Origin of the sequence: Paenibacillus sp. RS8, assembly GCF_041956825.1 — a bacterium.
Taxonomy (GTDB): domain Bacteria; phylum Bacillota; class Bacilli; order Paenibacillales; family Paenibacillaceae; genus Paenibacillus_AQ.
In genome coordinates this window covers 6849444-7080129 of sequence record NZ_CP168131.1, presented here as the reverse complement: position 1 = coordinate 7080129, position 230686 = coordinate 6849444, and the positions used below count along the sequence as shown (strand labels likewise).

Here is a 230686-nt window from a genome sequence, read left to right as displayed (position 1 = left end):
TGGAATTCAAACGGCCGGATATGCCGACGCCGTGGATGAACTACCTTTCGAACGGTACCTTCCACACGATGCTGTCGCATGCGGGCGGCGGTGTAGCCTTTTACAAGTCGCCCCAGATCTGGCGCATTACGCGCTACCGTTTCTTCCATCTGCCGATGGACCGTTCAGGCCCTTATATTTATATACAAAATGCGGAAACTGGCCGCTACTGGTGCCCGACCAGCGAACCTGCCACAGATAAACCGGAGATGTGGAAGAGTTCCCACGGCATGGGATATACCCGGTTCGAGGCAAGTCAGGGGAGCATAGCAGCCCAAACGGTGTATTTTGTCGGGCCTTATGAAAATTCACTGATCTGGAATCTGACCTTGACCAATCAAGGCAATACTCCGCAAGAGCTCAAGGTCTATGCCTACGCCGAATTCGGTATGATGGAATTTATGCGTGAGCTGCAGTGGCAGTGCTACAACAAACATCAGGTTTCGGTGCAGTACCATGAAGCGGAGGCGCTGGTGTACCGGTATGGCGTCGAGAACCAGCCCAAACCGGAGGAGACACCACTTGTCTATCTGACAGCGGATATGCCGCTTGCCGGTTATGACGGTGATCGCGAGGAATTCATTGGCTGTTACCGTAGCGAATCCAATCCGGCGGCAATTGAAAACGGGGGCTGCACCAATTCCACCCTGATGGGCGGCGACCCGTGCGGTGCGCTGCAGTTTAACCTGACGCTGCAGCCGGGGGAAAGTCGCACGATAAATGTCTTTCTCGGTACTGCAGCGGATGAGCAGGAGATTGTGCGGGCAGTCGCTCACTCCCGGGAAGCGGGATTCGTAGAAGCCTCCTTCCGGGCGCTGAAAGAAAATTGGGCGGATTACCTGGGTGCGTGGGAGAGCAGTCTGCCGGATAAGGATGCAGAGCGGATGATTAACATTTGGAATCCATACCAGGCGCACCGTAACTTTCTGTTTTCGCGCAACATTTCCTTTTATGCCACGGGCACGTTCAGAGGTGTCGGCTACCGGGATACCGCGCAGGATATTTTGGCGGTCGTGCCCTTTGACACGGAGCTTGCCTTTGACAAGCTGAAGCTGTTGCTCGGTCAGCAGTACAGGGACGGGCATGTGAATCACTACTTCTTTCCGAACGAAGGCTGGGACCCGGTAACGAGCATCCATTCCGATGATCATTTATGGACTGCGCTGGCGGCATGGGATCTTCTGGCGGAAACCGGAGATGCCGCTTTTCTGAAGACCAGGGTACCTTATTATGACGGCGGTGAGGGAACGGTGTATGCGCATTTGAAGGCGGCGATTGATTTTACCGCGTCGAAGCTGGGACAAAGCGGTTTCCCGTTGATGCTTCGCTCGGACTGGAACGATCAGCTGTTTCGCGTATGCCGTGAGGGGCGAGGAGAAAGCATCTGGACGTCGATGCAGCTGGGAACGGTGCTGCTGCGGATGACTGATCTTGCGGTATTCGCCGGCCATCCGGAGGACGTCGCACAGTATGAAGCTATGTACGAGACGCAGCGTAAGCTGGTCAACAGTATCGGCTGGGACGGGAGTTGGTTCCGGAGGGCGATTATGGATGATGGTCGGTTCCTCGGCAGCGATGAACACGATGAGGCCAAAATCTGGCTCAACGCCCAGACCTGGGCCACTATGTCCGGCATGGCGGACCAAGATAAGGGCCTGAAGGCAATGGACAGCGTACGCGAAATGTTGGACACGGAGCTCGGCATCAAAAAAATTCATCCTTCTATTACCACCTTTCCCGATCCTGCGGATCCTTTGACCAATTACAATAAGGGGACGGGAGAGAACGGTGCGGTATTCTGTCATGCCAACACCTGGGCAATTATAGCTGAATGCATGCTTGGTCGGGGAGATTTGGCCTATAAATATTATCGTCAGCTGCTGCCGAATGTGGCCATGGACAAGGCGGGCTTATGGCGTTACAAAGCAGAACCTTATGTCTATGCCTCCAACCTGTTCGGGCCAGAGTCTGACAAGTTTGGTCTCGCCAATGTTTCATGGTTAACAGGCACGGCTGCATGGATGTATATCGCCGCCACCCAATATATTATAGGTGTGAAGCCCGTGCTGGAAGGCTTGTCCGTTGATCCCTGTATTCCCACAAATTGGGAAGGGTTTACGGTAAAACGGCGTTTCAGAGGCTGTGTCTATGACATCACCGTTACGAATGTCAGCAAGGTCTGCAAAGGGGTCAAAGTAATCACCGTTGATGGAGAACAGGTGGAAGGTAATGTACTTCCCCCTTATCCCGGACGTTCATCGGTCAAGGTTGAAGTTATTCTGTAGAGAAGTACACCGCTCGTATTTTACTGGCAGGTGAGACATTCGACCGTTGGCTGCGGATCCTGCCGTTTCCAATCTGTTTCTTGTTTCACGTCTCTGTTCGTCTTTAAATAAACAAAAATCACCCTTTCGTAAAATGGCTGCTTAGTACTCCATTTTATGAAAGGGTGATTTTTGCAGTGATCATGAGACAGGTATTTGATGGATTATTTCTATTCTTGTTTGTACCATCCAAAAAGCTGGTTTTAGCGGATGCTCCTTCTGTATTTTTCGGGTGAAATCCCTTTATTGTTTTTGAACATCTGACTGAAATATGAAGGGGAAAGATGGCCCACTTCTGCCGCAATCTCTTTAACGGGTTTAGTGGTATTGGCAAGCAGTATACAAGCTTCTCTTACACGCCGCTGCATCAGATATTCGGACAGCGTGATGCCTGAAAATTCCTTGAACAAATGCGAAATATGATAGGGTGACAGATGCATCGCGGCAGCCAGCACTTCGAGGCTGAAGGGTTCTTTGTAATGCTCATCAAGCCATTCGGTGATTCGCTCAGCATGTGAACCTCCACGCGAATGTAGCGGGCTAACTTCGGTCAAGTCACCGGACATGTGTTTTTGAAGTAGACGGATCAGCTGAAGCATCAGAAAGCCGATATTTTCTTCTGTGCCAGCTGCAGAGTTATTTGTGGAATAATCTAATTCCTCCAGCAAATCAGGAATCAGGGTGTCCTGCAAATCATAGAAAACCGGCATCTGAAGGCTGCCCTTCCACATCCTGCGGAAAAACTTCTCCATTAAAGGAAAAACGGAGAGGTACTGCTCTAGAAGACTGGGGTCAAAGGTCAGATTCGTCCGGATATATGAACGGTTGGGTGTCGGAGGAACCATCACACGGTGCAGCTGATAGGGCTGAAACCAGACCAGTGTATGATCCCGGATAGGGTAGGTTTGATTCTCTGCCATGATTTCCCCGCGGCCGGTGTAAATATATAGTATTTCAATTCCACGATGTGCGTGAAACCAATGGGCTTCCTCATTTTCATATTTATAATTGTACATAAATAAATTAGGTTTAAATCTTTGGGGTAAATGATCGTTCCTGTTCATGGAACACTCCCTTAATAACCGTTATTAATTACAGTATAGATCATTCATTTCATATCAGCCACCGGTGATACGGGGGGCGATTGCGTAATCATTTTAGTGCTCATACCAATATCCCGGAATGCCTTGCTGCAGACGCAGCAGCGCTTCCAGAAAGAAATAGTCACCCCAGATCATGAAATCATCGGGAGATGAATTTCCTCTGACAGAATAGGAGCCATGCCGCAGAAAACCCTCTTCAGATGGACTGCCTGCGGTAAAGTAGCGGTTCAACAGGGAGTCCATAGACTTCTCTACGGCCTCACCAAACAATGCCCGCTGCGGGTCATCCTCCGGCAAATGTTCCAGCAACTCTAGGAGTCCGCACACAAAGATGGCGGAGGCCGAACTGTCGCGGGGCGTGGAATCCTCCTGCGGCAAATCGAAATCCCAATACGCAACATGGTCAGCAGGAAGATGCTCCCAAAAATATCGGGCCATTCTTATGGAGGTTTCCAGATAATGCGGCTCTTTGAAATAGCGGTAGGCTAAGGCAAAGCCATAGACACCCCAAGCCTGTCCCCGTGTCCAAGTTGAACCATCCTGAAAGCCCTGTGCGGTTCCTCCACGGATGGCATAGCCCGTCTGTTGGTTGAAATAAAAAGTATGAAAGGAGGAATCATCTCCTCTCACCAGGAACCGCCGGCTCTTCTCGGCATGAATCTTCGCGTAATCCGCATAGCTGCTGTCTCCGGTCTGCTCGGTTGCCCAATAGAGCAGGGGAAGATTCATCAGGCAGTCAATAATAATCCGGGCTCCGTTATCATAATCGCCTTCCGGTCCCCAGGCTTGAAACAGCTGCGGGACAGAGCGCCAGCGTTTCATTAGAATGTCGGCTGCCTGCAACGCCAGCAAACGCGATTCTTCATCCTTATCAACGATCCAGCGGGCCTTGGCGGACAGCGAATACAGAAAGCCGATGTCATGGTGATCGAGCTCCTGTTCCGCTTCCATGCGCTTCTTGAAAGAATCAATCGTTTGGATGGCTGCGGCGTGAATCTCCGGGTCTTTGCTGTATTCATAACTCAGCCACAAAATACCTGACCAGAATCCTTCCGTCCAGCCGGTATGGTCAGTTAAATGATATTTGCCGTCTCCCAGGCTTACAATTGGAAAAGAGTCACCAAAGCGCTTAATGTTAAGACGGGTGGTGGAGAGCGTGTGTTCAATCGCCGATTTCCAGTTCATAATAACCTCCATAGTATTGCTAAATTGTTATTATGTTCATTATATGCCTAGTGTTCTATTGATTTGTTGTGCAAATGGTTAGCTGAATTGCGGTTAAGAACGGGAGTGTCTAAGCTTTGATTTATGGAGTATAACCGTTGTCCGCCCCAAGTTGGGAGAGCAGTTGACTCTTAATCAATTTGTGCAGGCTTCAAATCTCTGAGAGTCCATCCAAAAAGAAAAACCACGAGGTACGTTATTAACGTATTTCGTGGTTTTTTATACTTATGGAAGTATATTGCCGGCAGCTCGGTATATTTCATACCATTCTGGTCGGGTGAGCGTAATATCAGAAGCCTTGGCAATATCCCGCAATCGCTGCGTATTGGTTGTACCGACAACAGGCTGCATATTTGCCGGATGTCTGAGAATCCAGGCGATGGCAATAGCAGTATTGGTCACCTCTTTTTCAGCAGCTAGGCGGTTAATGACCTCATTCAATTCAGGGAACTTATCGTTATCCAAGAACACACCTTCAAAGAAGCCGTATTGGAAAGGCGACCATGGCTGAATGGTCATGTCATGTAGACGGCTGTACTCCAAAATGCCGCCATCATGGACAACCGAACCGGAGTTAGTCATATTTACATTGAAGCCGGTATCAATCATACCCGTAAACATAATACTCAATTGCAGCTGGTTGAACAGGAGCGGTTGTTTAACATTTTTCTTGAGTAGCTCGATTTGCAGCGGGTTTTGGTTGCTAACCCCAAAATGCTTGACCAATCCTTTGCTCTCCAGAATGTCAAAAGCCTCAGCCACCTCTTCAGGTTCGAACAGCGTGTCGGGACGATGAAGCAGGAGCACATCGATATAATCGGTCTTTAAGCGTTTAAGGCTGCCCTCCACGGATTGGAGAATATGCTCTTTAGAGAAATCAAAATAGCCCTTGCGGATTCCGCATTTGGTTTGGATCATCATTTTTTCACGCATACCAGGATTATTCTGAAGTACTCCTGCGAATACTTCTTCAGCTTTGCCGTCTGCGTAAATGTCAGCATGATCAAAGAAGTCTATTCCGAGCTCCAACGCACTATGTACATGTGTATCAGCCTCTTTTGCAGACAAATCCGCGATCCGCATACAGCCAAGCGAAATTTGGGATACGTCTAGTACACCATTCGCTACACTAATTTTTTTAACCATGAGTGATTCACTCCTTCGAATGTAAGTAGAACTTTCAGTATTCTATCAAACCATAACATATAGAGGGAGGCTAAGCCAATATATCCTGTGTCGTATTGAAAGGTATGCTTAGAAAAATAAAAGAGGCGGCCACATCAGTAGAATTCACTACTTTTGCGGACCACCTCATTAGCATTTAGACCATATTAGGAATGTCGACATTCGGATCAATATCAGCTTCGTAGTCTACGCCATCTGTTCTGAAGCCAAATAGATTGAAGAAGTCTTGGCGGTAGCCTTCAAGATCAGCTAGGTCGGCAGCGTTCTCAGTTGTCAGCTCGTCCCAACGTTTCATAACCTCAGTCTGCACATCTTCGCGCATTTCCCAGTCATCAATACGAATCAGGCAGCTTTCATCAGTAGTAGCCTTGCCTTCTCCATATAGGTGCTCAGAGAACAAGCGGTACATTTGTTCAATACAGTTCTCATGCAGGCCTTTTTCCTTCATCACTTCGTAAAGTGCAGAGATATAAAGGGGCACTACAGGAATCGCTGAGCTGGACTGTGTTACAAGCGCCTTATTAACGGATACAAAGGCACGTCCGCCTTTTGACGCAAGAAGGTCATTCATTTGGATCGCCGTCTGTTCCAGATCATGCTTGGCTTGTCCAATGGTTCCGTCCCGATAGATAGGGTGAGTGATTTCAGGTCCGATGTAGGAGTAAGCAACGGTAGTAGCACCGTCTGCAAGGACACCAGCTGCTTGAAGCTGATCGATCCACATTCTCCAGTCTTCACCGCCCATAACGGCGATTGTCTGACGTACCTCTTCTTCCGTAGCAGGCTCAATAGTGGTCATGGATACTTCACCTGTGTGGAAGTTCAAGGTTTTATTCGAATAAGCTGTTCCCACTGGTTTAATTACGGAGGAGAAGGTTTCTCCTGTTACTGGATGGGTACGACGAGGTGAAGCGACACTATAGATAACTAAATCGACAGTGCCATATTCAGCTTTAATCAATTCAATGGTCTTTTCTTTAATAGCATCAGAGAAGGCATCGCCTACTATGCTGTGTGATTTAAGCCCAAGCTCTGCTGCTTGTTGTTCAAAGGCAGCGGAGTTATACCAGCCTGCAGAAGCGGTACGCTGACCTTCCGCAGCTTTATCGAAGAACACACCAATGGTATTGGCGCCAGCACCAAAGGCAGCTGAAATTCTAGAAGCTAGTCCGTATCCGGTAGAAGCACCAATGACAAGTACATTCGCAGGTCCCTCAATTTTCTTTTGTGCTTTTACATATTCAATTTGTTGTTCTATTTGTTTGGCGCATCCCTCTGGATGGGCTGTTGTGCATATAAATCCGCGTGTTTTAGGTTGAATAATCATCAAGGAATTCCCCTTTGTATAAAAATTTAAGTCTACTGATACACAGAGAAAGTATAGCAAACAATATTTACTAATACAAAGAATTTAGGATATTAAATAAGAAACACTACTCTGAGTTTTTAGCGGTTAGACAAGGATCGCTACTCCGTGGCTCGCTGGTAGGCTGCACCGCTGAAACTTAATACATCCATTGCGATTTACGGACCTCACTGACGTTATTCCTTAGAAAAAGGTCCTTATTGGATGTATTACATGCCAAGAGCGGCTATGGGGTCCGTTAGGATTCCAAATATGTAATCATGCTCTGTTTAAGGTCAGCTGTGTCCTGTCCGATAGCAGCTGTGCATGTGGGCATGTTAGTTAAAGATGTTCTTCCAACGAATCCAACGAATGAAATGCAGCACAATGAACGTAACAAACCAATCAAACCGCTCAAATAATAGAACAAAGCAAAAGGGGGCTGCCCCAGTAGCCATTTCATGACTTCTGGGACAACCCCTTACTTTAGTTATAAGGCGCTATTACGCCTTAAAGATTGAATCAATCGCTCTGATCTCTTCAGATGACAGTTGAACCTTTAGCGTTTCCAGGTTCGATACGATCTGCTCTGGACGTTTAGCACCGGGAATAAGTGCATCTATAGAAGGTACAGTCAAATACCATGCGAGCACCACATGAGCGACTTCAACACCTTTGGCATCGGCAATTTGGCGAACCTTATCCACTTTCTCCAAGTTTTTAGCAAAAGTCTCCCCTTGGAACAGTGGGTCGTTCTTTCTAATGTCGCTGAATGTATCGCCTTGCTTATATTTACCGCCAAGCAGGCCGGATGCAAGAGGGAAATAAGGCACGAAGGAAATACCATGCTCCTGTGTATAAGGGAGCAAATCTTTTTCAGCATCACGATGCAATAAATTGTAGTGGGATTGAAGAACATCTACATGCCCGTCTTTGTTGGCTTCTCTCAGCTGTTCAATGGAGAAGTTGGAGACCCCAATTGCTCTGATCTTTCCCTCATCTTTCAGCTTCTTAAGCTCGCCAACAGCTTCATCTTTAGGTGTGCTTTCATCCGGGAAATGAATATAGTAAAGATCGATATAATCGGTCTGGAGGCGTTTCAGGCTGTCTTCTACAGATTGTCTTAGAAAAGCTGGAGAGTTGTCGATTGTAACCTTATCACCAGTAATCTTGTGAGCACCCTTAGTAGCAATGACCACCCTGTCACGGCCGCCTCTTTCTTTCAACACTTCTCCAATCAGTTCCTCAGATCTACCTGGACCATAAATATATGCGGTATCAATGAAATTGATCCCATGATCAAGAGCGTTGCGAACGATGTTTTTACCAGTCTCATCATTTAAGCCGGGAAATAAATTATGCCCACCAACAGCATTGGCACCCAGTCCGAGAGGGAGTACCTGCAAATTTGTTCTACCTAAAGTTATTTTACTAGACATAATCAATCGTCAGCTCCTTAAAATAGAATATGAACTATATTAAGTATAGCTAATGGCTCGTGGTAAAACAAATTCATGGCTTCCAGCTTTATACATGAATAATTAAAGCGTATAAGTTATGATATAAAGAATAATTTTGCATTCCCACATTTGTTCTCACAATGAAGTAAAGGAGGGTTGTCTTATGCTAGTCATTAATCAAAATGAAGTGACTGAGCTATTAGCAATGGAGTCTTGCATCACAGTGATGGAATCCGTTTTGAAGGACTTGTCCGCTGGACAAGCTGTACAGAGCTTAAGACAAGTACTCCCGCTGCACGAAGGCAACCTGATTGGCTTAATGCCGGGCTATTTACAGGGTGAAGAAGTAGCAGGAGCCAAAATCATCAGTGTATTCCCAAGCAATCATGGCTCAGGTCTACCTTCCCATCAAGGACTTGTTACGCTATTCGATTCTTCTACCGGTGTTCTGAAAGCCGTAGTAGATGGACTAAAGATTACGGCAATTCGCACAGCGGCTGTTAGCGCAGTAGCCACTCGTTATCTGGCCAGAGAAGATGCTGAAGTGCTTGCCATTCTTGGTACGGGCGAACAAGCCAAAAGCCATCTGGAAGCGATGCTGCTGGTTCGATCCATACGTGAGGTCAGAGTTTGGAGTAGGACACTTGCAAAAGCAAGAGACTTCCAAGCAGAGATGAGCCGTAAATATGGTTTGGAGATCGTTGTCGCTGAGTCTGTACAAGAGGCAGTCAGCCCAGCAGATATCATTTGTACCGTAACAGCATCCACAGAGCCTGTACTTAAAGGAGAGTGGCTGAAGTCCGGTGTTCATATCAATGCGGTTGGAGCGTGCAGACCAGCGGATCGTGAGCTGGATTCGGAGGCCGTCCGGTTAGCTAAGTTGTATGTAGACCGATTGGAATCCACGCATAATGAATCTGGGGATTATTTAATTCCGCTGAACGAAGGCGTGATCACTTCAGGCCATATCATCGGTGAAATGGGTGAACTGATCAGCGGGAGTATCGAGGGCAGAGCTACAGCTGATGAGATCACTCTTTTTAAAGGACTAGGACTTGCCATAGAGGATTTAGCAGCAGCTAACTTCATTTATAATGAAGCAATTAGATTACAAAAGGGGATTGAAATTGCATTCTAAGGAGCGACCACATGATGAGCACAAATGAAGGTTTGTATGATTTCAAGTTGACGGAGCTAGAAGAAGAGCGGGCCATACGTTTACATGAGCAGAACATTAATATTGATTTGCTATTTCAGGGTCCCTTATCTCCAAGCGCAATTCCAGAATCTGTGTCCGAAAAAATTAAAGAGCTGTGTGAGCCCTATAAAGATGAGCCGATGGTATACAGCAGTATGCCAGCTAAAATGATCACTAAGCTGTCGGCCAGCGGTGAGATCCCAGAGTATAAAAGTGAATGGTATAAATCAGGAATTACCGCGGGGAACCGGGAACTTCATTTAGAATCCTTAGAAAGCATGATCACTAGCATGGCTGAAGTTCAGCTTCAGTTCGACTCCGCAGATTGGTTAGTTAAAGCTTTAACCGCAGGAGACATACGTGCAGCCAAGCGTAATGGCCATAAGGCGGGTATTATCACGGCGCAAGAAACGGATGGTCTAGGTACGAATCTGGATCTATTAGATGTGTTACATAATTTTGGCTTGAGAATTCTACAATTAACGTATAACAATCAGAATCAGGTCGGTGCAGGCTGTGCAGAACAGTCGAACGCTGGGATTACAAATTATGGAAAAAGGTTCATTGAGCGTCTGAACAAGCTGGGGATCATTGTAGATACGGGACATTGCGGAAAACAGACCACGCTCGATGCTTGCCAGTATTCTAAGACTCCGGTTATTGCTTCACACACAGGTGTAGAGGCCATCTATCCGCATATGCGCTGCAAAAGTGACGAGGAAATCATTGCGATCGCTAAGACAGGTGGAGTGATCGGTATTTTTGCTATGCCATGGTTTGTTCATGAAGACCCTAATCATACAACTATTGATCATGTGCTGGATCATATCGAATATGTAATCCAGCTTGTAGGCGTAGATCATGTCGGAATTGGGACGGATTGGCCGATGAGTGATGTCCTCTGGTCATTGGTCTATTTTAAAGAACATATCGCACCTAAACTAGGTTTCGCCAAAGGAGACGGACCTTCTACTGAAACCGTTGCTGGGCTTGAAAAATATAGTTATTTTATCAACTTTACTAGAGGTCTGGTGGCTCGCGGTTATAAGGATGAGGATATTGCAAAAATCATGGGTGGCAACTGGTTGCGCGTATTTGAAGAAATTTGGGGATAGGGGATAAATAGATGACAACATATTTGAACACAACTACATTTAACTTCTACTGTTCGGGCATTTATTCAGGGAAAATACATTTTACGGAACAACAGATTATGCTCGCCAAGGTTGATCCACGTAGACGAACACAAATGCAGTACAACGTGTTGGATAGCCAGTTCAAGACCGTTCTTCCATTTCAGAAAATCCATGAACATATAGACGCTTATGCTAAAGCAAAATGGGTCAATGATGAGGTAGTTCTAAGTAACGGTGATCTTTATCAAAAGCATATTCAGTATCAGGCTGTAATGGATGGCCGTGAGCTTACTTCACAAGTATGGGCGCTGCGAAATGAGACGGCACTGGATATCGTGACCTTGGACGGTGAGATTATTGCTTTTCTTACGCCGAATCGGTATGGCATCGAGCTGATTGTTAAAACAGGATATGAGAAGCTGACGCCGCTAGTTGTTTATGATGATCCCCTTTTATCTAAGCCAGAGTATGGTGTGAATGATTTGGGTACGGATCTGATTCCGATGCGCGACGGTGTGAGATTGGCGACGGATGTATTTCTACCTGAAGGCATTCAGCCGGGAACCAAGCTTCCGACGATTCTGGTAAGAACCTGTTATGACCGTAACGGAAAAAAAGAGATTTTTATGAGATGGGCCAACAAAGGTTATGCTGTGGTGTCGCAGGACGTTAGAGGCCGGGCGGATTCGGAAGGGGAATTGATCCCTTTTTATAATGAACGGGATGATGGCTATGATACGATCGATTGGATTATCGCGCAGGAATGGTCGGACGGAAATGTTGGCATGTGGGGCGCGTCCTATCTGGGCTTTGTGGTTGTCTCAGCGGCGACCAGCGGGCACCCCAATTTAAAGGCTGTTGTGGATGAAGTGAATGTCGGCTCACCGTTTGTAGATACGGCGCGTAAGGGTGGAACGCTTTGCTCTTGGCCACTCTTGTCTTGGACGCTTGCACAATCTGTAGGCACCCGAACGGATTTTGATATTTTTGGGGGCATTACGGTGAACCCAGAAGCGGCCGTCGATGCAAGACCGATTAAGGAGATTCCTCAACAAATGATCGGTAAAGCATCCGGACCATGGGATCTATGGAGCCAGCATCCGGAGTATGATGATTTCTGGAGAAACTGTACCTTTACAGAGCGTGGGGATCAGGTGAATGTCCCTATGTATGTAATCTCAGGCTGGTATGACGGTGACAGCCCAGGTGTATCGGAGACTTGGAGAATGCTGACTGAACATGATGTGCCGAATCGCAAAATCCGTTTAGGAGCTTGGGAGCATGGTCCAAACCGGGCCAGAGACTATGAGGGTGTAAGCTTCGGCAATGATGCAGTGGTTTATGATTATGATGTTTCTGTATTGCGCTGGTTTGACCGCTTCCTCAAAGGCATTCCGAACGGAATAGATCAGGAGCCTAGAGCCTCTTATTATGTCGTTGGTGAGAATCAGTGGAGAACATCGGAGGATTGGACACCGGTTGAAGCAACAACTACGCCGTTTTACCTTTCCAGTGGTGGCCGGGCTAATTCAGGACAAGGAGATGGGAAGCTGCTTACAGCGCCAGAGGAGCATTCACCAGAAGATACTTATGTCTATAACCCAAATGATCCTATGGATGATAGCGGGGAACGAGAGCCTGAAAACTTGAGAAAATATGAGCTGCGAAATGATATTCTTGTGTACACTAGTGAGGTGTTGACAGAAGAATTGACTATAGCTGGCGAATTGTCTGCTATCATCTACGCTGCCAGCACAGGTAAGGATACGGATTGGGTAGTTACGCTTAGTGATGTAAATGAACATGGAGACTCTATCCGGTTATCTAACTATATTGTCAGAGCAAAATATCGTCACGGGTTTGATGCACCAGAACTGCTCACTCCTGGCCAAGTGGAGGAATACGATATTTTCATGCCGAATATTGCTCACAGATTTGCGGTAGGACACCGAATTCGTTTCTCGATTACCTCGTCCAGTAAATTCGTTGCTTTCCCTAATACGAATACTGGCGGTAACCCGTATGAAGATACAGAGGCGATTACAGTGCTGCAGACGGTTTACCATAATAGTGAATATCCAAGCCATGTGAAGCTGCCGGTTATTCCTAACGCCTGAACTATACTGTAAGGTCAACCTTGTAATTGTAATAAAATATCGATTATTCACAGAAAAGCGCATAAATGATCCCTTCTCAGGTCACAATAGGGAAAAACCAGAATGAAGGGATTAACGTGTCGCGCATAAAAAAACAACTTTGGCAGCGATGGAGACGTTGGAAAAAAGCGCTTTGGGTAGGAGCAGCTTGTGTGGCTTTTACTTTACTAGCTTGGCGCAGTATGCAGGTGCCTGAGGAAATCAGTGGACTGCTGACGAATTCTAGCTTGGCGGATAGTACTGAAAGTGAATTGGCCGCAGCTGTGTTTAAAGTAGGCGTGGACAGCGGTGAGGAGAAAGAGAAGGCTGCTTTAAATAACGAACAACTGTTGCAGACAATCACTCAAAGCGGACTCAGTAGAACCGTTCATTTAAAAATATCGTATGTATCCGGGGAAGAAATTCAGACATTGCCGGGTGTAAAGAACCCGCTTCAGCTTAAGAAAATTATTAACGAACACCCTGCTTGGAACGGTTGGATCAGCAGCGAGGGAGATTTGTGGCTGGAACAAAAAGTGAATGATCTCTCGACCCTTACGAAAAAAGAAGCCTACATCGGTGTCGATGCTTTTGGGAATTTGAAATTATTTAAAGGACCCCCGGTGCAGGAAAAGGTTTTGAAGACTTTTTTTCAAATGGATATGGGTTCCTTAAAGTCCTCTTTACCGGAAAATATGTGGAAAGAGCTTCATGAAGGCATTCGTGTGCAGGATATAGAGGAGTACAACAGCGTGTTGTCCACCTTCAGTGACTATGCGCGTGAGGCTGCCGAACATGTCATGCAGAACAAGCAATAGCATCAAAAGCATACGAGCTGTCCTAAAGTCATTATTAATGGCTATAGGGCAGCTTTTTTTTGCAAATATAAGAAAGTTTAAAGTTCCCATTGTAGGCCTAAAGTTGTCATTTCGCATCAAAGGGGAAACTTTTTTTCTCCCGGAAGGGGTATTTTTGCTATAATGGTTTGAAGGAATACATATGTTCGCTTCATTGCGGAGTAATGGATGAAAACGGTGGAATAAACTGCCTGTTATAGAGGAGAGATCGTGCTTGCGCATTTTGGGAATTGATCCAGGGCTGGCGATTGTCGGTTTTGGCTTTGTAGATAAGGAAGGTCATAAGTTGACCCCGGTCCAATATGGTTGTATCCAGACTGAGGCTCATACACCTGAGGAAGAACGTTTGCTGCATGTCTATGAAGGCATGGGTCAGCTCATTGATAAATATAAACCTGATGCTGTAGCGATAGAGAAGTTGTTCTTCGCACGTAATGTTACAACAGCATTGCCAGTAGCGCAGGCCCGCGGAGTAACGATATTAGCTGCTGTACAGCGCGGCCTACCCGTCTCGGAATATACACCGATGATGGTGAAGCAGGCTGTTGTTGGTTATGGTAAGGCAGAGAAGCGGCAGGTACAGGAAATGGTGAAGCTGTTGTTGAAATTATCGGCAATCCCTAAACCGGATGATGTAGCGGATGCACTTGCGGTAGCGGTATGTCATGCCCATTCGAGCAGTCTTAATTCTAAATTAAATGAGGTATTGCGAAAATGATAGATTTCTTAAGAGGACCCGTCGTTCATTTGGAGTCAGAATATGTGGTGCTGGATGTGCAAGGAGTAGGCTATCGGGTGTTCTGCCCGAACCCTTATACTTTTGCTAAAGTAGAAGGGCCTGTAACGATCTATATTCACTATCAAACACGTGAAGATGCTACGCTGCTGTTCGGGTTTCCGACACGGGAGGAGCAAAGATTGTTCCGCAAGTTGATAGAGGTATCTGGGATCGGTCCGAAGGTTGCACTCGGAATACTGACAGGGGGAACTCCAGATCAGTTGATTTCGGCAATTTACCAAGAGAATATCACCTTCCTAACGAAACTGCCGGGCATTGGCAAAAAAACGGCGCAGCGGATGATCCTAGATTTGAAGGATAAGCTGGACGGACTCAGTATGGCCTCGATGCAAACGGGATTATTTGCAGTGCCGATGGAAGAAAGGGCGGATGGATTAGCTTGGCAAGAAGCTAGAGATGCTCTTAAAGGATTGGGGTATACCGAAAGTGAATTGGATCGCGTGTGGCTCGCTATGAAGAAAGAGGGAGCAGAGACAGGGACTGTAGATGTGTTAATGAAGAAGGCACTGGGGCTGTTATACATTGCTAAATAAAGCCGAACACATCCTGAAGAAAGGGAGCGATAGGAATGGATGACCGGATCATATCCGCAAATTTGATGATGGACGAGCAGGCGGTAGAATTAAGCTTACGCCCTCGTTATCTGGGAGAATATATCGGACAGAATCAGGTAAAAGAAAACCTGAAAATATATATCGAAGCGGCCAAAATGAGAAGTGAAGCGCTGGATCATGTGCTGCTTTACGGGCCTCCAGGTCTCGGTAAAACAACACTCGCGAACATTATCGCCAATGAGCTGGGTGTGAATTTACGAACCACGTCCGGTCCTGCTATAGAGCGGCCGGGAGATCTAGCCGCCCTGCTGACGAACCTGCAGGAAGGCGATGTGCTGTTCATCGATGAAATTCACCGCTTGCACCGGACGGTGGAGGAGGTTATGTATCCGGCGATGGAAGACTTCGCGCTGGATATCATGATCGGCAAAGGACCAAGTGCCCGTTCGGTACGATTGGATCTGCCGCCTTTCACACTTATAGGTGCTACCACCCGTGCCGGGCTATTGTCAGCGCCACTGCGTGATCGCTTCGGAGTGGTCAGCCGCTTGGAGTACTATACGATAGATGAGCTGAGCTACATTGTGGCTCGAAATGCAGATCTTTTAGGGATTGAGATTATCGGTGATGCGGCGGAAGAGATAGCGCTTCGTTCCCGGGGAACGCCGCGGATTGCGAACCGACTATTGAAGCGAGTTCGTGATTTTGCTCAAGTGCGCGGAGACGGGATTATAACCCCTGAGATTTCTGGGGAAGCCCTGAGGATGCTACAAGTAGACCCACGCGGGTTGGATAGCATCGATCACAAGATGTTAAGAGCAATGATTTCAAGCTTTCGTGGCGGTCCTGTAGGGCTGGATACGATTGCTGCCACAATTGGTGAGGAAAGTCAGACGATTGAGGACGTTTATGAGCCTTACCTGCTGCAGATCGGATTCTTGCAGCGGAGTCCTCGTGGAAGAATTGTAACCCCGGCCGCTTATCATCACTTAGGCCTTCCGCTCCCTCCGGAGCAGCACTGAGTCAGTAACTACATTCAAAAGGAGGATGCTGGATGAAGCATACGAAGATGAAATGGAGAGGTATAGCTCCACTAAGCAAAGGATTGCTAGCAGCTGCAATTGCTGTGGGAAGTCTCTTGATCCCTGCGGGTGCCAGTCATGCCGATTCTAATAGTACGATACGAGTTGCCCTTTATGCCGATATTGGTAGTAAATATAAATCTACCGTGCCAGTAGTAACTATGCAATCAACACAAAGCTTTACTTTGATGTCAAACCAACCAGGGAGCGCTCCTTTGTTATCGGTGCCTGCGCAGAGCAGAATTCGTGTTAGTGTGGATGGTTATAGAGTGAAGGTAATGGAGACTTCAAGCTGGAAAACAGCTGCTGATGCGGCTAAAAAGCTTCAGTCTACTTCTGATAAGCCTCAGATTTTTATGATTTCTAGAAATGGAACCAATGTGTACCAGTTGTATACAGGGGTCTATGCCAGTGAAGCTGCTGCCAAGGATGGGCTTGCCCGTGTAGTAAAGGCAGGGCTCGGTATTCCTGCTGATCAAACCCCTGCAGTGAAAGGCGATAAGCATTTATCGGCGGGTCGCTATTCTTCGGAACAAGAAGCTGATAGTGCTCTGAGTAGTATTACAGCTGCTGGTTTTGATGCATGGAAGGTGTTATTGTCGGGAAGTGATGGCAGCGCTCAGTATGAAGTATGGGTTGGCGAAGCTGCGAACGATAAAGATTTGGCTGCTGTTCAGACTGCAGTGTCTGCAGCATTGCCGCAGCTGGCTGGATCTGCTGCGACTTCACCCGGGTTAATGTTGCGTGTAGATGCTGGGCTTGATTTTAGCAATGAAATACAGGCTAATCATTATATGGTTTCCGGAAATGATGCTAAGTTTTTGGCAGTTGGCAATGAGGCTGGAATTCAGCTCGAAGAAAGATCCAAGCGTACCTATCGTGGAAATATGGAGTTAAGTAATTTGAGAGGCTCCCTAGCGGTTATCAATGAAGTGCCACTGGAACAATATTTGTACGCAGTGGTTGGAGGAGAGGTTTCCTCCAGCTGGCCGGATGAAGCTCTAAAAGCTCAGGCTGTCGCCGCCCGAAGTTATGCAATGGCGCAAGGCAACCGTTTTGATGTAGCGAATGTAGTAGATTCTACATTGAGTCAGGTATATAACGGAATTGGATCAGAGGCTCCTGTCATTATTAAGGCTGTGGATGCTACTGCCGGTGAAGTGTTGATGAGTGGTGGCAAAGTTGTGGAGGCCGTGTTCTCCTCGAACAGTGGCGGTGTAACAGCTGATCCATCGGAGGTATGGGGCAATGGTGGAGATGCATTCGCCAGTGTTCCCAGCAAAGAGGATGTTGCAGCTACCGCGACCGCTAAGCAGTGGTATTATTTACTGCTCGCTAATGGCACCTCAGGATACGCACGTGAGGATAACATTAAATTGACAGGGAATAAAACTGCAGCGGGACTGGACATCGCGACAGCTACCACTAAAGATGTCAATGTACGACCCCTTCCTGCTGTTGAAAGTAGTGTAAGCGCGGTAGGTAAGTTGAATCCAGGCGAGAATGCAGTTGTTCTGGATAAAGTTTATGAGTCCGGCAGCTATAGCTGGATCAAAGGGCCATATACCTCTGCCGACCTTCTAAAAAGCTTGCAGGGGAAAACAACCAGCACGCTCCCTTCCAGCATCCTTAATTTGCAGGTTACTCAGCGCGGTCCTTCTGGAAGAGCGATTCAGGTGAAAGCAAATGGGCAGTCACTGGATGTGAAATATCCTGATATGTTCCGTTCTGCGTTTAATGGATTGCCAAGTACATTGTTTGATATTGTACCAGCCGGAAGTTATACTGTATTAGGCGCTGACGGTGCTACTAGCACGATTGGAAGTTCACAGAGCGCAGGTGTACTCTCTGCATCAGGTAAGGTTAATGTAAACGGCAGTGGAACTGTAGTGATGGGCGGGGATTCATCAGCCAGAGCGATTACTAACAGTTCGGGCTTTCTATTCATTGGCCAAGGATACGGTCATGGTCTAGGCATGTCACAATGGGGCGTAAAAGGCATGGCTGACAGCGGGTATGATTACAAGCAGATATTGCAACACTATTATCAGAACGTTACTATAGTTAAGGAATGAAGACAGACCATGAATGTAGACGCATATGATTTTCATTTGCCGGAAGAATTAATTGCCCAGACACCACTCTCTGACCGTAGCTCTTCTAGACTACTCCTAGTAAATAAGGAGGATGGGGCGCTGGCTCACCGGCATTTTACCGATATTATTAATTATTTTCAACCGGGAGATACGCTCGTTCTGAATGATACGAGAGTCATTCCTGCCAGATTGTTTGGGGTTAAAGAAGATACGGGAGCTAAGGCTGAAGTGCTTCTTCTAAAGAATTTGGGAGACGATCGATGGGAAGCGCTTGTTAAGCCGGGCAAGAAGCTTAAGACAGGAGCGGTTATCATCTTTAGTGATGAGCTTCGTGCTGTTATCGAGGACGAGGCTGATATGGGCGGCCGAACGCTTCGCTTCATTTATCAGGGTATTTTCCAAGAGATTTTGGACAGGCTGGGAACGATGCCACTGCCTCCTTATATTAAGGAAACACTGGATGATCGTGAACGATATCAGACCGTTTATGCTAAGCATGAGGGATCGGCAGCTGCTCCTACAGCAGGGCTTCATTTTACCAAAGAACTGTTGGAACAGATTGAGGCAAAGGGTGTAAATATCGCTTATATCACACTTCATGTGGGTCTCGGTACGTTCCGTCCGATGTCTGTTGAGAAGGTTGAAGAGCATGTTATGCATTCAGAGTATTTTGTAATGTCTCAAGAAACAGCAGACACTATAAATGCTACCAAGGAACAAGGTGGCCGCATTATTGCGGTTGGAACGACTTCTTGTCGGACACTTGAGACGGTCGGAAGACAATGTGAAGGCGGTCCGCTTGTTGAATGTAGTGGTTGGACGGATATTTTCATCTATCCGGGATATAAGTTTAGTGTAGTCAATGCGTTAATTACTAATTTTCATTTGCCGAAGTCAACTTTGGTAATGTTGGTTAGTGCTTTGGCAGGTCGGGAACATATTTTAGCTGCTTATGAAGAAGCGATAAAACAGAAGTACCGGTTTTTTAGCTTTGGAGATGCAATGTTTATTTACTAAGGTAAGAGGATGGGTTAACTTATGGCAGCAATTACTTATGAGCACATCAAAACGTGCAAACAATCAGGAGCAAGACTTGGAAGAGTCCACACTCCACACGGTGTGATTGAGACACCTGCATTTATGCCTGTCGGCACACAAGCCACAGTCAAGACAATGAGTCCAGAAGAACTGAAAGAAATGGATGCTCATATTATTTTGAGTAATACGTACCATCTTTTCCTGAGACCGGGACATGATATCGTTCGTGAAGCAGGCGGACTGCACAAGTTCATGAACTGGGACCGTCCTATTCTGACGGATAGCGGTGGGTTTCAAGTATTCTCGCTCAGTGACATGCGCAAGATCACAGAAGAAGGCGTTCATTTCCGTTCTCATCTAAATGGGGACAAGAAGTTCTTGTCTCCTGAAGTAGCTATGGAGGTTCAGAACGCACTTGGCTCTGATATCATGATGGCATTCGATGAGTGTCCTCCATTCCCAGCTGAATATGATTACGTGAAAAAATCACTGGAGCGTACAACACGCTGGGCGGAACGTTGCCTGAAAAGTCATGCTCGTCCGAATGATCAAGGTCTATTCGCTATCGTGCAAGGTGGTATGTATGAGGATCTTCGGCGTCAGAGTGCGGCTGATTTGACTTCCATGGATTTCCCGGGGTATGCTATTGGGGGGCTCAGCGTCGGAGAGTCCAAGCAGCTAATGTATGAAGTGCTGGATTATACAGTTCCCCTGCTGCCACAAGGAAAACCGCGCTATTTGATGGGCGTTGGTTCACCTGATGCACTGCTGGAAGGTTCAATCCGGGGAGTGGACATGTTTGACTGTGTTCTGCCTACTCGTATTGCTCGAAATGGAACAACGATGACCAGTCAGGGAAGACTCGTTGTACGCAACGCAAAGTATGCCCGCGATTTTGGGCCGCTTGATCCGGAGTGCAATTGCTACACATGCCGGAATTATTCCCGCGCTTATTTGCGCCATCTAATCAAAGCCGATGAAACCTTCGGACTTCGATTGACGACATACCATAACTTACACTTCCTGTTGGATTTGATGCGTAAAGTACGTGAAGCCATCAAGGAAGATCGGCTGCTTGATTTTCGCGATGAGTTTTTCGCAAAATACGGATTATATGATAATCTTAAAGGCTTCTAGGTTGAATTTAATGCCTTAATGTACTTTGAAAGGGGGAGAAATATGTTTCAATATGCAGCAGCAACAGGTGGAGGTAGTATACTAGGTCTTGTAGGTCCATTTGTACTTATGTTTGTAGTATTCTACTTCTTGCTGATTCGTCCGCAACAAAAGAAGACCAAAACTCGTAATGCGATGTTAAAGGCTTTGAAAAAGGGCGACAAGATCGTCACAATTGGTGGTCTTCACGGTACGATCATGGAAATCTCCGATGATATCGTGGTTCTACGGGTTAATGATGTAACTAAACTGACCTTTGATCGCGGTTCCATTAGTCACTCCGTTGCGACGGATGTGGAGGAGAAAGTATAGTTTTATCTGTATTAACTACATAAAAAGCGGTGTCTCTCTTTATGAGGGACACCGCTTTTTTGACTTTCATTTTTCAAAGTGATCTATTCGTTTAACGCATATCCGTTATTCGGCTGCGAACTGTGAGCGATTCTTCACGTCCCCGTAAAGTCAATTTGGCAAGCTGAACACCAACTGTAGAAGCCAAGACTGCTAGCAGAGTGCCGCCTATCATATCTGTAAGCCAATGAATGCCCAGATAGAAAATACCAAAGACGATTACGACTGCGGAAATACTCGTAATGACCATCCAGCGGCGGTTTCCTGAACGGAATGCCAGTAGTGCCATTGTAACGGAAATGGACGTATGTAGACTCGGGAAGCAGTTGTTGAGACCGGATAGAGGGCGGTACTCTTGCTCAAACTTCGGAAATACATCCAGCATAGTAAACCTAACACCTGCAGGTACATAGGACCATACCTCATTTACAGGGAAATATAGGTAGAATGGAATCGCTACGGCATAGTTAATGATAATAGCATAGCAGGTTGCGTACAGCATCACACGGTTCTTATCTAACAGATAAACACCTAGAGAAGCTGCTAGTACAGATTGAAGCATGAAAATGTAGAAGAAAACTATGATAGGCGTTAGCCATGGACTATAGAATATATCCTGAACAGCTTGGACAAAATGCCCCTCTAGTCCAAATACAAAGGATGTATAGTCTGAGGCAAGATGCATTTTTTCTTCAATTTGCAGTTCATATTTATTCAAGACCAGTACACCAAACATTCCTGCCATCAGTAGCAAAAACTTATAGGATCGCAGCATCTCTTTCCCAATTTCAACTAATGCCATGATGGGATTACGACGAGCGCCAATCCATATTAATATCACTACTAATGCAACTGTGTACAAAACAATATGGTTCATTGATTGGTAAAACAAAGCATTCGAAGCCTCCTTGATTCTCTTTATGAAGTCAGATGATCACAGTTTAACATATTTTCAAGGAATGTTTCGAATTTAATGAAATAATAATTTTAGCTTTTCTGTAAATTAACCCCAAACATTCCGCCAAGCGCTCCAATTGCTGCAGCAGCCAGCACCCAAAGAAGATCAACACCAGAAGGTGAGCTATCCAGAGCCAGAAATCCAATTAGCAGAACGATAATCCCGTAAAAGACTCCTGTAAGACTTCCCTGATACCAGCCTTTGTTCGTGGCTCTGCGACCGGCGGTTAGTCCTCCGAATGCTGCGGCTATGCCGTGTACTATATAAGTGTACATTGAGAGATCTTGCTCCTTGAGACCGCTGCCCCATAATAAAAGAGAGAGGACAAACGCGCCAAACAGCATCCAAAGGAAGGATCGACATAGACCAGATAACACAGGATTGGCTATTCTCCATGAGAACAGGCGCCGGATTAAATACATGGTACAACCTCCTAAAGTTTTTTTAGAAAAATAATCTACATAAGTTATTATTCATTGTATGGGGAGGCTTGCCCCAATAGTACAAGAATGGGCATTGCAGCCTTTTTACCATTAATTAATATGTTCGCTTCCGAATGTTCCCTGTGCTGAGCGGTCAGAATAGGGTTACATTAATCCGCCCGAGAAAACAAGTCTGCGGGTGAGAGTGGAGGGGAGCGAAGCTATATGTCCCAGCATATCACTACCCATATTTTCTTGACCGTGCTGATGTATTTCTTCATATTCCTGTGCATGCGTATCATGGGGAAGAGGGAAATCGGTAAGTTATCTGTATTTGATCTAACGATCTCAATTATGATTGCTGAGATTGCTGTTTTTGTGATCGAGGATATTAATCGCCCGATTTACGAAGGTCTGGTTCCGATGGCCACATTGGTTATCATTCAGGTTGTGGTTGCTCAGCTCAGTCTTAAGAGTAGAAAGATTCGGCTGTTAATGGACGGTAAACCGAGCATACTTATTTCTGGAGGTAAGCTGCACCGGGGAGAGATGCGTAAACAAAGGTACAATATTGATGATCTGCTGCAGCAATTGCGAGGTCAGAACATAGCTAGTCCTGCAGATGTGGAATTTGCGATTCTGGAGCCCAGTGGTCAGCTTACCGTTTTTGAAAAAGACAAAGGACTTTCATCTTCCAATCAAACAGGCAATAGCAGTTCAGTTGCTGAGAACAATAAGAACGATGAGGATGCAGATGTAAGCAGTCAGAAAGTAAAGCTGCCAAAGAACAAAATCAGATATGAAGGGCTTCCTATTCCACTGATTATGGATGGAAAGGTCCAGGATCATAATTTAGAGATGATAGGGAAAACAAGGTTCTGGCTGAGAACCCAGATTCGCCAAAAGGGAGTATCAGATTTCCGGGATGTATTTCTTTGCTCCATTGATCATAAAGGCCGAGTGTATGTTGACCGTTTGGATAACAGATAACCATTCTAAAGCCAGCGCTTAATGAACGGCAGTCGATCCAAATCACGAAGTGAGATAAGACCAGCTAATAGACTGATACCGAAATACAGGGCCATTCCTATCGCAGAGGCAAATAAAAATTGAATCCATTGTGCATCTGCAATGGGAATGGAGATGTATACATAACGCACGCCCGCTCCCATAATGATCATCGCACATAAGGTCTTAATGGTATCAGTTATTCGTAAGGATAATGAAATTAGACTGACCACGCTGTACCCGTGCAGTAGAGTAACAAGAACACTGTTCACAATTATGGCAATGATTGCGCCGTAGATTCCGTAATCAGGCTGTGAAGCTAATATAACAATCAAAATGATTTTGACTACTGCCCCAATAAGGGTATTGATGAGTGCCCTGCCCGGTTTATCCATAGCTTGAAGCGCAGCTTGTAAGGGGGCTTGAACATAGAGGAACAAAGCGAAAGGGGCCATCAGTTTTAGCATTGGAGCGGTGTCCGCATTGCCGTATAACAAATTACATAGTGGGACCGCCAAGACATACATAAGAACAGCAAAGGGAGCGCCAGTTACCAGAGCGAGTCGAAGGGCTTGATGCATTCGTTTGTGAATGGTAGGCAAGTCCTTTCTCGCGGCAGCCTCGGATAAGGATGGGACCAAAGACACCGCAAGGGAGGAGGTCAAAGCTCCGGGAAGTAACAGTAATGGAATCACCATTCCCTGTAAAGACCCATACTGCGCAGTCGCTGCGGCTGTTGCGATTCCTGCCAATGCAAGACTACGTACGGTAATTATTGATTCCAGTAGATAGGAAAAAGAGCCCACAAGTCGGCTTGCCGTTACAGGAATAGATACACCTAGTAAACGCCGCAGTATGGGGGAGGTTGATTTTACAGCTTCTGGATTAGAGGGTATACTCTCCTGTTCGACCGGCTGCTGCTCTAGGATGGGGGTTGTTTTTTTATCTTTTTTCGTGATGACATAATATTGCCACAGAATGGCTAACATTCCGCCAATCTCTCCCACAGTTACACCGAGCATCGCCCCTGCAGCAGCTAAAGCGATACCTTTAGGTAGCAGCAGCCATGAGAACCACAGCATAAAAAATATTCGCACGATAGACTCGAAAACCGAAGAAAGTGCGGAAGGAATCATGTTCTGCCTGCCTTGGAAATAACCACGGTAGATCGCAGATACAGCAACAATTCCAATCATTGGGATCATGGCAATAAAAGTATAATAAACTCGGCGGTCTGTTAAGAGCACATTGGAGACCCATGAAGCACTGACCAGCGCAACAATGGTAAAGAAGATCCCTAGTCCGACACTAAGGGTAAGGCCAGTCCGTAAAATTTGCCGCGATTTCTCAGGGCGGTTCTCTCCCTCAGCTTCCGCCACCATTTTAGCAATAGCCAGAGGAATACCGCCTGTAATGACAGTAACCAGCACGATAAAAAAAGGATACACGAGCTGATATAGACCTACGCCCTCTGCTCCAATGATGCGCGGCAAAGCAATTCGGGGTATAAATCCAAGCATTCGATTAATGATGCCGGCGGCAAGCAAGATTAAAGTTCCTTGAATAAAGCTCTGTTTCCTCAAAGGTCACGCCTTCTTCCCCAAATGAAATGAAACGCTGGCCAACTTGTCTATTCTTATGGATATGCTGTACCCCTATCCCTGCATGCCTTGTTTTAGTAGTTGTAACTTTTTGTGACGGAAGGAGGAAAGCAGAGAACTTGGGTCGAATACTTATGGTAAGCATACGCACACGAGCGATCTTTGGAGGTGTCATCACGTGGAATCGGAACAGTGGAATCATGATCAACATAGTGAAGAAATCGAAGCCATGTGCCGCAGCAAAGCTGAAGAATTCCGGCTCCTCGGCTATGAGTATGTAACCAGCAAGGATATTTGGGATTGTATCAGTCGTAATTATGATAAGGACGGGATGCCTCCCTTGCATAAGCTGGTAAATGATATTTATTCCTTAAAAGCCAATAGTTACATGACTTATTTGACTATAGCGGCCTATCGGGGGTTGAACTGAATAACAAACACTCCGTTTCTTTTTGCGAATAGGTACATAAAGCTGTAAAGTGAGAGAATAATAACTTCACATTTCCTATATAAACGGATGTCTTGCTGTTATGAGCAGGGGCGGCCGTTTCTTTGTGTGAGTATAGCTATGTCCATGCTGTGAATTGACGGTCATTTCGCGTGTAGCTATAATAGGAATATTGAGTTAATGAAAGGGGAACTAGCTAGAGCATGAAGAGACTAATGGGCTTTATTATTACCGTGCTCGTTTTGACAGGCGTCATGGTATTTACTACTCCTGGACTGCTGGACAAGGTTAGACTTGGTCTTGACCTGAAAGGCGGATTTGAGATTCTGTACCATGCAGAGCCTATGGAAGCGGGAGCTGCATTGTCCCGAGCTTCACTGTTGAAAACAGCAGAAAGTTTGGAAAAACGGGCTAATGCGCTCGGAACCAGTGAACCAGAGGTTACAACTGAAGGTACTGATCGTATTCGTTTGAAAATTGCGGGCGTTACTGATGAAGCAGAGGTTCGTAAGAAGATGAAGGAGCCTGCAGTTCTGACTTTCCGTAGTGCTGCTGAAGGTGACGCTGAAGGTACTTACAGCAAGATCGAACTGGTAGGTAGTGATTTTGTTGAAGGTGCAGCAGAGGTTGGACGGGATAACCTGAATCAGCCAATCATCAGTATCAAAATAAAAGACAAGGATAAATTCGCAGAGATTACTAAACGCCTCTTAGGAAAGAATCTCGCAATTTATTTGGATGAGAACAAACTATCGGACCCTACGGTACAAGCAGTACTTACCGATGGTAGTGCGTCTATTTCCGGTCAGTATACAATTAAAGAAGCACGTGAACTGGCTGACACTATTAATCTTGGTGCGTTGCCACTGAAACTTACTGAGAAATACTCCCAAAGTGTGGGTGCAACACTTGGTAAACAGTCGCTTGAACAAACGATCAAAGCTGGCTTAATAGGTTCTTTGATTATCCTTATCTTCATGATCGGTATGTATCGCTTGCCAGGTCTCTTGGCTAGTTTTGCACTGATCTTGCATACATGGTTGCTAATTGTGGTCTTTGTCTTTGCGGACTTTACATTGACATTGCCTGGTATAGCCGCGTTTATTCTGGGTATAGGGATGGCCGTCGATGCCAATATCATTACAAATGAACGGATAAGGGAAGAAATGCGCAGTGGTAAAAGTGTACTTTCCTCTGTTAAAGCAGGTAATAAATCCTCTTTCCGGACAGTAATGGACTCCAATGTCACAACTGTTATTGTGGCGGCTGTCATGTTCGCCTTCGGTACAGGTGCAGTCAAAGGTTTCGCATTGGTACTGATTGTGGAAATCGTACTGAGTATCGCTACGAATCTTTATTTCTCCCACTGGTTGCTTAGCCAGCTTGTTAAAGCGGGTAAGCTGAACAAACCGAAGAGTTTCGGTGTTAAGGAGAGTGATATTCGTGCGCTTTAAGAAAGAGCTTGATTTCGTACATTTGAGTAAATTTTTCTATGTTTTTTCCATTGCTCTTACAGTGGCAGGTTTGATTTTCCTAGCAACCTTTGGATTGAATTACAGCGTTGATTTCAAAGCAGGATCTAATGTTGATATCTCTCTGTCAAAGAATTTGACATTGGAAGAAGTTAATTCAGCGGTTGAAAAAGTTGGGATTTCAAGTGAGCCAAGCATTACGTTAGGAAGTGAACGGGTCAACGTTCGTTACGATCAAGTACTTGATGAGCAACAAGATGAAGCGCTTAAAGCAGAGATCTTGAAGCTGGACGATAAGGCATCGTTTGAGATTAACACCGTGGATACTGAAATGTCTAAAGAACTTGCACGTAATGCGATCTATGCGGTTCTCATTTCTTGTCTAGGGATTATCATTTATGTAAGCATCCGTTTTGAATGGCGGTTTGCATTGGCAGCTATCGTTTCACTGATCCATGATGCCTTTATGGTCGTTGCCATCTTCTCTATCTTCCGTTTGGAAGTGGATTTGACGTTTATTATAGCGGTGCTTACGATTATCGGTTATTCCATCAATGATACGATCGTTATCTTTGACCGTATCCGTGAGAATTTACGTTTTGGTAAACAGAAGACCTATGAAGACTTGAAAGAACTTGTGAATAAGAGTGTGGCTCAGACCCTTATGCGCTCTCTCTACACAGCATTTACCGTGTTTATTGCGGCGTTCTTCCTGTTAATTCTCGGAGGAGAGTCCATCAAGATGTTCTCGCTTGCGATGGTTATCGGATTGCTATTCGGAGCGTACTCTTCCATCTTTATTGCAAGTCCGGTGTGGCTACTGCTTAAGAAGCGTGAGAAGACAAAGGTAAAGAGTAGCCCAGCTAAAGGTTAATGTCTCAAGAGAAATAACATGGCTACACTTGAATGAAAAAAACATCAACTTTATAATTTAAGAAAGCCGCGTCAAATGCGACGCGGCTTTCGAAATCTTTGGGGTAGTATGTCATGTGTATTGTATCATCATGAGATTACTTGCTAGTGGTAAGGGGGGCCTCGTATGAATAAAGAACGATCACCGCAAAGCAAGACGGTTGCTTGGACAGGGATCATCAGCGATGTTACTTTGGCAGTAGCTAAGGGTAGTTTTGGCTATATTTCAGGTAGCAAGGCATTAATGGGCGATGCTTTATACTCCGGAGCAGATGCTGCAGCTAAATTGGCGGATATTCTTCCGTGGCGCTCTGAAGAGAACAGAAAGAGCAAGCAACGGATAGAAGATCGGCGGGGGAGTAAGGAACCGCTTTTAGCTATACTTTTTTCGGTATTAATCCTAATGGGAGGGCTGCAGATCGTATTCTCTGCAATCCGTGACTTAACCGAAGGACAGTCATCTACTCGCGGTGAACTTGCACTTGTAACTGTCTTGCTATCTATTGTATTTAAAGAAGCTGTATTTCAATATCAATATCGGTACTTTAAAAAAATAGGTGATGGCAGTCATGCTGCTTATACCAATAGTCATCGTTTCAGTTTATATACTTCTATCACAGTATTAGTTGGGATATCATTATCAATGGGAGGGACCTATTGGCATCCTCTACTCTATATGGACCCTATTGCCGCACTTTTAACTGGATGCTTAATACTTCGTAAAGGCTATATACTCATTGTTAGTACGGTAAATGGTAAGAATGTGCAGGAGCTACCTTCTGAGGAGGCAGCTAATTTTATTGAAACTGTACAACGTGTTCACGGCGTTATCCGTGTGGAACATTTGAAGGCGCTTGAGCAAGGAAATTATGTGAATCTGCATGTGAAGATCAGTGTAAATCCGCGAATAACGGTGATGGAAGCACAGGATATATCGGAATGTGCAAGAAAGTTATTACAACACCGGTTTGTTCATGTTGGTGAGGTACACATGGACGTAGTTCCTTATGACCCCGGATATCCATACAAAAGTAACTATGAATTGGCGGATAATGATATTCCGACGTTGCTTCAGTAGTTCGCAAGGTGAGAGAAAGGTGAGCGCTATTGCTTTATTCAAAAACAAGATGGCAATCTCCGGCAGCCGATCCCGACATCGTAAGGGATATGGCCCGGAGCCTTTCTATTTCTCCGCTCTTATCCTCACTATTAGTGACTAGAGGAATGAATACGCCGCATGAGGCTCTATCGTTCATGGATGGCGGTGTGGAAGCTTCGCATGATCCGTTCCTCCTAAAAGGAATGGCCGAAGCGGTTCCCAGAATTAGAAAGGCTTTAAAAGAAGAAGAACATATTCTTATTTACGGTGACTATGACGCCGATGGTGTGTCCAGTACCGCATTAATGATTCATTTGCTACGTTACTTGGGCGCTTCCTTTGATATTTATATCCCGCACCGTTCGAATGAGGGCTACGGGCTGCATAATCATGCTTTGGATTGGGCTCTACAGCAGGGTGTATCCTTAATTATTACTGTAGATACTGGCATTAGCGCCTATCATCAGATTGCTTACGCTAATGAACTCGGGATCGATGTGATCGTCACGGATCATCATGAGCCACCAGAGCTTCTCCCTGAGGCTTACACGCTGATTAATCCGAAGCTGCCCGACTGTCCATATCCCTTCAAAGGATTGGCGGGTGTGGGGGTAGCTTATAAGCTTGCCCAGGCTATGTTAGGGGAGGAAACTCCCGAAGAATGGGCGGAAATAGCTGCTATCGGTACTGTAGCGGATTTAATGCCGCTTCTAGACGAGAATCGCGAGATTGTTCGAAACGGGTTAGTCAGTATGCGAAACTCTCGATTCCCTGGTATTCGTGCTTTACTAGGTGTCAGCGGGGTGAACATGAGTACCGTGAGTGCGGTTAATATCGCTTTTGGAATGGCGCCTCGTATAAATGCGAGCGGTCGTCTGGATCATGCTGGACGGGCAGTGGCTTTACTTACAACAGAGCATGCTGATGAGGCAGAGCAACTGGCTGGGGAACTTGATCTGCTCAATAAAGAACGCCAATTGGTTGTAGAAAGAATTGTAGTGGAGGCCACTGCAAAACTGGAGCAGATGACTCAGGGCGGAGAAATACCAGATATCATTGTTCTTGCTGAACAAGGTTGGAATGTGGGTGTGGTAGGTATAGTGGCTTCTAAACTGCTGGAGCGTTACTATCGGCCTGTGATTATTCTGGATATTCATCCAGAGACCGGTATGTGCAAAGGCTCTGCCCGCTCCATTCCTGGCTTTGATATATATGCGGCGTTATCCTCTTGTTCTAACTTAATGGAGCATTTCGGTGGTCATCCAGCAGCCGCAGGAATGAGTCTGCATCAGGACGGCTTAGAAGCCTTCGCTGCGGCATTAAATCAATACGCGGCTACTGTGTTGACACCGGAGCATTTCGTTCCTGTTACTTCTGCTGATGCAGAAGTGTCGATATCTGATTTGTCCCTTCAGACCGCGCTTGAATTGGAAAGGCTTGCACCTTTCGGGATGTCAAATCCTTTGCCAAAGTTTATCATTCGCGGGGCTACCGTGAAAGAGACACGAACAATGGGGCAAGAAGGAAAACACTTGAAGATTGTATTGCAGCAGGGGAAGAGTACAATTGAAGCCTTAGCTTTTGGTAAAGGAGATTTGGCTAAGCTCCTTCCTGCGGGCACCACAATCAATGTGCTGGCAGAACTGTCGATCAACGAGTGGAATGGCTCGAGGAAACCACAATTGATGCTCCAGGATTTATCTGTTCAAGATGCTCAGTTATTCGATCTCCGTGGCGCTGCTGACGCTGTACGGCAAGCTGCGCATATTAGAGAGCTGCTGCTGCCTTATAGCGGTGCTGGTCCATATCGTGCCGCAGCAGTGTTTCAGAGCGGTCGTATGAACCCACAGACTGAATTGATAGGAATGTCCTTCTGGGTATATGATAAAGAAGATGGCATTAGCGCCGCTAATAAGGATGACTCAATTCAGGAATCAGGGCATGTCTCATTGTTATGTCTACTGGATATGCCGGAGACGCCTGAACAACTTGACGCGTTACTAAAGGCTTTTCCTAATGCTGATAATATCGCACTGTTGCATTCTATAAAGGATGGTCGTGAACGACTTATCATTCCGACACGGGATCATTTTAAAATACTTTATAAACTGCTGGCGTCAATCACTGCTGTTGCAACACCTGAGAATGAAGTGCTGCTGCGGCTAAGCCGACAATCATCATTAAGTATTCGAATGCTTAATAAAATGTTAGATGTGTTCGAGGAGCTTGATTTTATCGAAAGAAGTCAGGGAAGTGTGACCTTTATTACGCAGCCCGCAGCTAAGAGTCTTACAGCATCAAGTCATTTCGTTAGACTGGGGCAGATGGCGGAAATGGAGCAGTACTTCATGGAAGGTAGCCTGTCTGAGCTACAGGATTGGATGTTATCACGTCGTTTAGGCGTATCGTAATTACGAAGTAAGTTTTGCCGAACTGAACTCAATGAAGCATATGCTAACAAAACAAAGCAGACGCTTACGAAGTAAGTTTTGCCGAACTGAACTCAATGAAGCATATGCTAACAAAACTTTTAGGAGATGAAAAATTTGGATTTTAAAGATAGTATTCGCGTGATTCCTGACTTTCCAAAAGAAGGTATTAGTTTTAAAGATATCACCACTTTACTAAAAGACGGTGACGCTTACCGCCAGGCGATTGATGCACTGAAAGCTCTTGTAGCTCACTTAGAAATAGACGTAATAGCTGGACCGGAAGCACGTGGTTTTGTAGTTGGTGCACCGCTTGCTTATGCATTGGGTGTAGGTTTTGTGCCAATTCGTAAGAGTGGGAAACTGCCTTATGAGACTATCGAGGTTGGGTATGATCTTGAATATGGTAAAGACACACTTGCTGTTCATACAGATGCGATTAAGCCTGGACAAAATGTATTAATTGCTGATGATTTATTAGCAACAGGAGGCACTATAGCTACTTCGGTAAGCCTTGTGGAGCAGCTTGGTGGTAAGGTGGTAGGCGCAGCATTTTTGATTGAATTGGTTGAGCTTGCTGGACGTAATAAGCTTTCTGGAATTGAAGTTATTACTTTAGTTGATTACGAAGATTAATCCGATAAACTTGTCTTTTCCCGGGAAATAAATGGGCATTTATGTATCGAATGATGTTGAAAAGTGCAAACAACAGCAATTCTCTGTCACCACTTGCGGAGAATTGCTGTTTTGCATTTTTTGATCAAAATGCTTCTTAAACGATCAACCGGAAATTTCAGTTTTGAGTCAAAAAAAAGACTGCTTAATCCATAAAATGGATCTAGAGCAGTCTTTTTGAATTATTAATTCATAAATAAATTAGTGAGCAGCTTTATCGCTTTCCCCACCATCATTGGACAGTCCAAGAACTTCAATGAGTTTGAAGAATATGGCTAGAACGATACCAACAATTGTAGCTAGAGCCATACCACTGAGTTTTACGTTGCCCATAGTAAGGGTTGTGCCACTAATTCCGACAACAAGTACCAGGGTAGCCATGATCATGTTAGTAGCCTTGGAAAAATCAACTTTTTGCTCAACAAAGATCCGTAAACCTGATGCGGCAATTACGCCGAATAACAGCAGGGATACACCACCCATTACAGGTGTCGGGATGTTAGCAATAACGGAGGAGAAAGTCCCTGAGAACGAAAGCACAATGGCGATCACCGCTGCACCGCCAATAACATATACCGAATAAACTTTAGTTAAAGCCATAACCCCGATATTCTCACCGTAGGTTGTATTTGGAGTAGAACCGATAAAACCGGAAAGAATGGTTGATATCCCGTTACCCATCAGGGAACGGTCAAGTCCAGGATCTTTAGCCAAATCTTTACCGACGATATTACTGGTTACAAGCAAATGTCCAATATGCTCAACAATTACAACAAGCGATACTGGAATAATGGTTAGGATTACATTCCAATCGAAGGATGGAGTAACAATGGTAGGGTGTGCTAAAAAATTTGCATTAGATATGGCAGCAGTATCCACCATTTTCATAATATAAGCTAAACCATAACCAGTTACGATACCGATGAGGATATGAATGATTTTAGGGAAACCGCGGAAAAGCACAGCTCCGATTACCGTTACGCCCAGTGTTACCATAGAAAGTGTGATTGCTTTGCCATCAGGAGTCCAGTCTGCAACTGCAACACCTTCAGGAGCAATAAGTCCTGCCATACGCGCGGCAACAGGCACAAGCTCAAGTCCGATCGTTGCTACGATAGCACCCATTACAGCTGGTGGGAAGACGACATCAATCCATTTTGTTCCTGCATAACGGATGATTAAAGCAACGAGTACAAAGATAACACCAGTGATGATGAAAGCGCCTAAAGCAAGCGAATACCCTTTCATATGATCATCTTGATGATCGGCAAGCACAGATAAGACTGGTGCGATAAATGCAAAGCTGGAGCCTAGGTAGGCAGGTATTTTACCACGGCAAATCCAGATGTATAACAGTGTGCCGATACCGTTCATCAGCAAAATCATCCCAGGGTCAACCCCGAACAAGTTAGGCACTAGCACTGTACTGCCAAACATGGCGAACAAATGCTGTAGGCTTAATAGAAAACCGGGGCCCCATGGAAGTTTTTCATTAACTTGAATTTCGCGTTGCAATGGAGTTCACTCCTCTTTCTTATTGGCTATGATATTGTCCAGCGAAAATCCGCCTTTACTAGATTAAATAGAACTGGGCATTTTTACAACAACATTTTCACAAGTGTTATTAATTTGTCCGATTTTCATAACTTTTACTTCTTGAATACCATGAGATGGCAAGTGTTGACGTAATCCTTCGTAAGCGTCATAATTATAGACAACTTTGAACAAGAGCGTAAGTTGCTTGCGAAATGATTGGAACCTGCAGATTTTAGAATGATTGCGGGTTCATTTTATTATAGAAAGGAAACGGATACGACGAGAATGGGCATAGAGCGATTAATTGATAAGGCTGGCGCCTATATAAAAGATAAAGATCTTCTCCGCATCCGGGAAGCTTATGAATTTGCCGATCAGGCTCATCACGGGCAGATCCGCAAGTCGGGGGAGCCATACATTCTGCATCCGCTGGCGGTGGCAGATATTGTCGTCAATATGCAAATGGATGTTATATCTATTGTTGCGGCGCTTTTGCATGATGTTGTGGAAGATACGACGGTCTCATTGGAACAAATCCGCGCGAAATTTGGCGATACCTGTGCGATGCTTGTCGATGGCTTAACTAAGCTGGAACGCATCCGTTTTCGCTCAAAGGAAGAGCAGCAGAACGAGAATTACCGTAAGATGTTTATTGCGATGGCGCAGGATATCCGGGTTATCGTTATCAAACTAGCGGATCGCCTGCATAATATGCGTACGTTAAAGTATCAATCTGAAGAGAGCCAGCGGCGTATTTCTTACGAAACGTTGGAGATTTTCTGTCCTGTGGCTGATCGTTTGGGGATTTCCGCGATTAAGTGGGAGATGGAGGATATTGCACTTCGTTACTTGAATCCGCAGCAGTACTATCGCATTGCTAATCTGGTGCATAAGAAGCGGGCAGAACGTGAGCAATTTATCGACAGCGTAATTGGCCGTATTCGTGCCAAGCTGGATGAAATGGGCATTGAAGGTGATCTTTCAGGTCGCCCGAAGCATATCTACAGTGTTTATAACAAAATGAGCACAAAAAACAAACAGTTTAACGAGATCTATGACCTCTTGGCCATCCGTATCATTGTGGATAATATCAAGGATTGTTATGCAACCCTCGGAATTATTCATACGCTTTGGAAGCCGATGCCAGGTCGATTCAAAGATTATATAGCTATGCCCAAAGCGAATATGTATCAATCTTTGCATACTACAGTGGTAGGTCCTGGCGGAGAGCCGACCGAAGTGCAAATTCGTACTTGGGAAATGCATCGCACGGCTGAATACGGGATCGCAGCACACTGGGCATACAAAGAAGGTACCAGCAATAATGTGAATCCGGAGAACCGGATGCCATTTTTTCGCGAAATATTGGAGCTGCAGCATGAGGCCAAGGATGCCGAAGAGTTCGTAAAATCACTCAAAATGGATTTTTTCTCGGATCTTGTGTTCGTATTTACGCCTAAAGGCGAGGTTATTGAGCTTCCTGCGGGTTCTGTACCGCTTGATTTCGCATTCCGTATTCATACGGAAGTGGGGAATCGCACGATCGGTTCTAAGGTAAACGGACGAATCGTACCGCTGGATCACAAGCTGAAGACAGGCGATATTGTTGAAATACTGACGTCTAAGCATTCTTACGGACCGAGCCGCGACTGGCTCAAGATTGCCCAATCCTCTCATGCGCGAAGCAAAATTAAGCAATGGTTCAAAAAAGAAAAGCGTGAGGAAAATGTCGAAAAAGGTCGCGAAGCGATTGAACGTGAGCTGAAGCGTCTGAATGTCGAGGTTTCTGAGTGGATTTCCGATGAGAAATTATTAGAAGCTGCGAAGAAATTCGCTTTTAACGATGTTGAGGATATGTTATCTGCTGTTGGCTTTGGGGGAATTACCGCTTCTCAGATTGCTTCCCGTTTGACGGAGAAGCTGCGCAGAGAGCAAGAAGAAGCCGCTAATCACTTAGAGCTCACCTCAGAGATGAAGGAGATCAAGTCTTCCGGCGAAAAACGTAATCAACCGACCAATGGTGTTAGTGTAAAGGGAATTGAAAATTTACTTGTCCGTTTTGCACGATGTTGTAATCCGGTACCGGGTGACGATATTGTAGGGTATGTTACACGGGGCCGGGGCGTATCTGTACACCGCCAGGATTGTCCTAACATTCCGGGTGAAGGTGACGGAGAAGAAGCAGCTAGAGTGATTGAAGTGGAATGGGAAGGCACGATGGAAGCGAACTACAGTGTGGATATTGAGATTACTGGTCATGATCGTAATGGACTGCTCAATGAAGTGCTGCAGGCGGTTTCCGAGAGTAAAACGAACATTTCTGCGGTCACTGGGCGCTCTGACAAGAATAAGATGGCAATGATTCATATGACCATTCTCATTCGTAACACGGAACATCTGCAATCCGTTGTAGATAAAGTGAAACGAGTCAAGGATGTATATACAGTGAATCGGATTATGCAATAGGGCAAGGAGCGGAGTAGTACGATGAGAGTTGTAGTACAGCGTTGTAAGGATGCCAAAGTAACCGTGGATAGTGCAGTGACCGGAGAGATTGGCAAAGGCTTGATGCTGTTAGTTGGCGTTACGCATGAAGATACAGAAAAGGATGCCAAATATTTGGCGGACAAAATAGCAGGACTGCGTATTTTTGAAGATGAAGCCGGTAAAATGAACTACAGTGTCACGGAGACTGAGGGAGCGATTCTCTCGGTATCCCAGTTTACTTTATACGGGGATTGTCGCAAGGGGAGACGGCCGAACTTTATGGGAGCAGCAGCTCCAGCAGAAGCCGAGCGACTTTATGATTATTTTAACCAAGAGCTTAGAGCCGGAGGTCTTCAGGTGGAGACGGGCGTATTTGGAGCGATGATGGATGTGTCGCTGACCAATTGGGGCCCGGTTACTCTCATTTTAGATAGCCGCAGTTAATGAAAAAAATGTCGAAGATTGCTTCCTATTTATCAAGACCTTAACATCAAAAATTTCAAATTTAAAAAGCGTCCAACATACTAGTCGTGACTAATATGTTGGACGCTTTTTTGTTATTGTAAAATTCGTTCTCCGTTGGTGTAATCAACATATTAATCTTGTTAATTACTTCAACACTAACCGATAAGTCGTGAGTTTGGGCTTATTATCCACAAATGTGCTCGTCGAGACCATTAGTTGCTTGCCCGAAGGGCTCCAGGCGACGGTTGCGACATCCTGGAAATCGCCGAGTTGCTCGATCTTGCCGGTCTTCGCATCCGCAACGTAGACTCCGTTCATGCCGTCCCTGTCCTTGTTATACACGGCGAAGGCCAAGTACGAGCTATCTGGGGACCAATCGAAGGCGTACATCTGAGTCGTCACGGCGAGCTTAGTCCGTTTCGAGGTGTCGTTCGAGTTCATGAGGAACAGCGTGCGTTCCGTATCCCCCGTACTCTTTAGCATGGCTAACTGATTGCCGTCAGGGGACAGCGACATTCTCCAGACGGATTTGTCCACGATCGACTCTTTCTTCGTCTCCAGATTGTAGGCCGACAGTGTGTTATCGGGATTAGAGTTGATGTAGAAGAGCATATTCCCAGTCTTCGCTGCATAATCGAACATGACGTTTTTATCTTTGCTAAGTAATACCTCGTCTTTACTAACTGTCCCAACCTGCAGAATAGCACCTTTACCGTTGCCGACGATCAGGTGACTGGAGTCTGTCCACTGGCCCCATTCCTGTCCGCCCTTATCCTTATCCGTGATTATTCGGCTAGTTCCGGTTGGCAAATGCACAAGGACACCGCGGCCACCGTCCATCATGAACGAGGTGTTTTCATGGAAAAAGACATATTGGCCGTCCGGCGAGACAATCGGACTTTCTTGCACGCGGTCTTCGCTCGGTTTCAGCGCCTTGACCTGCTTCGTTTTCAAATTGTAAATATACAGCTGGGTAGGCTTCATTGGACCGGAGTCGGAATCAATCTTCTTCGCGTCCGGATTCGTCTGGGCAATTAACAATTCGTTCTCGTTCAGCCAATCTTGCGCATACAGGCCGTCAAGTCGCTCGAGTTGATCCATGGTGATTGATTCATCGATTTGCGAATCAGGCTTCTCTGGCTTGTTCTTGTCAATGACGGTAACTGGTGGGCTATTAGTTGCTCCACCGCCGTTATCCTGTGTTATGCTGCTGCAGCCTGCGATCCCAACCGCTAGTAATACGATCCCAACTTGTTTCATCTTCATGATTGATGTATCTCCTTCTAAGCTGTGTTATAAATCTGATAAGAGTGTACCAACAGGATGTCTCCACAGTATTTCGAATTGTTTCCAAGTTGTAAACGTATCGAGACTTGGAGAAGAGAGAAGTTGGGACTTATACAGAATCATGATGATAGAGGGGAAACTGTACTTCGAACACGCTCCCAGTGGAGTCTGAGCGTTTCAATTGTATGATTCCTCTTTGCTTCTCCACCCATTGTTGAACGAGAGCAAGTCCCAAGCCGCTTCCTCTCGTTTCTTTTGAACGCGCCTTGTTCGCGGTGTAGAAGGGTTCAAAGATTCGCTCCTGGGATTCGGAAGGAATGCCAATTCCCGTATCAACAATTTCTACTTTTGCGTGATTCTGTTCGGTATACAATCGAATATTGATGCTTCCACCGGGGAGGTTGTATTTGATCGCGTTGTCCAGTAAATTAACGAAGATGTGTATTAAACTCTCTCGTTCCGCCCATATGGTGGCAGGTATTGTGTGAAGCTGAAAGGTTAGTCCGAATTTGTCAGCCTTGCCTTTCATAAGAGAGACGAGTTCGTCCAGCACGATATCAAGTGACACGGCTTCAGCCTGGTATTCGAATTCGTACTTCTCCAGTGAGGCAAGGCGCAGCGCGTTTTCCACTAGCTTGTGCAGTCTAGACGATTCCTTGCGAATGCTTTCCATCGCTTGCTGAAACAGTAAAGGATCATCTGGGTATAGTTCCAGTAGATCGGCATATGCAGTGATAGAAGTGAGAGGTGTCTTAAGTTCATGACTAATATTATTAATGAATTGCTTCTGTTGCTGCTCCAACACTTGCAGCTTGTCTACGACAAGCGATAGCTTCGCTTTCTCCGTTTCTAACTTCTTCATACTCGATTCGATTTCACGGCTCATGCTATAAATGCCCTCGCTTAATTCGCCAAGTTCATCCTTACGGACTAGCGGTGCATGATCAATATACGCTCCTGCTTCGATGTTGTTCGCTGTCTGCTTAAGAAGAGTTATAGCTTTGGATTGTCGGTAGACATAGAGGAAGCCAAGCAGGAAGCTGGCGAGCAGAACGGTTGAGCCGGATAGGAGAAACATTGTTCTTGTCTCCCGGTAAAAGGCGTGCAGCTCGCCCACGGGTCTCTGGAATTCGGCTACAGCGATCAGTTGTTCCTCGAACATGATGGGTGTGAAATAATATAGCACGTCCTGGACGTCCGAATAAGCAACTTTGCCCTGGAGTGCATACTGCAGCGCATCCGGCATAGTGGGGGAAGGAACGAGAGGCAGCGAATTCCCGATCTCGACACCGGTCTCATCGTACAGTCGGACGTGCAGTCCGTTGGATTGCCCCAATCGATTGGAGAGATCCATGCCACGATACTTCATGAATGCCTTCAAGCTGACCTGTTCCCCGGACAAGTAGCTCATCTTCACCGTCAATTCGGCGCGGTTCGTCATCTCCGCCATTTCTCGCTCCAGTCCAGTACGGTTGGTTGTGACGGATACTGCGTAGTACTAGCACACTAAGCACGCTCACCGTGAACAACAGCAAGCCCGCGAGCAGCAGGGAGAACTTCCATCGTAAACTCACCCTCATAAGGACTCCCGGGTGGCTTTGTAACCTACTCCGTATACGGTCTGGAGCAGACGTTGACCTTCGTCGCCCAACTTACTGCGGATGCGCTGTATATGAATGTCTACTGTGCGCGTGCCCCCGTCATAGTCGAGCCCCCAGACAAGATCTAGTAGTTCCTCGCGCGTGTATACCCGTTCCGAATGGAGGACGAGCAGGTGTAGCAGCTCGAATTCTTTGGGCGTCAGCCCCACCTTCTCACCGGTCACCTGTACGTCACGATGTGACGGGTTCACTGTCACTGCACCAATTATGATTGGACTGTCGGAGGGAGCGTGTTCCGCGCTTTTCTCGACTCGACGGTGCAGCGCTCTAACTCGGGCGACGAGCTCTCGAATATCGAACGGCTTGGTCATATAATCATCTGCACCCAGCTCCAGGCCTAGTACTTTGTCTACAATGTCGTTCTTGACCGTGAGCAATAGGATGCCAATCCCTCTCCGGTTCTCCAGCCGACGGCACACATCATAACCAGACAGCCCTGGCATCATAACGTCCAGTACGAACACTTGCGGCTGGAACGATTCGACGAGCCTAAGCGCGGCTTCGCCATCAGCGGCCGTTTCGACCTGAAAGCCTTCCCGCCGCAGTGCATAGGCGATAGCTATCACGATAGAGCGTTCATCGTCTACGACAAGCACTCTTTTATCCATGCTGTTAATCCTTTCCACCTCGCTATTGTTGTTGTGATACGCCTATTCTACATATTGCGCTCAGCAAAAGCGAACCAATTGGGGTTTGAAAGCAAACACCAGCTCTAATGGAAATTCCGAAATTCCAGTAATCCTCCTTCTTCTGATGGCTACAAGCGTCCTTCGCGTAAAAGTCTGCTTGTATCTGTTGTGTTGTAAGTAGATACTTGCGCGGATAGAGCCACTTGGAGCTGGATAAACTACAGGTAGACAGTGATCCCGCACAAGGCAAGGAGCTTAGGTAATGAGACAATCACAGAAGGCATGGGTATGGAGAAGCATCCCGGCACTAGCGGCTGGGAGTCCTGTAGAAGCCTATGCATTAGCCAAAAAGACAGAAGAAGAAATTGAATCTCAAGTGATCAAAGGAAGAAGCCGCAATCTCTTACCGCGTACCTGAAATGGTGGTAGAGGCGGCTTTTTGATGCAGTTAACGGGGTGTATTTTCTGATTAGAGTTTAGAAATCATTGTGATAAGGGTAATAGACGACAAGAAAGAACAATAACTACCTTTTCATATGAACAAGCAGAGAGGAGAACTTATCACATGAGTAATGTTGCGTTTTTACTAGCTAATGATTTTGAAGATTCTGAGATGAAGGTTCCTTATGATGAAGTTATAAAGGCAGGACATCAAGCTGACATTATTGGTTTAAAGAAGGGGGAGACCTTACTAGGCAAAAAGAAAGAAGTCTCTTACGCAGCTGATAAATCTATAGCCGATGTTAAAGCAGGCAGCTATGACGCGATTGTAATTCCAGGGGGTTCTTCCCCCGAAAACTTGCGGCAAAATGCGGATATTCTGAAGTTTGTGAAAGAAGCAAATGAAGCTGGTAAACCAATCGCATCTATTTGCCACGGACCTCAAATTCTGATTAGTGCAGACTTGCTTAAGGGACGTACCATCACCTGTTATCCTCCGCTGAAAGATGATGTTGTGAACGCCGGTGCGGAGTTTAAAGATGAAGAAGTGGTAGTTGATCGTAATTACATTACTTCGCGTACACCGAAAGATGAGCCTGCCTTCGTTCGTGAAATATTGAAGGTCCTGAAATAGCAATTTATAACACTGAGTCTTATAATCTAAAGGAGGTAATGGTAATGACCAGAAAAATCCAAGCATATTTTAGAACGGAAAATGAAGCAGAAGGTGCTAAAATTGCATTGATTAGTTACAAGGTGGATGGCTTGGAAGTTTGGCCGCTCACGGACCCTATTGGGGAAGATCGTAGAATCCTGTTTCCCATCGCGCCATTTAGTAATACAACATTAGCTGCAGGCACAATAGGGACGCTTGGAACGGGTAGCACTCCGGCAGCTGGAGCTATGCTGGCTCCTGGTGTTGCCGCCTCCGAAACTCGGGATGAACCTGAGACTCATTATAGTGTAGATGAAGACCAGGTAAGTGCGGATGTAGCCGATGACGAGCTTACAGATGGGGATTTAAGTGAACTGCGTTATGTGATGGATTTAAGTGTCGCAGAAGAGAATTATAATGAGGTTGTAGAAATCCTTCGGGGTAAAGGGGCATTTGTTGAGCAATTCGATTAACAACAATCTATTAAAATAAACCGCTTTCATGAATGTAATATAATCGTAATATTACATACATGTTTCCTTAATATAGCGTGTTTATAATAAAGGCATGACCCCCTTTTTAATAATATATGATGATGGACCTGCAGCATTTGGCTGCAGGTCATTTTTTTTGTAACGGTTCAAATGAAAGGTTAGAAGTTGAAAGTTGTCGAATTTTTATTCAGCTTCGTATTTACTGCCTTGACTTTAGCACAGTAGTTCAGTAGAATTTAAAAATATACGATTTTATCATATGGTTTTGATGACGGGAACAAGTAATTCGAGGACCCACAACCCCAGAGAGGAATCCCCTGTAGATTCAGATGACATCCAGTACAACGGATGATTTATCGTTTCCGCTTGGCTGCAAGGATTCTGTTGATGAGCGAATGAATGACCTCCCCGAGAACGTACGGCGAAAGTGGGCAATGGATGTTGCCGCGATCAGTAGCCGTTACGCGTAGGCGGGCGTTAACCGCTTTGAGCGGATTCAGAATGGTTCTGATCCGGAATGTGGGTGGTACCACGGGTGTATTATTGGTTATGATAATCCCTCGTCCCTGTTTTTTATAAACAGGACGGGGGATTTTTTGTTTTGTTTAGCATGATGAAGTGATGAAGAGAGCAGATTTAGAGGGGTATTTTTTAGGAGGGATAGACTGTGGCTAAAGAAAGATTCGAGAAACCTACAGGAACACAGGATGTGCTTCCGGGGACTGTGGAGAAATGGCAGTACATTGAAGGGAAGGCTAGAGATTTGTGCCGTCGTTTCAATTATCGTGAAATCCGTACACCAATGTTCGAGAACACGGGGTTATTCGAGCGTGGGGTAGGCGAAACAACGGATATTGTGGAAGGTGAGATGTACACGTTCAAGGATAAAGGCGATCGCGATTTGGCGCTGCGTCCTGAAGGAACGGCAGGTGTAGTTCGAGCTTATGTTCAGAACAAGCTATATGGTGAACCGGATGTAAGCAAGCTGTATTATATCGGACCCATGTTCCGTTATGAGCGTCCACAGGCAGGGAGATATCGTCAATTCCATCAGTTTGGTATTGAGGCTTTTGGAGCCGTGGATCCGGCTATTGATGCGGAAGTAGTTTCTTTAGGCTATCAATTCTATAAGGATCTTGGCCTTAAGGATGTAAGAGTTGAAATCAATTCTGTCGGTAACGCACCTAGCCGTGCAGCTTATCGGGAGAAACTATTGGGTTTCTTAAGACCCATGAAGGATACCCTTTGCAGTGACTGTCAGCGTCGGATTGAGCGTAATCCGCTTCGCGTGCTGGATTGCAAGGTAGATCAGGATAAATTTACAGATGCGCCTTCCATTTTGGATAGTCTGGATGAAGAGTGCACAATTCATTTTGAGAAGGTGAAGATGCACCTTAACATCATGGGAGTGGAATTCACCATTAACCCTCGTCTTGTCAGAGGACTGGATTATTACACGCATACAGCGTTTGAATATAAAGCAGCAGGTATTGGCTCGATTGATACCGTGGGCGGCGGTGGCCGATACAACGGTTTGGTTGAAGAAATTGGTGGACCGGACCAACCTGGGATTGGTTTTGGGATTGGGCTGGAACGAATTCTCCTCATTCTTGAGGATCAGAAGGTAGAGCTGGAGACGGCGAAGCCACTGGATGTGTACTTCGTAGCTCTCGGTGAAGAAGCTGATATCGAAATCTCTAAACAGCTATATATTCTGCGCAGCCAAGGGTTCTCGGCAGAACGCGATTATTTAGGCCGGAAGATGAAGGCGCAGATGAAATCGGCAGACCGTATGTCGGCACGTTATACTGCCATTCTTGGCGAAGATGAGCTGAAGAATGGGGTCATTACAGTGAAGTCGATGAATACCGGGGAGCAGCGTACCGTGAAGCTGGAAGAGCTGGGTCAGGCACTAGTTTAGACCATCTGACTACATCGTCTTATGGTGACTGTATAGAGAAAGATTAAAAATGTATTTTTAACCATGAAGGGGAATGATAAATTATGCAAAGAAGTCATCATTGTGGACAATTAACGCCAGAACATATTGGACAGACGGTAACCTTGAACGGATGGGTGCAGACTCGCCGCGACCTTGGGGGCGTACTATTTATTGATCTGCGTGACAGAAGCGGTATTGTACAAGTTGTATTTAACCCAGACTACTCTGGCGAAGCCTTACAAATTGCTGATAAGGTTCGTAGTGAATACGTCCTGGCTGTTAAAGGTAAAGTTGTTAAACGTGATGCTGAAACCATTAACCGCAACCTGCCAACAGGTGAAATTGAAGTGCAAATTACGGACATTGAAGTGCTGAACGCAGCTAAGACACCTCCGTTCTTCATCGAAGATGGTGTGGAAGTAGACGAGTCTCTGCGTCTCAAATATCGCTATTTGGACCTTCGTCGTCCGGAAATGCAAAGAACCTTGCTGCTTCGTTCGAAAGCTTCTAAGATTTTCCGTGATTTCCTTGACAGTGAAGGATTCATCGACGTAGAAACACCGATCCTGACTAAGAGTTCTCCGGAAGGCGCGCGTGATTATTTGGTGCCAAGCCGTGTGCATGAAGGTGAATTCTTCGCATTGCCGCAATCTCCACAAATCTACAAGCAATTGTTGATGGTGGGCGGCGTGGAGCGCTATTACCAAATCGCTCGTTGTTTCCGTGATGAAGATTTGCGTGCTGACCGTCAGCCAGAATTCACTCAAGTGGACATCGAAACTTCATTCCTATCACAAGATGAACTGCTTGGTATGATGGAGAAGCTGATGCAGCGTCTGTTCAAGGAAACTGTAGGAGCAGATATCGAGCTTCCATTCCAACGTTTGACTTATGCTGAGGCTATGGGCAAATACGGATCTGATAAACCAGATCTTCGTTTTGGATTAGAACTTGTAGAAATGAATGATATTGTTGCAACTAGCGGTGTGAAGGTGTTCGCTTCTGTAATCGAAAAAGGCGGCGAAGTGAAATGTCTAAATGCTAAAGGCTGTGGCACTTGGACTCGTAAAGAAATCGATGACCTCGGACCTTATGCCGCTCGTTATGGCGCGAAGGGGTTGGCATGGATTCAAGTGAAAGACGGTGAATTCAAAGGGCCGATTGTGAAATTCTTCTCCGAAGAAGAAATTGCGGCTGTGAAGGAGCGTACAGGCGCTGAAGAAGGCGACCTTCTCCTCTTCTCTGCTGATAATAAAAAGGTTGTAGCAGACGTTCTAGGCGCTCTTCGTGTCAAAATCGGACGTCAACTCGGTCTGATCGACGACAATGTATTCAAGTTCGCTTGGGTTACTGACTTCCCACTCCTTGGTTATGATGAAGATCAGAAACGTTATGTGGCGGAACACCATCCGTTCACTCGTCCACGTGAAGAGGATCTGCATCTGTTTGACACAGATCCAGGTGCAATTCGTGCGCAAGCTTATGATATCGTTCTGAACGGTTATGAAGTAGGCGGGGGCTCCATGCGGATTTACAAACGTGACGTACAGGAGAAAATGTTCGAAGCCCTTGGCTTCACGCAAGAGGTTGCTTACGAGAAGTTTGGTTACCTGATGGATGCGTTCGAATACGGTACACCTCCACACGGCGGTATCGCATTCGGTTTAGATCGTCTAGTAATGCTATTGTCCGGTCGTACGAATCTGCGTGAAACCATCGCATTCCCGAAAACAGCAAGTGCAACAGACCTGCTCATGGACGCACCTTCGCCAGTAGATGGTTCACAATTGGAGCAACTGCACATTAAGCTGGCTCTTAAACCGAAGAAAGAAAAAGAATAATTAACTAATCGAAGCGGGCGAGGCAGATTTCTGCTTCGCTATAGCTTTTGAAGGAGGCTGTACCTCATGCTACATCAGTTCTCACGCACGGAACTGGCGATCGGACCGGAAGGTCTGGAGATAATGAAGAACAGCACGGTAGCGGTGCTAGGCATCGGCGGTGTTGGCGGTATGGCTGTTGAGGCTTTGGCGCGCACCGGTATCGGCAGGCTGATTCTGATTGATAAGGATTCTGTAGATATTACTAATGTGAATCGGCAAATTCATGCACTCACCACAACGGTTGGGCAGAAGAAGGCTGAATTGATGGTAGACCGTGTGAAGCTGATCAATCCAGAATGCGAAGCGATTGCGCTCAACATGTTCTATACAGAAGAAACCTATGAGGAATTGTTCAAATTAAAACCTGACTATGTGCTCGATGCTTCGGATACGATTATTTATAAGGTTCATTTGATCAAAGAATGTCTGTCCCGTGGAATTCCAATGATCTCAAGCATGGGCGCTGCCAACAAAATGGATCCTACACGATTCCAGGTAGCAGACATTTCCAAGACAACCTATGACCCTATTGCTCGTGTCATTCGTCAGAAGCTGCGTAAGGAAGGGATTAAAAAGGGCGTGAAGGTGGTATTCTCTACAGAGCCGCCAATGAAGCCGCGTCAGGATGTTACGGATAAGATCGTTCCGGAGAATGCGCCGGATCGACGTAAAGCGAAACAACCACCAGCCAGCAATGCATTCGTTCCACCGGTAGCCGGTCTGATCATGGTCAGCGTCGCCGTGCGTGATTTGCTTGAGGCTGGAGGCGTCAGCGTGTAAGTGAACCGCTGAGCTGAAGCTGTTTCAATTATAGCGAAATTAGTAAATAAAATGGACAAAAGGGCGAGCAGCTGGAATCCAGTTGCGTACGCCCTTTTGTTGTGGTTAGCAGGTGAGTCTGCAAGATGCAGACGACATATAGGCATAATAGCTAAACCGGGATGAACCGCTGGTTATTAAGCTTATAATCCGGGTAATATCCGCCTGCGGAACTTAATATCAGTGGAGGTTTTTGTACATGAAATCGAATTTTTGGCGAAATAGTGTAGGGCTTGCGCCTGAGAATGAATGGAAACGGGAATGGGCTGCAGGGATCCTCTCGTATTTTGCTTCGGTATATATTGTGATGGTGAATGCGACGATTCTTCATGACGCTGGTATGCCGCTTAGACCGGCCATGGTGGCTACGTTATTGACTGCCATTACAGGCTGTCTATTAATGGCCTTCGGCGGGAAGACGCCGATCATCGTAGTACCAGGAATGGGGATTAACGCCTTTTTCACATACACACTTGTTCATTCCATGAATTTGGGCTGGAGAGAGGCACTTACGGTAGTCGTTATAACGGGTGTGTTATTCGCTATCGTGGCCTTCACCTCGCTTTATCGTATTCTTAGTGAAGCGATCCCGCAAAACCTGCAGCATGCGATAACTGTCGGGATAGGGCTATTTCTGACCTTTATAGGGCTGCAAAAAAGCGGAATTGTGATCGCACATCAGACCACTTTTGTTGCAATAGGACATTTTAGTGATCCTGCAGTTATCACTTCCTGCGTAACCTTGCTACTCGCTTTAGTACTGTTTATCCGCGGGACCAACGGTGGTTTGCTTATCAGTATGCTGGTTGGTACAGGTCTAGCCTATTTGCTGGGAGCGGCTCACGCACCTGAGAAGCAGGCATCAGGCCATGTATTTACGGGTTATGGAAGCCTGTTTTTTGGAATGGACTGGGGTGGTATTGTAAGCCTCGTATTCTGGATTGCGGTATTCCTATTGCTGTTAATCGTTGTATTTGAAAATATTGGGCTGGTCGCCTCTCAGACGATGATGGCTGGACGTCCTGAGCGCTTCAAGAGCAGCTTACGAGCACTCTCTATTGCCAATATCGCCGCAGGTCTCTTTGGAAGCAGTCCTGTAGTCGCCGCTGCAGAATCCAATGCAGGAATTGCTGCAGGTGGACGTTCGGGTCTGACCTCGCTCGTGACAGGGCTTTTGTTCGGGGCAACATTCTTGTTCCTCCCTTTGCTCTCCTACATTCCAGACAGTGCTATCGCACCGATCTTGATTGTAATCGGTGGCCTTATGGTACAAAATGTGCGTGAGATGGACTTGAGCGATTTGACAGAGCTTTTCCCTTCTTTTTTGATCATGGTTATGATTCCATTCACTTATAGTATTGTGGACGGGATGGCTTTTGGCTTCATCACTTATCCGATCGTGAAGCTTGCTGTGGGCAAGGGGAAAGAAGTGCCTCCTGCACTCTATGGGATTGCGGGCTTGTTTGTAGCTAACTTTATTTTACAAGCTGTGCTATAGTGGGGGGTCTCTTGAAAGATTTGGTATTTTAGTGCTGATTGTGCTACAATGGGTATCCTTTTTGTGTGAGAAGAGGGAATGAGGAGAATGAAAATTTAAGCTCGATAAACTTTTAGGAGGTAACTGAAATTGGAAGACAACTTTCAAAGTGCCTATCAAGAGGAAGAAGACAGGCTGAATCAAGCGCTTACTGAGATTGACACCTTATTGGAGAAGCTTAACCAGACTCCGGTGTACACGGGACACGATTATACGGAACAAGTGTTAGAAGCGAACCGTGAACAGAAGCGCAAAGATCTTGCCAAGCTTCGGCAGGAGCCTTATTTCGGACGGCTTGATTTTCAGGGCAATGATGAGAAGCAGCGAAAGGCACTCTATATAGGAAAAATCGGCGTAGACCGCGAGCAGGTAAGCGACCGTCCGCTAGTCATTGACTGGCGTGCACCGGTAGCAAGCCTGTTCTATTCGTTTACCGGTGGTACGGAGCCAGCCTCCTATGAAGCTCCTGAGGGACTGATAGAAGGACTGGTATACCTCAAACGCAACGTGGTGATTCGTAAGCAGATTCTGGAGCGGGTCGCAGATACGTACAATCGGGAGAGTGACGCGCCTGTAGTATCAGACGAGTTTCTCGTCTATCGCTTGGGAGAGAACAAAGACAATCGTCTCCGTGATATCGTATCTACCATCCAGGAGGAGCAGGACAAGATTATCCGTGCGGCCAAAAATACTGCACTGATCATTCAGGGCGTAGCGGGAAGTGGTAAAACAACAGTTGCACTGCACCGATTAGCCTTTCTGCTGTATCAATACAAGGATCAGGTTTCTGCGGAAAAAATGATTATTTTTGCACCGAACCGGATGTTTCTGGATTACATCTCAGATGTACTGCCTGAACTAGGAGTAGGTAATATTGCTCAGAGCACCTTTCCGGATTGGGCGGCAAATGTACTAGGTCTGGAGCTTCCAGAACAGGATGCGATGGAGACGATGAACCGCTGGTTTGAAACCTCTGGCGGTATGCCTGTGATTACAGAAGAAACGCCGGGACGTTTCAAGGGCTCTACGGTTCTGATGAGTATTATTGAATCAAGTATTAAGCTGCTGGAGACAAGTTCTGTTCCTGAGGGAGATTTTATCCCGTGGGAAGGCGCTGTGCTGCGCCGATCGATGATCTTACGTTGGCATAATGAAGAGTACGCTCCTTATCCGCCAGCGAAGCGGAAGGAACGTGTAATGGCACGGATACATCGCTGGATCGAGATGGAGCTGAAGAAGAGTCCATCGGCTGCAGCTATGAAGGATCGCAAGAAAAAAGGTGCTGCGCGAGAAAAAGCATATAGTGCAAAATGGCCTAAGTACGATCCGTTGACGATCTACAAGCAAATCTTCCGTGCGGCTAAAGTCCCGGAAGATTGGCCTGTGAATCCACCAGAGAATATTCCGGTAGTTGTGCTGAAGGAAACGGCTAAAGATCTGAAAAAAGGAATTATACGCGAAGAGGATTTACCGCCTCTGTTGTATATCCATTATCTTTTGAATGGAGACGAGGGTGTAACTCGCTTTGATCATGTGGTGATTGACGAGGCTCAGGATTTTTCTCCTTTCCAAATTGCGGTGCTGGATTTATATGTGCGGGGTCATTCCTTTACGATCCTGGGTGATCTGTCACAGGGCATACACGCCTATAAAGGCGTACACGCTTGGGAAGAGATGCAGACCTTGTTTGCCCCTGAGAACACGGCTTATCACGCACTGACACGGAGCTATCGTTCTACTATGGAAATTATAGATTTCGCTAATGGCATTCTATCTTCCGGTGTGGAAAGCTCTCTGCTGGCTGTTCCAGTTTTTCGTAGTGGAGATCCCGTGCGAATGATCGCCTACGGGGAGGATACTGGGAAACTGGTGGCTGATGAGCAAGCTCGTCTGCGGACAATAAGCAACTCACTGAAGTCTTTGTCTGGAAGGGAATACCGTACTGTGGCTGTGCTAACACGTAGTTTGCGTGAAGCCACAGAGCTGTACGCTGAGCTGGAGCAGCATTTTGAAGATATACATCTGATAGACGGCAGCATGACGCAATATCAGGGGGGACTATCGGTGCTGCCTGTGTATTTATCTAAAGGTTTGGAATTTGATGCGGTAATCTTAGCGGATGCCGATCGAGATCATTACGGGGCGACAGCATGGGATGCAAAGCTGATGTATGTAGGCTGTACACGAGCACTCCACGAGCTTTGGTTGCTTCATAATGGGGAAATGCCTTCCTATGTGCAAATGACGGCTGAAAGCGATTCTGAGGGGAATTAAGACTGGTGGAGAACAGTTATAACTGTTTTTGAACTTGTAACTCCCCTATAGGTATGGCTTAATAATAAGTGTCCGGCCGGGCAAGAACACTTCTGGAAGGAGGCTGATTGAGATGATTTCAGTATACGAGGTGGTTTCCGTCTAAGACGGAAACCCGCTTAAAGCGAGGAGGCCGTATGGCCTCCTTATTACTAACATAGGAAGTACCACACTTATCCATAAAAACGAAATTTATGAATTAGAATGTAGACGCTACCAAGAGGTTTTTATATAATGAAATTACGGATTTTTCCAAATATGAGGAGAAGAAAGGAGGCAGGTGACGTGATTATAACTAAAAACTTAGTTGACCGACGCATAGGGACACACCTGTTGAAGGAGGAAATGCAAGTTGAGTTATGTAAATGGGAAGGATGTGCTCCCCCCTGGCTTGCTCGAAGAGCTTCAGGGATACATCCAAGGTGAACTGCTCTACATCCCGAAGAAAACGGAAGAGCGGGTTAGATGGGGCGAGAACAGCGGTTCGAGGAAAGAGATAGCGAATCGCAATAAGGAAATTTTCAGTTGTCATCGTGAAGGCGATTCCGTAGCAGAGCTTCAGAAGAAGTATCATCTGTCGGAAGAAAGCATTCGTAAAATCATATCAAAAATGAGGCTGGCGATAAACTGCTAGCGTACAATTTGAAAAAAGAGCATGGCTCCCGCCTTTCTAAGACGAGATCATGCTCTTTTTATTTTTTACGGAGAATACGTCAAGGCTGATACAGTGACCTTGCTTGGAAGGGCATCCTAAATCAGCGCTTTGATATGGTATGATAGGGAGAGGTTTACATTGTGCTTTTACAAGAATATAGCAAGGAAGTGGAGTTATGGATTTATTTTCTATGGGAGAGGACACTGGGGGCGGACGGCTGCTTGCGGACCGAATGAGACCGGAGAATCTGGATGAATATATTGGTCAAGAACATATCATAGGCCGGGGAAAGCTACTTCGAAGAGCGATTGAGGCTGATCAGGTCTCTTCAATTTTGCTCTATGGACCTCCTGGTTGTGGCAAAACAACATTGGCTCATATCATTTCTCATCATACGCAAGGGGAGTTTGTACGCCTGAATGCGGTGGAGGCTTCCGTAAAGGATGTGCGAGAGGTCATTGAACGAGCTCAAAATAATAAAACACTATACGGTTCTAAGACAATTCTTTTTCTGGATGAGGTACATCGGTTCAATAGTTCACGTCAGGATGCGCTGTTGCCGGCGGTAGAAAAAGGAACCATAACATTTATTGGTGCAACTACAGAGAACCCGTTCCATTATGTTAACGGAGCGCTTATGAGCCGTTCTACCTTGTTTCAGCTGGAGGCATTAACGAGTGAACACAGCCTGATCGCGATGCGCAGGGCTTTAGAGGACAAGGATAGAGGGCTTGGATTCATGGAGCTTCAAGTTGATGAAGAGGCATTAATGCATATCGCTACGATGGCTAACGGAGATATTCGGCGGGCATTAAATGCTCTGGAATTAGCGGCGTTAACTACCGCTCCCGAGGCAGATGGGAGTGTGCATATCACACTGGAGGTGGCGGAAGAGTCAATTCGGCGCCCTATTGTGAAAGCAGATGAATCGACGCAGTATGATGTGCTTTCCGCTTTTCACAAAAGCATACGTGGTTCTAGTGATGCTGCGTTGTTCTGGTTTCTATATGCGGTAGAAAAGCTTGGGATGGACCCGATGACATTTATTCGGCGATTGATTGCGGCTAGCAGTGAGGATATTGGACTGGCGAATCCACAAGCCATGGTCCAAGCCGTGAGCGCCCTCGAAGCGTATAGGAATAACGGTTGGCCAGAAGCGAGGCTAAACATTGCACAAGCGATTCTTTTTGCGGTGGAGAGTCCAAAGTCTAATGCTGTAGTTACTGCGATTTCAAATGCAATGGCGAGTATGGATGAGATTAAATCTGCCGAGGTACCCCTACACTTACGAGACACCCATTACAAAGGGGCTACTGCGTTAGGGCATGAAGGGTATCAATATCCGCACAATTTTCCGGGGCATTATGTGAAACAGGAGTATTTGCCTAAAGAGATTTCTCAACGTGTTTTTTATCAAGCTACAGAGCAAGGGAATGAAATAAAGATTCGTCATAATCAACGACTCCGACGCGAACAATAGTTCACTAGTGACTGCAACAACCTCCAAATCTCCCCTATTGAACAAAAAAAATAATTTATTCACAATATTATTTATTCCAAAAAAAGGCGGCCTAGAGCCGTTTTTTTGTTTTCTACGTTACATTTAATCACATGAAATAAAATTTTTTTATAGGAAAAGATTGATAATTTACCATAAGTTAATTAAAATGCTACAAAGTTACGGGAAATCATTTTTTAAATCCGATTGAAATACTTATAGTATCGTTAATGGTGTTAATAATGATGACAGTATGTGTTTTGTTATGTTTCATGAAAATAAATACTGTTTATATCAAAATTTACATAATATTTCATTTTATGGATTTTGAAACTCTTGCCGTTAGGGGGATTAATTTGAGCGAAGAATTATTAGAAATCAAAAATTTATCGACATCGTTCAGGATCGCAGATGATTATTATGCCGCAGTAGATGATGTTACCCTATCTGTTCGCAAAAATGAGATTCTTGCTATTGTTGGAGAGTCCGGTTCGGGAAAAAGTGCGCTTGCCTTTTCGATAAAGGGATTGCACACAAGGGCAAAAATAGACGGACAAATCAAATACAAGGGTCAGGACATCGTTACTATGACTCCTGCTGCACTCAACAAGCTGCGTGGCCAAGAAATGTCTATGATTTTTCAGGACCCTTTATCCGCTTTAAATCCGCTTATGATTATCGGTTCACAGATTGAAGAAGTACTCATCCTACATGATTCCAAGCTTTCGAAGAAGCAAAGAAAAGAGAAGGTCATTGATCTCCTGACCAAGGTTGGAATCTCCCGTCCCGAGCATACATATCAGCAATACCCCCACGAATTATCTGGTGGAATGAGGCAGAGGGTTGTAATTGCTATAGCGATTGCTAATGGTCCTAAGCTTTTGATCGCCGATGAGCCGACTACGGCACTAGATGTAACCATCCAATTGCAAATCCTTGAACTTATAAAAAAATTAAAAACCGATATGCAAGCAGGCATTATCTTAATTACTCATGATCTAGGGGTTGTGAGTGAAATGGCTGATCGAGTTGCGGTGATGTACGCCGGACAAATCGTAGAGATCGCAGATATTTATACGCTGACCTCTAATCCGAAGCATCCGTATACAAGATCCTTGTTGAACTCCATTCCAACCGTTAAAGAAGAGAAATCTAGACTTCATGTGATTCAGGGGATTGTCCCGCCATTACAGAATCTTCCGCGTAAAGGATGCCGTTTCTCGGCCCGGACACCCTGGATTCCGGAATGGGAGCACGAGGAGAATCCGCAGCTGCATGAAGTAGCCCCCGGGCATTTTGTTCGCTGCACCTGCCATAATAACTTTCATTTCCCTGATACTAACGAGGAGGCAAGCCACAATGGGACTTCTTGAGGTTAAAAATTTAGCGGTTCATTTTCCGATCCACGGCGGCGTTTTTCGAAGGGAAGTTGGCGTAGTCAAGGCTGTCGATAATGTTAATTTTACCATTGAGGCAGGGCAAACCTATGGTCTCGTCGGTGAATCCGGATCAGGTAAGACAACTACTGGTCGTGCAATCATTGGACTTAATTCTATTACTAGCGGTAGCGTGATTTTTGAAGGGCAAGATTTGGCCTTGAAGGGTGTGCGTAAGCAAAGAAATGTCCGCAAAGACATTCAGATGATCTTTCAGGATCCGTACTCTTCTTTAAATCCTAAGAAACGCGTGCTGGATATTATTGCTGAACCGTTGCGTAATTTCGAAAAAATGTCTCCGGGGGAAGAAAAGCGTCGAGTACAGGAGTTGCTTTTACAGGTAGGTTTAAGCCCTGAGAACATCCTGAAATATCCGCATGAATTCTCAGGCGGTCAGCGGCAGCGGATCGGAATTGCCAGAGCGATTGCCCTCAAGCCCAAACTTATTATTGCTGACGAGCCGGTATCTGCGCTAGATGTCTCCGTACAGGCACAAGTGCTGAATTTCATGCAGGACATTCAAAAAGAACTGAATCTTACTTTTCTATTTATCAGTCATGATCTCGGGATCATCAGACATATGTGCGATCACATTGGGATTATGTATAAAGGACGACATGTGGAGCAAGGGACCGCTAAAGATATTTTTGACAATCCTCAGCATATTTATACCAAACGTCTCATTGCTGCCATTCCTGATATTGATCCGAAGCAGAGAGAAAAGCAGACAGAGTTTAGAAAATCAGTAAGTATGGAATATGAACAAGCGCACCGGAATTATTTTGATGAAGAAGGCATGGCTTATCCATTAAAATCAATTTCCGAGACTCATCTGGTAGCCTTGCCTGAGAAAGGTTGAGAATATGTGGAAGATTATCGTTCGTAGAATTCTTATAATGATCCCTCAAGTATTTCTATTAAGTATTCTTGTTTTTCTTATGGCGAAGGCAATGCCTGGCGACGCACTCTCAGGAATGCTCGATCCGAATATTGATCCTGCGGCCATTGATGCAATGCGAGAGAAGCTTGGCCTAAATGATCCATGGTACATCCAGTACTGGGATTGGATCACTAAAGCAATACAAGGAGACTTTGGTCAATCCTTCCGTTTCAAGATGCCTGTATCAGAGCTTATCGGTCAACGCCTCATGAATACACTTTGGCTGGCCATTGTCACGCTAATCCTTACATACCTTATTGCTATTCCACTTGGTATTACTAGTGGTCGTTATAACGATTCATGGCTGGATCGCCTCATTACTGGATACACCTATATTGGCTTTGCCGCACCATTGTTTATTTTCGCTCTCTTAATGGTATGGCTCTTCGGATTTCATCTTCATTGGTTTCCTACTAGTGGCAGTGTTAGTCCCGGAGAAGTTCCGGGTACGCTAAGCCACTTTTGGAGTAAGTTATACCATTTGCTACTCCCTGCTTTATCAATGGCGCTAATTGCAACGGTAGGAACGGTACAATATTTGCGAAATGAAATCATTGATACGAAACAAAAGGATTTCATTCTCACGGCAAGAGCCAAAGGCGCTTCAGAGTCTCGTGTATATAATCGCCATATATTACGTAATTCCTTACTGCCGATCGCTGCATTTTTCGGATATGAGATTACTGGGCTCATTGGTGGTACGGTGTTCGTTGAAAGTATCTTCAGCTATCCGGGTATGGGTATGCTGTTTCTCAGCTCGATAACGATCCGGGATTTCAGCGTAGTAACGGCCCTAGTTCTTTTGTATGGGGTTGCTGCCATCGTCGGTGCGTTGTTATCAGACATTATCTTAAGTATCGTAGATCCTCGTATCCGGATTAAATAAGAAGATGAACACTTTGAGGTGAATGAAATGGCAAAGACAAGCGCAGAGATAGCTCTGCTGCAGGAAACAGATAAAAGTCCATCAGGCTTCAGAATTGTTTGGCGGGAATTGGTGCGTGATAAGTTGGCACTGATCTCACTGATTTTCCTATTTACGATTATCGCTGCTGTGTATGGGATTTCCTTATTTTTAGATCAAAAAGAAATTGTTACGGTTGACTTGTTCGCCCTGTATGAGAAGCCTTCGGCTGTGCATTGGCTGGGGACCGACTATGGAGGACGGGATGTATTCGGTCAATTAATTATTGGTACAAGAAACTCTATGTCTATTGCTTTTATGGTTACATTTTTTACTGGCGTTATTGGGATTCTAGTCGGGTTAGTCTCAGGTTATTTTGGTGGAACGGTAGATAATGTAGCGATGCGTGTTGTAGATTTCTTCATGATTTTACCTTTTATAATGATTGTTATAGCTTTTGTGAGTGCAGTTCCTAAATACAATACGTTAACCTTCTCCTTTATCATGACTGCCTTTCTATGGATGGGGATTGCCAGGTTAATTCGTTCCAAGACGTTACAAGAGAAGGAACTGGATTACGTTCAGGCATCTAAGACCCTAGGTTCCTCCAATCTAAAAATAATGTTCACACAAGTGATGCCGAACTTAAGCTCCATCATTATCGTCACGATGACTTTAAATTTGGCAGCTAATATTGGATTGGAATCAGGCCTATCCTTTCTAGGTTTTGGTTTTCCAGAAAGTACACCCAGTTTGGGTACTCTTGTAAGCTATGCGAGAAATCCGCAAACGCTTGAGTTCAGATGGTGGATCTGGTTACCCGCATCACTGCTGATCTTGGTACTGATGTTGAGTATAAATAATGTGGGTCAAGCGCTCAAACGTGCGACCGACGCAAGACAAAGAAAAGGATGATAAGGGAGGAAATGATTAAATGAGAAAAGCCATTCGTTCAAAAGCTTTACTAGTTTCATTAATGTTAGTAATGTTGTTCGCTCTTGCGGCTTGCGGCTCCAAGAACAACAACGGAGCGGCTGAGTCAACAGCAGCACCAAGTGCCAGTGCTCCTGCGGAAACCGCAGAAGCGACGGCAGCTCCTGAAGCAGAAGACGGACTTTATAACATTAAAGATTTCAGTAACATTAAGACTAATCAAGGTGAAGCTATTGATGGCGGGACAATTACGTTTGGACTCGTTTCCGACAGTCCGTTTGAAGGTACCTTGAACTTGAACTTCTATTCTGGAGCTCCAGATGCTGAAGTGCTGAATTGGTTCGATGAAGGTTTGTTAACTTGGGACAAAGACTATGTGTACACGAATGATGGTGCAGCAACTTATGAAGTAGCAGAAGATGGACGGACCTTTACCTTTACGATTCGCGACAATGTGAACTGGCAGGATGGAAAGCCGGTGACAGCAGAAGATTGGCTGTTCGCGCATGAGGTTATTGGTAATCCGAAATATGATGGTCCACGTTACGGCTCTGACTTTACGAATATTGAAGGTATGGAAGAATACCACTCCGGAAAAGCAAAGACCATTTCTGGTATTAAAGTTCTGGGTGAGAAGAAGCTGCAAATTACTTATCTTAAATCTTCCCCTTCCCTGTTAACAGGTGGCATATGGATTTATCCATTAGCTAAACATATCTTTGGTGGTATGGATGTTGCCAAAATCTCCTCATCCCCTGAAGTTCGTCAAAAGCCAATTGGCTTCGGAGCTTTTAAAGTGGAAAGTATCGTTCCTGGTGAGTCTGTAGTATTCGTTAAGAATGAAGATTACTGGCGCGGCGCACCTAAACTGGATAAAGTAATTTTGAAGGTAATCAACCCTACGACTGTTGTGCAAGAACTGAAGTCTGGTGGAGTTGACTTGGTGGATGCCTTCCCTATTGATCAATTCCCGGATAATGCAAAGATGTCCAATGTTGAGTATCTCGGTGCTGTTGACCGTGCATATACGTATATTGGATTTAAGCTTGGTAAATGGGATGCGGAGAAAAAAGTCGTTGCTACCGATCCTAAAGCTAAAATGGCGGATGTGAACCTGCGTAAAGCCATGTGGGCTGCTGTAGACAATGATACAGTGGGTAAGAAGTTCTATAGTGGTCTTCGCTGGAATGCGACAACTTTAATTCCACCTTCTCATCCGGAATTCCATGATGCTTCTAATCCAGGTGTACCTTATGATCCAGAAGCTGCTAAGAAGATCTTGGATGATGCTGGTTACAAACTGAACGGTGAATTTAGAACGAATCCGGATGGTAGTGAGCTGAAAATTAATTTCATCTCGATGACAGGATCGGACATCGCAGAACCATTAGCTCAATATTATGTACAATCCTGGAAAGCGATTGGTCTGAATGTGAATTTGGAGATGGTAGAATTTAATACGTTCTATGACCGTGTTGGACAAAATGGTGAGGATGATCCTACCGTTGATGTGTACCAAGGTGCTTGGACTGTAGGAATTGATGTTGACCCAACAGGTCTTTATGGTAAAGACGCGATCTTTAACTTCCCGCGTTACTCGAGTGCAGAGAATGATCGGTTGCTCGCTGAAGGAGTCTCCGAGGATGCATTCGATGTAAATAAACGTAAAGAGATCTATAAAGAATGGCAACAGTTTATGGTTAACGAGATTCCTGTATTCCCTACGCTTTATCGTGCGGCCCTAGTTCCGGTCAACAACCGTATACTGAATTATGGAATTGGTGATGGAACTGGACTTTACTATAATGACATTGCAGTTTCTGCGGATAAAGCTGTAGTAGCTCAGTAAGTAGGAATAGCAGGAATTAAATTAATACTATTAGTAATAAAAGAACAGCAGTTCAGATAGCGATATCTGAACTGCTGTTCTTTTTGTTTCTATTTGAATCGCTGGCTCCATAGTCATTTAGTTGTATTTCATACAACTAAAACCTCATTTTAGCGCTGATGATGTAGTATAACTGCAGTTCATACATCTATTTTTGGAATGTGAAGACAGAAAAGGGAGATTGGGAGAATTTAGATGTACATCATACAACTAAGTCAAAAAGAAATTCTAAAAACAAGAAATAGCTGTATTAAATACAGCTATTTCATAGGTTTATTCTAGGGTTTATGTTGTAAGTTATAGACTTCACTTAAGCTTGCGCTGAAGGAACGACCTTTTCTGCATATTCGATCGTGCCGCCGCCGAGACATTGCTCACCGAGATAGAAGACAACGGCTTGGCCTGGCGTAATCGCTTTTTGCGGAACATCAAAGTCTACGTTTATCGTTCCGTCTTTCCGTGCGGTGAGCGTTACACCTTGATCAGGCTGGCGATACCGGAATTTAGCAGTGCATTTTAGCGGCTCAGGACCTAGCTCATGCCCGTTAATCCAGTTTACACCGGAGGCAATTAGACTAGTGGAGTACAGGCTGTGGTGCTTGTCTCCTTGAACTACATAAAGAATGTTGCGGCTAAGGTCTTTTTCGGCTACAAACCAAGGTTCGCCGTTACCGGATCCGCCAATGCCAAGGCCTTGACGCTGACCCAATGTATAGTACATAAGACCATCATGGCGGCCTTTGATTTCCCCAGTGGCTATATCTACCATGTCACCAGATTGTGCAGGCAGATACTGGCTGAGGAATTCACGGAAGTTACGCTCACCGATAAAGCAGACGCCTGTACTGTCTTTTTTCTTGGCAGTATAGAGTCCGGCTTCTTCGGCAATTCTCCGAACTTCCGGTTTCGGAAGATGACCAATCGGGAACATTGCTTTAGAGAGCTGATATTGGCCCAGCGCGTTCAAGAAATAGGTCTGGTCTTTATTGTTGTCTACACCGCGGAGCAGCTTGTACACACCATCTTCTTCTATAACGCGTGCATAATGTCCAGTCGCTACATAATCGGCGCCAAGCTGAAGGGCTTTGTTCAGGAACTCCCCGAATTTGATCTCTCGGTTGCACATGACGTCTGGATTAGGCGTCCGGCCGGCCTTATATTCATCGAGAAAATATGAAAATACTTTGTCGAAGTATTCCTTCTCGAAATTAACGGTATAGTAAGGAATATCAATCTGCTCGCATACGCGGCGAACATCCTCTGCATCGCTTTCGGCTGTACATACTCCGAATTCGTCGGTATCGTCCCAATTCTTCATGAAGATGCCGATGACGTCATAGCCCTGCTGCTTGAGCAGAAGCGCCGTGACGGAGGAATCGACCCCTCCGGACATGCCGACGACGACACGGGTGTCTTGTTTTGCTTTTGTCATCGTAATCACCATTTCTGTACCCAAAATACCGGTTATTCATGGAACACCCGGCTCAAAAAGTATTATAACATACCTGTCTACTGTAAACCCTAAAATAAGAGGCTGAAAATAGAAAAATGTCCACCAGGGGTGAACATTTTTGCAAAATGTTTCGTTTGCCATTTCATTTGTGACTTCGAATATGATAACATAAACTAAGAGTAATCATCGGAATACCTTGATATGACAATCGCATGACTTACCAAATCAATAGTATACAATAACTAGAAACTAAACCGAAAGAGGTGCCCCTTTGAAAATATCAACCAAAGGACGTTACGGACTAACAATTATGATGGAGCTTGCACTGAAATTTGGTGAAGGACCGACCTCACTTAAGAGTATCGCTGAGAAAAATGGACTTTCTGAGCATTATCTGGAGCAACTAATCGCTCCTCTGCGTAACGCAGGACTTGTAAAAAGCATTCGTGGTGCATACGGTGGATACATTTTATCACGTGAGGCCAGTGCTATTACAGCAGGAGACATCATTCGTGTGTTGGAGGGTCCAATTTCTCCGGTAGATTTCACTGAAGAAGATGATGCGGCAAAACGTGATTTATGGTTGCGTATTCGCGACAGCATTGCAGACGTACTGGATTCCACAACGCTTCATGACTTGATTAATTTTAAAGAAGAGAGCTTAGCAGACAATTATATGTTCTATATCTAACAGGAATCAGAAATTCCGCGATTTCAAAGGGATTAGGAAGGTTCTTTGGGACTAGATGCCCACAGTTTACCCACACACTAATTATTTATTGCCCATTCAAAGTCATCAGCGATCTCCATTTGTCTGTTTTTTGTGACATGCAGGTAAATGAGAGCTGTAACTTTAGAATTACTTTTGTGTCCAATTCTCGCTTGAATTTCGGGTAAGCTTACTTTTGGGTTAGATGCGAGTAATGAAACGTGGGTATGCCTGAAACTGTGTGGTGTAAGACTCTCTGGAAGATCAGCCTTTTTAAGCACCTTGCGCATTACTTTACCAACACCTGTTATAGCAATTGGATACCCTGGAAATTCGCCGTTCCAAAATACGAAATTATCATTTGGATTAAAATTTACAAAGGATGATCTTTCAGTGTTTTGTTTCTCATAAAGTACTTCAAGTGCTTTGGCTACAGTATCCCCATAACTTAAGATTCGTTCACTTTGTTCATTCTTTGGCGGCAAAAATTCATATTTTAGTACACTTGTCCCATGAAGCTGCTTATTGATATCTATTGTTCTGCGCGTTGTGTCGATGTCTTCCCATTGTAGGGCAGCTGCTTCACTAATACGAAGACCTGTATAGGATAGTACGAGAAATAGAGCCCAATAATTCGTAGACAGCATAAAACGTGCAATCTGTAGAAATGATTTCAACTGATCCTTCTCAAGAAATTTGGGGAGGATTTGTTTTTTTTCACCGGGCTTTCGAGCTTGCTTTCTCTCCTTGGGTATAACTGCATCAGAGGTAGGGTCCTCAGATATAAGCCCAGTTCGTTTAGCATGCTTGAACATCAAGCTAGCTGTTGTGTGATGTGACGTTATAGTGCTTCGGCTACACCCTGTTTCCTTAAATTTGAATAGCAGCTGCTGGTACATACTCGGGGTTAAATCTCTTAATGAGAGCCCTCCAATTTCCTTGTTTAAAGTTCCCAAAGAGGACTTCCTCGATTTAATTGTATTTTTGCCTGGTTCCCTTTCAAGAATATATTCCTTTAACCATGTGATGCTCCATGAACTGATTGTTATGTTATGCTCATACACCAGATTTTTCTGTAATTTACGAGCCTTGATTAATATCCCGAAATCGACAGCTTCTTGCAAAGTATCAAAGCGGGGGGACTCCATTTGTCTACTGGATTTCTTTTCAACCCCATCTTGGACAATAGTACTTGGAACACGATATCGATATGAATATTTACCATCACGCTCTCGGATATTTTGAGGTAATTCCTCATCTTGATTTTTCTTTTTCAAATTTACCACTCCTTTCCTATTATGATATTGATAGAAACATGTGTTCTGTTTTTGGGTATATATGAACAGCCTTTCAGCTGGAAAGCACGAAGGTTATATTTGCACTTCAACAATACGAAGCGGTTCGAGATAAATTATGTAATTATTAATCGTAGCAAAAATACCAAATCTCTCTCGGTAGCGATCTATAGAGGCTTGTAAAAATTCCTCACTGACATTTAAAAAATCTGCAATCTCATGTCTGCCCTTAACTCGGGCACAATGGGCTTGTACAAGGGAAGAGAGGGGGACAATCCTTTCAAAAGCCCATTGCCTTGCCCGAAGCTCCTGCTTACGGTTTCTAATGTCGCTCTGATCAAGAATATTTCCAGTTGTTGTCTCGTAATGACCAATCTCTTCAGCGAGAATACAACGCTTTTCTATAGCAGATAAAGTCCTATCTAACCAAATAATATCGTCTTGGTATAAGCCTTTTATATTACCACGTAAAGACACTTCGTAGACTTCTAATCCTCTAGCGTCTGCATCTCTAAGAAGACATTCATAGGTCAAGATGACGTCACTCCTTGCCGCGCTGTGTTCTCTTCATTTTTACGAATTCCTTGAATCGTTCAATTTCTTCTAATTCTTCCGCTGTCCATTCTTCTCCATCATGGTGCGCAGCAATTGTTTCAATTTCACTGTTTTCATGGTCATCCTTCTGATGTTTTTCTTCATTAAGGCTTTCAATATTAGATAGCAATTCTGGACTTTCAGATAATATTTTTTCAACTAGTCCAGTTATAACATTTATAGCCTGATGACTTTTTATCGGGTCGGATGTTGCTTTTCCCAAAAGGTAGTCTGTGGAGACGCCAAAATAATCCGCTATTTTAGAGGCTAATTCAGCTCCCAAATTTCGCTTTCCCTTCTCTAAGTCATAATAATACTGAGCCGATATATCGAGGCTCGTGGCGACTTCAACACCGCTCAAATTTTTGCTTTGACGAATCTCCCTCATTCTATTCATATTAAGCCCCTCTTTTAAGCTATTTGTTTATTATAATAGCAAATTAAGCTGAATGGTTCAAACAGCTGATAGCTTAATATTGCAGATAAATTAAGCTTAATAAAGCAAAAAGGAGTAAATAGACGATTTCAGACTGTTTTTACTTGGTAATACGTGGAAATACTCCTTTTTACGAGTTGATTTAAGCTTTAATTAAGCTTAATATTTAAGCAGGAGGTGAGACGAGATGAATATTTCAAACAGAATTAAGCATGTATTAATTGATCAGAATCTTACACCATCAGATCTTGCTCGAAAGACAGGGTATACGCCTCAATATATCATTGATGTACTTAAAGGTAATCGTAGATGGAATGAAACAACGATAGAAAAGGCTTGTGATGCTTTGGGATTAGAATTTGAACTAGTCCCAAAGAGCAAGTAGAAAGAGAGGTGTGAGAATGAACACAACGACTGAATTGCGACCAACTATGGATGTTATCGATGTCGCTTCCTACTTAAACGTCAGTAAGTTTACTGTGATTAATAGGATCAAAGCTGGAAAACTCAAGGCATATAAGCAAGGAAAGCATTGGAAGATTAAACGTGAATGGTTGCTGGATTACGAAAATTCATTGTTTACCAAGGAGATCGCGCATGAGCATTAACATTCAAGCCGAATTGGCTTCTGCTAAGCTTCACCTGGACCGTGCTATTGAGGCTTCTATCCAGGCGAGGGACATCCGTCACCTTGGCAAGCTTGGCGCAGCGCGATATGAAATCGTTGAAACACTGATCCGGATGAACAAGGAGGCTGAAGTCATTGCCACAACAAGCTGTGTCAGCTGACCAGATGTGGAGACGTATGGAGCTTCGCCGGAGACGGTGGCAAATCCAGAATGGACGTTTGCTAGTAGATGAGCCAGAGGCTGTGGTCTGGTGGCTGGATCGAGAGATTGCGGAAATGGAGGCAGGGCAATAGTGTTGCTGTTGTTGCCTTGAAAGGAGGTGAGATAAGCGAATGAATGAACCTGTAACAGATACACCAGGTGAGGTCATTGATTACTGCAGCCAATGTGGTGCTGAGATCATAATAGGACGCACTGTTATCCGATTTGGCCGCGAATTGCTATGTGATGTAAATTGTCTGAGCGATTGGGTCGGGGCTGTGGAAATAACTGTTCCAGAAGTGCCGAATCATTAAAATGACCTGACGGATTAGGGCCCGTCAGGTCAACATAATTCAAAAATAATAGTTAAGATCAGCATAACACTGATCGGGAGGAGATTCAATATGAAAGCTACTGGAATTGTACGTAAAGTGGACGAGCTCGGCCGTGTGGTTATCCCTAAGGAGCTGCGCCATACCCTTGGAATCGCTGAGGGTGACGCATTGGAAATATTCGTCGATGGTGACAAAGTGATTTTGAAAAGGTATAGCCCTGGATGCACATTTTGCGGAAGCATGGATGATATTGAGTATCTTTCTGGTAAGCCGATCTGCCGCACATGTGTGTCCTCCATCATCAAGCTTCAGCCTGTGCCGACAAATGGCTGCAGTAATTAAATTATCTAATATCGTTCGCTGTGAAGTCTGTGGCCATATTGTTAATACCCGACTTATCCGGAACTGGAACGATCGGCAGGTCTGCACTCATTGTATAGCATCTATATTAAAAGTTAGCGACGAAGGAGAACTGTTGCATGATCAAAATAAATAAGCTTGAAATCGAAAATGTTAAACGAGTTAAGGCAGTTAAGATCGAGCCGACACCGAACGGGCTTACCCTGGTGGGTGGCAAGAATAATCAAGGTAAAACAAGTGTGCTGGATGCTATCGCTTGGGCGCTAGGCGGTAATAAGTATCGTCCTTCGCAGGCTTCACGTGACGGATCAGTAATTCCACCATATCTGCACATCACTTTGTCCAATGGTCTGATCGTAGAGCGCAAAGGTAAAAACTCAGACTTGAAGGTCCTTGATCCCAATGGTCAGAAAGGTGGCCAGCAGCTGCTTGACAGTTTTGTCGAAGAGTTGGCCATCGATCTTCCTAAATTTATGAACGCTTCCAATAAGGAAAAAGCCAACATTCTGCTTCGCATTATCGGAGTTGGCCAACAACTTCATGAATTTGAAGTCAAGGAGCAAGAGGTCTACAACCGACGTCATACCATCGGTCAGATCGCGGATCAGAAAGCTAAGTTTGCTAAGGAACAAATTTATCATCCAGACGCACCGAAAGAGCCTGTTTCAGCTTCTGAGCTCATTCAACAGCAACAGGAAATTCTGGCACGCAACGGGGAGAATCAGCGGAAACGGCAACGACTGACGCAGATTCAAGCTGCCTATGACCAACAGCAGCGTGAACTAGAACGTTTAGAAGCATTGCTCAACGAGGCTCATATCAAACGCGCTCAATTTGCGGAAGATCTGGATATTGCTAAGAAGGAGGCCTTAGACCTACTCGACGAGTCTACACAAGAGCTGCAGGCCAACATCCAGCAGATCGACGAGATCAACCGGAAGGTGCGGGCAAATCTCGACAAAGACAAGGCTGAGACAGATGCCAGCGATTATCGCGTGCAATATGACCAGTTGACCACTGTGATTAATGATATCCGCTCACAGAAGGCTGAGCTCCTGACGAACGCGAATTTACCGCTGCCAGGACTGTCCGTCGATGATGGGGAGTTGATCTATAACGGTCAACGGTGGGATAACATGAGTGGATCCGATCAGTTAAAGGTCTCTACGGCCATTGTTCGTAAGTTAAAACCAGATTGTGGGTTTATTCTGCTCGACAAGTTGGAGCAGATGGATATGGAGAGTCTTCAGGAGTTTGGGCAGTGGCTGGAAGCTGAGGGATTACAGGCCATAGCGACTCGAGTCAGCACCGGTGAAGAATGTAGCATCATCATCGAGGACGGTTATGTTTCCGGACAGGAAGGAATTCAATTACAACAGCCGCCAGGAGAAATCGATCCGGGACCAACGTGGAAAGCAGGTGAATTCTGATGCAAATTATTAGTGGTCGGGTTCAAAAGGCTAAAAAAGTAGTTTTGTATGGACCGGAGGGGATTGGCAAGTCTTCTCTGGCTGCGCAGTTCCCACGTCCATTCTTTATCGATACAGAAGGGTCAACAACAGAAATGGATGTGGATCGAGCGCCAAAGCCGACAAGCTGGACGATGCTGAAGCAGCAAGTGGAATGGGTTAAACAACAGGGTAATCGGTTCGGTACGCTCATTATTGATACCATCGACTGGGCAGAAATGTTATGCGTGGAAAGCGTCTGCGCCCAGGCAGGGAAGAAAGGCATTGAGGATTTCGGATACGGTAATGGCTATGTCTACACCAAGGAGGAGTTTGGTCGTTTCCTGAATCTTCTCAGTGATGTAATCGAAGTCGGAATTCATGTTGTATTGGTGGCCCATGCTCAGATCATCAAGTTTGAGCAACCAGATGAAATGGGTGCCTATGACCGGTATCAACTCAAACTGGGCAAGAAGACGAGCTCACAGACTGCTCCCTTAGTTAAAGAATGGGCGGACATGGTGTTGTTCATCAATTACAAAACGTTCAGTGTGGCTGCTGATCAGAAGGGAACCAAACATAAGGGGCAAGGCGGTGTTCGTACTGTCTATGCTAACCACCATCCCGCTTGGGACGCAAAGAACCGTCAAGGGCTTCCAGATGAGTTTCCATTGGACTATTCCTATATTGCACATATCTTCAATATTGGCACAGTACAGCATGCTGCCCCAGCACAGTCACCAGCTGCGTCAACGGCAGCACCTGCTCCGGAACCTGTGCAAACAGCACCGACAGCTGTACAGACTATGGCTACTGCATCACAGCCAAATCCACAACAGCAGGAGTTAAATCCTAATATTCCAAGAGCGTTGTACGATCTGATGAGTCAGCACCAGGTAACTGAGGCAGAAATCCAAATCGTAGTGAGTAATAAGGGCTACTACCCATATGACACACCTATCGCCAATTATGATCCCGGCTTTATCGATGGCGTACTCGTGGGGGCTTGGCAGTCAGTGTTCAGCGTGATTCAAGATACTAGAGACAAAAATCCATTTTAACTAAACAACAGGAGGAATCATAATGAACCAAAATACTGAGCGTGAACTGGGTTGGGACGACGAGATTCAAAAAGACGGGGTAGATTTTATCGTCCTACCTGCAGGTGATTACAATTTCACAGTAACGAAGTTTGAGCGTGGTCGCTTCAACGGCAGTGAGAAAATGCCTGCTTGCAACCAGGCGAAGATTGAACTGACTGTGCATTCTCCAGAGCATGGTGATGTTGTCATATTCCATAATTTATTTTTGCACACCAAGACAGAGGGTCTATTGTCAAACTTCTTCGCCGGCATTGGCCAGAAGCGTAAAGGAGAAAAACTGAAAATGAACTGGCAGACGGTCATCGGTTCCAAGGGTCGCCTGAAACTGGAGATCAATAATTTTAAGGGCCGCGACGGCGTTGATAAGACCAACAATCAGGTGAAGACTTTCTACGCTGCCGACGAGATTCCGGCAGGACAGCCGCCACAGCAATATCAACAACCGCAGCAGTATCAGCAGCAGGCACCTCCCCAGCAGGTGCAATATCAACAGGCTCCGTTTCCAGGATCACCTCCTCCACAAGGTGGTGGCTGGCAAAACGGGCAGTTTTAGGGGCTGGCTACTATGGCTATGGAACTTAGAAAATATCAACAGGAGTCTCGCGAATCGATTCAAACAGAGTGGGAAAAGGGCGTCCAACGGACGCTCCTGGTTCTCCCGACTGGCTGCGGTAAGACCATTGTATTTAGTAAGGTAATCGAAGATCGAGTAAGGATAGGCGAGCGTGTGCTTGTCCTAGCACACCGTGGTGAACTACTGGACCAGGCAGCCGATAAGTTGTCGAAGTCCACTGGATTGGGCTGCGCCACAGAGAAAGCAGAGCAAACCTCAATCGGTAGTTGGTTTCGAGTCGTTGTTGGCAGCGTCCAGACGCTTATGCGAGATAAGAGGTTGCGACAATTTGCTGCAGACCATTTCGACACAATCATCATCGATGAGGCTCACCATTGTCTGTCAGATAGTTATCAGCGTGTGCTGGACTATTTCAAAGAGGCGAATGTATTGGGTGTTACAGCTACACCAGACCGTGGTGACATGCGTAATCTAGGCTCCTATTTCGAAAGCCTGGCTTATGAATACACACTGCCCAAGGCTATCAAGGAAGGGTTCCTGAGCCCGATCAAGGCTTTGACTATTCCACTGAAAATGGACCTGACAACAGTGGGCCAACAGGCCGGAGACTTCAAGTCCAGTGACCTGGGAACGGCGCTCGATCCTTACTTGGAATCAATTGCTGCTGAAATGTGGCGAGTTGCGCAGGACCGGAAGATTGTCGTATTTCTTCCATTGGTTAAGACCAGTCAAAAATTCACTTCTATATTAAACGCAATCGGGTTTAAGGCTGCCGAGGTTAATGGGGAATCGAAAGATAGGGCAGAGATACTGGCTGATTATGATAGTGGTAAATATAACGTTTTATGTAATTCTATGCTCCTGACGGAGGGGTGGGATTGCCCTAGCGTGGATTGTATCGTAGTTCTACGGCCGACTAAAGTTCGAAGTTTATATAGCCAGATGGTCGGGCGAGGTACCCGATTGTTTCCGGGGAAAGAGGATCTGCTTTTGCTTGACTTCCTGTGGCATACAGAACGGCATGAGCTTTGTCATCCTGCACATTTGATCGCTGAAAATGAAGAAGTGGCTCAGGCTATGACCAAGCAGATAGAGGAGGCAGGGATTGCACTTGATCTGGAGACAGTCGAAAAGCAGGCGACTGAAGATGTAATTGCTCAGCGTGAGGAAGCGTTGGCCAAAATGCTGAATGAAATGAAACGCCGGAAGGCTAAACTGGTCGATCCGTTACAATTTGAAATGAGTATACAGGCTGAAGACCTGTCAAGCTATGTGCCTTCGTTTGGGTGGGAAATGTCGCCACCAAGTGACGCACAAGTCAAAACGCTAGAGAAGCTGGGTATTCTTCCTGAGGCCATTGATAATGCAGGCAAGGCAACGAAGATGCTTGAGCGTCTGGATAAACGACGCAACGAAGGGCTGACGACGCCGAAGCAGATCCGATTCTTGGAACAGCGTGGTTTTGAGCATGTAGGTACCTGGACCTTTGAACATGCGAAGCGGTTGATTGACCGGATCGCCGGCAACGGATGGCGGGTACCGGACGGCATCAATCCGAGAGAATACAGTGCCGAATAAATATTGGCGTAAAATTGATGAATGTGGGAGGCGTGGCCGATTCGATTATCGACCACTGGGTTAGGATATACAAATTAAAAATCAAATGAGATTTCTCTTTCAACTGCACGATGATTCCATAAAGTTTTACTGCCATCTTTATTGACCATAAATGCGGAATTTAAATGATCATAACTACTGGGGATTACAATCTCATCAGAAATAATAGATAGTCCCCAACCTACCGTTGAATTGTTATTGTAAATGACATCAACGGCATCCATGAAAGATTCACTAAGTTGTCTGAGAGAATCTAGTGCTTTTTCAGGTAGACGAGATACACAATTAGGGCATGTTATCTCATCTTTGGAATGAAGATGGACAATCGAAATTCTGAAAGTCTCTGAGCAATTATGGCAATGGAATTGGAACTTAAACATTAGACTCCCCCTGAAATTAGATTTTAAGAAAATTATACCAAATAAATGATAGGTTTAGCGAGTGAATATTAATGGAACACAGGAGGTCCTATGGAGCATAAATTTGATTTGGTTGCCTTGCTTGGCCATGTGGATCCTTCGTATCTGAGTTACCAGGAATGGGTCAATGTCGGCATGGCATTAAAATATGAAGGCTACACGGCCAGCGACTGGGACGAGTGGAGCCGGCGGGACGGTGGGCGCTACCATCCAGGTGAGTGCTTCAAGAAGTGGACGACGTTCGAAGGAACCGGTAACCCAGTCACCGGAGCGACTATTACGCAGTTGGCCAAGGATAACGGATGGCTGCCGCGGTCTTCCAATGATCGTGAACTGGACTGGGACGATGAGATTGCCTGTGGCGATTATGTTGTCATCGACAAGAACTGGATTGAAGGCAAAGAGATCCACGAACCGGCTGATTGGAATCCTGTACAGCAACTAACAACGTATTTAAGCGCTTTGTTTGAAGCTTCCGAGAATGTTGGCTATGTCACAGATACCTGGCAGAACGATGAAGGCAAGTATTTGCCAACGAAAGGGGTATCGGATCGTACAGCCGGTGAATTAATCCAACTGCTCAATCAATGCGGTGGTGATATCGGTTCTGTTGTTGGCGATTACGATGCAGCGGCTGGCGCGTGGATCCGGTTTAACCCGCTGGATGGCAAGGGTGTCAAAAATGAGAATGTGACTGAATTCAGATATGCACTCGTCGAGTCCGACACGATGGACATTGAGAAGCAAAATGCCGTTATGCGTGAGCTAGAGCTGCCGATCGCGGTGCTAGTATACAGCGGAGGCAAAAGCCTACATGCCATCGTCAAGGTAGAGGCGGCCAACTACGACGAGTACCGGAAACGTGTGGATTACCTATATACCGTTTGCAAGAAGAACGGCCTGTCCGTTGACAATCAGAACCGCAATCCTTCCCGGTTATCTCGGATGCCTGGGATTGAGCGTAACGGGAAGAAGCAGTTCATCGTGGATACGAGCATTGGTAAAGCGAACTGGGCTGAATGGCATGAATGGATTGAAGGCATTAATGACGATCTTCCGGATCCGGAGAGCCTAGCGGACTATTGGGACAATATGCCACCGCTGGCGCCGCCTTTAATAGAGGGAATGCTTCGACAGGGGCATAAGATGCTCATGGCAGGACCGTCAAAGGCAGGTAAGTCATTTGCCTTGATTGAGCTCAGCATAGCCATAGCTGAGGGTATTAAGTGGCTGGCATGGCAATGTACGAAGGGCAAGGTTCTGTATGTCAATCTGGAGCTTGATCGAGCTAGCGCCTTGGATCGTTTCAAAAATGTATATAACGCGATAGGGTTGTCGCCTAAAAATATCGGCAATATCGATATTTGGAACTTGCGTGGAAAGACAGTACCTATGGATAAATTGGCCCCGAAACTGATCCGGCGTGCAGCTAAGAAGAACTATATCGCTGTTATCATTGACCCTATTTACAAGGTGTTAACCGGTGACGAGAATAGCGCTGATCAGATGGCCCACTTCACAAATCAGTTTGACAAGATAGCAACAGAACTGGGTGCTGGCGTTATTTACTGCCATCATCACTCTAAAGGTTCTCAAGGTGGAAAGAAGTCGATGGACAGAGCTTCAGGCAGTGGCGTATTTGCCCGTGATCCGGACGCGCTTATCGATTTAGTGGAGTTGGATCTGACAGAAGAGTTATTGATGCAAGAGGAGAATAAGGCTGTCTGTGCGATGTATCAGCAGCTCTTTGAGAAGTACAATCCAGGCTACTTACAGGAACATATGTCCCAGGATGACCTGCTCAGTTCAAAACAGATGGAGGATCACGCCAAACGTGCCATTCCAGGTCAACAGACTATAGCTCAAGAGGGTGTCAGACAGGCGGTCAAGAGTGTTCGTATCCGCTCAGCTTGGAGGGTAGAAGGTACGCTTCGGGAGTATCCGAAGTTTGAACCAGTTAACATGTGGTTCCAGTATCCGATTCATAAGGTGGACGATGTAGGCAGCCTAAAGGACATCGATCCAGATGGAGAATCGTCACAGCCGGCATGGCAGAAGGCGACGAACAAACGGAAGGATAAGGCAAAAGAAAAGCGCCGAAGCCAGGCAGAGGAATTCGAGGAAGTCGTGAACAATTGTAATTTCGGTGATCCACCTACTTTAATGGATGTCATTGCATGGTACGGATCAACAGGAAAAGAGGTCGCAGAGCGTACCGTGAGAGACTGGATCAAGAAATATGGATACGAAATCGATAGGACTATCGGCTTCCGAATAGTCAAAAAAGAAGATTCGTAATTGCGGCGGCAATCATTAAAAACGATGAATACAGTTTAGTTACAATAATCATCTATTTATGATTGCCGCAAGTTGCAAAAGATGGTCTTTGCAACTTTGCAATTAAGTGCGGGGAATTTGATACGTGTATAGTTGCCGCCGCTGGCGACGGAGACCTGTATATATAAATATATAAGGATAAGGGAAGGGGGTATAAAAATCCCCCTTCCCCCTCCCCTAAATTTATCTCCGCGAGAAAAGTTAAAAAGTAAAAAAATGGAAGTTGGTATCATAATGACAGAATTCTTCATGCCAATGAAATCTCCGCCTACTGTCACGCACCAGCAGAAACAGGTCACAGTCGTGAATGACAAACCAGTGTTCTACGAGCCTGACGAGTTGAAGGCAGCACGAGCAAAGCTGATGGCCCACTTGGGTCAGCATGTGCCGGCGCGGAAATATACAGGAGCTATCAGGTTGACGGTGAAGTGGTGCTTCCCGATTACTGGTAAACATCAAGACGGGGAGTACAAGTACACGAGACCCGATACGGACAACCTGCAGAAGTTACTCAAGGATTGCATGACCGACTGTGGCTACTGGAAGGACGACGCGCTGGTTGCATCAGAAATCGTTGAAAAGTTCTGGGCTGCGCTTCCAGGTATCTATATCAAAATCGAAGAGGTATAGCCTATGGACTACAAAGTGTTTTTTAGCGATGTTGCTCTTTGGACCCAGCAGGCGAATCAAGCCGCAATGAAATATGGGATGGCTGACTCTAACTTCTGGCTGTGGGTTGCTGATTCTTCTGGATCGATGTGCAAGAAATATCAGGACAACCCACTGGTGATAAAGCAGATGATTATGCTAACGGAATGGCTTGAGGAGGTTTACCAGAAACAATCACAGCCTAGGGAGGGATAACGTGGAATCATGGGATAAATACCGGTGTGAATGTGGAAGGAAGTTTGCTGTTGAGCAGATACCAGGAGACGAGTTAGAAGAGCCTGGTTGTCCTGAGTGTGGCAGTACTAATAGCGATTTGGTCCAAGATGATGAGAGTTGATCCATTCTTTCAGGAGATTCCCTGGGACATCATCACAGACGATAACGGCAAGGTGATTGGTGAGGTTTACACGATCCTCCCAGAAGCACCACCAAGGAAACGGCAGCGTAAGTGGGGTACGACTTCTGCAATGAAAAGGAGGTTTAGGGATGGCGAATACACCTATACCAAATCGAGCGGTTGAATATAGCGGTTACGGAACTAGCGGGGTTCGTGAGTACAAACTTACTCCTGAAGAACTTGAGGAGATCAGGCAGAAGTACCCAGCAACAAAGAGAGATGTGAATTTTAAAAAGCCAGTAGCACATAACCCACGAACAGATCAAAGATACCTAAATCATGAGGAGGACAAGGATATGGGAGGACAACGGACGAGCAAAGAGGGGCCTAGCTGTGGGCTAACTAAGAAATTATTCTTAGAGCAGATTGCAGCTGGTGAGACGGTTTCAAGCATCGAGAAGGCTTGGGGGATGAAGTACAACACGCTGTACAATTGGGTCAAGAACTGGGACTGCCGTGGATTTACACCTGATAAAGCCAGAGAGATGCTTGCGCAGCTTGGCGAAGCTTCCGGCTATGCTGCTGAACCTGACAAAACCCAACTGCTTCGTGAAAAGGAGACGTTTCCGCAGCAATCTGTGTCACATGATATGATTAAAGAATATAAATCACAATTGGATCAAGTAAAGTGCGCCTTGGATGAATCTGTGCTGGAGAACGAGCGACTTACGACTGAACTGGCTGAAGTAAAGCAAATGTTTGATGATGCCTATCAGCGGAATGTGAATGGGAATGCCAAGATTGGTCAACACCTACAGGCTATTCAGGAATTGAAGGCTGAAGTAGAGCACTGGCAAGGCGAGGCAGAGAGAAGTGTGGCAATTACCGACAAGGCTGATGAGCAGTTGAGGGCTGAGTTGCAGGTGCTTCAGGATGAGATGAACCGTTTGATATCAGAGCGTGATGAGCTTGTAGCTGAGCGTGATGAATTATACCGTGAAAGAACAGGCTGGATTGAAAATGAAAAGATACTGAATCATCTTGTAGGAGACCTACGGAATGATATTTATAGATTACGAGAAAGTCAAAAACAAGCAACTGAGCCGTTCAGTGAAACGCAGCTGCTTGACCGAAGTATCGCCGAGCTGACTCGAGCGCGCAAGATTATTAAGCTATTGTCCGCATCGGGGGAATAACACAGAAATGGGGTCAGGCATCATGACAGAACAGCAAGTCATTGAGCAATTGAGTAGCTACCGGCAGAAGCAGGCCCGTATTCAGGCACTGGGAACTTACGGGGTGGGTAGTGGAATTCAGATCAGCCGACTAAGTGAGGAGGATCAGTTGCAACAGCTTCACCGAAGGTTGCGTGGTCTTCCCAGCTACATGTATCTGAGTAAACGTGATCAAGAACTGGAGGCCACAGCGCACTCATACTTGACGTATTACCCAGCAGGTGTTCGAGCCCAGCGTAATGCGATTCCGGACATTGGAGCGTACGAGGAGGACGATGAGCGGCTACAGAAGCTACGTACGAAAATTGCCAAAGTAATCGATGCACGTGGTGGCTGTAAGTATGATCTGGACGAGGTGCTGGATCGGCTGAGCGAGCTGCAGGATCTACAGGCAGAGGTCAAACGGATGGATCATCTTCTGTCGTTGTTGGAGGGATATAAACCGGAGTATGCCAAATTGCTACGCCTAAAGTACATTCAGGACATGGACGTTCCTGAAACATGTAAGCGATTGGCAGTCGTGGAGAAGACTTATTATCGCTGGAGGAAAAGAGCCTTGGATGAGTTTTCAAAGTTGTCCAGTTGAATGTCCAGTATAGTGACCTGTTTTTCTAAAAATTCCGTGCTAAAATGGTATTGTGAGATAATTATAAATATAGTCAAGAGTCGCTTTCGGGCGGCTCTTTCTGCGTTCAAAATACGATTCTCAGAAGAAGGAACTATCGGCCATCTTGTCGAATCTATGAGTTGATTCAAAAAAAAGGAGATGGCAATGTTGGAGCAAGCAACGCAAAGATGGGTCTGCGACCACTGTAGCGATACCATTGAGGATGCAAAAACTGGATGGTTCGAGTGGTATAACGATGAAAATGATGTGCAGACTGGTTTCAGAATTGTCCATCATGACGTGAAATGCATGTACAATGAACAACAGTTGTTTAAAGAAGGGAAACTAACTAAGGATATGCATCTTGATTATTTCGTTACTTCAGCTGGTCTGGAACATCTCCTGGAAATACTAGAAAGAGATGAAGTTAAAGACAAGTCTGAAGTCTCCGAAATGATAAAAAGAATTCATGTTCCTGGATATGAGCAAAGAAGATTTGAAGAATAAAAGCATCCTTCGGGGTGCTTTTTAATTTATACAAAGGAGGTCGCCCTGATGGCAAAAGGTAAATATCACGAATGGCTTACGCCTGAGGGGCTGGCTCTCCTTGAAGGCTGGGCACGCGACGGGCTTACTGATGAGCAAATAGCGGATAATATGGGGATTAAACGTCCAACGCTGTATGAATGGAAAAAGCGGCATCCTGACATTTCTGACACCTTAAAAAAAGGCAAGGAAGTTATTGACCGCCATGTCGAGAATGCACTGCTGAAACGGGCGCTGGGTTATCGCTACGACGAGGTGACAAGGGAGCCTGGCACTGTCGAGGATGAAGAGACGGGCGAGCTTAAGCAAGTGATGGTCGAGACTAAGCGAGTCACTAAAGAGGTTCAGGGCGATACTACGGCACAGATCTTCTGGTTGAAAAATCGGAAGCCTGAGCAGTGGCGAGACAAGCAGGATGTGCAGCATAGCGGCAGTGTAAATGTTAATAACCCATACAAGGATCTGACAACTGACGAACTGAGAAAGCTGATTCGTGATGATTGATCTGGAGGTTATCCGTCGAGGTGCCCGTATTGAACTGGCTCGCCGCGAGTTCTTTAGCTTCTGTGAGGCCATGGCACCTGACTTCTATCGTTCTGATCGACAGTATCTTATGGACCTGTGTGGCGAAATGCAGGACTTTTATCAATCAGACGATGATATCCTGATTGTTAACGAGCCCCCACGACATGGCAAGAGTCGTACTGCTTCTATGCTGGCTCAATGGGTATTTGGACAGAATCCGAAAGAGAAGGTCATGACAGGCAGTTACAACGAGACCCTCTCTACCACGTTCTCGAAAGCTGTCCGTAATGGGATTAACACAGTGAAGGCAGATGAGAAGGTTATCGTGTACAGCGATATCTTCCCCCAGGTGCGTATTCAGCGTGGGGATGGGGCCATGAACCTGTGGAGTCTAGAAGGCGGCTATAACAGTTACCTGGCTACGTCTCCTACGGGTACGGCTACCGGCTTCGGGGCTACGCTGCTAATCATCGATGACCTGATCAAGAATGCAGAAGAGGCCAGCAACGAGAATGTGCTGGAGAAGCATTGGGAGTGGTTCACGAACACGATGCTGAGCCGCTTGGAGGAAGGCGGTAAGATCATCATCATCATGACCCGTTGGGCATCGGGAGACTTGGCAGGGCGTGCGCTGGAGCATTTCCGAAGCGAGAAGAAGCGCGTACGACATCTAACCATGAAGGCGCTCCAAGATGATGGCACGATGCTGTGCCCTGATGTTCTATCCCGTGAGAGCTACGACATGAAGGTACGGGCCATGGGGGAGGATATCGCCAGTGCCAACTATCAGCAGATCCCGATAGACATCAAGGGTAAGCTGTACAGCAGCTTCAAGACATACACACAGCTGCCTGAGGATGCCCATGGAGAATCGCTATTTACGGGTATTTATTCTTACTGTGACTCTGCAGACGATGGCGCAGATTACCTATGCAATATCATCTGGGGCACATACCAGAAAGAGGCATATGTTCTGGATGTTATATATACTAAGCAACCGATGGAGATTACGGAGCCGGCCACAGCGCAGGCTCTTTTTACGTTCAAGGCAAATAAGGCCCGGATTGAGTCTAATAACGGTGGTAAAGCCTTTGCTCGCAATATCAAGCGGATCCTGGAGACAGAGCTGAAGAGCAACCGCACCGATGTAAGCTGGTTCCACCAGTCGAAGAATAAGACGGCTAGAATCGTCAGTAATGCAACCTGGGTCATGCAGCATATCTACTTCCCAGTAAACTGGCGAGACCGATGGCCAGAGTATTATAAGGCCATGGCGAGCTATCAGAGGGAAGGTAAGAACACCCATGATGATGCGCCGGATGCCACGACTGGCGTGGCTGAAACGATGTTCCTGTTAGGGGGTTAAGAGAGTGGGGTGGTTTAAATCAATGGTTATGAAAATACTGAGGATCAATCCGGCACCTGAAAGCCAGATCATTACGATCACAGAGCCGTTTAGTTATCGTACCAATGTGCTACGGAATCGCCTATGGTATCGCGGCGATCCGTCCGAACTAGATCAATTCTATAAGCAGTCGATGACGGATAGCGTGGGAAAATCACGCTTCTGGGCAGCTGTTCCAAGCAATGGCCTTGGTATCCGGAAGATCCACAGCGGGCTGCCGGCTATGGTGGCGGATAGGCTGTCTGATATTGTGGTCGCTGATATGGATGCCATCACCTTCAAAGCAGAAGCTGAGACGGCCACATGGGATGAGATCAGTAAGGATAATGAGTTTCCCGAGCTGCTGGCTGGAGCCATAACGGAGACGCTGACAGCAGGTGATGGGGCGTTTAAGGTCACATTGGACCCAGCAGTGAGTAAATATCCGCTGATAGAGTTCTACAGTGGCGATCAGGTGGAGTACAAGCGTACGCGTGGTCGCCTGCAGGAGGTTCTTTTCTACACTGATTACACGGTTAACAGTAAGGATTATCGGCTCATAGAGACATTTGGCCGTAAGTACATTCGTTACCAGTTGCTGGATAATTATGGCAAGCAGGTACCGCTTTCCCTGGTTCCTGAAATTGCCGATTTGAAGGACATTGAGTATGATGGCGATTTTATTATGGCCGTTCCGCTTATGGTGTTTAAGTCCACCAAGTGGCCAGGTCGCGGTAAGAGTATCTTTGACAGCAAAGCAGACAGTTTTGACGCGCTTGACGAGGTGATCAGCCAGTGGATGGACGCCATTCGCAGTGGGCGAGTGCAGAAGTACATTCCTGAGGACATGATTCCGAAGAATCCAGAAACCGGGGAGTTATTGCGGCCAAATCCATTTGACAATCAGTTTATTCGGATCAGCAGCGTCATGGCCGAGGATGCTAAGGGACAGATCAGCCTGGTACAGCCGCAGATTCTGTACGAGGCATTCGTGGCTTCCTATGCATCTGCGGTGGATATGTGTCTTCAGGGCATCATCAGTCCGTCCACGCTCGGCATCGACCTGAAGAAGACGGACAACGCTGAAGCACAGCGAGAGAAGGAGAAGGCCACGCTGTACACTCGTGGCAAAATTGTGGATCGGCTGAATGAGGTCATTCCACAATTAGTGCAGACGGTAATGATGGTCTACGACACGATGAAGAACCGTACAGCAGGCGAGTATGAGGCCAGCGTGACTTTTGGTGAGTATGCTTCTCCCGATTTCGGTAGCGTGGTGGACATCGTCGGCAAGGCTCGTACCTATCAGATCATGAGTCTGGAGCGGTCTGTGGAGGAGCTATATGGAGACACATGGACTAAGGAAGAAAAGGCCGAAGAGGTACAAAGGCTGAAAACTGAGCAGGGCTTGCTGGAAGTAGATGAACCTAGCGCCAACCGTGATAAGCCTCCGGGTGATCATGAAGATGAAGATGAAGGCGAATGAAGAAGAAATATGACATTCGTGGCATTTTTGCTCAAATGGAAGTTGACTTAATCGCTAGTATGAAGCGCAATCTGACCCGTCATGAAAATGAGGAGAAGAAAGAGGGCTTCGAGTGGGATCAATGGCAGGAAAAGAAGCTTCTGGATATTAAGCAGTACAAAAAAGAGGCTGCACAGATTGTTAAGAAGGCTGAACCCACGATCAATATTGCGATTGAGCGAGAAGTCAAAGGCGGTTTTCTCGACGGAATCAAGCGTGCAGGTAAGAAGCTGCTAGAAAAGATTAAGTCAGGTAATAAGCTTGACGTTGAAGGTGTATCTGATGAAAATTTCTTCAAGTTGAATGAAAAACGTGTCAATGCACTGACAGAAGCTGCTCAAGGGGAGTTGAAGGCAGCACGCTTCGCTGTTCTTAGACAAGCGGACGATGTGTTCAGGCAGACCATCTTCAAATCTCAGGTATATCTTAACTCTGGTGCTGCTTCGCTTAACCAAGCCATCGACATGGCCACAGGTGATTTTCTAGATAAAGGCTTTGATTACATCACTTATCGAAATGGTCGTCGGGTGAATATAGCTTCCTACGCTGAAATGGCCTTGCGTGCATCCTCTCAGCGGGCAGTATTCGAGGGAGAGGGAACCAAACGCCGTGCAGCAGGTAATCCGTTCGTCGTGGTGTCAGCTCATAACAACTGTTCGGAGCTGTGTCTACCTTGGCAGGGTAAAGTATACATTGATGACGTATACAGTGGTGGTAAGGCATCAGATGGCCCATATCCGCTACTGAGTAAGGCAATGGCAGCAGGCTTGTTTCACCCCAACTGCCGGCACAACATGACAACGTTCATACCTGGTAAAAGTCGCATGCCGGAACCAGTGGACGATGCGGAGGCGCTAGGCAATTACAAGGCCGAGCAGCGGCAGCGTTACATGGAGCGTCAAGTGCGCAAGTACAAGCGTCGTGAGGCTGGAAGCGTGGATCCGAATAACCAGGCTGCAGCAGCTGTGAAGGTGAAGGAGTGGCAAGGGAAGCTCCGGGAACATGTGAAGGCAAACGAGCACTTACGGCGGGATTCGGCACGTGAGAAGATTCTGGGCGGTGTGTCTCAGGCTGAACATACTGAGTTATTGAAATTAGCTGCGAAAAATGCCAAAATAAAGGAGACACGGGCGCACATCCGTTCGGATTCACAGCCTAAGGCTATTTTGAAAGGCCAGCAGAACAAGCACATCCCTGGAACCAAGGAATACGCCGATTATCAAAAACGGTTGGATCAAAAGGGGCAACATGGACCGGCTTATCTTACCGTTGGCTCTGACAAGATTGATGAACTGGTGCATCGGCATGCAGGCACGGGCGATATCAATCTTCGCAAGGGTGAATGGGATCATAAGGAGACCATTTTGACCAATGATGTAGTTGTTGGTAAAGCTGTGAATAACTTGACGGGCGCTGAAGCAGATACCACAGTATTTGCAATCCATTATGCTAAAAACGGAGTGCATATCGTACCTGATTATCCAAGTAAGAAGAAGGGAAAGAAGTCAAATGATTGATTATCATGATTTGATGGGGGAACGGGTCAAGGTGATCGATAAGGACGGCGATGTGTTTATTGGGCCGATCATCTCCTATGAAGTCGGAATTATGGAAGACCTGGACTATGATTCCATCGGAATTAAAACAGGGGACGGTTATTGCGAATCAGTACCGATTCCCGACATTGTAAGTTGTGAAGTTTTAGAAGATTGAAGCACTCACGCATTTGCGAGGGTGCTTTTTTCATGCCTGAAAGGCGGTGATTACCCTTGTCTGATAGCGTTATGATTACTTTTATTATTTGCCTGACACTAATCATCATTTGTGGAATTGGAAATAGCAAGAAGAGATAATCATGGCCACGATTGAGACTGTCGTGGCCTATTTGCTCGTTGGCCGGAGCATCACGGCCCAATCCCTTAGCTGGAGAGCAGCTATACAAATCTATGGAGGCTGATCATAAATGGAATGGTTGAAAAAGTTGTTGAAAGACGCAAGTATTGATGAATTAAAGATTGACGCGCTGGTTGGTGACGTGAACAAGGAGCTCCCGAAGCACTTTGTTCCGAAGTCGCAATATAACGAGCTGTCCGACACCAAGAAGAAGCTTGAGAAGGACATCACGGACCGCGATACACAGCTTGAAACACTCAGCAAGGATGCGGGTGCTTCAGAGACATTGAAAGCTGAGATAACACGTCTGCAAGGTGAGAATCAGAAGGCAAAGGACGAGTATGACGCCAATCTGAAGGACATGACGCTGACCAATGCGATCAAGTCCGCTCTGAATGGCAAGGTACACAACGAAGCAGTTGTTACCGGACTGATTAAGAAAGACAAGCTGGTAATAGGTGATGATGGCAAAGTGGTTGGATTGGATGAGCAACTAACTGGACTCAAGACGTCTGATGCCTATCTGTTTAAACCTGATGAGCCAGGAGCTGGTGGCGGTACCGGTGGTTTCCGTGTTGGTGGTGGCGGAGGTATTGGTGGAGCCGGTGCGACAACGAATGAACAACTGGCCAATATTTTTGGAGTAGCTGAGTCCAAGTAAACATTTTATTAAACGAGGAGAGATGTACAAATGCCTTATAACTATGTAGATAGCTTTCTGACGGTGTTGCAGCAGAAGTATACGAAGGAATTGACTTCTAGCGGTCTGACCACTCAGAATGCCCAATTTATCGGAACAAAAACGATTAAGATTCCACGCTTGGACGTAGGCGGATATAAGGATCACAGCCGTTCTGGAGGTTGGAATCGTCAGGCGATCAGCAATGATTTTGAAACAAAGGTGTTGGCGTTTGATCGTGACGTCGAATTCTTTGTGGATGCTATGGACGTTGATGAAACCAATCAGATCCTGTCCGCAGCCAATACGACGAATGTTTTTGAAACGGAGCAGGCAATTCCGGAGCTAGATAAATACCGATACAGCAAGATTCATGCTGATTATATAGCTTTAGGTAAGACACCAGACATTACAGAGTTGACGGTTTCCAATGCGCTCCAGGTCTTTGACAAGCTCATGCAAAATATGGACGAGGCGGAGGTACCTGAAGAAGGCCGGATTCTGTACGTGACTCCTACTGTGCATACTCTGCTGAAGCAAGCAGAAGACATGAAACGAGTAATTAATGTCCAAGCGAACAACGGTGCCGTTGATCGCGCAGTAAGAAGCCTGGATGATGTGACCCTAGTTAAAGTACCTTCCAGCCGCATGAAGACTGCCTTCAACTTTACGAACGGAGCTGTGCCTGGTGTGGGAGCCAAACAGATCAATATGATACTGATCCACCCACAGGCTGTTATTGCTCCAATCAAGCACAGCGCTATTTATCTATGGGAGCCAGGCTCGCATACCGGTGGTGACGGATACCTGTATCAAAACCGCCGATACACAGACCTGTTCTTGATTAACCGGAAGGTAGAAGGTATTCAGATTAACGCGGAAGCGTAATATACTGGCCGCTGGCCGAAAGGAGAATGAAACTATGCTTTACGCAGTGAAAGGGAATAAACAGCTCCAGATCGATGAAACGGAGCGAGATACCTACCTGAAATTAGGGTATGATATTGCGACTCAAGAGGGAAATGCGCTTGAGGTTGTGGAAACATCACCGAGTAAGACGGTCTCTTACAAAGATCACGTAAAGGCACTGGCTACCATTGAATCACTGGAAGCTGAAAACGCCAAGTTAAAAGCGGAACTGGCCGAGGCAAAGAAAGCCGCCAAAGCGGATAAGTAGGTGATCTCATGGCCTATGCAACAGCGGAGGATTATGAACGCTACGGTGATGGGCAGATAACACCTGAAGAACTGGAGAGGGAGTTGGAGAGGGCATCGGATCAAGTGGATGCCCTGACCTATAACCGCATCGTAGGGCGAGGATTGACAGGGCTGACTCCATTCCAGCAGGTCAATGTGATTAAAGCGGTTTGCCAGCAGGCAGATTTCACCTTTCAATACGGCGACTATCTTAACTTCCCTCTCTCTGGTTACTCCGCTGGCAGCGTGTCGTTGTCGTTCAAGGCGGTAGAGGGTGCAGGAGGTATCCAAACCACGGAGGCTGTGACAAGCCTGTTAGCCTCCACAGGGTTGACAAGTAGGAGGTTATGCTGATGAAGGGAAAGCTTCCGTTTCCAAAATGGATATTGAAAACGCCCGTTAAGGTCTATCAGACCTATACCAGCGAAGATGGAGAGCCTGTCGAGGAGTTAATCTTCGATGGGCTTTGTTGTCATGATGAAAAGATGCGTCAGAAGCTGGACAAGGAGCGACGTCTGGTGACGCTATCAGGCAAAGTAATCATTAAAGGTGACATTAACCCTGGGAAGCTTATCGAGGGGCTTGTGAAGTTCGGAGAGATTGAGCGGCCTATCTTCAGAGCTATTCGACCACAGAATCCAGACGGCAGCGTGTTTTCCACGGAACTGGAGCTGATGTAATGGTTAAGGTTAAAACCAAGATGAATAATCAAGCCATGAACCGGCTACGCACAGCACCGGAGAAGGCGTTGATTCAGGTAGTTGAAGGTGCCAAAGACAGCATCCTATCCGACATCATGACGTCTGAGGTTGTCCCTAAACAAACAGGTGAGCTTGAGCGAAGCGCTACAATCGATGCGAGCAAGTCAAAGCGCGGCAAGGTGACTATCACATATGATACGCCATACGCACGGCGGCTTTACTGGCATCCTGAGTATAGCTTCCGGAAGGACAAGAACCGGCACGCACAAGGTGAGTGGCTTCGGGCGTGGGCAGAGGGTAAGAAGACCAGAGGTGTAACTCAGGCCTTTAAGACGCTGCTGAAGAAGCTAGCAGGGGGATTTATTAAATGATGACTCTTGCAGAAGTGCGCGACTGGTTGAAAACTCAGGTAGTCTGCCCGAATTGGTATATCGGCAAAGCGGACGGCAGCAAAGCGGAGTCCATTACTTTATACAATCTAAATTCCGGTACTCCGGTGCTGGCTATCGGTGGATTGGCTAATACCAGCTATGCGGTCAAGGCCGTGTCCATCCTGATTCACTGGACAAAGAATGCAGATACAGCGGAGCAGAAGGCCATGGAGGTCTATGCTGCGCTATTTGGGCAGTCTGCGGTGATTAATGACAAGCGGGTAATTAGCTTTCAAATGCGCACCGCGGAGCCTGTCAGCGTAGGGACAGATGATGCTGGTTATTTTGAATACGTGATCGAGGTCACGATCTATTACGAAAGGTAGGTAGAGAAAATGCTTAAATTGGATCTGCAACATTTTGCGACAACAGGTGTCTTTCCGGTTCACAACAACGTTTTTAAAGTTGGTTCTAAGGGGAAGGCTTCTACACCTACGGAGATGATCGAAATCAAGGATTTGGAGAACTTCTCCATTTCTATTGATGGTAATACGGAAGAATGGTCCCCAATGGACCAAGGAGGATGGACCCGCCGTGCAGTAACTGGTAAGGCCATGACGATCAGTTTTACGGGTAAACGGCATTACGGTGACCCAGGTAATGATTACATCGCTGGGCTGATGCTGGGTACTGGTCAAGATGTAGAAACGAAATTCGAGTGGACGCTCCCTAGTGGTGCGAAGTTGACTATGGATTGTGTAATCAACCTCACGGCTCCAGCGGGCGGAGATTCTACTAATATTGATGCTTTGGAATTTGAACTATTATCAGACGGCAAGCCGACTTTTACAGCGGCGCCAGGCGGAGGAGCGTAAACCATGTCAAACGTTATTAATATTTCAGATAAATTCGCAGTCGAGGAAAAAGGTCAGATTAATATCCGTGATAAAGTCTACGAGGTTGATAAATCCGTAGAAGCTGTTATGCGTTTCGAAGAAATCGCGGAGAAGGGTAGTGTGAAATCCCTGCTTGCTGCTATCGAGGGGGCTATTGGGACTCAAGCGTTTGAGGAGATCGGTGGAAAGAAAATGGGGATTTCCAATATCAAGGTGCTTGTATCCGGTCTTATGGCTGTAATGCAGGATTTAACCTATGAAGAGGCTACCAAACGATTTCAACTCTGATGAATCTGTGCAGGAGAACTGGTATGACCTACGGGAAGATTGGGCGCTGATCGAGGCAAGCTTGGCAAAACAGTATGGCATCCGAATACGACAGCAAGGAGATATGCATTGGTCAGAATTTTGTACTCTTGTGGCAGGACTGATGCCAGATACGCCGCTGGGCAGTATCGTAACGATCCGTAGCGAGAAGGACCCGAAAGTCCGCCGGGGATTCAGTAAAGAACAACGTCGAATTTATAACGAATGGCGGAAGCGTAAAGCGGAGGAGAAGCTCGCTGATCCAGATATGCTGGATCAATCAGCCAAGGGCTTAGAGGCAATGCTGACTCAAATGTTCGGAGGAGGTGGTGCATAATGTCAGGCGGTAGCGCGGGTCGCATAGATTTAGATCTTGAGCTTAATTACGGTGCCTTTCAGCGCCAGCTCGGGGGCATAGCAGGTACGGCCAATGGTATGGTAGGCAGTGCATTTAAAGGTCTCGGCGGGATAATCGCTGGGGCCTTTGCTGTAGGTGGGCTGGTCAAATTTGGCCGGGAAGCCATTAACCTGGCATCTGATCTGCAAGAAGTTCAGAACGTTGTGGATGTTACATTCCGGAGTATGTCTAGTGAGATTAACAATTGGTCTCAGAATCTGATTAATGACTTTGGATTGTCGGAGTTAGCGGGTAAAAAGTACGCGTCCACAATGGGAGCGATGCTGAAGTCATCCGGCCTTACAGGTGTGGCCATGAAGGATATGTCTAAATCACTGACGGAGTTATCAGCAGACGTGGCATCCTTCTATAACCTGTCAAACGACGAAGCCTATCAGAAGGTTTTTAGTGGCATGACTGGTGAGACGGAGCCTCTGAAGGCACTGGGTATTAACATGTCTGTTGCTAATATGGAAGCTTTTGCTCTATCGCAAGGAATCACCAAAGCTTGGATGTCTATGACCCAAGCTGAGCAGACCATGCTCCGGTATAACTACCTGATGCAGGTTACAGCGGATGCACAGGGCGACTTTGCCCGGACATCTAATTCATGGGCTAACCAAGTTAAGGTTATGGGCGAGCAGTGGAAGATATTCCAGGGTACCATGGGTGCAGGATTTATTAATATCTTAACACCGATCCTGCGCGGGCTGAACTGGCTAATTGCGAAGCTGCAAGTGGCAGCTGCTTACTTTAAGGCGTTCACCGAATTGATCTTTGGTGATGCGGTAGGCGGCTCATCAGGTGGCGCAGTTGTACAGCCAATCAGTGACATGGGCGCAGCCGCAGGCGATACGTCCGGTGCTTTGGGGGATATGGGCGCAGCATCCGATAAGGCTGGTAAAAAGGCTAAAAAGGCAGGTAAGGACGTCAAGGGAAGCCTAGCAGGATTTGACCAATTGAACACACTGGCCAAGTCTACAGCTAGCGCTCTGGATGATGCTGCAGCTGGAGCTGCTGGCGCAGGTGCAGGGTTAGGGGCAGGTCTTGGTGGCGGATTTGGCGATTTGGACCTAGGCACTCCTGATATCAACGTGGATCCGATCAAGCAGAAGGTGCAGTCATTAATAGATGGTATCAAGTCTAGTTTCTCTGGCGCGTGGTCTTACATCGCTGCCGGTTGGGCAGGTATGGGTCCAGCACTACAACCGTTCGTGGATATGTTAGATCCTATTGGTAAGTCGGTGCAAAGTATAGGTAAGACGTTCCTAGACTTGAAGGATAAGGTTCTGGTGCCGGTAGCAAAATACGTGCTGGGAAACTTTATCCCGCAATTGGTCACGGGCTTTACGAAGTCATTTGCACCGGTGATTGCCAGCGCAATTACACAATATTTCGCTCTGATTGATAAGACATTCAGAAACGTAACTGATACCATTACCGAGCTTTGGGGCACCGTTTGGCTGCCTAACTTGGAGAAGGTTAAGAATGCATTTCTGGAAGCCTTCCCGTCAATTGCTGGATCAATACAAAGCTTATTGGATAACACATTGATGCCTGCATCTGACTTCATTCTAAACGAGTTTGCACTTCCTATAGCGAAAACAGTGAATGAAACACTGGTTCCGATTTTTGCGGATACGCTAGTGTGGGCTATTGGATTGTTTAGTGATACGTTGGAAAACTCAGTAAGCTACGCAAATGATCTTTGGGCCAATACACTTCAGCCAGCACTAGAAAAACTGAGGGATGTATTCCTGGATGTGATTCCACAGATTGGTGGCTCCATACAGGAATTGCTTGATGGCACGATTAAACCGTTTGTAGATTACGCCTTAAATGAGTTTATACTCCCTATCAGTGCAGCCATAACGGATACGTTATTGCCTATCCTAACAGATACATTGGTATGGGCATTTAAAGAGGCAGCAGACACTTTCGAGTGGGCTGTTGACATGATTAATGATATTTATGAAACGGTACTAGAGCCGGTCTTTGATCAGATTAAAGAGATTGTCTTGGATACCTTGCAGATCGTTAAGGACGCTTGGGATAAGCACGGTAAAGCGATCTTAGACAAGTTATCCGAAGTGATGGAGAATATCCGAAAGACGGTGCAAAAACTCTGGGACGATGTGCTCAAGCCGATCATTGAACCGTTTTTAGCTACTCTCAAGGAACTTTGGGAAGGCACATTCAAAGGAATTGTAAAACAGGTTGTGGAACTGGTTATGAAGTTAGTTGATGCGGCGGCAGAAATATACAACAAATTTATTAGCCCCTTGATCAATGCCATTATTGACGAACTTGCCCCTGGTTTCGTAAAGGGCTTCAATATCGCTTTGAGCATTGTTAAGAGCGTTATTAAAACGATCGGAGAGGTCATATCTGGTTTATTGACCACGTTAGGCGGCATCATTGATTTTATAACAGGTGTCTTTACGGGCAACTGGAGTAAAGCCTGGAACGGCGTGAAGGATATATTCAAAGGTGTGTTTGAAAGCCTATGGGCTATTGCTAAGATGCCGCTGAATATGATCATCGATGGGATCAACAAGATCATTGAGGGATTCAATAGTATCAGCATCAGCGTGCCGGAGATTGATGTATTCGGGAAAAAGATGGGTGGCGGTAGTATCGGCTTGCCTAACATTCCTACGATTCCCCGACTTGCTAAAGGCGGCTTAGCCTACGGCCCAACGTTGGCAATGGTCGGAGATAACAGGGGAGCTGCTGCGGATCCGGAAGTGGTCAGCCCACTGTCTAAGCTCGAGGGGATGCTTGATGGTGGCAATCAAGAAACTAATGATCTACTAAGACAGCTAATCAGAGCACAGAGTGGCGACAGAACCACAATCATTAAGGTAGGAGATACGGAAGTTGCCCGTGTGGTCATTAATGCTATCAATAAGCTACAAAGGCAGGCAGGGCAGACGCTGCTTGATGTGTAAGGAGGTTTACAATGATCAAAATTAACGGAGCGAATATTGCAGCCTCTCCGGCCACGTTTATTCCGACTCTCATTGATCTGGACGATGGCGAGTCTTCTATGCGGACAGCAGATGGTAAACTGCACCGGGACCGTATCCGCGTCATGCGACAGTTGGACATGACTTTTGGGATATTGACCTGGGCTGAAATGTCCGCGCTCATGAAATCTATGGCCGACAACTTTTTTAACGTGACCTATCCGGATCCTATGACCGGAGGGTATGAGACTAAAAGATTTTATGTCGGCAACCGGAACCCAGCGGTCGCCGTGGCAAAAGGGAATGATATTCTGTGGTCAGGGCTTAAGATTACCCTGACGGAGCAGTGAAGCTATGTATCCGATATCACCGCTATATGCGGATTACTTACGGCGACTGGATCGAGAGTTTATCGTTAAAGCTACAGTGCAGGGTGAGGATTATGATTCTAGCAAAATTGTAGACTTCAGTATTGAGAACAGCCTATCACTATCCAGTGGATTTGAGATTGGAAACGCGATCCCGTCCAAGCTAACCATCAAGCTACGCACTAATGAGATCATTCCTGCTAATGCTCGCATTGTACCGTACCTGTCGTTGACCACGGCAGGATTGACTTGGCTAGAGGCTACTTATCCATGGTTAGATACTCACGTGCCTTGGACGGGCACTGGGACAGACTGGATGCCTCTAGGAGAGTTCTTTGTGGACAGTCGCGAGAAGGTGAACGATGTTTGGACTTTTACTTGCTACGACAAGCTGGTGTTTGCAGATGATATTTATGTATCGTCACTGACCTATCCAGCCACGATGCTAGCGGTCTGGAATGAGATGATGCAGCGTCTAGGATGGACGTATGATGGCAGCATCGTCATTAACCCGTCCTATGTAATCCAGGTCGGACCTGCGGGATTTACCTACAGACAAATGATGGCCTATATCGCATCAGCTAACAGTGCCAGCGTATTCGTAGGCAAAGACGGTACGGTTAAATTTAAACGATTCGCGGCTGCTGCTGTGCCTGTGTTTGAAATGACCGCCAGTGATTATAGCCGAGTAAAGCAGACCAATCCCGTCAAAACGTTTACCCGTGTAGTGGTCACATACAATACAGAAGATGATCTGAGCTATGAGGCAGGAAGTGGAGACAGTAATCACACCCTTCAGCTGATTAATCCGTTTGCTACACAGGCAATTACTAACGGATTGTTAGCCGCACTAAACGGATTTGCTTATTTACCTGTCGTGATCGAGGGTATGGGTTATCCGCAGCTGGAGCATGGTGACATTATTGGGTTCGAGCGATACGAGGGGAGCAGCTGGTTAGAAACGGTATCCACATGGAGCGGGACAGATATTCCTTGGAACGGAATCGTAGACTATCAGACGTTGATTATGCACCAGGTATTTACCTTCAGCGGCGGTCTAAGAATGACCATCGAGGCACCTTCTCAATCAGAACAACAAAGTGAGTTTCCGGCGCGTGGGACGATTAAAGAGGCTATTAATAGCCTCAATAAGACCGCTCTTAAAGAGGGTCGGAACTATTACGGTTTTAGCGCGTCGCGGGAAAATGGGTTGATCGTAGAAAGGGAAGATCACAAGAGCAAGCTAACCCTTAATTCAGACACGATGGACTGGCAGGTGAATGGTCAATCAGCATTACATTACGATGCTCAAGCTAACCGTCTAAAGTTTACCGGGACGCTTGAGGGCGTTGATGGTGTGTTCAGCGGCTCGTTATCGGCTGCCACAGGTACATTTGCTGGCGATCTGACAGCAGCAGGGGGAACATTCAAAGGAGCGTTGCAAGCAGCAACGGGTTCCTTTAGCGGTGATCTCAATGCAGCAGGTGGTACTTTCCGAGGAGCTTTACAGGCCGCATCCGGTACATTTAGCGGGAATCTATCAGCTGCTGGAGGCACCTTTACTGGGACGCTGGTCGGGGTAGATGGAAATTTCAGCGGAGCCATTACAGCATCAACAATAAGTGGAGGGACGATCACAGGTGCATTGATACGTACCGCGCCTAGCGGTCAACGAATTGAAGTGACACCTACCGGATTGAGGTCCTATGACTCAAGTGGAGTTAAGCGGGTTGCGATTTCTGATGAGGGTCGTGGTAATTATGCCGGAGTCGGATTTTTTGGTTCTAATGGTAGTGAACTTGCTGGTATGTATACAGAGGATAATTTTTCATTCCTTTATGCTGTTGGTCCTCTTCAAATCTTTTCTTTTGCTGACAGGGTCTTTTTTAGCAGTAATGTTGATTTCACAACTGCAAATGCTTATGGATTAAAGATTTCAAGCGTTGAGGATTTACAGGTCACTTTAAATTCCAAGGCTAATGCTAGTGAATCCGGGTATAACCTTGTATTTGATAATACATCAAGAAACTTAAAGCTTTTTAGCAGAACAGGCGGATTACTCGCACAAGTAAACATTCCTAAATAAGTTGAAACTTTTATCAAGGTATGACGATAATAGGAGTAGATAATATTTCCAAGGGAGTGTTCAACTTGAAAAAATTCGTTTCTGGTTTAATCGTAGGTGTTCTTCTATTTGCTGGTGCTTCGGTCTTCGCTGATTCAGCTAGCCTTATCGGGAAAAAGGTTCAGGGTTTATATACGATTGAGAAAAGCGGTAAAAAAGTATCTGATGCTATTATCATTGATGGTTCTGCCTACGCTCCAGTGCGTGCGGTAGCAGAGGCAACTGGCGCAGGGCTTTCCGTGGAGGGAAAAAAGATTATCATGTCTACAGAAGACTCTCAGGTAGCAAGCGATAATAAGGAAGTTGAAGTTAGTCGATTAAATATTAAAATTGATCTATTAATAAAACAGATTCAAGCCTATGAAGCTTCCATTTCTAGCGATAAAGTGCTCATAGAAGAGAATCAAAAGAATAAAGATTCAGTTACATCGGAAGGTAGTAAAGAGATATTCCAGTTTACAATTGATAATTTGCAGAAACGGATTAACGAAACACAAGCAAAGATCGATGCTGCTAATGTTGAAATTGCCGCTCTACAAGCTCAAGTAAAAGCGCTAGAAAAATAACATATGTCTTGTACAGAGTCTCGCCTAAGCTGGCGGGGCTTTTTGTGTTGCGGGAAAGGAGGCTATACCCTTGGCAATTATCCAACCTAAAGTATTCGTTGAGCTTAATCCCCTCGATCCGGTAGCGGAGATATGCGCTGTTATGATGGCACTGATTCCTTACCAACCCAATCACGAAGAAGATATCTTGATTGGGGTCGGAAAGGCGATTGAGGATCGGCTGCAAGCCTTGAGAAAGGAAGTGAAAGCACATGGCGAATCGGTTCGCGAACCTGATCGGAAGCCGAAAGATCAGTGAAGATTTTGAAAATATCAATATTGGTTTTGATAAGGTACAGGCCGACATCGACGCGGACCGTACAAAACTGAATGGCATCGCTAGCGGAGCCGGTACAGCTGGGTCAGCAACAGATACCGTTATAGGTAACAGAACTGCTACTGATACGGTGGTTACCCCTAGTTTTACCGGAACGCTAACCGCATTACTGTCCAGCCTTTTTACGCTTATCAAAGGTATTACGGGTAAGTCTAGCGCCTTGACTGCCCCTGCAATTACGCTAGAAGCGACAAAGTCACACGTAGACAATGGAAATCTGCATACAACAGCAGCTGAGAAGACCAAGTTGGCCGGAGTTGCTACAGGGGCTGAGGTTAACCAAAACGCGTTTGCCCAGGTAAACAACATCCCTGCTGGTGCAAAATCAGACACGATCACGGTAACTGGCGGAACAGGGATCACCGTCACGAATAACCCAACAACCAAGACTTTGACGGTAACGGCTACGGGCACTGCCACTCCAGGTGCGCACGGTAGCAGTCATAACGGGGATGGTTCAGATCCAATTCCTGACCTGGTTAATTTAAAGGCGAAAGTGACGGCATTAGAGGATTTTTTGGGGTACATGCCGATTGATGGAGGGGCGTTCTTAGGAAATCCTACGGGTCCTACTATTGACGGCGGAACAATATAAAGGGGGAAATAATCTATGGCAGTAACGACAATTAAGATCAGACGGGGGCCAGCATCCAATCTTGCCGGATTGAATTTACAAGAAGGAGAACCGGGTTTCGTGGTTGATACTGGAAAACTCCTTATTGGTGATGGTCAGGGAAATAATGTTGTGATCAATCCAGACCAGGCTAATGCAGAGACAGCGACTAAGCTTAAAACGCCGCGCACAATTGCAATTACAGGAGACGGTACTGGCACGAGCGGCGGTTTTGATGGATCGGCAAACGCATCTATTACACTGGTTCTTGCAAATACTGGAGTCGCAGCTGGGACATTTACTAAATTTACGGTAGATGCCAAGGGACGGATTACCTCTGCTACGATGATCACAGCCGCAGACATTCCGAATCTTACACTATCAAAGATATCGGACGCAGGAACGGCAGCCTCTAAAAATGTAGGTGTTGCGGTAGGAAACGTAGTTGGAGTTGAGTCTGACGGGAAAATCAATCCTAATCTATTGCCAGCACTTGCTATAACGGATACATTCCCGGTTGCCTCGCAAGCTGCGATGCTTGCATTAACAGCTGAGGTGGGTGACATCGCTGTTCGGACGGACCTTAATAAGACTTTCATTTTACGCGTTTCTGGAGCTTCGACTCTTGCTAACTGGCAGGAAATTCTTACTCCGACAGCAGCGGTGTCCAGTGTGGCAGGTAAGACAGGGGCTGTAACGCTGGCTGCTGCGGACGTAGGGCTAGGCAACGTAACCAATGAGAGTAAGGCTACAATGTTCGCAAGCCCCGCACTTACTGGCACACCTACCGGACCTACAGCAGCTGCTGGTACTAACTCGACACAACTAGCAACAACTGCATTTGTCGAAGCTGTAAGAGCTGCATTAGCTTCAGCTGATGCGTTAAAAGCTCCGTTAGCTTCTCCGGTATTGACTGGCACACCAACAGCACCAACTGCTGCTATAGCAACGAACAATACTCAGATAGCGACAACGGCTTTCGTGCAGGCTCAAGGCTATCTAAAAGCATCTGACATCATTGATGGCGGTACATTTTAAAGGAGGATCACGATGGCAAATAAGATACAGTTAAGACGCGGAACCAAAGCGCAGCTCGCAACGTTGGGGGCATTATCAGTAGCTGAGCCAGGATATTGTACGGACACAAAGGAGTTGTTCATCGGTAATGAGTCTGGTGGTAATACGCCTCTAGTTACAGCCACATCCGCAGACATCACTTACTATGTCCGTACAGATGGTAGTGATAGTAATACAGGACTGAGCAACACTGCGGGCGGCGCGTTTAAGACAATTAACAAGGCAATTAGCATGATTCCGCGAATTGTTAATCATATTATTCTTGTTAATGTTGCCGCGGGGACATACGTGGAAAAAATAAATTTAAGCGGTTATTCGGGAAAAGGCAGTATAGGCGTTGTAGGGATTGCGCCGACTACTACTTTTGTACAAAGTATTGAAATAGTTGGTTGCTCAATTATTATGACGGTGGACAGTTTTACTTGTACTACAATAACAGCAGCAGCAGTTACCATCGTTTCATCAATCGGTGCCGTTATAAATCAAGTGACCGCCACAGCGAGTGCGTCAACAATGCCAGGAATCTCACTTAATTTAGCCAAAGCTCGCCTTGCATCTTGTGTAATTTCTAACAAAATGCGCGTTATAGACGCGGTTAATGCTTCTGAATGTTACGCAGAAAACTTCACCGGAACAGGTAACGGCGCGAACTACTATGCTCAACTCGGAGCGCAAATAAATTGGGCAGGATCACAAGCAAGCTCCACAGCTGGAAATGTTATCGCTTCTGGTGCTATCGTATCCGGGGGTGTTCTTAACCCATGGGGAGATAATACAGCAGAATCCCGTCCAATGGCTGAGATGGGTCGCACAGTGGATCAGTCCGCAAGTGCTGGCACTTGGAATAAGTTGCTTTTGAACTCAGCTCTATATAACACCAAAAATGTTGCAAGCACAGTAAATAACAGAATGGTAGCCCCAGAAACAGGAGTATATTTATTGAATGTCAGGGTGGCAATATCTAACACGGGCGTGGGGAGAGCTGCTATAGGTGCTTTTGTAAACGGAAACCTGAACGCCATTTTAATAGAACAAACAAGCGATGCCAGTCAGCTTGGATTATCTCTGGGTAGTTCCTCACTTCTCCGCCTTAGCGCGGGAGAGTACGTAGAAATATATCTAATCCCTACGCAAAATGTTTCAGTATCTTCCGGTGATCCATACACACATATATCTTTAATAAGAGTGGCATAAGGAGGGCTAAATATGAATATAGCACTAGCAATCATGAATCTTTACCCGAACGCTGACCCAATGCGGGATTTTACCGTGCAGGACAATGGCCCGGAACCTGTCCTGCGGGAAGGGGCGGAAGAGAAGGGTAAGGTCAGGTATGAGATCAAGCCACCCGAAGAGGACGAGCATCCTGTAGAGGACGTACACTATCGTTATGTAGTGGACTTTAATCGACTAGAAGAGGGCGTTGACTACGATATTGTAGAGCGTGGGCAGTTTATCGCTGTTTGGAACCTAGACAAACCACAGCCGACAGAAGAAGAGTTGCAGGCGGCATGGGCGGCATATCTGGAAGCCGAGGCTAATAAACCACCAGAGCTGACGGAGACCGAGCAACTCCGAGCCGATAACGCTGCTTTATTACTGGAGCTTGTTCAGACGCAGGCTAGGCAAGATCAAGCTGAACAAGATCAGGCAGCCTTACTCCTGAGCCTCGTGGAAGGAGGTGTACTGTAAATGAACTGGTACGCACTGATTAAGCGATACTTTGACGCAGGGTTGTATACAGGAGAACAGGTACAGGTATTTGTTACCGCCAAAAAGATAACGGCTGAACAGGCCACAGAGATTACAGATAGCGCCATATAGTAGGCGTTTTTATTTTGCCCTCGGATCTCCGGGGGCTTTCATTTTGGGGAGATAGATGGGGGGAGGGGCAATCGTGACAGAAATGGATGTACTTAAATATTTTTTAACGCAAGGACCATTCGCGGTGTTATTCGTTTGGCTGCTGATCTACGTAATGCGCGCGAATAAAGAGAGGGAGGGACGATTGCAGGATCTACTAGAGAAGTTTTCAGAAAAATATGATGTCATTATCGTTGAGTTGCGCGAGATGAAAGAGAGATTTCCACACAGAAACTAATAATATTGAGAGGATGAATTGATATGGAATGGACTGCAATTGCAAATTTTATTAGACCGGAGTTATTAATCGTCGTGGCGGTCTGCTGGATCTTCGGGTATATGCTTAAGCGAACGCCGCGAGTGCCGGACTGGACAATCATTTATCTGGTTACGTTGGCAGCGATTATTGTTGTATGCCTCATTCTTGGATTTAACGTTGATAGTTTTGTACAAGGCATCTTGTGCGGTGCTGTAGCTGTCTACGGTAATCAGTTACTTAAGCAGGCAAAGAAGGGGGTTGATGAGTAATGCAAATTATTCAGAAGGGAAATAAGTACACAAATTGTAGCGGTCGAGGTGGTCATATTCCGATTGCTATTGTAAATCATATAAGTGGCGGGACGATGAGCTCTATGGATAGTTGGTTTCAATCTTCTGGTAATTTGGTTAGTAGCGCTCACTTTGGCGTTTCTAAATCGGGAGAGATTCACCAATATGTTGATATCACGAAAATGGCTTGGTGTAATGGAATTACAGTCGATTCTATTCCCAAAGCTAAGGCGGCAATCGTTAAGGAACAAGCGCCGACGAATCCTAATAAATATACTATCAGTATCGAGCATGAGGGCATGGATGGTAGTTTGACAGAGGCACAGTTTGCTGCCTCTGTGTGGCTTCATAAATATATTAGTGACGAAGTGAAAAGGCTCTATGGTAAAGCTATCATTCTGGATGAGAAACATGTGATAGGTCATTTTCAAATTGATCCTGTACGGAAACCATTTTGCCCAGGACCAAAATTCCCTTGGAGCCGCCTATATACTGAAATTAAAACTAAGAAGGTGGAGAATGTTATGAACAAAGAAGTAAAGGTAAGCGTGAATGTTAACGGCAAAAAGGTAGCTGATGGAGTGCTCGATAATGGTACAACCTTTACTCCTGCACGAGCTGTAGCGGAGGCGCTAGGTGCTACAGTCATATATGATGCATACACTAAGACGGTTATAATCACAAAGTAAATTCTAAAACGCTTGGAAATATGCCCGCTGGCTTCGGCTGGTGGGCTTTTTTTGTCGTTTACAGATCATTCCAAAATCCGGTAAAATAGATTCAACTGAAGGAGGTAATGTATTGGAAATATTCAAGAGTCTGCAGCATTTTGCTTCTTTGATACCTGAAAATCTAAAGGAATATAAAGAATGTTTTCCAAAAGAAAGCAACGCAGCCGAGGCTATTCATCTTGCAATTTCAATCTTACTAAATGATAGTATTTTTAATTCTGAGGATGACTCTCAAATCACTGTGGGTATGCTAGGGTTTGGAGTCCATTCATCATGGATTAGTTCATTAAACATGGTTATGGCAGGTCATATTGACACTGGATATAGTGAAATTAGAAGAGCGATTGAATTCACGTGTTATGCCGCAAAAATTATTAATTCAAAAGAACGGGCATCGTACTGGCTAAAACAAAGAAATGACCCTGAAGCTAGATCGAAATTTTCTGGACAATTCCAGATACCTAACTCTTACAAAAATGATAACTATAAGTTTTTAAGAGCGTTACTCATGACGTACGATACCGCAAATTATTATGGAGCACATGCTAATCTTGAGACGATGATTGGGAAAATAGAGGTTGCTGAGGGAAGTATTAAGTTTAGGTACCAGGCTGATAAAGAAATAATCTATCTAGCTGCGCCATCATTTATAATGAGTGGTTACCGGATGCTTCAAGCTCTTATTATAATTTTTGGAGATAAAGTGATACTTCCCCCAAATTTTAAAGAGACCATGAGTTACGTCCAGGAATCAATTAGAGAACTTAGATTAGATTTAGCTAATAGTTATTATGAAGGGAAAATTCCCGATACAGTTAAAAAGTTGATTTTGTTAGATAATGATAGTGAAACGGATAAAATGTTTGAAGAAATGATTGAAAAAGAACGTTTAAGAAAAGAAAGTAATAAGAAAAAAGCCACCTCTTAGTAGCGTTATCGGAGGGATTTAATTTATGAATATTATATACAGAGTTCTGAGTACCGATACTGACTTTTTGGCGGCTGCCTTAGCACGATCTCAGGTATCCGTCTGGTACCGGGAATCTCCAGACCCTATCGGCCACCTCATGGATTATGGAGGTGTAGTAGAGGGATACACACCGGAGTCGATCAAGATTAACGGTGCTAGGTTCGTTCGAAATCGTTTCGAATATAGAGCATACATAAAATAACCCGTCAGCTAATGTCCGACGGGTTTTCTTGTCTTTTAATACCCTCTAAGGACTGAAAACTTATCGCTACTTATTTCTTCCACTTCTTCTCCTAACTCTATAAATTTATCAGCTACATCCCTAGAGTATTTGCCCCCAAACTCGTAAATTTGAGGACCGTTGCCGAATCCCCCACATTGTTTGAAATGATCAAGTTGATGTAAAGAATTTTTTAGGTGGTAAACTACATTTCTTTTATAAGAAACGTCCATCTCAGATATTTCTTTAAGTGTACCATCTCCGCCTTCCCAATATCCGATAGGAGCGAACACACCCTTGAGCGCTTTTTGCGTTGTATCCATTTCAATCCCCCTTCCAATAATTAAATAGATTATACATCGAGATTTAATAAGAGAAAATGTTTTGTTTTTGTGTAAAAAATTCACATTGATATTAATTTCTTCACATGTAATAATACAAACAAATGTTCTTGTTTTTTGGAGGATGAATATGCTTAGCGATACTGCACGTAAATTATTAATGATCATGACCCATTCAGCAAATCATCACGCTCATATGCCAAGTTTACCGGAGTTAGAACGGCTAAGTGGACGTATGCCAGTCCCTATAAAAGCAGCTTTACGGGAACTGGTTGAGGAAAATTACATCGAGTGGAATCCAAACACACCGCCTGAGACAGCGATCATAATAGAGGGATGGGAACGCCCTGACCCACGGTTTAAAAGGCATGAGTCAGTACCGCAGGATATACAGTGGGGCATGAATGGTAGCAATATCGAATACTGGACTAAGTACTAGGAGGCGATGAAATGTGGAACGTAAAAAGCTTGAAGGTAATGGTTTGTGGGAGAGTAGCCGTATGATGTTACCAGAACATAAAGTACGGATCCTTCGTGATGAGTATGAACAACTACGTAGAGAAAAGCCGGAGATAGATTCCCAAGAATGGGAGCTGATTGACCTGGCGTTGTATCATTCCATGGAAGACCATGCACCTGTGACGCTAAAGCTTTTTGATCCTTTTAATGAAAGGATAGCAAAAGGGATTGTTATGAAGGTGGACCGGGAGCTGAAGCGAATTAAATTGCGCTGGTCTGAAGAGGATTGGGACTGGATCGAAATGTCCGAGATCATAGCGGCAACTACATAGCATAGAGAAGCAGCCCTGCTTGCCATTACGGTAGCAGGGCTTTTGTGTATTTAGATTTCGAATTCTTCCCATCCTGGTGGTAGTGGATCCTCTGGTGCAGGTTCTAAATGTTCCAGTGGTTCATTGATAAGTAAGGGTTCATCAATATCGAGCAGGACTGTTTGTGTTCCTTTCACTAACACGATGCCAATCCTGCCGGTGTGGAAACCTTTTGTGATACGGACGCGTATGCCAATAGTAATTTCACCAAAATTCATAGGGATTCTCCTTTTTAAGTACCCACACTTTGCCCACAGATCGCCTTATAGATGAGTGTTTTTTAGTGTAGATACAACTCGGTATAAAAAGTGATATTCCTAATCCCTATGCGGCTTTAGCTAACTTCTGATACATCCTTGTAGATGTAGTTAGATAGATGTTCTATATCTAGTTACTGTATGTAGAACAAAAACTTAAAATCTTGGTTTATCAAAGTCTAAGCCCCCTTTTGGGGGCTTTTTAAATGAAAAAATTACATGAAAAATCACAAATAAAGGATGCCCCATATTGGTTGGGCATCCTTTATTGTAGGTGGATGTACTAATTTAACACTCTTCTAATTAATCATCACAGGTTTATTCATAGCTTATTGATTATCACCGAACCAGATGTTCTCTGTACCAGTCCGCGTGTCCGTCCATACACTCACTAGACGGCCTGTTTGGGGGACGATGGCATTGCCGATGTAGTCCCCAATTAGGGGAATGCCGGTGACGTCAAAGGAAGTTGTCGTTATACGGGTGTTTATAAACGTCATACCGCCATCTCTAGATGTAGCTAGATAAACATCAAGGTTGAGAGGATTAACTCGATTCGTGTAATAGTTAACGAATATTGCACCATCCGCTGGGGACACTGTGATGGCTGGGAAAAAGTTTTGGGAGCCTACTGGACTACCCGTAATGGATATGGGTGCACCCCAATCCACACCGAAATTAGTGGAAGTAGCAATAAATATATCGGAATAGCCTTCTCGAAAATCTTGCCACACAGCATAGACATTCCCTCGCGTCGTCGGTGCATTAGAAATATCTGCTGCGAGGGAAGGGTATGTCAAGCATCTAAATGTATATCCCGGCAATGGATCTGGTGGGACTACAACGCTGGCGACCCTGGTTTCAGGGGTGAAGGTGACCCCGCCGTCTGGAGATGTGGTAATTTTAAGATCGGTATTACCAGGAGGCTGATTGATCCATCCCACAACAACAATCCCATTTAATGTAATGGCTATACCGGGGAATTCTTCAAATTCTTCGATCGAAGACAGCAGGCTGGGACTGGAATAGGTATTACCGCTATCTAGGGAACGATTGAAGAATATCGTATTTCCTGGTATGAATTGCGTGTTGTAATCATGCGTATAACCAGTATATACATTGCCAAAAAAGGGACTTGATCCAGCCTTGTCGGTGACAACGACCACCTGGTCATCATTCACAAACTGTCCAAACCCTTGATTTACGATGACTGGCGGTCCGAATGAAGATGCGTTGTCGACAGAGGTATAGGAAACGATCGACCCGCTGAGACCGTCAGAATCGAAGGCATGAGCCAATACTACGAACGTGGTCGGAAAAATATAATCAATATGTGGTGCTTCGATGCCTGCAAACCCTGTGGGTAACGGTAATAACGTTGTTGTCCAAGTGGCACCTGCGTCAATAGATTTGTACAAACCTATATTGGGAGGGCCTGTTCGAAGATCTACAGCTACGGCGACCATAACCGAAGGATTAAGCCAATTTACCGCGATGGTGGGCTCGAATTGAGTGCTTGTGCTCGGCGAAAGTTGAATATTAACCATACAAAGCTCCTTTCGTCATAGAGTTTTCGGCACTTACGGGTTCAGCTGAGCTATGAAAGTAAGTTCGGATTGCAGCACTCTTTGATGAGGGATGACGTTTCCTGACGAATCCGTTCCGAATACTGTAATAATCGTGTCTGCCGGTGCGTTTCCAGTTACGAGAAATTGTACTTCATATGCTGAATTGCCTGCGATATTAAAACCGAGAAACTGGCTGGTGTTAGCATTAATATTCAATGAGCTGGAGTAGACTAAAGCCTTACTAACAAGAGTATTCCATACGTAAATGTGATAGACCACGTTAGAAGAAAAACTAAGGTTGTCATTGTCGATGTTGATGATCACGTTGGTTGCTGGGATAGTACCTGTGTTCGTAATTATACCTGTTGTGCTTGCCATGAGCTTCACCCTCTTATATTAGTTTGCTATATATATATGAATTGAGGTGCATTGTGCTTGGACAAGGGCATCAGAAAAATTGCGGAAATTGGAGATATGAGAAGTAGTATTGAAGGGGAAAAACTCTTTTATGATAAATGAATAAAAAGAACTGTGTGCATGTCTATTTGGCGATTATTCCATGAATCTCCCCGACCTCCTGTCTCACAACTTCCAAATGACTCCTGAGTATATTGATAGAAAATGAGGGAAGGAGTGATGGAAATGCCTTTTACTACCGGTCTTATTACCAACACAAGAGCAACTGGAACAGCGGCGAGTAATGTAGCTGTTAGTGTTCGTAATACTAGTAATGCAAACGCAATGGTGATCGTTGAAGTCTTCGGGGTTCCGTATTCAACGCTTGCACTTACTCCGCTTTATGTCACAGGTTATTATGTTCCAGCAATGAGTTCCGATATTAGAGAGTTCTTCATTGCGGGGAATGTGTCTTACGAGGTTCAGTTAAGTACCCCTTATCCATTAGCAAATGTAGTATGCTCTACGTACGGATTGGATGAGTTTGGAAATCTTGTTACGGATCAGAGAGTACTTCAATCTGAATTAACGGAGATTACCGCACTTTCTATACCTGTTTAACAGAATTTTCAGGGCAATCAAGCAGCAGTCGCCAAAAGCACTAGGGCGATTGCTGCTTTTTTAGGCGCAATAAATCCTCTCAGGGCATTCGCACAGGCACTAATGTGGAATTTAAATATACTAATCTTATACTCCAATGTAGAGAGAGGTAAAAATCATGGTGGATGTAGGGGTAGTTATGCCTTTGTATACCCAAAAGCCGGAATTTCTCCGGCAAGCTCTGGAGTCTGTTCTGCGCCAAACCTTCACCGAATTCCGACTGATCATTGTGATTGATGGAGCGCCGGAAATGGAACCGCTTGTGCAGTCCATCATAGCGGAGGATCCAAGGGTAGCTGTTATCTCTTATGTGCCGAATAGGGGGATCGCACATGCGCTGAATACGGGCTTTGATCTTTTGTTTAACGAACCCAATATTCAGTATTTGAGCTGGGTCTCCAGTGATAATGTTTATGAACCCCGCTTCCTCGAGATCCTTCGAGGTGCACTAGTGAAGGGGCCGCAGGCGCTAGGGATCGTGTACAGTTCTTTTCAAAGTATAGATAACGAGGGAAACCAACTTCATAACGAACACCAACTGGCTACTCAACGAAATTATCAGTCACAGCCCAAAGAGAGATTGCTGGATTATTCGCTAATAGGCGTTTCTTTCATGTACAAATCGCAGGTTGCAAAGCTTGTTGGAGGGTACGGAATGGAGCCTGTGGAGGATTATGATTACTGGCTGAGACTGGCTGAACATTGTGATATTCGCTTTATACCCGTGGAGCTTGTAAATTATCGTGTGGATTCAACCTTTAGTGTATCCGCACAGTTACATTCCATTGAAAATCATCGCAGATGGAGATATACGTATCATTTAACTCGCCATCAGGCGCGATTCCGCAGAGGGATTCCTCCTATGATTACCGTTTTATTTCCTGTGGTAAATGCTGGTGCGGAGGAAATAGCGAGGATAGAGAATCTGTATGAACAGACGTACAGCAATTATGAGTGTCGGGTGCTGGATTTATCGCCTACGCGTCAACCATCTGTTCTTCTGGGTTCAATTCCTCATCCTGCAACCGAGTTCGTTTGGATGCCAGAAGTTGTGGAGTCGCACGCGATTTGTGGAGCACTTGAGCACATGTCCACTCCCTACACGATAGTTTTAGGTCCCAAAATTTTCATAGGAGCACTCGATATTGAATACATGCTGGAGGCTTTGATTACTACCGGTGGGGAAGCGATCTCCAATTATTATACGGATGATCACAGCTTGATTGGATTTCGGCACAGACATGTCCCATCGACCAAAACTCACTACTATAACGAGCTGTTTCGAAGCACAGATTTGTATGATTTGTTGAAGATATATTTTTCCTAAAAATAATATGCGAATGAGTGATCGTAATGAAAGTTTTGTTCACCTTTTACAACCCGAGTGGAGGTATGCAAACCCTGAATCGAGTGCGCTGCCAAGCGTTGCGTGATCGCGGTGTAGAGTGCCATTTGCTGTACACGCACCCTGGAAAAGGACAGCAAAATATCCCGAACATTCAAACCTATATTACGAATAGTGATGACGAGATCAGGGAATTGCTCACTCGGGAAGCCTTTGATTTGATTGTAGTGTGTACGGATATTTACTTAGCAGAGAGGTTCAGAGGGTTTGGTTACAAGGGACCGCTTGTTTTTGAGGTGCAAGGATTAGGAACTTTAGATGAAGCGGAGCAGGTCATTAGTAATTTTAATGAACGGATTCACAAGCTAACCGATGCACTGCTCTATCCAGAGACCTCCCATTTGCAGACGATTTTCAAAAGTGGATTTCCCTCTATTCCGCAGTATTGCTTTGATAATCCGATCGATTGCGAAGAATTTGGATATACCAATTATCCAGCGAAAAGCTTTCCCATCCTCGGCTGGGTGGGACGAATTCAAACGAACAAGAACTGGAGAGAATTTCTTCAAATTGGACAGAGGCTGCTGGCGATCCATCCCGAGCTTTATTTATGGATTTTTCAGGACGATACGTTGTTTGATCCGGAGCAAAAAGAGAGCTTTGAACAGTTTGTAGCGGAAACCGGAATTTCTTCACGTTTGATCTCGCATTCCAATGTCCCTCATGAGCTAATGGCAGATTATATGAGCATTATTGGTGATTCGGGAGGTCTGCTCTGTTCCACCTCTATTCTCGAGGGATTTGGGTATGCGGTGGCTGAGGCAATGTTGTGTCGTTGTCCTGTCCTTACTACGGATTCAGATGGCATTCGGAGACTTGTTATTAATAATCACACTGGAAAAATATATACGAGAGGGCAACTGGATGAAGCTGTGAATGCGGCGCTATCCTTAATGCATGATTCAGCGCTTCGGACCAGCATTAGGATGAATGGAGAATGGCATATCCGAAAAAACCTTTCTTCCGAGCTGTACGCCGATAGATTTCTAAAGATGTCTCATCAATTGATGAGACGCCGGTCAAAGATCGAGCGTCGATGGTCTTAACTTTGCGGTTAACCCGCAGAGTTAAGACGGTTTTTCATGGATTAAAAGTGAGGTCAGAACCAGTGCTAATAAGAGGGTCAGAGCCATCCCTATCATCTGAATAACATTGTTATAAGGGTCAGGTAGAGTGATATAAGAGAAGATGACATCCTTTAATATAAAAAACAAAATTTTGAATAAACTCAGAAACACTAATATCGCTACGATCCACTTTTTAAAGTGTGCTTTATAGATAAGCCTACCTCCTTTCTATGCCTCTTTAATTAATTCTTCTGTATCATTCCGAACATTTCCCACAGCTGTGGAAACAGGGTAGGCTCTCATTTGGTTTTGATCATAAGGCTTCAGGAGCTTTATTAGAGAGGTTATGTCCTGATTGCCCCGATCCAGCCATTCTGTCTCATCCTCAGGCTTCAAAATAACCGGCATGCGGTTGTGGATTTCAGCCATTAGATCGTTCGGTGTAGTCGTTATAATCGTACAGGTACTTAGTTTATTCCCTTCCGGGTCCATCCAAATATCATACAATCCGGCCATGGAGAAAATACCCCCATCACGCATCACAATCCGCATGGGTTGTTTACTGCTGCCTTGCGCCTTCCATTCGTAGAAGCCGTCAGACGGGATGATGCAGCGGCGTGAGCTTACTAAGCGCTTGAAAGAAGGTTTTTCCAGCAGAGATTCTGCCCGGGCATTAATCATTTTACTGCCGATTTTGTCATCCTTGGCCCATGAAGGAACCAGACCCCAGCGTAGCTCCCCTAACTTGTTGCTGGAGCCTGTATTAATGACTGCTGGAATTTGCTGCATGGGCGCAGCGTTATATTTAGGGGCATAGTGGACAATGGTTGAATCATTTGCAAAATATCTGACCATCAGTTCTTCCATGGTAACGGTTATTGTGTAACGTCCGCACATGATTTACACTCCCCTTTCAGTAGATTAGAAGTTCGCTCAGTTTACAGCTCAAATTCGGCATGTTATGCTCGAAATATTTCTTAATTATAAACGATGCGGAATGAATGAAGAAAGAGGTGCTCATTGGTGATTCTGGTAAGCTCTTGTCTAGCTGGTATGAAGGTAAGATATAATGGAACGGATTGTTTGGACGAGATGATCCAGAAGCTTGTGAATGAGGATAAAGCCATTGCGGTGTGTCCGGAGTTACTTGGGGGATTCTCTACGCCTAGGGAGCCAGCCGAAATCATTGGTGGAAATGGCGAGGATGTGCTGGCAGGGACGGCTAAAGTAGTGGATCGTTCAGGAACAGATGTTACAGATATGTATTTAAAGGGTGCTTATATTACGCTTGCAAAAGCTCAAGAGGTCTCAGCTACGATGGTAGTGCTCAAAGAAAACAGTCCTTCTTGCGGCAGCGCTATGATTTATAACGGGGAATTCAAGGGGAAGAAAATTGCAGGAAATGGCGTTACTACAGCTTTACTTAGAAAAAATGGCATTGAGGTAACCTCTGAAGAGAACTGGTTATTATAATCCTAGCTTTCATAGGGAAATGATTACAATATTGTGTTCTTTCGCTTGTGGAAAACTCACTTCTCGCGCGGTATAATTTAATAGTTCCAAGTATAAACGCCTTCGGCGTCCTTCTTAGGACGGTTAGCGTTTAAGCGAGAAATATATACCTACTTATATTTTAGAATAACTAGTTTCCTAAACTCTAGAAGCGGAGAAATGATTATGAAATCCATCTATTTGGACCACGCCGCATCAACCCCGGTTCATCCCGAGGTGGCTAAGGTCATGTTGAATATAATGACAGAACAATACGGAAATGCGTCTAGTGTACATCAGTTCGGACGTTCAGCTAAAAGAATATTGAATGGGGCGCGCGATTCGATCGCCGCCTTTTTGGGCTGTTCATCTGAAGAGTGGGTGTTCACTGGAGGCGGCACAGAGAGTGACAATTTAGCGCTCTATGGAGCAGCAGCGGCAGTTTCCCATAAAGGAAAACATATTATCACCACCCAGATCGAACATCATGCAGTGTTACATACCTGCGAAGAGCTAGAGAAGGAAGGTTTCAAAGTAACCTATCTTCCTGTGGATTCGTCGGGCAGGGTATCCGTAGCAGACATAGAGGCAGCATTGCAGGAAGACACGGTGCTGATCAGCGTAATGTATGCCAATAATGAAGTAGGCACCGTTCAACCGATTCAAGAGATTGGTCAGCTCGCTAGAGAACGAGGCATTCTGTTCCATGTTGATGCTGTACAAGCTCTAGGTGCACTGCCAATTAAACTCCGAGAACTTCCCGTAGATTACATGAGCTTCACAGCTCACAAAATCAATGGCCCACAAGGGATAGGGGGTCTTTACGTTCGAAGCGGAGCACCACTACATCCTAGGCTTCATGGAGGCCTTCAGGAGCGTGGCAGACGCGCCGGAACAGAGAATCTAGCAGGAGCCGCTGGATTCGCCAAAGCCGTTGAAATAGCGGTTACGGGTCTCTCAGAACGTCAACAAAATATGAAGCGCCTGCGCAATACACTACTTGAGACGCTGGATACTCTGATTGGACGGGAGAGTTACTCGCTTAACGGTAATTCTGAGCATTTTTTACCTAGTATACTGAACTTGAGCTTCCCAGGGGCTGGGACAGATGTTATGCTGATGAACCTGGATATGGAGGGGGTTGCAGCAGCGAGCGGTTCGGCTTGCACGTCAGGATCACTGGAAATATCTCATGTTCTGAAAGCAATGGGACTTCCCCAAAATATTTTAGAGTCCGCGATTCGATTTAGTATCGGTTTGGGTAATACTACTGAAGAAATCGAGTACGTTGCTCAAAAAGTTGAAACCATTTTGAAACGCCTACGTAAATGAGACTAGTTACTTTTAGGTTTCGATCTGTATCGGGGCGATTCGGGCTTTTGGCTTTCTGAGAACTCGTAATTACACTCAAAGTGAGGGGAACGAGGCAGCCATGAGACTTCAAGATCTGATCGGCTTGGCTGTATATGAAGTTGAAGAGGGTAATGAAATCGGCAAGATTGTCGATATTCTGCTCGATTCAAACTGGAATATTACGGGTATTGAACTGGAAAGCAAATCTTTTTTTGGCGGCCATGTGAAATTTGTGGCATGGAAAGATATTGTGGCCTACGGCGAGGATGCTGTCATGATTCGTAGTAAAGAGTCGATTGATAAGACAGATGCCGATCATATACCTTGTACATTTCTACTTGGAAAGAACAAACTTAAGGATTTAAAAGTACTGACTACAACGGGAACTATACTTGGACGAATATCGGATGTTTATTTTGACCAAAAGTTGGGAAACACAATAGGAGCGCTGGAAATCAGTGACGGGCTTGTGACTGATTTGATCGAAGGCCGCAAATGGCTGCCTTGTTCTGATGAGATGTCCATTGGTGAGAATGCTTTAATGGTTCCTGCGATGAGCGAAGAACGGCTACAAAAAGCCATTAATATTGTTAACGGATAGGTGGAATGTATTATATGAAGTGTCCAAACTGCAACTCTAAAGATATCGGAAAAATTGGTTCCCACCAGTTCTATTGCTGGGGCTGTTTCATTGAATTAACGGTAAACGGTGAGAAAATGTCGGTGTATCAGGTTGAAGAAGACGGTACACTCAGCTCGCTGGACGATCTGTTCTCCGGGGATGATATGACTCAGGACTACCCGCAAATTCATGCATCGTCATAATCTTTAGTCCAATGGATGCTCCAAGAGTTATATAGAATGAACCATGAACCATGCCCAATCTTCAGGTGGCTGTTGCAGCCCCCTGAGGATTGGGCTTTTTCTTTTTTGCCAAAGTTGTATCTTTGTTATTTGCGCTAAGGAATTTGTATGTTGCCTGCAGGGAGCTGACTCTATAATGAAACTGACGGCGGTAAAGCCGGAATTTTACAAATTTACACATAAGGGGGAACATTAAATGTACCGCAGAGGAATATCCAAGATTTTGGTTTCTGTTATGCTGCTGTCAAGTCTTCAGCTTCCCGGAAACACTGGATCGGCTCAAGCAGCCTCAATCGTTAGCAGTACTGATGCAGCCGGATCGGCGGTGTTTGCCGATATGAATGAGCATTGGGCTGGGGAGGCCGCAGACAGGCTGGCAGCCGCCGGAATTCTGCAAGGCGATGGTCAGGGACAATTTGGGCCAAGCCGGGCTATCTCCCGTGCGGAGATGGCAGTCATTCTCAACCGGATGTTTCGTTTTACAGATCCGGGTACTGTCATGTTTAGTGATGTAAGCGCTTCTTCCTGGTATGGCAAGGATGTAGGTGTGGTCAGCGCAGCGGGTCTAATCAAGGGCTACACGGACGGCCGGTTTCAGCCCGGAGCGGCTGTAACACGCCAGGAAGTAATGACGATGCTGAGCCGGGCTTTCGAGCTGGAGGCGGACTCCCAGACTGCACTGGCAGCGCAGTCTGATGCTGCAGCGGTCAGCGGCTATGCCAGGGAAGCGGTGAGTGCGATGCTAAGCGCCGGATACCTGCGGGGCGACTCGGAGGGCAAGCTGAATCCGCAGGCGCAAATGACCCGGGCTGAGCTGGCGGCGCTGCTTGGTCGGATGGTCGGGTGGATCAGTTCAGGCGAGGGGAGTCAGTCTATTGGACAGGTGTCTGGCAATGTGATTATCAACCGGGCGAATGTGCAAATAGAAGGCGGACCGGTTAACGGCAATCTCTATGTAACTGCCGGTGCAGGAGAAGGGGAAGTATCGTTCTCGGGCGTCAAGGTGCAGGGCACCACCCATATCTCCGGAGGCGGTGACCATTCGGTAGTATTCCGCAAATCTTCACTGGGTCAGACGACTATCAGCAAGCCGAAAGCGCCTGTGCGAGTCGTTCTGGAGGATGGAAGCTCGGCGGCCCGGATCGAACTGGTCCAGCCGGCCAAAGTAGAGATTGGAACCGGTTCAAGGGTAGATACCTTGGTCATCGGTGTCCGTGCTGCCGGATCAGAGATCGTGAACCGGGGGCACATAGGCGTGCTTGAGACCCAATCGGACCGTGTGCTGCTCAATGGTCAGGCGCTCAAGCCTGGCGAGAAGCTTCGGGACTTGTCCGGCAATGGAGCTACAGCGCAGGCAAGTGCTACCGCTGCTCCAACCTTTGCAGCGGGCGGTGGAAATACAGGCGGAGCTACAGCAACGCCTGCGCCAACAGAAACTCCGGTTGCTACACCGACAGCAACGCCAGTGGTCACTCCGCTACCCCAGGATAATCCTTGGGAGCTGGTCTGGAATGACGAATTCGACGGCCGTGCTATTGATGAGAGCAAATGGAATGTACAGGATACCGGAACGGTATACAATAACGAATTGGAATATTATCATCCGAACAACGCGTCGCTTACAACAGAGGGCGGGCAGAGTGTGCTGGCACTGGAAGCCCGGAAGGAAGCTTACGGCGGGAAGAAGTATACCTCTGGCAAGCTGACCTCCAAGCTGAAGGGCGACTGGACTTACGGAAAATTCTCAGTACGGGCCAAGTTGCCGATTCAGCAGGGGATGTGGCCTGCCATCTGGATGATGCCAACCGATGATGAGAATCAGTATGGACCTTGGCCGGGAAGTGGCGAGATCGACATTATGGAACTGACGGGACCGGTTGCCGGGGATAAGGAGAAGGCGGAGCTGTATCCGAGAACCGTTCATGGCTCCCTTCATTACGATATCCCGCATACTTCCCAGTCCAAAACTTATGTTCTGCCTGAAGGCCAGACGTTCGCTGATGCCTATCACGACTTCACGCTGGAATGGCTTCCGGGCCTGATCCGGTATTATGTGGACGGTAAAATGTATTTTGAAACGAGTGACTGGGGAACGATGGCTAAAGGTCAGCCGGATTACTATACGTACCCTGCACCGTTTGACCGGCCGTTCTATATGATCCTAAATCTGGCAGTAGGCGGCGACTGGCCGGGCGATCCGGCGGCGGACTTCAAGTCGGATAAGATGTATGTCGATTATGTCCGGGTCTACAAGTACAAGTACCTGGATCAATGGCCGGATGTAACCGGCCAGCGGCCAGCGAATCCGGGGCTTTCGACCCCGCAGCGTCCTGCCTTGGCAGACGGGAATCAGATTTATAACGGGGACTTCACGGGTGCCATAGTAGACCAAAGACAGCCGGAATATTGGGAATTGATTGAGAACGCCGGAGGCGGCGGAACAACCTCTGTCATTGAAGATACGGATAAGGGCAAGGCAGTGAAGGTTGCCATCCGTGAGGCGGGAACCCAGAATTATTCCATTCAGCTTACGCAGAAGCCGCTTCTGCTGGAGAAGGGCAAAGCCTACAAGGTAACGTTCGACGCCAAAGCGGACGCAGCACGTCCAATGATGAGCAAGCTGACCGAATTCGGTGGCGGATGGACAGCGTATTCCGGGGAACGAAATTTCCAGCTTACGCCGGACTGGCAGTCGTATGAATACAGCTTCACCATGACTAAGGCTTCGGATAACAATGCCCGATTTGAGTTCAACCTGGGTCTGAACAATATTGCAGCCTATTTCGCCAATGTCCGGGTGGTAGAGACGGAGCCGATACCTGTGGTACGCACACCGCTTGCAGACGGCAACCTGATTTATAATGGAGGCTTCGAGCTGGGAGAAGGGCGCCTAGGCTATTGGAACTTTGTCGTTAAGCCAGGCTCGGGAGCAGTGGGGAAGGCGAGTGTGACCAATACTCTGGAGCTGCCGATGATGAAGCGGGAGTTCAGGGCGGACGTCAGCCATACCGGCGGATCGCCGGAGGATGTTACGCTTACCCAGTCAGGCCTACCTATGTCAGCAGACGGAGTCTATCAGCTTTCCTTCGACGCTAGATCCGATAAGGCGCAGCCGCTCGGAATCAAGCTGGAGAATAACGGCGGCCGTACGGACTATCCTGACGGAGCAGCGTTCACGCTGACGCCGGACTGGAAGAGCTATACCGCAGAAGTTGCATTGTCCGGCGGGTCCGGGACGGAAGGGGTATTGTCGTTCCTGCTCGGCCAGACAACCGGATATACTGAAATTGACAATGTGCGTCTGATCCGGATGACTAATCCGCCTGTACTCAAGGATTACCTGCATCTACGGGGAGATCAGTACTGGAGATCTTCGGGAATCAGTCTGGTCCCAAGCGGCGAGGGCGGCAAGGATGTCACCGATATTGCCAAGGGAGACTATGTGGAATACAAAGTGGTTCTTCCTCAGGCGGCCAGCATTGTCCCTGTAACCAGAGTATCTAGTGTTCAGGGGGATTCAGAGCTTACACTGTCGGTTCTCGATGCCGGCAAGCAGAACGTGGTGACGGCAGCTGTCTATAGTACGGCAATTGGTGATACCGGGGGCCTTCAAGCCTACCGCTCCATCATCGGGGCACCGATTGAGCTGCCTGCGGGAAGCTATTATATCCGTCTTGGCGGCAGCGGCTACAATCTGGCCTGGCTGGATTTGTCCCGTGAGCTGGTAATGAACGGCAGCTTCAAGGATGCTTCCACCGACAGCTGGACGTTATTCAAAAAAGATTGGGAAGATGCTCCAGTGAAGAATACGGTCATGAACGCAGTGTACGGGGCGCTGCAGGTTGACCTGGGCGGCACCGGGGATGAGGACTGGAATGTACAAGTGAAGCAAGGGCCAATCCCGATGGAGCAAGGGAAAAAATATCTGCTTCGCTTCGATGCGGATGCCTCAATAGCAAGAGCGATACGGGTGCTCGTGCAGCATGACGGTACTGTGGATAAAGATTGGACGACATATAAGAATGAGATGGTCACTCTGAGCGAAGCCGGCGGACATTATGAATATCTGTTCACCGCTTCGGCAACAGATCCGGCTGCTCTGCTTCAGTTCAGTCTCGGCAAGATTACTGAGGAATTGGGAGAGCACACGGTGAAGCTGAGCCATATTTCATTGATTCAGGTAAGCCCGGTATTGGACGGGGAGGCGTACGGAGAGAACCTGATACCAAATGGAGATTTCTCCGCTCCGCTTAAGGGCTGGAACAGCTATTCCTCTGAAAATGGAGAGTTGTCCATTGATAATGTGGATGGTGCGCTGCAGATAAAGGTTGGTTCCACAGGAACGAACAGCTGGGACCGGCAGGTCTTTTATGAGGGAGTCGCTTACAACGAAGGAAATCATTATACACTTACCTTCAAGGCTAAGTCGGATGTTAAGCGCAAAATGAATATCAGCATCGGCTGGCTGGATGTGGCAAACAATTATACCTGGCACGGATATACAAGCGAGATCATTGATTTGAATACGGAATACAGCGAATATACCCTGGAATTTGACGTTGCAGGAGACAGTACCTCCATCGGCCGCATTTCGTTCGAGCTGGGCAATATTAAGGATGGCGGTACAGGTCATCTGGCGGTGGATATCGATGATATTGTGCTTATGAATAACGGAACCGTAGCTACACCTTGATCAAGCTTTAGATTTTGTTATCCAGACTTGCGATTTGGTATTTAGACCGGTAAGAACCGCTTTTATAATTAACACATGGAGGATGGGCAACCATTCTCCGTGATGTTCAAACGACAATAGGGGAGATTAATTATGAAAAAGACAGCGGTATCCATCACTGCGTTACTCATGGCATTCTCTGTGGTAGCCAGTGGATGTGGAGGCAACAACACTCCATCAAGTTCATCTAACAACGGAGAAAAGAAGGAAGAGAGCAGTGCGACCACAGCTCCTGCAACGCCAAGCAATGATCCGGTAACCTTGAACGCATGGGTAATGCCGAACAGTCCTAAGCCGGATGAAGATTTCCTGAAGACCCTTGATCCTTACCTGAAAGAGCATACGAATGTCACCGTTAAGGTCACTGTGCTGGACTGGGGTTCTGCCTGGACCAAGATTACAACGGCGGCTACCAGCGGCGAAGGCCCGGATTTACTTCAGCTCGGATCGACCTGGGTTCCGGCTATCGCCAGCATGGGCGGCATTGATAAAGTAACGGATAAAGTAGCTGATGTGGGCGGCGCTGAAGCCTTCCTGCCAGCCATCTGGAAGACGACTTCCATCGCTGGTGACAGTGAAGTATACGGAGTGCCTTGGTTCGTAGATGCACGTGCGATTTATTACCGGACGGACGTTTTCAAGCAAGCCGGTGTTGATACGACCACAGCATTTAAGGATTGGGATTCCTTCAAAAGTGCGCTGGAAGCAGTCAACGGACAGATGGTGGACGGCAAAAAAATCGCAGCACTTGGACTTCCGGGGAAAAACGACTGGAACGTAGTGCATAACATCTTCCCTTGGATCTGGGCCGCAGGCGGTGACGTACTCTCGGAAGACAACAGCAATGTAGTCTTCAACGAAGACAAAGGGCTTGAGGGTGTGATGTTCTACACTGGACTTGCAGCGGAAGGCCTTGTGGAAAAGGCTTCACTCGAAAAGAACTCGTCACAGATTGAGAGCGATTTCGGTGACGGCAAATCGGCTGTAATTATCTCCGGACCATGGCTTGCCAAAAACTTTGCGACACCGACAGCAAACGGAGGGATGGATGACAAGCAAGCTGCGAAAAACTTCGCGGTGGCTCCGCTTCCAGCGGGTCCTGGCGGACAGGCTACCTTTGTCGGCGGCAGCGAGCTGACCGTATTCAGCGGCTCTAAAAACAAGGAAGCCACATGGGAGCTTATTAAATACCTGACCTCCGATGAAGCTCAGAAGGCCTATGCTGCCGTATCGGGCCAGCTTCCGGCCAGACTGTCTCTTCTGGAATCACCAGATCTGGATGCCAACATGAAGGCATTCTCGGAAGCAACGAAATACGGAAGAACCTATCCGGCTATTCCGCAATGGGGACCTACAGAAACCGCACTGCAGAAGCATTTTGCCAACGTCTGGGATATCGTTGCCGGCGTGAAGGGCAAGTACAGTAAAGAAAGCGTCAAGGAAGAGCTGGATTCCGCAGCAGCTGAAGTCAAAGCAATTATTAACCAATAGGATTTTGGGAAGCCGCCGCGCGATAGGGCGCGGCGGTTCTTCATTAGCAAAGTGAGGGAAACGAGATGGAACTCCATACTGAAAAAAATCTGCCCGCGAAGGTGGCCTCCGGCAAGCGCGGACTGTGGCGCAAGCGGGTCAGAGAGAATAAATTTGCTTACATGCTGATGGTACCGACCATCATTTTCATGCTGCTGGTGCACTTGCTCCCGATGGTTCAGGGGTTCTGGATGTCATTTCTGAAGCTGAACCAATTTACGCTCGGTAAATACCTGAAGGCGCCATTTGTGGGAATGGACAATTACATTGGCCTGTTGTTTAACTCTGATAATCCGGTCCGCCAAGGATTGAATTTTGCCATTCGCAACACTGCAATCTATGCAGTCATCGTGACGATCGGTGTAATGATCATGGGCCTGATGATGGCTCTGCTGCTGAACCGTGATTTTCCCGGCCGCAGCATTGCCCGTACAGCCATGCTGCTCCCATGGGTCGTTCCGTCTTATGTGGTCGGTGTGCTCTGGGGCTTCATGTGGCAGCAGAACGGGATTATCAACTATTTCCTGGTTGATGTTCTGCATCTCTTCGATGAGAAGCCTTTCTGGCTGCTGGGACCGAATACGATCTGGGCGATCATTATTCCAACGATCTGGCGCGGCTGGCCGTTCCTAATGGTTATTTTCCTGGCAGGACTCCAGACCATTCCGGAAGATATCTACGAAGCGGCAACCATTGACGGTGCGGGCAAGTTCCGCCAGTTCTGGAACATGACACTGCCGATGCTGAAGCCGGTTATTGCGGTACAGCTTTTATTCCAAATTATTAACAATGTCTATTCCTATAACATCGTCTCCACGATGTTCGGCAATGGTGCCGGATATCCAGGAGAATGGGGAGACCTGCTGATGACAGCTCTGACCCGCCAATCCTTTGGATATTGGTCCTTCGGTTCGGGTTCTGCGGCTTCTATCATGCTGATGTTTGCCATGCTGATGGTTGTCGGTGTATGGTACCGTGCTTTTAGATCGGAGTTGAATGCCCAATGAGTACACAACGTAAACGTTCTGTCAGTTCGTTCATGCTGACTTCCCTGACCTGGGTTATTGTTGTATTGACGATATTCCCGATCCTATGGATGATCTTCACCTCTCTGCACTCCAATAACCAGATTCTGAACGGGATCACTACCTTCAGCCTGCCGAAGCCGCAGTGGGTCAACTATATTAATATGTGGGATACGGTTAACTTTGCCGTCTATTTTCGAAACAGCCTTCTGATCTGCGGCGCGACGACGCTGCTTGCCGGTTCCTTTGCTGTTCTGGCCGGATATGCGCTGGCCCGGTTTGATTTTCCCGGATCGAAGCTGTTCAGCATGAGTATCATATCCACCCAGTTAATCCCGGGGATTATGTTCCTGTTCCCGATCTATCTGATGTTCCTGTGGATCAAAAATACATTCGGTTTCCCGATGATCAATACGTATTGGGGAATGATTCTTGTCTATACGGCTTTCTATACCCCGATTAGTATCTGGATTATGCGCAGCTTCTTTGTCTCGATTCCAAGGGATTTGGAAGAATCGGCTTCGATTGACGGCTGTACGAAATTTCAGGCGTTTTACAAAATTATTCTGCCATTGTCTCTGCCAGGTATTATTGCAACAGGGATCTTCATCTTCCTTACGGCGTGGGATGAGCTTCTCTTCGCCTGGGTACTCACGACCAGCTCGGATGTACAGACGATTCCGGTCGGTATCCGCCTATTTGTCGGTCAGTACAATACCCGTTATGACCTGTTGATGGCAGCTTCTACGGTTGTTACCGTGCCGGTTATGGCCATATTTTTCATGACCCAAAAATACTTTATCAGCGGTATGACCGCAGGAGCTGTCAAGGGCTGATCTACGGGATGCCAGAAAAGAGGAGAACCATTCATGATGCTGAAATTCAATACTGCAAGAGAAACAACAGCTTCGGCTGAGGATATTCTGAGAGAGACCTTCACTGACCGGACCGGCGGCGCCCCCCTCAGCGCCGTCTTCACCGACTCGCAGCGCTGCGGAGCTATCGGCATCGCCGGTCTGCCGCTCCACCTGCCTGCTATTCAGGAGCTGCTGAAGCTCCCGGCTGTAGCGGCGCTGCTGCCGGCGGAGGCCGGGGCTTCTGCGCTGTTCACTTTAGACGGTGAAGGGCCGGGATTGTCCCTGTATATCCGCCAAGCCGGAAGAGAGGAACAGACTGTTGACATACCGGCGGCCACCGCCAGCGAGATGCTGGCGCTGCTTAAGGCCTCGCCGGGCTGGGCCGGTATTCTTAACGCTGATGGCGAGCATGTGATCGATCTGCGTTCTCCCGTACCAGGGCCGCATTTCGCAGTTAATCTGCTGCTGGGCAACCGTCTGGCGTTCCCCCATCCGCTTCAGACAACCCCGAAGAGCGTTGTAGACCGGCTTGGCGGAGGCAGCTTCCGTTCACATGCGGCTACCCAGGTACTGGCGACTCGCTGGGATATGCGCCAGGAGGAGAACGGCTTCCCCGCCAACCGTCAATTCTATCTGTTCGAGGAAGGGAAGCAGATTTTCTATTCCGCAGATCCGGGCGGAGAAGGGATTGAATCGGCAGTCTGCCGCCATTCGCAGAATGTGACCATTATTACGTACCGTATGTCCGGCGGACTTGAGATTACGCGTACCATCTTTATTCTGCCGCATTCGGAAGGTCTGCCGTTGGCTACGGAAATGCAGCGGATTGAGATTGTGAACCATGGAGAAGTCAACCGCCAGCTTCGTCTTGTGTACACGGGAATGTTCGGTTCAGCGGCTCCAGGCGCTCTGTTTGAGGATGTGCTGTACAGCAATGTCATCATGCAGGGCGGTGTATTGCAGGACTCCACCGGTGCGGTGGCTGCAATCAGCCCCGACTATTACCCGGAAGGCGGACGCCACGATCTGCGCTTCCACACGATGATTGTGCATGGGGAAGACGGACCTATGCTGCCGCGCGAATACTGCGTCAGCTACAATGAGTTCGTTGGCACAGGGTCGCTGTTCCGACCGTCCGGTGCGCTTAAGCTGAGCAGCATACTGCACCGCAAAGGGCCGGGATTCTTCGCTGTAGCGGGGGATCTCCATGTTCCTGCCGGAGCTTCGGTGGCGGTTGACCAATTGACGGGTCTTGTCTCCGATAAGAGCGGTGCATCCTGGAGCGATACGGTGCTGGAGGATGAGGTGGGTGCTCTGATTGCCCGCTTCTCCAGCCGCAGGGCAGCAGAAGAGGCATTGGCGGAATCACACGGGTTTGTGCAAGATTATGCCAAGTTCCTGCAGGTATCCTCCAGTGACGCCAGCTTCGATCTGTTCGTGAACCGCAACCTTCCGTTCCAGGTGCTCTACCAGAGCTTTGTCTCCCGTTCCTTCTGCCAGACCCAGAAGGGGTACAGGGAAATCGGCTTCCGTGAAATTCAGGATTTGTATGCCTCGATGTATTATTTCGTCGGTATGGGCCGCAGCGGTCTCGTTAAGAGTCTGCTCAAGGAATGGACCGGCATGGTATTCGAGCTGGGGTATGCGTATCACAATTTCTTCTGGGTCGGCAAAGAGCCGGGTAAATGGTCCGACGATGCACTATGGCTGATCCAAGCTGTGTATCGTTATGTCATGCTGACGGGAGATGTGGAGTTCTTGGACGAGTCTTGTCCGGTAGCAGGCAAAGAAACCACCCGGCCGGTATTTGAGACACTGAAAGCGATTATTGTCTATTCCGGACAGATCTCTATCGGACGCCATGGTCTGCCGCTGCTCGACTTCGCAGACTGGAACGACTGCCTGAAGCTGGATGACACGTACTTGAACGGCCCGGCCAAAGAAGAGCTATACCGTAAGCAACTGGCCGCAGGCGGAGTCTTCGGGGATTCGCTGGAAAGCGATTATTCCGAGAGTGTTATGAATGCTTTCCTGCTGAAGGTGGCGGTGGACGAATTGTCCGTACTGGCCGCCCGTAAAGGGGAGCAGATTTATGCTGCTGAGCTGGAACGCTTCGGAGCAAGGCTGCGGGGACGTATTCAAGAGCATGCCTGGAAGGGTAATTTCTTCGCACGCGTGCTGTTCAACCGTTATGCGAACGGCGAATATACGTATTTAGGTGCCGCTGGGGACGGCCTGTCTTCAGATCCTGCGTCCGACGGTTCTTATTTCCTGAATTCCTTCAGTTGGAGTATCCTTTCCGGCTGTGCGGATGAAGCCCAGATCACGTTAATGCTGGATACTATGAAGTCGCATCTTATGACTCCTTTTGGGCTGAAGCTGGTTTCGCCTGTTGCATTGGGTCGGGTGTCCTCTCATACGGCTTCGGATGAATACTTTCCGGGTGATCGGGAGAACGGTGGCGTGTTCAAGCATGCCTGTATGATGGCTGCTGCAGCGATGTTCAAGGGATCAAAGGAAGTGTCGGATGCAGAGCTCGCTGTAGAACTCGGTCGGTTGGGCTATTGGTTGCTGGACCGGGTCATGCCGTTTAAGACGATGGAAGATCCGTTCTCCATCTGCGGGAATCCGAGATTCTGCACCCAATACAACAACAGCGAGACCGGTGAGAACATCGGTCCGATGCTAAGCGGCACCTCGACCTGGCTCACCCTCTCGCTGATGGAAGCGCTGGGCATTGAATATACGGAGAAAGGCATTTCACTCAATCCGATCCTGCGGGAAGAACAGACGGACTTTGCCTACACGTTAAAGCTTGGCGGCTCCTCGTACCAGATTCGGATTATTAAGCCGGAGGGCTTCCACCGGATAAAAGACGGCACAGCCAGTCTGACACTGGATGGCCAGGCGCTTGAAGAAGGGTTTGTACCGACTGCGGATGACGGCCTCTTCCATACGGTGGAGCTGCGTTTTGAAGACTAATGGCTTTACAACGCCCGGTCGCGGAACTCATGCGGTGTCATGCCGGCGTACTCCTTAAAGAGCTTAATGAAATAATGTGCATTAGAGTAGCCAAGCTCGGCGGAAACTTCATAAATTTTCAGCGGCGTATGGACTAGCAGATACGCCGCTTTTTCCATCTTCATCTGGCTGATATAGTCGCTGATTCGCTTGCCTGTCTCCAGCTTGTACATTTTGGATAGATAGACGGGATGCATCTGGACATGATCGGCGATGGCCTGAAGTGAGACATAGTGCAGATTGCTGTTGATATATTCATGAACGTTCTTAATGAGGACTGTACGGCTGTTCCGGCGCTCCGATTCGAAATGCTCTCTCAGCAGAACGATCACCTCCAACGCCCATTCTCGCAGCTTGTCCGGCGTCTGGAAGGGAGCCTGCTCCAGTAGTGGATTGCCAACAATCCCGCTCAACATTTTGTTGTTCTTGTGGGCGAAATAATAGAATGCCGTCTCCAGATGAAGACGGACTTCATGGATATGCTCCAGCGAGTGATCCGAATTTCGGAGCAGCTCAGAAGCGATGGTATTCAGCTTGTCCTCGATGCCCTGCCAGTTGTTTGCTTCGAACATATGTATGAAAAGCGGAGGCTCATAGAGCGGCTGGAGAATCTCCACAGACTGGGTGCCGTTGCTGGTCGTTGCGTCAAGATAGATACCTGTCTCACTGCCGATATGCTGGCGGATGGCCGAGATGGCGGATTGATAGAGGGTGTAGATCTGGTCGGGAAATCCTCCCCAGCCCGTTGTCACCACAGAGAGGCCGCCCCCAATCAACGCGCCGACATGGTTCTGCAACTGATAGGCCGCTTGGGCGACATCATCTGTAGGATCGCCGCTGAATTCAATATCCTCCCTAGCCTGCAGTAAAAATACGAGATAATCATGCACATCCTTGCAGGACCAGATGTGGAAACGGTCCTGGAATAACTCTTGCGCGATATTGATGATCGCGTATTCGAACAGCAGCATGCTGTGCATATCCTGGCGGCGGAAGAATTCCTCCGGCCTGACAACTGCGAGGCATACCGGCAGGTCGGTCGAGAGCGGCAGGCTGAATTGAGCCAGCCGTTCTTGCAGCTGTGGACCGGACAGCTTTCTCCCCTGCAGTAGTTCGCCTAGCAGCCGGTCCCGCAAGAGAGGAAGATGCTCGCGGAAGGTCTGCATCGTCCGCTGATAGGAGGACCATGCCTCCCATTCACTGCGCAGCTCTTCCTGGAGCTTGGCGATGACAGCGATAAACTGGTCATTGGCAATCGGCTTAAGCAGGTAAGCGCTGGCTTGTTCTTCTAACGCCTTGCGGGCATATTCGAACTCGGCATAACCGGTTAACATCACTACTCTAATATGCTTCCAGCGGCTACGGATAGAAGTGATCAGTTCGATGCCTGAGATTTCCGGCATATTGATGTCAGTTACTACAATATCGATAGGATAACGCTGAAGTAGCTCCAGTGCCTCATACCCGGAATAAGCCTTGTGGACCTGTTCGAATCCCATCTCCGCCCAAGGCAGCGAGATGGACAGATCGTCAACAACGTAAGGCTCGTCGTCAACCAGCAGAATTTGGTGCATGGTGTGCCTCTTTCTTCTCCATGCGGAGAGTGATTTTTAGGCCGCCTTCAGGTGAAGGGGCAATTAGAAGGCCAGAAGAATCGCCGTAATGATGTTGGAGGCGCTGTTGGATATTCCATAGCCCGCAGCCACCGTCCTCGCGGGTCGATTCGGATATTCTGGCATTTAGTGAGACAATCGCCTCATTGGTCATGCCCGCTCCATTGTCTTCAACGGTGACCGTGACCGCTTGTTGCGTTTGACTGGCAGTAATTCGGATAGAGCCTTGGCCGATTTTTTTCTCAATGCCGTGAATGATACTGTTCTCGACCAAGGGCTGAATCAGCAGCCGGGGAATCTGCAGACCGTGCAGATCATCTGCGATATCCATCTCGTAGTAGATGCGCTGTTTCCGCAAATTCTGAATTTCTAGGTAATTCTCTAACAACTTCAGCTCATCCTGAAGTGTGGTGAGGGAATGGTCAACTTTGGTGATATAACGGTAGTACTCGCCAAGATTGAGTGCCATGGCCTCCACCGAATCCGTGTCGCCGACAACGGCCTTGCTCTTGATAAAGAATAGGCAATTATAGAGAAAATGTGGATTGATCTGCGATTGAAGTTGCTTCAAGTGGGCGTCCTTAGCCCGGAGTTGCTCCATGTAGACCTGTTCTATCAGGGCTTGAATCTGTTCCGCCATTTCATTGAACTCCTCATTGAGCATCGTGAACTCCGGATTGGTCTTGGTATGAATACGTGTAGACCACCGCCCTTCCTTCATCCTGTTAAGGGATCGCTGCAATAGACTTACCGGACGCTGCACTTGACGATAGAGCTGCAGCGCGAATAGCAGGCTCAGGACTAAAAGGATGGCCGATCCTGTCAGGAAGGAATAGCGGCTGCTGCGAATCGGTTGAAGAATCTTCTTAAGGGGCGAAAAATGCACGACCTGCCAATTAATGGTCGTAGAAGGGACCGAACTGACAAGAAAGCTGCCTTCCTTGAGGTTGAAGATATCCGAAGTTCCCTGCCCGGTGGAAGGAGTCTGCGTTTCAATGATTCGTTGTGCCATTTCCCGGTCGGTATTGCGGGAGAGGATTACCCCCAAAGTCGGATGGAACAGGAAGGTGTTGCCCGTGTTTTGGGACTGGTAAGCATCGAACATCCGTTCAATATTGGATATGGGGAAATACATCGACATCAACATTTCCGCCTCGCGCGGATGATATCTTCCCTCGATGGGGTCTGACAGCAGCAAGCGGAACCCCGCTTCAGCGATGCCCTCACCCTCTGGAATATACCTCCATCCAGCCGGCAGAGGCTTGTTCAATAAGGAGGAATCAAAGGAGAGAGAGGAATTCGATCCCAATGTCTCACCACTGTGGGGCTTGTACAGGACAATCCGGTTCTCCCAAGCGCTGGAGCTGGTCTGAAGTGAAAGCTTTTCCAGTACGGTCATTACAGTCTGGGTGGGATCAATGAGATGGCCCAATTGAGTGATCTGCTCATAATCACGGATGGTGGGATCTCTCTGTAGCGCATACATACTGCCTGCCAGCTGGTTGATATTGTTGTCCATCTGCTGGGTCAGGAACTCCAAATGATTAAGATCGGTCGTTTTGATCTGATTCGTAATCACTCCGACATCCTTCTGGTAGGACAATCCATAGAAAAGAAGCGTGGCTGCAATCAGGGAGAGAAGAATTGCAACCATTTTAATAAATAGATTGGGACGCCAGGCCAACATAAGATCATCCTTTTCTAGCATTTGTTGTAATATAAAGAAGTGTATCACAAGATCTTAAAGTCGGTTATAATTCAATCTGTTTATCCCTCAGAATTCTACGAAAAGCAGGTGGTTTCATGAAAGTCCGTTCCCCGCTGTTCATGCTGCTCTTGATGATATCAGGCTGCTCGTGGCACAGCACCGAGTTAAGTCAGCCGGCTTCCCCGCAGAGTACAGCACCGCACTTCGATGTTAAGGAAGGTAAATACAATCCTCCGGTTGACTTGTATACAGTAGGCTCCGTGAACCCGAATTTGATCTTTAAAAAAGGGGAGAGCCTGGAGCATAATGTGCATACGATCTGGGCTGAGAACCGGCTTGGCATCCGTATCCGCTATCTCTGGACGATCTCCGGCACTTCAGAAATTTATGCCAATAAACTGAGACTTGAGCTGGCCAAAGGTAATATGCCTGATATCGTAACGACAAGGGATACTGATATCATTCAGGAACTGATCGACTCAGGGCAGTTCATGGAAGTCGGCAGTCTATTCGAACAGTATGCTTCCGAGGTGTGGAAGAAGGCTGTTGCCGAGGACGCTTCGGCATGGAACCCCTTCGTGAGGAACGGGTACAAGTATGCCATTCCCATCATGGATTATGAATATAATTCCGATCCCCTGCTTTGGATCCGCCAGGATTGGCTGGACAAGCTAAATTTGGAAGCCCCGCGGACATTGGATGAACTGGAGCAGGTCATGGATGCCTTTACTAACCGGGACCCGGACGGCAACGGGATCAAGGATACTTATGGACTTTCAGTCGGGTTCCGCAACGGTCCCAGTACCTGGATGGGGGACAGCAGCTGGGTATTCGGGGCATTCGGCACGGTTCCCGAGCAGTGGAACCTCCAGAGTGACGGAACCCTGGAATACGGATCAGTACAGCCAGGTGCACGCAAGGCTGTTCAGCTCATGAAGCAATGGGTGCAGCAAGGTTATCTGACCGCCGACAGTGCGTGGCTGGATGAAGAAGGGGCAGCCAATCAGTTCATCTCCGGTAAGGCAGGTATCATTGCCGGTCCTTACTGGATGCGCGGCTGGCCCTTGTCCTCCTTGACCAATGCGGACCCGCAGGCCCGCGTCAGTGCTGTCGCAATACCTTCGGGACCAGGCGGTCTTGTCATGAGAAGAGGCACTCTGCCTATCAACGGTGCTATTCTGATTAATAAGAAGATGAAGCATCCTGAGATTTTCTTTACCTACCAGAATTATTTGTTTGATTCCTATGCAACTTCGACTGGCGAGTTCGTAAATGGTCTTGCAGAAGGCTATGATTGGGTAATGGTCAACGGCAAGCCTACCATCCAGCCTTCTGAACTGCCACTGGGTGGTGTCCGGGTTGCTTCCTACACACTGACCTTCGATGGAGCAAGGATTCCCTCCGAGGTTATCCGGGAGATTCCGAAAGACATAGCACCCGTGCTGCTCGGCCAGAAGGAAGCCTCCCGCAAGGAGCAATTTACCGGACCGCCCACGGCGACGATGAAACGCGACGGAGAGCTGCTGAAGAAGCTGGAACAGAAAAGCTTTCAAAAAATCATATTTGCAGACAGCGGGATCGAAGAGTTCGACGAATTCGTTGACAAATGGAATGCCTACGGAGGATTGATCGAAAGCTCGGAGGTCAATGCCTGGGAACGCAGCCGTCGGTGAGTGCCGCAGGGACAAGAAACCGCCTCAATAAAGGCGGTTTCTTGTCGGAGAGGCGTCGAACTTCTTCTTAATTGTCCGACGATGGGTCCGGAGTATAGCGGAACTGATCATAGTAAGCTTGGAGTGGGACAGTTCCGTCATAGGGCTCCAGCCAGGAGTCCACGCCTGTCCCATTCCATAGATTCATCATTATACGGCTTGGTGTGGAGGGAAGGTTCTCGGTTACTGTGTGAACCGGACGGTCATCGACGTACCAGGTAATTGAATCCTTCTGCCAGTCGAAACCGTACCAGTGAAACTCCTCGGAAGCATCGAAACCGAGATCGATCACCTTCTCATGCCCGCCTGTGCCGTCCGTGAAGTAATTGAGCTGCAGCTGACGGGTATTTTTGCCCAGAAATTCAATATCGATCTCATCCCATGGCTCCCCTTCCGATGGGCCGGTATAAGTGAAAAAAGAAGAGACTACGCCGGGATTGGCCACCGGCTTCATCTTGATTTCATATTTGCCATAGCTGTACTTCTCCAGGGAGCGGTACTCCGCACCGTCGAACTCGCCGGGAGAGGGACTTGTGAGTGACAGGGTCAAGAGACCCTCCTCGGTAAATGAGATATTGTCCCCGCGCCAGGTGCAGTTGAACATATCTCCGTTGGAATAGCCGTCTGTTTTCTTCCACAACTCCGTATTGAACCCTGTGAAATCGTCTTTCACACCTTCGGCGCCGGATTTCGGCGCTAACGCGAACGCCCATATGCCCCACACGACCGCCGATAGAGCCGCTATAGCCGCTGCTGCTTTGATTAACCTGCTGCGTATCAAATCTGTTCCTCCTGTGATGGTTTCTTGCTATTATCGTACTGAATGCCGGCTGCAGCCGCCATACCAATGTGTCAATCCGAATAACAAATTTTGAAGATAATGAACTGTTTACAGAAGCAGCCTATCCAGGCAACTGCCAAGCTGCTTTTGCCTGCCAAATAATAATATTTCAGTGGGCCTCTGGGAAAAGGCGTTTATTTTGCCGCAGCCATACATATACTTATTTACGAAGCTAGTCCAGGCTATAGTCGCAGGAGGGTGGGTACGCTCATGGAGCAATGGTCCCAAAGTAAGTGGTTCCGGTGGATGATCGGAGTGCTGCTTTCCCTGATCATTTTGTATTTTGTTTGGTTGCTTCGGCCTATGCTGCAGGGGATATTTGTATTTTTAAAAGCAATCCTCGCGCCGTTTCTGGCAGCTATGATTATTTCCTATGTGCTGAATCCTGTGGTAAGCATGCTGGCAGGACGAAAGATGCCGCGAAGTGTAGCTGTCCTGCTTATATATGCAGTATTTCTAACGGCGATTGCAGTGATTGCAATTAATCTAATACCGATGTTTATAGAGCAGCTTGAAGAGTTGAATGAACATCTGCCAGAGATGACGCTGCAAGCGCAAGGGCTGATGCGGCATATGAATTCAAGACTAATCCCCCCCGGGGTCGAGATGGGGATGAACAACTGGTTTTTTCAGCTGGAGAGCCGTCTTGCCGAAGGGATTTCTAATTTCCTTGATAATATAGGGACAACGATTAACGTGCTGTTCAATGCTTTTATCGTGCCGTTTCTAGTGTTCTATATCCTGAAGGATTTTGATGTGTTTGAACGTACGGTGGTTTCTTGTCTGCCCCGCGCACGGCGGAAGTCTATTGTAACCTTGTTAAAAGATATCGATGATGCACTCGGAAATTACATTCGCGGGCAGTTTCTGGTATGCATTATAATAGGTGTGCTAGCATATATCGGTTATGCCATCATTGGAATGCCATATGCCTTACTGTTCGCGAGTGTGGTGGCAGTGTTCAATATTGTTCCGTATATGGGTCCCTTTTTGGGAGCTGCACCAGCGATTGTGATGGCTTCGACCGTTTCTTTTCGTTTAGTGCTCCTGGTGGCAGTGGTTAACACCTTGTGCCAAATCGTGGAGAGTAACATTATTTCACCACAGGTGGTGGGCAGGACGCTGCATTTGCATCCGTTGCTCATTATTTTTGCTCTTCTGGTCGGTGGTGAATTGGCGGGGATGATTGGACTTATCCTTGCTGTACCGTTCTTTGCAGCGGCCAAAGTCGTTATTCAACACTTTATGACGTATTTAATCAAACGAAAGCCTGTTTAAAAGGGGAAAACATTGACTATCGTCAACAGTTTTGTATATAATGTTGGGGAATATTACTGATGAACAGTCGGTATATATAGTTGAACGATGATGAGGAGTATTAATTCTATACCGTTATTGCAGAGAGCCGGCACTAAGGTGCGAGCCGGTTAACGGAACGGAGTGAACTCACCTCGGAGTAACGGCGCAAGTTTCAGGATATCCACTAGATATAATGGATGTCCTAGGTGAACCGCCGTCGCCTCACCCCCGCTAAAGGGTGCAAAGTGAGTGGCAGAATAAAGTATATTCAGCCGCTAACTAGGGTGGTACCACGGGAATTATAACCTCTCGTCCCTAGCGATAATACGCTAGGGATGGGAGGTTTTTTTGTAAATATAAGAGGGTATAGGTGTCACGAAATACTTCTTGTCTTATATTTCCCGCATAATCGCTACCGTCCTTATAAGGATGTCGATGGCGAGTATGCTTGGTTAAGAAATTTATAGTAATACTCCAAGGAGGAGCAGACAATGAGCGACAATCAAACAAACAGTGTACCTGCCGGCGGTTACCGGGCGCAGGCTATTGAACCCAAGTGGCAAAAGTTCTGGGATGAGAACAAAAGTTTCAAGACAGGTGAAGATCCGTCTAAACCGAATTTCTATGCACTGGATATGTTCCCGTACCCTTCAGGTGCAGGACTGCACGTAGGTCATCCAGAAGGGTACACAGCAACGGATATCGTATCCCGCTACAAACGGATGCGTGGTTATAACGTGCTGCACCCTATGGGCTGGGATGCTTTTGGACTTCCGGCAGAGCAGTATGCGATGGATACGGGTCAGCATCCGCGTGACTTTACGGATAAGAACATCGATAATTTCCGTCGTCAGATCAAATCGCTGGGATTCTCCTACGACTGGGATCGCGAGATCAGTACTACAGATCCAGACTACTATAAATGGACGCAGTGGATTTTCATCCAGTTGTACAACAAAGGCTTGGCTTATGTAGCAGAAGTACCTGTTAACTGGTGTGAAGCACTGGGTACAGTACTTGCCAACGAAGAAGTTATTGATGGGAAAAGTGAGCGCGGAGGACATCCGGTTGTCCGCAAACCGATGCGTCAATGGATTCTGAGAATTACTGAATACGCTGAGCGTCTGCTGGAAGATCTGGAAGAGCTGGATTGGTCTGAAAGCATCAAGGATATGCAGCGCAACTGGATCGGTAAATCCACAGGCGCAGAAGTGAACTTTGAAATTGAAGGTCACGATGCTAGCCTGACTGTGTTTACAACACGTCCAGATACATTGTTCGGAGCAAGCTACTGCGTTTTGGCACCAGAGCATGAACTGGTTGATGCCATTACAACAGAAGCACAACGTGCAGCGATTGCAGAATATCGTGTGAAAGCTTCTCATAAGAGCGATCTGGAACGTACAGATTTGGCTAAAGAGAAGAGCGGTGTATTCACGGGAGCGTATGCAATCAATCCTGTGAATGGCGCTAAGGCGCCGATTTGGATTGCAGATTATGTACTTGCCGGATACGGAACAGGAGCAATCATGGCGGTTCCAGGTCATGATACACGTGACTGGGAGTTTGCTAAACAATTTGGTCTGAATATCGTGGAAGTCGTGCAAGGCGGTAATATTGAAGAAGAGGCTTATTCCGGAGATGGACCGCATGTCAATTCTGAATTCTTGAACGGACTTAAGAATGAAGAAGCGATTGCGAAGATGATTGCTTGGCTGGAAGAGAAGGGTGTAGGTAAAGGTAAAGTAACCTACCGTCTGCGTGATTGGTTGTTCAGTCGTCAACGCTACTGGGGAGAGCCGATTCCAATTCTGCATCTGGAAGATGGAACAATGAAGACTGTTCCAGTTGATCAACTGCCGCTGGTACTGCCGGATGTAGATGCAATCAAGCCTTCAGGTACTGGGGAGTCTCCACTTGCAAATGTAACTGAGTGGGTAGAAACAATCGATCCAGAGACAGGTATGAAGGCTCGCCGCGAGACCAACACCATGCCGCAATGGGCGGGCAGCTGCTGGTACTACCTGCGTTATATTGATCCGAAAAACGATCAAGAGCTGTGCTCCCCTGAGAAGCAAAAAGCATGGCTTCCGGTGGATCTGTACATTGGCGGAGCGGAGCATGCCGTACTTCACTTGCTCTATGCACGTTTCTGGCACAAGGTGCTTTATGATATCGGCGTAGTGGAAACGAAAGAGCCTTTCCATAAGCTGGTTAACCAAGGCATGATTCTCGGAAATAACAATGAAAAAATGAGTAAATCACGCGGAAATGTCATCAACCCTGATGAGATTGTTGAAGCTTTCGGTGCAGATACACTGCGTGTCTATGAAATGTTTATGGGCCCTCTGGAAGCAACCAAGCCTTGGAATGAAAAAGGTGTGGAAGGGGTTCACCGGTTCTTATCCCGTGTATGGCGCCTGTTCGTGAATGAGGAAGGGAAGCTCAATTCCAAAATCACAGCAGATGGCGGTACGGAAGAGTTCAAACGTACTTGGCACAAAACGATTAAGAAAGTCACTGAGGATTTCGAGCATCTGCGTTTCAATACGGCGATTAGCCAGTTGATGATTTTCATTAACGATGCCTACAAGCAAGAAACCTTGTCCCATGAAGCTGCTGAACACTTTGTGCAAATGTTGTCACCACTGGCGCCGCATATTGCTGAAGAACTGTGGCAACTGCTTGGACATGAAGGAAGTATCAGCTACGTAACTTGGCCAACTTATGATGAAGCATGGACAGTCGATGCTGAGGTTGAAATCGTTATTCAGGTGAATGGTAAAATCGTACAACGCGCACTGATCCCGCTGGATATGGGTCAGGAAGAAATGCAAGCTCATGCACTGTCACTCCCGAATGTGAGTGCTGCTGTAGAAGGTAAAACCGTACGCAAGATAATTGCGGTTCCTGGCAAGCTTGTGAATATTGTAGTGGGTTAAGCGAAGAACGCAATTTTGCCCGCAGCATCGGAGAAATCCGTGCTGCGGGCTTTGTTGTTCTAACGCTCTTTAGGACCTTTATTAATAGTTTCATGTCCGAATAGTTCATCAAGCTTAATGACATCCTCATCATATTTATCATGTGTAGTCGTGATGAGGCGTTCAAATACACCTTCTAGACTGGTACGCAAGTGATTTAGTGCTTCAGCGGTAATGCCGCCGCGAACTGCAACCCGGTCTTGAAGCTCTTGAGGGGTGAACTCTCCTTCTGTCAGCAATTTGCCTGTTCCAAGCAGCATTTCACCAGCAAGTCGGCTGATTAATGTCTCTTCAATTCCGGTGGCCTCAACGGCTGCTTCAATCCAGCGCTCAATGAAATAGCTTAAGAACGCAGGCCCACAGCTGGAGAAATCAGAAGCGATTCGGGTATGTGCTTCTTGGATTTCTAAGGGAACACCTATGAAAGACAATAGCTGTAGCAGTACAAGCCTGTCTTCTTTATTAAGCCTGCTGCCAAATATGCACAATGAAGTCCCGCTCTTGACGCAGTGCGTAATGCTTGGGATGATCTTGGCAATTTTGGACGGCAAAGCGGATTCCAGATGATGCAATTGAACTGGACTTGTAATGGATACGACGATTTGCTCACTCCGGAGACATGAGCCGATCTCATCTGTTAATGTTTTAAATTCAAGTGGCTTTACGCATAAAAAAACGATATCACTTCCTAACGCTGTCTCCCTATTGCTTCCGCAAATGGAAATGCCGGGGTGACGCTTCTCAAGCTCCAGCAGCTTGTTCAGGCTGCGGTTGCTGGCAAGCACATCACACGGTTCTAGCGCTCCGGAAGAAAGAAAGGCGTCGATCAGCAGGCTGCCCATGCTGCCTGTTCCGATAAATCCTACTTTCACCTGTGGTTCCTCCTTTCTAGCGTTGCTTTTTAACTAACTGACATGAATTCTCTTCGTTATATGTATGCAAGATAGCCTTGGACAAATGACAGGTTTTGTATGAATTATTAAAGGGAATTCCAATTAAAGGAATGTATGAAGATTCAGAAAAAAGTATAGGACGATTTTCCGTGAGGAGGAGCGCATTTTGAACAAAGGAAGAATAGTGCTCGGAGTGGCTGTAGCTCTTTTGGGCAGTGGATTGCTATGGGTTGGTGGGAGTAAGGGAAATTCCGGCATTGCCGGATGGGAAACCTTGAATGCGAGTATGGAACAAACGATTGGAATCGCTGACCCTGATGAAGCTTCGGCGATAGTGGGCAAAGAGGGAACCCAGGAGACGAAGAACCAAAAGCAAAATGCTGGGAAGGCTGAAGCTAGTGATAGGTCTGATGTCGCTGACAAGGTTAAGGATGGTGAACAAGCAGATCACGCTGCCTCAACTCCAGCAGAAGAAAAGGGGACGACAACTGCTGGGCAGAATGCCGCGGGGGATGGGATGGAGTCTGGGGGCCAAACGCAAACAGGGGGAGGAGACCAAACACCAGCAGGGGGTAACGCAGCTGCGTCAGCGGGAGCGCTGGATGTACCCACGCCAGGTGCTTCTCAGGAAGGTAAAGTAAATGTGAATACTGCAGGAGCTAGGGAGCTGATGGATCTCCCGGGCATCGGAGAGAAGAAGGCTCAGGCTATGATCGATTACCGCAACCGTGAAGGGGCTTTTCGTAATCTGTCTGATTTGGGGAAGGTCAAGGGCATCGGACCCAAAATGCTGGAAAAGTTAAAGCCGTTAGTAGTTTTTTGAAGATAAGATGGTATTGAAATTGCTGTTGAATGTACTAAAACCGTTGTCCTAGTGAAAACTTGTGGGGATGTGTTACAATAGTTAACAACTATTTAGAAGGATATGGAGATTGATTATGACTGCTACCTATCGTAAAGACTGGGATACTTATTTCATGGACATTGCTTGCATGGTTTCAACTCGTTCACGCTGCAATCGTAGACATGTAGGTGCTGTGCTGGTACAAGGAAAAAAGCTGCTTGGTACCGCTTATAACGGGGCGCCAATGGGCGTACCAGATTGCTCGGAGGCAGGCTGTATGCTCTCGGAACAATATGAGATGGAGATCGTGGATGGCGTAGAGACTATGGTGAAGAAACAGCGTTGTATTCGCACGATTCATGCAGAACAGAATCTTTTGCTATTTACAGACAGGATCGATCGGGAAGGCAGTACCGTCTATGTGACAGATGAGCCTTGCTGGACATGCGCTAATATGCTGGCGAACAGTGGTATAGTGGAAATCGTGTATTATCGTCCTTATCGTAAGGATATGGAAAAGGTTGAAGCAATGATGGCTACCAAGGGTATCGTCTTCCGCCAATTGGAGAATTATGAACCGCCTAGTGAAACGATGATCAAAGTGTCGGAGTAGCTGTAATGTCCAACATTAATTCAATAAGATGACTTGAGGAAGAACCTCTCGTGCGCTTTTATGGCGTATGCAGAGGTTCTTTTTTTTGCTTGAGAAAGGAGGGATAGGGACATGAAGGAAAGACCCTTATTAGGCTTTACAGTGTGCTGGGTGGCTGGAAGCGCAGCGGCTTGCTTATGCACAGGGAGCGGACTACTGCTCTCGTGGGCTGGATTAATATTTTTACTGGTGAGCCTGATGATGTGGGAAACAATGAGCTGGAAATACATAGCCGTGTTGTGTTTGTCCATTTCATTAGGTGCTGGATATTGGGAGTGGAACGAAGCTCGCAACATTAGCGGAATTCCTGAATTACTGGATAGGTCGACTGCAGAGCTGAGTGGGAGTCCTGTGGAAGCTAGAGGTACGATCGTTTCTGTCGTGGAACGGGACGGGGATCGGGTTGATTTTACGATGAAGCTCTCACATATGGATCTACTTGCAGAGGATGAAGAGAAAGCATCTGATCCTGCGGATGAACAGGAGAAAAGAGTACAGGGGGAGTTAATCGCAGTGCAGATCAAACTTCTGACCGAGCAAGAAATTACTGTCGCTGCGGAATGGCGGAGAGGGGATGAAGTGCTGCTTAATGGTGTGCTGGAAGAGCCGGCAGAAGCGCGTAATTTTGGAGGCTTCGATTATCGTGCCTATTTACATACGAAGAAGATTCACTGGCTTTTGAAGGGTCAGGGAGTGGAAAATGTGAGGGTAACCGTTCCAGATTCATGGAGTCCGTTAACGATTTTTCGCTTAAATGATAGTGCGCGGACGGTCCTTGGGGCAGAACTGGATCAACTTTTTGGGCAGCGTCACTCTGGATATATGAAGGGTTTAATCATTGGTATGCAGGATGATCTCGATCCGGATACCTTTAAGCAGTTTTCTCAGCTCGGGTTGACACATATTCTCGCCATTTCAGGTATGCATGTGGCTGTGTATGTAGGTGTTCTTTTATTTCTGTTCAGGCGCTTACGCCTGACAAAAGAGACCGCGCTAACGCTAACTTTTATACTCGTTCCTGTTTATGTCCTCTTGTCAGGTGCGGGTCCGTCCATTGTGCGAGCGGGGTTGATGAGTATGATTGCCTTGCTTGCTGCACGGGTTGGGATGCTGAAGGATGGTCTGAATATTTTGGCGGCATCGGCATTAGTTATGTTGATCTGGAATCCTTATATGCTGCTCAGTGTAAGCTTTCAGCTGTCTTTTCTAGTAACCTTAGGCTTGATGGTCTACGTTCCGCTTATGAATCCTCTTCTGAGTTCACTGCCACGCTGGCTTAAAGGTGCCGTCTCTGTGACTCTTGTAGCCCAGCTGGTCTCGTTTCCGCTCACGATTTATTACTTTAATCAGTTTTCGCTGTTGTCCTTTGCCGCCAATTTGGTCTTTGTACCTTTTATTACTTTTGTAGTTTTGCCACTAGGGACGCTTGCGCTATTGCTTGGACGGTTGTGGGAAGATGCTGCGGGGATGTTGGCACATATAACTGAGTTTTTTAATAACGCTACTTTTTACGCTGTGGAGTGGATCAATGGATTCGCTGGTGGAGTTCTGATTTGGAGCTCGCCATCATTACTGTGGATCGGGGTGTACTATGTTTTGTTGTATAGTCTGTTGTATGTTGCCAAGCTAAGAAAGGAAGCTCGTGCTGCACCGCAGTATATGGAGGACGAGACGAGGCCATTAGCGGAGGTTGGTATGAACAGCCGTGGGCGCAGTGGTTATGGTGGTCGTAGTGGACATGGGGGAATGGGCAATTCGCAGTATCTTAATATTGAAGCGCCTTTGCTCGTACATTGGAGCGGAGTGATTGTTCTGGTGTCGGTACTTGGACTGGGGATCTTGCTGTACAAAGGTTATCAGTCGGAGAGTCAGGCAGGGAAAGGTACGATTAGTTATCTGGATATCGGACAAGGCGACAGTATACTCATAACTACACCGAGCGGAGCCCATATTTTAGTGGACGGTGGAGGAACTTTAAACTTTGGTCAAAAAGAAGAGTGGCGCGTTCGCCGAAGTCCGTTCGAGGTAGGAGCTAAAGTACTGGTGCCCTTGCTTAAAAAACGCGGCATCCACCGTTTAGATGCGATTATTTTGACACATGGAGATCAGGATCATGCCGGGGGACTCCAAGCTGTTGTGGAAGATATTCCGGTCTCGGCGTTGCTTTTTAATGGGACGATTACGGATCGCGAGTCTTATATGGAATTGATGAGGACTGCGCTGGAGCGGAAGGTTCAGCTGTATGCTGTGCATCAAGGAATGACTCTTACCCCGGATGATGCGACAGAGCTGTCTTTTTTATGGCCGGAGGGAAGGAGTGGAGAGATGTCGGGTACTCCGCCGTTGAATGAAGTCCCACTACTGGAAGAGCAGAATCACGATTCAGTGGCTTTTCGCTTAGAGATGAATGGAAGGAACTTTCTCTTCACCGGTGATATGGATCTGGAAGCTGAGGAGGAGATTGTAGAGCTAGCCCGGCAAAAGGGCATCAGCACTGGACCTGTCATTGATGTGCTAAAGGTAGCTCATCACGGGAGTAAAACATCCACCGGTGAAGCTTGGCTGGAGTTCTGGAATCCTGAAGCAGCGGTAATTTCTGCGGGTGTTAATAATTTGTATGGTCACCCGAAAGCTGAGGTATTGGAGCGGTTGGAAGATCATCATGCAGCTATATTCCGGACGGATCAGCAGGGGGAGATACAGATGCGGGTGCGGGCGGAGGGGATTGCTGTGCGATATAAGTTGGGGGAGGAAGGGGGGAGAATAGATAAATAAAGATAAGTAGAGATAAGATATAAGGAAGGTAGGTAGGTAGAGATAGGAAAAAGTAGGGGAAGGTGTGAAAGTAAAGGGAGAAGATTGGGATGTAGGTAAAGGTGTGAAAGTAAGAGGAGCAGATTGGGGAGTAGGTAAATAGGGAAATAGGGAAATAGGGAAATAGGTAAATAGGGAAATAGGGAAATAGGAAGGAGAGTGGGATGGAAGAAGGATTGAAGTATTGGATTGACAGAGTATTGAAGGGGAGGTGGGGGTGCCTAGCTCCTCCCGTTACATAACTGCAACAGCACACATAAAACTCATAAACTCAATACATTGCACGAGATTGCACAAACTGCAACAGAACGCAACAGAACGCAACAGAACGCCCCAAGTTCCTCTTATTGCCCAAGTACAAAACAACATACTAGTCACCTCTCATCGAACATGCTACAAGAGAACACATAAAGCTTCTCTCATCGAAGAAAGTCCAATAGAATGATTCGAACCAAGCGCCTCTCATTGCACTTTATGCAATAGAACGCACGTCGAAGTAGCTGAATCTTCATTCTATTGCACTTCGTACACTCAAAATGAGGAAAAACGCCTATTTCTCTGAAATTTAGCAGCATCTGTTGTATGAAGTGCAACAGAAACTCTTTTTACAGTGGAGAAATCTACTTCTATTGCACGAAATACAATAGAAAGCTATTTACGGATGTATCCGAGACATAGCAGATGGATTGGTCATTATGCCAGTACTTTAAACCTCACGCGAGCACCACCGATGGACGTTCACGCGCACATCGGTGGTGCTTTTTAATAGACAGATGTAGAGATTATGCTGTTAAGTAATATAAAACCTAATTATTTATTTTATAGGGAACTTTTTCAAGTTTGAAAAGTCATATTAGGCAAGGGGTGAGACGAAACATGCTAAGCGAAGATATGCCATATACAGAAGCGTATGCGTCCGAAATGACCTTGCGGGAAATGATGGAGGAGTATGGATCGGATGTGTGGAATTATGCTTTTTTCTTAACTAGAAGCCGTGAGCAAGCAAATGATATTAGCCAAGAAGTGTTTTTGAAGGCATATAAAAATGTGGGGAAGTACCGGGGACAATCGTCGATGAAGACTTGGCTACTCACGATTACTAGAAATACAGCCTTTAGTTGGAGCAAAAATAGCTTTTGGCGCAGATTCATACCATTTGGAGATCAACCTGTTACTGTAAATGCTCCGTCTGCAGAAAAAGAAGCGCTCGGCAAACAGTATGCGAATCGAATCTGGGAAATTATTATGACCCTACCAGATAAGAACAGAGAGGTACTTGTACTGGATATTCAGCATGGACTATCGATCGGTGAAATGTCCGATTTACTGAATGTACCACAGGGGACTGTGAAATCTCGTCTCGCGCGAGCGAGGGAGAAGGTTAAGCAAGCCATCCAGAAGGAGGAGAGAGAATGAAAGGAAAAGCTGATGACAGTAACTCAGTGATGGTCGGACAGAATGATTGGTATGCGCAAGCAGGCAAAAGACCTTTTATTGAGGATGGCTTTACACCTGAGCTGATGATGCGGATTGAGCAGGCTGCTGTGCTAAAAAATAAAAGCCATGGACGTTATCGGATTAACAAAAGTGTGCTACTGACCAGTGTGGCTATGATTTTGTTGATAGGTGCACTTAACTTGCCTATAGGCGCATGGAAGAGTCATGGTCCAGTCCAATCTTCATCGGTGCAGTCACAAGCTGCAGGGATACTACCTTCTTCTACTCCTGCTACTAATGACAAAGCGTTAGAGCCTCCGACAAGTCCAGCAGAGTTTGAGATTAGCGGTAAGAAATATTATATGCCTTTGCCAATGAGCAGAGATAAGACTAAAGCATATGCCGTTGAGACAACAGCGGGAATTCTCTGGTCGCCGCCACCCCCGATGGTTGACTACAAGAAGCCAAAGTATACACATCCTACAGAACCGTTCACCCTTTACCTGAGCTCGAAGGACCAGACGGAGCTATCGGCTTCTTCGGCTACTAGGATTTATACATTTCCTCTTTATGCTGGAAGTGCAAGTACTTATCAATATATGAATGGATTCTATGGAGCGGGAGATTATATCCTGCTGAGTTCCTCCACGCGAACTTTAGGTTCAGACAAACCGGAGAATGGTAGAATTTCTACGCTAAATGTTAAAAAAGCAGCGGCAGGGGAAACTGTGGTACCGATGGAGCTTACGAACTTTGATGAAACACTGTTAAGCTACAAGTATTTATTCGCTGTGGATAAGGAGAATGAATATCTCGTAATAAGTTACCTAGAATACCCGGTAGATAAGACATACCAAGACAAAACAGTGCTTTATGATCTAGAGACCTTAAGCATTCGATCAACTGCAACAACCAAAGGGTTTAAAGAGATAAAGGGAGAAACATTAACCATGGATTATGAAGTGGATGGGGTACTACGCAAAGCGGATATTATTGTGAAAGGTGGGCTAGGATGGATAGATGAAGATTGGGCCTTTTTATCAGAAGAGCAACGAAATGAGCTGTATCAGGAATTTATGAGTCAGACTCCCTAGTAGATAATTCACTAAATAAAAGCTATACTTTTTGATAAAGTATTTTCTTTTGAGAAGAGTGGAGCCGAAGAGATGAAGAAGTTGACGATTGATGATGTGGCTCAAAAAGCGGGAGTGTCGAAGAGTACGGTCTCTCAATTTTTGAATAAACGTTTTAAATATATGAGTGAAGCGACGAAGAATCGGATCGAGGCTGTGATCGAGGAGCTTAATTATCAACCGAATGGACTTGCACGCAGTCTGAAGCAGAATCGGACGCATATGGTCGGAATCATTGTTGCTAATATCGATTATTCGCTGTCTATCCAGTGTATTCGGGCGATTGAAAATGAGCTGCAACAACACGGGATCCAAGTAATCATATGCAATGCCGATGAGAATGCGGAAAAAGAAAGCAAGTACGTAGAAACTTTAATCGCCCGCCAGGTGGACGGTTTGATTATTTTTCCGACGGGGAACAATCCATCTGCATACAGCAGATTGATCGAGGCGGATTTTCCGTTAGTGTTTATGGATCGTCTGGTAGATGGAATCACCACGCAGAGTTTGCTGCTCGACAATGAAATGGCGGCCAAGATAGGTGTGGGACAGCTGACACAACAAGGGCATGAGCGAATTGCTCTAGTCTCCCTTCCATTAGGTGAACATGCCATTACCCCTCGTAAAGAGCGGATCAGTGGTTATAAAAAAGCGATGGAAGAAGCCGGCATACCTCTGCGTGAGGAGTATATCTGTAGTGTGCCAAAAGAAGAATTAGCTACAGGACTGAAGCGCCTTTTAGCATTGCCGGACCCTCCGACAGCGCTATTGGCTACGAACGATATCACGCTAGCAGAGATTTTGAAATATGCGAATCGAAATGCCATCGCTATTCCAGAACAATTGTCTGTCATCGGGATAGATGATGCGGAGTTCGCGCAAATTTATAATCCGGTCATTACAACGATTCGTCAGCCTGCATACGAAATGGGTATGCAAGCCGCTAAAATTATACTCTCTTGTATTGAGGACAAGGGCGCTTCCGTTCCAATCACCTATCGATTCCCGCCGTCCTTACAACAAGGGCAATCTGTGAAGTCATATAACTGACTACAAGCTATAGAAGCACCCAAAAATGCCGTTCCACAGATCAACTGTGAGACGGCTTTTTTTAATAATAAAACTCCCAAGCTGCTAGACTATAAGGCTGCAACGTTGTTGTTTCATCTTGTGGTTAATTGTACTTTCTGCAACTATTTTAGTTTGTGCTTCCTGGATTAAGAGTTTAATAGTATTTTGTGCAGTTATTTCTGCGGGAAATTGCTGACAGCGATGTTCACCTGGTTGTTAAATGTATAAAGTGCAATTAAAGCCGAGAAGAAACGATTTTGACTCGATATAGTTGTATAGAGTACAGCTATGTTGTGTAGATTTGGTTGCATTCAGCTATTTATGAGAATTACAGAAGTTTACTGAGATTATGTTGCGAAAGCTGACTCAAATCTATGTGCTTAATCCTCCTGCTGCATAAACTTCGCAAGCTCTTCACGAGTCGGAAGCCCATCCATATCGCCAGGCGACATGACGGCTAACGCGCCGATCGCATTGCCACGTTTGACGGCCTCGGCAATCGGAAACTTTTCCAGCATTGCACTGATTACGCCAACTGCAAATCCATCACCTGCACCAACGGTATCAACGACCTCTTCTACCTTAAATCCATCTACGTAGCCTTCTCCTTCAGCGGATTTATAGAAAGCGCCTTCAGGTCCGAGCTTAATGACGACTAAGCTGACCCCACGCGCCAGATAATAGTCTGCAATCTCTTCCGGCGTGCTTAGGCCTGTAAGAATCTTGCCTTCTCCGAGTCCCGGAAGGAACCAATCACAGCGTGTAGCCAGATCATTGATCGTGTTTACCATCGTTTCCGTATCCGGCCATAAGCTAGGGCGCAGGTTTGGATCTAGGGAGACAGTCTTGCCTTGTCTTTTCATAAATTCCATAGCGTGAACAGCGAATTCATGGCAGCTCTTGGATAAGGCGGCGGAGATGCTTGTCACGTGTAAATGTCCTGCAGCATTAAAGTATGCCTCGTCAAAATCAACCAGACTAAGCTTGGAGGCCGCGGAATTTTTGCGGAAGTATTCGACTTTAGGATCGCCGGTAACGACCTTTGATTTGATTAACATACCCGTAGAATTTTCTTTAGTAAAAGTAATGTTGTCGGTATCAATGTTCTCTTTCTTCATAGCTTGAGCAATAAAATGACCAAAGTTATCTTCACCAAGCTTCGTAACATAACCTGTAGGATGATTTAAGCGTGATAAGCCCGTAGCTACATTGCTCTCAGCACCTGCCAACGCTTTGGAGAATGAAAAGACTTCATGCAGGGGGCCTGTTTCATTCGCATAAAACATCGCCATCGGCTCCCCGAAAGTGACGGCATCCAGCTGTTTACTCATTTGAGTTCCTCCTAGGGTAATGAATTTATCCCAGTATAATGATGTGTAACTTGAAATTATCACATAAATCGGTTTTGTACAATAAAAGAATGAATATTGATCAAAAACATATTTTTAATAAAAGTAAAATAATTAGGTTTAAGTCCTTATTTTATAAGGGTTAATTGGTGAATTTGATGAAAATATATCATGATCTATATAAAAATGTATTGACTGTTACCCGTATTATTATTACTATCTCCTTATAGATTATGTCGAAATAATTAGTAAATTTAATAAAAAAGTTTATCTAAATTAGTATTTCATATTCATCTACGATCGTACCAAGAGAAAGGGAGTCTACTGATGAAGAAAATGAAAGTATTGCAGAATGTGGCGTCCGTTGGAGTTGTAGCTGTTATTCGTGCTGATAGTGCTGAGGAAGCTTTTAAAATGTCCGTTGCCTGTATTGAAGGCGGTTTGAATAATATTGAAGTCACCTTCACGACTCCGGATGCGGATGTGGCGATAAAACGATTGGTTGCAGAGTACGGAGATCGCGCAGTGATTGGAGCAGGTACTGTACTTGATCCATTAACGGCCAGAATAGCCATTCTTGCAGGCTCGGAATTTGTGGTTAGTCCCTCTTTTGAAGCAGAGACAGCTAAGATGTGTAACCTTTATGGTATTCCATACATGCCTGGCTGCATGACATTAAATGAAATGAAGGAAGCGTTGAAGTTTGGTGTGGATGTGCTTAAGCTATTCCCTGGGAGTGCTTTTGGTCCGGATTATGTGAAAGCGGTTAAAGGTCCTATGCCGCATGTGAACATTATGCCAACAGGTGGCGTGGATCTGAATAATATGGAGAAGTGGATTGCCAACGGCTGTATAGCAGTAGGTATCGGGGGCAATTTGACTGCACCAGCGAAGGATGGCCGATATGATCAGATTACTGATCTAGCGGCTCAGTATGTGGCGAAGTTTAAAGAGGTAAAAGGAATTTAACTTTGTTTGTCTCATAAATTCAAATGTATCGATTATTGAAGGCTGTATGCTGACGGATGTCAGTTATACAGCTTTTTTATATGCTTATTTTTTGCTAATCACAATTTCTTGCAATATATGTTTTTCATAAAGTATAGAATGAGGACAAAGGCAATAAACTATAAAGTAGGAGAGTTATGATGTTTGACTGACGTCAACAAATTGGAATGGTTTATTATCGGACCGGGAGTGAGTATATGCCTGCTTATCATGATAAAAAGTTGTATCAAGCAGCTGATGAAGAGGATGCTGAATACGTAGAAATTGCATCGGCATTCCATGGTTGTAAGGTGACGGAAGGCCAGATCTATAGATTAGAGCGAAATTACAATAACCCGCATATTTTTGAGAATGGAGAGGCGTATGTTGTGGATGACGAAACTAGGGACAACTACGCAGTATTCTTACTCTGCAAGATTGTGTTATATAAATAGAGTTATGTGCTTAATTTTAGGGCCATTTCTTGTTTGCTGACGGCTTCTTTTCCGACAGGAGGATAAGCCCTTTTCTTTTGGGAATGGGAGATAGTTCATGCCTAAACGCCTGCCGTCCTTATAGGGATGTTGAAGGCGTTTATACTTGTGTCATTTTTGTTATAAAGTTATTCAAAAGAGTATTTGAATGATTGAAGTTTCCCTTGTATGCTTAGTAGGAATTATTGGCTGCGAATTGTGCGTTAGCGCTTTATAAAAGATGGCTTAACATGACGTTCTAAGAAAAGTTTGGTATTCTAAAAATATTAATTACAGGGTTGCAACAAATTCGCAGTCTTGCGCGTCAGTAAGATTGCATAGAGAGGGGGAACCTTCGTGGTGGAGCAGGGACTCATCAGAGCCGCTCAAGCGGGCGATCGCGACGCTCTAATCACCCTATTGCGAGAAATTGAAGGGCATGTATATAAAACGGCCTTCTACATTTTGCATAACGAACAAGATGCACTGGATGCATCTCAGGAGGCCTTGATCCGGGTTTATACCAAAATCGGTTCATATGAGGAAAAGGCCCAGTTCAAAACGTGGGTTCAGCGAATCGTTACCAATATTTGCATTGATAAATTCAGAAGAACTAAACCTACAGTTTCTATTGATGAACATGAAATGGTGTTTCAGGATAAACACAATGTGGAACGCGAAGTTCTATCCTCTTATTTAGCTGAGGATATACGTGAAGCGATTGATCAATTGCCCGAACATCATCGGACAGTCATTGTCCTACGCTATTTACAAGATTTTTCTTACAACGAGATTGCAGACTGCCTGGATTTGCCTTTGAATACAGTGAAATCATACCTGTTTAGGGCCAGACAGCAGCTGCAGAATAGACTTCAGGAGTACCAGAAAGGTGGTGTATCGGGATGAAATGCGCGGAGGTGATGGAATGGATGCACCGCTATTTAGACAAAGATTTGAGCCAAGATGAGATTGTTGAAATGTTCCGTCATATCGATAATTGTCCTTCCTGCGCGGAAGTCTTTGAGCGTCTGACACTTCTCTCCAATGAATTGGAGCAATTGCCAGACGTGAAACCCCCGTTTAGTCTGGTTGACTCTATTTTACCTCAGCTTGCAGAATTGGATCGAAGCAGTCGTGAACAAAGCGCTGTGAGAACCGAGGAGCCAGTTGTAGTTCCATTTTCACGTGAAAGCTCCCGCGGTAAAGCTTCCAAGGGAACCTCTATAGCAACACGGACAGGCATTGGAGCTATTGCAGCTGCTGTAATATTAGGGATCGCTATTTTTAATATGCCGGATAAAATGCCTGGGGCAGAGGTAGAACAAAGCTTACAATATAATGCTAATACAGCCAGCAATGATTCTGCTGATATGGCTATTGAATCGCAAGCTCAAGCTTCTACATCTGCTAGTTTAGATGAGGCTGCGCCTGCTAATAGCGGAACAGATTCCGGGGCTCTACCGGCTGCGCCTGGTGTGGATGAGGGTAACGCCCCATTAGATAGAGCAATGGGACCGGTTGATCCTGCGTCGATGCCGCCTTCCCCAACTGAAACTAATGCTGGATCTGGAGGACGATTGATACCGGAACCAACTAATGGTGTGAAGCCTAATCCTACTGAGAAGATTATGACGCCGAAGCCGGATGCAGTTACGAAAGTTCAACCCCCGGATGTTAGCGACACTAGTAATAATCAGCCCAAAGCTGATAAGAAGGATCAACCCGCTTCTATAGATAAGGGGGGCGCAGCTGATTTAGCGCCACCTACTGAGGGAGCATTAGATATTGCTAGTGACTATAGAAAAGAAGTTATGGGCTTTAACATTTCTTCGGATTCTACGGATTCTAATGTTCAGACTTGGACTTCACCTGATAGGCATTATGCGGTTGAGTTCGCTGGACTGCAGCTTGTAATATATAAGAATTCACCTGAAGGCTCAGTGGAAGATAGGACGGCAGTAACTTCTTATCCATTAGAAGGAAATTGGATTTCCGGAGAATGGTCGGCGGATAGCTCGCAGTTCACGTATGTGACGGAGAAAGATGGAGTTAATACTACCAAGGTGTACACTGTGCAAAAAGCGGGAATTACCTCTTCTCCTCCGGCCGCGTCGCCATCAGCAACACCGGCTGCTTCGTCAACAAATTAATATGAGGCCGGAACATTTTTCGAAGTTTCGGAATATACTATAGCAACCGGACAGGAACTAGAGAGTATTGGATTTGCAGAACATCGGTATGACCGTCGGATGGGAAGTTTCTAGGGCTTTTCACTCCGGCGTTTATATAGATGCGCCGCTGAAACGGAGGAGCTTTGGCCATGGCTGCCAGAGTTTCTCCGTTTTTGCATGAAAAATAAGACATAAAGTATAGCGTGGAACTTATACTTTATGTCTTATTTTTCTCAATTAAACGCTTACCGTCCATATAAGATGCCGAAGGTGGTTATACTTGTGCATTTTTGTCGTTTTTTTTGCTACAATAGGACTCTGGGCAAATTGGGCTAGATGAATGGAAAAGGAAGTGGCGGAATGGATGCCAAAACGGCGATAAAAGAAATCAAACAAGGGAAAATCTCACCGCTGTACCTTTTGTACGGCAGTGAAAAATTTCGAATGAATGAATTTGCGGCATTGCTGGAAGACCAGCTGATTGCCAAAGAGGATCGTGATTTCGCGGTTATTCCCTTTGATCTCTCTGAGACGCCGGTGCAGGCTGTGGTAGAAGAAGCTGAGACTGTACCCTTTATGGTAGAACGTAAATTATTGCTGGTGCGGGACGCATCGTTATTTACTGCAGGAAAAGAAAATGCCAAACTTGAGCATCGTATAGATATTTTAAGTGATTATTTGCAGCATCCTGTAGATTTCAGTGTAATCGTCTTTATGGTGAATAATGACAAGCTGGATGAGCGTAAGAAAATTGTGAAGACTGTTAAATCAGCGGGCACGGTATTAGCCTTTAACCCGCTCGGAGCAGAAGAACTGCTGCGCTGGGTGGAGAAAGGGATTCGTGAACGAGGTTGTGTGATGGCGCCCGGGACTGCGGAAATTCTCATAACCAATGCAGGAACAGGTTTGCAAGGCTTATCTGCGGAAATGGACAAGCTTTGTTTATTCGCTGGGAAGGGCGGAACCGTGGACGCAGAAGCGGTAGAGAGTCTAGTGCACCGCGGAACAGAACAAAATGTGTTCACGCTTGTGGAAGATATCGCTAACCTTCGTTTGGATAAGGCGCTTGATACGCTGTATGAGCTGTTGAAGCAGCGGGAAGAACCTATTAAGATTGCTGCGTTAATTGCGCGGCAGTTCCGAATTATTTTGCAGGTGAAGGATTTATCAGCACATAGTTATTCGCAAGGTCAGATTGCTTCGCAGATCGGACTTCATCCCTATGCAGTTAAGCTTGCAGGGGAGCAGGCTCACAAGTTCTCAAGTGAACGTCTGCGGCAAATCTTAAGTGCACTGGCTGATCTAGATTATAAGATGAAGACAGGGGCTATAGATAAAGTGCTTGGTCTGGAGCTGTTTATGCTGCGGCTTGCAGCCTAGTTCGATGGTTACTGTAGTAGATTGTGAAGGAACTTGAAAGAATAGAATACAAGCGAAGAAGAGTGAATTCAGCTAATCATGCTGGGTTTGCTCTTTTTTTATTCACGATTATGCGATTCAGAAGGAGTTGCTGGTACAAAAAAACCCAACCGTATGAAACATAGCGGTCAGGTTCTTCAATTGCTCATTATGAATGTCGTCCTAGGCTTGAGCCTTAAGAGCGTTCAATTTCTTCGCCAAGCGGGATTTTTTGCGGGCAGCCGCATTTTTATGAACCAGACCTTTAGTTACGGCCTTGTCCAGCTTTTTGGAAGCAGCTTGGAAAGCAGCTTGAGCAGTTTCAACTTCCGTACCTGTCAGTGCTACATCAGCAGTTTTCACAGCTGTACGAAGCGCGGATTTTTGGGAAGCGTTCAGTGCACGGCGTTTTTCGTTCGTGTTTACGCGTTTAACCGCGGATTTAATATTTGGCATTGCATTCACCTCCTGTAAGACATTCGAAATCATTATCAAATGATTCACAACTTAAAATAGTTTAGCATGACCGGTAGTAAAAAGCAATACTTAAAGCTTTCAAATTAAACCATTTTAACCTGCATAAACAAGGGCTTTCTCTCGCACACTATCGACAAAAGAGCATAGGCAGAAGCTTGCTATTTGAGTTTTTGTTCAAAGTAACTCAAGGGCGAAGCGAAAGCTTATAAAACTAAGTATCGCTTACGAAGCAAGTTTTGTCGAAGGTTACTCAATGAAGTGTATGCTTACAAAATCTTTAAGGAGGCTGGTATAACGATGGAACCGGATCTGCAGCTATATTCGGTACGCACGGACTTGGCGTTAGAAGCAAAGGAAATGGCCCAAGGGCCACAAAGGACGCCAATCCCTGGTGTGAACGAAGAAGTGGAAGAGTCTGATGGGATAAAAGTTACCCGGCTTGGTGTGGCTAACGCAGCAGGATCACAAGCGATAGGCCGCGCGATTGGAAATTATGTCACGCTTGAGGTGCCAGCGCTGCGCGGTGGAGATACTGGTTTACAGCAAAAAGTTGCTGAAGTCTTTGCTCGCGAATTCGAGGACTTCCTGATTAGGATTGGCATTGGTAAGGATGCATCTGTGCTGATCGTCGGACTTGGTAACTGGAATGTGACTCCAGATTCACTGGGTCCGCTGGTCGTGGAGAATGCGCTCATTACTCGGCAGTTTTATGAGCTGGTGCCGGATCAGGTCTCTCCAGGTTATCGCAAGGTAAGTGCTATTGCTCCCGGGGTATTGGGATTGACCGGTATCGAATCAAGTGAGGTTGTACAGGGGATTGTGGATCGTACAAAGCCGGATCTCATCATTGCCATTGACGCACTGGCATCCCGTTCGCTTGAACGGATCAATACGACAATTCAGATTGCTGATATCGGCATCCATCCGGGTTCAGGGATTGGAAATAAACGACGCGGATTGACGCAGGAAATTTTGGGTGTTCCTTGTATTGCCATCGGTGTTCCTACAGTTTGCTATGCTTCGACTATTGTAAATAATGTGCTGGAGATGATGAAGAATCATTTCGGGCAAGGAGCTGGTCACACTAAAGAAATCATGGGGATGTTGGACGATATTTCCGAGCAGGAGCGATTGTCACTGGTGAAGGAAGTTCTTGAGCCACTTGGACATGATTTGATCGTTACACCTAAAGAAATCGATGAATTTATTGAAGGTATCGCCAATATTGTAGCCAGTGGTTTGAATGCGGCCTTGCATGATGCGGTCGATCCTGAGAATGTCGGTGCTTATACCCACTAATTGAATCATAGCTAGCACAGTCCGGCGGGATGCTGATCTACAGTATCCTGTACGGGCTCTATGTCTATTCTCTCATTTTCGGTTCTACTATTTCTCGTTCGCTCATAGATTTGGAGTATAAGAGATTACAGAGGGCTGGAGGAGGACATAAATATAATGAATAAAAAATGGTTTCAGCTTTGGAACATCGGCCGCTTACGTGGAAGAGTGCTGGATGCTTTATCGCTGGGAAGAACGATGCTGCTGTTGGCCGGAGGTTCGCTAGTATTTTTTATGCTGCTTGGAGCTGGTGGTTTGGCCGGACAGAAGTTGAACTCTTCACCCATTCCATCTATGAAGGGGCTTGCGGCCTCACTATCTAGTGGATTTTTCATGGAGCTGTTGGGGATGGAGGTACCGCATTTACCGAAGGGGGAAGAGCCTTCCGCTTTTTCAGGTGAAAAAGTAACTTCCTTTGTATTTCAATTGCTGACCAGTGTGAATCCAAGTGATCCGAAGAGTCTAGTCTCTCGTGAAGTGCCAGGTTTGGCAGCGGATGATCCGTTTCTATTGCGAAAAGGTTCGGGTGGTTCTACAGGAGCGCCTGTTGATTATCATCCGGGAACGGATGAATTAGCTGAGGGTGGAGGGGAAGCGGATGATCCATCTGTTCCAGACGAAGTGGACAAGCCTGAAGATACCCCATCACAGCAACCTGAAGCGACGATAACTCCGTCTCCTGAGCCATCAGGAGCTACGGGAGGCACGGATAAGAGTGATCCTCAAAGCGAGACAGATAAGGATACCTCGGTCAAACGGGTTCTTATCTATCATTCACATCCTCGAGAGGCCTATAACCCTCTACTAGGAGTGACGAACGAAAATCCAAGCTCGGCGGTTTCTTCTAAAAATGTAATGCTGGTAGGATCATATATTACGAAAAGATTGGAACAACGCGGGATTGGTACAGTTCATGCCAAAGAAGATTTTCTAACTAAAATTGCCGACTATAACTGGAATTTTTCCTACAAATACTCTCGAATGTTGGTTAAATCTGCAATGAGCTCAAACCAAGAAATGAGTGAACTTATCGACATTCACCGCGACTCGCAGCGACATGGTAAAACAACTGCAGTGATTGATGGGAAAAGTTACGCTCAGGTGTATTTTATTATTGGACATGCGAATAAAGATTGGAAGAAGAACGAAGAGTTTGCGAACAAGATTCATCAAACGATTGAAAAGAGTTACCCAGGAATATCTCGCGGAATATGGGGAAAAGCTGCGGGTAAAGGAAACAACGGGGAGTACAACCAAACCCTCTCACCTAATAGTGTCTTGATTGAGGTGGGCGGTATTGATAATACAGCAGAGGAATTAAAGCGTACGGCTGATATTTTGGCAGATGCTATTGCGGATGTGTATTGGAGCAGTCATGACTCGGAGAAGGTAAACGCAGCTGACAAGGTGACAAGTCCCACAACACAAGAGAGCAAGGGACAAACCAATGCTACAGCACCTCAAAAGTCGAACGGAGCTTCTTAAGCTTTAGACATTTAATTTAGAATAAACAGCTTTATTACACAAGTATTTAAAAAGGAGTGGCTTACATGTCTCGTTTCGGTAAAAAACTGGTTATGGTCGGTATTTGGGCAGGGGTCGGTATACTGTTAGGTATGCAGTTTAGTGGCAGCGGAGGGGCAACTGTCTCTAAGCTGCTGCCAGGCTGGACTGATCTTTCGACTACGCCAACCAGCCAAGTGACGGGCATGCAATCACAACCTATAAAGAATGGGGTTACACAAGGTGGGCAGACTTATGTGTATGTTCCGATGGTGATCGACCCTATCACAGGTGCATATACGCCTGTTTCCCCGTTGCCTCAGAATAGCAATCCTGCCCCAAATGGAGATCTTCCTCAGCAGGTGGTAGACGGGTATAGTACGAAAACTCCGGAACAGATTCTGATTCCTGAGGAACAAAAGCCGACAGTCGATGTGATAGCAGATAAAACGGCGGGCCTTCTCCAGCAGGCTTCTCAGAAGGGCATACGCTGGGTAGTTTCATTGTTCGATTCGGCGGAAGAATCACAATGATTTCAGGAGAAACAGTTATTTCACGGATGCGTGAATAGCTGTTTCTTCTGTTTTACGTTAGGGCGGGATTGATGGAGTAAGCTTGTACTGTTATAATAAGTGGATTAATATCAGGCTGTCTGTGGGGGTAAGGAATGACTGACGTTCAGAAAAGACAACAACAAATTCGCAATTTCTCGATTATTGCACATATAGACCATGGTAAATCGACACTAGCTGACCGCATTTTGGAATACACGGGGGCACTAACCACGCGTGAAATGCAGGAACAGGTACTCGATCAGATGGATCTGGAGCGCGAACGCGGTATCACAATAAAGCTGCAAGCCGTGCGTTTAACCTATCGTGCAGACGATGGTGTGGAGTATTATCTCAATTTGATTGATACACCGGGACACGTCGATTTCACCTATGAAGTTTCCCGCAGTCTTGCGGCATGTGAAGGCGCGTTGCTCGTAGTAGATGCGGCACAAGGGATTGAAGCACAGACGCTTGCCAATGTGTATCTAGCGCTGGATAACAACCTGGAAATTCTGCCTGTCCTCAACAAAATTGATTTACCAAACGCTGACCCAGACCGGGTAAAGCAGGAAATTGAGGATGTTATCGGGCTGGATACCAGTGAAGCGGTTATGGCATCTGCCAAAGCCGGTATCGGTATCAAGGAAATCCTTGAGCAAGTGGTGAAGCAGGTTCCTGCTCCATCCGGTAATTCGGAAGAACCGCTTAAAGCATTGATCTTTGACTCTCATTATGATCCTTACAAAGGCGTTATCGTCTATGTGCGCGTAATGGACGGGAAGATCCGCGCAGGTTCGAAGATTAAGATGATGGCAACCGAAAAGTCCTTTGAGGTTATTGAGGTTGGTGCATTTATGCCACGTATGACCATTGTTGATGAATTGAACATCGGTGATGTTGGGTTTATCGTAGCTGGTATCAAGCATGTTGGGGATACTCGTGTCGGTGATACGGTTACCGATGCCAAGAATCCTACTGCTGAGCCGCTTCCAGGTTATCGTAAGATTAACCCGATGGTATACTGTGGTTTGTATCCGATTGAAACCTCCGATTATAACGATCTTCGTGAGGCCCTTGAGAAGCTTCAGCTTAACGATGCTTCGCTAAGCTTTGAGCCGGAAAGCTCTAGCGCACTTGGATTTGGCTTCCGTTGTGGATTCCTTGGTCTCTTGCATATGGAAATTATCCAGGAACGGATTGAACGTGAGTTCAATTTGCCGCTAATTACTACCGCACCGAGCGTTATCTACCGAATTATGCTGACCAATGGCGAAATGATTCAAATCGACAACCCGTCACATTATCCGGAGATCGGAACGATCGACTACATTGAAGAGCCGTATGTTAAAGCAGCGATCATCGTGCCTAACGACTTTGTGGGTACCGTAATGGAGCTGTGCCAGAACAAACGTGGCGAGTTCGTAAATATGGAGTATCTAGATACTAATCGTGTAACGATTACTTACGAGATTCCTCTGTCAGAAATCGTTTATGATTTCTTTGATCAGCTGAAATCTGGTACCAAAGGTTACGCATCCTACGACTATGAAATTTCAGGATACCGTCGTTCGAATCTGGTCAAGATGGATATCTTGCTTAACAACGAGCAGGTTGATGCCTTGTCCTTTATCGTTCACCGTGATCGTGCGTACAACCGCGGACGTATCATTTGTGAGAAACTGCGTGGGATTATCCCTCGTCAAATGTTCGAAGTGCCGATTCAAGCCTCTGTGGGTACGAAGGTGGTTGCGCGTGAAACCGTTAAGGCGATGCGCAAAAACGTACTTGCTAAATGTTACGGCGGTGATATTTCGCGTAAGCGTAAGCTGCTCGAGAAACAAAAAGAAGGTAAGAAACGCATGAAGCAAGTCGGCAGTGTCGAGGTACCACAAGAAGCATTTATGGCCGTTCTGAAGATTGACGAGTAGAAATTAGGTAGAGCCGGGAGAATATCCCGGCTCTATTTTTTTGCGCAGGAGAAGATTACAATAGGGTGGAAGGATTGTAAGCACATACACTGTAAGGGGAGTCCTCTTTTGAAACGATTATATTTAAAACTTACGCCAAGTACCTTTAAGAATCGGATTTTGTTAGCTTTCTTACTGTTGGTACTAACACCCATTGCCATGCTCGTTCTGTATAACTTCAAAGAGACAGAACAAATGCTTCAGGATAATGCGGAAACGAAGAACATAGAGCAGCTTATTGGGATTAAGAATGGTTTTGTTGATCTCATGAGTCTCGTTATGAAAACAGGATCATTACTTGAACAAGATACAACGATTTTATCGATAATGAAGAATCCTGAGCAATCTGATGAAATCACGAGAAAAAAGCTCGTTGAAAACAAGTTTGGAGCGATTGAAAATACATTCTTCATGAGTGGAGCGACGGTGTATTATACTTTAATCGACCTTCATGGAAACGCATACACTTCCTTTATGCCGAGGGAAACCTTGAGCTACGACGAAATCCAATCGGAAGATTGGGTTCAAGCGTTGAAGCGAGAAGGAGCGAATCGATATATATGGAATCCGAATGACAAGAATAATGTGGTCCGGGAAAGTACGACAAGTAAGAAAATGCTTAGCCTCTATGAGGTTATGCGTGATAATGGTTTTAACATTTATGCTTATGCAAGACTAAGTATCGATTATGAGGAGTGGTTTATTAAATCAACGTTAGGGAGTAAACAGGAAGGTTCTTTTTTTCTGCTCGATGCCTCAGGGAGAATGATGCTTAATCCGGATAAGGATGAGACCTTTTCTCCAGATATTGCGCAGAGTATTGTGAAGAGTGACCACCAGCGGCAGACAGAGCGTGCTGCATCCATCATCGATCCGAAGGAGAAAAGCTTATACACATACAGCTACATCGAAGAGTTGAATGGTTATGTCGTTAAAAAGGTGCAGCTAGAACAGCTATTTCTTGAGGTGTATAAGCAGAAGCAACGATTTTTTGCTGTATTTGGAGTCATACTACTGCTATTTGTTCTATTAACTTATTTTATATCATCGACGATTACAGTGCCGCTAAAGAAGCTGCAGAAGAAGATGGAGATGACCGCTAAAACGAATCTCAAAATGAAATTACCCGAGCAAGGGCGGGGAGAGATTCTGGCGCTGACTCAGAGTTTCAATATAATGATCCATGATTTAAATGAGCTGTTGCAGCGTCTTCAGCTTGAAGAAAAGCAGAAGCAATTCGTTCGATTTCAGGTGTTACTTTCGCAGATGAATCCACATTTCCTACTAAATACATTGAATACGATAAAGAGCATCGCCTTAGATAAAGATGATGATGAAATTTATGGAATTTGTGTTGCACTAGGCAAAATATTGGAAACAACCTTAAATACGGAAGTGGATTTGATTCTGTTAAAGGATGAGATTGTACTAATTGAATCTTACATGGAAATTCAGCGGCAACGCTTCGGACATGGGATTGAGATTCAATATGATATCAACGAGGAACTACAATACGCATTAATTCCTAAATTCTGTCTTCAGCCCTTAATTGAAAATAGCTTGATTCACGGCTTCGGTCAGTCTGTGAAACAAGGGAGAATTGATATTTCCGCTAAGGTGACTGGACAGCAACTATATCTGCAGGTTAAAGATAACGGCATGGGAATAGATAGAGCACAGCTGAATAAGGCTGCACGGAAACGAAAAGGAATCGGTGTTCAGAATATTAGGGAGAGCTTAGAGCTGTTGTTCAAGAATCAACGGACAGGCATGGACATTGTATCATCAGACACAGGAACTGAAGTGATTATCCATTTTCCACTTCTTATTTCAAAACCTTACGATGGAGGTAAGCTCACATGTGGAGAACGTTAATTGTGGATGATGAACAACCCGCAGTTAAAAGTATACGGAAATTATTCTTAAAGGCTGGAATCCCGTTTGAAATTATAGGTGAGGCGGAGAATGGAGAAGTTGGCTTGCAAATGATTCGTGAGCTTCGACCTGATGTGGTAGTGACGGATATCAATATGCCAGTGATGGATGGGGTGAAGCTCCTTCAAGTTGCGCGAGAGGAAGGCTTCGACTGTCGATTTGTAATGTTGACCGCATTGAGTGAATTTGAATACGCTCGGCAAGCGCTCGTATTTGGAGCTTCGGACTACATTCTGAAGCTATCTTTAGATCTACAAGGTTTGAAGCAGACCATGGGTAAGGTTCATGCCGAGCTAGAGCAAATGGTGAAGATGAAAAAGGCCGATAAATGGTTTCCTGAGAAGCAACAAACGGGACCGACAGATCATGTGGAGATGAACAAAATAATTGCTTATATTGAAGAGCATTATTCTGAGGACATCTCGCTCAAATCCATGTCAGAGTTGATCCGAATGGATGCAAGTTATATAAGTGACTTATTCAAGAAAAAGACAGGGAAAACGTTGACGAATTATATTCAAGAGCGGCGTATTCAGGCTGGAAAAATGCTGCTTGCAGAGACGAAGCTAACAATTAGTGAGATTGGGCAGCAGGTGGGCTTTGAGAACGATAATTATTTTATTAAAATTTTCAAAAAGTGGTGTGGCGTCACGCCAAATGAATTTCGCAAAGAACCAAAAAACGTTCTATAGTTTCCCAAATGTAGTTCATCCCCCAGAATCCGCTCTGATGATAAAGTTATAGACGTAGAGCACAACACATAATCCTTCCAAGGGGGAAGATATCGATGAAGAAAAAGTGGTATCCTGCAGTGCTTTCTGTCTTATTAGCAGGTACGATGCTGGCTGGTTGTGGTACTAGTGGAAGTAATGATGCGCAGGGCAGTGCAAATGGACAAACAGCAAAGGAGAAAATAAAGCTTACGATGTGGGGGGCAGTTCCGGCAGAAGCCGGGCCTCAAGCTGTAATTGATAACTGGAATAAAGATCATCCAGACATTCAAGTCGAGTATATCCGTAATGTAAATGATGATGCTGGAAACTTAAAGCTAGATACTGCCTTGATGACCAATCAAAACATAGACCTTTTCATGAACTACGATCTTGCTCATTTACAGAAACGTATGGATGCAGGCGTTGCCTTGGATCTAAGCACGAAGACAGATTATGATATCGACAGCCAGATCGGCGAGGACGCAGCAATGTGGAAAATAAATGATAAGTACTATGGGATTCCTACAAAGAAAAACATGGCGTTTGTGTGGTTGAACAAAGATATGCTGGATGCAGCAGGATTACCGATTCCTGCGGTGGACTGGACCTGGTCAGATCTTCAGAAGTATGCGAAGAAGCTAACGAAGCCTGGTGTGTACGGATTATTGCAGGCAGATTCCTCCTTCTCAACAACGATGGACGGTACGCTTGCTGGAATGGGTGTGAAACAGGCGGATGGTACTTCAAACTTTGGGAATGATCTATGGAAAGAACACCTGGAAATATTGCATAACATGATGTTCGTGGACAAATCCACACCGGAATATGGCGAGCAACTGACAAGTAAAATGCCGGTTGACACCATGTTCTTGCAAGGCAAAGCGGCAATGCTGGCAGCAGGTGAGTTTATTTTCCGAAATGCGAACAACTTGAAAGACTATCCGCATGATTTCAAAACCGCGTTCGCCGCTATTCCAAAAGTGAATAAAGATCAAAAGGATTATAAATATTCGGGCGGTGTGGGTGACATGCTTTCTCTTAATGCGAAATCCAAGAACCTGGACGCAGCTTGGGAGTTCGCAAAATGGTATGCGGATGGCGGTATGCTACCAATGGCAAGCGGTGGTCGTATTCCAGCCTCTAAGAGTGTAGATAGTAAGGAAGCAATGAGCCTTCTCATGAAGGGTGTGGAAGACAAATATGATACAGATTCAATGAATAAAATTGTATTCGGCAAATTCCCGTCCTTCCAGCTAAATGTAACTCAACAAGCCATTGATGCACGTAAAGAAGAGTATGAAAAATACTTCTTAAATAAGCAAGATATTGAAACCACGATGAAGAATATGCAAACCCGTTCGCAAGAGTTATTGAAATAATGAAATAGTTAGCACAAAAAGAGAAGGAGGAAGATTTCTTCGTTCTTCTCTTTCGTGTACCCATTTTTCAGCATACGAAAGGCGGCGATACCGTGAAGCGGAGAAGCTGGATGGACAGACAAGGCTGGATCGGCATGACCTTTATTCTTCCGAATATGATTGGTATTCTCTTATTCTTTATTATTCCTGCAATCTATTCCTTTGTCCTCATGTTTACGAATTATCAATTTTCAAATCCGAATTGGCAATTTACTGGGCTGGATAATCTCAAACGATTGTTCCATGACGATAATTTCTATGCCTCGATCAAATATACGGTGATATTCCTGATATCGGTTCCAGTATCGATGGTGCTCGCATTTATTGTAGCGCTATTTCTAAACCGCAGTGTGTATCTTAAAGGCGTATTACGTGGAATGTTCTTCCTACCGTATATCTCCAGTGGAGTAGCCGTTGCATTTGTCTGGATGCTGCTATTTCAGCCTTCACAGGGACCCATCAACGAAATGCTTCGCTGGATTGGCATAACATCGCCGCCAGGATGGTTTGCGGATACGGAAACCGCAATGTATGCCATTGATATCGTACAAATCTGGCTGATGCTTGGCTACAATATGATCATATATTTAGCTGCATTACAGGAAATTTCGACAGAACAGCTGGAAGCTGCCCGGATCGATGGCGCAAGCACATTCAAAACAACATGGAAAATTGTATGGCCTCTTGTTAGTCCCACAACTTTTTTATTAATGATTACCGGATTAATTATGACGATGAAATCGTTCTCGATTATTCAAGCCATTACGGCTGGAGGTCCTAGCGGAAGTACGACGGTCTTATCACTATTCGTTTATAAAACAGCATTCAGTTATTACGATATGGGATACGCTTCAGCCATTTCATGGTTCTTGTTCGCCGTCATTCTCGTCATTACAGTCATTCAGTGGATCGGCCAAAAGCGCTGGGTTCATTACTAAATGATCCCACAAAGTGAAGCTTTGCAGGGGGCCCCGAAACCATAATTTAAAGGAGCAGGCGGTATGAATGAAAAAGCAGGAAACATGAAGGTGAAACTGCCAGTAACGATCATCATGTTTGTTCTAGGACTATTTATGATTGTGCCTTTCCTATGGATGCTCAGCACATCCTTTCAGACACCTGCCGAGGTGTTTAACAAATGGCTGCCTTCATCTCTCAACTGGAGCAATCATATTCGGGTGTGGACAGGAAGTCATGATTTTGTTCCGTATTATTTAAATTCACTTAAAATTTCAATTATTGGAACTGTGGGGGCTGTGTTTCTATCTGCCCTTGCCGCTTACGGATTTTCACGTACTTCGTTCAAAGGTCGAGATGGACTATTTGTCATATATTTATCCATGATGATGGTTCCACCTCAGGTGCTTTTTGTTCCAAAGTTTATCATGTTTAACTGGGTTGGGATTTACAATACGCATTGGGCGCTGATCCTACCCGCCATGTTCTCAATCTTCGGTGTATTTATGCTTCGGCAGTTCTTTATGAGCATTCCTAAGGAAATTACGGAATCTGCTTTTTTGGATGGGGCGGGGCATTATAAGATATTTTTCCGCTTAATTCTGCCATTAGCGAAGCCAGCAATAGCAACGTTTGCTATTCTCGATTTCTCCTGGCAATGGAATGATTATGAGAATGCGCTTGTATTCTTGCAAAGCCCTAAACTATATACCATTCCGCTTGGATTGCAGAATTTTATTCTTGAGAACAATGTGGACTACAACGGGATGATGGCTGCTTCATCGGCTGCAATTATTCCAATGATTATTATCTTCTTTGTGGGTCAGAAATACATTATTCAAGGGATTTCCAGCTCGGCTGTGAAAGGCTAACTATAGGAGGGGTACTAACATGAGAACAGAAACGGTTAAATCCGATGTAACAGTGGTCGGTGGTGGACTTGCAGGAATGAACGCGGCGATCGCTGCAGCGCGCCTAGGGTTAAAGGTAGCACTAGTGCAGAACCGTCCTGTACTTGGTGGTAACTCGAGTTCAGAGGTTCGGGTATGGGTATGTGGTGCAACAGGACATGGTGTAAATCGATATGCACGTGAGACAGGCATTATGGGTGAGTTATTCATCGAGAATCAATACCGGAACCCGGAGGGAAATCCATACTTATGGGATCTAACCTTACTCGAAGCCGTGAAGGCAGAGTCGAATATCAGCCTGTTCCTAAATACCGATGTACGCGAAGTGGAAGCGGAAGGTGAGGCAGAGGATCGTACGATTCGCAGTGTGATTGGTTGGATGATGGGATCTGAGCGGTTGATTACGTTCAAGAGTGAGGCGTTCATCGATTGCACGGGCGATGGTTTGGTTGGCTTCCTAGCAGGAGCTGACTTCCGTTTAGGACGTGAAGCCCGCCATGAATTTAATGAGGAATGGGCACCAGAAGTGCCTGATAACATTACATTAGGCAGTACATTATTGTTTTATACACAGGATACAGGAAAACCGGTACGTTATGTTGCTCCATCGTTCGCGAAGGATATTACAACAACGTCGATCCCGATCCGGCGGGTCATTCGGAGTGGAGATTCAGGCTGTCACTACTGGTGGATTGAGTGGGGTGGTGAGCTTGATACAGTGGATGAGAATGAACGTATACGTGATGAGCTATCCTCTGTTATTTATGGGATTTGGGATTACATTAAAAACTCAGGTCATTTTGATGCCGAAAATATGACGCTGGAGTGGGTTGGATCAATTCCGGGTAAACGTGAATACAGACGGTTTGTTGGCGATACGATCTTAACGCAAAATGATATTCTTGCGCAGCGTGAATTTGAAGACCGGATTGGATTCGGAGGATGGTCGATTGATCTGCATCCACCGCAAGGGATGTACGCAGAAGAGAGTGGCTCGAAACATCTGCATGCGGATGGGATTTATCATATTCCATTTAGTTCGCTCTATTCGAAAAATGTGCGAAATCTACTCTTCGCGGGTCGGAATATCAGCGCATCTCATGTGGCTTTTGGAACAACACGCGTCATGGCGACCTGTGCGATTATGGGTGAAGCGGCTGGAGCAGGTGCAGCATTATCCGTCATCAAAGGTGTAACCCCTCGTGAAATTCGCAATCAGCATATGCATGAATTGCAACAGGTGATGTTAAAGCAAGATGCTTCGATTATTGGATTGCGCAACGAAGATCCACTAGACCTCGCGAGAAATAGTGAGATTCATGCGTCCAGTACGATGAAAGGCATATTACTGGATCGTCCAGCTGAAGCTTATGAGCTTTCTCATGACGTAGGAATATTGTTTCCGGTTGAAGGAAATATCCTTGGGTTGAAGCTGCTTGTGTCAGCAAGTACTCAGTCAGAGTTGACGGTTGAGCTATGGACGACTGGGCGTGCGGAAAATTACGTTCCAGCAGAGTGTAGACAGGTTAATGTTGTATTAGTACAAGCTGGAGAGCAGCAATGGATTGATGTTCCGGTACAAGAGGAGCAGTGGAGTTCAATCGGCGAATGTAATATCTTCGCTATTATTCGAGCTAATGAGCATATTCAATTGCATATCTCAGAAACCTCAATCACAGGTGTTATTACATTTGAGCGAGGCGTTAAACCAGTAGTCGATTCAGCGCTGGAGGATCATCAGCCAGATCAGCCGGTGATGGAGTGGAGCATGAAACAGCTTGTACGCAGGCATTTCTGCTTTGCGGTAGAAACATCCGCATATGCTGCATCCAAAGTCACTGACGGGTATGCTCGACCTTTTGCAGGGCCACATAGCTGGGTTTCTGAGCCGATGACTGCTGGTAGAACGGAGTGGGTAGAGGCGCGTCTCCCGGATGCTGCTTCAGTCTCTGAAATTCATTTTACTTTTAACGATGATGTTAATGAGGATCTTATCAACCTACATCACCATGAAACGCCATTTCTAGTGATTCCTGAACTAGTAAAGGCTTACGATGTAGAGTTGCTCATTGATGGCGTGTGGCAAGTCATGTTCCGCGTCAAAGACAATCATCGCCGGAAGAACGTACATCGTTTAGAGAAGCCTGTCCTTACGGACACTGTTCGGATCGTTATTCATGAAACTAACGGAGGAGAACGTGCAGAACTCGTGGAAATGCGGATATATTAAGAAGAAGCGGCTTAGCCATCCTTATAGGGAAGGTATCTGTTTCTGCGAGAAATACAAAATATATATACTTTTTTGTATTTTAAAATAGAGATCATTTATAAATGATCGCCCCTCGAAGGGAAGCCGTCAGGCTTTCCTTTTCTTGTTTTTTAGATTACACTAGTCAAACGATATTTTTATATAAAGGAGACAGCTAATGACTACGAATACTAATGGCCGTCCCCCTGAGGCCGTGTACATTCATATACCTTTTTGTACCAATAAGTGCTTTTATTGTGATTTTAATTCCTACGTTCTCAAGGATCAGCCGGTTATGGATTATCTCGAAGCCTTGGATCGAGAAATGGAGCAGACCGTTAAGAACACCCCACCGGGTGTCATCAAAACGATCTTTGTCGGCGGAGGTACTCCAACTGTACTGAAACCCGATGAGATGGCTTATTTTCTAAAATCTGTTCGCACACATTTCCCGAATTGGGATAAAGATATCGAGTTCTCTATGGAAGCAAATCCGGGAACTACGGATAAAGATAAGTTGACGGTTATGAAAGAAGGCGGCGTGAATCGGGTGAGCTTTGGTGTTCAGGCGTTTCAGAACGAACTCCTGACGGGCATTGGCCGGATTCATAATGTTGATGATGTATACCGCAGCTTGGAGAATGCTCGTGCAGTAGGACTTAACAACCTGTCGGTTGACCTTATGTTTGGTTTGCCGAACCAAACGGTGGAGATGCTGGCTGAAAGTATTCGCAAAGCGCTTGAGCTAGATTTACCCCATTATTCTATTTACAGCTTGAAGGTGGAGGAGAACACTCTTTTTCACACCCTATTTAATAAGAACAAACTTCCTCTACCTAATGAAGAAGATGAACTGCAAATGTACCTCTTGTTGATGTCTTCTATGAAGGAAGCGGGCTACAACCAATACGAAATCAGTAACTTTGCAAAACCAGGCATGGAGAGTCGTCACAATATCACTTACTGGCGTAATGAAGATTATTATGGTCTCGGCGCAGGTGCACATGGATATGTAGGTCGTCAGCGACATATTAATGTTAAGGGTGTAAATCCTTATGTTGAAGCTACACGTAAAGGCCTGCCTCGATTGGACGCATACCCAATCACTGAAGCAGAAGCGATGGAGGACTTTATGATGGTTGGCTTGCGTATGCATGAAGGTGTCTCTAATGCGGCATTTCAGGCGCAATTTGGGCGTTCGATAGAGGATGTATTTGCGAAATCCCTTCATAAGATGCTGCATGCGGGTCTGCTTGAACACGAAGAGGGGACGTACCGGCTCAGCAAGCAAGGGATCCTTTTTGGTAACGATGTTTTCGCAGAATTTGTAGGCGCGCTGACAGAAGTTTAATTTTAAAATACCCCTTGAATTGTAATTCACTCTGTTGTATATTTATTCATATTATCAACAGAGGGGTGAATTAAAGTGCTTGCCAAGACGGAAATGATCCGCCATTCGTCTCCAGCAGGAGATGCACAGGTGATTTGTAGAAATGCAGTGGTAGAAGATGTTGAGCCGTTGTATCTGATGATAGAAGAATACGCACAGCGCGGTATCATGTTGCCCCGTTCCAGGCAGGCGCTGACTCGCCAGATCGATCAATTTGTAATTGCGGAAATCGAGGGTAGATTCGTAGGCTGCGGTTCGCTCTTCAAGCTCGGGAATGATCTCGTAGAGATTCGCTCGATCGGCCTGAATGATGAGGGGAAGGGAAAAGGAATAGGTTCTATGATTTTGGCGAAGCTGGTGGAGGAAGCCAAAAACCAAAAAATCCCTAAGGTCATGGCACTAACCTACGCCGTAGATTTCTTTCTTAGAAACGGATTCGAAGTTGTCGAGAAAGAGATTTTCCCCGAAAAGGTATGGACAGATTGCGTGAATTGTAAAAAGCAGCATGCCTGCGATGAAATAGCAGTACTTAAGATGCTGAACTGACTTGACAATGTCAATGTCAGTTTGGTATTTTTGTATTAGTGGTTAGCACTCATCTGAGTCGAGTGCTAACGAATCGGAGCCAACAGCCGATAGGAGGGGATAACATGTTAACTGATCGCCAGAGAATGATACTAAATGCAATTGTAGATGATTATATTTCATCGGCAGAACCAGTAGGGTCTCGCAGCATTTCTAAACGGGGGGATGTAGGGTACAGCCCTGCGACCATTCGAAATGAAATGGCTGACCTAGAGGATTTGGGTTATCTCGAGCAGCCTCATACATCGGCAGGGAGAATACCTTCCCATAAAGGATACCGATACTATGTGGATCATCTGGTACCGTGGAATTCCGCCGAAACGGCAGAGATGGGCACGATCCGCGCTTTTTTTGCCGAGAAGCTGAATGCGATGGAGCAGGTCATCCAACATGCGGCGATGATTCTTTCCAATATGACGAATTACACTTCCATCCTTCTGGGACCGGAGGTTTTTCATACATCATTGCGTCATTTTCAGTTGTTACCGCTAGATGATACAACCGCTGTAGCGATTATCGTTACAAGTACGGGGCAAGTTGAGAACCGTACGGTGAACATTCCACCGGAGATTTCCGTTTCCGAGATGGAGAAAGTGGTTAACCTACTGAATAGTAAGCTGGTCAATGTACCACTCTATAAGCTGAAGACTCGGCTGTATTCCGAGCTTGGCGAGGAAATGCAGCGTCACATCTCACATTATGAAGAATTAATGCAAGTGCTGGACATTGCGCTGGAAAGTGATCAAGAGCAGCGTATCTATCTCAGTGGAGCCACGAATATGCTTACACAGCCTGAGTTCAAGGATGTTGACAAGGTGAAAAGCATTCTTGATCTGCTGGAAGAGACGCCTACATTGCTCAAAATGCTGGCCCCTACAACAGGCGGCACAGGTATTCAGGTCCGAATAGGGACGGAGAACAATCATGAAGCGTTCGCTAACTGCAGTCTGATCACCGCCACTTATTCACTGGATGGGCAGGCCTTGGGAAGCATTGGCATCCTTGGACCGACACGAATGGAATATGCAAGAGTGATGGGGATCTTGGGCATTTTATCCCGAGATTTGACAGCGATGCTGGCACACTGGTATAAGTGAACAGAGTCAACATTGATTACGTGAATGATTTTAAGGAGGTGAAGACAACTTGAAAAAGGAACAAGTTCAAGATGCTAATGAATTCAAAGATGATTTGATAAATGAGGAACCTGAGGCTGATGCAGCTTCGAAAGCCGACTCATTTACGGCAGAGGAAGTTAGTGAAGGTGCTTCAGACACAGGTACGGAGGTAAAACGTCTGCAGGATCTCGCTGATGAATATCAAGGACGTGCGCTGCGTGCGCAGGCTGATTTCGATAACTTCCGTCGTCGTACTCAGAAGGAGAAAGAAGAGTTGGCTCAATATGCCACCTCCAAGCTCGTGACTGAACTGCTATCAGTACTGGACAATTTCGAGCGTGCTTTAGTCACTACTCCTAGTGGCCCTGAGTCCGAAGCTTTTGTGAAGGGTGTTAATATGATTTTCCGTCAGCTGGATGGGGTATTGAAGTCCGAGGGGCTTACGGCTATGGAAACAGTAGGACAGCCTTTTAATCCTGAATACCATCAGGCTATCATGCAGGTGGAGAGCGAGGAGTACGAAGAGGGTATCGTAACAGAAGAAGTCCAAAAAGGATATCTCCTGAAAGATAAAGTTCTTCGTCCTGCTATGGTCAAAGTCAGCATGTAGTCTGTCAAAATAGGACGGGCAGTTTCAGTCCACCAGTGGTACCAATCGGATTTTTTTTGAAAATATAAGAAAGCATAAGTTTCACGCTATATATTATCCTTATATTTCTCGCTTAAACGCTAATCGTTCTAAAATAAGGACGCCGAAGGCATTTATGCTTGTATTTTTAAAATTAAAATGAGCGTATGCTCCATATACCTTAAGAGGAGGCAAATTATTGTGAGTAAAGTTATCGGTATTGACTTAGGAACCACGAACTCTTGCGTTGCCGTAATGGAAGGCGGCGAAGCCGTTGTAATTCCAAACCCAGAGGGCGCGCGTACAACCCCTTCGGTTGTAGGTTTTAAGAAAGACGGCGAGCGTATCGTCGGTGAAACAGCTAAACGCCAGGCGATTACTAACCCTGATCGTACGATCAGCTCGGTAAAACGTCATATGGGTACGAACCACAAAGAAAGCATTGATGGTAAAGACTACTCTCCACAAGAAATTTCAGCAATGATTCTTCAAAAGCTGAAATCCGATGCAGAAGCATATCTTGGCCAAACTGTTACTCAAGCAGTTATCACAGTTCCTGCTTATTTTAATGACAGCCAGCGTCAAGCTACTAAAGATGCAGGTAAAATTGCAGGCTTGGAAGTTTTGCGTATTGTTAATGAGCCAACAGCTGCAGCTTTGGCATATGGTCTGGAGAAATCCGAAGATCAAACTATCCTTGTTTATGACCTTGGTGGCGGTACGTTTGACGTATCCATCCTGGAATTGGGCGACGGCTTCTTTGAAGTAAAAGCTACAAGCGGTGACAACAAACTTGGTGGCGATGACTTTGACCAAGTGGTTATGGATTACCTGGTATCTGAATTTAAGAAAGAGCAAGGCATTGATCTGAGCAAAGATAAATCTGCTGTACAACGTTTGAAAGATGCAGCTGAAAAAGCGAAAAAAGAATTGTCGGGCGTACTGACAACTACTATTTCTCTTCCGTTCATCACTGTAGTAGACGGAGTACCTCAACACTTAGAGATCAACTTAACTCGTGCGAAGTTTGATGAGCTTACTGCTGGTCTGGTAGAACGTACTTTGGGACCAACTCGTCAAGCTTTGTCTGATGCTGGTATGACACCTGCAGACCTTACCAGAATCGTTCTGGTTGGTGGTTCTACTCGTATCCCTGCTGTGCAAGATGCAATTAAGAAGCTTACAGGTAAAGATCCACACAAAGGTGTGAATCCGGATGAAGTTGTAGCTCTTGGTGCTGCTGTTCAAGCGGGTGTATTGACTGGTGATGTTAAGGACGTTGTATTGCTCGACGTAACTCCGCTTTCCCTCGGTATCGAAACTGCAGGTGGCGTGTTCACGAAGATGATCGAGCGTAACACTACAATTCCTACAAGTAAATCCCAAGTATTCTCGACCTTTGCTGACAACCAACCTAGCGTAGAGATTCACGTGCTACAAGGTGAGCGTCAAATGGCGAACGGCAACAAAACACTGGGACGCTTCATGCTGAACGAGATTCCACCAGCACCACGCGGCGTACCACAAATCGAAGTTTCTTTCGATATTGATGCCAACGGTATCGTGAATGTATCTGCAACAGACAAAGGTACAAACAAGAGCCAAAAGATCACTATCACTTCTTCTAGCGGTCTGAGCGACGCAGAAGTAGAACAAATGATGAAGGATGCCGAGCTTCACGCTGAGGAAGACCGTAAGCGTAAAGAATTGGTAGAAGCGAAGAACAGTGCTGACCAACTCGTGTATTCTACTGAGAAAGTGATCAAAGATCTTGGTGATAAAGCTGATGCTTCCGAAGTTGAAAAAGCAAACGAAGCTAAAGATAAAGTGAAAGCAGCACTTGAAACTGACAATCTTGAAGAAATCAATGCTGCTACAGAAGCATTGACTGAGATTGTACAACAGTTGTCCATGAAGCTGTACGAACAAGCTGCTCAAGCAGAGCAAGGTGCTGAAGGTGGCGCTGGAGCCGCTGAAGGCGCTCCTAAGAAAGACAATGTAGTTGACGCTGACTATGAGGTTGTTGACGAAGATAAGAATCAAGGGTAACCTTAAACGATAAGTGTATAGGACGTAACTGATAAATTCTTATATAGTTAAGAAGGGAAGGTCAAAACCGGGTCATCCCGTGTTTTGACTTTCCTTTTGTAATATCAGTTTGCACACTCTTCGCGAATGCGCCTTCTGATATTGTAAGAATAAACATCTGCTGGAACTGGATGGTCAGATCCTAGGGTTTTATCGTATAATGGTTTCTTTGACAGGTAATTAGGAATTTGAGTATGTAACGTACGGAGGTGAAAGCAGTGGCAGATAAACGCGATTATTATGAAGTGCTTGGCCTCAGTAGAGATGCTTCAGACGATGAGGTGAAGAAAGCGTACCGGAAATTGGCGCGCCAATATCACCCTGACGTGAATAAAGCAGATGATGCTGAAGCTAAGTTTAAAGAAGTAAAAGAAGCTTACGATGTTCTTAGCGACGGTCAACAACGAGCTAGATATGACCAATATGGCCATATTGATCCTAACCAAGGTATGGGCGGCTTCGGAGGCGGCGGTGGCGACTTCGGAGGACTAGGCGATATCTTTGATATGTTCTTTGGTGGCGGAGGACGCCGTGATCCTAACGCACCACAACGCGGTGGGGATTTGCAGTATACGATGACCATTGAATTCAAGGAAGCGGTATTCGGTAAGGAAACCGATATTACTATTCCACGTACGGAAACTTGCGATACCTGCTACGGCTCCGGGGCTAAACCGGGTACTAAACCAGAGACTTGTTCCACTTGTCATGGTAGTGGGCAACAGGAATTCGTACAGAATACGCCACTTGGACAGATGCGTAATCGTCGTCCATGTTCGCATTGCAGTGGTACAGGTAAGATTATTAAGGAAAAATGTACGACTTGTAGCGGACAGGGTAAAGTTAAGAAGCAACGTAAGATCCATGTGCGCATCCCTGCCGGAGTTGATGACGGTGCACAGCTTCGCATGACTGGCGAAGGCGAGGGCGGCTTACGCGGTGGTCCTGCTGGAGACTTGTATATTGTCATCCGTGTCAAATCCCATGATTTCTTCGTACGTGAGAACGACGATATTATGTGCGAGGTTCCACTTACGTTTGCACAGGCAGCACTTGGCGATGAGATTGAGATCCCTACCTTAACGGAAAAAGTGAAGCTGAAGATTCCTGCGGGAACGCAGACGGGTACTTTCTTCCGCCTTAAAGGCAAGGGTGTTCCACGTCTACGTGGATCTGGCCAAGGTGACCAGCATGTTAGAGTCATTGTTGTGACACCTAGCAAGCTGAATGATGAGCAAAAAGATTTGTTGCGACAGTTCGCCTCTCTTAATGGAGAAAACACACATGAGCATGAGCAATCCTTCTTTGATCGTGTGAAGCGTGCGTTCCGCGGGGACTGATATTTCTAACTTCATTAATTGAATAAATAAATAATATAGCAGAGCAGCGATCCTCCCGTTATTTGGGGGGCGCTGCTCTGCTTTTTTTGGGGTTATGGCTACTTGCTAATGCAGAACGTAACCCGTAACCGTGAGATCACGGCTGTGTTTAGAGTCATTTGAGTCCGATGGTTGCCTCGGAAACGCAAATGTGACCTAAAGACGAAAAAGCCCCAGCAGCCATTGGCTGCTGGGGCTTTCTTTTAAAGTGCAACTAGATGTTGTTCGAAGAACGCAGATCCTCAAGCACTCGGCTTAGAATCGTTGCTGCTTGTCCACGAGTCAGAGTACCTTGCGGATTGAAGTTGTAAGCAGTAACACCTTTTAGATAACCTTTGCTTACAGCATAGGCTACGGCGTTACGTGCTTCCGCAGCGATGCTGTCGGCATCCTTAAAGCTTAAAGGTATCTTGGCTACTGTAAGATCAGCACCAAGGGCCTTAGCGATGATAAGAGCTGCTTCCTCGCGAGTTAGCACATCACGAGATCCACTTTCTTTGATGCGAGTACTCCATGTGTCACCTTTTCCAAGTAGACGGTCGAAGAGTGTCAGAAGCTCTGCCTGATTTAAGGTGTCGGCAGGCTTAAAGCTGCCGTCGGCTCCTTTGCCAGCAATGATACCATGAGCAGCAAGGACCTCGATATCGGTTTGAGCCCAGTGTGTGCCAATATCCTTAAAGCTTATATTTCTGGATGCTGCGCTGTAAGAACCATCACCAGTAACGCTAAACTGAAGAATACCATCTTTAGTGATAAAACCAGGTTGCAGGTAGGACCATTTACGATCTTTTGATTCTACATAAGCGGCAGTCTTTCGAGCATCATGAAGACTGGCGGCTTTTAGATTAAGCTGAAGGATGATCGGCTTTCCGGTTGTCCAACCATTTCTGATGGTGAGAATGGAAGAACCGATATTTAATGCTGCTGAGCTACCTGCTAAAACTGCTGTGTTGCCCGCATCGGTCAGACTAATCGTAAGGGTTAAGCCGTTGCTGTTGATGAAATCCGGAAGTGTCGCCGCTGGAATGAGTACATTGAATCCACTACCATTTAGGCGGAGTGCATTCTCCGATTTCTTTAACTGCTCGGCTTGGGCCGGGGTAAGAGTAACAACAACTTGGCTATATTTATTGAAGCTTACATCGCTAAGATCAAGTACAGAAGTTTTATCTTTTGCATTCTGGATCGAATTTGCTAATACAGTGTCTAAGATGTTGAACACCGCTGAAGACTTGCCACCTGCTGGATCTGCAGTCTCTACTAGCTTCCCAGATTTCAATGCGATTCCAGAAGCGGGAGCACTAGTTGCCGTAGGTACATTCGAATAAGGTGTTGGCTTCGGTGTTTCAGGTGTGTTAACAGTTACGCTTACTGTTCTCAAACCAGATGGGATTGTTGATGTTGTAGCATCATTCCAGACCTGTACATCGTACAGCTCCAAGTCGTATTTTCCCGCTTTAGATGGTTTGAAGGTTATTTTGCCTAGTGAGCCGGAGCCGTGATAAGCACCACCTGACAGATTAACACTATACTGTGTCAGTTTGCGGCCGTCTCCTAGCTTATAGGTTTCTGAGAATTCTGTAAGTGGAACACCATAGAAATTCTCCTCTTGATACGTTGCCAGTTGTACGCTTGGCTGGATCGCTGGTGTTTCGAGAGAACCATCGTAGATGACAGCGAATGAAGCCCCATAGACGCCATAAACCTCATCAGTCACGGAATACCCTAGATCAACGGTTACCGGCTGTCCCAAATCAATAGTGGGTGCAGATAGAGACGGATTTACATTGAAAATACCATCCCCTGTGCTATAAAGAAGTCGCTGAGCATAATCATCGTCGTCTGCGCCATTACCTACTTTATCAACCACATAGATTTTGTACTCATTAAGCCCTTCGTTAACCGGAACGTCAATGGAAAAAGCACCATTACCTGCAATTACTCCACCGAATTTATAAGTGTTTCCATCATAATGTTTACCTTCGGCGTACACGGTAAACCAGTTTCCAATAGGTTGTGTATTAGAAATATAATAGGCCATTAGGTCATCATCAATGAACCCACTAATTTCTGCCGCACCAGGATCGGTTGGCGCCTCACGTTCGTACTCCTCAAGTGTGATGCCGGAAACTAATGGCTTCTCGGTATCAATTGTGAACTTGATCTTTTGTGTCTCAAGTTGTTGTCCATTGGGAAGCACAGGAGTGATGTAGTAGTGACCATCTGGTAAAGTGGACTTGGCGGAGGTCTCCAGGTCTGTTAACGTTCCATCCCAATTTGTAATTTCGTACACGCCACGATAGACCTTTTCATCATCAGAATAAACTGCACCTAAAACTGTCGCAGGAGCATCTATTGAAGAGGCTACAAAACTTATGCCATCCAGTTCTTCATTGACAGAGAAGGTAAAGGTGGTATCGTCTAAGCGTCCATCCCCATTAGGAGAAATCTGTGGATCTTCAAAAGAAAGTTGATTAACAGGCGCTAAATTGAATTTATCGCCAACAAGTGCATTAAAGGGAAGACGAAGAGTTTCTGTATCAGAGGTTAGGAACAGGATGCCTTCATATGCACCGTCTTTTGCCGTAGCAGATACCTTCAGTTTAAATTGTGCATATTGGTCTACACCGGAGGTAACACTCTTTGGTGCAATTTCAATACTAATGTCTCCAGGTGCTTCAGTAAGCCATTCGGTGGACAGCGTGTAGGTTGATCCAATCCCCTTAAAGTCTTCTACATACACTGATTTCGTTACGCTAGCTCCTTTTGGAAGCAGGCCAAAGGACAAGGAGCCTGTGTAATAAGGGATTTCTACAGTACCTGGAAGACCACTAATTAAGCTCTCCCCGACTTTAGCAATAGATTCAGCCTTTGCTGATTTCTCCAAATTAATTAATCCGGCACCTTGTTGATACAAAGAGTAAGCATCTCCATTACGCTTAAAGATAGGATCCGCATTGTTCATCAGCAGTGCTTTAATTTCATTTGGCTTAAGGTTAGAGTTTTCACTCAGTAGCAAAGCGACAGCTCCTACAACATGTGGGGTTGCCATACTGGTTCCGCTTTTTAAGCCATAAGCATGTTCGTAATCCCCAGTCCAGCTAGGAATCGTCGAGTTGATATTGACCCCTGGCGCAACAACATCAGGTTTGATTAGATAATCCGGCATCCCAGGACCCACAGAGCTAAAATTAGCTAACTGATTTACTTCAAGCGCTATATAGTAACTGATTATATCTTTAGCAGCAGCCAATTGAGCTTTTATATTATCTCCATCCGCTTGACTAATTCCATAGGTAGGAATGTAATCTCCAGGCGCGCCAAGGGTAGGGGTAATTACACCGGGTTCATTATTAGCAATCAATAGTAGCTTAGCACCAGCCGCTTTGGCATGAAGAGATTTGTCTAAAAAGCTCAGTGAGCCTCGATCGACAAGCACTACCTTATCTTTAACATCCAGATTTTTGTAATCGGCAGCACTCCCAAGCTTAGCGTAAGCAATTTTACTGCCGGCAATGTTTTCAATTAATTCCGGGGAGTAGCTGGCTAATGTCCCTGGGATTTTTTTAACATCGCCAATATCAAAGAATGGGGTATTCACTGGGGTAGTAGAAGCACCTACACTAAGTGCAAGTTGCGATCCAGCAGGTTCGCCTAATGTTCCTACATCCGGTCCAGCGTTACCGGCGGCAACAACAACATTTACGCCCGATTTTATGGCGTTGTCTATCGCGATTGAACTTGCGGAATAACTTTGGTTGACATCAGAGCCCAGGGAAAGGTTAATGATATCGGCTCCATCAGCGACCGCTTTCTCAATACCCGCGATTACAACCGCTGTTGGACCGGAACCGTAAGGGCCAAGTACGCGATATGCGTACAAATCCACCTCAGGTGCAACATCTAATATTGTACCGGCTACATGAGTGCCATGCGAGGTCTCATATGGGCTACCATTTTTTGGAGGGAAGTTAGCGTCAGGAGGTGTTTCTGACGGATCATTATCCTGATCGTAGGCATCGTACCCCCCCTTATAATTATCCTTTAATAAAGGGTGATTTTTATCGATGCCAGTATCGACAACCGCTACCTGTACCCCTTCTCCTGTGTAACCTAATGCATGTAGTTTATCTGCACCTATAAGATTGCCGCTGTCCGAGTAAGAACGTGTAACAGGCAAAGTTGCTACCTCAACACTGTCTGCTAACGCATGGACTTCATCATTTGGATAAACAGCTGCAACGCCCGGAAGCTCTAACAGCTTGTTAACTTGATTGGCTGGCAGAGTAATGGAATATCCGTTAAAAATTTCACTGTATTCAAAACCGATGTCGGCATCTATTTTCTGCGCTGAGGAAATAAAGCTTTTATGCTCGGAGATAATTTTACTGCGTTGTAAGGAGACTGAGGATCGCAAAGAAGAAGTTTTAGCCTCATTTTCATACACACTGACTGGTTTATTAGTTAATTCCACAATTACGGATACTGGTGCTGAACCTTTGAGCACACCCGCGTAGTTATGAGGGGTCACACTTTGAGACTGTACATTATTAACTAGGTTAGTTGATGATTCAAGGGATGAGTTCGCAAATGCAGCGGATGGAAAAAGGACAGAAACAGCCAGTCCGAAGCTCGCCGCCCCAATACCAAATCTTTGAATAGAGTGTTTAAAGGTACGTTTCAAATAAGTTCATCCTCCCAAAATGAATTTTTATATTGCAGTGTGTATCTGTAATTCTCCTCCTCAACATAAAATGTAAAAAATTATGAAAATTAAATTTATTCTACAGCTATAACTTCAAATCGAATATACAACTTTAGTACTATATTGCAGGGAAGAATTGAAGAAAATGTCGAATTCCTAGTAGATTAGTGGAATATGAGAAAAAAAAGGCATAAAACAAGCGAAAGGAAGACAATATAAAGGAATGCAACAGATATCTGAATTTCAAGCGAGAGCGGGGATAAGATGTCGGAAAGATCTATTTTGGCTTATTTTAAAAGTCCTGAGGAAGCAGAGGGTGTTGCTCGTAAGCTCCGTGCACTTCGGGCCATTGAAATCTCCATTGATCGCTTCAGTAGATATGGAGGCACGAGCTTTAGCTCAGGGGTAAATCCAGTGACAGGCAATGTTGCCAGAATGGACTCCCTGACTGCTGAGCGTGCACACACAGGTATACTAGCTGCTGCGGATACCAGCGCGAGCGGGATGAGTCATGGCGGAGATGGAGGACCGACGGGTAGAGATATTTTACTTACGGTGATCTTGCATTCAGAGTCCCATGATCAGGCATTACGCTTAATTGAAGAAGCGGGCGGGATGATTTGAATAATTACTTCATTAATAAGACGAAGGGAGAATAACGATACTATGGATAGAGAGAACTCACAAATATTCTCAAAGACCGAGAAGATGAAAATGCTGTACGAGGCGAAGGCAGAAGACGTGGAATTCTCAGCAGCTGAGGCTGATTTAGAGGATATCGAAGCACAGGCTCGAGCGCTGGAAGCAGACAAACGTCAGCTGCATGAAATTATGAAAAAAGAATAGGAACTAAGTTAAGAAAGATACCTCACATTGTGGGGTATTTTTGCGTTCTGGTGTGTATAATTAGGAGAATAGCCCAAGCTGGAGGGGAAATATGGATAACGTTATTTTGTGGACCGGATTAGCGCTGCTTATCGCATGCTTAACTATTATGAATCAGAAGCAACTCTATTCTTCAAAAGTTAAACAAGCTTACCGTGAACTGCGGGAGCTGACTGAAAAAGTTCGGTTGGAGCGATCTGAGGCAAGCGATTTATACCGTTGGGAAGTAGAATTAGCCGAGATGGAGAAACACCCGAGCGAACTTAATAAACTGGATGCCGAGATTGGGCTTCGTCAGGCCTTTGTGATGTATCTGGAACGACATAGTCCACTGGATGCAAGACTCCCTAGTTTAAAAGAAGCCGCAGCTCATCAAAAGGATTCAGTGTGGGGAATCAAGATGGGGGATTACGGGTCCAAGAAATAAAGAAATGTACATATAAGAGATCACTTTCCTGGAGTCTTTTTTAGTCACGAATTCAATTTATTTTAATAACAATCATGTATTTCTCTCTGCGGAATAAGAGCGTATAATTGTTGAAATATACTTCAAGATGACGCGAATAACATATAGATATCCAGGAGGAATTATTATATGGGAATGGTATATTCTCAAGGAGTTACCGATGAGCTTGTCGTCCGGTCTTTAGAAAGAAATTTAGCTATAATAAGGTTCGATCTTGATCGACGAGTGGCTTATGTAAATGACGTTTTTGCTAGTTCGATGGGGTATAACAAAGAAGAGATGTATGGGATGCATCATAAACAGTTTTGCTTTTATCACTTTGTAAATAGTCCAGGCTATGAATTGTTCTGGCAGGATCTTTTTTCAGGAAAAAGTTTTCAGGATAAAATTGAACGTATGGATGCAAAAGGAAATGTGGTTTGGCTGGAAGCTACCTATATGCCTGTCTTTGATGAAAATAATGAACAAGTCATTGGCGTATCTAAGATTGCGACTAATATCACGGATCGACAAAATAACATGAGTGTCGTGGTACAGCGGATGCAAGAGATGTCTGACAGCTTAAATCAAAGAGCCGAGAAAGGCATTGAACGTAGTCAGGAACTATTGCAGAGCGTCGACAAAATTGCTGAAGTATCAATCGAAAATACACAGACCCTAGCTAATCTGGAGACACAAGCGGTATCGATTCAGGGGATTGTACAAACTATTCGTAATATTGCTTCGCAAACGCAACTATTAGCGCTTAATGCAGCTATTGAAGCGGCACATGCCGGGGAGTTTGGGCGAGGTTTTGACGTGGTTGCTAAAGAAGTGCGAAAGCTATCCTCCATGGTGCAGGATTCGATCATTCAAGTAAAAGATAGTGTGGATGCCATCACGCTGGAAATCGATAAAATCTCCAAAGGAACAAACCAGGTACAAGAAAATATAGAAGATAGTCAACAGCAGATTCAAATAGCATTAGATGATTTTAAGAATATTTCTTCCTCAGCCCAGGATTTAGATACACAAGCACGAGAGGTTATGAATATTATTTAATTTTTGTAGGCTGTTAGTGGCAAATATAAAGGAAAGCCAGTTCTCAGATTTATGGGGAGTGGCTTTTTGCTTTATGAGTACAGTTGAGATCTTCCATCTTTTATTACCAGCCTCTATAGTTTATGCTCAGAAAAACGAACCTTTTCCAAAGACTGGTTGTCATATAGATATCACAGAAAGAAAGGAGGGTGCAAGATTTGGAGACTAACCGAGAGTTATTCGAAGCCTACAATAAGGATGTATATCGGACCTGCTACTATATGGTGCATGACGCGGCTGATGCGGAGGACTTGACGCAGGATGTGTTCATTACCGTATTTCACACGAATCGTGAGAACGTAGAGCATTTGAAGGCCTGGATTATGAAAATAACGGTCAACCATTGCCTGAATCATTTGAAACGGAAGCGTACTTTACAACAAAAAATCTCAGACAATCTTTATTTATTTAAGAAGTCTCCTGAAATCCCTGTAGAACGATTGATTGAACAACGGGAGACGACCATGGAATGGGCGAAATATTTGAGTCAGCTCCCTGTCAAACTTCGGATGGTGATTACACTTAGGTACATGCATGATTTCAGCTTAGCTGAAGTTTCGGATCTGCTATCCATCCCGCTCGGGACGACCAAATCAAGGCTGCATAAAGGGTTAAAGGTATTGCGGAGAATTTTGCTGGAGGCTGGGGTTCAAATTGAACGGAAAGAGGGCGAATCTTATGAAAAAGTTGGAGAATATGCTGGAGCATCAGTTAAATGAGGGTCAAAGTGTAACATATCCTGATTTTGAAAGCATGTGGGAGAGAATTGAACATAACACTACAACCTCTTTTCACGCCAGGATGAGTAGCAGTAACCAGAAACGGGGGAGAAACTGGAGTAAAATAGCACTTGTCTCATCGTTCTCAGTAGTTCTAGCGGCGGCGCCGGTGTATGCGGCAGTTCATTATAACTGGGATACAATGCTCCATGGAAGAGGTGGAATTCAAGCCGTTCTGGCACAAAATCTCGGCCAAAAGCTGGATCAATCGATAACGAAGGGTGGAGTAACATTAAAGCTACATACAGCCATCGTGGATGAGAATCGGACGGTCATCTTATTCACATTGGATGTTGGACAACGACAGGACAATGAAATTTGGCGTGTGAATGAGATGACGCTAAAAGGAACTGAGGGGGCGAACAGCTCTGAAGCGTACAACTATCTGAACTGGGACGAGAAAAACCAAATTTATAACGGTTATTTCGAAAGTGAATGGACACCCAAACGGGACACCGTGAATGTGGAGCTGGTTGCGGATAATCTGAATGCCTTTAGCACGCAGGAGTTAGATTTACCTCTGGATCTCCATTCGCAGGAGAAGCAGAAGTTTCCTATTGGACAGGATGGAATGCGCAGCATAGAGGTGAAGCCTTTTATTCAAGGACAAGAAAAAATGCTATTCTCTTCAGCGATCATTTTTGATCAGCCGGAAGCCAAAGGCTGGGCTTATCCAAATATTGTCGGGTACAAAAACGGAACGCTTATAAACTCACTGCCTGGAGGTACTTTCGGTACACCAGGAGAAAAAGGGGAGTATACAGCGCAGCAATACTTTAAAGCGGAGGATGTTTCCGGCGGTCAAATGACTTATAAGCTGCAATATATGAAGAAAGAAAAAGATGTTAATGGACCACTTTCATTCGATCTTCAATTAAGCAAAAAACAGATGGAAAGCGGGACGATAAAAACGAGTCTTAATCTGCCGCTTGAGGTAGGTGAAACTGATTATACACTTGAGAATATGATTGTGTCGCCTACTCAAATTCGAGTCACTGTTAGAAGTAAAAATATAGACAATAGCTTCCCTTATAAAAAGTATGCTCTTGAAGTAGCTGGCAAGACGCTTGAGGGGAATTTATGGAGATCTCCAGAAGGTGAGCCAGAGCTGACAGTGCTTCGTTTCGAACGGCCAGTTGACCTTGAAATAACGCAAGAGACTCCGATTACCTTTGTAGCTAAATATAAGGTGACTCAGCATGGCAGCTATAAAATTACCAATAATAATGATGACAAAACACCGCTGCTTTTAACGAATATCTCTCAAAAGAAACAGACGATTATCCAGCAACTCAGCGGGTATCCGGTGAAATGGACATACTATATGCAGGGATCCGATCTTTACGTAGAAACTGGGAGTGAAGATGCACGCTTCGGTGGAATTAACCAGACACATATCGGGCTGGGTAAAGAGCGCATTCTAGGTAAACCGATAACCGTCAATTTCGCGGGGGATGGAAACAATAAGGCCATTGATGTGTATAAGGATTTTAAAGGTACAGAAGCTACTATATATATGTTCTACTACACAACTGATGATCCGGATAAAGAATCGAGAGTGCAGATCCAGCCTTAAGAGGTAGGCAATACGTAAGCGTATAGAAAATAGAATAACTTTTTTAGGGGATGAACCTTGTGTTCTTCCCTTTTTTTCGTATACAGTGAGTAGACGTTGTAAAGGTTCAGCTATGAATAATTAAAGGGGGGAAAAATGATGGAAGTCACTCGCTGTGCTTGGGTCAATGATGATCCTCTATATATTGCCTATCATGATGAAGAGTGGGGAAAGCCTCTGTATGGTGACCAAAAGCTGTTTGAATTGCTGATGCTGGAAGGGATGCAGGCAGGGCTGAGCTGGTACACGGTACTAAAAAAACGGGCGCGTTTCAGAGAAGTATTTGACGGATTTGATCCAAATAAGATTGTTCATTATGATGAAACCAAAATTGCAGAGCTAATGAGTGATCCAGGGATTATTAGAAATCGATTGAAAATTGATGCTATCATCCGTAATGCGGGTGTGTATTTGCAAATTTGCGAGGAATATGGCAGCTTTGCAGAGTATCTCTGGAGCTTTGTCGGAGGTGTGCCAACTATTAATCATTGGAAGACTCGTGCAGATGTACCTGCTTCGACGGCTCAGTCTGATGAGATGAGTAAGGCATTAAAGAAGAAAGGCATGAAGTTTGTGGGTACTACAATATGTTATGCTTTTATGCAGGCATCGGGGATGGTGGATGACCATTCGCTCAACTGCTTTTGTAGGCGTAAAGAGGATGTCGCAGGTCGTTGAGCTGTAGTTTGGCGTTACACCAATAAGAAATGTTATACTATGAAGCGAATGCTTTCGAAGCGAGTTTTGCACGAAGTAAACCAACGAAGCAAATGCATAAAACTAAGCCTATGCTTTCGAAGTCAGTTTTGCACGAAGTAAATCAATGAAGCAAATGCTCACAAAACTTTTAGGAGGATTACATAAAGATGTTATGGCATGAAGTGACGATACATACAACAGAAGAAGCACAGGAAATGATTTCGAATTTTTTATATGAAGCTGGTGCGGGTGGGGTCTCTATTGAGGAATCCGGCACACTGAATAAAGAACGGGATACACGCTACGGTGAATTGTACGACCAACCTTTGAATGATATTCCAGAAGGGGAAGCGGTCATAAAAGGGTATTATGCCGATTCCACAGATATGGATGCTGTTATAGAAGAATTGACTCCACGGGTAGCCGAATTGAGTGAATACGGGATTAATCCAGGGAAAGCGTTGATCTCTTGGAAGACTGTGGATGAAGACGAATGGGCGCATGCTTGGAAGCAATATTTCAAACCGCTGCGGGTATCGGAGCGTCTCACGATTAAACCAACCTGGGAGGAGTATACGCCTGAGAACCCAGATGAAGCCATCATTGAAATCGACCCTGGCATGGCATTTGGAACCGGGACTCACCCTACAACAGCTCTGTGCCTCCGTGCACTTGAAAAGAACATTAGCGGCGGTGAAGAAGTTATCGATGTCGGCACCGGTTCAGGAATTCTGGCTGTAGGCGCGATGCTGCTAGGTGCAAAATCCGTATTGGCCTTAGATTTGGATCCGGTGGCTGTGGAAAGTGCACGGGAGAATGTAGCCCTTAACAAGCTTGAATCATCCATAACGGTAAAAGAGAGCGATCTTCTATCACTGCTGGGCGGGGAAGGCGTAGCTGATACAGCGGCTGGAGAGATGTGGCCATCCGCTAGACCTGGTCACTCACTAGAAGGAACCGTTCCTGCTAAGCAAGGACAAGAAAGCAGCCTTGGCGTGACATTGCCTGTACAAATTGTAGTTGCGAATATTTTGGCGGAAATCATCGTATTGTTTACGGATGATGTATACCGCGCGCTTCAACCTGGGGGTCTGTACATTACCTCTGGTATTTACAAGGATAAAGAAGGACTTGTGGCGAACGCGCTGAAAGCGTCTGGCTTTGAGATTATTGAAATATCCCGTGAGGAAGATTGGGTGGCGTTTACAGCCGGAAAGAGGTAAAGATGGATATATTACAAAATATAATTCGAGTAGATTTAGATCAGCTTCCTTTCCTGCTGATTACGATTTTAATTGCTTTTACAGTACATGAATTCAGTCATGCTTATTTCGCAAATAAGTTTGGTGACCCAACAGCAAGATTACTTGGCCGTATGACGCTTAATCCTGCTGTTCATTTCGATTTCTTTGGTATTTTGCTCCTGCTAGTTGCCGGCTTCGGTTGGGCACGTCCGGTTCCGGTAAACCGCGATAACTTTAGTCATCCTCGTCTCATGGGAGTCATCGTGTCGGCTGCGGGACCAATCAGTAACCTGCTCTTAGGAATTATTGGTGCTATAATATACGGTGCACTTGCGGCAACTGGAGTTCTAGATAATATCTCGAATGATCGCATGCTCGAGGCTGTATACTTATTCTTTGGCACCTTCATTCAATGGAACTTCTTTCTGTTTCTGTTCAATCTTATTCCGCTGCCGCCACTGGATGGCTATCGGATTGTGGAAGATATCGCCCCACGTTCGATCCGCGGCAAATTACAGCAGTTTGAACAATGGGCTGTATTCCTCTTTTTATTGATTCTGTTTATTCCTGGGCTACGGACGTATACGATTGATCCGCTAGCAATCTGGGCTAGTGAAATGTCGAGAACATTTGTACAGCTGTCACTAAGAATTTTTGGCAGCTAAGGCAAGGAATGAAGTCTGTTCAACCTTTGTCAAACATTGTATTATGTAATTTGATCAAAATTTGATAGTTGATTTTCGCCTGAGCCATATTTATATTTCTTGAAGAAACGGGTGACGTCCTTATAAGGGCGACTAAGCCGTTTCTTCAAATATAATAAGGGATAAGTTTCACGTTATACTTTATTTCTTATATTTTTTGATTAAACGCTTACCGTCCTTATAAGGATGCCGAAGGCGTTTATATTTGTTACTGAATTCAAGAACAGGATGATGATGAGATGCAGCGATATTTCGTTACACCGGAGCAGTTTGGTGCGGATACCGTGAGAATTGATGGGGAAGATGCCCGTCATATTGCTAAAGTGATGCGTGGTAAGGCAGGGGACAAGCTTATTGTGAGCGATGGTGTTTCCCGTGAGGCATTAGTAGAGATTGCGCAGATTGAAATTGGGGAGGTCACTGTGAACATCTTGGAGTCTCTGGAGATGACGCATGAACCTCGAATTAAAATTACAGTAGCTCAGAGCTTGCCTAAGGCTGATAAGATGGAAACGGTCATTCAGAAGTGCACAGAGATTGGTGCTGTGAGCTTTGTTCCTTTTCTGTCAGAGCGCACAATAGTGCAATACGACGAGCGTAAGGAAAGCAAACGACTGGATCGCTGGCGTAAAATTTGTAAGGAAGCTGCCGAACAGGCTCACCGGAATATCGTTCCGGCTGTAGCTTCACCTCTTTCTTGGAAACAGCTCTTGCAGACTTTTAGCGAGTATGATGCCGTTTATTTCTGCTATGAAAAAGAGGAAGGCTTGCAGCTTCGTAGCAGTGTTGCGCCTTGGTTAGCATCGCTCTCGCCAGAGACTGGTGGGAAGGTAATGGTAGTAGTAGGTCCTGAGGGAGGCTTTACGCCGGAGGAATGCCAAAAAGCAGAGGAAGCCGGGGCAGTATCCGTAGGACTAGGTCGGCGTATTCTGCGCTGTGAGACAGCGGGCATGGTTGCCGCTGCTTGTATTTTATATGAATCTGGAGAAATGGGAGGAGCTTAAGAGATGCCATCCGTAGCGTTTTATACTTTAGGTTGTAAAGTGAATTTCTATGATACCGAAGCCATTTGGCAGCTATTTAAAAATGAAGGTTACGAGCAGGTTGATTTCGAGGGTCCCGCCGATGTATATCTGATTAATACTTGTACTGTAACTAACACAGGTGACAAAAAAAGCCGTCAAATGATCCGCCGTGCCGTGCGCCGTAATCCGGAGGCTATCGTAGCCGTAACAGGCTGTTATGCGCAAACTTCGCCTGGGGAGATTCTAGATATTCCCGGAGTCGATCTTGTTATTGGTAACCAGGACCGCGATCAGATTATGACGCATGTGAAGAACATTGAAGCCTCACGCCAGCCGGTTAACGCTGTGCGTAATATTATGAAGACACGTGAGTTCGAAGAGATGGATGTACCAGGCTTTGCGGATCGGACGCGTGCGTTTATGAAGATTCAGGATGGTTGCAACAACTTCTGCACCTTCTGTATCATTCCATGGTCGCGGGGGCTGTCCCGCAGTCGTGATCCCAAAAGCATTGTCGCTCAAGCGCATCAATTGGTAGAAGCAGGATATAAGGAGTTTGTACTTACGGGTATTCATACCGGAGGTTACGGCGATGATCTGGATAATTACCGTCTCTCCGATTTGCTGTGGGATCTAGATAAGGTGGATGGACTGGAACGCGTACGTATCAGTTCTATCGAAGCTAGTCAGATTGATGAGAAGCTGCTTGAGGTGCTGAACCGTTCCTCCAAAATGTGCCGTCATCTGCATATCCCGCTACAAGCCGGACATAATGATGTGCTGAAGGCGATGCGCCGTAAATATACGACCGAAGAGTATTACGCCAAAATGCAATTGATCCGCCAGGCGATGCCAGATGTGGGAATTACCACTGACGTTATCGTTGGATTTCCGGGTGAGACCGATGAGATGTTCCGTGCAGGTTACGATTTCATGAAAGCTATAAATTACTCCGAGATGCATGTATTCCCTTATTCCAAGCGGACAGGTACACCTGCAGCACGGATGGAGAATCAGATCGACGAGGAGATCAAAAATGTACGCGTTCAGGAACTGATTGATCTATCTGAAGAGATGCAATTAGCTTATGCCCGTAAGTTTGTTGGACAGACGCTTAGCGTAATTCCAGAAAGATCAGCCAAGGGTGCGCCGGGTCGCAGTACGCAACATGGTTTCAGTGATAACTATTTACAGGTGTTCTTTGAGGGTGAGGATTCACTTCAAGGCGAACTTTGTGATGTGAAGATCACCGAAGCTGGTGTGAATGAATGCCGAGGCGAATTGATCGGGGTAAGTCAGAGCGGTCTTAAGCAGGCGGTTCGTTAAGGAATAGATGTTAGTTAAAAGACAGCAAAGGAGCAATTCTCCCGTTAATGGAGAATTGCTCTTTTGTGTTTTTGGCGTTGGCTGAGGAATGCAGCCGCATAGCCGAGGCATAGCTGCTATATGAGAAAGGCATAGATCTCTCCTAATCTTGCGGCTCTCTATGGGATTACTAGCATGCTTTTTATCCATTTGAGCATACTTGCGGACTCCAAGGAAAATTTTCTTGGGAAAGTGGTACATAAATTAGCAGTGATTTTACAAAGTAGGCCAAAACTGTGCCCGTATCGCCCGATAGGTGGGAAATGTGAGAAAGAGGTGTATAAATCCCCCAGATAATGCCCGAAAAGTGCGGAATGGCTAAAAGAGGTGTATAAATCCCCCAGATAACGCCCTAATGGCGCGAAACGGCTGAAAGAGGTGTATAAATCCCCCAGATATCGCTCAGAAGGCGCGAAACGGCTGAAAGAGGTGTATAAATCCTCCAGATAATACCCGGAAGGTGCGAAACGGCTGAAAGAGGTGTATAAATCCCCCACATAACGCCCGGAAGGCGCGAAACGACTGAAAGAGGTGTATAAATCCCCCAGATAACACCCGAAAGGTGGGAAATGTGAGAAAGAGGTGTATAAATCCCCCAGATAACGCTCGAATGGCGCGAACCGGCTGAAAGAGGTGTATAAATCCCTCAGATAACGACCGGAAGGTGCGAACCGGCTAAAAGAGGTGTAAAAATCCCCCAAATAACGCCCGAATGGCGCGAAACGGCTAAAAGAGAAGCTCTCGCTTACAATCACAATAAATGACTTGTACTATGTCATCTTTTTAACACTTTTATGGACGAAACTGGCATGATGAATCATGATCCATTACGCAGAAAAGTTGTTTTATACGAAACTTCTGATGTATTTGATGTTTTTATGCCAACAGCGACTAAGGGAGGTTCGATAGTGACCCAAATGGAGTGCATAAAATGCACCCAAAAACCACCAATTAAAGTACTAATAAAACACCAAATAAAACTCCAAATAATGAGCTACTCCAGATAACGAATTCTTACGCGTAGTGCCAAGAAGTAGTCAGATAAGAGATGGTTGCATCAGCTGCCACTGCAATTCATGGCTTTTGGGGTCCCTTGCATGGTCAAAAAACCATCCGCAAAATCATAACTGAAATTACACCTGCCAGTACAGTGCCGAGTAAACTCCGGGTTTTTATCGCGATCCAAAAAGTAGGAATTGCTGCAAAAAGCTCAATATTATTGGCTATAGGTGAGAATTTTCCATCATTCAAGAAGATCTCCTGACCTATTAATGCCGCCATGACAGAGATAGGGACATAATTTAACCAGCGCATTCCCCATTCTGGTAATTCAAAACGGCTTAGAATCATTAATGGAACCACCCTTGGAATGAAGGTCACCAAAGCTGCCCCCAGAATGATCAGCAGAACATCCCATCTTACTTCCATTTTTCAAACACCATCCCTATTGTAGATGCAATAACTGTTGCGATAATCACTCCAACACTACTGGAGAACAGGAAGGAGCTTCCTATAGCTATGATCACTGCAAGGATTGCGACAACTAAATCAAGTCTTATTTTTTTGCGGTCCATCATGGAAATCACAAGGATGCCGATAAACATGGCGGGTAACGCAAACTGCAAACCGAATTGATCCGGATCTGAAATCCACTGGGCCAAAAAAGCACCGGCTATATTTGCAAGAAACCAGTTTAAATAAGCGGTGATATTAAGTCCGTGCATCCATTGTTCACTGATTCGCTCTTTATTCAAGGTTTGATTGATGGCTACACCGAAGGTCTCATCGGTTAATAAAGAACCAACCAGCATATTTCGCAGTGGGGTAAGATGTCGGAAATAAGGTGAAAGAGCTGCGCTGAGCAAAATATGACGAAGATTAACGATAAAAATCGTAATGATAATGGCCGCAGGCGAGCTGCTTACGGCTATCATTCCAGCAGCTATAAACTGAGCTGATCCCGCGTAAAGAATCAGACTGATTAAGGCAATCTCAGCAATGCTGAGTCCGGCAGTCTTTTGAACAACCCCTGCGGCAAGTCCGATGCTCAAATAACCGAGTAGTGTGGGAATGCAATCTTTTACCCCTTTAAGGAAGCCATCTTCCTGTTTTGAAGAAGGGATTGCCTCTAGTTGAACGTTCTCTGAACTCATCGTAACCCCCTTGGTTCAATAAAGAATGTAGTAGCTAGCATATTACTTCCTTATATATTGATCAACCCTTACCTTTTCATCTAGTCTGAAAGTCCTGAATTTGGCTTTATGGAGTTATAGGGTAAACACTTGGTGTACAATTGTCGATATAAGTAAAAGAGTGTGGGTTTAAACCACCAAACGACATTATAGCCTAAGGGAGAGAACAAATGACTGTGTACAGGAAAATGACGAAAATGCTCCTCATCATGATATTGTTAGCTACTGCGGTTTTTCCGGTAAGTGTCTTTGCAGCTACCGGCGACATCAACTCGATCGAATTCGAAAGCTCAGCCAAAGTGCAGCTTACGGTTGGACAAACGCCAAAGCAACTGAAGGTATATGCGAATGTGGAAGGATCCTCCTCCAAAAGAGATGTGACTGGCGCAGTGGTATGGAATTCTTCTAACACTAACGCTGTAAAAGTAGTAAATGGTCTATTGACTCCAATAGATAGCGGGAAAGCTATTATTACAGCTACTTATAATCATGCGTTAGCTACTATTGAAGTAGAGGTTTCACATCCGATCAAAGAATTGAAGCTCGAATATAGCTCCGAGGGGAACTATAAGTTGGGTGATGAAGAGGATAAATTGCTGGTTAAAGCCAATGCAATTGGTGGCGATACAGCGACTTCTGCAAAGGATGTAACGGCTGATACCACTTGGAGCAGCTCCAATACAAGCGTATTAACGATTGCAGAAGGTAAGATTACCCTGGCAGGTGAAGGTACTTCAACCATTACTGCTAAATACAAGGACTTAACAGCAACCTTCAAAGCAGTAGTTAAATTGCCTTATTCCGGGATTGAGATTAAGAATGATGATGATATCCTTGTTAAGGAAATTGAAATGCTCGTTGGCGATAATCCGGTGAAAGTAGCTGCGTATACCAAAGAGACTACAAAATCGATCGCAAATGATATTACCGCGAAAGCGGAATGGTCTTCTTCTAATACAAGTGTTGCTACGGTAGATAAGGGAGAAATTAAAGTCCTATCTGCAGGAAAAGCTGTAATTACAGTAGCTTATCTGGGAATTACACAAACAGTGGATGTATATGTACGTGCTCCTTTTGAGGCATTAATGTTAACCCCATCAGGCGATCAATTCTTGTTCATGGGTGAGAGTTTGAACGTTAAAGCAGAGGTTCGGGATGCTGCGAATTCCACTCCGAATGTATCGGGTAGTGCAGTATGGACTTCAGACAATCAGCTCGCGGTAACGGTTACTGCGGGAAGTGATACTGCAGCAGTCACTGCAAAAGCAGTGGGAACTTCGACTGTTAAAGCAGAACATATGGGCGTTAGTAAGAGCTTTAAAGTAACTGTATATCCAACGATTACAAACCTGGAAGCTGATAAGATGGAGCTGGATATTTTCACAGAGGATTCCGTAAGTTTGCCAAAGGTAAACGGAACCAAGCTGGACGAAACGAAGCTAGATCTCAGTCAAGAAATCGAATGGACTTCTGCCAACGATGAGATCGCCACCATCAAGGACGGCAAGCTTGTTGCTGAAGCAGCTGGTACTGTTAATATTGTCGGCAAAATAAAATCCGAGAACCCTACCTCCTCCAAGGCGGCAATCCGAGATAAAAGTGTTGTAGTGAGTGTTACAGTTAAGGATAAGGTACATATCTTGCTAGGACCAGAGGAGAACTTTGTGGTTGTTACTGGCGAAGAGAAGGCCGTTCCTGAAGTAAAAGCTGTGATGGAAAATGGAAATGAACTCGATGCTACTGGCACTATGGAATGGGAAATTACTGGTACGAATGCAATTATCAAGACAACAGCTTCCGGCAAGGTAATCAAAGGATTGGTAAAGGGCTCTGCAACTTTAAAGGGAACCTACGCTAATAAGACGATCAGCATCCCGGTGACCATTGAACAAAAGGTTACTAAGCTTGTTGTAGAACCAAATGCGATCGAACTGAACATTAAAGGCTCTAAAACTATAAAGGTAACGGCTTACTACTCAAACGGCAAGACGGGGAATATTTCTAGTAGCATGAACTGGGAGTCCTCGAATGAGGCAGTTGCAACGGTTAAAAGTACATCCGTTAAAGCTATAGCTGAAGGAACAGCAACGTTATCAGGTTCTTATCAAGGGATTGCTACTAGTGTCAAAATTAATGTAGTTCCTAAACTAATGAAGTTGACTGTTAACGAAAATAGACTGAAGATGGCTCCGGGAGCTGTGCAGAATGCAGTTGTGACTGCGCAGTATGATACGGGGAAGACGGCCATTGTTACTGGAAGTGCAGCGTGGACCAGCTCTAAGCCTTCTGTAGCAAGAGTATCTGCTAGCGGGCAAATTGTAGCTGTGAGCAAAGGGACGGCATCTATTAAAGGTAAGATTGGCACCAAGACAGTGACGGTAACCGTTACGGTGAAATAGATAGAGCAAGCTATTTGTATTAAAGATCTTGGGGTCTGCAAAGCCAACATCATGTTGCTTTGCAGATTTTTTTATTTTAGTCTATAGTAATTCCGACTATTCCGATGTATAATCACATAAAATAAAGAAGACGCGTTGGGGGAGATGAAAAAGATGGCAAAACAAAAGGTGTTATCGATCAAGACCATTGTAGCGATTGGTATCGGTTCTGCTTTATTCGTTATATTGGGCAGGTTCGGTTCGATTCCATCCGGAATTCCAAACACTAACATTGAAACTACATACGCTTTACTAGCATTGTTCGCACTGTTGTACGGTCCGTTTGCCGGATTACTTATTGGCCTGATCGGCCATACATTGAAGGATGCAATTTTTTACGGTTCCCCTTGGTTCAGTTGGGTGATCGCTTCTGGAATTGTTGGTCTCGTCATTGGTCTGCTGGTGGCTAGAATTGGGATTCATGATGGGGAGTTCGGACGAAAGGAACTGATTCGTTTTAATCTGGCTCAGATTGTAGCGAATGCAATCGCCTGGTTCTTAGTAGCACCTGTACTAGATATTCTAATCTATGCGGAACCAGCGAATAAAGTATTCACTCAAGGACTTATCGCCGGAGCATCCAATATAGTCACTGTGGCAGTGATTGGCTCACTACTTGCAATTGCATATGCTAAGACAAGAACGAAGCAAGGCAGCTTGACCAGAGAAGCCTGAGTAGCATATAATCCAAACCAAAAGCCGGTGGAGATCACCGGCTTTTTTATGGCTATTGAACATCTAATGGTTGTGAATATCTTCAAACGAAGCTAAGAGGAAGGTCAAGGATGAGAAAAGCAGTGATTGAATTTAAGGATTTCAGTTTTCAATATCGAGCACAGCAAGAACCTACACTCACAGGTATCAACTTAACGATTGCCGAAGGGGAAAAGGTGCTTATCGTAGGACCCTCAGGCTCTGGAAAAAGTACGCTGGCTCATTGTATAAACGGACTCATCCCTTTTGCCTATAAAGGTGAAATGTCTGGATCATTGCAAATTATGGGTCAGGAGCAGAAAGAACTAAGTATCGCAGCATTGTCGGATCAGATAGGGACAGTATTGCAAGACCCGGACGGACAGTTTGTGGGATTAACGGTTGGAGAGGACATCGCCTTCAGTCTGGAGAATCAAGCGGTTCAGCAGGCTGAGATGAAAGAAAGAGTAGTAGTTGCGGCAACAGCGGTGGATATCCAAGATTATTTGGGATCTTCACCTCAGGAACTGTCCGGCGGACAGAAGCAGAAAACAACCTTAGCCGGTGTTCTGGTTGGTGATGTGGACATCCTGCTGTTTGATGAGCCTTTGGCAAACTTAGATCCATATACCGGCACAAAAGCGATAGAGCTCATTGACCGAGTGCAAAAAGAGACCGGCAAGACAGTTATTATTATCGAGCACCGACTAGAGGAAGTACTGCACCGTGTGGTGGACCGCATTATTGTGATCCATGACGGACGCGTAGCGGCGGATATGCCTTCCGCTGAGCTGTTAAGCACTGAGCTACTTTCAGAGGTAGGTATTCGGGAACCTCTTTATTTGGCGGCTTTAAAGTATGCAGGTTGTACGATTACATCAGATATGAATCCACAGCATATAAACGATATTCAGTTGGAGGCTTGTTCAAGTAAACTTAAAACCTGGTATGACAACAATAATGCGCGACAGGATAAGGTGGATAGTCCACCTATACTTGAGCTGCGAGATATTTCTTTTGGATACGTGAGAAATCAGCCTGTGCTGCATAAGCTTAACCTTTTCATCAATAAAGGAGAAATGCTTTGTATTGCTGGTCGAAATGGGGCAGGAAAATCCACGGTATCTAAGCTAATCTGTGGATTTTATAAGCCCACCTCCGGATCGATACTGATGAACGGAAGAGACATTGCCAAGGATACGATTAAGGAGCGGGCAGCGCGGATCGGTTTCGTGATGCAGAATCCAAATCATATGATTTCTAAGACGCTCTTATATGATGAGGTTGCGCTAGGCCTTAAGTTACGAGGCGTGTCAGAGGAGCTTATTCGTGAGCGAGTGCATCATGTTTTGAAAATATGCGGTCTATATGCTTTTCGTAGCTGGCCGATCTCGGCGCTCAGCTATGGTCAGAAAAAACGTGTAACTATTGCGTCTATTATGATTCTAGAGCCGGAACTCATCATTTTGGATGAGCCGACTGCAGCTCAGGATTATAGGCACTATAACGAAATGATGGAATTCCTTCTCACGCTGCGGGCGCAGGGAATGACGGTCATTATGATTACGCATGATATGCATCTTATGCTGGAGTATGCTGATAGAGCTGTAGTGTTATCTGATGGAGTGAAGCTTGCGGATGACAGACCAGAGCGAGTATTAACCAATATAGAAGTAGTAAGGAATGCTAACTTAAAGGAAACCTCACTATTTACATTGGCTATGAAGGCCCAATTGGATCAGCCAGAAGAGTTTGTAAGAAGATTTATTGCATATGATAGGAGGAGCCGGGGCGGATGAAGGCCACAATGTTAACTTTTACGAAGCAGGATTCACCTATTCACCGTCTTACAGGCGCCACTAAGCTGATTTTATTTATAGTATGGTCTGTGACAGGGATGATTACATATGATACAAGATGTCTGATAGTGATGCTGCTATTTAGTTTAATTGCCTTTAGAATCTCTAAAGTTCAATTTCAGGATTACGCCTTTGTACTATATTTTATCTTGATATTCTTTATTCTTAATCATATAGCTATCTTTATTTTCTCTCCTTTGGAAGGTGTGAAGGTTTACGGTTCACGTCATGATATTGTTCATCTTGTAGGTCGGTATACCGTTACATGGGAGCAACTATTCTATCAATTAAATATTGCACTTAAATATGCAGTAGTAATTCCTATGGCGTTATTGTTTCTTTTAACCACAAATCCCAGTGAATTCGCAGCATCCTTAAACCGGATTGGTGTGAACTATAAAATCGCATATTCTGTATCGCTCGCGCTGCGGTACATTCCGGATATCCAAAGAGATTATGAGAATATATCGTTCTCTGCTCAGGCACGAGGAATAGACATCTCTCGAAAAGAAAAGCTGCCTAAGCGGCTTAAAAATATCATTTCGATTCTTATGCCCTTGATTCTGACTAGCATTGAGCGAATTGAGAATATTAGTACGGCTATGGAATTACGTGGCTTTGGAACTAAGAGCAAACGGACTTGGTACAGCAGTCGTCCGTTCTCCAAAAACGATTATATTGCCTTGATCTTATTCGCTCTGATCGCAATATCCTCGACAGTAATTACATTTTACGATGGATCGCGGTTTTATAATATTTTCGATTGAAGTATAATAGTACAGTTGTGGAAAGTTTGGGTTTTAGGCGTTACAGTATATCGTTACGATTGAAGACGTTTCTCCAGTCTTGACCATACAGGCAGGTAACATAATGGGAGTGCGATTAGCGAGCATACTACATTAAAAATAGTCTGTGCATGGGCGATTTGTGAGGCGACCCCTCCGCCAATCCATGCAGCAGTTGCTTGTAGGGGCCCGATAAGTGGCAGGAATAACAACGCTCCGCCAATGTTAAGGGCTACATGCGACCAAGCGACGAAGACACCAGATGATGAGCCGCCGATGGAAGCAATGACAGCTGTGACGCAGGTGCCGACGTTAGCACCGAGCACGATGGCTATGCCGAGCTCTGGGGGCATGGCACCCGAGGCAGCAATGCTCATTGCCATGGCAATAACCGCTGCACTGCTATGTAGCAGGGCTGTTAGACAGGCGCCAGCGGCTAGTCCCCACAGGACACTTGTGGCAGCATGATCCAGGAACCAGAGGAATAGGCCACTCTCCTGAAGTGTCCCGCCGATGGACTGCATGACTGCGATTCCCCATAGGACTAGAGCGAATCCTGATACAGCCAGGCTGATGAATTGCAGCGGTTCTGATATTTTCCGGCACAGTACTGCCGCTCGTGACGTATGCGGTAATTCCCCAGCTATAACGGCTGCTGCCCACAGACTCAGCGAGGCAGCCAGCAGTGGGGAGGCCATGGAGTTGATGTGAAGTCCGATCAATTCTGTGGTCAAAGTGGTGCCGATGTTGCTGCCTAAGATAATGCCAAGTGTACGGGCATAGGTGAGCAGGCCGGCATTCACCATGCCGATCGTGAGCACAGTTACAGCCGTGCTGCTCTGAAGCAGGGCTGACAATACACTGCTTGCGATCAAGCCTTTAATAGGTGTAGAGGTAGCCCTATTCAGGCTTGTAGTTAACAGAGGGCCTGCAAGCTTGGACAACGCGGTTTCCATTAGCTTCATGCCAGCCAGAAAAATGACAAGACCATATATGATAGGGAAAAGCAGATCACGGAACATAGGGCATACTCCTTTGGACGAGGGTTGTACACCAATATATGAAAGTAACGTGTAGGACATGTATAAAATCATTTTTAGAAAAACAGGGAGTTGAAGTCATTGGCATCGGTTATTTTAGAACGCAATCGCAAAAAGAGACTAGAACAGGGCCATCCATGGGTCTACGCAGGTGAAGTGGCATCAGTAGAAGGAAACCCGGAAGCAGGGGGATTGGTTGATGTCCTTAATCATCAAGGTCGGTTTCTGGCTGTAGGATATTACAATCCAGCATCACAAATTCGGGTGAGAATTGTATCACAGGGACCTTTGGCTATCATGGACACCGCTTTTTTCGCTGAGCGGTTCGAAAATTGTCTGCAGCATAGAAATCGGTTCCTGCCGGGAGCAGATGCTTACCGTTTGGTATATGGTGAAGCGGACTTTTTACCAGGGCTTATTGTGGATCGGTTCGGGGATATTCTAGTTGTGCAGCTGCTTACACTCGGAATGGACAAGCGCCGTACAGAGATTGTTGAAGCACTTGTACAGGTTATGGCACCGCGTGGTATTTATGAACGCAGTGATGTTAGCGTGCGCGAGCTGGAAGGGATGGAGCAGACTACAGGGGTGCTATACGGGGAATGTCCACGGCATGTTACTGTAAGTGAGAATGGCTTGAAGCTGGTAGTAGATATCGAAGAAGGCCAGAAGACAGGTTATTTCTTTGATCAGCGTGAGAATAGAGCATCCATTGCGCCACTCATGAAGGGCTGGGGTGGACGAAGCGGCATAACACTGCAAGAAATCGAAGCAGAAGATGGCTCGCTACAGAATTTGCCGGTAAATAAGAGTGGTAAACACGTAACCTTCCCTTATTGGGACGGTGCTACAGTGCTGGAATGCTTCTCACACACAGGCAGCTTCACTCTGCATGCATGCAAATATGGCGCGAAAAAAGTAACCTGCCTAGATGTTTCCGCTCATGCTATAGAGAGTGCGAAGGTCAATGTGGAGCTGAATGGCTTTAGTGATCGAGTGGAATTTGTAGTGGATGATGCTTTTGCCTATCTGCGCAATCAGGTTAAGGGGCTGGAGGAACGTTCAGAGCGGGCGACGGTTGCAAGCGGAACAGAATCAACAGCAGCGACTACAAATGCTAAATCTGGGGGCAAAGCAACCAAAACCGATACCTCCAAACCGATGACAGCAGGTGGAGGCAGAACTTGGGATGTAGTTATCCTAGACCCTCCAGCGTTTGCCAAAACTAAAAGTGCAGTAGCAGGTGCATGCCGCGGTTATAAGGACATTAATCTGCATGGCATGAAGCTGGTAAATGAAGGTGGATATTTGGTTACCGCAAGTTGTTCTTACCACATGCAGCCGGACCTATTCCTCGAAACGATTGCAGACGCAGCAAAAGATGCTGGTAAAGTATTGAGACTTGTGGAATGGCGTGCCGCAGGGAAAGACCATCCGCAGATTCTAGGCGTTAACGAAGGGCATTATCTGAAGTTTGCAATTTTTGAAGTGCGGAGTAAGAAATAAGCTGGCTGTTCACATATAGGTAATGGATTTTAATCCGTAAAAGGAGTCCTCATTTGAGGTCTCCTTTTACGGATTTTTTGTTATGTTCTGAAAAAGTTGAATTCGGGATTAACAAGATTTGTCCGCTTAGTCCGAAAAGTTGCCAAAACAGCACGAAATTCATGAATAGCGACTCCTGAGTCCGAATGTAATCCAGAAAGTATAAGCCGCTGTAATGCGGCTTATACTTTATTTTGAAGGAAGTCACGATCAAGCTTAATTTTGGCCCTCGGGTACATCACTACTCAGAAAATTGTAAGGTAATATCGCCGTTATTTGTATAAGCAGATAATTTTTTCGAACCATTCTCTTTATTGGCAGGCAAATTGCTATCACCTTTCTTTACCTTGCTTAAGATCGCGAAATCATCATATGACCCTGAAATTGAACCGCTAATATTTCCGTTTTTTGTTTCAAGGGTTATAGCCGTCCCTACATTCAATTTGTCCAGTTGGATATTTCCGTTATTTATGTTTACTTCCACTGTCCCTAAAAACATGATTGTTGGTAATACGATACTTTCATTTGATGTTTTTAAACTCAAATTTTTTAAAGTTGCATCAGGTATCCATACCTGAATAGTTCTGGTTACTTGCGAGCCTTTTCCTCCGATATAGTCGTTCCATTCCTTATTACTGTCACTTACCATTGACAGTTCTTTATCGTCAGATAGATCAATCTTGTAAAAATCTTTCTCACTTTCATAGTAAACAATATGAATTTGTTCATCTTTAGATTGGAGGATATTTATTTTTTTATCTTTTACATCAATTGTTAAGGTATCAATCTTTTGGGCAGGTATGGTGTAATTTTTTTCCTCCATGGAAGTGGAGTCGGAGGAACATCCTGCTAATGATATCAATAGTGTCAGCAATATGCCTATAGTAGTTAGTGATTTTTTTGCAGTACTTTTCATTATAAAACGCTCCTTCGTTAAATCATTTTTCTTTTAAATATAGCCTGTCCTACCAATGCCAATCTTAAGCTGCTATGCAGACAAGTTCCGATATGCAACAAAGCAGTAGAGTTGAACAAATGATCTTGAAAAAGTCTACCAAATATGTTGCAAGGGTTAGATTGGAATAAATACACAAAATGATAGTCACTAAAGTAGGATCTGTCAGCCAACCATACCAATATGACTGCATAGACAGCAATAAATGTTTGATAATCCTTTGATACATGGTTTAGTTCTTCATGTTTGCCTTCCTTTCTGGTAATAAATTCATTTTGTATTTCGTTGCGTTTATCAGTCGCATATGTTTTAATCATCATAAACTTTTGTGTTACAAAAAGGTCAAGAGGGTAGATATGAAGAACTATTTTACAATTAAGCAAGCAGCAGAGATCGTAGAGATGACCACTGAGACCTTGCGGCACTATGATCGTATTGGATTAGTCAAGCCATGCCATAAAGATGAATTATCGGGATATCGATACTATTCCGAGCAGGAGCTCGTAAAGCTGCAAACCATTGAACTGCTTAAAGCAATGGATCTTACTTTAATGGATATTAAAGATATTTTGCAGCAGAATGATCTCTCTAAAGTAATTGCATTTCTAAAACAAGCAGAAAAAAGAGCAGACGATAAAATTGCTCGTCTACAGTATGCAAAATCGAAAATTAAACGTGCCTATCTACATTATGAAAATAAGTTCCACGACGGTTATAGTCAAAGTGAAAATTACTTTGTCAGACATATAGAGGAAAGGGTAATTATGCTTTCGAATAAAATGGAAAGCCCCACACTTAAGAATTTATGGGACTATCACAGACATTTCTATCAACAAATTGAAACGTCTCTACATTCAGAATTTCTGTTTGAAGATATGGCAGGAATGTTCACGACTGAAGGAATAACACGATTATTTGCTGTTTGCTTGAAATATCCGTCTTTAGAGGGGCTGACTGTACTACCAGAAGGGGACTATCTGTGTGCAATTTGTACCGAAGAGAATAAGGATGCTGTATTACAAAAGTTACTTGAAAGGGCGAAGACGGAATACGATGTGTGTCCAGATTTTGTTCTTCATAACATTATTGTGACTGGAATATTGCAGTGGGATTATCAGATACAACTGTTCATTAAGAAACGCACATGTTAGATTGAAAGTCGCTAATTTAGCGGCTTTTTTTGATTAAGGAATCACGTTTCTTGCCCCTGACTGAGGACAAGAACGTTATACTTCGCCGATTAGATAAATATTTAACTATAGTTCAATGTTATCTATTAACCTAACTGGCAGATTAACTCTATAAGCCTCTTAGGATTAGTATGCGTTAGTTCAACGATAACAGCGGCAGTCTAAGACTTATTTTTCAAAAGCTAACGATTTTTCAATTCAAAAACGGCGTTAAATCAACGACTCCAGTCTTTAGAGTGTTCATAGGGAAGAAGTTGCTATAGGACTCAAACGAAACTAAACAGCGAAGAAAGCCTAGATTTTGACCGTTGCGGACTCCAAAGGCGCTATTGACCTCAAACTAGCCGAGATGGGGGACTTTCGCGACGAATAGCTTCACTGGAGTCCGAAAAGTTGCAAAAACAGCACGAAATTTCATGAATAACGACTCCTGAGCCCACAAGTAATTAATGTAGCTAGCAGAAGCGAAAATGTTGAGTGTTGAAACCCGAACCTTAACTCTACGCTCCAAACAGAAAGTATCGAATGTTGCGCACCGGGTATTAACAAACTAGAAATACTAAACAGCAAGTCAACAAAATACGTTAGTTGCTGTTTATTTCGTAGCTTTTTTATTGTAAATCATTAGAAAATACTAGCAAACGCATGTTCTGATTTGTGCAGTTATGCTATACTGATGGGACGAGGAACGACTGAACTTTTTCATTTGAACATCATCACACGGTGAGTATTTCACCTTGTATCATATACATTTTCTCCGCTACGGAAGGAGTCTATCATTTATGTCGGTAACCTTTTTACTAGGCCGCTCAGGCAGTGGCAAGACAACAAAAATATGGGAGTCTATCTCTTCTTCATTAGAGCAGGAACCTCTTGGCGCACCGATCATTATTCTAGTACCGGAGCAAGGTTCTTTTGGAGCAGAACGGGGGCTTCTCACCGTAGGGAATGTGAAGGGGAGCATTCGGGCGCAGACACTAAGCTTTTCTCGGCTTGCCTATCGGGTGAAACAGGAAACTGGGGGTAGCGCTAGCCTGCCTATCAGTGAAGAAGGCAAAAAGATGTTAATTTATAAAATTATCCGCCGTCGCAAAGAGGAACTAAAATTGTTCGGTGCCTCAGCAGACAGACCGGGTTTTGTGGAACGGCTGAATCAACTGCATACGGAGATGAAGCGTTGTTGCTTGGCTTCCACTGATTTAGAGGAACAGTTGTCTGCAATGCGAGGCGCTATTGCAAGAAGCCCTATTCTTGAAGGAAAGCTAGATGATTTACAGGTGGTATTCAGCGATTTAGAGAAGGAGATGTCGCGTCTCTACATCGATGAAGAGGATCGTTTAGCGGAACTAGCTGAGCATATTCCTGATTCCGCCTACATTCGTGGAGCGGAGATTTGGGTAGATGGGTTCCATGGCTTTACCCCGCAGGAATTCGTAGTGCTTAGAGAATTAATGCAGCAAGCATCGAAGTTGACCGTCTCACTTACACTTGATCGCTCTTATCCCTATGGAGATCAGTTGAATGAGCTTGAATTATTTCACCCAACTGCGGTTACTTACATTAAACTGCGTGGAATAGCTGAAGAGCTGGGCATGGATGTGTGGGACGAGCTTTTGGAGCCAGCGGTTCTTCCGCGTTTTGAAGAAAGTCCTGCTCTTGCTCATCTCGAAAGGGGATATGACCGTCGAAAGGTCTGGTTTGGTGCAGATGAACTGGCAAATGAAGCAATATCTATAGGTGCAGCAGTTTCTCACAGAGCAGAGGTTGAGGGAGCGCTGCGTGAAATGATCAGGCTGGCACGAGATGAAGGTGCAAAATATGGTGAAATGGCCGTATTAATGCGTAATATTGGAGATTACGAACAGCTGATTAAACCGTTGTTCCAAGATTATGGAGTGCCATTTTTTCTGGACCAGAAGGTAAATGAGCTGCATCATCCATTGGTAGAGTTTGTACGTTCCGCATTGGATATAGTGCGTCGACGCTGGCGCTTCGAGGATGTTTTCCGCTGCGTAAAGACAGAGCTTTTGCTTCCGCTGGACGGTAGTATTACGCGTGAGGATATGGATGATTTAGAGAATTATGTGCTGGCTTGTGGAATTCAAGGGTATCGCTGGACCGATGGCCGTTCTTGGAAAGGGATCCCTAGCTTGTCGCTGGAAGGCGGCAGACAGATGGATGAAGAACTGCTTGCTACGATGGAACGATGCCGTGCCAGTATAACGGGTCCTTTATTTGCTTTTGAGAAACGGATACAGAAGAGTAGAAGCGGTCTTGAACTTTGTACCGCCGTGTACAAGCTGCTGGATGAGACGGATGTTGCTCGTAAGCTGGAGAAACTTAGTGTTGATTCTATGGAAAAGGGGCAACCCGAGAAGGCTAGAGAACATAGTCAGCTGTGGGGTGCAGTGCTTGATCTGTTAGATCAGATCGTTGAGATGATGGGCAACGAGAGATTTGAATTTGATGTGTTCACCGGAGTCCTAGAGACAGGACTTGCTGAGCTTAAGATGGGACTTGTTCCTCCCGCGCTCGATCAAGTACTGGTTGGTAACATGGATCGTACTCGACCAACGGGAGTTAAATACGCTTTTTTGCTTGGATTTAATGAAGGTGTTGTGCCTGCGCAGTTTAAGGAAGATGGAATTCTCTCGGAAGGCGAACGCTCTGTGCTTGAGAACGCCGGTATGGAGCTTGCTCCTGGTGCTTCTCGTAAACTGCTGGACGAGCGGTTTTTGATCTATAATGCCCTAACGACAGGAAGTCGAAAGCTCTGGATTAGCTACGCTACAGCTGATGATGAGGGCAAGGCTCTTCTTCCGTCTGAGGTAATCCGTCATTTGCATAGAATGTTCCCAAGGGTTCAAGAGCACATCCTATCCACACTTCCCTCTGCGGGACTACCAGATGAAGTCAGAGATTCCATTCACCTGGGTTACATTGGTCATCCAGAACAGAGTCTTCGTGCATTGATTATGCAGCTACGCCAGTGGCGTCAAGGGACCGAGATACCTGTATTGTGGTGGGATGTTTATAATTGGTTTGCGTCTGATGAGAAACGAAGCCTCGAACTGAAACGTCTGCTCAGTTCATTGTTTTATCGTAATGAGGGAACGAAGCTAAAGCGAGGTACTAGCCTGCGATTGTATGGGGGATCGACACTGCGTGGCAGTGTGTCCCGGATGGAGAAGTTTGTTGCTTGCTCCTTCTCCCATTTTGCATCCTATGGACTTAGATTGAAGGAACGCCAGCTATATAAGCTGCAAGCACCTGATATTGGACAACTGTTCCATGCTGCGTTAAGTGACATGGCGGTAAGACTGAAAGAAGAGGGCCGCGGCTGGGGAAGCTTGTCTCCAGAGGAATGTCGGCGTGAGGCAAGTGAAACGGTAGAACGTTTATCGCCGATGCTACAGGGTGAAATTCTGATGAGCTCTAAACGTTACGGATACATTTCCCGCAAGCTAAAAAACATTGTTGGACGTGCTTCTGTGATTCTGGGCGAGCATGCCCGCCGAGGTAGCTTTGAGCCGGTAGGGCTGGAGCTGGATTTTGGACCGGATAAGGAGTTGCCTCCTTTAAGAATTACGCTGCCGAATGGCTGTGTGATGGAGGTTGTTGGACGGATTGACCGTGTAGACATGGCCCGTGGAGAGAATGGAATTCTTCTGCGAGTAATTGATTATAAATCGTCTCAAAAAGATCTCAAACTGCATGAAGTGTACTATGGATTATCGCTACAGATGCTGACCTATCTGGATGTGCTGCTTACGTACTCGGAGCAATGGCTCGGGCAACCGGCGCTTCCAGCAGGGACACTGTATTTTCACGTACATGACCCACTGTTAACCTCATCTAACGGGATGAACAAGGAACAGGCAGAACAAGAATTGCTGAAACGCTTCAAGATGAAAGGACTGCTTACAGCAGACCGCGAGGTCGTATCCTTGATGGATACGACTTTAGACAAAGGGTATTCTTCTATCGTGCCTGTAGCAGTAAAAGCTGATGGCAGTTTTTATAGTAGTGCTTCTGTAGCTACACCAGAGCAATGGGGGCACTTATTATCATCCGTTCGGGGAACGATCTCGGATATCGGGACACGCATTACGGAAGGTGATGTGGCGATTGAGCCATACCGGATTGGGCAGGAGACAGCCTGCACATTCTGTTCCTTTAGACCCGTCTGCCAGTTCGATGAAGCCGTGGAAGGTAATGGCTACAACAATCTGGGTAAGCCAGGGAAGGACGTTATTTGGGATCTGCTGTCCCGCAAAGGAGGAACTACACCGTGAGTATTAAGTCTGAAATAGAAGCGAAACCGGAAGGAAGCATATGGAGTGATGACCAGTGGCGCGCCATTGCTGAGAGCGGTGATGATATCCTCGTTGCCGCGGCGGCAGGTTCCGGTAAGACAGCGGTACTTGTAGAACGGATTATTCGCAAAATCAGCAAGGAAGAGAATGGCTTTAGCGTAGATAGATTGCTAGTAGCTACGTTTACCAAAGCTGCTGCTGCCGAGATGCGCCAGCGGATTAGGGAAGCACTCGATCGGGAGCTTGAGGAGAATGGAGATAATGACCATTTACGCCGTCAGCTGTCGTTGCTCGGGAAAGCCTCGATTACAACACTACACTCCTTCTGTCTGGAAGTGATTCGGCGTTACTATCAGATTATTCCTATAGATCCCGGTTTCCGTATACTGAACGAACATGAAGCAGAGATGATGCGGCAGGAGCTGCTTCAAGAGCTACTGGAGGAAAAATACGGTGAAGTAGGTGAAGATGGCGCGGATAGTGTATTTGTACAGCTTGCTGACTGGTTCAGTGGTGAACGCAGCGATGATGCGGTACATGCGCTCATACAGCGACTGCATGATTATGCCCGCAGCCATCCTTGGCCAGAGCAGTGGCTTCGTGATACCGCAGCTGATTTCTCATTACCAGACACAGATAGCTTAGGTCGGACTCCTTGGGTGCTAAGTATTCTTGAAGAAGCGAAGCTGACCCTTGCGGGTGCAGCCAGTCAGCTTATCCAAGGCCGAGAGATCGCGCTACAGCCAGGTGGTCCGGCGCCTTATGCCGAGAATCTGACGGCCGATCTTGAGATGGTAAATGCATTGCAGGAGGCTGTGAATGAACGGCCATGGGCAGAATTATATGATATTTTCATGGAAGTATACTTTGGGAAATTGAAAGCTTGTAAGAAGGATTCGACAGATCCTGGACTGCAGGAAATGGTTAAAGAACTGCGCGATAGTGTGAAGAAGAGTATTTTAGATCTTCAGAAGGCATTGTTTGGCCGTCCTGCCGATGTTTTTTTGCGAGAACTGAACGAGGCGGCTCCTCTTATGGCAGAGCTTGCTGAGACGGTGATAGCGTTCGGTGAACGTTACCGAGTCGAAAAAGCAGGACGGGGTCTCGTCGACTTCAGTGATTTGGAGCATTATTGTCTGCAAATTTTACGTCATCCAGATTCTCTACCGGGCCATTCCCTGCCTTCTGATGCAGCGATGGAGTACCGTGCCCAATTCGATGAGGTTCTGTTAGATGAATATCAAGATACGAATAGTGTGCAAGAAGAGATTGTGCGGCTTATCTCCCGCGAAATACCTGGTAACCGATTTATGGTCGGAGATATGAAGCAAAGTATTTATCGGTTCCGTCTGGCAGAGCCGGGGCTGTTCCTGGATAAATACCGCAGCTTTGGCTCTAATAATGCCGGAGGTGGCAGCAATACAGTAGGCGAATCCGAGTTAAGCGAGTTATCTGATAAGCCTAATGAATCGTCCGGAGGTTCGGTTATCGATCTAGCACGTAATTTCCGTAGTCGTATGGAGGTTGTAAATGCCGTAAATATGATTTTTCGGCAGATTATGAACGAGACTGTGGCGGAGATTACTTATGACGAACGTGCTGAGCTTGTGTATGGTGCGAATTTCCCGGGTGCAGCAGAGAAGGGGCCAGATACTTTTTTTGCACCGGAGCTATTATTGATCGATCGCGGAGCGGCAGCAGGTAAAGTAGAAGAGACTTCTGAGGACAGTGAGACTCCACTTCAGGAGAGTGAAGCCATTGAGAGTGAGACTGCGCAACTGGAAGCACGGGCGATTGCTCGGCGTATTTCACAGATGACTGGCCTGAATGGCGGATCCCCGCTGCTGATTTATGATAAAGGGCTTAAGATTATGCGCCCAGTGATTTATGGTGATATCGTGATTTTGCTTCGTTCGGCGAGAATATGGACCCCTTTAATCATCGAAGAGCTGCGGATGGAGGGAATCCCTGCTTATGGAGATCTGAATAAAGGATATTTTGTAGCCACAGAAGTAGAAATTGCACTTTCACTCTTAAAAATAGTTGATAATCCTCAGCAGGATATTCCACTCGCTGGTGTGCTTCGGTCACCTGTTGTTGGTTTATCTGAAGAGGAGCTGGCTACAGTTCGGATGTGCAGCCATGGTTCTTTCTATCGTGCTGTAAAAGTGGCAGTGAACATGCAAGGTTTAGAAGAAAATGAGGAAGAGTATGATCTTTTCTCAGCCCATGAAATGGAATCGGCAAGCACCGCTGATATAAATACGTTCTCTAATGAGGCCTCTTTTGACAATAGCGTTCATGATGTAGGAGCAGAAAGTGAAGCTGTACCGCAGATCAACCCAGAGTTGAAGCGTAAGCTTGAGAATTTCCTGAGACAGCTTGATAGCTGGAGAGATGCAGCTAGACAAGGCAGTCTCAGTGAGCTGATCTGGCGTATTTATGGTGAGAGCGGCTATCTGGAGTGGGTTGGAGGACTGCCTGGAGGCTCGCAGCGCCAGAACAATCTTAAGGCTTTATATGATCGGGCGGTTCAATTTGAGAATGATACTGCGGCGCGTGGGTTGTTCCGTTTTCTGGTGTTCATTTCACGGCTTCGTGAGAATGGCGGAGATCTTGGTGTAGCAGGTGGTGGTGGTGGTGAAGAGGGCAATGGGGTCAGAATAATGACCATCCATAAATCCAAAGGCTTGGAGTTCCCTGTTGTTTTTATAGCGGGTATGGCGAAGCAGTTTAATCGGCAGGATCTGCACTCTCCATTCCTGATGCACAAAGAACTCGGCTTCGGACCACGTTTTGTGGAGCGGGAAACACGTGTCAGCTACCCAACGCTTCCTTATTTGGCTATTAATCGTCGAACACGACTTGAATTATTGGCTGAGGAAATGCGGGTGTTATATGTAGCTTTAACTCGGCCGAGAGATAAGATGATTCTAGTCGGCACCGTAAGAGATTTACCAAGGAAAATCGCTAGCTGGAGCAGTGTGCAGAATCGGGAAGAGCTGTTGCTTGCCGATCATTTATTAGCCCGGGGACGTAGCTATTTGGACTGGGTTGGACCGGCATTGATCCGGCATCCGGCAGCGGCTATTCTTCGTAAGCTAGGTGGTTCAGAAGGTACTGTCTCGACAGTGCTGCACAGCGATATCTCGAACTGGAGCATCACTGTACAGAATGCTTCCGACCTGAATTCAGGGGCATTCCTTCCAGCGGATAACGCTGAAGACAAAGCAGAAGAACGTCTAACTGTACTCAAGGCGCTGCAAAAAGGTGCATCTGTAAATGTTTATAGATCAGAGAATAGCGAAGAGATTGCAAGAAGACTAGAATGGCCTTATCCGTATACGGCTGCCTCTGGCATTCCTGCCAAAACCTCTGTTACGGAGTTAAAAGCTTTGTTGTCGATGCAGGACCAGCCTTCTTATGATCTCCTAGAGGAAGGCGGCCAGCCTGCTACCTCAACAGAAAACAATAAACGTACAAATGTGGCAGGAGCAGACAGTCTTCATTTACGCCGTCCGAAATTTATGGAGAAACGCAGTCTAACCCCAGCGGAGCGCGGGACAGCCTACCATACAGTTATGCAGCATATTCCGCTTGAGGGTTCAGTTGACCCTAAGGTTGTGGAAGAAACATTAGCACGACTAGAGAGAGTGGCTATTCTAACTGCTGAGCAGGTGGAGGCGGTGGAACCGGCTCAGATAGAGGCCTTTTATACGAATGAACTTGGTCGTAGATTAATAGATTCTTCTTGGAAGCTTAGAGAAATGCCTTTCAGTTATATGGTTCCCGCAGACGAGGCTTATCGAGGGCTCGATTATATGAATAAAGCCGTATCAGAGCTAAGCCCAGAGAATCATAATGAAGGCTTTAGTGAAGCTGTGCTGATCCAAGGGGTGATTGACTGCCTGTTCCGTGAAGAGGACCGGATCATTCTGCTAGACTATAAGACGGACTCTGTTTTAGAACATCAGGGTGGGATAGAAGCGCTTAAGGAAAAATATCGTTTTCAGCTAGAGTTATACAGCAAGGCATTACATGATATTTTGGGAGAACCGATCAGCGAAATTTGGCTGTACTTTTTTGACGGCGGACATGCTGTGAAATTATAAATCTATTCATTGCCGCATAGAGCGGGGAAAGAGGACGAAGATGCGGATATTGCATACGGGAGATTGGCACCTCGGCCGAACGCTGGAAGGAAGAAGCCGGCAGAAGGAGCAAGAGCAGTTCATAGATGAATTGGTGGAGATCGCCGATTTTCATAAAGTGGATTTGATTCTGATGACGGGAGATGTATATGACTCCGTTAATCCACCAGCGGCTTCAGAACAGCTATTCTATGAAGCTGCTGCTAGGCTGACTTCAGGGGGAAGACCACTTGTTGTGATCGCCGGAAATCATGACCAACCGGAGCGCGTATCTTCTGTTTCACCGCTTGTATTAAGACAGGGGATTACATTGGTGGGTCTTCCTACTTCTGAGCCAGTGACTATTCATGCTGCGCGTACGGGTGAGATTGCTAAAATCGCAGCCCTTCCCTATCCCTCGGAGGCACGTCTCGGTGAACTTCTTGCTGGAGACAGCGGGGAAGAGGAGCTTCGACTGGCTTACAGCGCGCGGGTAGGCAAGCTCATGCAGCTGTTGGGACGGGAATTCACACCAAAGACCGTGAATTTGGCGATGAGCCATATTTATGTGCTTGGTGGAGTGGAAAGTGATTCGGAACGTCCAATTCAAGTGGGCGGAGCTTATACTGTTGATCCTTCTGCTTTGGCCTGTGGAGCGCAATATACGGCACTGGGTCATCTCCATCGCGCACAGCGAGTTAAGGGGGAAGGAATGATCCGTTACAGCGGATCCCCGCTGGCATACAGCTTTTCTGAAGCAGGGCAAGCCAAGTCGGTGACGCTGATTGATGTTGCGCCGGGTGGTGAACCGACCTTCGAAGAAATTTATCTTCGTTGTGGGCGTCCACTTGTACGATGGAGCTCCACTGGCGGATTACAGGAGGTATATACCTGGCTGGATGAAGGCAGAGATGCCTCTGCTTTTATAGATTTGGAAATTCGGCTTAGTGAGGCTATGTCGATGAACGATATTCAACGCTTGCGCAAGTCACGCGAGGGGATCATTCATATTCGTCCGATCTACCCGCAAATGGAGATGGAGCTCGAACAAATTTCCCGTTCGCGTATGCCTGTGCAAGAGTTATTCCGTAAATTCTATCAGCGTCAGACAGGTGGAGCGGAGCCGGAAGACAGCTTGATAGAGCTGTTCTTACAGCTAACCGAAGAAGAACGGCGTCAGCCAGAGGAAGGAGAGGAGAACTAAGGTGAAGCCTATTCTATTAAAAGTAGCAGGATTACAGAGTTATAGAGAAATGCAAGAAATAGATTTTGAAAGTCTGTGTGAGACGGGGCTGTTCGGGATCTTTGGACCAACAGGTAGCGGTAAATCCAGTTTGCTGGATGCTATTACTTTGGCGATGTACGGGAAAGTGGAGCGCGCTGTTAATGGAACACAGGGGATTATGAATCACTCTGAGGATTCACTCAGCGTGGCGTTTACCTTTGAGCTCACTTCTTCCGCTGGGGCACATCGTTATCGTGTTGAACGGAAGTTCAAACGGACAGGTGAGCAAACCGTCAGTAACACGATTAGCCGTTTCATTGAGATTACACCTGACGGGGATAACGTCATGGCGGATAAGCTCGCAGATGTTACGCGCTGCGTGGAGGAGCATATCGGTCTAAAAATGGATGATTTCACGCGAGCGGTTGTATTGCCGCAGGGGAAATTTGCCGAATTCTTATCGCTTCGTGGCGTAGATCGTCGGCAAATGCTGCAGCGCCTGTTCCATCTGGAACAGTATGGCGATCAGCTTGCAATCAAGCTTAGCCGACGGGTGAAGGAGAATGAGGCGGCGCTCCGCGCGCTCATCGCTGAGCAGCAGGGGCTTGGCAGCGCAGGCAAAGAGGATGTAGAGGCAGCGGCGGAGCGCCTCGAGCAGGCCACCCTTTATGCTGCGGAATGCCGCCGAAAGCTTGAGGCGGCATTGCAGGTCTCGGAGCGTTTCGCGCGTATTCGCGAGCTCCAAGAGGAACGCACCCGCCGCGAATTGCAGCGGCAGGGGCTGCTCGCCAAGGAGGAGGAGATTTTCCTCCTTGAACAGAAGCTCGGCCAAGCTGACGAGGCCGAGGCAAGGCTTCCCGCGCTGAAAGCATGGCGCAGCGCGGAAGAAGCCTTTAAGAGCCGATTGGCCCGCGCGGAGGGCCAAGAGGTGCTGGCCGCCGCCGCCGAGCAGGAGGCGGCGCGTGCCGCTGCCGCCGCGGCTGCTGCGCAGGCCGCGCTTGCGGCGGAAGAGCCGGCCCTCCGGGAGGGGGCCGGCACCTACCGCCGCGCGCTCGAGCTCGAGTCCGAGCTCGGGGCGCTACGGCGCGAACTCGCGGCTCTGCGTGAGCGCCGCGAAGAGGCCTCCCGCAAGCTAGCGGAGCTGCGGGAGGGCATGACTCGGGAGCGTGAGCTTTTGGCCAAGGGCCAAAAGCGCCAGCAAGAGCTGCAGCAGAGCTTGCAGCCGCTCGGTGTCCGCTCCCAGGAGCGGCAGTCTCTGCAAGAAGCGATGCAGAGACTGCAAGGGCTGCACTCCGCCGAATCCCAGTGGGATAAGGCGGAGAAGGAGCGCCTCGAGCGTGCCGCTGCCCTGGCGGCTGCGCAGGCGCGACTCGCGGAGGCCGAGGGCCGTCGCGAGTCGCAGGAAGCTGCTCGCGGGCAACTGATCCGCGAGGCGGCGCTGCATCAAGAGAAGCTGCTGGCAGCAGAAGAAGCTGCGCGCACCGCAGCGGAGCGCCTAGAGCAACATATTGGTGCATTGGAAGCAGCTATGAAGGATCAAGAGCTTCACAGATTGTCCCTTGCACTAGCTAAGGAGCTGGAAGAAGGGCAACCTTGTCCTGTATGCGGCAGCGAGCATCATCCTGCACCTGCATTGTTGCAGAATAGCTTAGAGCAACAGGAACTGGAAATGAAGCTTCAGCAAGTTAGGGCGTTATCCAGACGGGCATTAGAAGCTCGTCATCTGTTCCGCGGTCTTCGTGAACAGGATCAAGTATGGCTGGAGCAGGTATTTGGAAATGAAGTTATTGAAGCGGCAAATCACCCTGCAGCTGCAGGTTCAGAATTCAGTACTGCTGAAGTTCCTCCAACCGATGTGTCTATTCCCGGGGAAAAAGAATTGTCAGAACTTGAAGCTGCACTTTTGGCATTAAAGGGTCAGTCCGGTGAACTGCGCCGAACTGCGGTACAATGGCAGCAATCAATGCAGGCGGTTCAGCAGCTGTGCCTCAAAGAAGCAGCAGGTGTCGATGGTGAACGTAGCTGGGTGGAAGGAATTACTGCCAAAGCTGAGGAACTCAGCGCGCAGCTAACGACGATGCGGCAGAACTGGGCTCAGCAATTCCCGGATTTGGCACCAGGTGAAGTAGAACAAGCCTATCGTGAGCTGGTTGCGAAGGATGCACAAGCTGAAGAAATTAGATCGCGTCTTGATATCAGCGTCAAGTTTCTGGAAGAGAAGAGCGCTTCAGTGCAGAGCCTTCAAGAGACCATAACAGGATTGGACAAAGAGCTGGCCCAGTGGATCACACAGATCGAAGGGAAGGAAGAATTGCAACGCGAAAAAGATCAGCGTCTACTGGAGTGGACGAATGGTCGCGCGGCAGCTCCTCTTCTAGCGGCGTGTGAAGGACGTCTGCAGGAATTGTTAACGGCTCTGGAGGCAAGTAAGCAATCGCATCTCACGGCGGCGGAGAAGGCTCAGCATGAGGTTAAGGAAGCTGCAATTTCTCGCCAGGCTGCAGAATCTGCGCGTGAACATTACGTAGCAGCTACCAGTCAATGGGAACAAAGCTTGGCATCTTCACCGTTTAGTTCAGCTGCTGAGGTTGAAGGAGCAGCGCTCACACCCGAAGAACGGGAAATCGCTTCTTCCAGGGTACGTGCTCATCGTGCCGAAGAAGCTGAGGTCTCCTTGCAGCTGCGTAACATTGAAGAGAAGCTTGATGGGGTCAGCTTAACTGAAGAGGAATGGCAAGTAAGCCAGATCACCTTAAGAGAAAGCAAGACTGAGGATGAAATATCTCTACAAGCTAGAGCACGTGCAGAGCGTGATCTGGAGGATTTGCGGCATCGGCATATTCGCTGGATGGAGCTTGAAACTCAGCGGATTGAGCACGCTTCTTTGCAAGATCAGCTATCCAAACTGCAGACTGTCTTACGTGGGAATGCCTTTGTTGAGTACATTGCGGAGGAGCAGTTGATGCAGGTGTGTCAGTCCGCTTCTCAGCGGCTTCGTTTCCTGAGTAAACAGCGTTATGCGCTGGAGGTTGATTCGGGTGGCGGCTTTGTAATCCGAGATGACGGGAACGGCGGGGTAAGAAGACCTGTCTCAACTCTGTCTGGTGGAGAGACCTTCCTCACATCCCTTTCCCTGGCACTTGCTCTTTCAGCTCAGATCCAGCTCCGCGGACAATATCCGTTGCAGTTTTTCTTTCTGGATGAAGGGTTTGGTACGCTCGATCCAGAGCTGCTGGATACAGTGATTACTTCACTTGAAAGATTGCATAACGATCAGCTGTCGGTTGGCATTATCAGCCACGTCCCAGAGCTTCGTGCAAGATTACCGCGTAAGCTGGTAGTAGTACCTGCTGAACAGGGCGGAGGAGGATCTCGTATCCTTTTGGAAAAAATGTGAAGGATTTTAAACTGTGTGATTGATATCACAGATACAGTATCATCGCGCTGTTATAATACAGCTAAGCCGACATTACTTTAGAAACACCTCGGCGGACGTATGACAGGGAAAGTACTCCTTTTCATACGTCCGCCGCCGAATCAGCTTTATAAGCTGTGAAGGGTGTTTCTCTTTTTTTTGCCTTTTTTAGACCCACGGGTGTTTTTATAGAACGACTTAATTTGTTAAGGAATTTCATTCTGTAATAGATACAGTTTTAGAGAGTGGATGTTGAATCTCCTAGCGTCTTTCGTAATTGGTGATTATCCTGTATGATTATCTTATGATGAAGCAAAATTTCACCAATTTTTAGGAGGCAAGCACTCTATGGAGACCGTGTTCAGCAAAATTATTGAGGGTACTATTCCTTCCAAAAAAGTATTTGAAAACGAACGTATTCTTGCATTCTACGACATCGAGCCGGCTGCACCGGTACATGTGTTGATCATTCCAAAGAAGTTCATTGCTTCCATGAATGATGTCACACCTGAGGATCTTCCGCTGATTGCAGAAATTCACAGTGTAGCGCAACAGATCGCTATCGACCTTGGGATTGCTGAGTCTGGTTATCGTTTGATCAATAATTGTGGTCCGGATAGTGGACAAGCTGTGCCTCATCTTCATTATCACTTGCTTGGTGGGGCCAAGCTGGGAGCTCTTACAGGAAACTCAGCTTCTCACGCATAAGTACAATCATTAAATGTTGAAGAACTTGCCAGAAAAAAAGAATAACACGAAGGTTGACACCCTATTTCCGTTTGACCTATAATGGAATTTGATAAACCGTGTTATGCTCTTGGACGGTATGGTCGGAGGGAGGGGAAACTGTGTCTGAAACGAAAGTTCGCAAAAACGAGACAATTGATGCTGCACTTCGTCGCTTTAAACGTTCCATCGCAAAAGATGGTGTCTTGGCTGAGGTGAAGAAACGCAAACATTACGAAAAGCCAAGCGTTAAGAAAAAGCTGAAGTCTGAGGCTGCTCGTAAGAGAAAGTTTTAGGAGGATTACCCACGCATGAATCTTAGCGAGAGATTGAACGAAGATATGAAGCAAGCGATGAAGAGTAAGGACAAGTTCACGCTCTCCACGATTCGAATGGTTCGTTCTACAATAAAGTATCTTGAAATAGATTTGAAGAGAACATTGGACGACAACGAAGTGCTTGATATCCTTAGTCGTGAAATCAAACAGCGCAAAGATGCCCTCCAAGAATTTGAATCAGCGGGTCGCGACGAGCTTGCCGCGAGTACGAAGGCAGAAATCGAGATTATTATTAAGTATCTTCCCGAGCAACTTTCCGAAGAAGAAATTAAAGCAATTGTACAGCAGACCATCCAGGAAACCGGTGCTTCTTCGAAAAGTGAAATGGGTAAGGTCATGAGCGCACTGATGCCTAAGGTCAAAGGTCGCGCCGATGGTAAACTCGTGAACCAAGCGGTTCAACAATTTCTGCAATAATATAGCGCCAGCACCCCTTGTAAAAGGGGTGCTTTTCTTTGAATTATAAGAAATTATTAGTTTCACACCATACTTTATCCTTATAATTCTCGCATAAACGCTTACCGTCCTTATTTGGACGCTGTAGGCGTTTTAGCTTGTTTTGAAACGTAAATCCGTTTTCAGCGTAATAACGTTTATGTGTCCCGGGTCAAGTTGAAGAAGGGAGGTAAAAACATTGAAAAGATTACGGAAAATAATGTTAGCCAGCATTCCCGTTGTTTTGCTGTTACTGCTATTAACACCGTTTATCCCGAATGTAAGCGCTGATGTAACAGCTCCAAAAGCGCCGAAAGCTGCAAGTGGCGAGATGAAGAAAGGCCCTGTGTTTATTATTCCGGTTGATCAAAAAATTGAAAGAGGTCTGCAAAGCTTTTTGGAAAGAGGGTTTGCAGAAGCTGCTAATTATGGCGCAGTTCTAATTGTACTTGAGGTGGATACACCTGGTGGATTGGTGAATTCAGCAGAACAGATTGGGACCATGGTAAGAGATAGTGACATACCAACAGCTGCATTTATTAAAGGTGATGCCGCTTCTGCAGGCAGTTACATAGCACTAAACGCAGGTGCAATCATCATGAAGCCGGGCAGCATGATCGGTTCAGCATCTCTCGTGGATAGTAGCGGCCAGAAAGTAGATGACGCGAAGATGGTGTCCTACTGGAAATCGAAAATGATTGGAGCCGCTGCTCTAAATGAGCGTGATCCTGATATTGCTGCGGGAATGGTCGATAGTAATTTAGTTGTGGATAAGCCGGATCTAGGGGTATCTAAAGCGCAGGGCGAAATTATTGCCTTGTCTAGTGAAGAAGCTTTAAAAGCTGGCTATGCTGATCAAATTACAACCACTCCTGAAGAGGCGATTACTTGGTTAGGTTATACTACAGATGACATTTTTCGTGTGGAGCATACGGGTGCCGAAAAAATGTCGCAATTTCTGACGAATCCGATTATTATGACGATTCTGTTATTCATCGGGATCACAGGTATTGTGATTGAGTTGATCGTACCGGGCTTTGGTGCACCTGGGATTATTGGAACATTAGCCTTTGTTTTATATTTTTTCGGAAATTCTGTAGCAGGGTTTGCCGGATCTGAGACTTGGCTTTTATTCATAATCGGACTTGTCATGCTTGTGCTGGAGCTGTTCGTGCCGAGCTTTGGGATATTGGGGTTACTCGGTTCCGTGAGTCTTGTGGCAGGTGTCGTACGCGCAGCATACAGCTTTACACATGCATTGTTTAGTCTGGGTATCGCATTCGCGGCTGCTATTGTAGTCATTGTGATTGTGGCTGTCGCATTTAAAGAACGTGGAATTTGGAATAGGTTTATTTTAAAGGATACGCTTTCTAAAGATCAGGGATTTGTTCCTGTTGAAGAGAAGTTAAGCCTAGTTGGAGCTATAGGAAACAGTATTACGCCACTTCGTCCATCTGGAACAGCTATGATTGGCGGCGAGCGGGTAGATGTCGTTACAGAAGGCAGCTTTATTAGCGTTAATGCACCGGTCTCAGTTGTAAAAGTTGAGGGCGGACGGATTGTGGTGAAGGAAATTAAGGAATAAGGTAAAAGATAAAGGGTATGAAGAATTGAAGCTCCACAATAATTTACTGGAGGTTATAAGGTTATGGAAGCATCTTTAATTACTTTTTTGTTCATCGCGGTAGTCGTGATCATTTTGTTGAGCGTATTTTTAAGCTTCTTCCCGGTCATGCTCTGGATTTCAGCATTGGCGTCAGGGGTAAGAATCAGCATTATTACACTAGTGGCGATGAGACTGCGTCGAGTAACACCAAGTCGCATCGTTAATCCAATGATTAAAGCGACTAAGGCAGGTCTTGGATTGAATATTAATCAACTGGAGAGTCACTATCTCGCTGGTGGTAACGTAGACCGGGTTGTTAATGCGCTTATTGCAGCACAACGTGCAGATATTCCTCTAGAATTCACTCGTGCAGCGGCTATTGATCTTGCAGGTCGCGATGTACTTCAGGCTGTGCAAATGAGTGTTAACCCTCGTGTAATTGAAACACCAGTTGTTGCGGCTGTCGCTAAAAACGGGATTGAAGTGAAGGTAAAAGCACGTGTTACTGTACGTGCCAATATCGACCGTCTCGTGGGTGGTGCAGGTGAAGAAACAATCATTGCCCGTGTTGGTGAAGGGATTGTAACAACAGTGGGTTCGAGTGATTCACACAAAGATGTCCTGGAGAATCCGGATTTGATTTCCCGTACAGTATTGTCCAAAGGTCTGGATTCAGGAACTGCTTTCGAGATCCTATCCATTGATATTGCGGATATCGATGTAGGTAAGAACATCGGTGCTTATCTTCAAACCGAGCAAGCAGAAGCAGATAAACGTATTGCGCAAGCCAAGGCAGAAGAGCGCAGAGCAATGGCTGTTGCTCATGAGCAAGAGATGAAGGCACGTGTAGTTGAGATGAAGGCGCTTGTTGTTGAAGCTGAATCTCAGGTGCCTATGGCGATGGCTGAGGCGCTCAGAAATGGTCAAATCGGTGTGATGGACTACATGAACATCAAAAATATTGAGGCGGATACGCAAATGCGCGGCTCCCTCGGCAAAATGAATGATCAGGACGACAATAATCGTCCTAACAATAACAAATAAAAGGGGATGTGAATCTCCATGAGCTGGATCTATATTGTTGCGGTAATTATCTTCGCGATTGTATCCAATGTGAACAAGGCTACAAAGAACAAGCCCAAAGGTGCTACACGCGGAGGAATGCCTACTTTTGGTGGAGGAGAAGGGAATTCTCTCCGCCGTAATAAGGATGTAGACGGGAACGGAGACCGACCGGAACAGTCTGGCAGTGGTTTTCCAACCCCTGTTACTACATCCTCCCGTGAGTATGACGCATCACCTGCCTTTCCAGAGCCTGCCTACATCCCAACGCCAGATTATTCTACTGGAGAAGGTATGTCTTTGGAGTACGCTGATGACGGAGTTGAACTGCGCACACAAAGAATGCAGGAAGAGGTGCGGCGTCTTCAATCTGCTTTTGATGGAATAGCAGGAGCGGATCCCAAGTCGAAGAAGACGAAGAATTCGTCCTCTGACATAGCTGTTCAGTCAAATAGAACAGGGAATAGGGATGAACTGCGCAATGGTGTAGTCTGGGCGGAGATTCTAGGACCTCCGCGTGCTCGCCAGCCGCATTCCACCCGACGATCGTAATTTCGAGCATAGTAACAATTAAGCCTTGGTTTTCCTATCTTTGCGATAGGAGGCCAAGGCTTTTTTTTGCATTTTTTTTACCTGGAAGGTGCTCCTTTATTACTTCTTCTCATAAACAAAAGCGTTGCCGCATAAGGTGTACAGAAGGCAGGAAGGGGGAACGTCTACTTATGACCCGTATTGGCCGCAGGCTGCGGGGATGGACAAACGGGGTGCTAGATCTACCACAGGATTTATTACAGGAAATGCCCCGGATCACCCTGATCGGCAACAAAGAACTGTATATCGAGAACCATCGCGGCGTGCTGCATTTTTCATCAGGCCAGCTTAAGCTCGCTTTAGCTAAAGGATCGCTTGAAATTACGGGAGAGAATCTTGTCATCCGCAATATTCTTGGCCAGGAACTGGCGGTAGAAGGCATTATCGGAGAGATCAGATATAACGAAAGCGAGGGGAAATCATGAAGGAACCACCTCTTTCAGCACTGCGGGGATCCGTTACACTGCTTGTGACGGGGCCTCAGGTGGAGAGATTTATTAATGTCATTTCTGAAGCAGGGATAGTGATTTGGGATGTGAGGCCCGCTGAGGGCGGCGCTTCCCTTAAGCTGCTTCTGGATGATTTTTATGTCCTCCGTCCGATTTTAAAAAAGACAGGCTGTCGGATGCGCGTTACAGGAAGAAGCGGACTACCATTTCTGATGGCGCGTCTGTGGAAACGGAAATTTTTTGGCATAGGGATATTGGTATTCGGGATTACGCTCTTTATGTTATCTACGATGGTGTGGAGCATCAGAGTCGAGGGGAATGAAAAGATCGCCTCTGAGGATATATTGGCTGCTGCTCGCCAGGAGGGCGTGTATCCTTTTCAGTGGATATGGCGTCTGGATGAGCCGGACAAGCTCTCTAAGGGGCTCCTAGCCCAATTACCTGGCGTTTCATGGATAGGGGTGCAGCGGACGGGGACGAGCATTAAAATTCAAGTGGTAGAATCTAAACAGCCGGATATCAAACCTCTACTTAGTCAGCGGCATTTGATTAGCAGAACAGATGCGGTGGTAACTGAAATATATGCGGAGCAGGGCAGACCGGTTGTGGCTCGAAACTCTCGGGTTAAAAAAGGCGATATTCTGATCTCTGGTGCTCTAGGCGACGAAGAAAATGTACAGTACGTGGTAGCTAAAGGTGAGGTTAAAGGCCTAGTATGGCATGAATACAATATAGAGGTGCCTCTTACAACAACGAACAGCTCATATACAGGGGAACGTAAGGATCGAACCTATCTGGTGCTTGGCAAATGGGCTATACAGCTATGGGGTTATGGCGAATCTCTTTTCGAGAAATCACGGACGCTTACTGAGCATGATCCGCTGTCCTGGCGGTCCATTAAGCTTCCGCTGGGCCTAATGACTGAGAAAGAATTGGAGATTAGTGAAACGAGTGAGACGTTGACTCCCGAGGCTGGATTTGAAAAGGGAATCGAGCGGGCGAAGAATGATATTTTGGCGCGTTATGGCGTTGATAGCGTAATCAAAAGTCAAAAAGTTTTGCATGAGAAGAAAGAGAATGGTAAAGTTTATATGAAAGTGATCTTTGAAGTAGAAGAGAAAATTTCCGAAGAACTGCCAATAGTAAACAATTGAGGAGAATGAGGCTACTTGTCAGAACAGACTGCAAGCATTCGTATAACTTTGCAAAATGCGGGAGAAGCGCAATCGCTGTTCGGCCCGCAGGATGGATTCCTAAAAATCATCGAGAGTGAAATTCCCGCTATTATTGATTCCCGTGAAGCAGAGTTAACGATACGTGGTGCGGAGCGGGAAGTAGACATGCTGGAGCAATTGTTTAATGTGCTGCTGTCCCTCATTCGGGGCGGATACATACTTACTGAACGTGACGTGCAGTACGCTGTGGAGCTGGCGAAAGACTTTCGAGTCGATCAATTGCTCGATTTGTTCAAAGGAGAAATTACAACAACTTTTCGTGGAAAGCCTATCCGTGTCAAAACGATTGGCCAGAAGCATTATGTGACAACGATCAAGAAGCGTGATATTGTATTCGGAATCGGTCCTGCAGGAACAGGGAAGACCTACTTGGCAGTAGTGCTTGCAGTTACAGCACTAAAAGAAGGTTCTGTTAAGCGTATCATTCTTACGCGTCCTGCAGTAGAAGCGGGAGAGAGTCTAGGGTTCCTTCCAGGGGATTTGCAAGAAAAGGTAGATCCATACCTCCGTCCGTTATATGATGCCTTATACGACGTTATGGGGCCCGATCAGGTGGCTAAGGCGCTTGAACGGGGATTAATTGAAATTGCCCCGCTGGCATATATGCGCGGACGTACGCTGGATGATTCGTTTATCATCCTGGATGAAGCGCAGAATACAACGCCTGAGCAAATGAAAATGTTTTTGACTCGACTCGGCTTCGGGTCCAAAATGGTGATTACAGGTGACGTTACCCAGATTGACCTGCCCCGCGGCAAGAAATCCGGTTTGATTGAAGCCAAAGCAATTTTATCCGGCATAGAAGAACTTGGCTTTGTCTACTTCGCGGAACAGGATGTAGTACGGCATTCCCTGGTGCAGAAAATAATCGTTGCCTATGACCGCTCTGCCGAAAACCTCCAATAAAGGGGATTGTCTTCATGGCTTCAAAGCAACCATCTAAATTAAGCGGATTTGTATATACGAACAACGGGTGGAAGTATAGCGCGGCGACACGCTATGCTCTTTTCCTGTTACTCGGACTTGTGTTCTACTTCAGTCTGTCGCCCGATCTACTACCTAAGCGATACGATATTAAAGAGAATACGCTCAGCGCGAAGGAGATAACAGCGCCTAAGCAAATTTTGGACAAGAAGGCAACACTAAAGGCGGCGGAAGAAGCGGCCGAAGGTGTATCTCCAAAGTATAAAATCATCCCGATGAGGGCCGATAATCTTGTGACATCGCTACTGGACCGGATTGATCGCCTGAATCAGGATGATTTGATTTCGCAAAGCGATAAGACAGAGATTTATCGTGATGAAATCCCGCAGAGAGCCAATGATTTTATTTTGAATTTCATAGCCTCAAATCGGGGCGGAGGCACTTATTCCGATCATCTTTTGGAGGAAATGCAATCTGTCATAAAAGAGCAGACCTATGTCATTCCTGATGAAACTTATATTAAGATTCCACGACTGACCTCTCAGGACATTATCGAAATGAAGCCAGTCGCCCGTGATATTGTAACTAGGCTGATGAATGATCAAATCACGGACGCCCAGACTGCACGCGCCAAAGTGGCGGAGCAGGTCAGTATCAGCTCACTGAGTCAGCGTACGGCGCGTGAGGTTGTGCAAGAGTTAGTCCGGCTCGTTATAACAAGCAATAAGTTCTATGACGAAGATGCAACGAAGGAAGCAAAGGTACAGGCTCGTGAGAACACACCTGATGTGTTCATTGAACAAGGGGACGTCCTCGTGGCTAAAGGGCAAAAAATCACTCCTGAGCTGTACGCTCTTTTGGATGAGAATGGCCTGCTAAGTAATGAGGTCAACTATTGGCCTCAGGTTGGATTGCTATTACTTGCTACCATGCTTTCTGCGGGTTTGATGGTATTTATCCGATACTCAGGCGGAACCGCGGGCTTCAAGTATAATAATTCCCAGTTATTAATGCTGGTGCTTGTTTTTGTTATTACGATTATCACTATGCGGTTGACCGCAATTTTGCAGACGGATGTCCATTCCTATCTTGGGTATCTGGCTCCAGTAGCCATTGGTGCTATGCTGATTACCATGCTTCTGGATATGACATTAGCGTACTTCTGTTCTATTCTGATCAGTATACTCGCCAGTATCATTTTGAATGTTCAGCAGAATTCGGTGTTTGATTTCACTTTTGGATTCTTTTCAATTGTTGTTTGTTATGTGGCTATTTTTGCCACTCATCGTGCAGGTCAGCGTTCCACATTATTAAAAGGTGGGATTATGGTATCCCTTTTTGGTTGTGTGACTGTCTTTATGCTGATGCTGTTAGCTGGTGGAGAATGGAAAGATGTAAGCACGCTGTATGCCGTTGGTTTTGCTTTTGCGAGTGGACTTTTGACTGCGGTGCTTGTGATTGGTCTGATGCCTTTCTTCGAAGCAACCTTTGGGATTCTATCAGCACTGAAGCTGGTAGAATTGTCTAATCCAAACCATCCGTTGCTGCGCAAGCTTCTTACCGAAACACCGGGAACCTATCACCATAGTGTAATGGTAGGTAACCTGTCGGAGGCTGCCGCGGAAGCGATTGGAGCAGACGGTCTACTGTGCCGTGTAGGATCGTATTATCATGATATCGGCAAAACAAAACGTCCGTTTTATTTTATTGAGAATCAGAATAATATGGAAAATCCGCATGACTCTATTGAACCGAAGCTTAGTAAATCTATCATAGTGGCCCATGCCCGCGATGGGGTGGAAATGCAGCGAGAATATAAGCTGCCTAAGCCGATTCGTGATATTGCGGAGCAGCATCATGGAACTACGTTCCTGCATTATTTTTATCATAAGGCACTGAAGCTGGCGGAAGAAAAAGGTGTAGAGCCTGATTTTACAGAAGAAGATTTCCGTTATCCTGGTCCGAAGGCTCAATCGAAGGAATCGGCCGTTGTCGGAATCGCCGACAGTGTTGAAGCTGCGGTGAGATCATTGCGTAAACCAACTGTCCTACAGGTGGAGACGATGATTGAAAAAATTATTAAGAGTCGACTGGATGATCATCAGTTTGACGAATGTGATTTAACGATTAAAGAATTGGACATTATTGCACGGACGCTGAAAGAAACGGTCATGGGAATTTTCCATTCACGGATCGAATACCCAGAAGATGTGCGTAAGCCGAAAAAAGAGGAAGGGGCAGCTAACCCATGAGTTTGGAGATCGTTTGGGATAACGAGCAAGAAGAATACGAGATAAAGGACGATCTCATAGCGCTGCTGGAGAGCATTTTGCAAAAAGCAGGTGAAGCGGAAGGGATCGATAAGGGAGAGGTTGCGCTTACTTTTGTCGATAACACTCGTATTCATGAGCTGAATTTGGAATACCGGGGAATTGACCGTCCGACAGACGTACTTTCTTTTGCGATGAATGAAAGCGGAGAGGACGAGCTGGACATTATATACGAAGTAGAAGAAGGCGAAGCGCTGGAAGATGTTCCGGACGTACTGGGAGATATCATCATTTCCGTAACTCGTGCTCAGGAGCAAGCGGAGGAATATGGTCATTCGCTGGAGCGTGAGCTTGGTTTCCTCTTCGTGCACGGATTTCTGCACTTGTTAGGATACGATCATCAGGATGAAGCTTCAGAGGCTGAGATGATGTCTAAGCAAGAGAAGGTACTGGCTCAGGTTGGGTTGACTCGCTAATGGTGAAGAACACGGCGGTAGGACACAAGAAGTTCTGGCACTCTTTTCGGTTTGCATCGCAAGGCATCGTGTCGGCTTTCAAATCCGAGCTTAACATGAAGGTGCATTGCTGTTTGGCTGTGGTTGTACTTGTTGCCGCTGCCGTGTTCAGACTTCCACTGGCCAGTTGGATGCTGTTGCTCTTTTCAATCACGCTTGTCTTAACCGCCGAGCTACTCAATACGGCAATTGAAGCGACGGTAGACTTGATCTCGCCGGAGATTCATCCACTGGCTAAGAGAGCTAAAGATACCGCCGCAGGAGCTGTGCTTCTTACGGCGGTGTTTGCTGTCTTAGTTGGGGTCTATGTTTTTTACCACCCGGTGATGGACTGGATTAGCGGACTTATGTCATAATCAGGTTACAATTCAATTCAGGGGAGAGGCGGACCCGCGTTTTGCGATTCCGCCTCTTTGGTTACTGGATGTTTAGGAAGCGAGTTTTGTACGAAGTAATTCTACGGTGTAACGCTCTGCAAAACGAAGTGAATGCTTCCGAAGTAGTTTTGTACGAAGATAATTCTATGAAGTGACGCTAACAAAACGAAGTGAATGCTTTCGAAGTAGTTTTGTACGAAGTATTTCTATGAAGTAACGCTAACAAAACGAAGTGAATGCTTCCGAAGTAGTTTTGTACGAAGTATTTCTATGAAGTAACGCTAACAAAACGAAGTGAATGCTTCCGAAGTAGTTTTGTACGAAGTATTTCCATGAAGAAACGCTAACAAAACTTTAGGAGGAACCAATATGGATTCCGCTCTTCTTATGCAAGAAGCGATTAAAGCACGTGCTAAGGCATATATTCCCTACTCCCGATTCGGAGTCGGAGCCGCCCTCCTTGATCAGGATGGTCATATTCATCACGGATGTAATGTAGAAAACGCTGCTTTTGGCCCAACCAATTGCGCAGAGCGGACAGCTTTATTCCGTGCTATCGCCGACGGTCATGCTATCGGTTCATTTAAGGCGATCGCCGTTGTTGCCGATTCAGATGGTCCTGTATCACCCTGCGGTGTATGCCGGCAAGTTATGATTGAGTTGTGTTCACCAGACATGAAGGTTATCCTTGGAAACATGAAGGGTGATATCGTTGAGACCACTGTGGGAGAATTACTCCCAGGCGCATTTGGTCCTGTGGATCTGAAGCAAGGACAAGCTCCTGAGTAAAACGAGAGTTTGATTTATGCCTGATTAAAGGCAGATCAAGCTTAGATTGACGAAGGTTGCTGTTTTAATTGCACAATGTACAGTTAAATCGCCCGGAGTTCACATTAATCTATGTTTAGTTGTAGAAAATACAATTAATTTCTTGTTTAAATCCATAGTTGGTTCGTAAGACAGAATTTAATTGCACAGAATACAACTAACACACCAAAGACATAGCTCTAAGTCGAATTAACTGTACAAAATACAATTAAAAGTGTGCGTTCATCATCAAGTTAGGTTAGAATGATGCAAATTATGTGTTGTTAGAGTAACATTACGAGGTAAGCACCACGGCAAAGCCGCTAGCGATTCCTAGCAGATGTAAACGGAGCCAGCGAATTCTAGCACATTGTTACTTATAAACCTGCCTGTAGCTACATCTCTGCTTTCTTTATCATCGTGAGCTCAGAAGTGTGCGAGCCGTGGGGATAAGCCGCAATGAAGCGTGTCCCCGATAGGGACGAAAGCGCTCATGCACATCGTCCCTCTAATCCCGCCGAACGTTGCAGATACGCCTATTTCCGGGTATCCAGCGGGACGGGGCTCTCTAAATCCCCCGACGAAGGGGGATTTAGAGGGATCGAAAAAGCTTTTTAAAAAAGAATAAATGTTTGAAAAAGGTTGAACTAGAAGGAAAGTATGGAAGGAAGATAATATGAAATTCAAATCAGGCTTTGTCGCAATTATCGGCAGACCGAACGTAGGCAAATCGACACTCATGAACCAGGTTATTGGACAGAAGATTGCAATCATGTCGGATAAGCCACAGACCACTAGAAACAAAATCCATGGGGTCTATACAACGAATAATTCACAAATCGTGTTCCTGGACACACCAGGTATTCATAAAAGACAGTCCAAGCTAGGCGACTACATGAACCAGACAGCAATGAGCACGCTGGGTGAAGTTGAGGCTGTGCTGTTCCTTGTGGACGCTGCAGATGGTTTGGGCGGTGGAGACCGATACATTGCTGAGCAATTAAACGGACTTAAGACGCCGGTTATTCTTGTGCTCAACAAGATCGATAAAATAGAGCCGGAAGCATTGCTCCCGCTTATGGCTGAGTATAACAAGCTGCATAGCTTTGCTGAAATCATTCCGATTTCCGCTAAGATGGGCAGCAATGTTAACACGCTGTTAGAGCAAGTCGCTAAGTATTTGCCAGAAGGTCCACAATACTACCCAGAAGATCAAATTACGGATCACCCTGAACAATTTGTGTGCGCAGAACTAATCCGTGAGAAGATTCTGCATTTGACGCGCGAAGAAGTACCGCATTCCATTGCTGTGGCTATCGAAGATATGAGGGTTGAGCCGAATGGTGTGGTACATGTGTCTGCCGTTATTTTTGTCGAACGTGATTCGCAAAAGGGGATTATTATCGGTAAGCAAGGTGCGCTGCTGAAAGAGGTTGGCAGACGGGCTCGGACAGACATTGAGAACCTTTTGGGTTCGAAGATTTTTCTGGAGCTTTGGGTAAAAGTGAAAAAAGACTGGCGCAATCAGGACCGCGTTCTGCGGGATTTGGGCTTCCATAAAGACCTTTAAGATCTATTTCCGTCATTCCTCGTTTGGCAGGAATTGCAAGGATAGAACCTGGCTCATCGCACATCCTAATTCTTGAAGAGACATCGTCTTTCCCAAGAAAGGATGAATACGAATGCGAAACTTTTCGTGGAAGTATTTTGCAATGACAGGAGACGTCGATGCTTACCTGCTATACAAGGAAGCTGGCTATCCACTTGAAGACAGTGGATTACAGCTAGTGGAAGAAGAGAAGGTCTGTGATGAAGAAGCGCAATAAGGACTGGTTGCTTGCCGAATGGTTGGGGGAAGAGGCATGCTACACAGGGTGGAAGGGATCGTCATCCGCAGCATGGACTACGGCGAGGGGAACGCAATCATTACGCTTTGCACCGAGAACGCCGGGAAAGTAGGAGTTCTGGTACGAGGCGCTAAGAAGGTCAAAAGCCGCCATGCTGCCCTGATCCAGCTGTTCACCGTCGGGGAATTTGTTTTTTTTAGAAATAACGGAGGTCTTGGGACGCTGAATTCCGGCGAAATCACGAAGTCTCACCACCCATTGCGTGAGGATTTGATCAAAGCTGCATATGCGTCTTACGCTTGTGAACTGCTTGATAAAGTTCTGCATGATGAGGAAACGGGGAGCTTCTGGTTTCGCCAGCTTACGGCTTGCTTGAACGCACTTGAAGAAGATAAGGAACCTGGAGTTATTATAAATGTTTTTGAAATGAAGATTTTGCAAGCGGCTGGTTATGGTCCAGAGTTCGACACCTGTGTGATATGTGGAGCTGAAAAGCCTGATGAACAACTGCTGATAAGCCCTCGCCTGGGCGGGGCACTATGCCGCAGCTGTAAACATAATGATCCTCCAGCAATGGAGGTCTCTGCCCGCGCATTGAAATTGTTGCGTTTATTCGCCAGACTTGATCTAACTAGATTAGGGAATGTGGATGTTAAAGAAAGCAGCCGTGATGAACTGAAGAAAATTATGCGAGCCTTTATGGATGTGCAGCTTGGATTAAAGCTGAAATCACAGAATTTCCTAGATCAGCTCGACAAGTACAAGATTTGACGAAATCTGATTTTTCCGTTACTATAGGATCAGTTTAATTATAAGATTTATCGCCGTTTTGCTCCATTTTGGGAGAACGTGCATTGATCGGGAAAGTAGTGAGCGTTTTTGTCGCGATTCAGCGAGCCGGGGGTAGTGAGAGCCTGGCGGGACAATGTTCATGAACATGGCACCCGGGAGTACGGATATGGCGAATGAAAGTGGATTTCGTTCTTGTCTTTAGCAGTAATTTTGCTGAATCAAGGTTGGAATCAAGTAGGGTGGAACCGCGGGAGAATAAGTTAAGCTCTCGTCCTATGTCTGTTAATCAGGCATGGGGGCGGGGGTTTTTTGTTGCTGTCCGGAGCGAAAAATGCCGCCTCCATGGTAAGAAGTTTTAAGTAAGCAGAGGCAAGCATAAACGCCTTCGACGTCCTTGTAAGAACGGTGAACGTTTATGCGAAAAATATAAGAAATAAGTATTGTGTGATGCTTATACTTCTTATATTTTAAAAACTTGTAAAGCGAAGGAGACGGTATTATGAACTTTCAGCAGATGATTTTGACGCTGCAGCAGTTCTGGGCTGAACAGAACTGTATTATCGTACAGCCTTATGACACTGAAAAAGGCGCCGGTACAATGAACCCTATGACATTTTTACGCTCACTAGGTCCTGAACCATGGAGAGTTGCGTATGTAGAGCCTTCACGTCGCCCATCCGATGGACGCTATGGAGAAAACCCGAACCGTCTGTATCAGCATCATCAATTTCAAGTTATTATCAAACCATCGCCAGATAACATTCAAGAGATTTACTTGGATAGTTTGAAAGCACTCGGCATTGATCCGCTCTTGCATGATATCCGTTTTGTTGAGGATAACTGGGAGAACCCTTCACTCGGTTGTGCAGGTCTAGGATGGGAAGTATGGCTGGATGGTATGGAAATTACTCAGTTTACGTACTTCCAACAGGTGGGTGGAATTGAAGCCAATCCAGTAGCCGTAGAAATCACTTACGGTATGGAGCGGTTAGCATCCTACATTCAAGATAAAGAAAATGTATTCGATCTTGAATGGGTTAGCGGCATGACTTACGGTGATGTTTTTCATCAGCCGGAGTTTGAGCATTCTACTTACACCTTTGAAGTATCTGATGTAAAAATGCTATTCTCACTATTCAACATGTACGAAGAAGAAGCGCGTAGAGCGATGGAGCAACATCTTGTATTCCCAGCCTACGATTACGTGTTGAAATGTTCACATAGCTTTAATCTGTTGGATGCGCGTGGAGCCATCAGTGTTACTGAACGGACTGGATTTATTACCCGAGTGCGTAATCTTGCCCGCTCTGTAGCGGCAACATATCTTGAGGAACGCGAGAAGCTTGGCTTCCCGCTGCTGAAGAAAGAAGGTGCTGACCGTGTCTAAAGATATCCTGTTTGAGATCGGTCTGGAGGAAATTCCAGCACGTTTTATCCGCGCTGCGATGGAACAGCTACAAGATAGAACATCCAAGTGGTTGGATTCTGCACGGATTACCCATGCTGGAGTTACTGCCTATGCAACACCACGTCGTCTCGCTGTTTTGGTTAAGGATGCGGCTGAGAAGCAAGAGGATATTAGCGAAGAGGTTAAAGGACCATCGCGCAAAATCGCACTGGATGCCAACGGGGACTGGAGTAAAGCTGCCTTAGGATTTGCCCGTAGTCAGGGTGTATCTCCAGATCAATTTACATTCAAAGAGCTTGCTGGAGTTGAGTATATTTATGCTACTAGAAATAGTGCAGGGGTAGAAACAGCTTCGTTGCTCTCTGAAGGTCTTTTGGGGATCGTAAATGCAATGACTTTTCCGAAAAACATGCGTTGGGGAGCTTACGATTTTAAATTCGTGCGTCCGATCCGCTGGTTAGTTGCTCTTTTTGGAAAAGATATTATTGATTTGGAAATCACGGATGTAAAAGCAGGTAATGTGAGCCGTGGACATCGTTTTCTAGGAACAGAGACCGTAATTTCGGAGCCGGCACAATATGTGGAGAGCTTGCGTGCGCAGCATGTCCTTGTAGATGTGAAGGAACGGGAAGAACTGATCCTGAAACAAATCAACCAATTGGCTGAAGAAAAAAACTGGACGATTGCGATCAAAGAGGATCTTTTGGAGGAAGTACTGTTCCTAGTGGAAACACCTACCGTACTGTTTGGAACCTTTGACCCATCGTTCTTGAACATTCCGCAGGATGTGCTGATTACTTCGATGCGTGAGCATCAGCGGTATTTCCCAGTATTTGATGCAGCAGGCAAACTTCTACCTTTCTTCGTAACGGTACGTAACGGGAATGCAGTATCTTTGGATGTTATTGCTAAGGGTAATGAGAAGGTGCTCCGTGCTCGTCTATCAGATGCCAAATTCTTCTATCAAGAAGATCAAAAGATGAAGATTGACGATGCACTAGCCAAATTAGAGAATATCGTCTACCATGAAGAACTTGGCAGTGTTGGAGATAAAGTTCGTCGTATTCGCCAAATCTCCGATCGTCTTGCTGTAAAGTTGGGATTGTCTGATAGGTCCCTCACTGAAGTAAGTCGGACTGCTGATATTTGCAAATTCGACCTTGTGACTCAAATGGTTTATGAATTCCCGGAACTTCAAGGCACTATGGGCGAAGATTATGCACGCAAAGCAGGAGAGCCTGAAACTGTGGCAAAAGCGATCTTCGAACATTATCAGCCACGATTCGCTGGAGATGCAGTACCTTCGACAGATGCCGGCTCGGTTGTCAGCATTGCGGATAAGATCGATACGATTGTAGGATGCTTCTCCATCGGTATTATTCCTACAGGTTCCCAGGATCCTTACGCACTGCGTCGTCAGGCTGCAGGGATCGTTCAAATCGTGCTTGAGCATAAATTGCCGATTACACTGCGTGAAATTTTTGAAGCAGCGATTGAAATTCATAAAAATTCAGGGAATTCGAAACATTCTGACGATGAACTACGTATAAACCTGTACGAGTTCTTCGGTCTGCGTGTTAAACGCCTTTTATCCGACAATGTACGCTATGATGTTGTGGACGCTGTTACAGCGGCGGGCTTTGATGATGTGGTAGATTTTGTAGGCAGAAGCCGTGCACTTATGAGTGCTGTGTTAGACCAGGCAGACTTCAAAATTACCGTAGATTCACTCACTCGTGTCAGTAATCTGGCAGCGAAAGCAACCAGCGAAGTGATTGATCCTTCTTTGCTTAAAGAAGATGCTGAGCTGCAGCTGTACAATACATGGCAGGAGTTACACACACCGTATCTTGAAGCGATGTCTGCGAATAATGCCGAAGAAGCACTTCGTATTCTCTCGGGTCTAAAAGATGCTGTTACAGTATTTTTCGATTCGGTTATGGTTATGGCGGAGGATGAGCAGGTACGTGCTAACCGTTTAGCTCTGCTTGCTGGGATTGATGCTGACTCCAAGGCGTTTGCTGATTTTGGCAAGCTCGTCTGGTAGACGACTGAGCACCTGAGTTCCCGGCTGAATTCAAGATTCGACGTTTGATCAAAGGAAAGCTTTTTGAACAACATCTATAAGAAAAGTTTGTGTCTTATGGTATAGAATGTTGGTTTGGGGTATAAATATACGGAACGGTGCCAATGCGTCATTTGACATCCGTTCCGTATTTATGCATAGAAAGAAGGATTTCTTGCGGTGAGGGCGTATATATATTACACGGGAAATTGGTGATGATCATGGAGAAGAAGTCCCAATCTAGAACTATAGTCGTGGATGGGGATGCTTGTCCGGTCAAAAAAGAAATTGTCGAAGTAGGGCGCGCTTTTGGTGTGCCAGTACTGATGGTATCTTCTTATGACCATGCACTGAAAGCTGAAGAGGGTGTAACGGTTGTGCAGGTGGACCGGGGAGATCAGAGCGCCGATCTATATATTGCCAATCATATTAATGCAGGAGATGTTGTATTGACGCAAGATTATGGCCTCGCAGCACTTGCGCTCGGCAAACGATGCAGTGTGCTTTCTTTTCGTGGCCAGGAATATGATGATTCCAAAATGGATTTTATGTTGGAAGGTAGGCATGCCAGGGCCGTGGAACGAAGACGGGGACATTATTCTAAGGGTCCGAAACCTATAACGGCAGAAGAAAAATTATATTTTCAACATAAAATGACAAAACTTTTAATACTTTTGCAGGAGAATGTGGAGCAATAGCGAATTATATTTATTTGTTAAGAATTGAAGGTGGTTGAAGTGGCTAGCGGACACGGGAATATTCCGGAAGAAGTTATCGAAAGCGTGCTTGCACGTCATGATATTGTCGATACAGTCGGTAAGGTTGTCCATTTGTCCAAGCAGGGGAAATATTTATGGGGCCTCTGCCCGTTTCATTCGGAGAAAACCCCTTCCTTTACAGTTACCCCCGACCGGGGAGTATTTCATTGCTTTGGCTGCGGCATGGGTGGAAATGCCATCAAATTTAGGATGGAAATCGAAGGATTAACCTTCCCCGAAGCCGTCAAAATAATGGCTGAAGAAAGTGATATTCCCGTACCCGAAGGTAAGGGAGGCCTGATGTCTCCTCCTGATCCGGAACGCGATCGGTTGATTCAAGCTTATGAATGGTCCGCAAAGTTTTATCATTACTTGCTGAAGAATACGGAACACGGCAAAGCCGCAATGGAGTATTTAAGAGCCCGGAATTTCAGCGATAAAATGATTGACCAGTTTCAGATCGGATATGCTCCGGACCGCTGGGATACTTTGCTACAATTTTTGGAGAAACGGAATTTTGATCTTGCTGAGATGGAGAAAGGTGGACTCCTGTCTGCTCGAGGCGAGGGCAAAGGATATATAGACCGTTTCCGTGGTCGGATTATTTTTCCGATTGCGAACCGCACAGGCAAGGTGATTGCATTTGCCGGAAGAATTCTTGGAGAAGGACAACCCAAGTATTTGAATTCTCCAGAGAGCAGATTATTTAACAAAAGCCGGATTTTATACAATTTGCACCAGTCCAAAGCATCCATCCGCAAAACGCGGCAAATCGTCCTCTTTGAAGGATACGGAGATGTCATTTCGGCCTGGGAAGCAGGTGTGCATAACGGTGTAGCAACAATGGGAACATCTTTAACTGAAAGTCATGTAGCACTGATGAAGAGTCTGGCCGATGAAATTGTACTGTCTTATGATGGTGACCGGGCAGGACAAGCAGCTGCTATGAAGTCCATTCCTATGCTTGAAGGCAGTGGTCTGCGTGTAAAGATCGCCTTACTGCCAAGCGGGCTCGATCCAGATGAGTTCATCTCTAAGCATGGTGGAGAAAGGTTTATGGATCAGGTTATTGATTCAGCGGTTTCATCCATAAAATTTAAGCTTATATATCTGAAAAAAAACCATATACTCCTAGAGGAAGATGGCAAAATTGCCTACGTCAAAGAAGCTTTGGAGGTCATTGCTTCGTTACATTCCTCGACCGAGAGAGAGGTTTACCTAAGGGAAATCGCTTCTGAGCTGGAACTTTCATATGATAGTTTGAAGCAGGATTGTAATTTACTTAGGGCATCGATGCAAAAAAACATCCCGGAAGGGGATAATAACGACAAAAGGTGGAATAATGGTAGGCATAAAAAAGGGCAAGTGCAGACACCAACTTTGCTGCCCGCTTATCATGTCGCGGAACGGCGTCTACTGTCCTTTATGATTCAGGACCCGGAAGCCGCCACGTATGTGGGCGAACGCCTCGGAGAAGATTTTAACATCGATGATCATGCGGCAATTGCCGCTTATCTATATGCCTATTACGCGCAAGGCAAACCACCCGGCATTAGTCGGTTTCTATCATCGCTTCAGGATGATCGTCTAGAGAAAACTGCTACATCAATTTCCATGATGGATACACCTCCAGACTGGAATATGCAGGTGCTGGATGATTGTATCCGCGAAGTACGGAAATACCCACTGCAGCGCAAGATGGATCAGAAGCGTGAAGAGATGATTCAGGCGGAAAAGTCAGGTGACTTTTTGCGTGCGGCACAAATAGCAAGTGAGATTATAGCCCTAGAGAGACAATGAAATGTTGACAGGATGTACCTAGGGAGGAGGGAGTCGAATTATGGCGAACGATCAGCATACTGAATTGGAAGCAGAATTTACTTTGGATCAGGTTAAGGACCAGCTTATTGAGCAAGGCAAGAAAAGATCATCATTGCTATACAAAGATATTATGGAGAAATTATCGCCGTTTGATCAAGACCCCGAGCAAATGGAGGAGTTCTATGAACAACTCAGTGATTTGGGGATTGAAGTTGTAAACGAGAACGATGAAGAGGTTAACAGCCTCCGGCCAAATGAGGACAATGAAGACAAAGAGGGCGATGAGTTCAGCTTTGATGATGATTTGTCACTGCCGCCAGGGATTAAGATTAATGACCCTGTTCGTATGTATCTGAAAGAAATTGGACGCGTTCCGCTGTTGTCGGCTGACGATGAAGTGGAGCTTGCTATGCGGATTAAGAATGGTGACGAGGAAGCCAAACGTCGTCTCGCGGAAGCGAATTTACGTCTCGTAGTAAGTATCGCTAAACGTTATGTTGGACGCGGTATGCTGTTCCTCGATCTGATTCAGGAAGGTAACATGGGTCTGATAAAAGCGGTAGAGAAATTTGACCATAACAAAGGGTTCAAATTTAGTACGTATGCAACTTGGTGGATTCGTCAGGCCATTACCCGCGCGATTGCGGATCAGGCACGTACGATTCGTATTCCTGTACACATGGTGGAGACGATCAACAAGCTGATTCGTGTCTCTCGTCAATTGCTGCAAGAACTGGGACGTGAACCTTCGCCAGAGGAAATTGCGGCTGAGATGGAGCTGACGGTTGAGAAAGTTAGAGAAATCATGAAGATTGCCCAAGAACCAGTATCGCTCGAAACACCGATCGGTGAAGAAGACGATTCTCATCTGGGAGATTTCATTGAGGATCAGGAAGCCTTGGCTCCCGCGGATGCAGCAGCCTATGAACTGCTGAAGGAACAGCTGGAGGATGTACTGGACACGCTCACAGAGCGTGAAGAGAATGTACTTCGTCTACGTTTTGGCTTAGATGATGGCCGGACGAGAACGCTTGAAGAAGTGGGCAAAGTGTTCGGTGTTACCCGTGAACGGATTCGCCAAATTGAAGCTAAAGCATTACGTAAGCTTCGTCATCCTAGCCGTAGCAAACGACTTAAGGATTTCCTTGAATAGTATTTCATGAACTGGACCTTCTGCTGCTCAGTAGCAGGAGGTTCTTTTATTTGAATTACGACCCTAAAAAGTGCTGACCTTGTGTATCTGGAAAGAAGGATGAGCCAGTGAATTTGGAAAAACGCGAAATTATTATAAAAGAGATTCAGTATTGGAGAAATAACAGATTGCTTCCAGAGCAATATTGCGACTTCTTAACCAACCTGTATGACGATGAAGCTGCGGCTAAGGACAACAATCCAATTTCGCTGAAGAATCTACAGCAGGGAAACATCAAAATTTGGCTGTTTGGTTTTGGAATTATTTCCTTGATTTTCTTGATTAGTCTTTATTTTAGCGTTTTTCCCTGGCCTTTGCAACTTGCAACAGCACTATCCGTATTAATTGTTTGTTATGGATACTCAGCGGTTTACAGGGATCTAAATCATGTGATTAGTCTTATCCTAGCAGGGCTAGGCAGTGTGTTAACGCTTGGTTTTGGACTATGGTTGATTGCTTTGAATGATCTTGATCCCCAGCTCTGGAGACCGATTCTGATTGGGGCCTGTGGCTTGTTATGGTGTATTTTGGGATTTCTACTCCGGATCGGCTTGCTGCAGTACTGCGGTTATGCTTTTTGGGCATTACTATATGCGGGATTCTTTGGGGGTAAACGCCCTGAGGCTTCGATGTTAGAGCTTGAGCTCTTATGGCTACCATTGTGTGTAATGATGGTGTGGCTTTGCTGGCTTTTACATCACAGAGTGAGAGGCGTCGCTAGTGTTTTTTTTGCAGTGGGAGTATCGCTATGGATCATGCCTGAGCTCGATGCGCTTTTATTCAGACAGGATTATCCACAGTGGATTTCGTTTATGCTGATTTTTAAAATTGCGGTAGGCTTGGTCCTGCTGTTCTTGTTTCGAAAAAAATGGATAACGTGGGTGGCAACATGAACAATGTGAAATTATCAGATCGTCTTCAGCAATTGCTGGAGCAAATTCCGCAAGGAAGCAGGTTGGCAGACATCGGCTCTGATCATGCTCTGCTTCCTGTAGCTGCTGTAAAAAGCGGTAAGGCTGTATTCGCAGTAGCAGGTGAGGTAAACCCGGGTCCCTTTGATGCTGCTTGTAAAGGCGTTGCAGAGGCCGGACTAGGGAAGGTGATCTCAGTGCGGCGAGGAGATGGCCTTGAGGTACTGGAACCTGGTGAAGTTAATTGTATCACGATCGCAGGCATGGGAGGGGCTTTAATTGCCTCGATTTTAGACCGTGGTCAAAGTCAAGGCAAGCTAAAGGATGTTACAACACTTGTACTCCAGCCGAATGTGGGCGAGGATATTTTGCGTCGATGGCTGCTAAATAATGATTGGGTTCTTGTAGCTGAAAGCATTCTGGAAGAAGACGGCAAGCTGTATGAAGTATTGACCGCTGTACCAGAGGATTCAAGTGCGGGAATTACAAATGCCAATGTATATCGTGAGGTTACGTTAGGCGATTCCGCTATGGTTCGTGGTCGGGATACCTTGCTACAGATGGGACCTTTTCTGATTCAAGCACCGAATGAAGTGTTTTTTGCTAAGTGGCAGGGAGAGATTCAGAAATTGGAAGGCATTCTAACATCATTATCACGTTCAGAACTCGAATCTGCGGAGAATAAACGGAAATTAATTCGAGATCAGATCAAGGAGATTACGGAGGTGCTGCAATGCTTGCCAAAGGACAAACAGTAATTCAATATATGGAGCAACTTGCTCCGAAGCATTTAGCCGAAGAGTGGGACAAAGTCGGTCTGCAACTAGGTTCCTTACAGAAAGAAATTACCAATGTGCTGGTTGCACTGGATGTTAATGATGAAGTCGTCGAAGAAGCGATTAGACTCGGCTGTAATCTAATCATAGCCCACCATGCGATTATTTTCCGTCCGCTTCAAGGGATTCAGACCGATACACCGATGGGTAGAATGTATGAAAAACTGATCAAAAATGACATCGCGGTATATATCAGTCATACGAATCTGGATGTTACTGAAGGTGGAATGAACGATTGGATGGCGGAAGCTCTGGGCATAGAGAACGGAGTGCCTATCAAAGACATTCATTCGGAGCAATTGTCGAAGCTGGTGGTATTTGTGCCAAAAGACCACCATCAGAAAGTGCTGGATGCCATCCTGAATGCAGGAGCAGGGGCAATCGGCAATTATAGTCATTGCAGCTTCAATATCGAGGGATACGGAACTTTTATTCCGGGAGAAGGCACAGACCCTTATATCGGGGAAAAAGGTAAGCTGGAACGTGCCGAAGAGATTCGTATTGAGACGATCGTGCCACACACTATCCGCAATAAAGTGGTACAGGCTATGCTCAAGGCTCATCCGTATGAAGAAGTTGCCTACGATTTGTACACGATGGATCTTAAAGGTCGCAGTTTAGGGCTTGGGCGAGTAGGTAAGCTCAAAGAGCCTACAACACTTGGGCAATTCGTTGAGACGGTAAAAAAAGGTCTGAAGGTAGACCATGTTCGTGTTGTGGGTGATTTGGAGCGTCCGATTCGTAAGGCTGCTGTTCTCGGCGGTTCCGGTGGAAAGTATTATAATAGTGCTATTTTCCGTGGTGCGGATGTACTGGTTACCGGTGACCTTGATTACCATACAGCACAGGATGCCGTGCTCGCTGGTATCACTCTGATTGATCCGGGACATAACGCGGAGAAGATCATGAAAGAGAAAGTAGCAGAGTGGATGACGGGGAAACTAGTGGAGCATAAATACGATACAGCTGTACATGCTTCGCAGGTGAATACGGAGCCATTTAAGTTTCTATAAAATTGCCAGTTAATAATGCTTGTGCCAGACATGTGATGTCTGTATAATATATAATGTTGTTCGGAAAGTTTGACAGACAATCGCCGGTGACGTGAAGACGTCACGGGAGGAAAGTCCGGGCTCCATAAGGCAGGATGCTGGATAACGTCCAGTCGGCGCGAGCCGAAGGATAGTGCCACAGAAATGGACCGCCGATGGCCGCCTTAGGGCGGCACAGGCAAGGATGGAACCGAGGTGTAAGAGACCCCGAGGAACGCTGGTGACTTCGTTCCTGGTAAACCCCATCTGGAGCAAGACCTAATGAGACGCAGCAGATTCCTTTATTGGAATAGGCAGCCTTAGCCTGAGGCGCGTCTAGGTTGGTCGCTGGAGCTGTGCAGTAATGTACGGCCTAGATAGATGATTGTCGCTTATGGTGGGAGGGTAGTTCCCGATCGAACCACGACGAGCACAGAACCCGGCTTACGGCAAACTTTCCTAACTGCAACGTCATTTTTAACAACACCATACAAGCGGCGTATCTCGGGAAACCGGATCACGTCGCTTTTTTATAAATATAAGAAAGTATAAGCTTCACGTTATACATTATCCTTATATTTCTCTCATAAATGCTTACCGTCCTTATAACGCTAAAGGTGTTTA

At 45.9% G+C, this 230686-nt stretch carries 208 protein-coding genes and 1 other RNA gene (1 of these 209 running past the window's edge); 175 read left to right on the top strand and 34 right to left on the bottom strand.

Annotation, left to right across the window (positions count from 1 at the left end; translation table 11 throughout):
- Window positions 1–2324 carry the 3' portion of a GH36-type glycosyl hydrolase domain-containing protein gene (locus ACDZ28_RS33145; RefSeq protein ID WP_375103823.1) on the top strand. 70 nt of this gene lie to the left of the window's left edge, so 2324 of the gene's 2394 nt are visible here — the last part of the coding sequence; its start codon lies off the left edge, out of view; the stop codon is at window positions 2322–2324.
- A 242-nt stretch (window positions 2325–2566) separates the two neighbouring features.
- On the opposite strand, the gene ACDZ28_RS33140 is transcribed toward ACDZ28_RS33145, so the two are convergent.
- The 5 genes from ACDZ28_RS33140 to ACDZ28_RS33120 form a co-directional block, all read right to left on the bottom strand.
- Window positions 2567–3427: an AraC family transcriptional regulator gene (locus tag ACDZ28_RS33140; protein WP_375103822.1), complete on the bottom strand. Its 861-nt coding sequence runs from the start codon at window positions 3425–3427 to the stop codon at window positions 2567–2569.
- 93 nt (window positions 3428–3520) lie between these two features.
- Complete coding sequence (locus ACDZ28_RS33135; RefSeq protein ID WP_375103821.1) at window positions 3521–4651, bottom strand: glycoside hydrolase family 88 protein; 1131 nt, start codon at window positions 4649–4651, stop codon at window positions 3521–3523.
- A 264-nt stretch (window positions 4652–4915) separates the two neighbouring features.
- Window positions 4916–5836, bottom strand: coding sequence for an aldo/keto reductase family oxidoreductase (locus ACDZ28_RS33130; RefSeq protein WP_375103820.1), 921 nt, complete (start codon window positions 5834–5836; stop codon window positions 4916–4918).
- A 175-nt stretch (window positions 5837–6011) separates the two neighbouring features.
- Complete coding sequence (gene fabV, locus ACDZ28_RS33125; protein ID WP_375103819.1) at window positions 6012–7202, bottom strand: enoyl-ACP reductase FabV; 1191 nt, start codon at window positions 7200–7202, stop codon at window positions 6012–6014.
- Window positions 7203–7723: 521 nt separating this feature from the next.
- Window positions 7724–8659, bottom strand: coding sequence for an aldo/keto reductase (locus ACDZ28_RS33120; protein WP_375103818.1), 936 nt, complete (start codon window positions 8657–8659; stop codon window positions 7724–7726).
- Between the two features lie 184 nt (window positions 8660–8843).
- Here ACDZ28_RS33120 and ACDZ28_RS33115 point away from each other — a divergent pair, with 184 nt between their 5' ends.
- From ACDZ28_RS33115 to yajC, 11 genes are all read left to right on the top strand, one after another.
- Entirely contained in the window at window positions 8844–9818 is a 975-nt protein-coding gene (locus ACDZ28_RS33115; protein WP_375103817.1) for an ornithine cyclodeaminase family protein, read from the top strand.
- Window positions 9819–9829: 11 nt separating this feature from the next.
- A complete protein-coding gene (locus ACDZ28_RS33110; RefSeq protein WP_375103816.1) occupies window positions 9830–10993 on the top strand; it encodes a dipeptidase in 1164 nt (387 codons plus the stop codon).
- An 11-nt stretch (window positions 10994–11004) separates the two neighbouring features.
- Complete coding sequence (locus ACDZ28_RS33105; protein ID WP_375103815.1) at window positions 11005–13131, top strand: CocE/NonD family hydrolase; 2127 nt, start codon at window positions 11005–11007, stop codon at window positions 13129–13131.
- A 191-nt stretch (window positions 13132–13322) separates the two neighbouring features.
- Window positions 13323–13967 (top strand): BofC C-terminal domain-containing protein, encoded by a 645-nt coding sequence (locus tag ACDZ28_RS33100; RefSeq protein WP_052414704.1) that lies wholly within the window; start codon window positions 13323–13325, stop codon window positions 13965–13967.
- Window positions 13968–14220: 253 nt separating this feature from the next.
- Window positions 14221–14724 (top strand): crossover junction endodeoxyribonuclease RuvC, encoded by a 504-nt coding sequence (ruvC, locus tag ACDZ28_RS33095; protein WP_036677679.1) that lies wholly within the window; start codon window positions 14221–14223, stop codon window positions 14722–14724.
- Window positions 14721–15338, top strand: a complete 618-nt coding sequence (gene ruvA / locus ACDZ28_RS33090; protein WP_042130510.1) for a Holliday junction branch migration protein RuvA — start codon at window positions 14721–14723, stop codon at window positions 15336–15338. The genes ruvC and ruvA overlap by 4 nt, the downstream gene beginning before the upstream one ends.
- A 35-nt stretch (window positions 15339–15373) precedes the next feature.
- Window positions 15374–16381: a Holliday junction branch migration DNA helicase RuvB gene (ruvB, locus tag ACDZ28_RS33085; RefSeq protein ID WP_042130508.1), complete on the top strand. Its 1008-nt coding sequence runs from the start codon at window positions 15374–15376 to the stop codon at window positions 16379–16381.
- 32 nt (window positions 16382–16413) lie between these two features.
- A complete protein-coding gene (locus ACDZ28_RS33080) occupies window positions 16414–18516 on the top strand; it encodes a SpoIID/LytB domain-containing protein (protein WP_375103814.1) in 2103 nt (700 codons plus the stop codon).
- Window positions 18517–18525: 9 nt separating this feature from the next.
- Window positions 18526–19554 carry a tRNA preQ1(34) S-adenosylmethionine ribosyltransferase-isomerase QueA gene (queA, locus tag ACDZ28_RS33075; RefSeq protein ID WP_339287772.1) on the top strand — a complete coding sequence of 343 codons (1029 nt, stop codon included), beginning with the start codon at window positions 18526–18528 and terminating at the stop codon, window positions 19552–19554.
- A gap of 21 nt (window positions 19555–19575) precedes the next feature.
- Window positions 19576–20712 carry a tRNA guanosine(34) transglycosylase Tgt gene (gene tgt, locus ACDZ28_RS33070; protein WP_042130504.1) on the top strand — a complete coding sequence of 379 codons (1137 nt, stop codon included), beginning with the start codon at window positions 19576–19578 and terminating at the stop codon, window positions 20710–20712.
- A 42-nt stretch (window positions 20713–20754) separates the two neighbouring features.
- The gene (yajC, locus tag ACDZ28_RS33065) at window positions 20755–21063 is read left to right on the top strand and encodes a preprotein translocase subunit YajC (protein ID WP_042130502.1); all 309 of its coding nucleotides are present in this window, start codon (window positions 20755–20757) and stop codon (window positions 21061–21063) included.
- Between the two features lie 91 nt (window positions 21064–21154).
- Here yajC and ACDZ28_RS33060 read toward each other — a convergent pair whose 3' ends face one another.
- On the bottom strand, window positions 21155–21994 hold the full coding sequence (locus ACDZ28_RS33060) for a phosphatase PAP2 family protein (protein ID WP_249923478.1): 840 nt from the start codon (window positions 21992–21994) through the stop codon (window positions 21155–21157).
- 95 nt (window positions 21995–22089) lie between these two features.
- Complete coding sequence (locus ACDZ28_RS33055; RefSeq protein WP_042130498.1) at window positions 22090–22482, bottom strand: TIGR04086 family membrane protein; 393 nt, start codon at window positions 22480–22482, stop codon at window positions 22090–22092.
- 225 nt (window positions 22483–22707) lie between these two features.
- Here ACDZ28_RS33055 and ACDZ28_RS33050 point away from each other — a divergent pair, with 225 nt between their 5' ends.
- Window positions 22708–23472 (top strand): DUF421 domain-containing protein, encoded by a 765-nt coding sequence (locus ACDZ28_RS33050; RefSeq protein WP_042130496.1) that lies wholly within the window; start codon window positions 22708–22710, stop codon window positions 23470–23472.
- Window positions 23473–23477: 5 nt separating this feature from the next.
- Here ACDZ28_RS33050 and spoVB read toward each other — a convergent pair whose 3' ends face one another.
- Window positions 23478–25073: a stage V sporulation protein B gene (gene spoVB / locus ACDZ28_RS33045; protein WP_375103813.1), complete on the bottom strand. Its 1596-nt coding sequence runs from the start codon at window positions 25071–25073 to the stop codon at window positions 23478–23480.
- A gap of 196 nt (window positions 25074–25269) precedes the next feature.
- Between spoVB and ACDZ28_RS33040 the strand changes: the two genes are divergently transcribed.
- From ACDZ28_RS33040 to ACDZ28_RS33015, 6 genes are all read left to right on the top strand, one after another.
- Complete coding sequence (locus tag ACDZ28_RS33040) at window positions 25270–25521, top strand: post-transcriptional regulator (RefSeq protein ID WP_042130493.1); 252 nt, start codon at window positions 25270–25272, stop codon at window positions 25519–25521.
- Window positions 25522–25742: 221 nt separating this feature from the next.
- Complete coding sequence (secD, locus tag ACDZ28_RS33035) at window positions 25743–26993, top strand: protein translocase subunit SecD (RefSeq protein ID WP_042130491.1); 1251 nt, start codon at window positions 25743–25745, stop codon at window positions 26991–26993.
- Window positions 26983–27885: a protein translocase subunit SecF gene (gene secF, locus ACDZ28_RS33030; protein ID WP_042130490.1), complete on the top strand. Its 903-nt coding sequence runs from the start codon at window positions 26983–26985 to the stop codon at window positions 27883–27885. The genes secD and secF overlap by 11 nt, the downstream gene beginning before the upstream one ends.
- Window positions 27886–28050: 165 nt before the next feature.
- Window positions 28051–29001 (top strand): cation diffusion facilitator family transporter, encoded by a 951-nt coding sequence (locus ACDZ28_RS33025; protein ID WP_076117411.1) that lies wholly within the window; start codon window positions 28051–28053, stop codon window positions 28999–29001.
- Window positions 29002–29030: 29 nt separating this feature from the next.
- Complete coding sequence (recJ, locus tag ACDZ28_RS33020) at window positions 29031–31433, top strand: single-stranded-DNA-specific exonuclease RecJ (RefSeq protein WP_375103812.1); 2403 nt, start codon at window positions 29031–29033, stop codon at window positions 31431–31433.
- A 135-nt stretch (window positions 31434–31568) separates the two neighbouring features.
- Window positions 31569–32087: an adenine phosphoribosyltransferase gene (locus ACDZ28_RS33015; protein ID WP_042130484.1), complete on the top strand. Its 519-nt coding sequence runs from the start codon at window positions 31569–31571 to the stop codon at window positions 32085–32087.
- A 240-nt stretch (window positions 32088–32327) separates the two neighbouring features.
- Here the strand turns inward: ACDZ28_RS33015 and uraA are convergent, their stop codons facing one another.
- Complete coding sequence (gene uraA, locus ACDZ28_RS33010; protein WP_042130482.1) at window positions 32328–33641, bottom strand: uracil permease; 1314 nt, start codon at window positions 33639–33641, stop codon at window positions 32328–32330.
- A gap of 306 nt (window positions 33642–33947) precedes the next feature.
- On the opposite strand from uraA, the gene ACDZ28_RS33005 reads away from it, so the two are divergent.
- Both ACDZ28_RS33005 and dtd read left to right on the top strand, forming a co-directional pair.
- Window positions 33948–36128 (top strand): bifunctional (p)ppGpp synthetase/guanosine-3',5'-bis(diphosphate) 3'-pyrophosphohydrolase, encoded by a 2181-nt coding sequence (locus ACDZ28_RS33005; RefSeq protein ID WP_042132407.1) that lies wholly within the window; start codon window positions 33948–33950, stop codon window positions 36126–36128.
- Between the two features lie 21 nt (window positions 36129–36149).
- Complete coding sequence (gene dtd / locus ACDZ28_RS33000; protein WP_375103811.1) at window positions 36150–36593, top strand: D-aminoacyl-tRNA deacylase; 444 nt, start codon at window positions 36150–36152, stop codon at window positions 36591–36593.
- Window positions 36594–36758: 165 nt separating this feature from the next.
- On the opposite strand, the gene ACDZ28_RS32995 is transcribed toward dtd, so the two are convergent.
- The 4 genes from ACDZ28_RS32995 to ACDZ28_RS32980 form a co-directional block, all read right to left on the bottom strand.
- Window positions 36759–37880, bottom strand: a complete 1122-nt coding sequence (locus ACDZ28_RS32995) for a TolB family protein (protein WP_375103810.1) — start codon at window positions 37878–37880, stop codon at window positions 36759–36761.
- A 130-nt stretch (window positions 37881–38010) separates the two neighbouring features.
- Window positions 38011–39270, bottom strand: coding sequence for a sensor histidine kinase (locus ACDZ28_RS32990; RefSeq protein ID WP_375103809.1), 1260 nt, complete (start codon window positions 39268–39270; stop codon window positions 38011–38013).
- Complete coding sequence (locus tag ACDZ28_RS32985; protein WP_375103808.1) at window positions 39197–39475, bottom strand: hypothetical protein; 279 nt, start codon at window positions 39473–39475, stop codon at window positions 39197–39199. Before ACDZ28_RS32985 ends, ACDZ28_RS32990 begins: the two co-directional genes overlap by 74 nt.
- A gap of 2 nt (window positions 39476–39477) precedes the next feature.
- Complete coding sequence (locus ACDZ28_RS32980; protein WP_375103807.1) at window positions 39478–40170, bottom strand: response regulator transcription factor; 693 nt, start codon at window positions 40168–40170, stop codon at window positions 39478–39480.
- Window positions 40171–40453: 283 nt separating this feature from the next.
- Here ACDZ28_RS32980 and ACDZ28_RS32975 point away from each other — a divergent pair, with 283 nt between their 5' ends.
- From ACDZ28_RS32975 to ACDZ28_RS32900, 16 genes are all read left to right on the top strand, one after another.
- A complete protein-coding gene (locus ACDZ28_RS32975; RefSeq protein WP_156114855.1) occupies window positions 40454–40609 on the top strand; it encodes a hypothetical protein in 156 nt (51 codons plus the stop codon).
- A 147-nt stretch (window positions 40610–40756) separates the two neighbouring features.
- Window positions 40757–41266 (top strand): type 1 glutamine amidotransferase domain-containing protein, encoded by a 510-nt coding sequence (locus ACDZ28_RS32970; protein WP_375103806.1) that lies wholly within the window; start codon window positions 40757–40759, stop codon window positions 41264–41266.
- Between the two features lie 44 nt (window positions 41267–41310).
- Window positions 41311–41760, top strand: coding sequence for a hypothetical protein (locus tag ACDZ28_RS32965; protein WP_042130472.1), 450 nt, complete (start codon window positions 41311–41313; stop codon window positions 41758–41760).
- 350 nt (window positions 41761–42110) lie between these two features.
- On the top strand, window positions 42111–42251 hold the full coding sequence (locus ACDZ28_RS32960) for a hypothetical protein (RefSeq protein ID WP_156114854.1): 141 nt from the start codon (window positions 42111–42113) through the stop codon (window positions 42249–42251).
- A gap of 197 nt (window positions 42252–42448) precedes the next feature.
- The gene (hisS, locus tag ACDZ28_RS32955) at window positions 42449–43702 is read left to right on the top strand and encodes a histidine--tRNA ligase (RefSeq protein WP_042130470.1); all 1254 of its coding nucleotides are present in this window, start codon (window positions 42449–42451) and stop codon (window positions 43700–43702) included.
- A gap of 83 nt (window positions 43703–43785) precedes the next feature.
- Window positions 43786–45564 carry an aspartate--tRNA ligase gene (aspS, locus tag ACDZ28_RS32950; RefSeq protein ID WP_076117403.1) on the top strand — a complete coding sequence of 593 codons (1779 nt, stop codon included), beginning with the start codon at window positions 43786–43788 and terminating at the stop codon, window positions 45562–45564.
- 66 nt (window positions 45565–45630) lie between these two features.
- Complete coding sequence (locus ACDZ28_RS32945; RefSeq protein WP_060621914.1) at window positions 45631–46386, top strand: ThiF family adenylyltransferase; 756 nt, start codon at window positions 45631–45633, stop codon at window positions 46384–46386.
- A 238-nt stretch (window positions 46387–46624) separates the two neighbouring features.
- Window positions 46625–47923, top strand: a complete 1299-nt coding sequence (locus ACDZ28_RS32940) for an NCS2 family permease (protein ID WP_042130466.1) — start codon at window positions 46625–46627, stop codon at window positions 47921–47923.
- A 129-nt stretch (window positions 47924–48052) separates the two neighbouring features.
- Window positions 48053–50236 (top strand): HelD family protein, encoded by a 2184-nt coding sequence (locus ACDZ28_RS32935; protein ID WP_375103805.1) that lies wholly within the window; start codon window positions 48053–48055, stop codon window positions 50234–50236.
- Window positions 50237–50627: 391 nt separating this feature from the next.
- Window positions 50628–50909, top strand: a complete 282-nt coding sequence (locus tag ACDZ28_RS32930) for a CD3324 family protein (protein WP_042130463.1) — start codon at window positions 50628–50630, stop codon at window positions 50907–50909.
- Between the two features lie 196 nt (window positions 50910–51105).
- Window positions 51106–52410: a replication-associated recombination protein A gene (locus ACDZ28_RS32925; protein ID WP_042130461.1), complete on the top strand. Its 1305-nt coding sequence runs from the start codon at window positions 51106–51108 to the stop codon at window positions 52408–52410.
- Between the two features lie 374 nt (window positions 52411–52784).
- A complete protein-coding gene (locus ACDZ28_RS32920) occupies window positions 52785–53801 on the top strand; it encodes an ABC transporter ATP-binding protein (protein WP_375103804.1) in 1017 nt (338 codons plus the stop codon).
- Window positions 53788–54723, top strand: coding sequence for an ABC transporter ATP-binding protein (locus ACDZ28_RS32915; protein WP_042130458.1), 936 nt, complete (start codon window positions 53788–53790; stop codon window positions 54721–54723). The genes ACDZ28_RS32920 and ACDZ28_RS32915 overlap by 14 nt, the downstream gene beginning before the upstream one ends.
- Before the next feature lie 4 nt (window positions 54724–54727).
- Window positions 54728–55690, top strand: coding sequence for an oligopeptide ABC transporter permease (opp4B, locus tag ACDZ28_RS32910; protein ID WP_042130456.1), 963 nt, complete (start codon window positions 54728–54730; stop codon window positions 55688–55690).
- Window positions 55691–55717: 27 nt separating this feature from the next.
- Window positions 55718–56623 (top strand): ABC transporter permease, encoded by a 906-nt coding sequence (locus tag ACDZ28_RS32905; RefSeq protein WP_375103803.1) that lies wholly within the window; start codon window positions 55718–55720, stop codon window positions 56621–56623.
- Between the two features lie 19 nt (window positions 56624–56642).
- Window positions 56643–58490 (top strand): oligopeptide ABC transporter substrate-binding protein, encoded by a 1848-nt coding sequence (locus tag ACDZ28_RS32900; RefSeq protein ID WP_042130453.1) that lies wholly within the window; start codon window positions 56643–56645, stop codon window positions 58488–58490.
- A 349-nt stretch (window positions 58491–58839) separates the two neighbouring features.
- On the opposite strand, the gene mnmA is transcribed toward ACDZ28_RS32900, so the two are convergent.
- Window positions 58840–59961: a tRNA 2-thiouridine(34) synthase MnmA gene (mnmA, locus tag ACDZ28_RS32895; RefSeq protein WP_042130452.1), complete on the bottom strand. Its 1122-nt coding sequence runs from the start codon at window positions 59959–59961 to the stop codon at window positions 58840–58842.
- A gap of 292 nt (window positions 59962–60253) precedes the next feature.
- Between mnmA and cymR the strand changes: the two genes are divergently transcribed.
- Window positions 60254–60673 (top strand): cysteine metabolism transcriptional regulator CymR, encoded by a 420-nt coding sequence (gene cymR, locus ACDZ28_RS32890; RefSeq protein ID WP_042130450.1) that lies wholly within the window; start codon window positions 60254–60256, stop codon window positions 60671–60673.
- 77 nt (window positions 60674–60750) lie between these two features.
- On the opposite strand, the gene ACDZ28_RS32885 is transcribed toward cymR, so the two are convergent.
- The 3 genes from ACDZ28_RS32885 to ACDZ28_RS32875 form a co-directional block, all read right to left on the bottom strand.
- The gene (locus ACDZ28_RS32885; RefSeq protein WP_375103802.1) at window positions 60751–61968 is read right to left on the bottom strand and encodes a tyrosine-type recombinase/integrase; all 1218 of its coding nucleotides are present in this window, start codon (window positions 61966–61968) and stop codon (window positions 60751–60753) included.
- Window positions 61969–62061: 93 nt separating this feature from the next.
- Window positions 62062–62520, bottom strand: a complete 459-nt coding sequence (locus tag ACDZ28_RS32880) for an ImmA/IrrE family metallo-endopeptidase (protein WP_375103801.1) — start codon at window positions 62518–62520, stop codon at window positions 62062–62064.
- A 7-nt stretch (window positions 62521–62527) separates the two neighbouring features.
- Window positions 62528–62977, bottom strand: a complete 450-nt coding sequence (locus ACDZ28_RS32875) for a helix-turn-helix domain-containing protein (RefSeq protein WP_375103800.1) — start codon at window positions 62975–62977, stop codon at window positions 62528–62530.
- Window positions 62978–63203: 226 nt separating this feature from the next.
- On the opposite strand from ACDZ28_RS32875, the gene ACDZ28_RS32870 reads away from it, so the two are divergent.
- The 10 genes from ACDZ28_RS32870 (at window position 63204) to ACDZ28_RS32825 (ending at window position 69244) form a co-directional block, all read left to right on the top strand.
- Window positions 63204–63401 carry a helix-turn-helix domain-containing protein gene (locus tag ACDZ28_RS32870; protein WP_375103799.1) on the top strand — a complete coding sequence of 66 codons (198 nt, stop codon included), beginning with the start codon at window positions 63204–63206 and terminating at the stop codon, window positions 63399–63401.
- A gap of 16 nt (window positions 63402–63417) precedes the next feature.
- The gene (locus ACDZ28_RS32865) at window positions 63418–63624 is read left to right on the top strand and encodes a helix-turn-helix domain-containing protein (protein WP_375103798.1); all 207 of its coding nucleotides are present in this window, start codon (window positions 63418–63420) and stop codon (window positions 63622–63624) included.
- Window positions 63614–63805, top strand: coding sequence for a hypothetical protein (locus ACDZ28_RS32860; protein ID WP_375103797.1), 192 nt, complete (start codon window positions 63614–63616; stop codon window positions 63803–63805). The genes ACDZ28_RS32865 and ACDZ28_RS32860 overlap by 11 nt, the downstream gene beginning before the upstream one ends.
- Window positions 63780–63938: a hypothetical protein gene (locus tag ACDZ28_RS32855; protein WP_375103796.1), complete on the top strand. Its 159-nt coding sequence runs from the start codon at window positions 63780–63782 to the stop codon at window positions 63936–63938. Before ACDZ28_RS32860 ends, ACDZ28_RS32855 begins: the two co-directional genes overlap by 26 nt.
- 39 nt (window positions 63939–63977) lie before the next feature.
- Window positions 63978–64160 carry a hypothetical protein gene (locus ACDZ28_RS32850; protein WP_375103795.1) on the top strand — a complete coding sequence of 61 codons (183 nt, stop codon included), beginning with the start codon at window positions 63978–63980 and terminating at the stop codon, window positions 64158–64160.
- Window positions 64161–64250: 90 nt separating this feature from the next.
- Entirely contained in the window at window positions 64251–64523 is a 273-nt protein-coding gene (locus tag ACDZ28_RS32845) for an AbrB/MazE/SpoVT family DNA-binding domain-containing protein (RefSeq protein WP_375103794.1), read from the top strand.
- Between the two features lie 137 nt (window positions 64524–64660).
- Window positions 64661–65971 carry an AAA family ATPase gene (locus ACDZ28_RS32840; RefSeq protein ID WP_375103793.1) on the top strand — a complete coding sequence of 437 codons (1311 nt, stop codon included), beginning with the start codon at window positions 64661–64663 and terminating at the stop codon, window positions 65969–65971.
- Complete coding sequence (locus ACDZ28_RS32835) at window positions 65971–67050, top strand: ATP-binding protein (protein ID WP_375103792.1); 1080 nt, start codon at window positions 65971–65973, stop codon at window positions 67048–67050. Before ACDZ28_RS32840 ends, ACDZ28_RS32835 begins: the two co-directional genes overlap by 1 nt.
- Before the next feature lie 22 nt (window positions 67051–67072).
- On the top strand, window positions 67073–67645 hold the full coding sequence (locus tag ACDZ28_RS32830; RefSeq protein ID WP_375103791.1) for a hypothetical protein: 573 nt from the start codon (window positions 67073–67075) through the stop codon (window positions 67643–67645).
- A gap of 12 nt (window positions 67646–67657) precedes the next feature.
- Window positions 67658–69244: a DEAD/DEAH box helicase gene (locus ACDZ28_RS32825; RefSeq protein ID WP_375103790.1), complete on the top strand. Its 1587-nt coding sequence runs from the start codon at window positions 67658–67660 to the stop codon at window positions 69242–69244.
- 74 nt (window positions 69245–69318) lie between these two features.
- Here ACDZ28_RS32825 and ACDZ28_RS32820 read toward each other — a convergent pair whose 3' ends face one another.
- Entirely contained in the window at window positions 69319–69663 is a 345-nt protein-coding gene (locus ACDZ28_RS32820; protein ID WP_375103789.1) for a hypothetical protein, read from the bottom strand.
- Between the two features lie 90 nt (window positions 69664–69753).
- Here ACDZ28_RS32820 and ACDZ28_RS32815 point away from each other — a divergent pair, with 90 nt between their 5' ends.
- The 37 genes from ACDZ28_RS32815 (at window position 69754) to ACDZ28_RS32635 (ending at window position 97716) form a co-directional block, all read left to right on the top strand.
- Entirely contained in the window at window positions 69754–72000 is a 2247-nt protein-coding gene (locus ACDZ28_RS32815) for an AAA family ATPase (RefSeq protein WP_375103788.1), read from the top strand.
- 132 nt (window positions 72001–72132) lie between these two features.
- Complete coding sequence (locus ACDZ28_RS32810; protein WP_375103787.1) at window positions 72133–72669, top strand: RusA family crossover junction endodeoxyribonuclease; 537 nt, start codon at window positions 72133–72135, stop codon at window positions 72667–72669.
- Between the two features lie 3 nt (window positions 72670–72672).
- Window positions 72673–72903, top strand: coding sequence for a hypothetical protein (locus tag ACDZ28_RS32805; protein ID WP_375103786.1), 231 nt, complete (start codon window positions 72673–72675; stop codon window positions 72901–72903).
- A gap of 98 nt (window positions 72904–73001) precedes the next feature.
- Window positions 73002–73229 carry a hypothetical protein gene (locus ACDZ28_RS32800; protein ID WP_375103785.1) on the top strand — a complete coding sequence of 76 codons (228 nt, stop codon included), beginning with the start codon at window positions 73002–73004 and terminating at the stop codon, window positions 73227–73229.
- Entirely contained in the window at window positions 73195–74241 is a 1047-nt protein-coding gene (locus tag ACDZ28_RS32795) for a hypothetical protein (protein ID WP_375103784.1), read from the top strand. The genes ACDZ28_RS32800 and ACDZ28_RS32795 overlap by 35 nt, the downstream gene beginning before the upstream one ends.
- Before the next feature lie 22 nt (window positions 74242–74263).
- Window positions 74264–74866: a DUF1492 domain-containing protein gene (locus tag ACDZ28_RS32790; protein WP_375103783.1), complete on the top strand. Its 603-nt coding sequence runs from the start codon at window positions 74264–74266 to the stop codon at window positions 74864–74866.
- Window positions 74867–75052: 186 nt separating this feature from the next.
- The gene (locus tag ACDZ28_RS32785; RefSeq protein ID WP_375103782.1) at window positions 75053–75394 is read left to right on the top strand and encodes a hypothetical protein; all 342 of its coding nucleotides are present in this window, start codon (window positions 75053–75055) and stop codon (window positions 75392–75394) included.
- Between the two features lie 48 nt (window positions 75395–75442).
- Complete coding sequence (locus ACDZ28_RS32780) at window positions 75443–75937, top strand: helix-turn-helix domain-containing protein (RefSeq protein WP_375103781.1); 495 nt, start codon at window positions 75443–75445, stop codon at window positions 75935–75937.
- Entirely contained in the window at window positions 75930–77324 is a 1395-nt protein-coding gene (terL, locus tag ACDZ28_RS32775) for a phage terminase large subunit (RefSeq protein WP_375105464.1), read from the top strand. The genes ACDZ28_RS32780 and terL overlap by 8 nt, the downstream gene beginning before the upstream one ends.
- 4 nt (window positions 77325–77328) lie before the next feature.
- Entirely contained in the window at window positions 77329–78828 is a 1500-nt protein-coding gene (locus ACDZ28_RS32770; RefSeq protein WP_375103780.1) for a capsid protein, read from the top strand.
- A complete protein-coding gene (locus ACDZ28_RS32765; protein WP_375103779.1) occupies window positions 78825–80384 on the top strand; it encodes a phage minor capsid protein in 1560 nt (519 codons plus the stop codon). The genes ACDZ28_RS32770 and ACDZ28_RS32765 overlap by 4 nt, the downstream gene beginning before the upstream one ends.
- Complete coding sequence (locus ACDZ28_RS32760; RefSeq protein ID WP_375103778.1) at window positions 80377–80580, top strand: hypothetical protein; 204 nt, start codon at window positions 80377–80379, stop codon at window positions 80578–80580. Before ACDZ28_RS32765 ends, ACDZ28_RS32760 begins: the two co-directional genes overlap by 8 nt.
- A gap of 250 nt (window positions 80581–80830) precedes the next feature.
- The gene (locus ACDZ28_RS32755) at window positions 80831–81421 is read left to right on the top strand and encodes a phage scaffolding protein (protein WP_375103777.1); all 591 of its coding nucleotides are present in this window, start codon (window positions 80831–80833) and stop codon (window positions 81419–81421) included.
- Window positions 81422–81451: 30 nt separating this feature from the next.
- On the top strand, window positions 81452–82327 hold the full coding sequence (locus ACDZ28_RS32750; RefSeq protein WP_375103776.1) for a capsid protein: 876 nt from the start codon (window positions 81452–81454) through the stop codon (window positions 82325–82327).
- Between the two features lie 34 nt (window positions 82328–82361).
- Entirely contained in the window at window positions 82362–82616 is a 255-nt protein-coding gene (locus ACDZ28_RS32745; RefSeq protein WP_375103775.1) for a hypothetical protein, read from the top strand.
- Window positions 82617–82624: 8 nt separating this feature from the next.
- A complete protein-coding gene (locus ACDZ28_RS32740) occupies window positions 82625–82990 on the top strand; it encodes a hypothetical protein (RefSeq protein WP_375103774.1) in 366 nt (121 codons plus the stop codon).
- Window positions 82990–83316: a hypothetical protein gene (locus tag ACDZ28_RS32735; RefSeq protein WP_375103773.1), complete on the top strand. Its 327-nt coding sequence runs from the start codon at window positions 82990–82992 to the stop codon at window positions 83314–83316. The genes ACDZ28_RS32740 and ACDZ28_RS32735 overlap by 1 nt, the downstream gene beginning before the upstream one ends.
- Entirely contained in the window at window positions 83316–83708 is a 393-nt protein-coding gene (locus ACDZ28_RS32730; protein ID WP_280753510.1) for a hypothetical protein, read from the top strand. Before ACDZ28_RS32735 ends, ACDZ28_RS32730 begins: the two co-directional genes overlap by 1 nt.
- Complete coding sequence (locus ACDZ28_RS32725; RefSeq protein WP_375103772.1) at window positions 83705–84094, top strand: minor capsid protein; 390 nt, start codon at window positions 83705–83707, stop codon at window positions 84092–84094. The genes ACDZ28_RS32730 and ACDZ28_RS32725 overlap by 4 nt, the downstream gene beginning before the upstream one ends.
- 9 nt (window positions 84095–84103) lie before the next feature.
- On the top strand, window positions 84104–84583 hold the full coding sequence (locus tag ACDZ28_RS32720; protein WP_375103771.1) for a phage tail tube protein: 480 nt from the start codon (window positions 84104–84106) through the stop codon (window positions 84581–84583).
- Window positions 84584–84586: 3 nt separating this feature from the next.
- Complete coding sequence (locus ACDZ28_RS32715; protein WP_375103770.1) at window positions 84587–84892, top strand: hypothetical protein; 306 nt, start codon at window positions 84587–84589, stop codon at window positions 84890–84892.
- Window positions 84861–85247 carry a Gp15 family bacteriophage protein gene (locus ACDZ28_RS32710; protein ID WP_375103769.1) on the top strand — a complete coding sequence of 129 codons (387 nt, stop codon included), beginning with the start codon at window positions 84861–84863 and terminating at the stop codon, window positions 85245–85247. Before ACDZ28_RS32715 ends, ACDZ28_RS32710 begins: the two co-directional genes overlap by 32 nt.
- Entirely contained in the window at window positions 85247–88258 is a 3012-nt protein-coding gene (locus ACDZ28_RS32705; RefSeq protein WP_375103768.1) for a hypothetical protein, read from the top strand. The genes ACDZ28_RS32710 and ACDZ28_RS32705 overlap by 1 nt, the downstream gene beginning before the upstream one ends.
- 11 nt (window positions 88259–88269) lie before the next feature.
- Window positions 88270–88626: a DUF6711 family protein gene (locus ACDZ28_RS32700; RefSeq protein WP_375103767.1), complete on the top strand. Its 357-nt coding sequence runs from the start codon at window positions 88270–88272 to the stop codon at window positions 88624–88626.
- A 4-nt stretch (window positions 88627–88630) separates the two neighbouring features.
- Entirely contained in the window at window positions 88631–90730 is a 2100-nt protein-coding gene (locus ACDZ28_RS32695) for a hypothetical protein (RefSeq protein WP_375103766.1), read from the top strand.
- Between the two features lie 65 nt (window positions 90731–90795).
- Entirely contained in the window at window positions 90796–91335 is a 540-nt protein-coding gene (locus ACDZ28_RS32690) for a hypothetical protein (protein WP_375103765.1), read from the top strand.
- 70 nt (window positions 91336–91405) lie between these two features.
- Window positions 91406–91633: a hypothetical protein gene (locus ACDZ28_RS32685; RefSeq protein ID WP_375103764.1), complete on the top strand. Its 228-nt coding sequence runs from the start codon at window positions 91406–91408 to the stop codon at window positions 91631–91633.
- Window positions 91587–92306 (top strand): hypothetical protein, encoded by a 720-nt coding sequence (locus tag ACDZ28_RS32680; RefSeq protein ID WP_375103763.1) that lies wholly within the window; start codon window positions 91587–91589, stop codon window positions 92304–92306. Before ACDZ28_RS32685 ends, ACDZ28_RS32680 begins: the two co-directional genes overlap by 47 nt.
- 15 nt (window positions 92307–92321) lie before the next feature.
- Window positions 92322–93362 (top strand): hypothetical protein, encoded by a 1041-nt coding sequence (locus ACDZ28_RS32675; RefSeq protein WP_375103762.1) that lies wholly within the window; start codon window positions 92322–92324, stop codon window positions 93360–93362.
- Between the two features lie 12 nt (window positions 93363–93374).
- A complete protein-coding gene (locus tag ACDZ28_RS32670; protein ID WP_375103761.1) occupies window positions 93375–94595 on the top strand; it encodes a hypothetical protein in 1221 nt (406 codons plus the stop codon).
- A gap of 12 nt (window positions 94596–94607) precedes the next feature.
- Window positions 94608–95093: an XkdW family protein gene (locus ACDZ28_RS32665; RefSeq protein WP_375103760.1), complete on the top strand. Its 486-nt coding sequence runs from the start codon at window positions 94608–94610 to the stop codon at window positions 95091–95093.
- A complete protein-coding gene (locus tag ACDZ28_RS32660) occupies window positions 95094–95225 on the top strand; it encodes an XkdX family protein (protein ID WP_375103759.1) in 132 nt (43 codons plus the stop codon).
- 82 nt (window positions 95226–95307) lie between these two features.
- Window positions 95308–95502 carry a BhlA/UviB family holin-like peptide gene (locus ACDZ28_RS32655; protein ID WP_375105463.1) on the top strand — a complete coding sequence of 65 codons (195 nt, stop codon included), beginning with the start codon at window positions 95308–95310 and terminating at the stop codon, window positions 95500–95502.
- A gap of 23 nt (window positions 95503–95525) precedes the next feature.
- Window positions 95526–95792, top strand: a complete 267-nt coding sequence (locus ACDZ28_RS32650) for a phage holin family protein (RefSeq protein ID WP_375103758.1) — start codon at window positions 95526–95528, stop codon at window positions 95790–95792.
- Window positions 95792–96502 (top strand): N-acetylmuramoyl-L-alanine amidase, encoded by a 711-nt coding sequence (locus ACDZ28_RS32645; protein WP_375103757.1) that lies wholly within the window; start codon window positions 95792–95794, stop codon window positions 96500–96502. Before ACDZ28_RS32650 ends, ACDZ28_RS32645 begins: the two co-directional genes overlap by 1 nt.
- A 112-nt stretch (window positions 96503–96614) precedes the next feature.
- Window positions 96615–97472: a hypothetical protein gene (locus tag ACDZ28_RS32640; protein ID WP_375103756.1), complete on the top strand. Its 858-nt coding sequence runs from the start codon at window positions 96615–96617 to the stop codon at window positions 97470–97472.
- A gap of 25 nt (window positions 97473–97497) precedes the next feature.
- The gene (locus tag ACDZ28_RS32635; RefSeq protein WP_375103755.1) at window positions 97498–97716 is read left to right on the top strand and encodes a hypothetical protein; all 219 of its coding nucleotides are present in this window, start codon (window positions 97498–97500) and stop codon (window positions 97714–97716) included.
- A 35-nt stretch (window positions 97717–97751) separates the two neighbouring features.
- On the opposite strand, the gene ACDZ28_RS32630 is transcribed toward ACDZ28_RS32635, so the two are convergent.
- Window positions 97752–98057, bottom strand: coding sequence for a hypothetical protein (locus ACDZ28_RS32630; protein WP_375103754.1), 306 nt, complete (start codon window positions 98055–98057; stop codon window positions 97752–97754).
- A gap of 148 nt (window positions 98058–98205) precedes the next feature.
- On the opposite strand from ACDZ28_RS32630, the gene ACDZ28_RS32625 reads away from it, so the two are divergent.
- Both ACDZ28_RS32625 and ACDZ28_RS32620 read left to right on the top strand, forming a co-directional pair.
- Window positions 98206–98514 (top strand): hypothetical protein, encoded by a 309-nt coding sequence (locus tag ACDZ28_RS32625; RefSeq protein WP_375103753.1) that lies wholly within the window; start codon window positions 98206–98208, stop codon window positions 98512–98514.
- A 13-nt stretch (window positions 98515–98527) separates the two neighbouring features.
- A complete protein-coding gene (locus tag ACDZ28_RS32620; RefSeq protein WP_375103752.1) occupies window positions 98528–98866 on the top strand; it encodes a YolD-like family protein in 339 nt (112 codons plus the stop codon).
- Window positions 98867–98916: 50 nt separating this feature from the next.
- Here ACDZ28_RS32620 and ACDZ28_RS32615 read toward each other — a convergent pair whose 3' ends face one another.
- From ACDZ28_RS32615 to ACDZ28_RS32605, 3 genes are all read right to left on the bottom strand, one after another.
- Window positions 98917–99123: a hypothetical protein gene (locus ACDZ28_RS32615; RefSeq protein WP_375103751.1), complete on the bottom strand. Its 207-nt coding sequence runs from the start codon at window positions 99121–99123 to the stop codon at window positions 98917–98919.
- A gap of 368 nt (window positions 99124–99491) precedes the next feature.
- A complete protein-coding gene (locus ACDZ28_RS32610; RefSeq protein WP_042130449.1) occupies window positions 99492–100709 on the bottom strand; it encodes a sialidase family protein in 1218 nt (405 codons plus the stop codon).
- Between the two features lie 33 nt (window positions 100710–100742).
- Complete coding sequence (locus tag ACDZ28_RS32605; RefSeq protein ID WP_042130447.1) at window positions 100743–101108, bottom strand: hypothetical protein; 366 nt, start codon at window positions 101106–101108, stop codon at window positions 100743–100745.
- A gap of 264 nt (window positions 101109–101372) precedes the next feature.
- On the opposite strand from ACDZ28_RS32605, the gene ACDZ28_RS32600 reads away from it, so the two are divergent.
- From ACDZ28_RS32600 to ACDZ28_RS32590, 3 genes are all read left to right on the top strand, one after another.
- Complete coding sequence (locus ACDZ28_RS32600) at window positions 101373–101747, top strand: hypothetical protein (RefSeq protein ID WP_375103750.1); 375 nt, start codon at window positions 101373–101375, stop codon at window positions 101745–101747.
- Window positions 101748–101904: 157 nt separating this feature from the next.
- On the top strand, window positions 101905–103113 hold the full coding sequence (locus ACDZ28_RS32595; protein WP_375103749.1) for a glycosyltransferase family 2 protein: 1209 nt from the start codon (window positions 101905–101907) through the stop codon (window positions 103111–103113).
- A gap of 26 nt (window positions 103114–103139) precedes the next feature.
- Window positions 103140–104237: a glycosyltransferase family 4 protein gene (locus ACDZ28_RS32590; protein WP_375103748.1), complete on the top strand. Its 1098-nt coding sequence runs from the start codon at window positions 103140–103142 to the stop codon at window positions 104235–104237.
- A 249-nt stretch (window positions 104238–104486) separates the two neighbouring features.
- Here the strand turns inward: ACDZ28_RS32590 and ACDZ28_RS32585 are convergent, their stop codons facing one another.
- Window positions 104487–105155, bottom strand: coding sequence for an SOS response-associated peptidase (locus tag ACDZ28_RS32585; protein WP_375103747.1), 669 nt, complete (start codon window positions 105153–105155; stop codon window positions 104487–104489).
- 126 nt (window positions 105156–105281) lie between these two features.
- On the opposite strand from ACDZ28_RS32585, the gene ACDZ28_RS32580 reads away from it, so the two are divergent.
- From ACDZ28_RS32580 to ACDZ28_RS32540, 9 genes are all read left to right on the top strand, one after another.
- On the top strand, window positions 105282–105731 hold the full coding sequence (locus ACDZ28_RS32580) for a DUF523 domain-containing protein (RefSeq protein WP_375103746.1): 450 nt from the start codon (window positions 105282–105284) through the stop codon (window positions 105729–105731).
- Window positions 105732–105935: 204 nt separating this feature from the next.
- Entirely contained in the window at window positions 105936–107081 is a 1146-nt protein-coding gene (locus ACDZ28_RS32575; RefSeq protein WP_375103745.1) for a cysteine desulfurase family protein, read from the top strand.
- Window positions 107082–107181: 100 nt separating this feature from the next.
- A complete protein-coding gene (locus ACDZ28_RS32570; RefSeq protein WP_042130435.1) occupies window positions 107182–107703 on the top strand; it encodes a PRC-barrel domain-containing protein in 522 nt (173 codons plus the stop codon).
- 14 nt (window positions 107704–107717) lie between these two features.
- The gene (locus ACDZ28_RS32565) at window positions 107718–107927 is read left to right on the top strand and encodes a hypothetical protein (protein WP_375103744.1); all 210 of its coding nucleotides are present in this window, start codon (window positions 107718–107720) and stop codon (window positions 107925–107927) included.
- A gap of 235 nt (window positions 107928–108162) precedes the next feature.
- Window positions 108163–112659, top strand: coding sequence for a carbohydrate binding domain-containing protein (locus ACDZ28_RS32560; protein ID WP_375103743.1), 4497 nt, complete (start codon window positions 108163–108165; stop codon window positions 112657–112659).
- A gap of 132 nt (window positions 112660–112791) precedes the next feature.
- Window positions 112792–114189, top strand: a complete 1398-nt coding sequence (locus ACDZ28_RS32555) for a sugar ABC transporter substrate-binding protein (protein WP_375103742.1) — start codon at window positions 112792–112794, stop codon at window positions 114187–114189.
- Window positions 114190–114356: 167 nt separating this feature from the next.
- Complete coding sequence (locus ACDZ28_RS32550) at window positions 114357–115235, top strand: carbohydrate ABC transporter permease (protein ID WP_375103741.1); 879 nt, start codon at window positions 114357–114359, stop codon at window positions 115233–115235.
- Window positions 115232–116089, top strand: coding sequence for a carbohydrate ABC transporter permease (locus ACDZ28_RS32545; RefSeq protein ID WP_375103740.1), 858 nt, complete (start codon window positions 115232–115234; stop codon window positions 116087–116089). The genes ACDZ28_RS32550 and ACDZ28_RS32545 overlap by 4 nt, the downstream gene beginning before the upstream one ends.
- Before the next feature lie 33 nt (window positions 116090–116122).
- Window positions 116123–119092 (top strand): GH36-type glycosyl hydrolase domain-containing protein, encoded by a 2970-nt coding sequence (locus ACDZ28_RS32540; RefSeq protein ID WP_375103739.1) that lies wholly within the window; start codon window positions 116123–116125, stop codon window positions 119090–119092.
- Between the two features lie 5 nt (window positions 119093–119097).
- Here the strand turns inward: ACDZ28_RS32540 and ACDZ28_RS32535 are convergent, their stop codons facing one another.
- Together ACDZ28_RS32535 and ACDZ28_RS32530 are read right to left on the bottom strand one after the other, a co-directional pair.
- A complete protein-coding gene (locus tag ACDZ28_RS32535) occupies window positions 119098–120705 on the bottom strand; it encodes a response regulator (RefSeq protein WP_375103738.1) in 1608 nt (535 codons plus the stop codon).
- Complete coding sequence (locus tag ACDZ28_RS32530; protein ID WP_375103737.1) at window positions 120683–122431, bottom strand: sensor histidine kinase; 1749 nt, start codon at window positions 122429–122431, stop codon at window positions 120683–120685. Before ACDZ28_RS32530 ends, ACDZ28_RS32535 begins: the two co-directional genes overlap by 23 nt.
- Before the next feature lie 116 nt (window positions 122432–122547).
- On the opposite strand from ACDZ28_RS32530, the gene ACDZ28_RS32525 reads away from it, so the two are divergent.
- Window positions 122548–124125: an extracellular solute-binding protein gene (locus tag ACDZ28_RS32525; RefSeq protein WP_375103736.1), complete on the top strand. Its 1578-nt coding sequence runs from the start codon at window positions 122548–122550 to the stop codon at window positions 124123–124125.
- A gap of 67 nt (window positions 124126–124192) precedes the next feature.
- On the opposite strand, the gene ACDZ28_RS32520 is transcribed toward ACDZ28_RS32525, so the two are convergent.
- Window positions 124193–124888: a glycoside hydrolase family 16 protein gene (locus ACDZ28_RS32520; RefSeq protein ID WP_375105462.1), complete on the bottom strand. Its 696-nt coding sequence runs from the start codon at window positions 124886–124888 to the stop codon at window positions 124193–124195.
- Between the two features lie 327 nt (window positions 124889–125215).
- On the opposite strand from ACDZ28_RS32520, the gene ACDZ28_RS32515 reads away from it, so the two are divergent.
- Window positions 125216–126283 carry an AI-2E family transporter gene (locus ACDZ28_RS32515; RefSeq protein ID WP_375103735.1) on the top strand — a complete coding sequence of 356 codons (1068 nt, stop codon included), beginning with the start codon at window positions 125216–125218 and terminating at the stop codon, window positions 126281–126283.
- Between the two features lie 512 nt (window positions 126284–126795).
- Entirely contained in the window at window positions 126796–129246 is a 2451-nt protein-coding gene (leuS, locus tag ACDZ28_RS32510; protein ID WP_375103734.1) for a leucine--tRNA ligase, read from the top strand.
- Window positions 129247–129305: 59 nt separating this feature from the next.
- Here the strand turns inward: leuS and comER are convergent, their stop codons facing one another.
- On the bottom strand, window positions 129306–130157 hold the full coding sequence (gene comER / locus ACDZ28_RS32505) for a late competence protein ComER (RefSeq protein ID WP_375103733.1): 852 nt from the start codon (window positions 130155–130157) through the stop codon (window positions 129306–129308).
- Window positions 130158–130344: 187 nt separating this feature from the next.
- On the opposite strand from comER, the gene ACDZ28_RS32500 reads away from it, so the two are divergent.
- From ACDZ28_RS32500 to ACDZ28_RS32475, 6 genes are all read left to right on the top strand, one after another.
- Window positions 130345–131001, top strand: coding sequence for a ComEA family DNA-binding protein (locus tag ACDZ28_RS32500; RefSeq protein ID WP_375103732.1), 657 nt, complete (start codon window positions 130345–130347; stop codon window positions 130999–131001).
- 115 nt (window positions 131002–131116) lie between these two features.
- Window positions 131117–131635 (top strand): dCMP deaminase family protein, encoded by a 519-nt coding sequence (locus tag ACDZ28_RS32495; RefSeq protein WP_042130426.1) that lies wholly within the window; start codon window positions 131117–131119, stop codon window positions 131633–131635.
- Between the two features lie 111 nt (window positions 131636–131746).
- Entirely contained in the window at window positions 131747–134449 is a 2703-nt protein-coding gene (locus ACDZ28_RS32490; protein ID WP_375103731.1) for a ComEC/Rec2 family competence protein, read from the top strand.
- Window positions 134450–135352: 903 nt separating this feature from the next.
- Window positions 135353–135904, top strand: a complete 552-nt coding sequence (locus ACDZ28_RS32485; protein WP_375103730.1) for an RNA polymerase sigma factor — start codon at window positions 135353–135355, stop codon at window positions 135902–135904.
- The gene (locus ACDZ28_RS32480; RefSeq protein ID WP_375103729.1) at window positions 135901–137019 is read left to right on the top strand and encodes a hypothetical protein; all 1119 of its coding nucleotides are present in this window, start codon (window positions 135901–135903) and stop codon (window positions 137017–137019) included. The genes ACDZ28_RS32485 and ACDZ28_RS32480 overlap by 4 nt, the downstream gene beginning before the upstream one ends.
- A gap of 72 nt (window positions 137020–137091) precedes the next feature.
- The gene (locus ACDZ28_RS32475) at window positions 137092–138108 is read left to right on the top strand and encodes a LacI family DNA-binding transcriptional regulator (protein WP_339287741.1); all 1017 of its coding nucleotides are present in this window, start codon (window positions 137092–137094) and stop codon (window positions 138106–138108) included.
- A gap of 401 nt (window positions 138109–138509) precedes the next feature.
- Here ACDZ28_RS32475 and ACDZ28_RS32470 read toward each other — a convergent pair whose 3' ends face one another.
- A complete protein-coding gene (locus ACDZ28_RS32470; RefSeq protein ID WP_339287740.1) occupies window positions 138510–139460 on the bottom strand; it encodes a sugar kinase in 951 nt (316 codons plus the stop codon).
- A gap of 345 nt (window positions 139461–139805) precedes the next feature.
- Here ACDZ28_RS32470 and ACDZ28_RS32465 point away from each other — a divergent pair, with 345 nt between their 5' ends.
- The 5 genes from ACDZ28_RS32465 (at window position 139806) to holA (ending at window position 144489) form a co-directional block, all read left to right on the top strand.
- A complete protein-coding gene (locus ACDZ28_RS32465) occupies window positions 139806–140447 on the top strand; it encodes a bifunctional 2-keto-4-hydroxyglutarate aldolase/2-keto-3-deoxy-6-phosphogluconate aldolase (protein ID WP_042130419.1) in 642 nt (213 codons plus the stop codon).
- A 236-nt stretch (window positions 140448–140683) separates the two neighbouring features.
- Entirely contained in the window at window positions 140684–140920 is a 237-nt protein-coding gene (locus ACDZ28_RS32460; RefSeq protein ID WP_139328458.1) for a hypothetical protein, read from the top strand.
- Window positions 140921–141295: 375 nt separating this feature from the next.
- Window positions 141296–141844: an RNA polymerase sigma factor gene (locus tag ACDZ28_RS32455; RefSeq protein WP_036677530.1), complete on the top strand. Its 549-nt coding sequence runs from the start codon at window positions 141296–141298 to the stop codon at window positions 141842–141844.
- Window positions 141841–143088, top strand: a complete 1248-nt coding sequence (locus tag ACDZ28_RS32450; protein WP_375103728.1) for a zf-HC2 domain-containing protein — start codon at window positions 141841–141843, stop codon at window positions 143086–143088. Before ACDZ28_RS32455 ends, ACDZ28_RS32450 begins: the two co-directional genes overlap by 4 nt.
- 381 nt (window positions 143089–143469) lie before the next feature.
- Window positions 143470–144489: a DNA polymerase III subunit delta gene (gene holA / locus ACDZ28_RS32445; protein ID WP_042130413.1), complete on the top strand. Its 1020-nt coding sequence runs from the start codon at window positions 143470–143472 to the stop codon at window positions 144487–144489.
- 201 nt (window positions 144490–144690) lie between these two features.
- Here the strand turns inward: holA and rpsT are convergent, their stop codons facing one another.
- On the bottom strand, window positions 144691–144963 hold the full coding sequence (gene rpsT / locus ACDZ28_RS32440; protein ID WP_042130412.1) for a 30S ribosomal protein S20: 273 nt from the start codon (window positions 144961–144963) through the stop codon (window positions 144691–144693).
- A 318-nt stretch (window positions 144964–145281) separates the two neighbouring features.
- On the opposite strand from rpsT, the gene gpr reads away from it, so the two are divergent.
- The 16 genes from gpr (at window position 145282) to dnaJ (ending at window position 165677) form a co-directional block, all read left to right on the top strand.
- Window positions 145282–146283: a GPR endopeptidase gene (gene gpr, locus ACDZ28_RS32435; RefSeq protein WP_042130410.1), complete on the top strand. Its 1002-nt coding sequence runs from the start codon at window positions 145282–145284 to the stop codon at window positions 146281–146283.
- 156 nt (window positions 146284–146439) lie between these two features.
- Window positions 146440–147807, top strand: coding sequence for a stage II sporulation protein P (locus tag ACDZ28_RS32430; protein WP_375103727.1), 1368 nt, complete (start codon window positions 146440–146442; stop codon window positions 147805–147807).
- A 65-nt stretch (window positions 147808–147872) separates the two neighbouring features.
- Entirely contained in the window at window positions 147873–148358 is a 486-nt protein-coding gene (locus ACDZ28_RS32425) for a hypothetical protein (RefSeq protein WP_042130406.1), read from the top strand.
- A 134-nt stretch (window positions 148359–148492) separates the two neighbouring features.
- Window positions 148493–150307, top strand: a complete 1815-nt coding sequence (gene lepA / locus ACDZ28_RS32420; protein WP_375103726.1) for a translation elongation factor 4 — start codon at window positions 148493–148495, stop codon at window positions 150305–150307.
- Between the two features lie 108 nt (window positions 150308–150415).
- Window positions 150416–152221, top strand: coding sequence for a sensor histidine kinase (locus ACDZ28_RS32415; protein WP_231573896.1), 1806 nt, complete (start codon window positions 150416–150418; stop codon window positions 152219–152221).
- Window positions 152206–152973, top strand: a complete 768-nt coding sequence (locus tag ACDZ28_RS32410; protein WP_042130400.1) for a response regulator — start codon at window positions 152206–152208, stop codon at window positions 152971–152973. Before ACDZ28_RS32415 ends, ACDZ28_RS32410 begins: the two co-directional genes overlap by 16 nt.
- Before the next feature lie 95 nt (window positions 152974–153068).
- Window positions 153069–154373 carry an ABC transporter substrate-binding protein gene (locus ACDZ28_RS32405; RefSeq protein WP_375103725.1) on the top strand — a complete coding sequence of 435 codons (1305 nt, stop codon included), beginning with the start codon at window positions 153069–153071 and terminating at the stop codon, window positions 154371–154373.
- 92 nt (window positions 154374–154465) lie between these two features.
- The gene (locus ACDZ28_RS32400; RefSeq protein ID WP_231573337.1) at window positions 154466–155350 is read left to right on the top strand and encodes a carbohydrate ABC transporter permease; all 885 of its coding nucleotides are present in this window, start codon (window positions 154466–154468) and stop codon (window positions 155348–155350) included.
- Window positions 155351–155413: 63 nt separating this feature from the next.
- Window positions 155414–156241: a carbohydrate ABC transporter permease gene (locus ACDZ28_RS32395; protein WP_076284811.1), complete on the top strand. Its 828-nt coding sequence runs from the start codon at window positions 155414–155416 to the stop codon at window positions 156239–156241.
- A 19-nt stretch (window positions 156242–156260) separates the two neighbouring features.
- Window positions 156261–158510 (top strand): FAD-dependent oxidoreductase, encoded by a 2250-nt coding sequence (locus ACDZ28_RS32390; RefSeq protein WP_375103724.1) that lies wholly within the window; start codon window positions 156261–156263, stop codon window positions 158508–158510.
- A 196-nt stretch (window positions 158511–158706) separates the two neighbouring features.
- Window positions 158707–159879 (top strand): radical SAM family heme chaperone HemW, encoded by a 1173-nt coding sequence (hemW, locus tag ACDZ28_RS32385; protein ID WP_341114537.1) that lies wholly within the window; start codon window positions 158707–158709, stop codon window positions 159877–159879.
- 93 nt (window positions 159880–159972) lie between these two features.
- Window positions 159973–160464, top strand: a complete 492-nt coding sequence (locus ACDZ28_RS32380) for an N-acetyltransferase (RefSeq protein WP_375105461.1) — start codon at window positions 159973–159975, stop codon at window positions 160462–160464.
- 104 nt (window positions 160465–160568) lie between these two features.
- Window positions 160569–161600: a heat-inducible transcriptional repressor HrcA gene (gene hrcA / locus ACDZ28_RS32375; RefSeq protein ID WP_042130390.1), complete on the top strand. Its 1032-nt coding sequence runs from the start codon at window positions 160569–160571 to the stop codon at window positions 161598–161600.
- Window positions 161601–161649: 49 nt separating this feature from the next.
- Complete coding sequence (gene grpE / locus ACDZ28_RS32370; protein ID WP_042130389.1) at window positions 161650–162231, top strand: nucleotide exchange factor GrpE; 582 nt, start codon at window positions 161650–161652, stop codon at window positions 162229–162231.
- A gap of 219 nt (window positions 162232–162450) precedes the next feature.
- Window positions 162451–164298, top strand: a complete 1848-nt coding sequence (gene dnaK, locus ACDZ28_RS32365) for a molecular chaperone DnaK (RefSeq protein ID WP_042130388.1) — start codon at window positions 162451–162453, stop codon at window positions 164296–164298.
- A 257-nt stretch (window positions 164299–164555) separates the two neighbouring features.
- Window positions 164556–165677 carry a molecular chaperone DnaJ gene (gene dnaJ / locus ACDZ28_RS32360; RefSeq protein ID WP_042130386.1) on the top strand — a complete coding sequence of 374 codons (1122 nt, stop codon included), beginning with the start codon at window positions 164556–164558 and terminating at the stop codon, window positions 165675–165677.
- Between the two features lie 253 nt (window positions 165678–165930).
- Here dnaJ and ACDZ28_RS32355 read toward each other — a convergent pair whose 3' ends face one another.
- Window positions 165931–170400 carry a S8 family serine peptidase gene (locus tag ACDZ28_RS32355; protein ID WP_375103723.1) on the bottom strand — a complete coding sequence of 1490 codons (4470 nt, stop codon included), beginning with the start codon at window positions 170398–170400 and terminating at the stop codon, window positions 165931–165933.
- Between the two features lie 285 nt (window positions 170401–170685).
- On the opposite strand from ACDZ28_RS32355, the gene ACDZ28_RS32350 reads away from it, so the two are divergent.
- The 11 genes from ACDZ28_RS32350 (at window position 170686) to mtaB (ending at window position 180244) form a co-directional block, all read left to right on the top strand.
- Window positions 170686–171045, top strand: a complete 360-nt coding sequence (locus ACDZ28_RS32350) for a hypothetical protein (protein WP_339287725.1) — start codon at window positions 170686–170688, stop codon at window positions 171043–171045.
- Window positions 171046–171087: 42 nt separating this feature from the next.
- The gene (locus tag ACDZ28_RS32345; protein WP_042130382.1) at window positions 171088–171267 is read left to right on the top strand and encodes a YfhD family protein; all 180 of its coding nucleotides are present in this window, start codon (window positions 171088–171090) and stop codon (window positions 171265–171267) included.
- 91 nt (window positions 171268–171358) lie between these two features.
- Window positions 171359–171733: a hypothetical protein gene (locus ACDZ28_RS32340; protein WP_341114533.1), complete on the top strand. Its 375-nt coding sequence runs from the start codon at window positions 171359–171361 to the stop codon at window positions 171731–171733.
- Between the two features lie 168 nt (window positions 171734–171901).
- On the top strand, window positions 171902–172813 hold the full coding sequence (locus tag ACDZ28_RS32335) for a methyl-accepting chemotaxis protein (RefSeq protein ID WP_375103722.1): 912 nt from the start codon (window positions 171902–171904) through the stop codon (window positions 172811–172813).
- Window positions 172814–173010: 197 nt separating this feature from the next.
- A complete protein-coding gene (locus ACDZ28_RS32330; protein ID WP_076299677.1) occupies window positions 173011–173571 on the top strand; it encodes an RNA polymerase sigma factor in 561 nt (186 codons plus the stop codon).
- Window positions 173531–175207, top strand: coding sequence for a DUF4179 domain-containing protein (locus ACDZ28_RS32325; RefSeq protein WP_375103721.1), 1677 nt, complete (start codon window positions 173531–173533; stop codon window positions 175205–175207). Before ACDZ28_RS32330 ends, ACDZ28_RS32325 begins: the two co-directional genes overlap by 41 nt.
- A 138-nt stretch (window positions 175208–175345) precedes the next feature.
- Complete coding sequence (locus tag ACDZ28_RS32320; protein WP_375105460.1) at window positions 175346–175924, top strand: DNA-3-methyladenine glycosylase I; 579 nt, start codon at window positions 175346–175348, stop codon at window positions 175922–175924.
- 188 nt (window positions 175925–176112) lie between these two features.
- Complete coding sequence (prmA, locus tag ACDZ28_RS32315) at window positions 176113–177168, top strand: 50S ribosomal protein L11 methyltransferase (RefSeq protein WP_375103720.1); 1056 nt, start codon at window positions 176113–176115, stop codon at window positions 177166–177168.
- A gap of 2 nt (window positions 177169–177170) precedes the next feature.
- Window positions 177171–177854, top strand: a complete 684-nt coding sequence (locus tag ACDZ28_RS32310; protein ID WP_375103719.1) for a site-2 protease family protein — start codon at window positions 177171–177173, stop codon at window positions 177852–177854.
- Window positions 177855–178132: 278 nt separating this feature from the next.
- A complete protein-coding gene (locus ACDZ28_RS32305; RefSeq protein WP_042130366.1) occupies window positions 178133–178897 on the top strand; it encodes a 16S rRNA (uracil(1498)-N(3))-methyltransferase in 765 nt (254 codons plus the stop codon).
- A 3-nt stretch (window positions 178898–178900) separates the two neighbouring features.
- Window positions 178901–180244, top strand: coding sequence for a tRNA (N(6)-L-threonylcarbamoyladenosine(37)-C(2))-methylthiotransferase MtaB (mtaB, locus tag ACDZ28_RS32300; RefSeq protein WP_042130364.1), 1344 nt, complete (start codon window positions 178901–178903; stop codon window positions 180242–180244).
- 1140 nt (window positions 180245–181384) lie between these two features.
- Here the strand turns inward: mtaB and ACDZ28_RS32295 are convergent.
- Together ACDZ28_RS32295 and ACDZ28_RS32290 are read right to left on the bottom strand one after the other, a co-directional pair.
- On the bottom strand, window positions 181385–181711 hold the full coding sequence (locus ACDZ28_RS32295; protein ID WP_341114527.1) for an AzlD domain-containing protein: 327 nt from the start codon (window positions 181709–181711) through the stop codon (window positions 181385–181387).
- Window positions 181702–182436 carry an AzlC family ABC transporter permease gene (locus ACDZ28_RS32290; RefSeq protein WP_341114526.1) on the bottom strand — a complete coding sequence of 245 codons (735 nt, stop codon included), beginning with the start codon at window positions 182434–182436 and terminating at the stop codon, window positions 181702–181704. Before ACDZ28_RS32290 ends, ACDZ28_RS32295 begins: the two co-directional genes overlap by 10 nt.
- A gap of 209 nt (window positions 182437–182645) precedes the next feature.
- On the opposite strand from ACDZ28_RS32290, the gene ACDZ28_RS32285 reads away from it, so the two are divergent.
- From ACDZ28_RS32285 to ACDZ28_RS32270, 4 genes are all read left to right on the top strand, one after another.
- Window positions 182646–184874: a hypothetical protein gene (locus tag ACDZ28_RS32285; RefSeq protein ID WP_375103718.1), complete on the top strand. Its 2229-nt coding sequence runs from the start codon at window positions 182646–182648 to the stop codon at window positions 184872–184874.
- Between the two features lie 144 nt (window positions 184875–185018).
- On the top strand, window positions 185019–185588 hold the full coding sequence (locus ACDZ28_RS32280; RefSeq protein WP_375103717.1) for an ECF-type riboflavin transporter substrate-binding protein: 570 nt from the start codon (window positions 185019–185021) through the stop codon (window positions 185586–185588).
- Window positions 185589–185698: 110 nt separating this feature from the next.
- Window positions 185699–187405, top strand: coding sequence for an ABC transporter ATP-binding protein (locus ACDZ28_RS32275; protein ID WP_339287709.1), 1707 nt, complete (start codon window positions 185699–185701; stop codon window positions 187403–187405).
- Window positions 187402–188232 (top strand): energy-coupling factor transporter transmembrane component T, encoded by an 831-nt coding sequence (locus tag ACDZ28_RS32270; RefSeq protein WP_339287708.1) that lies wholly within the window; start codon window positions 187402–187404, stop codon window positions 188230–188232. Before ACDZ28_RS32275 ends, ACDZ28_RS32270 begins: the two co-directional genes overlap by 4 nt.
- 53 nt (window positions 188233–188285) lie before the next feature.
- Here ACDZ28_RS32270 and ACDZ28_RS32265 read toward each other — a convergent pair whose 3' ends face one another.
- Window positions 188286–189272: a Na/Pi symporter gene (locus ACDZ28_RS32265; protein WP_339287707.1), complete on the bottom strand. Its 987-nt coding sequence runs from the start codon at window positions 189270–189272 to the stop codon at window positions 188286–188288.
- A 99-nt stretch (window positions 189273–189371) separates the two neighbouring features.
- Here ACDZ28_RS32265 and ACDZ28_RS32260 point away from each other — a divergent pair, with 99 nt between their 5' ends.
- Entirely contained in the window at window positions 189372–190796 is a 1425-nt protein-coding gene (locus ACDZ28_RS32260) for a class I SAM-dependent rRNA methyltransferase (RefSeq protein ID WP_339287705.1), read from the top strand.
- A 280-nt stretch (window positions 190797–191076) separates the two neighbouring features.
- On the opposite strand, the gene ACDZ28_RS32255 is transcribed toward ACDZ28_RS32260, so the two are convergent.
- A complete protein-coding gene (locus ACDZ28_RS32255; RefSeq protein ID WP_339287704.1) occupies window positions 191077–191751 on the bottom strand; it encodes a DUF4097 family beta strand repeat-containing protein in 675 nt (224 codons plus the stop codon).
- Window positions 191752–192146: 395 nt separating this feature from the next.
- On the opposite strand from ACDZ28_RS32255, the gene ACDZ28_RS32250 reads away from it, so the two are divergent.
- The 30 genes from ACDZ28_RS32250 (at window position 192147) to rnpB (ending at window position 230524) form a co-directional block, all read left to right on the top strand.
- The gene (locus ACDZ28_RS32250; protein ID WP_339287703.1) at window positions 192147–192941 is read left to right on the top strand and encodes a MerR family transcriptional regulator; all 795 of its coding nucleotides are present in this window, start codon (window positions 192147–192149) and stop codon (window positions 192939–192941) included.
- A gap of 821 nt (window positions 192942–193762) precedes the next feature.
- Window positions 193763–197275 carry a helicase-exonuclease AddAB subunit AddB gene (addB, locus tag ACDZ28_RS32245; protein WP_339287702.1) on the top strand — a complete coding sequence of 1171 codons (3513 nt, stop codon included), beginning with the start codon at window positions 193763–193765 and terminating at the stop codon, window positions 197273–197275.
- The gene (addA, locus tag ACDZ28_RS32240; RefSeq protein ID WP_375103716.1) at window positions 197272–201408 is read left to right on the top strand and encodes a helicase-exonuclease AddAB subunit AddA; all 4137 of its coding nucleotides are present in this window, start codon (window positions 197272–197274) and stop codon (window positions 201406–201408) included. Before addB ends, addA begins: the two co-directional genes overlap by 4 nt.
- A 40-nt stretch (window positions 201409–201448) precedes the next feature.
- Complete coding sequence (locus ACDZ28_RS32235) at window positions 201449–202630, top strand: exonuclease SbcCD subunit D (protein ID WP_375103715.1); 1182 nt, start codon at window positions 201449–201451, stop codon at window positions 202628–202630.
- 1 nt (window position 202631) lies between these two features.
- Window positions 202632–206048 (top strand): AAA family ATPase, encoded by a 3417-nt coding sequence (locus tag ACDZ28_RS32230; RefSeq protein WP_375103714.1) that lies wholly within the window; start codon window positions 202632–202634, stop codon window positions 206046–206048.
- A 366-nt stretch (window positions 206049–206414) separates the two neighbouring features.
- Complete coding sequence (locus ACDZ28_RS32225) at window positions 206415–206774, top strand: histidine triad nucleotide-binding protein (protein ID WP_042130338.1); 360 nt, start codon at window positions 206415–206417, stop codon at window positions 206772–206774.
- A gap of 140 nt (window positions 206775–206914) precedes the next feature.
- Complete coding sequence (rpsU, locus tag ACDZ28_RS32220) at window positions 206915–207088, top strand: 30S ribosomal protein S21 (protein ID WP_036657994.1); 174 nt, start codon at window positions 206915–206917, stop codon at window positions 207086–207088.
- Between the two features lie 15 nt (window positions 207089–207103).
- Window positions 207104–207547, top strand: a complete 444-nt coding sequence (locus ACDZ28_RS32215; protein ID WP_042190953.1) for a GatB/YqeY domain-containing protein — start codon at window positions 207104–207106, stop codon at window positions 207545–207547.
- A gap of 238 nt (window positions 207548–207785) precedes the next feature.
- Entirely contained in the window at window positions 207786–209150 is a 1365-nt protein-coding gene (locus ACDZ28_RS32210) for a nodulation protein NfeD (RefSeq protein WP_375105459.1), read from the top strand.
- 63 nt (window positions 209151–209213) lie between these two features.
- On the top strand, window positions 209214–210215 hold the full coding sequence (gene floA, locus ACDZ28_RS32205) for a flotillin-like protein FloA (protein ID WP_042130335.1): 1002 nt from the start codon (window positions 209214–209216) through the stop codon (window positions 210213–210215).
- An 18-nt stretch (window positions 210216–210233) separates the two neighbouring features.
- Entirely contained in the window at window positions 210234–210785 is a 552-nt protein-coding gene (locus ACDZ28_RS32200; protein WP_375103713.1) for a hypothetical protein, read from the top strand.
- A 170-nt stretch (window positions 210786–210955) separates the two neighbouring features.
- On the top strand, window positions 210956–211249 hold the full coding sequence (gene yqfC, locus ACDZ28_RS32195; protein WP_042130332.1) for a sporulation protein YqfC: 294 nt from the start codon (window positions 210956–210958) through the stop codon (window positions 211247–211249).
- Entirely contained in the window at window positions 211246–212427 is a 1182-nt protein-coding gene (gene yqfD, locus ACDZ28_RS32190; protein ID WP_375103712.1) for a sporulation protein YqfD, read from the top strand. The genes yqfC and yqfD overlap by 4 nt, the downstream gene beginning before the upstream one ends.
- 15 nt (window positions 212428–212442) lie before the next feature.
- Window positions 212443–213414, top strand: coding sequence for a PhoH family protein (locus ACDZ28_RS32185; protein WP_042130328.1), 972 nt, complete (start codon window positions 212443–212445; stop codon window positions 213412–213414).
- A 14-nt stretch (window positions 213415–213428) separates the two neighbouring features.
- Window positions 213429–215684, top strand: coding sequence for an HD family phosphohydrolase (locus tag ACDZ28_RS32180; protein ID WP_042130326.1), 2256 nt, complete (start codon window positions 213429–213431; stop codon window positions 215682–215684).
- Window positions 215681–216178 carry an rRNA maturation RNase YbeY gene (gene ybeY, locus ACDZ28_RS32175; protein WP_042130325.1) on the top strand — a complete coding sequence of 166 codons (498 nt, stop codon included), beginning with the start codon at window positions 215681–215683 and terminating at the stop codon, window positions 216176–216178. The genes ACDZ28_RS32180 and ybeY overlap by 4 nt, the downstream gene beginning before the upstream one ends.
- Window positions 216178–216573, top strand: coding sequence for a diacylglycerol kinase family protein (locus tag ACDZ28_RS32170; protein ID WP_042130323.1), 396 nt, complete (start codon window positions 216178–216180; stop codon window positions 216571–216573). Before ybeY ends, ACDZ28_RS32170 begins: the two co-directional genes overlap by 1 nt.
- 390 nt (window positions 216574–216963) lie before the next feature.
- Window positions 216964–217383 carry a cytidine deaminase gene (locus ACDZ28_RS32165; RefSeq protein ID WP_042130321.1) on the top strand — a complete coding sequence of 140 codons (420 nt, stop codon included), beginning with the start codon at window positions 216964–216966 and terminating at the stop codon, window positions 217381–217383.
- Between the two features lie 694 nt (window positions 217384–218077).
- Window positions 218078–218971, top strand: coding sequence for a GTPase Era (era, locus tag ACDZ28_RS32160; RefSeq protein WP_042130317.1), 894 nt, complete (start codon window positions 218078–218080; stop codon window positions 218969–218971).
- Between the two features lie 112 nt (window positions 218972–219083).
- Window positions 219084–219227: a YqzL family protein gene (locus ACDZ28_RS32155; protein ID WP_076117313.1), complete on the top strand. Its 144-nt coding sequence runs from the start codon at window positions 219084–219086 to the stop codon at window positions 219225–219227.
- 36 nt (window positions 219228–219263) lie between these two features.
- Window positions 219264–220019, top strand: a complete 756-nt coding sequence (gene recO / locus ACDZ28_RS32150; protein ID WP_042130315.1) for a DNA repair protein RecO — start codon at window positions 219264–219266, stop codon at window positions 220017–220019.
- 520 nt (window positions 220020–220539) lie between these two features.
- On the top strand, window positions 220540–221427 hold the full coding sequence (gene glyQ / locus ACDZ28_RS32145; protein ID WP_042130314.1) for a glycine--tRNA ligase subunit alpha: 888 nt from the start codon (window positions 220540–220542) through the stop codon (window positions 221425–221427).
- Entirely contained in the window at window positions 221420–223495 is a 2076-nt protein-coding gene (gene glyS, locus ACDZ28_RS32140) for a glycine--tRNA ligase subunit beta (protein WP_375103711.1), read from the top strand. The genes glyQ and glyS overlap by 8 nt, the downstream gene beginning before the upstream one ends.
- A 239-nt stretch (window positions 223496–223734) precedes the next feature.
- Window positions 223735–224211, top strand: coding sequence for a DUF188 domain-containing protein (locus ACDZ28_RS32135; RefSeq protein WP_375103710.1), 477 nt, complete (start codon window positions 223735–223737; stop codon window positions 224209–224211).
- A 39-nt stretch (window positions 224212–224250) separates the two neighbouring features.
- Complete coding sequence (gene dnaG / locus ACDZ28_RS32130) at window positions 224251–226071, top strand: DNA primase (protein ID WP_339291442.1); 1821 nt, start codon at window positions 224251–224253, stop codon at window positions 226069–226071.
- A 40-nt stretch (window positions 226072–226111) separates the two neighbouring features.
- Complete coding sequence (gene rpoD, locus ACDZ28_RS32125; RefSeq protein ID WP_042130309.1) at window positions 226112–227245, top strand: RNA polymerase sigma factor RpoD; 1134 nt, start codon at window positions 226112–226114, stop codon at window positions 227243–227245.
- 107 nt (window positions 227246–227352) lie between these two features.
- Window positions 227353–228177 carry a hypothetical protein gene (locus tag ACDZ28_RS32120; protein ID WP_375103709.1) on the top strand — a complete coding sequence of 275 codons (825 nt, stop codon included), beginning with the start codon at window positions 227353–227355 and terminating at the stop codon, window positions 228175–228177.
- 5 nt (window positions 228178–228182) lie between these two features.
- Window positions 228183–228953, top strand: a complete 771-nt coding sequence (locus ACDZ28_RS32115) for a tRNA (adenine(22)-N(1))-methyltransferase TrmK (protein ID WP_076117474.1) — start codon at window positions 228183–228185, stop codon at window positions 228951–228953.
- Complete coding sequence (locus tag ACDZ28_RS32110; protein ID WP_042130305.1) at window positions 228929–230044, top strand: Nif3-like dinuclear metal center hexameric protein; 1116 nt, start codon at window positions 228929–228931, stop codon at window positions 230042–230044. The genes ACDZ28_RS32115 and ACDZ28_RS32110 overlap by 25 nt, the downstream gene beginning before the upstream one ends.
- Window positions 230045–230108: 64 nt before the next feature.
- Window positions 230109–230524, top strand: an RNA gene (gene rnpB / locus ACDZ28_RS32105) — RNase P RNA component class A.
- The last annotated feature ends 162 nt before the right edge of the window (window positions 230525–230686 follow it).

Coding starts and splice junctions, on each gene's coding strand:
- ACDZ28_RS33005 (WP_042132407.1), top strand. CDS start 33,948: ATGGGCATAGAGCGATTAATTGATAAGGCTGGCGCCTATATAAAAGAT.
- ACDZ28_RS32785 (WP_375103782.1), top strand. CDS start 75,053: ATGTTGGAGCAAGCAACGCAAAGATGGGTCTGCGACCACTGTAGCGAT.
- ACDZ28_RS32280 (WP_375103717.1), top strand. CDS start 185,019: ATGAAAAAGATGGCAAAACAAAAGGTGTTATCGATCAAGACCATTGTA.
- ACDZ28_RS32290 (WP_341114526.1), bottom strand. CDS start 182,436: ATGAGTTCAGAGAACGTTCAACTAGAGGCAATCCCTTCTTCAAAACAG.
- ACDZ28_RS32325 (WP_375103721.1), top strand. CDS start 173,531: ATGAAAAAGTTGGAGAATATGCTGGAGCATCAGTTAAATGAGGGTCAA.
- ACDZ28_RS32305 (WP_042130366.1), top strand. CDS start 178,133: ATGCAGCGATATTTCGTTACACCGGAGCAGTTTGGTGCGGATACCGTG.
- ACDZ28_RS32515 (WP_375103735.1), top strand. CDS start 125,216: ATGGAGCAATGGTCCCAAAGTAAGTGGTTCCGGTGGATGATCGGAGTG.
- ACDZ28_RS32560 (WP_375103743.1), top strand. CDS start 108,163: ATGTACCGCAGAGGAATATCCAAGATTTTGGTTTCTGTTATGCTGCTG.
- ACDZ28_RS32745 (WP_375103775.1), top strand. CDS start 82,362: ATGCTTTACGCAGTGAAAGGGAATAAACAGCTCCAGATCGATGAAACG.
- ACDZ28_RS32570 (WP_042130435.1), top strand. CDS start 107,182: ATGAGACTTCAAGATCTGATCGGCTTGGCTGTATATGAAGTTGAAGAG.
- ACDZ28_RS32250 (WP_339287703.1), top strand. CDS start 192,147: ATGAAGAACTATTTTACAATTAAGCAAGCAGCAGAGATCGTAGAGATG.
- ACDZ28_RS32295 (WP_341114527.1), bottom strand. CDS start 181,711: ATGGAAGTAAGATGGGATGTTCTGCTGATCATTCTGGGGGCAGCTTTG.
- ACDZ28_RS32820 (WP_375103789.1), bottom strand. CDS start 69,663: ATGTTTAAGTTCCAATTCCATTGCCATAATTGCTCAGAGACTTTCAGA.
- ACDZ28_RS32970 (WP_375103806.1), top strand. CDS start 40,757: ATGAGTAATGTTGCGTTTTTACTAGCTAATGATTTTGAAGATTCTGAG.
- ACDZ28_RS32285 (WP_375103718.1), top strand. CDS start 182,646: ATGACTGTGTACAGGAAAATGACGAAAATGCTCCTCATCATGATATTG.
- ACDZ28_RS32460 (WP_139328458.1), top strand. CDS start 140,684: ATGCCTGCTTATCATGATAAAAAGTTGTATCAAGCAGCTGATGAAGAG.
- ACDZ28_RS33110 (WP_375103816.1), top strand. CDS start 9,830: ATGATGAGCACAAATGAAGGTTTGTATGATTTCAAGTTGACGGAGCTA.
- ACDZ28_RS32755 (WP_375103777.1), top strand. CDS start 80,831: ATGGAATGGTTGAAAAAGTTGTTGAAAGACGCAAGTATTGATGAATTA.
- ACDZ28_RS32395 (WP_076284811.1), top strand. CDS start 155,414: ATGAATGAAAAAGCAGGAAACATGAAGGTGAAACTGCCAGTAACGATC.
- ACDZ28_RS32975 (WP_156114855.1), top strand. CDS start 40,454: ATGAGACAATCACAGAAGGCATGGGTATGGAGAAGCATCCCGGCACTA.
- floA (WP_042130335.1), top strand. CDS start 209,214: ATGGAAGCATCTTTAATTACTTTTTTGTTCATCGCGGTAGTCGTGATC.
- ACDZ28_RS32225 (WP_042130338.1), top strand. CDS start 206,415: ATGGAGACCGTGTTCAGCAAAATTATTGAGGGTACTATTCCTTCCAAA.
- ACDZ28_RS32650 (WP_375103758.1), top strand. CDS start 95,526: ATGGAATGGACTGCAATTGCAAATTTTATTAGACCGGAGTTATTAATC.
- ACDZ28_RS32350 (WP_339287725.1), top strand. CDS start 170,686: ATGTCGGAAAGATCTATTTTGGCTTATTTTAAAAGTCCTGAGGAAGCA.
- ACDZ28_RS32540 (WP_375103739.1), top strand. CDS start 116,123: ATGATGCTGAAATTCAATACTGCAAGAGAAACAACAGCTTCGGCTGAG.
- ACDZ28_RS33140 (WP_375103822.1), bottom strand. CDS start 3,427: ATGAACAGGAACGATCATTTACCCCAAAGATTTAAACCTAATTTATTT.
- lepA (WP_375103726.1), top strand. CDS start 148,493: ATGACTGACGTTCAGAAAAGACAACAACAAATTCGCAATTTCTCGATT.
- mnmA (WP_042130452.1), bottom strand. CDS start 59,961: ATGACAAAAGCAAAACAAGACACCCGTGTCGTCGTCGGCATGTCCGGA.
- ACDZ28_RS32830 (WP_375103791.1), top strand. CDS start 67,073: ATGAACCAAAATACTGAGCGTGAACTGGGTTGGGACGACGAGATTCAA.
- ACDZ28_RS32705 (WP_375103768.1), top strand. CDS start 85,247: ATGTCAGGCGGTAGCGCGGGTCGCATAGATTTAGATCTTGAGCTTAAT.
- ACDZ28_RS32575 (WP_375103745.1), top strand. CDS start 105,936: ATGAAATCCATCTATTTGGACCACGCCGCATCAACCCCGGTTCATCCC.
- ACDZ28_RS32525 (WP_375103736.1), top strand. CDS start 122,548: ATGAAAGTCCGTTCCCCGCTGTTCATGCTGCTCTTGATGATATCAGGC.
- ACDZ28_RS32980 (WP_375103807.1), bottom strand. CDS start 40,170: ATGGATAAAAGAGTGCTTGTCGTAGACGATGAACGCTCTATCGTGATA.
- ACDZ28_RS32900 (WP_042130453.1), top strand. CDS start 56,643: ATGAGAAAAGCCATTCGTTCAAAAGCTTTACTAGTTTCATTAATGTTA.
- ACDZ28_RS32600 (WP_375103750.1), top strand. CDS start 101,373: ATGCCTTTTACTACCGGTCTTATTACCAACACAAGAGCAACTGGAACA.
- ACDZ28_RS32450 (WP_375103728.1), top strand. CDS start 141,841: ATGAAATGCGCGGAGGTGATGGAATGGATGCACCGCTATTTAGACAAA.
- hrcA (WP_042130390.1), top strand. CDS start 160,569: ATGTTAACTGATCGCCAGAGAATGATACTAAATGCAATTGTAGATGAT.
- ACDZ28_RS32170 (WP_042130323.1), top strand. CDS start 216,178: ATGGTGAAGAACACGGCGGTAGGACACAAGAAGTTCTGGCACTCTTTT.
- ACDZ28_RS32390 (WP_375103724.1), top strand. CDS start 156,261: ATGAGAACAGAAACGGTTAAATCCGATGTAACAGTGGTCGGTGGTGGA.
- ACDZ28_RS32495 (WP_042130426.1), top strand. CDS start 131,117: ATGACTGCTACCTATCGTAAAGACTGGGATACTTATTTCATGGACATT.
- ACDZ28_RS32795 (WP_375103784.1), top strand. CDS start 73,195: ATGGCGAATACACCTATACCAAATCGAGCGGTTGAATATAGCGGTTAC.
- ACDZ28_RS32410 (WP_042130400.1), top strand. CDS start 152,206: ATGTGGAGAACGTTAATTGTGGATGATGAACAACCCGCAGTTAAAAGT.
- ACDZ28_RS32165 (WP_042130321.1), top strand. CDS start 216,964: ATGGATTCCGCTCTTCTTATGCAAGAAGCGATTAAAGCACGTGCTAAG.
- ACDZ28_RS32840 (WP_375103793.1), top strand. CDS start 64,661: ATGATCAAAATAAATAAGCTTGAAATCGAAAATGTTAAACGAGTTAAG.
- ACDZ28_RS32730 (WP_280753510.1), top strand. CDS start 83,316: ATGGTTAAGGTTAAAACCAAGATGAATAATCAAGCCATGAACCGGCTA.
- ACDZ28_RS32605 (WP_042130447.1), bottom strand. CDS start 101,108: ATGGCAAGCACAACAGGTATAATTACGAACACAGGTACTATCCCAGCA.
- ACDZ28_RS32545 (WP_375103740.1), top strand. CDS start 115,232: ATGAGTACACAACGTAAACGTTCTGTCAGTTCGTTCATGCTGACTTCC.
- era (WP_042130317.1), top strand. CDS start 218,078: ATGAAATTCAAATCAGGCTTTGTCGCAATTATCGGCAGACCGAACGTA.
- ACDZ28_RS32555 (WP_375103742.1), top strand. CDS start 112,792: ATGAAAAAGACAGCGGTATCCATCACTGCGTTACTCATGGCATTCTCT.
- tgt (WP_042130504.1), top strand. CDS start 19,576: ATGGCAGCAATTACTTATGAGCACATCAAAACGTGCAAACAATCAGGA.
- ACDZ28_RS32490 (WP_375103731.1), top strand. CDS start 131,747: ATGAAGGAAAGACCCTTATTAGGCTTTACAGTGTGCTGGGTGGCTGGA.
- prmA (WP_375103720.1), top strand. CDS start 176,113: ATGTTATGGCATGAAGTGACGATACATACAACAGAAGAAGCACAGGAA.
- leuS (WP_375103734.1), top strand. CDS start 126,796: ATGAGCGACAATCAAACAAACAGTGTACCTGCCGGCGGTTACCGGGCG.
- ACDZ28_RS33120 (WP_375103818.1), bottom strand. CDS start 8,659: ATGTCTAGTAAAATAACTTTAGGTAGAACAAATTTGCAGGTACTCCCT.
- holA (WP_042130413.1), top strand. CDS start 143,470: ATGGATGCCAAAACGGCGATAAAAGAAATCAAACAAGGGAAAATCTCA.
- ACDZ28_RS32615 (WP_375103751.1), bottom strand. CDS start 99,123: ATGAATTTTGGTGAAATTACTATTGGCATACGCGTCCGTATCACAAAA.
- secD (WP_042130491.1), top strand. CDS start 25,743: ATGAAGAGACTAATGGGCTTTATTATTACCGTGCTCGTTTTGACAGGC.
- ACDZ28_RS32255 (WP_339287704.1), bottom strand. CDS start 191,751: ATGAAAAGTACTGCAAAAAAATCACTAACTACTATAGGCATATTGCTG.
- ACDZ28_RS32345 (WP_042130382.1), top strand. CDS start 171,088: ATGGATAGAGAGAACTCACAAATATTCTCAAAGACCGAGAAGATGAAA.
- ACDZ28_RS32380 (WP_375105461.1), top strand. CDS start 159,973: ATGATCCGCCATTCGTCTCCAGCAGGAGATGCACAGGTGATTTGTAGA.
- ACDZ28_RS32630 (WP_375103754.1), bottom strand. CDS start 98,057: ATGGATACAACGCAAAAAGCGCTCAAGGGTGTGTTCGCTCCTATCGGA.
- ACDZ28_RS32825 (WP_375103790.1), top strand. CDS start 67,658: ATGGCTATGGAACTTAGAAAATATCAACAGGAGTCTCGCGAATCGATT.
- ACDZ28_RS32860 (WP_375103797.1), top strand. CDS start 63,614: ATGAGCATTAACATTCAAGCCGAATTGGCTTCTGCTAAGCTTCACCTG.
- recO (WP_042130315.1), top strand. CDS start 219,264: ATGCTACACAGGGTGGAAGGGATCGTCATCCGCAGCATGGACTACGGC.
- ACDZ28_RS33130 (WP_375103820.1), bottom strand. CDS start 5,836: ATGGTTAAAAAAATTAGTGTAGCGAATGGTGTACTAGACGTATCCCAA.
- ACDZ28_RS32335 (WP_375103722.1), top strand. CDS start 171,902: ATGGGAATGGTATATTCTCAAGGAGTTACCGATGAGCTTGTCGTCCGG.
- ACDZ28_RS32200 (WP_375103713.1), top strand. CDS start 210,234: ATGAGCTGGATCTATATTGTTGCGGTAATTATCTTCGCGATTGTATCC.
- ACDZ28_RS32750 (WP_375103776.1), top strand. CDS start 81,452: ATGCCTTATAACTATGTAGATAGCTTTCTGACGGTGTTGCAGCAGAAG.
- ACDZ28_RS32815 (WP_375103788.1), top strand. CDS start 69,754: ATGGAGCATAAATTTGATTTGGTTGCCTTGCTTGGCCATGTGGATCCT.
- ACDZ28_RS32965 (WP_042130472.1), top strand. CDS start 41,311: ATGACCAGAAAAATCCAAGCATATTTTAGAACGGAAAATGAAGCAGAA.
- glyQ (WP_042130314.1), top strand. CDS start 220,540: ATGAACTTTCAGCAGATGATTTTGACGCTGCAGCAGTTCTGGGCTGAA.
- ACDZ28_RS32700 (WP_375103767.1), top strand. CDS start 88,270: ATGATCAAAATTAACGGAGCGAATATTGCAGCCTCTCCGGCCACGTTT.
- ACDZ28_RS32180 (WP_042130326.1), top strand. CDS start 213,429: ATGGCTTCAAAGCAACCATCTAAATTAAGCGGATTTGTATATACGAAC.
- ACDZ28_RS32740 (WP_375103774.1), top strand. CDS start 82,625: ATGGCCTATGCAACAGCGGAGGATTATGAACGCTACGGTGATGGGCAG.
- addB (WP_339287702.1), top strand. CDS start 193,763: ATGTCGGTAACCTTTTTACTAGGCCGCTCAGGCAGTGGCAAGACAACA.
- queA (WP_339287772.1), top strand. CDS start 18,526: ATGAATGTAGACGCATATGATTTTCATTTGCCGGAAGAATTAATTGCC.
- ACDZ28_RS32235 (WP_375103715.1), top strand. CDS start 201,449: ATGCGGATATTGCATACGGGAGATTGGCACCTCGGCCGAACGCTGGAA.
- ACDZ28_RS32835 (WP_375103792.1), top strand. CDS start 65,971: ATGCAAATTATTAGTGGTCGGGTTCAAAAGGCTAAAAAAGTAGTTTTG.
- dtd (WP_375103811.1), top strand. CDS start 36,150: ATGAGAGTTGTAGTACAGCGTTGTAAGGATGCCAAAGTAACCGTGGAT.
- ACDZ28_RS32960 (WP_156114854.1), top strand. CDS start 42,111: ATGACATCCAGTACAACGGATGATTTATCGTTTCCGCTTGGCTGCAAG.
- aspS (WP_076117403.1), top strand. CDS start 43,786: ATGCAAAGAAGTCATCATTGTGGACAATTAACGCCAGAACATATTGGA.
- ACDZ28_RS32270 (WP_339287708.1), top strand. CDS start 187,402: ATGAAGGCCACAATGTTAACTTTTACGAAGCAGGATTCACCTATTCAC.
- ACDZ28_RS32760 (WP_375103778.1), top strand. CDS start 80,377: ATGATTGATTATCATGATTTGATGGGGGAACGGGTCAAGGTGATCGAT.
- ACDZ28_RS32635 (WP_375103755.1), top strand. CDS start 97,498: ATGAATATTATATACAGAGTTCTGAGTACCGATACTGACTTTTTGGCG.
- ACDZ28_RS32265 (WP_339287707.1), bottom strand. CDS start 189,272: ATGTTCCGTGATCTGCTTTTCCCTATCATATATGGTCTTGTCATTTTT.
- ACDZ28_RS32655 (WP_375105463.1), top strand. CDS start 95,308: ATGGATGTACTTAAATATTTTTTAACGCAAGGACCATTCGCGGTGTTA.
- rpoD (WP_042130309.1), top strand. CDS start 226,112: ATGGCGAACGATCAGCATACTGAATTGGAAGCAGAATTTACTTTGGAT.
- ACDZ28_RS32210 (WP_375105459.1), top strand. CDS start 207,786: ATGTTAGCCAGCATTCCCGTTGTTTTGCTGTTACTGCTATTAACACCG.
- ACDZ28_RS32870 (WP_375103799.1), top strand. CDS start 63,204: ATGAATATTTCAAACAGAATTAAGCATGTATTAATTGATCAGAATCTT.
- ACDZ28_RS32480 (WP_375103729.1), top strand. CDS start 135,901: ATGAAAGGAAAAGCTGATGACAGTAACTCAGTGATGGTCGGACAGAAT.
- opp4B (WP_042130456.1), top strand. CDS start 54,728: ATGTGGAAGATTATCGTTCGTAGAATTCTTATAATGATCCCTCAAGTA.
- ACDZ28_RS32675 (WP_375103762.1), top strand. CDS start 92,322: ATGGCAGTAACGACAATTAAGATCAGACGGGGGCCAGCATCCAATCTT.
- fabV (WP_375103819.1), bottom strand. CDS start 7,202: ATGATTATTCAACCTAAAACACGCGGATTTATATGCACAACAGCCCAT.
- ACDZ28_RS32430 (WP_375103727.1), top strand. CDS start 146,440: ATGAATAAAAAATGGTTTCAGCTTTGGAACATCGGCCGCTTACGTGGA.
- ACDZ28_RS32660 (WP_375103759.1), top strand. CDS start 95,094: ATGAACTGGTACGCACTGATTAAGCGATACTTTGACGCAGGGTTGTAT.
- ACDZ28_RS33050 (WP_042130496.1), top strand. CDS start 22,708: ATGTCCCAGCATATCACTACCCATATTTTCTTGACCGTGCTGATGTAT.
- ACDZ28_RS32990 (WP_375103809.1), bottom strand. CDS start 39,270: ATGAAGTATCGTGGCATGGATCTCTCCAATCGATTGGGGCAATCCAAC.
- ACDZ28_RS32155 (WP_076117313.1), top strand. CDS start 219,084: ATGCGAAACTTTTCGTGGAAGTATTTTGCAATGACAGGAGACGTCGAT.
- ACDZ28_RS33025 (WP_076117411.1), top strand. CDS start 28,051: ATGAATAAAGAACGATCACCGCAAAGCAAGACGGTTGCTTGGACAGGG.
- ACDZ28_RS32550 (WP_375103741.1), top strand. CDS start 114,357: ATGGTACCGACCATCATTTTCATGCTGCTGGTGCACTTGCTCCCGATG.
- hemW (WP_341114537.1), top strand. CDS start 158,707: ATGACTACGAATACTAATGGCCGTCCCCCTGAGGCCGTGTACATTCAT.
- ACDZ28_RS32340 (WP_341114533.1), top strand. CDS start 171,359: ATGGATAACGTTATTTTGTGGACCGGATTAGCGCTGCTTATCGCATGC.
- ACDZ28_RS32670 (WP_375103761.1), top strand. CDS start 93,375: ATGGCAAATAAGATACAGTTAAGACGCGGAACCAAAGCGCAGCTCGCA.
- ACDZ28_RS32805 (WP_375103786.1), top strand. CDS start 72,673: ATGGACTACAAAGTGTTTTTTAGCGATGTTGCTCTTTGGACCCAGCAG.
- ACDZ28_RS32945 (WP_060621914.1), top strand. CDS start 45,631: ATGCTACATCAGTTCTCACGCACGGAACTGGCGATCGGACCGGAAGGT.
- ACDZ28_RS32465 (WP_042130419.1), top strand. CDS start 139,806: ATGAAGAAAATGAAAGTATTGCAGAATGTGGCGTCCGTTGGAGTTGTA.
- ruvB (WP_042130508.1), top strand. CDS start 15,374: ATGGATGACCGGATCATATCCGCAAATTTGATGATGGACGAGCAGGCG.
- rpsT (WP_042130412.1), bottom strand. CDS start 144,963: ATGCCAAATATTAAATCCGCGGTTAAACGCGTAAACACGAACGAAAAA.
- yqfD (WP_375103712.1), top strand. CDS start 211,246: ATGAAGGAACCACCTCTTTCAGCACTGCGGGGATCCGTTACACTGCTT.
- ACDZ28_RS32530 (WP_375103737.1), bottom strand. CDS start 122,431: ATGTTGGCCTGGCGTCCCAATCTATTTATTAAAATGGTTGCAATTCTT.
- gpr (WP_042130410.1), top strand. CDS start 145,282: ATGGAACCGGATCTGCAGCTATATTCGGTACGCACGGACTTGGCGTTA.
- ACDZ28_RS32665 (WP_375103760.1), top strand. CDS start 94,608: ATGAATATAGCACTAGCAATCATGAATCTTTACCCGAACGCTGACCCA.
- ACDZ28_RS32710 (WP_375103769.1), top strand. CDS start 84,861: ATGAAGAGGCTACCAAACGATTTCAACTCTGATGAATCTGTGCAGGAG.
- ACDZ28_RS32535 (WP_375103738.1), bottom strand. CDS start 120,705: ATGCACCAAATTCTGCTGGTTGACGACGAGCCTTACGTTGTTGACGAT.
- ACDZ28_RS32310 (WP_375103719.1), top strand. CDS start 177,171: ATGGATATATTACAAAATATAATTCGAGTAGATTTAGATCAGCTTCCT.
- ACDZ28_RS32215 (WP_042190953.1), top strand. CDS start 207,104: ATGAATCTTAGCGAGAGATTGAACGAAGATATGAAGCAAGCGATGAAG.
- ACDZ28_RS32590 (WP_375103748.1), top strand. CDS start 103,140: ATGAAAGTTTTGTTCACCTTTTACAACCCGAGTGGAGGTATGCAAACC.
- ACDZ28_RS32680 (WP_375103763.1), top strand. CDS start 91,587: ATGGCGAATCGGTTCGCGAACCTGATCGGAAGCCGAAAGATCAGTGAA.
- ACDZ28_RS32915 (WP_042130458.1), top strand. CDS start 53,788: ATGGGACTTCTTGAGGTTAAAAATTTAGCGGTTCATTTTCCGATCCAC.
- ACDZ28_RS32425 (WP_042130406.1), top strand. CDS start 147,873: ATGTCTCGTTTCGGTAAAAAACTGGTTATGGTCGGTATTTGGGCAGGG.
- ACDZ28_RS32780 (WP_375103781.1), top strand. CDS start 75,443: ATGGCAAAAGGTAAATATCACGAATGGCTTACGCCTGAGGGGCTGGCT.
- ruvA (WP_042130510.1), top strand. CDS start 14,721: ATGATAGATTTCTTAAGAGGACCCGTCGTTCATTTGGAGTCAGAATAT.
- ACDZ28_RS32135 (WP_375103710.1), top strand. CDS start 223,735: ATGGAGAAGAAGTCCCAATCTAGAACTATAGTCGTGGATGGGGATGCT.
- ACDZ28_RS33105 (WP_375103815.1), top strand. CDS start 11,005: ATGACAACATATTTGAACACAACTACATTTAACTTCTACTGTTCGGGC.
- ACDZ28_RS32865 (WP_375103798.1), top strand. CDS start 63,418: ATGAACACAACGACTGAATTGCGACCAACTATGGATGTTATCGATGTC.
- ACDZ28_RS33080 (WP_375103814.1), top strand. CDS start 16,414: ATGAAGCATACGAAGATGAAATGGAGAGGTATAGCTCCACTAAGCAAA.
- mtaB (WP_042130364.1), top strand. CDS start 178,901: ATGCCATCCGTAGCGTTTTATACTTTAGGTTGTAAAGTGAATTTCTAT.
- ACDZ28_RS32845 (WP_375103794.1), top strand. CDS start 64,251: ATGAAAGCTACTGGAATTGTACGTAAAGTGGACGAGCTCGGCCGTGTG.
- ACDZ28_RS32585 (WP_375103747.1), bottom strand. CDS start 105,155: ATGTGCGGACGTTACACAATAACCGTTACCATGGAAGAACTGATGGTC.
- ACDZ28_RS32645 (WP_375103757.1), top strand. CDS start 95,792: ATGCAAATTATTCAGAAGGGAAATAAGTACACAAATTGTAGCGGTCGA.
- ACDZ28_RS32850 (WP_375103795.1), top strand. CDS start 63,978: ATGAATGAACCTGTAACAGATACACCAGGTGAGGTCATTGATTACTGC.
- ACDZ28_RS32275 (WP_339287709.1), top strand. CDS start 185,699: ATGAGAAAAGCAGTGATTGAATTTAAGGATTTCAGTTTTCAATATCGA.
- ACDZ28_RS32875 (WP_375103800.1), bottom strand. CDS start 62,977: ATGAATAGAATGAGGGAGATTCGTCAAAGCAAAAATTTGAGCGGTGTT.
- ACDZ28_RS32475 (WP_339287741.1), top strand. CDS start 137,092: ATGAAGAAGTTGACGATTGATGATGTGGCTCAAAAAGCGGGAGTGTCG.
- ACDZ28_RS32905 (WP_375103803.1), top strand. CDS start 55,718: ATGGCAAAGACAAGCGCAGAGATAGCTCTGCTGCAGGAAACAGATAAA.
- ACDZ28_RS32610 (WP_042130449.1), bottom strand. CDS start 100,709: ATGGTTAATATTCAACTTTCGCCGAGCACAAGCACTCAATTCGAGCCC.
- ACDZ28_RS32565 (WP_375103744.1), top strand. CDS start 107,718: ATGAAGTGTCCAAACTGCAACTCTAAAGATATCGGAAAAATTGGTTCC.
- ACDZ28_RS32765 (WP_375103779.1), top strand. CDS start 78,825: ATGAAGAAGAAATATGACATTCGTGGCATTTTTGCTCAAATGGAAGTT.
- ACDZ28_RS33115 (WP_375103817.1), top strand. CDS start 8,844: ATGCTAGTCATTAATCAAAATGAAGTGACTGAGCTATTAGCAATGGAG.
- yajC (WP_042130502.1), top strand. CDS start 20,755: ATGTTTCAATATGCAGCAGCAACAGGTGGAGGTAGTATACTAGGTCTT.
- ACDZ28_RS32110 (WP_042130305.1), top strand. CDS start 228,929: ATGCTTGCCAAAGGACAAACAGTAATTCAATATATGGAGCAACTTGCT.
- ACDZ28_RS32625 (WP_375103753.1), top strand. CDS start 98,206: ATGCTTAGCGATACTGCACGTAAATTATTAATGATCATGACCCATTCA.
- ACDZ28_RS32320 (WP_375105460.1), top strand. CDS start 175,346: ATGGAAGTCACTCGCTGTGCTTGGGTCAATGATGATCCTCTATATATT.
- terL (WP_375105464.1), top strand. CDS start 75,930: ATGATTGATCTGGAGGTTATCCGTCGAGGTGCCCGTATTGAACTGGCT.
- ACDZ28_RS32725 (WP_375103772.1), top strand. CDS start 83,705: ATGATGACTCTTGCAGAAGTGCGCGACTGGTTGAAAACTCAGGTAGTC.
- ACDZ28_RS32925 (WP_042130461.1), top strand. CDS start 51,106: ATGGATTTATTTTCTATGGGAGAGGACACTGGGGGCGGACGGCTGCTT.
- ACDZ28_RS33055 (WP_042130498.1), bottom strand. CDS start 22,482: ATGTATTTAATCCGGCGCCTGTTCTCATGGAGAATAGCCAATCCTGTG.
- ACDZ28_RS32720 (WP_375103771.1), top strand. CDS start 84,104: ATGCTTAAATTGGATCTGCAACATTTTGCGACAACAGGTGTCTTTCCG.
- ACDZ28_RS32470 (WP_339287740.1), bottom strand. CDS start 139,460: ATGAGTAAACAGCTGGATGCCGTCACTTTCGGGGAGCCGATGGCGATG.
- ACDZ28_RS32405 (WP_375103725.1), top strand. CDS start 153,069: ATGAAGAAAAAGTGGTATCCTGCAGTGCTTTCTGTCTTATTAGCAGGT.
- ACDZ28_RS32790 (WP_375103783.1), top strand. CDS start 74,264: ATGACAGAACAGCAAGTCATTGAGCAATTGAGTAGCTACCGGCAGAAG.
- ACDZ28_RS32940 (WP_042130466.1), top strand. CDS start 46,625: ATGAAATCGAATTTTTGGCGAAATAGTGTAGGGCTTGCGCCTGAGAAT.
- ACDZ28_RS32995 (WP_375103810.1), bottom strand. CDS start 37,880: ATGAAGATGAAACAAGTTGGGATCGTATTACTAGCGGTTGGGATCGCA.
- ACDZ28_RS32735 (WP_375103773.1), top strand. CDS start 82,990: ATGAAGGGAAAGCTTCCGTTTCCAAAATGGATATTGAAAACGCCCGTT.
- ACDZ28_RS32695 (WP_375103766.1), top strand. CDS start 88,631: ATGTATCCGATATCACCGCTATATGCGGATTACTTACGGCGACTGGAT.
- ACDZ28_RS33135 (WP_375103821.1), bottom strand. CDS start 4,651: ATGAACTGGAAATCGGCGATTGAACACACGCTCTCCACCACCCGTCTT.
- yqfC (WP_042130332.1), top strand. CDS start 210,956: ATGACCCGTATTGGCCGCAGGCTGCGGGGATGGACAAACGGGGTGCTA.
- ACDZ28_RS32715 (WP_375103770.1), top strand. CDS start 84,587: ATGTCAAACGTTATTAATATTTCAGATAAATTCGCAGTCGAGGAAAAA.
- ybeY (WP_042130325.1), top strand. CDS start 215,681: ATGAGTTTGGAGATCGTTTGGGATAACGAGCAAGAAGAATACGAGATA.
- ACDZ28_RS32595 (WP_375103749.1), top strand. CDS start 101,905: ATGGTGGATGTAGGGGTAGTTATGCCTTTGTATACCCAAAAGCCGGAA.